The sequence below is a fragment of the Caballeronia sp. LZ019 genome (genome assembly GCF_031450825.1).
In the GTDB taxonomy this organism is placed as follows: Bacteria; Pseudomonadota; Gammaproteobacteria; order Burkholderiales; family Burkholderiaceae; genus Caballeronia.
Window position 1 is genome coordinate 569,962 of sequence record NZ_JARTVZ010000003.1, and the last position, 168,222, is coordinate 738,183.

Genomic DNA, 168,222 nt, shown 5'->3' on the forward strand with positions numbered 1-168,222 from the left:
GCGGCTTGTAACCGCCAAGGCCGTAGATCAGCAGGCGATGCTGGCGATGCACCGAATACGCCCGCAACAGGTTTGGGTTCCCGCCACTGATTTGCGCGCTATGCGCGTGATGTCAAGACCGGTCGCGCATCGCTGCCGTCAGTGTCTGGTCGTCGGCGAACGCTGTTGCCCGTTGCATGAATGGCAGGTGACTGGTCGAGAGGATCGAACCGCGCGCGTAGCGTTTCGCCACTACGTTGAATTAGAGCTTCGCCTCCGCGCGCCGGAATAGCACATAGCGGATTTCGTCGACGACCAGCAGCTAGATCCAGTAACCGCGCGATTGAAGATTTCGCGGAGCCGGTTCTGTTGCCGGGCGGCTGCCAGTCGCATCATCAGGTCGCCTCCCATCTGCAAATCGTGCGGCGATAAGGGTGGTTGCAGACTCATATCCGCACTCGATCGCGGGCGTGCCCGCCGGCCCCGATGGGTTTCGCCGCAAAGGTCCTGATCTAGAAGGCGGACTCGATGTCCGAGTAATGTTTCAGGCTTGCCTCGGTGCTGTCCAACCTGTTGCTGATCGCGCCGAGCTTTACCTTGCCTCCCGAGCGGTTCTGTCGTGACAGGAAGCTCAGATATGCAACGGATTCGCGCCCGGATCGAAATGTCTTGCCTGTCCAGGGTCCGACACCGCAGCGGGCGCCGTCAGCACACCGACGCCAGGAATCTCAGAGATGCGTCGCCATCGCCAGTCGAGAATGCGCTGCTCGATCCGCCCGCTCTGCTCGTCGAGCGCGCGCAGTCGTGAGAGCTGATCGCGCAGGCTGTTCAGCTGCATGGCCGTCAACTCGTCCGCATGTGAGCCAGTGCAACTTCAGCAGCGTCAGTTGATGCACGACGGCCTCGATGCAACACGACCCTGAACTCGTAGCGCATCCCGCGCAACTGGTTGACCTGCATGGACGCGAACCAGGCATGCTCGATACGCCGCCACTACGGCTGAGGGTGGATTCAGCCATGCCCGATTGGTGGCCTGTCGCGCCGGAGGATTCGACTCTCGTCATGCTGAGCCACACGTCGGGCACGACCGGTGTGCCAAAGGCTGTACGATTCGAGCACCGTCAGTTTTTCATGGGCAAGAGGGCGCGCATCGGGCGCTTTGCTGAAAGCCGCGACGAACGCTTGCTCAGCGCACTGCCTCAATCGCATTCAGCAGCAATCAGCCATCTTGAAACTGCGACCTTGCACGGCATTCCGACTTATGTGATGGATACGCAGGATGGTCCGATCGTTGGCGAGGCAATTCGCGCGTTCGCGCCAACGGTTGTCGTGGCCTTCCCGAAGACTTACGTGCAGCTAGTGGAAGGCGGCGTTGCCGACGGAGAGTTCGCTTCGGTGCGTCGCTGGTTCAGTATGGGCGATGCCGCGCATCAGAGTCATACGCGGCAGATTCTGAAGGGCGCGCCACACTCGCGCTTCATCGACGCTTTCGGCAGTTCCGAATTGGGCATGGCGCTCTTCCGCAGCGAATCAACTACCGGCGCGCTCGCGCCGCGGCGCTCGATTGGACGGCCTGTGGAGATGGCGATGGCAAAGATTCTCCACCCCACAACCGGCCAAGAAATGGCGCCGGGCCAGGTCGGGCTGCTCGGCGTGCGCGCACCCACGATTACCTCTGGTTACTGGCTCTCGCCCGAACGGACCTCGGGATCCTGGCGCGACGGCTATTTTCTGACTGGCGACATCGCCTACTGCAAGGACGGAAATTACTTCCAGATCGACCGCGAAGTGGACGTCATCTCGTCGCCGTCGGGCCCGCTGTACACGCTTCTTCTAGAGGAAGCCATGCAGCAGGTGGACGGCGTGTGCGATGTGACGGTGGTCGGGGTCGATGACCAGGATGGGAAGCTCCCCTTGCTGTGCGCGTTGGTTCTACCCGACCAAAAGACAGATGAGAGGCCGCATTTGATCGCGAATCGTGTGCGCGCAGCATTGCACCACGAACTCGAGGCGCAGGGCGTGGCCCTGACGGATGAAGCGATCGCAGTGGCGATCCTGCGTAGCCTAGCTGTCCTTCCGCTGGGCGCGACCGGCAAGGTGCTCAAACGGCTCGTGCGGAGCGCCATTCCGCCCATGCTCCGGCGGACCTCGCACGATGTCCACGCAGATACGGGCGTGCTGCACCTCGCGTGGCCGGGGAGCGAGGCTGCTTCCGCGCACACAGACTTGCATTGACGAGATCCTTACGGAGACCAGATGAAAAACCAAGCTTTTATGTCCGAGGCTGTCGCGTCGGTTCGGCAACGGTTAGATGCGGCGAATACCCAGCAGTTGTCGAACTACACGTATGAAGGGCGCCGTTTCCTCGTCTATCCGGACGTCTTTCCGCCCACGCATTTTCAGTCGACAGGAATCTTCACGCGCCTGCTTCCATATCCGCGGGGCGGAGCGCTCCTCGAGATCGGATGCGGCGCCGGAGTCACGGCCGTCGTTGCAGCGCTGAGCGGATGCCGGCGCGTGGTCGCATCGGATATGCTGACAAGCATCCACTTACCGCAGCCTACATGGCCTCGAGCATCGCCACCGGACTGAGATCGATCTCGCTGAACGCTGGCGGGCCGCTCGACGGTGTGGGGGTCACCGAAGTTAATGCAACGCCGGAGGGTGCACGGTCTGGCCCTGCGGAGGCGTTTCTCGTGCCCGCGCTTGTGCGCCCCAACCTGAAAGTGCTGACGGGCGCCCTCGTGACGAGACTGCTGCAGCAGGGCACGACGTGCCTTGGCATCGAACTGACAGCTGGTAGTAGCGTGGCCCGCATCATGGCGACACGACGCACGCTTGTCTGTATGGGGGCGTGTGCGACGCCTCAGTTGCTCATGCTGTCGGGCTTTGGTCCAGCGGAGCAACTGGCGCCGCTGGGCATCCAGGTTCGGCAGGATATGCCAATGGTCGGCAGCGGACTGCAGGACCATGTGCTGTTGAGCGTGTTGTTCAGATCGAGACGCAACATCGCACCGCTGGTGTCAAACGGTGTATCAACGATGGCGTACTACGGCGGCTCGCAGACAGCACCACCCGATATCCAAGTGGCTGGCATGCAATATCCCTTCGGTTCCTCGACGGTGCCCGCCGGCGGTGGCTACGCGGTGATTCCTTTTCTCGCGAAGCCGCGAAGCCGAGGCCAAGTGCGGCTCGTCACCGCCGACCCGAGGGTGCCGCTTCGCATCGATCCCAACTACCTTGGTGATCGGATAGACCAGGACAACATGGTGGCGGGTTTGGACCGTGCACTGGAAATCGGCGCCGGCACGAGCATGCGCGAGTTCTACAGTTCAATTGCGACCGACATGCCGCTGCGAACGCGCGCAGACAAGCAAGCGTTCGTCGCGGCAAACGCGGCGTGCGGTTTGCATCTGGTCGGGACGTGCTCCGCGGGCAGCGATCCGCGCTCGAGTGCAGTCAACGGTCACTTCCGTGTGCGCGGCGTCGAAGGACTAAGCATCGTAGACGCCTCCGTGATACCCGAAGTCCCGGCCGTCAATGTGCACGCTTCCGTGCTGACGATCGCGCAACTCGCTGCCCAGCAGCTTACCGGGTAGGCGCGCCTCCAATCCGGGCGAATTCGCCATCACCTGCACGAGCCGCAAATCGAAGCCGACTCATAGCCGGCTCACCACATAGACAGGGAGCAGAATCATGTCTGATTTCTCGAACAAGAACGCGCTTATCACCGGCGCCTCGCGAGGCATCGGCCGCGCAACAGCCATTGCGCTAGCGCTGCGTGGCGCGAACGTATTGATCCACTACGGACGGGATGCGGAAGCGGCCCATGAGGTCGTCGCCGAGATACGGAAAACGGGGGGGCGCGCCGAGTCTTTTGCGAGTGATTTCACGAATCCCGCCAGCCCACACGCTCTCGCCGAACGAGCTTGCCGCTATTTTGACGGATCGCTGGACATCTTTGTCGCAAACGCCGGTATCGCACATTCCGCGCTGCTTCGCGACACCCGTATCGAAGACTTTGACCGGTTGATGGCCATCAACGTCCGCGCGCCTTACTTCCTTATACAACAACTCGAACCGATCATGCGGGAAGGAGGGAGCATCGTGCTCCTATCGTCGCTTGCATCACGCTCGCCGGTCGGCGACATTTCGGCTTACGCGGCGACGAAAGGCGCTGTCGACACACTGGTGAAGCACTTCGCCCATGCCTTAGCGCAACGGTCGATACGGGTAAATGGCGTCGCACCGGGCGTCGTTGATACGGACATGTCGAGTTTCGTGCGCACGGCAGAAGGACGCAAGTTCGTACTAGGTTTGCAAGGGCTCAAGCGAATTGCACAGCCCGAAGATATCGCCGACGTCGTCGTCTTTCTGACATCAGAAGGAGCCCGCTGGGTCAACGGCGACATCGTACAGGTCGACGGTGGCACAAAGCTTTAATTTCACATGCGTGCCGATGAGCGCGCAGCGATTGCTCCGATCCAGCATTCTGTTATCCAGAGGTAGCCAATGAGCGGCACCCCGCGAAACCTTGAACTCGATCGTCTGCGCGCAATTGCCGCGCTTCTGACGTTCTATGTCCACTTCCACCAGGTTTTTTACCCGTGGAGCTTCACCATGCACTACGCACGCCCAGCCAGCCTCGCAGATCTGCTCGGCAACGCATGGGCGGGTGTCGATCTCTTCTTTGTCATCTCCGGCTACATCATTTCACGCACGCTCGTGGGCGGGCTGGACTCCTTGCGGCACAGGCCAAATGCGCTCGCCGCGTATGTGAAGATGTTCTATGTGCGGCGCATTTTTCGTATCATGCCGGTCGCTTGGTGCGTCGTAGCGATCGTGATCCTGTGTGGTGCGCTTCTCAACGAAGGGCAGTATTTTGCCGACTCGACATACAACGTTCAGGCAGCACTCAGCATCTTCACTTACACGTTCAATTTTTGGTTGCCTGACAACAAAATCGCGCAGGGCGTGCCGCTCGCCCCGTTCTGGAGTTTGTCGGTCGAGGAACAGTTCTATCTGATTTTTCCGCTGTTCATGATTTCAGTCTGGACTCTACGCTGGCGCGTCGTGATCCTGGTTGGGCTGCTCGCTTTTATATCGTTCTTCCTCAGGCCGTATTCGCTCTCGGACCCGATCAAGGTGTTTTTCTACACCCAAACCCGTTGTGACGGCTTGATCTACGGATGCCTGCTGTATTTCGCATCGACACGACCTTGGTTTGCTTCCTTGCGCGTGAGCTTGGGCCGGCGCCGCCATGCTGGGTGCGCTCTCGCGCTTCTTCTGTCGTTGGTGTTGGGTTCAATTACCGCTCTTGACTTCAGCAATACGCTGTTGATTCCGGTAGTTTCTATCCTGTCTGTGTTATTGGTATTCATGGCGATCTGCGAGGCAGATCTGGTCAGCTTTCCGCGGCTGCTACAAGCGATACTGGACTGTATTGGCAAGCGTTCATACACGCTTTACCTTGTGCACCTGCCCATGTTCTATCTCACGACGGAGCTGATGTTTCGTTACGCGCGCGCCCGGCAAATCCCGATCGCGCAGAATCTCTGGCTCGAGTACACGCTACTGATGCTGGCGTTGGTCATCGTGGTGACAGAGTGCCTGCATCGATTCGTCGAAGTGCCGATGATTGCGCGCGGAAAACGGCTTTCCGCTTCGATTATGCAGCGCGAAGTGTCGAATGCGATTCACTCTTCGTCAAACCCAGAAGCGGCCTACAATCGAGGCAAATAGCGATGAAAGGAGACCTAACATGCAAACGCTGACTGCTGCCAAGCACGAGATCATAGAACGCAACATCCGCCTGATGGACGCATCATTTCCTGAAGAAACGTGGACGCTAGAACAAAAGGTCGCTCTGACGTGCCGGGTGCTTTTTTCTCACGGTCACGATTCCGGTCTGGCCGGACAGATCACAGCGCGCACAGCTGAACCGGACCGCTATATCACCCAGCGGATGGGGCTTGGTTTCGATGAGATCACTTGCAACAATCTGCTCGTGGTCGATGGGGACTTGAACGTCATTTCCGGAACCGGAATGGTAAATCCGGCGAACCGATTCCATTCCTGGATTTACCGACTACGCCCGGATGTGCACTGCATTGTGCATACGCACCCGATTCATGTGTCGGCGCTTTGCCTGCTGGAGCGCCCGTTGAGAATCGCGCATATGGATAGCTGTATGCTCTACGACGAAGTCGCTTTCCTGAAGCAGTGGCCGGGGTTGCCGGTCGGAAACGAGGAGGGCGAACTAATCGCCGCGACATTAGGACGACGGCGCGCCGCTATGCTTGCACACCATGGGTTAGTCGTGGCCGCGAGCACGGTTGAGGAGGCGTGCGTAATGGCGGTTCAGATTGAGCGGACGGCACGAATGCAGTTATTAGCCGAAGCGGCAGGAGTGGTTCAAGATGTCGATCCGAAGCTAGCGAAGGAGGCGCGCGACTGGATCCTTCAGCCGTCGCGCAGCCGTGCCACCTTTGGCTATCTAGCGCGGCGAGTTTTGCGGGAGCTGGAGACCCATCCCGTCCGCACGAGTGGTGAATCGATATAGCGGTTTTGCATTCGTGTTCGGCAGGCACATGCCTGCCGAATAGCTAGCTGACTGATTCCAACGCGTTGGATGATCGCAAAGCTTACAGACCGGATTCGCCGCTTTGTATCGTGCTCGCGAGTTGCGCAACGCGTTCATTTGACAACACGCACGTCTCGTCGTTTTGCAGTCCGCTTGTATCGTCTATAGCACTCGCGCTGCTGGCGGTACCTTCGCCGTCGCCGCCGCATGCTGAAAGGACCAGAGCAGCAACCGCAGTAATTAGCATCCTGCCCGGTCCACGACGAATGATGGCCATATACGATTTATTCCACATACGGATCTCCTGAAAGTCTGCATTTTGGAGCGGATATGCATGAGGTAATAGAGCGAAAACTCCGAATCTCATTCGAAGTGACGGCCGCTCTTTGCGTGAGGCGCGCGAAATGTCGTTCGGCGAGCGACGAAGTGTGTGCAAGAGGTGCAGGCGAACCGACGCGATAAAGCGCGCGGATAGTGCTAAGGGTGGACGAATAGAACTACTATGCACTTCTGCAACTTCTTTGCAGCCAATTTCTTGCTCGGAGGGAATTGATAACGATGCGTACCGTAAGGCCAAAGGTCGCGTTCGCCGATTTTCTCTGAACGCTGGACCATGGCGCACGGAAAGTAATCCCCGTGCATTTAGGATTTACCGCATCGTAGTTTACATAATGCAATTTAGCGTCGGTTTGGTTTGTCACGCCTTTTTAGTAATGTCCGATTTGGGCTCATTAGAAATGTCCGATTTCCGCCCTTGGGCGCATGCTGGCTCGATGCGTCATCGAGGGCTCAATCATGGACAGGCGTGGACTGATCACGGCAAGCATGCGCGAACTGGAGCGAATCAAAGTCATCGAGGCGGTCGTCAACGGTCGACTGGCTTGTTACCAGGCGGCCGAGCGGCTGAACTTGTGTGTGCGGCAGATCAGCCGCTTGTGTCGGCGCTATGAGGCGTGTGGTCCGGCGGGTTTGATCTCGGGCAAGCGCGGCAAGACGAGCAATCGAGAACTGCCGATCGAACTGCATGCGCGGGCCGTGGCGCTGATCCGCGAGCGCTACGCCGATTTCGGTCCGACGCTGGCGTGCGAGAAACTCGCGCAATGCCACGGCATCGAACTGGGCAAGGAAACGGTGCGGCGCTGGATGCGCGAGGCCGGCCTATGGATTCCGCGCCGGCAACGCCCGCCCAAGACCTACCAGCCGCGTGCACGACGTGCGTGCCTGGGGGAATTGATCCAGATCGACGGCTGCGAGCACCGCTGGTTCGAGGAGCGCGCGCCGCAATGCACGCTGCTGGTGTATGTGGACGATGCGACGAGCCGCCTGATGCACCTGCACTTCACGGCGAGCGAGTCTACTTTCAGCTACTTCGAGGCCACGCGCGCGTACATCGAGCAGCACGGCAAGCCAGGCGCGTTCTACAGCGATCGCGCCAGCGTGTTTCGCATTACACGAGCGAACCGGACTGGCGACAGCACGACGCAGTTCGGCCGGGCGATGTACGAGCTCAACATCGACACCTTCTGCGCCAATTCGAGTTCGGCCAAGGGCCGCGTGGAGCGCGCGCACCTGACCTTGCAGGACCGGCTGGTGAAGGAGTTGCGCCTGCGCGGCATCAGCACGGTGGCGCAAGCCAACGCCTACGCGCCCTGCTTCATGGCCGACTACAACGCGCGCTTTGCCAAGCCGCCGAGAAGCGCCTTCGACGCGCATCGGCCGCTGCGCGCCGATGAGAGTCTGGAGCGAGCGCTGACGTGGCGCGAAGCGCGGCGCGTCACCAAGGCGCTCACGGTGCAGTATGACCGGGTGTTGTATCTGCTCGAGGACACCGACGAGAATCGCGCGCTGATTCACCGCACATCGAGGTCTGGGAACACCCGGACGGACGCATGGAACTGCGCGCCGGCGAGCGTGTGCTAGCGGCTCGGCAGTACGACCGGCTCACGGAAGTCGATCAGGGTGCCATCGTTGAATGCAAGCGTCTCGCGCATGTGCTCGAGTTGGCGCAGGCGGTGCAGACGCAGCGCGATAACCGCAGCATCGGCACGGCGCCCTCACGCGCCCATCGAGGCGCGCAGGTGCGCACGTCACAACGCGCGCCGGGCACGAAGAAACAGCGTGAACTCACGCGACAGGACCTGGAGGCGACCCTGCTCGCGCTGCAGAAGCAAAAACGCAGCGCGCCGTCGATCAAAAGCGAGTCAACGGTCGGTAACCGGTAGCGCGCCATGCTTGCGCGCCCTGCCCGTTCAGATGCCTTGCTTCAACGCTGCCTTGCGATTGCTCGCATATCTCAATCGGACATCTCTAATGAGCCAGACATCGGACATTTGTATTTGGCCGTGACATGGTTGTAGGTCCCAAGTTCAAATGTCGTGTTTCTGCTAAGTGGAGATGTCGCATTTGCCGTAGGTTCGTGGCCAGACAAGCGTTTCTGGAGCGCGGACCATGAACACCACTGGGACCATTACGCATGTCGATGCGCGATCATATGTGGCGCCTAACTCGCCCGCCGCCTACGGAAGATAAGCCAGCAGTCGATCCTTTAGCGTTGGTGGTAATTTGATGGTGCCCATGACGTCAGGATCTTGATCGTCGAACAACACGCGGTTAGCCTCCCACCACACAGGCACCGGTTCGCTTGAGCGTGGAAACGTTCGCTCGGCCAGCAGCGTCGATTCATCTGCCGACCACAGTCGTAAAACTTTTGCGTCGCCGGCAGAACAGACTCGCACAACATATCGTCCATCGGGTGCGGTCGATTTCTTGCATTGTTCTTCCGCTATCCCCGCGCGCCATCGTGCCATCTGAAAGTAGTGAACGCTTGCATAAGTTATTACCAGCCCGATAATCGTGAGCGCACTCCTTTTCAGCACGATGCGGAACCCGCGTTTGGCTGAATAGTATGCGACTGCCGCAACGATGGTGGCCGAGACTAGAATCAAGGATGCGAGTGCCGCCCCTTCCGCTGTTTCGCCTATCCCTGGCATCAGAAATTGACCTTGATTGGTGGGTTGAGTTTGACTGTCTGGTAGTCGCTGAAAATTACAAAGTCGCCGCCTCGTTTATGCGCTCGTTGCCATTCGCGATAAGAGGAATTGTAAACGGGATAATAGACGTTTCCACGCTTGCGGGGATCGCCCACTGTCACTGCTGGAAAGTCTGCCGGAAACTCATCCATTGCCTGGAACTCGCCGACCTGCGGTAGATGCCAGCTCACCATGCTCATGCCAACGTTGTATGGCACCACAGTCATGCCATTTGCACTCCAGTGTCCAAGATATTGAGGGTCCTTTTTCGGACGGTCGGTAAACGTATAGTTATCTTTGACGTAGACGATAATCTCATGCACCAATGCGTAGGAGGCATCCCGATAGAAGAAGACGCGTCCGGGCGCTGCATAAAAATTAAAAGAGCCTAGCGCGGCTGTCAGGTCATCTGGCAGTCCCCTCGCCGCATACTCACGATGCGCAAACTGCCTGAGCTTTTGACTCATCGATCCTTCTACCTGTGAATACTGAAATTGGAACGATTTGTGTAAAACCGGCAGGCTGTGATGGCTAAGATCAATCATGCCGACGTCGATGTCTACCCCCTTGCTGGGCCTAAAAGGCATCAGCTTGGCGCGGAGCGCGTCCATCGCCCTCACGCTGGTCAACGTATCTCGTGTGATTAAGTGCTGATACGCTTCCACTGCCCGTGAATACTTGAAAACCCATTCCAGTTTGATGATCGACAGTTCATACATCGATGGAGGATACGGTTTTCCCTCTTGGTTAATCAGATCCTCTTCGTCATCCTCGGTCGGCGAATAATTGAGTGCCCCCGCGAACCACCTATCCATGAGTTTCGCTGCTGTCGGCATCTCCAAGCGACGCATGACGCCTGGGATCTCTTGCAGATCGAACGGCGGAACCTTGATTTCCTCGACCTTCGGTTTCGGAGGGGCGGGCGGGCGCTCCTTCGGCGGTGCATGGAAGAAGTCGTAGACCTTCTGAAGACCGTCGATAAAGGCGATAGCCCGATCGGTCTTTTCGGCAGGTGGCGGTGGTGGAGGTGGTGGCTGTGGTGGCTCGACGTGGAACTTGCACTCGGGCGGTTCTCGCCGGTATGAAACCTTTAGATCCGAGACGACTTTGCAACCGTCGCGGCGCTGCCATCGTCGCAAAGTGTCAGAGCTGTAATAGGGAATGGCAACGTCGGAAATCTGCATGGCGTCTCAGAGGTATTCTTATTGCAGATACCATATCAAACACACCCTGCTAATCAACCTTGCCGGACTGTCATTTTCTTACGTCGGGTCACTGGGATCATCGTCGGCATCTAGCCATATCATCGAGATCATGGGTATGCGATCAGTCCGACTAGGGAATGGCGGCGGGCGCGGGCAACGGTGTTACCTTCAACATCGGCTTCAGTTTCGAACTGTGCAGCGCCAGCACCGAAAACGCTGTCGTGCCTACTCGGAAAGTCGTGTCGTCCGTTAGTTCGTAGCCAAACTTATCAAGCGGCCAATGCACGGAGAGTGCATCGGCCAGCATGGGCGCTAACACCGCATTCGGCAGCGTTCCTACTACGAGCTGCTAGACCTGCTCGTCGAAAGAAATCACGATCGATTTCTGCATCAATATCCTCTGCATCGGTGGGGTTCGACCTTGAGTTGGCGCAAGCGCTGCAGGCGGAACGCGACAACCGGTGCACGTCGGCTACACCCTCGCGCACGCACCGGGCCGTCGGGTGCGCTCGCCTAGGCGTTTGCTGGGCAGCAAGAAGCAGCGCGAGTTCATGCGCGACAATGTGAATCGAATGTGATGCGAATCGCGCAGGAACACGTCATAGCGCGACGCGCAAAGCAAACTCGGCCATCGGTCTGGTAAGGTTCGCGGACACCGCACCCGCGCCCTGCCCGTCCAAGGCCTTACCGTCCCCGTGAACAGACGCGCTCTTTCAAGGAACGCCCAACGCCCAAGGCTCGGCAGCAGATCCCTGCGAAGCCATGATCTTGCATCAACGCAATCGCGCCAAAGCGAGCCGACTTACTCCTCCGCAGCACTAAACCGTGAGCAACTTCGCCCTTACCCCTTCAATGCAGCGCAGCAGAGGCGTCACCAGCCGCAACGCCCCCACGCGATGGCTCGCACCGAGACAGTCTTAGTTGAAGATGCCGGTTTTATGTGACACGACCGATTCACTCATCGAATAGCGTTTCACAACGTTATCCGGAGAGAACAGCACAACCAGCTCCTTTTTCTTGCCGCTCGCGCTCGAGCCTAGCAAATTGACCACGGGGATATAGCTGACTGCGTCAGCGTGGACCTTGGTCAGTTCGTAACGCCAGATCTCCAGCCCGCCGTCGGTGAACTCCGTCTTCAGCGGCGAGCCGAACATGCCGCGAATCTCGTCCTTCGTCGTCTTGCCATCGACGATCTTCGTGGACACGGTAGCCTCGGTTTCCGAGCGCAGCGAATCGTTACCCGTACCGGCGCAGCCCGCGAGTGCAAGAATGCACGCTGCGATAGCGGCGGCCATAGCGAATTTCTTCATAAACCCCTCTTGACGTTTTTATTGCGCGACGAATAACCAATCGCTGGTGTCGCCGCTCCGGTTTATCGGCCAGACAACGCAAAAACTTGAGGCGTGGTGCGCTCGACACCGTGAGCTAGTCGCTCGTCTATGTCACGAGGCGGGCAGTTTTTGTTCGGCTGCTTCGAATCCAGTGTTCATGCCTCAACTATCGAAGTTTCAGCATACTCGCCGGGGCATCAACGCAACCGGGACGATGGTCGCCGACGCTATGTCTGCGTCGATGGCAGCCCGGGTTGCGTTTGTTGTCGAAACCCGATGCGTGGTTGAGCGGACCGCAACGACGATGCATTTGCATCGGAGTACGGACGATTGCTTGCTTAGCAAGCGGAAAAAAATCGTGCTGTCTCGCGTGTCATCGATCAAGCAGGACTCTCTCATCGACGACAAACATGTCTGACACGCAAAGGCCAATGCCTTCCTGTCCCGAGTCGGTTCAGTCCGACAGACGGGGACGCGCTCCTTCAGCCCCGCGGTGCCTTTTGCATGAGCTCGCGCGCCGCGCCAAGCATCCCGTCGGCGATGTTGCCCGAATCGATACGGTAGCTACCGTCACGCAGGGCGGCTTTGATCGCTGACACCTTGTCCATATCGATATCCGTCGCACTCGAGGGGCGCAAAGTGGAGATTGAAGCAAGCGTCACTGCGGAGTTAGGCGCGCGAACGGCGTCAGCTTGCTGTGCGGTGCCGGCGGCGTAGTTTGCACCGCTGCTTGTTGCACGTCGAACAGTAAGTTCACGCGATGTATCTGCGATGTTGGTCGTCTGGATCTTCATGATGTCGTTTCTCACTGGCAATGTTTCTTCTAACGGTGCCTGCGTTGAAATCTTTACCATGCGAGCGACCACGCGGCAGCTCGAACGCGCCAGCAGTCGCCCGAGCGCCTTTACTGACGCGGCCCTCGGGCGTTTGCAACAAATTGAAACAAAGTGTGACCAATGGCCGTTACATCGTCCGTTCGAAGAGAGCCCCGAATGGTGACACGCCTTGACCCGTTGGGGCGTCGCTCGCGGATAGCGGTGCGATCTGAGCCAGCTTGTCTGCGAGCGCGGCCTCGGAGAACGGCTTGACGATATAGCCGCTAGCACCGGCGTGAATTGCCGCGAGCACATTCTCACGCCTCTTCTCAGCGGTCACCATCAAGACCGGCAGTTCTGCGAAATCCTCGGACTTGCGGATTTCCTGCAGGAGAGACAGCCCGTCCATATTGGGCATGTTCCAATCAGTTATGACCATATCGACTTTCTGTGCGCGCAATTTCTCGAGCGCTGCGAGGCCATCTTCTGCTTCGTCGATGGTCGTATAACCGATCGCCCTCAGCATTTTCCGGATCAGACTGCGCATGGTGGCCATGTCATCGACCACCAACAAACGGGTATTGGCATTTACCATCGGTGAATTCTTCCTTCTTTCTTCTCTGCAAAAAGCGAACCTCAAGTAGCGCCATTGGCGCTCCGGCGTTGCGACGCACGACCACATGCACCGAGAGGCGTTGCCGTCGTTGTCGGCACACGCAAGTTCCGCCAGGGTTCACTGTCAGGCCCGGCCAACCGGCGACAGAAAGTATTGCGCGACCACCCACTGCAGCGGCCGCTCGTCGAGACGGCGCTCCTCAGCAAACCGCAAGATTGCGTCGAGCTGCTCCCCGCTGCAGCGAAACACCTCACGGCGCATCGATGGAGTCTTTTCGTTGTGCGTCTTCATCTGTTTTCTATCTTGCTGTCTTTTTCGCGTAGCTGCGATCCGGTGACCGAGCGGCTGTACCGACATCACAGCTACGAAGACAAGCGTGTCGTTACGCGCCGTTGCGTCCCATCCGCGTTTAGAACGTTGACCAGTCGCCGCTGTCCGCAGACACCAGTTCTGCCGCTACGATCGGCTTGACCGCCTTCGATGGCATTGGTGCCGACCGTCGAGCTGCCTGTGGACGGGTGGTTGCTGCCGGCATGACCGGCTGTCTTTCGATGATGTGGTTGTTATCCTTGACCTTGAAAACCGAGACGACATCGCGCAGCTCACTCGATTGCTGCGCCATCGACTGCGCAGCGGCACTGGCCTGTTCAACGAGCGCGGCGTTCTGCTGCGTGACCTCGTCCATCTGCGAGACCGCGACATTGACCTGTTCGATGCCGGCGTGCTGCTGGGTCGAAGCTGTCGAGATGGCGCCCATCAAGTCCGCGACACGCTTGACCGAACTCACTACCTCGGTCATTGTCAGTCCGGCCTCTTCCACTAATTGCGAACCAACGTTCACCTTGTCAACGGATGCGCCGATAAGGTCCTTGATCTCCTTTGCGGCCGTCGCGCTTCGCTGAGCGAGCGTGCGCACTTCACCGGCCACAACGGCAAAGCCCCTGCCGTCCTCCCCTGCCCGAGCCGCTTCGACGGCTGCGTTGAGGGCCAGGATATTCGTTTGGAAGGCAATGCCTTCGATCACCGCGATGATCTCTGCAACCTTCGCGGAGCTTGTGCTGATGTCCCTCATCGTTTCGACGACACGGCTGACAACCACACCACCACGTTCGGCCACCTCCGAAGCGTTTGCGGCCAGCTCGTTGCCTTGCATAGCGTTCTCACTGTTCTGCTTCACCGCCGAAGTGAGTTCTTCCATGCTTGCCGCCGTCTCTTGCAGCGAAGCCGCTTGCTCCTCGGTTCGTTGGCTCAGATCGGTGTTGCCTGCGGCGATCTGAGCAGAAGCGGTCGCGATGCTCTGACTGCCGGCGCGCACCTTGCCGACCAGGTCGGACAGACGCTGGTTCATGTGGTGCAGTGCTCGCAAGAGCTGGCCGGTCTCGTCTTTCGCGTCGTCGGTAATAGCGGATGTCAGATCGCCTTGCGCAACCGTCTCTGCGAACGCCACCGAGCGGCGAATCGGCGCGACGATGGAACGGGTGATCAGAACGGCAACGACGACGCTTGCAAGCAATGCAGCCGCGATCATGACCGCCGTTACGAGTACTGTCGTACGGTAGTTGTCGGACGCGGCCTCTGCCGCGTCGTTGGCTCCCTTTCGATTGATCGCCACGTCTTTGTCGATCAACTCCATTACCGGAGCCAGAAGAAGCGAAGAGTCGTTCCCGGCGAGCTTGCGCGCCTCGTCGAAGTGGCTATCGCCCTGCTGCATCAGCGCGGCAATCTTCTCGTCTTCCTTCAGGTAGACAGACAGGGCCGCCTTCATATCGGAGAAGATTTGCCTTTCCTCGGGCGAAGACAACATGGACTCATATCGCGACATTGCGCCGTTAAGCGCTTGCAATGAGTCAGTGTGCTTCTGAAGCTGCCTCGCTTTCTCTTGTGCATCCGTAGTCACCACGGTGACCAGCGTCGCTCGTCTCACCGCGTTCGCCGACGCGCGAATATCGCTAAGCGTTTGGACGCTGGGTAGCCAATTCTTCGCAATGTCTTCTGTGCCTCGGTATACCCGCGAAACCTGGAACATGGCGGTGCCGCCAATTAGGCACAAAGACAAGAGGGCGATTCCAAAGCCGATCGCGAGCTTGACTGCGATGCGAATGTTTCTGAACTGCATATGCTTTCCATGAGTAGGTCAATTGCCCGTCATATAACGGTCGTTTGCCAATGACCTTGAATAAGGGTGCTAACGAAAACTCGGCGAGCGTAGGCCGCAAATGACTCGACTCGCATCTACCTGTGGCTGGCACCGCTTAGCAGTTTGGGGGACTCAGTGATCGACGCGTGCATCGAAGTATCTGGCGATGAGCTCAGCCGGATGGACCTCGTCCATGGTCACAACAACGCTCGTATCGCACTGCTGCCCGCAGCTTTGAAGATATTTCCGAGGCGCCATTGTGCGTCGAAGGCACAAAAAAGTGCCCGCTCGATGGCGGGCTAACTGTCTTGACAGACGCCGACTTTCATCCGGCTGCCCTCGATATCGGCAGTAGCGCCAAGACCTTTAGGCGCTACTGACAACGACTCCGTCCTCGGTATTCCTGGCCGCAAAGATCTCGCTCATGATGTCGTGTGCCGGTCGTAACCTTTTCGCCCGAGGTCTCGATTGAGAAAGCGTGAGACTTCCGTGGGCGCACAACAGCGATGTCCCTGCCCTGCTCGTCAGCGCGTGCCGCTTCGACGCCCGCGTTGATACCCAGGATGTTCGTTTGGAAGGAGATGCCCTGGATGACGGCAATGATCTCCGCGACCCGCGTTGAGCTCTCTGAATACCGGAAATGGTCGAGACCACTTGATTAAAGAGCTCCACTTAGCGCGGTTTCTGGCTAAAAAATAGGCGACGCCTTGAACCTTCATTTCGTCCGTTTCAGCGCGTTGCCGCACGAGCGAGTTCGCACGCCGTTTCGCGGGCTTGCTGCCTTGTCCCGCAAGGCGATGCAGCACAGTTATCGACCATTAAGAATCGGCTCTTCAAGAAGCTAAAAGAACTAACTGATCGACCGGTCGTTTTTTTGCGGCGGACCTTGGCAAGGCGGAAAACACGGAACGTCGCTGTTCAGTTTTTTTCCAGCGTGCCGTTGTCCGGCAGGTAGAAGCGTTCGTCGTGATGGACGGCGCTCAAGCAGAATTTCGGACAGCACTTGCAGACATGAATAGCGATCAAAGACACGGCGCGCCCGAAGCGGGCGGCAAAGAATTCCTCATCTTCAACCTGGGCGAAGAACAGTACGGGATCGATATCCTGAAGGTTCAGGAAATTCGCGGCTATGACGCGGTGACGCGCGTGGCCAACGCGCCCGTGTTCATCAAGGGCGTCATCAACCTGCGCGGCGTAATCGTGCCGATTGCCGATATGCGCCTCAAGTTCGAGTTGGCGCGCGCCGCCTACGACGACCAGACGGTTGTCGTTGTGCTCAACGTGGCGGGGCGAGTGGTCGGCATCGTCGTGGACGGCGTATCGGACGTGCAGACGCTTACGCCTGATCAGATCCGGCCTGCGCCGGGCTTCAACTCCACGATGAGCACCGACTACATCACCGGCATCGGGACCGTCGACGACCATATGTTGATCCTGATGGACATCGAGAAGCTCATCACGAGCGAGGAAATGGCGCTGATGCAAAGCGCCACCGCCTGAACACGCCAACGAACCCGGACGCCAACGACATGACCTTTTCCAAAAAACTCTGGCTGCCTCTGCTGCTAAGCCTCGTATGCCTCGCAGGAATCTCGGTTGCCGACGCCTTTCGCATGCGCTCGATCCGCACGGAACAGACGCAGTTGGACATCAAGCACGCCACCGAAATCGCGGACAGCATCATTCGTGAGTTCGCCAAGCAGGCCAGCACTGGCGCCATCACGCAGGAGCAAGCCCGGAATGGTGCGCTCAACGCCATCCGCGATATACGGTTCGGCGACAACGGCTACTTCAGCGTTTTCGATTCGCAGGCGAAGGTGCTTGCGCATCCGATGAAGCCGGAATTCGTTGGCAAGACGATGATGGACTTCAGGGACCCGAACGGGGTCTATCTCTATCGCGAACTCATCGGTGTGGGCAAGCGCCAGGGCGCAGGCTACGCCTACTATTCGTTCGCGAAGCCCGGCAGCACTGAAATTCTGCCGAAAATGTCCTACGTGTCGATGTATCAGCCGTGGGACTGGCTCATCACAACCGGCGTCTACATCGACGACATCGATGCCGCGTTTCATGCGTCGCTCAAATGGAGCCTCGGCGTGCTCGCGGTGATCGCGATCGTCTTGAGCTTCGTCGTGTCGCGCCTCAATCGCGGGATTCTTCGGTCGATGGGCGGGGAACCGGCCTACGCAGCAGAAGTGGCCAATCAGATCGCGGACAACAATCTCGCCGTCGACGTGGCCACTGCCGCGAATGACCAGTCGAGCCTCATGTATTCGATGGCCCGCATGCGCGCGCAATTGCTCTCAGCCGTTGACAGCGTGAAGACGTCCGCTAATGCAATCGCGAACGCGAGCCGTGAAATCGCCGTGGGCAACACGGACCTGTCGTCGCGCACCGAGCAGCAGGCAGCATCGCTCGAAGAAACAGCGGCGAGCATGGAAGAGCTGACTGCGGCCGTCAGGCACAACTCCGAAAACGCACGTCAGGCGAGCGGCCTGGCCGGGAATGCGCGCGATGTTGCAAACGAAGGCGCGACGATCGTCAACGACGTCGTGGGCACGATGGCCGAGATCGAACAAAGCTCGCACAAGATCGCCGAGATCATCGGCATGATCGAAGGCATCGCGTTTCAGACCAATATCCTTGCGCTGAACGCAGCGGTGGAAGCGGCACGCGCGGGCGAACAGGGGCGCGGGTTCGCCGTGGTGGCGGGCGAGGTGCGCAGTCTGGCGCAACGTTCATCGACTGCCGCCAAGGAGATTCGCGATTTAATCGAAGCATCGAGTACGCGCGTCCACACTGGCACGCAACTCGTCGGGCAAGCCGGCGAGACGATGACCAAGATCGGCGCGGCAATCCAGAAAGTCACCGACATCATGGACGAGATCGCGTCTGCATCGAACGAACAGAGTCGCGGCATCGAACAGGTGAATCAGGCGATCAGCCAGATGGACGAGGTCACTCAGCAGAACGCAGCGCTCGTCGAGCAGGCGGCTGCCGCTGCCGGTTCGCTTCAGGATCAGGCTGAAACGCTGCGCGCGACGATGGCCGTCTTCAAGACTGCGGCCTAAGCCCCCGTCAGCGGGCGGGGCGCGGACTACGCGGCGGTATCGGCAAGCTCATAGGCGTTCCGTTTCAATAGCCCTGCACCAAAGAAATGGGACGGAGTCGCGGCGCAGTGATGGAGTCGGTCGACCAGGGCTTACCGGTCGAGCACATTGCAAGCAGCAGCTCAACCGGATGAACGTCGAGTCGGCGAAGGAAGGATCGGATCGATCGCCGCTGCGGATGGAGCGCGCCGCGCATTGACCGCGTGGGCCTGGACGTGTCTCGCCGCGACGCAAAGCAGCACGGCGCGCACTTCAGGCGGTTCGACCGCGATTGCGGCTGCGTTGGATTCTATCGCTCGAGGGCTACGTCCCCTCTTCGCTCTTGCCTCCTGCCGCGGGACGCTGCGCGCGACATCTGTTTGGCGAGCGTCCCGTCGATCCCTGCATCAAGAAATGCCGGCTGCTCCGCAATGGTAGCGGCCGCCCTTCGCCTATTGGCTGTTTTGAGACGAACCGGTCGTGCCGCTGCCCGTGCCTTTGTGTGAACCGGTGCCCTTGTGCGTTCCGCTTCCCTGGGATCGATTCGACGAGCCATTCGTCATGGCGCCGGTGCCCGTGCCCTGCGTCATGCCGCCCGCCGCGCCCGCATTTCCGCCCGCTGCCCCACCGGGGTTGCCTGCGCCCGCGCCGGTGCCCATGCCCGTCCCGCCGCCGGCTCCTGCGGCCGTCCCGCCCGCGCTGCCCGCACCGGCACCGCCACCGCCTGCGCCACCACCGCCTGCACCCCCACCACCACCGGCACCGCCGCCTTGCGCGTAGACACCTACCGACAGCGCCATCGCGAGCGCCGAAGCCAAAATCCTAGCGGTCATGCGTTTCATTGTTGCCTCCGAATGTCGATATCCTGCGAGCCCCCGCCCGCACGATGCGGAAGCTCCCGCATACGCCATGCCGTCCTCGCAGGCTTGTCGCGTTGCTGGTCTTCGATACACGCAGACTCGCCGGCGCTTTCCACGCGTCAATGGTCCTTTTGCGTTGATTCGTCCTGGTGTTGCAGCAGGCTCAAGATACTTACTGACGGTTTCCGTAGCCATTCGACTCGTCCGTCATCGCTCAAAGAAAAGCCGGGCCGAGTCCAGCGAAGCAGTGGACGCACCGCGAACTCATGCATTCCGTCAAACGGCTGCGGCCGCGCTCTCGATCGCTTCATTGAGCTGGACAACGTCTACGGGCTTCGTGAAATGGAAGTCGAATCCGGCTTCGGCGGTCCGCTCGCGGTCTTGAGGCTGCCCCCAGCCGGTGATCGCAATCATCGTCACATCCTTGATCGCGGGCGTCGCCCGGATTCGCCGGGCAACGTCGTATCCGCTCATGCCTGGCAGCCCAAGGTCGAGCAGAACGACTTCCGGGCTGTAGTGATCGAGGACGTCAACGGCTTCCTCGCCCGAATAAACCGTCCGCACCTCGTGCCCCTCGAGTTCCAGGAGCGCGGTCAGCGCATCGGCGGCATCGACATTGTCATCGACGACCAGGATGCAACGCTTCGCTCCCGCCGACGCGACGGCTGGCGCGTCCCGCGTCGGAGCAGGCGCAGGCACCACGCGGCATGCGGCCGGGAGGTGAATGGAAAAGCAGCTTCCTCGATTTTTTCCACCGCTCGACGCCGTCAGCCGGCCTCCGTGCAACTCGATCAGCGACTTGGAAAGCGCGAGACCGATCCCGAGGCCACCCTCGCGGTGATGATCGGGCTTCACCTGCGAAAACATCGAGAAGATGGCCGACAGCTTGTCGGGCTCGATCCCGATTCCATTGTCGGCGACTGACAGCACGATCTCCTCGTCATCTGCCGTCGCTGCCAGTTCGATTCGCCCACCCGGCGGCGTGTACTTCGCCGCGTTCGTCAGCAGGTTGCCCAGTACCTGCGCGAGCCGCAAGCGGTCTGCGTCGATATGCAATGGCCGGGCGGGCGGCTTTACGACAAGCTCGTGGGCCTTGCCTTCGACAATCGGCCTCGCGATCTCGACTGCTTCGTCGACGACCTCCCGGAGCGCCACGACTTCTTTGCGCAGTGTCAACGCGCCCCGCGTGATGCGCGACACGTCGAGCAGATCATCCAGCAGCAGCGCCATCGCGGCCGACTGTCGCCGCAGCACCGCGATGCACCACGCCCTGCGCTCGTCCGTCAGTCCCGGTTGCTCCAGGATCTCGGCGACCTGCCTGATCGGCGCGAGCGGGTTGCGCAGCTCGTGCGCGAGTGTCGCGAGAAACTCGTCCTTGCGGCGGTCGGCCTCGGAGAGCGCCTTCTCGGCGCGCACACGCGGCGTGATGTCGCCAAACCACGCGACGATTGAACCGCCCAGCGACGCAGCGACGACGTGAAACCATTGCTCGCCCGCGCCTGCTTGAACGCACACGTCGAACGCTTCCCGGCCAGCGCGTTCGGCCAGCGGCGCAAGCCGATTCAACAACAGGTCCGCGTCCCATCCCGTCGGACGGACATACGAGGTCGAGCTGCCCACGACCACCCCTGCGGCAGGGTTGAACAGGTGAGCAGCCGCCTCGTTCAGGTAATCCCAACGAAGCTCGGCGATGCGGCCGTCGCGCAGCATCGGCGTCACGATGAAAAACGGCACGCCTGCGCTATTCAACGCGACGTCGAAGCGGTGACGGGAGTCGCGCTCCACTTGCAACAGGCGATCCGCTGCGTCCTGTGTAGCCGCCTCGGCTCTTCCTGCCCGCCGGGCCACCTTGGCGAGTTGCTGTCCTGCAGCGACCAGCAATGCGCCGACGACGATAAAGGCCAGCAGCACCAGTCGGTCCGGAGGTTGATCGACAGCGAAGCTCCCGATCGGCTGCATCCACAGTGCGCCGTACGCCACGCCGATCGCCAGAAGCAATGCGCCGGACCACGCGCCGAACAGAACCGTGATGAGGGGAAGCGATGCACTGATGAGCAGGAAGGTCAGTCGACCGTGGGCGACCCATGTCAGCGCTTGCTGGGCCACGAGAACGGCTGCTGAAGACGCGACGCCGTACAACAGGCGTTTTTTCAAAGGGTATTGTGCGATGCGAACGATCATGGCGGCGATTTATGCTGGCGAAAGGACAGGTATGACGATTGCATCCGGTGACGGGTCTCCTCCTCGTCCTTTACCTCTCTCGGCGGACGGGGAACTACACCCGCCCTCGCTCTCCTCAGGGCGGGTTTTTTTTGAGCGCATTACGGGGGCTCGACCTTTTCGTATGCATTATGCATTCCTCCTATCTATGCAAATGCGAGTCGTTACAGCAAGGCGCAAGAAAAAGTCCCTGGGTCGTGAGCCCGGGACTTTGAAGAGGTGATCGCAGCTAGGCCGCTTACGCAATGACGCTCCCGCCACTTACCGCGTCTGCAAAAAGACGCGCATAGAGATCAGCCGGCTCTTGGTCTAGCGCGGGGCAAGTCACGAGCTGTCGTAGCCCCGCGCCGCTTGACTATGCGCTGTAGGTGCGAGGATGAATCGTCGACTCATATCCTTCGCGTGTCGCATCAGTCAACGGCGGTGAAGTCGGCTTTGCATTAGCAGTCGTGGCCGGAGCCAGGCATCAGACAACGAACACCGCCGTCGACGCGCGCAACTCGCCGGCCTGCGCTTCGAGCGCATTCGTGGCAGCCGCGGCTTCTTCGACGAGCGCCGCGTTCTGTTGCGTCACCTCATCCATCTGCGATACCGCCTGGTTGACCTGTCCGATGCCCTTGCTCTGCTCTTCGGAAGCGGCGGCGATCTCGCTCATCAGCCCGGTGACTCGCTTGATGGCTTCGGTAATCTGCGTCATCGTCGCACCGGCATTCTCGACATGGCTCGTTCCGGCGCGCACTCGATCCACCGACCTGTCGATCAGTTCGCGTACTTCTTTCGATGCCGCCGACGACCGTTGCGCAAGGGATCGCACTTCCGAGGCGACCACCGCAAAGCCCCGCCCGTGCTCGCCCGCGCGCGCGGCTTCGACGGCAGCGTTCAGCGCCAGGATGTTCGTCTGAAACGCTATGCCCTCGATGATTCCGGCGATCTCTGCGATCTGCCTCGAGTCGGTATTGATCGCTTCCATCGTCGACACGACGTCCGAAACGACGCTCGCTCCGCGGTCGGCGACATCCGCTGCGGCAGACGCAAGACGATTTGCTTCGTGCGCGTTACTCGTGTTGTTCGTAACCGTCGACGTCAATTCTTCCATGCTCGCCGCAGTCTGCTGGAGCGATGCCGCCTGCTCCTCCGTACGCTGCGACAGATCGAGATTGCCGGCTGCAATTTGTTGGGATGCAGTCGCGATCGAGTCCGCGGATGTCTTGATGGCCGTGACGGTCTGCTTAAGTTGCCGCTGCATGCGGCTGATTGAATACAGGAGGCTCGTGCGATCATCCGGTTTTGTCACGACAGATACCGATAAGTCGTTGCCCGCAATACCGTCTGCGATCTGAACCGCATATTCGGGCTCTCCGCCGAGCGTGCGTCGCAGAGAGCGGTTCAGCAGCACTGTAGTCAGCGCGAGCAGCGTGGCCATGCCAGCGAAGACCAGCAGCGCGCGATACACCGACCGCATGAAGTCCGCCTGAAGATCATCGAGGTAGACGCCCGTCAGAATCGTCCATTGCCACGGCTTGTAGGAGGCGACATGGCTCAGCTTGGGCACGCTTTCGGTTGCACCCGGCTTCGGCCAGCTATAACGCAGGAAGCCCTGGCCGTCGCGCTGTGCAAGCGCCACCGCATCGGACCACATGTGAATGCCGTCCTTGTCCTGAATGTCTTTGGCGCTCTTGCCTTCCATGTCTGGCTTGGTGGAGTGCATCACGAGCGTGACATCGGGATCGATGATCGCGAAATAGCCATCGCCGCCATAACGCATGACGCGCACGCGCTCGGCAGCCTGTGTGCGCGCCTCGGCGTCCGTGAGCTGTCCCGTCTGCGCTTTTGCCGCGTAGTCTTTGATCGTGTTGAGGGCAGCGTCCGTGACCGCGCCAAGCGTGGCGCGCCGTTCTTCTAATCGGATCTCGCGCATCTCGAAAGCATCGAAAATGGAGAGCGCGGTGAGACAAATGAGGCTGATTGCCAAAGGGATCCACATGCGGACCCGAAAGGGAATATTTTTCATGCCAGTACTTTAGGGTAAACACCCGTTTACGGCTTTATTACCGATCACTTTAGCGATTGCACTGGTCTTGCTGTAAAAGAACCGCGTCTCCCGTCAGGTCCGAGTGTGGGGTTGGCAATCGAACGGCTCGGCTTAGCGTTATCTTCAGATGCCTCGAGCTAAGAGCCAACTTGTGCCTACTGAATCTGCGCGATGCGCAAGAGATTGGTGGTACCCGGCGTGCCGAACGGCATCCCCGCAGAAATAACGACGGTCTCACCTGCTTCGCCGAAGCCTTCCGCAACAACTGTCTCGCATGCCAACTCACTGACCTCCGCCGCGTCGACCAACTCCTTGCACAAGACGGAATGGACACCCCACGCCAAGGCGAGACGGCGAGCCGTTCCCGTCTGCGGCGTCATGCCGACGATCGGCGCGCAGGGACGTTCGCGCGCCATGCACAGCGCTGAGTAACCGGAACTGGTGTACGCAACCGTGGCGACGGCCTTCAGCAAGCCCGTAACGTGCCGCATTGCATAGCCGATGGCGTCCGAAGGCGTCGCGCGAGGCTCGGCGTGAGACGCCGCAATCACCTCGCGATAGTAAGGGTCATGCTCGGTCTGCGAGATGATCGAGTCCATCATCCGCACGGCTTCGACGGGATATTTCCCACTGGCCGATTCCGCAGAAAGCATCACCGCATCGGCGCCGTCATACACGGCAGTGGCCACGTCGGAGGCCTCCGCTCGGGTCGGCACGGGCGCTGTCACCATCGACTCGAGCATTTGAGTCGCCACTATCACCGGTTTGCCGGCCTTTCGACAAGCGCGCACGATACGCTTCTGAATCGCTGGCACCTGTTCGGCGGGCATTTCAACGCCAAGATCGCCGCGCGCAACCATCACGGCATCTGCCTCGTCGACGATCGCATCGAGGCTACCGATTGCCGCCGGTTTCTCCAGCTTCGCCACAATGCCCACTCGATCGCCGACGATCTTTCTGACCTCCCGAATATCTTCGGCGCGCTGTACGAACGACAGCGCGAGCCAGTCAATGCCAAGGCCGAGGCCGAACTCGAGGTCGCGGCAATCTTTTTCCGTCATGGCGGAAAGCGGCAACACCACATCGGGAACGTTGACGCCCTTGCGTTCCGACAACGGCCCGCCGACCAATACCGTGGTTTCTGCAAAGTCCGGACCGCATCGTTCGACTCGCAACTGAATTCGCCCATCGTCCAGCAATAAGTTCGCTTCTGGTTTCAGAGCCGCAAAGATTTCCGGATGCGGGAGCGCAACGCGGCTCGCGTCGCCCGGCATATTCGTGTCGAGATCGAGCCGGAATGAGTCGCCCTTCGCAAGCGACACCGGACCGCTCACGAAGGTACCGATTCGGAGCTTGGGCCCTTGAAGATCGAGAAGGATACCGATCGGCCGGCGCAGGTCCTTCTCGATCGACCGGATGATTTCTAGTCGCCGTTGATGGTCCTCATGGGAACCATGACTGAAGTTGAGGCGGAAGACATCCGCACCTGCCTTGAAGAGCGCCTCGATCGTGTCCCGGCTCGTGCTCGGCGGACCCAAGGTCGCAACAATCTTCGCGTTTCGGGTTCGCCGCATCGTTATAGACTCCTTGAAAGGCCGCCGCACTGACCGGCGATGTAGATGGGAAACTGACGAACACGCAAGGCCGGCTGCGCTGTCGCCATCGCAGCGTCGAACATGTCCTTGAGTAGACGGTCCCCGTCCGCGCCATTGATCTCGACCGGCAGACTGCTCGATCGAGAGGGTTTCATCAATGCTTTCGCACGTTGGCGTCCGGCCTTGATCGAAGCGAAACGCGCTACGGGTCTTTTCACCCGCATCACGAATATCAATCGCTCAGCGAACGTCATGACGCGCCACATGGCGTCGCATTGGTGAGGTCGAAAGTGCAGTACGCGCCCGCCGTCATGCCGACGAGCGCGGAACTCACAGTGTCATCCCTCAAGCAGCCTGCCCCGCAGCTATCTGTTGAAGTTGCGAGCAGACCGCTTCGGTGACTTGCGCGGTCGTTGCGGTACCGCCAAGGTCTCGCGTATGGAGAGACTTGTCAGCGGTCACCGTTTCGACTGCCTGCATGACACGCCTGGCAGCATCGAATTCACCGAGGTGTTCGAGCAGCATCACCACCGACCAGAATGTGCCGACCGGATTCGCGAGGCCTTTGCCCATGATGTCGAATGCAGAGCCGTGAATCGGCTCGAACATCGACGGATAGCGGCGCTCGGGATCGATGTTGCCGGTCGGCGCGATGCCGAGACTACCCGCAAGTGCAGCAGCCAGGTCGCTCAAGATATCCGCGTGCAAGTTGGTGGCGACGATCGTATCGAGCGTCTCCGGGCGGTTCACCATGCGCGCGGTTGACGCATCGACGAGTTCCTTGTCCCATTTGACGTCGGGGAACTCCTTTGAAATTTCGAGCGCGATCTCATCCCACATGACCATTGCGTGGCGTTGCGCGTTGCTCTTGGTGATAACGGTGAGCAGCTTGCGCGGACGAGATTGCGCCAGCTTGAATGCGAAACGCATGATCCGTTCGACACCGGCGCGAGTGAGGATAGACACGTCCGTTGCCGCCTCGATCGGATGACCCTGGTGCACGCGCCCGCCGACACCCGAGTATTCGCCTTCCGAATTCTCGCGCACTATCACCCAGTTCAGATCTTCCGGCTTACAGCGCTTGAGCGGTGCGTCGATGCCCGGGAGAATGCGCGTCGGACGCACGTTCGCGTACTGATCCAGACCTTGGCAGATTTTCAGGCGAAGGCCCCAAAGCGTGATGTGGTCGGGAATATCCGGGTCGCCTGCCGAGCCGAACAGAATGGCGTCCTTGTCGCGAATCGCATCGAGACCGTTCTCGGGCATCATCACGCCGTGCTTGCGGTGATAGTCACCGCCCCAGTCGAAGTTCTCGAACTCGAATGCAAACGACTTCTCCGAGTTGGCGAGTGCTTCGAGGACTCGTTGGCCAGCGGGAACCACTTCTTTGCCGATGCCGTCACCGGGGATGGTTGCAATGCGATAGGTTTTCATGTGTGTCTCCGTCCTTCATGGATTGGGTGTATGCAGTGCCTCGTTCAAGGCTGCCTGAACAAAGGTCTGGGGCAGCCTGAGCAAGGGCTTACTTGATGAAACTGAGTTGGGCGCTGATCTTCTCGAGAATCGGCTTCTTCTTTTCGTTGAACGCGGTCTTGTTTTGCGCCATGAGGTTATTCCCCTTGGTGTCGATAGAGATAATAAGAGGACCGAACTCTTTCACGCGATTGATCCACAACGTTTCGGGCATGCCAAGATCCTGCCATTTCGCGCCCTCGATTTCCTCGACGAGCGTGGCAGCCAGCACCGCGCATCCGCCCGGGAAAATCGCGTGTACGGCTTTGTGCTCTTCGCAGCCGGCCGCCGTCTCGGGACCCATCCCGCCCTTTCCGACAATCAGCTTCACGCCAGTCTGCCCGATGAACTCACGTTCGAATTTTTCCATTCGCATGCTGGTCGTCGGACCGATCGAAACCATTTCGAAGCTGCCGTCTTCTTTCTTTCGAACGATTGGGCCAGCATGAAAGATCGCGCCGCCGGCGAGATCGACAGGAAGCTGCCTGCCTTGCTCGATGAGCCTTCGATGCGCCACATCACGACAGGTCACAAGACGGCCAGTCAGATAAACCACGTCGCCGACGTTGAGACCTTCGAGGTCTTCGCTCTTGATGGGGGTCGTGAGGACCTTCTTCATAGCGCCACTCCTTCATGCGACAGGATTTCGTACGACGCGTCGGCATGGATGCGAATCTTTCCGCGTCGATGTGCCCAGCATCCCGTGTTGATCGCAACGCCGATCGTAGATGGATGACGCGCCGAAGATTCGATATTCACGCCCATCACGCTGTTGTTACCGGTGAGCCCCTGCGGACCGATTCCTATCTCGTTGAGGCCTTCTTCAAGCAGTGCTTCCATCAGCGCGGCCCGCGGATTCCCGCTTCTGGAGTTGACTGGCCGCAAGATCGCCAGCTTGGAAAGACGCGCGGCAGTTTCGACGGACGTCGAAACACCGATGCCGACCAACAGCGGTGGACACGCGTTGACGCCGCGTTCGGTAATGACGTCCATCACGAACTCCGCCACGCCCTCGTAGCCCTGCCCCGGCATGAGTACCTTTGCCGCCCCTGGCAGCGTGCAGCCGCCACCGGCCATATACACATCGATCGTGCAACTATCGCTTTCGGGAACAATGCGCCAGTCGAGCCATGGAATCTGAGTGCCGGTATTCGTGCCCGTATTTTTCTCGTCGAACGTCTCGACTGCGTTGTGGCGCAGCGGTCCCATCTGCGTCGCGCCTTCAGTCGCTTCGCGGAGGATTTCTTCCAACTCTCCCAGCAGCGGAAAATTGGCGCCGGCTTCAACGAAGTACTGAATTACGCCGGTATCCTGACAACTCGGACGGTTCAATTGATCGGCCGCCTTCTGGTTGCCGTCCATCGAATCGTAGATCGATTTCGCAAGCGGATTCGTTTCCAGCGTGCGCAATTCGGCCAGCTTTTCCTTGACGTCCGTCGGCAGACGTTTTCCGATATAAGCAGTGAATTTGGCCATCGTGTCAGTCACAGACTGAACAGCTGCTTCCTTGTCCATCATGATTTCCTCTAGCAACATCGTGATCGGGGCATTCCCATTGGCTTTCAATGCGCCGCGGCATTGCCGGGCGTGACAGGCGCTTTCTGCGTACGGGCGAGCAGCAAGGTAAGCGCGGCGGAAAGTACGAGCAGCCCTGCAACGAAATAGAGTCCGCCTGCGTAACTGCCAGTCTGATCCTTCACCCAGCCGATCATCGCGGGTCCAGCGAAGCCGCCCAGGTTGCCAATCGAATTGATCGTCGCGATGCCGGTAGCGGCTGCAGCGCCTGACAGAAACATCGTCGGCATGGTCCACAGCGGCGGCTTGGCGCAGCTGATGCCGATATTGACGAGCGTGAGCGCAGCGATCAGTCCTACGACGCTATTGGCGACCGCCGCAATAGCCAGGCCGACGGCAGCTGCAACACACGCCAGCGCAACGTGCCATGTACGTTCACCGGTGCGATCGGAGTGCCGTGACCAGAAAATCATGGCGATGACCGAGACAACGGGCGGGATCGCATTGAGTACGCCGACAGTCATGGAAGAGACGCCGAGCTGCTTGATGATCTGCGGCGCCCAGATGCCGAGCGTATAGAGGCCTGCCGATGTCCCGAAGTAGATCAGCGACAAGGCCAGCACACGCGGATTAGCCAGGCCACTGATGATGCCGTGCTTGGCGCTGGTAGAACGCCTCGAAGCTTCGTCGTTCATGACGTTGACGAGCCAGGTGCGTTCGTCGTCCTTCAGCCATTTCGCCTTTTCGGGTTTGTCGGTCATGTAGAAGAACACGACGACACCGAGAATGAGCGCTGGAATGGCTTCCAGAATGAACATCCACTGCCAGCCGTGCAGCCCCATCACGCCGTTCATTTCGAGCAAGGCGGCGGAAAGCGGCGAACCCAGCGCAGTGGAGAGCGGTGCAGCCGCCATGAAGAAAGCCACTACACCGGCACGGTGACGCGCCGGGAACCAGTAACTCAGGTACAAGATGATTCCCGGGAAGAAGCCCGCCTCAGCGGCTCCGAGCAGGAATCGGATGATGTAGAAGCTCGTTGGCCCTTTGACGAAGGCCATCGCAGCGGAGATGATGCCCCAGGTGACCATGACCCGGGCGATCCACATCCGGGCTCCGACCTTGTGCAAGATGATGTTGGAAGGCACCTCGAACAGGAAATAGCCCCAGAAAAAGATGCCGGCGCCAAAACCGAGAATCGAGGCAGTGAAGCCCAGATCGGCTCTCATGGTGAGGGAAGCGAAGCCGATATTGACCCGGTCGATATAAGCCACGAAGTAAAGCAACATGATGAACGGCACGATGCGCCAGGTAATCTTACGCAGAGTGCGTTTTTCCAGATCCATTTCCATGGATGTCTCCTGTTCCGATAACGGTCTCGCCGTCTTGCGCGGCTCTCATTGCCTGTCTCCAGCAGCGGAGTGGCCGTTTGGCAATTGCCAGGAACAAAGAGTAGAACTAGTACAGGCACGTATGAATCCAGCTAAACTTAAAACATCATTGCGAAAAAACTCACGAATCATGGACTCCGAACTCGGGTTCTTTTGCTTGCTGGTCAAGCGAGGAAGTCTGGTGGCAACGGCACAGGAGTTGAATCTGACGCCGCCGGCAGTCTCCAGGCGGCTGTCTGCGCTGGAAGACCGGTTGGGAGTCCGTCTGCTGAACCGAACCACGAGACGCATTACCCTGACGAATGAGGGCGAGGTGTATTTCGCCCATGCGCAGCGCATTCTTAGCGACATCGACGACATGGAGCGTCTGGTTTCAAGCAGTCGCGCGGCTCCCAAGGGGCTATTGCGGGTGAATGCGCCGCTGGGCTTTGGCCGGTCTTACATTGGACCCGCCATTTCAGTCTTTAGCCGCGACTTCCCCGAGGTGGAGGTGCAGTTGCATCTCACCGACCGGCCCGTGAGCTTGCCCGACGAAAGCATCGACGTATCGATACGCTTCGGGGAAATGCCTGATTCGCGGCTCATCGCGAAGAGGATCGCGCTCAATCGCCGCCTTCTGGTCGCTTCGCCAACTTACTTGCGCACCACTGCGGAACCCGCCTACCCGCACGATCTGACTCAACATCAATGCATCGTTTTGCGGCAAAACGAAGCGGCCTACGGCAACTGGCGTCTAAGTCGCGGCGGTCGCACCGAGACCATTAAAGTGCACGGCAAACTAAGCACTAACGACGGGGAAGTTGCGCTTAATTGGGCGCTCGAGGGGCAAGGAATCCTCATGCGCGCCGAGTGGGATATAGCCAAATATCTTCGCAGCGGACGGCTGGTGCAGGTTCTGACAGACTACGAAACTCCCCCGGCCGATATCTACGCTGTCTATCCAGAGCGCCTCAACCTGTCGGCTAAAGTCGCTTGCTTCGTCGAGCACTTACGCAACTATCTGGGGCAGCACGCCGACGGTCCTTCCCCCGCTGGCTCGCCTTGGTAGTCGGGCGCGAATTCTGGTTGGGCACGATGAGGCGCCGCATTGTCAATCTGCGCGGTTGAAAGAGTTATTGCTCGCCGCCTGGCCACAGACTGGCGACTGGAAACTTTTAGTCGGGTTTCGGTGATTTCATCTTCCGCTGCGACTGGGATGTGGTATCCAGCACGACGAAGATCCGACAGGCCGGGTTCAACGATGTCGTGGATAGCACGGACATGTTTCTGCGTCTCTTTGACGAGTTCCGCGAGCGAAAGGCGATTCCATAAGCGTCATGCGCGGCGCGAAGCTCGAGCCGCTACACCATCGCGAAAGCCCTGGACAGCCGTGGATCGCCGCGCGGCGGTACCATGTCCGTTTCGCCGCACGGCTGTCACATGGAACTGAAGCAGATCCAGTATTTCATCGCGCTGTTCGAGGAAGGCACCGTCACGCGGGCGGCGAAGCGGCTCAATATTGCGCAACCCGCACTCAGCATGCAGATCGCGAAGCTTGAGGCCGAACTGCGGCAGACGCTCTTCGAACGCGGGCCGCACGGCATGGCGCCGACCGAAGCCGCGCGCCTCATGTATCGCCTGTACACGCCGATCATGCGCGACATCGAGCATGCGCGCGAACACCTGAGCCGGCGCGATGTCATCGTGACGGGCCGGGTGTCGCTCGGCATGGTGTCGTCGGAAGCGCAAAGCGTCCTCGCGGAATCGCTCGCGCGGTTCGACGCGCTCTTTCCGCAGGTCGAAGTGTCGGTGTCGGACGGATTCAGCGCGCAGCTCATCGAAGCCGTGGAGTCGGGCCGGCTCGATGCGGCGATCATCAACAAGCCGCGGGGGCGGCTCTCGCTCGACGTCGAGCCGCTGGTCGTGGAAGAAATGGTACTCGTAACGAGCGCGGCGCACGGGCCTGAACTGCCCGACATCATCGATCTCGTCGCGCAACCGGATATCGAACTGGTGCTGCCCACGCGGCGAAACGGACTGCGCGGTGCGCTCGACGCCGCGCTGATTGCAGCCGATGTCGTCATCAAGCCGAAGTTCGAGATCGACTTGCTGAGCACGATCGTGCGTTTCGTCGAGCAAAGCCGGATTGCGACGATACTGCCGCGAGTCGTCGTGCAGGAGAAGGTGGACAAAGGGCTGCTGCGCGCGCGCACGCTCGGCTCGCCGCCGATCGTGCGTCACATCATCCAGGTCACGCATCCGAAGCGGCCCATTGGACCGGCGGCGCAGGCGTTGATCGCGATCATCACGGAAGAAATCCGGCGGGTGACGACGGGCGTGCCGGCGCCCTCGCCCTGACGACGCCCGCGCGGATCAGCCGCGGCGTGGGGTCGTCCGCTCGCGGGCGGCGCGCGGCGCATCGCTGCGCGTGCCGAAGAGCGTATCGCAGATCGGAAACGTGAGATTGAAATTTTGCGTCGCCATCTGCTCCGGATCGTGATGCGTCACGTGCAGGCGGCGCACCGTATTGATGAACGGCACACGATCAAGAAAGGGACTGTCCGTGACATGCGAGAGCGTGTGCAGCCCTTCGTACATCAGGTAGTACGCGGCCATGGTCATGAGCGCGACATAACCCGCATTGCGCGAGAACACGAAGCCGATCAGCAACGCGAGCGGCATGGCAGCGAGCACGAACGCGACCGGCGCGAACGGCGGGAACAGCAGCGCCCGCCAGTGCTTGTGTCCGTTGTACTCGAGCGTCACATGCGTGAAAAAGCGGTGATGCACGGCGCAGTGACGCTTGTAGATCATGCTGAAGTATTTCGTGGGCCGATGCAGCACGTAGCGGTGCGCGGCCCATTCCGCCCAGTTGCCGAACAGAAAGAGCGGCACGACCGCGAACCACTCGACCAGGGTCGGCGCGTGAAGCTGCGCGGCGCAAAACGCGATCACTGCCGTCGTGAACACGAGTGTGAAGCCCAGATGCATCTCTCCGCGATACCACCACGGCGTCGCGCCCACGTATTCATCGCGGAACTTGTAGGATCGCGCGCGAACGTCGTCGTCATATTTCATGATGAGCGTCTCTGTTATCTATTCGAAAAGTAAGGGCGCGTCGGTCTCGCGCCCGTCGGTGACCGGTGTTTCAGGACCGATTGCGCGCCCCGCTGTTTTCCAGCTTGCCGAGCGTTTCAGGCACGACGAACGCGCCGATGAGAAAGATCACGCTGATGGCGCCGACGAAGATGGCGAGCGTCGACGGCAACTGACTGGCGTCCTTGGCGACCAGCGAAACGAACGTCGGCATCATCCCGCCGATGGCGAAGCCGATGTTCCATGAGAGGCCCGTGCCGGTCGCGCGAATCGCGGTCGGGAAGCGCTCGTTCAGGAAGATGAGGATCGGCGCATAGCCCGCGCTGCCGAGCGCGGAGAGCAGCACCGCGTAGACGCCGATCATCGTGATGCTGTTCGCGGTCGGCAGCAGCAGGAAAAGCCCCGGCAGCGCGACGAGGCGAATGAGACCGATCCACACGAACGCGCTCTTGCGCCCGATGAACGTGCTCAGATGCCCCGCCGCAATCGACGCGATCACCACCGCCACGCTGCAGATCATCAGGATCGCGGCGGCGGCGCCGTTGGGCGCGTGGCTCACGACCTTGAGGAACGTCGGCAGATAGCCGGACGTGAGGTAATAGCCGCTGCCGCCGCCGATGGTCAGCAGCAGGTTGACGAACAACACGCCGCGATAGTCGCGCGAAAAGAGCGTGCGAATGGGCGAGCTCACGACTTCGACCGGTGCGGTCTGAATCTGCCCAGCGGCTTTGGCGGCCCTCTCCGCTGCGAGCTTCTTCCAGAGCGGCGATTCTTCGAGGCTGTTGAACACGAAAAGACCGAGCACCGAACTCACGATTCCAGTGAAGAACATGCAGCGCCAGCCCCACACGTCGAAGAGCTCGCCGGGAAAGATCGACGACATCGCGAGATAGGTAAGCGACGCGAGCAGCGCGCCCAGGCCCGCGCCGCCGCCGCCGATCAGCCCCGACACCGCGCCGCGGTACTTCGGCGCGACGGACTCGGTGCCGATCGTATGCGTCGATGCCACCACGCCGCCGACGAACACGCCCTGCACGAGACGCAGCAGCAGAAAGAGGATCGGCGCGACGACGCCCGCCTGCGCGACGGTCGGCAGGACGCCGAAGGCCGCCGTCGAGAGACCCACGCCGACCACCGCGATGATCATCGCTCCCTTGCGGCCGTGACGGTCCGCGTAGGAGCCGAAGAGCGCGGAGCCGAGCGGACGCATGAGCAGCGTCACCGCGAACGACGCATACACCGCCGCGAGCGAGAGCATCGCGTGCTCGGACGGGAAGAACAGACGCCCGACCACCGGCGCGACGTACAACAACACGAACAGATCGAACAGATCGAGCGCCCAGCCTATGCAGGAGGCGAACACCGCTCCCATGATCTGCCGCTGATTCACCGGAAGCGCGGCGGCCCCGTCTTGTGCAGCTACGGACATTTGCATCTCCTTGTGTGTCACCGGGCCGTCTCTCGACGGTCCCCGTGTCGCGGCACGTTTCGTTGGTGCGTGCTCTTGTTGAGGTTGAAAAAAATCAGTGCGCGGCGGCGACGGGCGGCGTGCCAGACACGTTGACCGCGCTGATCGGGTCGGTTGCGTCGCTCGCGCGTCGTTGCGCGACCATCGCGTCGGCGATCTTCTCCGCGATCATGATGGTCGGTATGTTCGTATTGGCCGATGGCAGTCTCGGCATCAGCGATGCGTCGACCACGCGCAGGCCTCGCGCGCCATGTACGCGGCCTTCGGTATCCGTGACGGCGTCGCGGTCGTGCGCGCCGCCCATTCGGCATGTCCCGCTCGCGTGCCACACGCCGAACACATTCGCGCGGACGAACTCCGCGAGCGCGCGGTCGTCGGCGAGCAGCGCGGCCATGTTCAGCCCGCGCGTGAAAAAGCGTTCGATCAGGAAGCGGCGCAACGGCGCGGGCGTGTCGAGCAGCATGCCGAGCGCTTTGGTCAGCACTGCGTTGCCCTCGCCCACCTTGCTCATGGCCTTGACGCGCGGCGAAAACGCGGCGGGAAAGAAGTCACGCTCGTCGCGCCCGAGGCCCGACGCCTGAATCACGCGCGCGAGCATCCGCACGCCGGCGACGAGGCGCTGCACGTCGCGCTCGTCGTCGAGCAGGTTCAGATCGACGCGCGGCGAGGCGGCCGCATCGGGCGATGCCAGTTGCACGCGGCCCCGCGAATACGGCCGGTTGCACCACAGGAAGAAGAGACCCAGCCGGTTGCCGAGTTCGTGCCACGCTGCTCGCGTCGCGCTCGACAGATACAGGTCCGAGGTATCGCAGCCCGCGACGCCGGAGGTGAGGCGCGCGGCCATCATGCTGGCGCGGCGGCGCGCGAGCGGCATCCGGAAACGCGGTTCCAGAAAATGGCAGAACGTGAGCGACGGATGATCCTGCAGATTGCGTCCGACACCCGGCAAATCCACCGCGCACGCGATGCCGAGCGCCGCGAGTTCGCGTGCATCGCCGATTCCGGCTCGCAGCAACAATGCGGGCGACTGCAACGCGCCCGCGCTCAGCACGACCTCGCCGGCATCGAAGCGCACGCGCTCGCCGCTCGCCGCGACCGCGATCACGCCGCGCGCCGCCGCGCCTTCCATCACGATGCGCTCGACGCGCAAGTTCGCATACACCGCGAGATTCGGCCGCTCGCGCGTGGCTTCGTCCAGATAGGCGATGGCCGTGGACACGCGCTTGTCGTCGATGTTCGAGAACGCGCCGGGAAAGAAGCCGTCGCCGAATTCGCCGTTCTGGTCCTGCAACTCGGCGACGCCGTTCGCGCGCAAGCCCTTCGCGAACGCATGGCAGAACGCCGGCCAGTCTTTCGGCATGATCCGGCGGATCGGTACGGGGCCGTCACTGCCGTGCAATTCGCCGCCGGGGAAGTTCAGGTCGCGTTCGAGCTTGCGGAAGTACGGCAGCACGTCGCGCCACGCCCAGCCATCGGCGCCGGTCGCCGCCCAGTCGTCGTAGTCGCGCGGCAATCCGCGATTGGCCGACTGCACGTTGATGGCGGAGCCGCCGCCCATCACGCGGCCCTGCTCGTACACGCGCGGCGCGGCGTCCGCGGTGGCTTTCGCCTTCAGGTGCGGCCAGATGTACGTGTCGCCGCAGAACACCGGCATCGGATAACTGTCGAGAATGGCCTCCGGCACCGCGCCCGGCGGCGTGTCCGCGCCCGCCTCGATCAGCGCGACGCGCAAGGACGGCACCGCCGAGAGGCGCTGCGCCAGCACGCATCCCGCCGAACCGCCGCCCACGATCACGTAATCGAAGCGTTCCATGTCGTCTTCCCTTGTGTGCGTTGTCAGAAGCCGCGGAACACCGGCTTGCGCTTGCCGTGGAACGCTTCGACGCCCTCGCGGAAATCGTCGGACGAGCGCAGGCGGCTATAGCAATGGCCTTCCAGTTCGATGGCGATGGAAAGCGGCGCGTCCTCCGAATCGTTCAGGAGCTTCTTCGCGGTGCGCTGCGCGAGCGGCGAGAAGGCGCGCAGTTCGTTGACGAGCGCATCGGTTGCGGCTTCCAGTTCAGTGTCCGGCACGCAGTCCACGGCGATGCCCCACTCGTAGGCCTGCTTGCCGGGAATGCGGCGCGAGCGCATCACGATGTCCTTCGTGCGGCCGATGCCGACCATCGCCTGAAGACGCGCCGAGCCGCCCGAGCCGGGAATCTGGCCGAGCTTCTGTTCCGGCAGCGCGTAGAACGTCGTCTCGGTAACGATGCGAAAGTCGCACGCGAGCGACAATTCGAAGCCCACGCCGAAGCAGAAGCCGCGATTGGCCGCGATCACGGGCTTCGCGCAGCGCGCGGGCGCCGCGATGTTCCAGGCGAGCTTCGACACATGCTCCGGCGACGCTTCGAGAAAGCCCTTGATGTCGCCGCCGCTCGAAAAGTGCTCGCCCTTTGCACGCACGACGATCACGCGCACGCGCTCGTCTTCGTCCAGCGCTTCGAAGACGGCGCGAAGCTGGTCGCGCGCGTGCATCGAAATGACGTTGAACGGCGGGCGGTGCAGGATGATGTCGGCGCGCTCGCGCTTCGCGTCGATCTCGACCGAGAAGCCGTCGAGGTCCTGCAGCAGCGTCTGGCCGCGATGGTTCAAATCGCTCATGTGCGGTTACTCCTTCGTAGTCTGTATGGCCTTTGGAGCCTGTGTGGATCGAGCGTCGGCGTCGCTCGTGTATTCGCCCGCCTGCAGCTTGCGGCGCAGTATCTTGCCGACCGGCGACTTCGGAATGTCGTTGACGAACACGTAGTCGCGCGGCCGCTTGAAGTTGACGAGGTCGGACTTGCGGCACCAGCCGTCGAGGGCCTCGGCGTCCACGTACTCGCGGCGCTTGATGAAGGCGACCACGCGCTGGCCCCAGCGCTCGTCCTTCACGCCCGCAACCGCGACTTCATCGACGGCAGGATGCAGCGACAACACCGATTCGATGTCCACCGGCGAGATGTTCTCGCCGCCGCTGATGATCATGTCGTCCACGCGGCCGGTCACGTAGAGATCGCCGTCGGCATCGAAGTAGCCGGTGTCGCCGGTGAAGTACCAGCCGTCGCGCAGCGACTTCGCGTTCGCGTCCGGGCGATTCCAGTAGCCTTCGAACGCCTCATCGCCGAGCAGGTCCGCGACGATCTGGCCTTCCTCGCCGGCGGCGGCCGTCTGCTCGGGTGAGACGGCTTCGAGTTTCACGACACGCAGCCGCGTATTGATGCCGGCGCGCCCTGCGCTGCCCGGCTTCTTCGTCGCGTCCTGGTCGATGCTGAACGTGTAGACCTCCGACGAGCCGTAGTGATTGACGAAGAGGTCCGGCTCGAACGCGGCCGAGAGGCGCTTCAGCAAGCCGTCGTTCATCGGCGCGCCCGCGAAGCCGAGCTTTCCGACCGACGACGTATCCGTGCTTGCGAACGCGCTGTCGGCGAGCAGGTCGTGATAGAGCGTCGGCACGAGATAGAGGCACGTCAGCGCGTGATTCGCGATGGATTCGAGCGCGAGCTTCGCGTTCCAGCGTCGCACGCAGACGAAGACGCCATCGACGAGCGCCATCGCGAGCAGCGAGCGCACACCCATCGTGTGGTAGAGCGGCATCACGCCAAGCGTTCTTTCCCCGCGCCGGTAAAGGTTTTGCGCGACGTGGGCGAGCGCGCCCGCCCGTTCGTGCCGGTGACGGCGCGGCACGCCCTTCGCCTTGCCGGTCGTGCCGGACGTATAGAGGATGAGCGAGATGTCGTCGGCGGTGGCGTGCGCCGTCTCGCCCGCGTGCTCGCGCTCGGGTCGCGCCGTGAGGATGTCGAAGGTCGCTGTGCGGCCCGCGGCATCGTCGAGACCGATGCGCGGCACGTTTTGCGCCGATGCGCTTTGCGCCACGGCATCGGCGCAAACGGGTTCGTAGACGATTGCCTTCACGCCCGCGTCCGTCACGCAGTATTCGATTTCTTCGGGCTTCGCGCGCCAGTTGAGCGGCACGATCACGATGCCCGCGAACTGGCCGGCCCAGTGCAGCGTCGCCATCTCCCAGCGGTTCTGCAGCACGACGAGCAGCCGGTCGCCGCGTTGCAGGCCGAGTACGCGCAGGCCATCGGCGACATTCAGGATCACGCGATGCCACGCGGCATACGTCAGTTGCACCTCGCCATCGACGAGCGCGAGCGCGTCCGGGCTGCGCTCGACGCTTTGCAGGAAGGTGCGGCCGAGATCAAGCATGTTCGGCCTCCTTCGCGTCGTTCGCCTGACGGCGCGCAGCCACGTCCAGCACGGCCGCGACGATCGGCGTATAGCCCGTGCAGCGGCAGATATGGCCCGAGAGCATCTCGCGCACTTGTTCCTCGCTCGGCTCCGGCACGCGCTGCAGGTAATCCGCGCACGACATCAGGATGCCCGCCGTGCAGAAGCCGCACTGCAACGCGTGATGACGCTGAAACGCCTCTTGCAAGTCGCCGAGCGTCTGGTCCGGCGCGAGACCTTCGACGGTATCGATGCGCCGTCCGTCCGCCTGCACCGCGAGCATGAGGCACGAGCGTGCCGCGACGCCGTTGACGTGCACCGTGCATGCGCCGCACACGCCGTGCTCGCAGCCGACGTGCGTGCCCGTCGCGCCGAGTCCATGCCGGATGAAATCCGAAAGCAGTTCGCGCGGCTCGCAATGGCCGCTGCGTTCGCGGCCGTTGAGCGTCAGCGTGATGCGCTGCTGCTCGCCGTGCCGCATGATGTTGTCCGCCGTGCTGCTCACTTCGCCTCCTCGATTGCGCGCCATCCCAGTTGCCGGACCAGATTCCGGCGATACTTCGCGCTGATGTGCGCGTCGTCCTGTGCGTTCAGTTTCCAGCTCAAGTCGTTCAATGCGCCGCGCAAATCGTCGCCCGTCAAACGCGGCCATGTCTCGGCAACCGGCCGGTCCGCGACGCCGCCCACTGCGATGCGGATCGCGTCGTCGGTCACGACCGCCGCGCACGCGACGACCGCAAAATCGCCGTGTCGCGCCGAGAACTCGGCGAACGCGTGACGCTCGTGCGGCTTCTTCAGTGGAAAGCGCACGGCTTCGACTATTTCGTCCGGCTCGCGCGCCGTCATCAACATTCCCTGAAAGAAGTCCTTCGCCGCGAGCGTGCGGCGTTTCTTCTTCGAGCGCAGCAGCACGTCGCCGCCGAGCGCGCTCAGCACGAGCGGCAACTCGGCGCTCGGATCGGCATGCGCGATCGAACCGCATACCGTCCCGCGATTGCGAATCTGAAAATGCGAAATGTTCGGGAACGCCATCGCGAGCAGGGGCACTTCGTCGCGCAACGAGCGGCGCCATTCGACGCTCCCCTGCGTCGCCGCCGCGCTCACGACGAGATGCTCCGCTCCGTCGTCCACGCGCACGGCGTCCAGTTCGGCGGTGCGCGAGATGTTGACCAGCACGCGCGGCTGGGCGAGGCGCATGTTGAGCACCGCCATCAGCGATTGCCCGCCCGCGAGAACGCGGGCGTCCTCGCCGTATTGCGCGAGCGCGTCGAGCGCATCCTGCGTCGTCATTGCGCGCAGGTAATCGAACGGTGCGGGCTTCATGCGTGCCTCCTGAAACGTGCGAAGAACCGCGCGAGCCATGATCCCTTCGCCTGCGCCGGCTTGCCCGCCGCCTGCCGGCCGAGCGATTCGAACAATTGCCTGAGCACCACCTTCGCGGCGCCCTCGAGCATGCGTCCGCCTACCGCCGCGACCTTGCCGGAGACCTGCGCTTCGTAGTCGTACGTGAGGCGCGTGCCGCTGCCGTGCGGCGTCAGTTCGACGAGACCGTTGCCCCGTGCGCTGCCGAGCGGCGAAATGCCGGCGCCCGCGAGACGCAGCCGGCGCGGCGCGTCGATCTCCGACAGGCCGATACGCGCCTCGAAACGCGCCTTGATCATGCCGACGCCCACCGTCACGTCCGCGCGATACTGGTTCGGCGCCGTCGCCTCCAGCGCGTGACAGCCGGGAATGACGCTGGCGAGCGCCTTCGGATCGAGCAGCACGGCGAACACGGCTTCGGGCGTCGCGGGCAGATCGACCGCGCCTTGCGCCGTCAACGCCTTGCCGCCGCCCGGCGTCGCGGGCTTCGTGGCGGCTGCTTCGCGGTATTCGGGGCGCGACGGTTCGGGATCGGCGATGCCGATCATCTCCATCACCTTCTGCGGCGTGAGTGGCAGGCGGATGTCTTCGACGCCGAGCGCATCCGCCACCGCATTCGCGATGCACGGCGGCGTGCTCATGTTGTTGCCTTCGCCAAGCCCTTTCGCGCCGAGCGGCGTGAAGGGCGACGGCGTTTCGAGATGCACGATCACGGGGTCGGGCACTTCGCAGGTCGTCGGCATCAGGTAGTCGGCGAGCGTGCCCGACTGGAAGCTGCCGTCTGCGCCATAGCGGAACTCTTCCATCAGCGCCGCCCCGAGTCCTTGCGCGAACGCGCCGCGGATCTGGCCGTCCGCCAGCGCGGGGTTCAGAAGCGTGCCGGCGTCGTGCGCGGTCACGTAACGGTCGATGCGCACGCGCCCCGTTGCACGGTCCACTTCGACGGCGCACATGTCGAACGCGAAGCCATAGGCCGCCGATGTGTTGATGCGGTCCTGCTCATCGGGCGCATCCATGTGCGGCGGCGACCAGAAGACGGTCTCGCGCAGGCCAGGCTCCTCGCCTTCGGGCAGCAGCGCGGGCGCCCAGTGCGGCGCGTTGCTCGCCGCGCGCGCGAACGGCAGCGCGCGGTCCTGCGCGTCCTTCGGATAGATGCGCGCGCCTTCGAAACGCACGTCACCCGGCGCGCAGCCGAACTGCTGCGCGAGAATGCGCGCGAGCTTGTCGCGCACGCGGGTGGCGGCGAGATGCACCGTGCCCGCCACCGCGCCTGCGAAGCGGCTCGAATAGTTGCCCGCCGCGACGGACCACGCGTCCTTGTGCGTGTCGAATTCGACATTCACGACGATGTCCTTCGGGTCGAGCCCGAGGACATCCGCGACGACTTGCGCGCACACCGTCATGTGGCCCTGGCCCGCGGGCGTGGATGCAATCGTGACGATCACCCCGCCCAGCAGGTCCACGCTCACGGTCGCGCTCGCTATCGCGCCGTTCTTGGGACCGGCCTTCCTGCGCGCGTCGGGCGGCATCACGGTCGTGATATAGCCCATGTTCGACACGGACGGCTCGACGATCGCCGCGAAGCCGATGCCATAAAGACGCCCTTCCTTGCGGGCGGCATCGCGCCGCGCGGCGAGTTCGCCATAGCCGCCTTCGGTTATCGAGCGGCGCAGCGCTTCCTGATAGTTGCCGGAGTCGAGCAGCGCGCCGGCGGCCGCGCGATACGGAAATGCGTCGGCGGGAACGAAGTTGCGGCGGTACACGTCGAGCACATCGAGCTTCAGTTCGACGGCGATGCGCTGAATCAGCCGCTCCAGCGCGAAATAGACTTGCGGTCCGCCGAAGCCGCGCACGAGGCCGCTCGGGGTCTTGTTGGTGAGCACCACGCGATTGCGCACGACGAGATTGTCGATCGCATACGCGCCCGTCAGACAGCCGTGCATCCGGTAGAACGTCGCCGGCTCGGGGGCGCGCACGTAACCGCCCACGTCTTCGAGCTGGTCATAGGACAGCGCGACGATGCGCCCATCGTCTTGCACCGCCGCCTCGATGGTCGAAAGGCGCGCGGTCGCGGAAGTCGCCGCGCTCAGGTGTTCGAGCCGGTCTTCGACCCACTTCACCGGCGCGCCCGCCTTGCGCGACGCAAGGCACATCAGCACGACATACGGAAACACGGCCTGCTTCACGCCGAAGCTGCCGCCGGAATCGCGTGGCGCCTTATGACGCAGACGGTTGGCGGAAACGTTGAGCGCCATCGCCATGACGGCGTGCAGTGAGAACGGCCCCATGAAATTGGAGGTGACGTCATAGCCTTCGTCGCCTGACAGATACTCCGCGATAACGACGCCGCATTCGATCGGCGCGCAGGTGTTGCGCGGATAGTGCGTGGTCAGCTTCACGCGATGCGGTGCGCTTGCGAACGCCGCTTCCGGATCGCCGTAGCGGAAATGCCGGTCGCTGATGACGTTGCTGCCCACGCGGTCGTGCAGAACGGACGCGTCGTCCTTCACGGACTGCTCGATCGACGTAACCGGATCGCGCAGCGCGTATTCGACGCGAATGAGGTCGAGCGCGTCTTCCGCGATGGCGCGCGATTCCGCCATCACCACGGCAACCGGCTCGCCGACGTAACGCACGCGATCCATCGCGAGCGCCCATTGCTCCATCGGCGACTTCACGCCGACGACGAAGGGCCGCGACCACGGCCGCAGATCGTCGCGCGTGAGAATCGCGCGCACGCCGTGCAGCTTCGATGCCGCTTGCGTATCGATGGAGACGAGGTCCGCGTGCGCGTGCGGCGAGCGCAGGATCGCCGCCTGCAGCGTGCCGGGCTTGACCGCGAGATCGTCGCCGTAGCGACCACGCCCCGTGAGAATCGCGGGGTCTTCGAGACGCTGCATCGGCCGGCCGACGTGACGCGCGGGCACGAGCGCATCGCTCTCGGCGACGCGCGCGTTGATGTCGGCGAATCCGGTATCGCGCTGATTCATGGCCTCACTCCTTGCCTTCGCGGCTCGCGAATTCGTCGGCGAGACCGCTCCAGCGCCGCGCGATCTCGCCGTGCTCGATACCGAACAGATCGAGAATGCGCCCGACCGTGTGATCGACGACATCGTCGATCGTCTTAGGATGCGCGTAGAAGGCCGGCACGGGCGGCATGACGATGGCGCCCATTTCGGTCGCGACCGTCATGTTGCGCAAGTGCGCAAGATTGAGCGGCGTTTCGCGCGCGACGAGCACGAGGCGGCGGCGCTCCTTGAGCATGACGTCCGCGGCGCGGGTCAGCAGGTTGTCCGCGAAGCCGTTGGCGACGCCCGCGAGCGTTTTCATGGAACACGGCGCAATGGCCATGCCGTCGCTCAGAAACGATCCGCTCGCCACGGCCGCGCCGATATCGCGCACGTTGTGCACGACGTCCGCGAGCGCGTCGATGTCGCCGCGCGCGAGGCCGAGTTCCTGCGCCGCCGTGACCGCGCCCGATGACGAAACGATCAGATGCGTCTCGTGCGTGCCGAGCCGGCGCAGCGCGGCGAGGAGCCGCACGCCGATGACCGCGCCGCTCGCACCCGAAATGCCGACGACGATGCGCTTCTTTCGTTCAGCCATGATCGCGTGTCAGATAGGCGTTCAGTGAGCCGTTGTCGCTGGCAACGAGCGCGTCGAGATCCACCGCGTCCTGTCCTGGTATGCGCACGCGCGTGAAAACATGCGCCGGATACACGACGGGCCGCGTAGCGTCCAGTCCCATCTTCGCGCTGACGCCTTGCAGATGCGCGGGCGCGTCGTCGGGAAGGCCGACGGTCGTCGAAGGGTCGAGCGGCGAGCCTTGCGCGCCCGCCACGACCACGAGATCGCGGTCGGCCTGAAAGCGCGTGGCGATCGCCCATTCGATCTCGGCGGGATCGTGCACGTCCACGTCGGTATCGACGACGACGACCTGCTTGATGTCGTAGTGCGCGCCGAACGCGCAAAGGATCACGTTCTTCGCCTCTCCTTCGCGCTTCTTGTCGAATTGCACCCAGAGGTGATAGCGGCAGACGCCGCCCACGGAGAGATGGACGTCCTTCACCGCCGGATGGCTGCGCTGCAAGTGCGCGAGCAGTGTCGCCTCCCGGGGAATCGCGCCGAGCAACAGATGCTCCATTTCGGCAGGCACGATGGTATGGAAGATCGGGCCGCGCCGATGCGTCACCGCCGTCACTTCGATCACTTCGCGCGCTTCCTTTGCGCTGTAGTACTTCGGAAACTCGCCGAACGGACCTTCAGGCTCCCGCACGTTGGGCAGAATGCGGCCTTCGATCACGATCTCCGCGAACGCCGGGACATGCACGCCGCTCGTTACGCATGGCGCCACCGGCAGCGGGGCGCCGTGCAGCGCGCCGGCAATTTCGAGTTCGTCGTGATCGATCGGCGTGATGGCCTGCGACGCAAGCATCGTCAGCGGATCGACGCCAATGGCGACGGCGACGTCGAGCGCATCGCCCGCTTCTTCGGCGGCGCGCTGGAAAGCGTACAGATGGCGAGGCAGCAGCAGAATGGCCATGCGGTCGCGGCCGTGCACCTGAATGCGGTTGATGGAGACGTTCTGCACGCCCGTGCGCGGATTGCGCGCGATCACGAGGCCTGCGGTGATGTATGGGCCGTTGTCGTGCTCGCTGTGCGTCGGAATGGGCAAGAGCGCGTGGAGATCGATGCCGTTCGTGTGCACGACTTGTTGACACGGCGCGTCTTCACGGGCGACGACCTTCGAGGCGAGCGGCGCGGCGGCCGCAGCGGAAAAGCGCGCGAGCAGGCCTGCTTCGTTGACGCCCATTGCTTCGGCGATCCACGCGCGATTCGACATGAAGCCGCTCACCACGGGCACCGCGTGTCCGCCTGGACGCGTGAAGAACGCCGCCTGCGTGCCGTCGAGCCGCTTGGCGATGGCCGCCAGTTCATGCTCGAGCGCGACGGGTTTCTCGATCGTGGCGACGCGTCCGGTTTTCGCGAGATGCGCGAGCCAGTCGCGCAACGAGAGCGAACCCGCGTCAGCGCCCTCGCGGGCCCACGTCAACGAGGGAATGCCGTGCGTTGCGGCATCGCGTGTGTTCATTCGTGTCTCCATCTATTGCTGCCTCGTCGGCGAGAGATGCCGTGGCAAGCAGATGGGTTGAAGCGTAGCGAGATCGCGCCATAAGTTCTAATACCGTTTTCTGATGCGCCGAATCAGTCGCCCTTATATCCGTGTTAGCCCCGATGACAGCGTTCCTTCAGTTACGTATCAATAGATGCGTCCTCGCGCCGCCCAGACAGCGGCTCGGCCCGAAACGACGCTTCGAGCGGAATCGGCGCCTAGTGATAACGAGCGGCTGTGCTATTAGCGTCGCTGATGCCGAAAGGAATGAATGGACCTCAAGCAAATCCAGTACTTCATCGCGCTTTTCGAAGACGGCTCGGTCACGCGTGCAGCCAAGCGCCTGAACATCGTGCAGCCGGCGTTGAGCATGCAGATCGCGAAGCTGGAGGACGAACTGCATCAGCAACTCTTCGAGCGCGAGGCGCACGGCATGGCGCCGACCGCGGCGGGGCGGCTCATGTATCGCCTCTTCCTGCCGATCATGCGTGACCTCGCGCACGCGCGGCAGCAGCTCGTGCAGCGCGACGAAGTCGTGACGGGGCATGTGGGCATCGGGCTGATCGCCTCCGTCACGGAAAGCGTGCTCGCCGATTCGCTCGCGCGCTTTCATGCGCGTTATCCGGATGTCGAAGTGACCGTCGCCGACGGCTACAGCGCGACGTTCATCGACTGGGTGGCGGGCGGCCAACTGGATGCAGCGATCATCAACAAGCCGCGCGCACGTCTTTCGCTCGATTCGCGCGCCCTGCTCGACGAAGAGATGATGCTTGCGACGAGCGCCGTGCACGGGCCCGACTTGCCGCACGCGATCGAACTGGCGCAGTTGCCCGAACTCGAACTGGTGTTGCCGACGAAGCGCCACGGCTTGCGCGGCGTGCTCGACAGCGCCGCACAGCATGAAGACGTGCTGCTCGCGCCGCGCTTCGAAATCGACGTGCTCTCCACCATTCTCAAACTCGTCGAGCACACCCGCTTTGCGACGATTCTTCCGCGCATCGTCGTCGAGCGTGCCGCGCGGCACGGCGCCTTGCGCGCGTGCCCGATTCTCGCGCCGCGCATCGTGCGTCATATCGTGTGCGTGAGTCATCCGCGCCGGCCGTTGAGCGCGGCGGCGGAGGCGCTCATCGCGATCATCGGGGATGAACTGCATCAGGCATCGAATAGTGCCGCTCCCGGAACACCACTCTCTTTGAAGGAAGGCTCAGGATGAACGCATTGCACTGGATCGGCGGCGAATGGACGGGCGCGCCTACGCTTTACAGCATCGATCCCGCGACGGGCGAGGCCATCGGCCGGTATGCCGACGGCGGCGCGCAGGAAGCGGACGCCGCCATCGCCGCTGCGCGCCATGTGTTCGACCGCACGACGTGGGCGCAGGACGCGCGTCTGCGTCAGGACGTGCTGCTTGCATGGGCCGCCGCGCTCGAACAGCAGCATCAATCGCTCGCGACGCTGCTCACGCGCGAAAACGGCAAGACGATTGCGCAGTCGCGCGGGGAGATCGCGGGCGCCATCTCCGAAGTGCGCTATTACGCGGGGCTCGCGCGGCATATCGCCGGGCACGTGCTGGAACCCGAGCCGGGCACCATTTCGACGATGCTGCGCGAAGCCGCTGGCGTCGCGGCGATCATCGTGCCGTGGAACGCGCCGGCCGTGCTGCTCGTGCGCTCGCTCGGACCTGCTCTCGCGGCGGGTTGCACGGCGGTCGTGAAGCCTGCCGCGCAAACGTCGCTGATCACTGCCGCGATGCTGCGCTGCCTCGAGCACACCGCGCTGCCCAGGGGGGCGGTGAACCTCGTCAACGAGCAAGGTCACGCCGCGAGTGAGCGGCTGGCGGACTCGCACGACGTGGACGTGGTGAGCTTTACCGGATCGACCGTGACCGGCAAGAAGATCATGGCCGCGGCGGCGGACAGCATGAAGAAACTTTCGCTGGAACTCGGCGGCAAGTCATGCTGCCTCGTTTTCGACGATGCCGATGTCGCCGCCATCGCGCCACGCCTTGCGCGCGCCGCGACGATCATCTCCGGCCAGCAATGCACGGCCGCGCGGCGCGTGCTGGTGCATGCATCGCGCGCGGCGCAAATGCGCGAACATCTCGTGGCCGCGCTTGCGGCGCTCGGGGTGGGACCAGGTATCGAGCCGACGACGGATATCGGCGCGCTCATCGATGCCCCTACGCGCGATGCGGTGGACCGCACCATCGAACGGGCATGCGATATGGCGGATCGAGTGTTGTTGCGCGGCGGCCGCTCGGGCCACGCGTTTCTTTCACCGACGCTCGTCGAGCACGGAGATCCAAAAGCGTTCTTCTGTCAGGACGAAATCTTCGGGCCCTTCGTCACGCTCGAAGTGTTCGAGAGCGAACAGGAAGCGCTTGCGAAAGCCAACGACAGCATGTTCGGCCTGTCAGCGAGCGTCTGGACTCACGACGGTCCGCGCGCCTTTCGCGTGGCGCGGGCGCTGCGTAATGGCACGGTCTGGATCAACGATCACAACAAGCTGTTCGCTGAAGCGGAAACCGGCGGTTACCGGCAAAGCGGGCTCGGGCGGCTGCATGGATACGATGCCCTCGCCGACTTCACGGAGATCAAGCACATCTGCATGCCAGCCGGCGTCGCCGAGGGCATCGCTCCGCTTCGCTGATGCATCACGGCTCGCCGGCGCTCGCGCATGAGGGCTCTGCCGAAGGAGTGAAGCAGGCTCGCAGTTGATCGCCGTGCATGCCGTGCAAAATCAGCATCGATGTGCTTTCTGCCGCGCGTGATGGGGGAGTCGGATTCAACGAGGCGCGGTCCTTGCAGCGGCTTGAATGCTCGATCTCGAAGCGACGATAGACAGGACGGCGGAAACGGTCAGACTGCCGCCGACGCACATCATTGCGACGACCAGTGCTCCGGCCAGCGTCACCGCGTCCGGTGAAGTCCCTGCGACGCCGAAGAAGACGCCGCCGATGACCGCGACACCCAGTGCTGCGCTGATTTGCAACGCCGAATTCGTGATGCCCGCGATCATCCCGGAACCGGTCGCCGGTGCGCGATTGATTACCGAGCGCACCAGCGTCGGCAGCGCCCAGCCCTGACCGAATCCCAGAAGTGCTACCGCCCCGATCAGCGGAAACGGAGCCGGCATCTGTCCGGGTGCGCTGGACACGAGGGCGGCGAGGAGCGCGCAGCCGGCGACCTCGAGCATCATGCCGATGGCGGGAACGCGGTCGCCGAAGAGGCGGATGGCAAGCGGAGTCGTCAGCGGCCCGACGAAGGCGCCAACCCCGAACGGCAGGAAAACCAGCCCTGTCTCGAATGGACTCATGCCAAGGCCCGCCTGGAGATAGACGGAGAACGTCAGGAAGAAGGCGGAGACGACGTAGAAAAAGAGGACGCCTGTGAGCCCGCTCATCAGGCCAGGCCTCCGGATCAACTCGACGCTGATCAGCGGCACGCCGCCTCGGCGGGCGTAGGCCACCTCATATCGGCAGAAGCCTGCCCCCGCGACGGGACACGCGATCAGCATTGCGCAGGCCCACCACGGCCAATCCAGTTCCCGCCCTTCGACCAGGGGCACGATGAGCAAGCCTAGCGTGAGCGCGCAGAGCAGCACCCCGATCCGGTCTACAGGCGCCGGGCTGTCACCGCGGACGTCGGGCAGCAACGGCAGCCCGAAGATCAGGACGGCGACGACGACGGGCAAGTTGATGAGAAAGACGACGCGCCACTCCAAGTGCAAGATGTCCGCAGAGATCAACGCACCCCCGAGCGCCTGCGCGGCAACGGCGGCCAGTCCCACCGCGGCGCCGTAGAGGCCCAAAGCGCGCGCGCGCTCCTTCTCTGGAAACAGGGCGTGGATGGAGGCCAGTCCTTGCGGCGCCATCGCGGCGGCGCTCAGGCCCTGCGCCACACGCCCGAGGATCAATATGGCGGCTGACGATGCGAGGCCGCAGATCACCGATGTCATTCCGAAGCCCGTGACGCCGATCAGGAAGATCCTCCGCCGGCCGAAGAGATCGCCAAGCCGTCCCCCTGTGATAAGGAAGACCGCATACGCCGCGGCGTATCCAGAAATGACGAGTTGCAGTTCTGCAGCGCTCGTGTGGAGCGTGCTTTGGATGGACGGCAGGGCGACGTTCACGATGAAGAAGTCGAGCGGAGGCAGAAATGCGCCCACCAGCAACACCGCGAACGCTGACCATCGACGCGTGGAGGAGTTTGTCGTATGCATGAATGTGGGCTCCGAAGACCGCATCACGCCGGACGGCCGAAGCGTTCCGTTCCCATGAGGGGGCGCCAGTTCTGAAGAGGCGTGGCGTAGTGCATGGTGAAGGTGCGCTCCAGGAACGCCCAGCGGCCTTCGCGTCGCTGATAGACGTCGCGGTATTGGCCGCTCACCTGGAGCGTGCCCTGGTTGACGTCGTAAAAAAGACAGTCCGCCGCCACCAGGCCGTGGCCGTTGTCACCGTCCACCGTGATCAGGGCATTCGCCATCCAGTGATGCATGTGGGGCATGCGCTTCATGTTGATGCGTGCTTGCGCCAGAATGGCCTCCAGACCGTCGGAGTTACCGTTCGCGCCCAGCAGCAGTCGCGAGTCCGGATGCCACAGCGTAGCCAGCAGCTCGATGTTCATGGTGTCGAACGCCTCGGCGTAGTTGGCGATCAGCGCATCGATGGCGAAGCGGCTTTCGATAGCGTCAAGGCGTAATTCGAGTTCTTTGGACATGGGTTATTTTCGTACCACGTGGTATATAAATAGCGAAAAAAATGCGGGGCTCGTGGTGGCCCCGCGCTGCTCTGTCTTTAAGTACCGAGTGGTACAAATATAAGGGGACGTGGAAGGCCGTGTCAACCGCCCTTTTTGACGAGTCCTGCGACGTGCGCAATGCTGCAAGTCGTGACTTGCCGGAAAATTGTGTATCGACTAGTATGTATATTTCGACTGAGGGAGATGTTCATGGTTCAGCGGGGTCGGCCGCGCACGTTCGACCGCGATGCGGCGATCATTTCGGCGATGCACCTGTTCTGGGAACATGGCTATGAATCGACGTCTTTGTCGCAGCTAAAGGCGGCAATTGGCGGAGGCATCTCCGCGCCCAGCTTCTATGCGGCCTTCGAGTCCAAGGAGGCCCTTTATAAGGAGGCGCTGGAGCGATATATGGAGATCTATGGCAAGGTGACCCGTAGTCTTCATGACACATCGCTTCCGCCACGGGAGGGCGTGTTTCTGGCGCTGCTCCGGTCGGCGAAGATGCAGACCGAGAGCGGCCACCCGAAAGGCTGTATGGTCGCGCTCGGCGTTGTCGGGGCCAGTTCCACCGGCAGCGAAGCCGTCACCCAGTTGCTTCGTGAAGTGCGCAGTCGAACGCGCGCCGGCTTTCGCGCCTGCGTGGCACGGGGCATCAAAAGTGGCGAACTGCGCAGCGACACGGATGCGGCATCGCTGTCCATCGCGCTCGACTGCTTTTTTCAGGGACTGTCTGTGCTCGCCCGCGATCGTGTCCGTCATGCCGTCATCGAGAAGGCCGTGACCGACGCAATGGGGATCTGGGATGCCGCAGTGGACCAGCCGATGCCTAAAGAGGCCTGAAGACATCTCTATCGGATTTTGCGTTGGACAAGCCCGAGGTGGCCCGTCGACATGCTGCGTGGTTCAAGACATCGTGCAGGCAAAGGGCCTCTGACGAGTACCGGCACGGCCACCTGTGGGTTCGGGCAGAAATCGTCTCGAGGACGAAGACGGCACACCGAATGTCTCTTAGCTGAGCGTCACTGACATTTGAATGTCCGCGTCAGTCGCCGGTCGGAGGATCGTTCGGGGCCGGCTGCGGAATTCAGCCGGCCAGGCGTGCGTCCGGAAATAGCTTGCTAGGCTAAGCGCCGCTGCCCCGGAGACAGATCAATGGACATGGATGACTGCGTTGAACGCGAGCGCCATGACCAGGCCGACCGCCGCCACGATGGACTGGACCACTGAAATTGTTTTGGTGGCTTCGCTCATGGTCATGCCGAATGATTCCTTGACCATCCAGAAGCCGGCGTGGTTCGCATAGTTGAAGAACAAGGAACCGCAGCCGATGGACAAGGCCAGCAAGGGCAAGTTGAGGCTCGGATCAGCGCCCGCGAGCGGAGCAAGCAAGCCAGCCGCGCCCACGATACCCACGGTGGCAGACCCTGTGGAGACTGACAGCAACATGGCAATCAGCCAGCCGAGAATGAGCGGAGGAAAAGCGAAGTGCTGCGTCAAATGCACGATGGCGTCGCCCACCTTCGCGCTCGTCAGCATTTCCTGAAATGCGCCGCCCCCAGCGATGATCATGACGATCGAAGCGATGGGCTTGAGACTGTCGCCGAGCGAGTAGCGGAGTTTTTCCGTATCGCCACCCCTGGCAAGTACCAACGCCGCAATGGCGAATAGCACACCGAGCAGCATGGCTATAAGCGGGCTGCCTATGAAGGCGGCCACATGAAGCAGCGGCGCGCTCTTCGGCAACATCATTTCTGCGACGGCGTGGACCAGCATCAGGATGGCGGGTAGCAATGCCGCCAGTACTCCGAGCGCGACTCCAGGCCGTTGTCCGCTGCGAGACGGGTCCCCGGCGGTAAATTGGTCGAGCAAGCTCTGGTCGGGCTTCGTGCTCATGCGTGGCGAAATGAACGCGCCATAGAGTGGACCGCCCAGAATCATGGCCGGGATGGCTGCCAGGAAGCCATACAGCATCGTCGGGCCGACTGATGTCTTAAGCGTGGCGATCGCTGTCAAAGGGCCAGGATGGGGCGGTACCATGCCGTGCATCGCGGCAAGCGCGGCAATCACGGGCACCCCGACGTACACGTATGCCGAGCCCTTGAAGCGAGCGTGGCTCTCGAGCTTGCGCGCTACGCTGAAGACGAGGGGTAGCATGACCACCAGCCCGACTTCGAAGAACATCGGAATGCCCACCACGAAGGCCACCAGGGTCATGGCCCAAGGGATCATCCGATCGGAGGCGCGGCTCAGAATGGCCTCGGCGATTTGCTCGGTGATGCCCGCATCCGCAAGGATCTTGCCGAGCATCGCCCCTAGCGCGATGACCACCCCTACGGCGCCCAGCGTCTTGCCTGCGCCGTTGGTCAGGTGCTTGACGATACCAGCCGGCTCCATGCCAGTGCTGATGCCTACCCCGACGGAAACGACAAGCAATGCAAGCAGCGGATGCATCCTGATGCGCGAGACGATAAGCGCGACGAGCACGAGCACGCTGATCAGCGCAGTCAGCAACAAGTCGATATCTAAATTGGTCATGGAATAGTTCTTTCGTTTGAAATAGTCAGCCGCGCGCGATGGTCATTCGAGCCTCGATACACGAACGATGGCTATTGCAGCGAGCGCGGCTTTCGTCGGGAACAGGTGGACGGGGATCGACCAGTCATCGCCTAAGCATCGAACCTGTAGAGATTCGCTGGCGTGTCCGTGAGGACTACGTTGCGCTCTTGCGGGTCGGGAATAAGAGCGTCCAACAGGTCGAGCGACTTCGAGAGTGCGGCGGATGTCTCGAACTGCGTATGAGGCCAGTCGCTGCCCCACATCAGGCGCCGCACGCCAAACGCTTCTTTCAGAAGACGGAACGCTTCTCGCATGTCCGCATCACCCTCGCGGCTGTCCGGCCAAATCCGATATGCGCCCGAGACTTTCACCCACAGTCGCCCTGTCGGCGCCCAGTCGAGAAGACGGCGGAAGCCGGGATCGCTTGCACCGAGAGCAGGCTCTGGCCTGCCGAAATGATCGATGACGACATCGAGTCCCGCGTTGAGGAGCGGCGCGACGATACCTTCCAGCCTTGCTGCTTCCGCGTGTACTTCCACATGCCATCCAAGTCGCCGCAATTGAGCCAGCGTGGATTCGCTGATCCAGTGGTCAAGCGGCTTATCGGCATGACCGATCAGATTGAGTCGTATCCCGACCACGCCCGCTTCGCACATGGTACTCAGCAGATCGGGGCCACAGTCCCGCGCGATCACGGCGACGCCTCGTAACCTGGGGCGCGCGCATTGCAGCGCTGCAAGCAGATAAGCGCAATCGGTGCCGAGAAAGCTGGGCTGGACGAGCACACCGCGCGCAATCCGGCGGGCGTCCAGTTGCGCAAGGTATGCGACGAGCGGCGCGTCGTAGTCTGGCGCATAGCGGCGATGCCGCGCAAGCGGAAGGCCGCGCGTGAACACATGGGCATGTGTATCGACCGATGCAACGTCGGGCCAACGGCTTTCCGGTGTCCCCGATTCAAAAAGCATGGATATTTTCCGATCGTTAGTTCTACGCGACTTCGGGCGGGTGACCGGCGCGTCAATGCTCTTGGGCGTGGGCGAGCGGGCGCGCGTCGTCGGTATCGGCAGCAGCATCGCCAAGCCCGCGGCCCCGCGTCTCCGGCAGCATCAGCACCGACCCTACGACGATCGCATATGCCAGGCCAGCATCGATGCCGATTGCTGTTCCAAGCGACATGTTCGCGGACATATGGCCGACGAGCACTGGAAATCCCGCGGATACGACGCGGCCGAAGTTATAGCAAAAGCCGACTCCCGTACCGCGCATCCCGCGAGGATAGAGCTCATTGAACAGCGCGCCCATGCTTGCCGGAATGCCTGCTGCAAAAAAGCCGAGCGGAAAGCCGAGGAACAACATCGCCGTGTTACCGAGTGGGAGAAACAGATAAGCGATCACGGTAACAACGCAGCAGATCGCGAATGTAAGGATAGTTTTACGACGCCCGATGCGATCGAGTAACTGCGCACTCGCCAGGCATCCGCAAAAGAACGCGACGATGACCACTGCCAGATAGCCGCCCGTCGTGAGCACCGACAGATGGCGCTCGCTCTTTAGAAACGTCGGCAGCCAGGTCATCAGCGCGTAGTAACCACCGTGCGCGCCGACGCCCAGGAGCGCCCCGATAAGCGTCATGCGCAGCATCCGGGGCGAGAAGATGCCGACGATGACATCACGTGCCCGGTCGTCGCGATGCACGCTCGCCGCGCGCGTTGAATGCGCCGAAAGGGTCGGCTCCTGCACGCCTCGTCGAACATACAAGATCAAGAGCGCCGGAGCGATGCCGATTCCGAACATCACCCGCCATGCCGTTGGGGCGGGCAGCAGAGAGAACATCAACGCGTACAGCAGCACCGCTGCACCCCAACCGACTGCCCAGGCGCTTTGCACACTGCCCATTGCCTTGCCGCGATGCTCGTTGCGGATGGTCTCGGCCATCAACACCGCGCCTGCCGCCCATTCGCCGCCGAAGCCGAAACCCTGCAACGTCTTTAGCACTAGAAATTGCGGGTAGTTCTGCGCGAACGCGCACAAGAACGTGAACACGGAGAAAAACGCGACGGTCCATTGCAACGTCTTCACGCGTCCGAGCCGGTCCGAAAGCATGCCGGCGAGCCATCCGCCGAGCGCCGATGCGACCAGCGTGACGCCGCTCACCAGCCCCGCCTGCGTGCGGCTGATCGACCACTCGGCGATGATCGCCGGAATCACGAGGCTGAACATCTGCACGTCGAGCGAATCCAGCGCCCACCCGCCGAAGCACGCCCAGAACGTCCGGCGTTCATTCGCTGAAATTTCCCTGAACCAGTTGAACATGCCGCGTTTCCTCGTCTCTGCATTGATGCAAGTTCTGCGCTTCCGCCAGCGTGTCTGTGCTAGCGGATCTCCGCTTGATAGATGAACTCGCTGGCAGGACCGCGCGAGCGGCGCCATTCCAGGGGCTGCCGGTCGTAGCCGTATGCAAGACGCTCGATAACGACGGCCGGCGTACCTGGTTCGATATTCAGAAGCCGGGCGTGCGGTAAGCCGATAGCTTCCACGGTGAGGGTCTCGGTTGCCGATGCCACGATCTGATTGCACTGCGACTCGTACACGGGATATAGAAGATCGCCGACGTCGCTCAGGTCCATCCGTGCGAATGCCGCAAAGCGCTTGTAGGGCAACCAGATCTCTTCCGCAAGCATCGGCACGCCGTCGATCAGGCGCACGCGTGACATCTGAATCACGCGTGCGGTGCGTGATATCTGTAACGTTGCGGCGACCGCGGATGGTGCATCGACTACCTCGCGGCGAAGAATGCGACTCTCAGGGATGCGCCGTTCGCCTTCGCGCGTCTGGAAGCGGAAGAAGCGAAACAGGGACCCGTCGAAATTGGCGCGACGTACGAACGTTCCCCTTCCCTGGAATCGCTCGAGCAGTCCGTCCGCGACGAGCAAATCAACGGCCTTTCGGACCGTTCCGACGGCAAGGCCGTAGCTTTGCGCAAGCGCCTGCTCGGTCGGGATCGCTTCGCCCGGACGCCAGTGACGGGCCGCGATCAAAGCAACCATTTCGTCGCGCAGCCGCAGATAGCGAGGTAGGCGTTCATCCGCATGCATCATCGTGCTCGTATTATGAATTCATATATATGATTACATGTATTCGCCAAAAAGGGATTCGGGGATACCCTGCTAGCGGTTGGCCGCGTGGCTGACGAAGTGGAGCCGGCAAAGCCGGCCGAAGATGTGACGATCGAAGTCGTGCCGCCTTTGCAGCCGCAAGCGCTGATGGTCTCGGTTATCAGTCTTGCAATGCGGCGCGTGGACGCGTTCTCTAACCGCTGTGCGAGCTTCCGCGGCGGCCAGCGTTGTTGCTGAATATGGCGTTTGGCGGGACATGGACGATGAGGCACTGGGCGACGACCCCGCACCGGCCCGTTGCGTTATCGCTCGACAGCCGCACGCATCTTGAACACGAAATTCGCGGTGATCGAAGGCAATGTCCTGCCTTTTTTCTTCACGATGGCAATCGACCTGACGAACGCGGGATGATCGATCGCCTTCACCACGAGTCCCGGTTCTGCGCGCACCTCGCGCGCGGTCTCGGGCAGAATCGTCACGCCGAGGCCGGCGCGCACCATTGCCACCGCGGTCATCATGTAGGTCGGTTCACACGCAACATCGAGCGGCCCGCGCGATTCGCTGAGCGCGGCATCGACGACGGCTCGCACGCTGGTTCCCGGCGCGGTGAGCACGAGCGGGCCCTGTGTCAGGTCTTCCAGGCCGATTCGCCGCTTCCGCGCAAGAGGGTGCTCGCGCGGACACACGGCGACGAGCCGGTCCACCGCCGAGCACAGCACTTCGAGCATCGGGTCGAGCACGCCGCCGCCCGTGACGCCGATATCCGCTTCCTCGTTGCGCACGAGCGCATTGACGGTGCTGGCCACGGCATCCCGGATCTGAAACGACACGCGCGGCACCTCGCGCTTCATGTCGATGATGAGTTCGGGCAACACGCTGGCCGCAAACGTCGGCAGACACGCAATGCGAATCGTGCCGCTCTGCCCTTCGCCCAGCGCACGCGCATCGCGCAGCACGTTCTCCATGTCATGCATGGACTTGCGCAACAGCGGCAGCAGCTCTCGTCCGGTCGGCGTCAGCGCGACGTTACGGCTGTTGCGGTCGAACAGGCGCGCGCCGACCGCTTCCCCCAGCCGCCGTATCTGCACGGTCAGCGCCGGCTGCGACAGATGCAGCCGTTCCGCCGCCCGCGTGAAGCTGCCCGCCTCGGCGACGGCAACGAATGCGCGGATATCGCGAAGATTCAAATCCATTATGGTTCGTAATAGCTGCGATCAAATCATTTCAATTGCGTGATCGCCGTACCGAACTTACTCTGGGCCACATTAAAAGACAATATCCGGAGACACGTTCATGTTGCCGTTGCTCGGCCTCGCCACCATCGTCGTCCTGCTTGGGGCGATCCTTTCGAAGCGCATGTCGCCGCTGGTTGCGCTCATCATCGTGCCGATTGCCGCGTCGCTGATCGGCGGATTCGGCTTGCAGACGAGCAAGTTCGTCATCGACGGGCTGAAGAGTCTCGCCCCCGTCGTCGGCATGTTCGTGTTCGCGATTCTCTACTTCGGCACGATCACCGATGCCGGCACGCTCGATCCGATCATCGATCGCATCCTGCGCGCGGTCGGCACGAAGCCGACGCGCATCGTGATGGGCACGACGCTGCTCGCGCTGCTGATCCATCTCGACGGCTCGGGCGCGGTGTGCTTTCTCGTCACGATCCCCGCGATGCTGCCGCTCTACGAACGCCTGAACATGGACAAGCGCGTGCTGGCGGCGGCGGTGTCGATGGCGGCGGGCATCAACTTCTTGCCATGGACCGGGCCGATGATCCGCGCATCCGCGTCGCTGCATTTGCCGATTTCATCGCTCTTCAATCCGCTGATTCCGGTTCAGGCAATCGGCCTCGTGTTCGTATTCGGCATGGCGTGGATGCTCGGCCGACGCGAAGAGAAGCGTCTCGGCTATTCGACGGCTAACGGCTCCATTCCGATGCCCGAACGCAAGCTCACGCCGGAGGAAGAAGCACTGCGCCGCCCGAAGAACTTCTGGTTCAACATCGTCCTTACCATCCTCGTGCTCGGCACGATGGTCCTGATGGGCGAAAAGATTCCGCCCGCGATCATGTTCGTGGTCGGCCTGTGCATCGCGTTGATGGTGAATTACCCGAACGTTGACATGCAGCGAAAGCGCATCGATGCCCACGCGCGCGCCGCGCTGATGATGGCGGGCATCCTGCTCGCGGCGGGCGTCTTCACGGGCGTGATGCAGGGCAGCGGCATGCTGAAGGCGATGGCGCAGGCGGCCGTCGGCTTCGTGCCGCCCGCGATGGCCGGGCATATACCGGTGGCGCTCGGCGTGCTGTCGATGCCGCTCTCGATGCTCTTCGATCCCGACTCCTTCTACTTCGGCGTGCTGCCGGTGATCGCCGAAGTCGCGTCGCAGCTCGGCGTGCCGGCGGTCCATGTCGGACAGGCCGCGCTGCTCGGCCAGATGACCACCGGCTTTCCCGTGAGCCCGCTCACGCCCGCGACGTTTCTCGTCGTGGGCTTGTGCGGCATCGATCTCGCGGACCATCAGAAGTTCACGTTTCCGCTACTGTTCGGCGCGTCGATCGTGATGACGATCGCGTGCGTCGTGCTGGGCGTGTTTCCGTTGTAAGGGGCGAGCATCATGAAAGACATCATTAGAATAGGCGCGGGCGCGGGCTACTCGGGCGATCGCATCCAACCGGCTGTCGAACTGGCGGAGCACGGCGCGCTCGACTATCTCGTGTTCGAATGCCTCGCCGAGCGCACCATCGCGATTGCGCAGCAGGCTCGTCGGCGCGATCCATCGGCCGGTTACGACCCGTTGCTCGAAGCGCGCATGCGCGCGGTGCTGCCGGTCGCCGCGAGGAACGGCGTGCGCATCGTTTCGAACATGGGCGCGGCCAACCCGTTGTCCGCGGCGCGGAAAACGGCCCAGATCGCGCGTGAACTCGGCCTGCAGGACTTGAAAATCGCAGCCGTCACGGGCGACGATGTGCTCGATGTCGTCCTCGGCTCCTCCCTGCGGTTCGAGGAATCGGGCGACGACGTGAGCGCGTACGCAGACCGCATCGTGTCGGCGAATGCGTATGTTGGCGCGGCGCCCATCGTCGCGGCGCTCGCGGCAGGCGCGGATGTCGTGTTGACCGGACGCGTCGCGGACCCGTCGCTGTTCACGGCGCCGCTGATCCACGAATTCGGCTGGCGGATGGACGACTGGAACACGCTCGGACAAGCGACCGTGATCGGCCACTTGCTCGAATGCGCGGGACAGGTGACGGGCGGTTACTTTGCGGATCCCGGCTGCAAGAACGTTCCGGACCTTGCGCGGCTCGGGTTTCCGATCGGCGAAGTCGATGCGCGCGGCAATGTCGTCATTTGCAAGGTCGCGCACGCGGGCGGCTGCGTGACCGAGGCGACGTGCAAGGAGCAACTGCTCTACGAGATTCACGATCCGGCGCGCTACTACCAGCCGGATGTCGTCGCGGATTTCTCAAAGGTTCGCGTCGCGCAAGAGGCGAAAGATCGCGTGCGTGTGACCGGCGGACGCGGCGAGGCGCGCACGGGGACGCTCAAGGTGTCGGTCGGGTATCTGGACGGTTACATCGGCGAGGGACAGATTTCCTACGGCGGACCGAACGCGGTCGCGCGGGCGCGGCTTGCGCTCGATATCGTCCGCGAGCGGCTCGCGATAATCGGCGTCGATACGAGCGAATTGCGCTTCGATCTGATCGGCGTGAATGCGCTTTACGGCGATCGCCTTGCAGCATCGCACGAAGAGCCGTATGAAGTTCGCGTGCGCGTGGCGGGCCGCGTATCGAATGCGGAAGAAGCGGCGCGTATCGGCAACGAAGTGGAAACGCTATATACGAACGGCCCGTCGGGTGGCGGCGGCGTGACGAAAGCGACACGCGAAGTGCTCGCCGTTCAATCCGTGCTGCTGCCTGGCGAACATGTGAAACCCGTCTTTGAAATCGTGGAGGTCAGCGATGAAACTGCGTGAACTCGCTCACGGACGCACCGGCGACAAAGGCAACACGCTCAACGTTTCGGTGATCTGTTTCGACGCCAGGCACTACGCCCATTTGAGCAATGCACTGACGCCCGAGCGCGTGAAGGCCCATCTCTCCGACGTAGTCAAAGGCGATGTGCGGCGCTATGAACTACCGCATCTGCACGCGTTCAACTTCGTGCTCGACGATGCGCTCGGTGGCGGCGTCACACGCTCGCTGGCGCTCGACGCGCATGGCAAGTCGATGAGTTCGGCGCTACTGGATATCGAAGTCGAAGCGCCGAGCGAGAGTTGAACGTCCCGTAGGCGCATTCACGGAGAGTCTTCCTGCATCCGATGCGGTCGAACATCGGGCTGACGATGATCGTGGCCAGCGGCCGCGCGACATTGGCGATGCCGAACGTGGCGACGCCCCTCATCGCGGCGCGACATGGACGAAGAAGTCGCAGGACTAGCTACGTACCAATGTCGTGCTCGAACCCGGTATCACCGATCATCCCGATACTGCCGCGCGGTCTCCAGAAGTATTTCGACAAACTCCTGTATCGGTTGCGATGCGACTTCGTTCTTTCGCGTGATGACGCTGTAGTTCGTCAACGTGCGCCGGATCGGCACGCTTAGGTAGCCTAACAAGCCGCTTTTCACGTACTTGTCCATCGCCGCTTGCGGCTGCAAGGAAAGCATGTCGGTGGCCTGCAATAACTCCAGCGTCGAAAAGATGGAGGGCGTTTCCACGATGCCCACCGGCGCAACCATCCCGGCCGCCGCGAACGTCTCCTCGAAGAGTTGCCGCATTGCGGTGCCCGGCGGATAAAGAATCCATGGCCATCGCCCCAGGTCGGCGATCTCCAGTCGCCGTTGATCCAGCAAAGGATGATGCCGCCCGACGACCGCCCGCGCGGGTTCAGCGAGGAGGTCCACGACATCGAACAGCGCATCGTGCCGCGGCTCGGTCGGACGTCCCACCATCACGTCGAGACGCTTTTCTTCGAGCCACGTCGCGAGCTGGTCGCTGCTCTGTTCGACCAGCTTGATGATGAGCCGCGGCCGCCGTCGCTGAATCTCCTTGATGGCCGCGATGACCAGTTGCGCAGCCGAGGCCGGAATGAAGCCCACGGTAAGGTGCCCGTAGCCGCCGTTGCGCAACGTGGCGAACTCGCTCGAAAACTTGCCGAGGTTGGCGAGCGTCGTGCTCGCGTACTGCACCGACAACGCGCCCAGATAAGTCGGCCGCATCTCGCGCGGCAATCGATCGAAAAGGGGGGCGCCCAGCATCGCTTCGATATCGCTCAGGATTTTTGTCGCCGCCGGCTGCGTCAGGTGCATCTGTTCGGCCGCAATGCGCAAGTTGCGGCTGCGGCCGAGCAATTCGAGCAGCTGCAAGTGCCTGAACCGTAACTTCGTCAAGACTTGAGCAGTCGGCATGGCGGGTTCTTGGGGCATAAGGGTATACGCAGACGACCTCATAACCGGATGGAATCGATTGTACGCAATTAGCGATTGGACGCTTATCGAAGCCTCACCGGACAATCGAAAGATGGTCTCTGTCCGAACTCAATCCCTTGCCTGAAGCAAAATCATGAACGACAAAATCCGCTATTCCGCAACCGCGCTGCAACGCTTTGCACAGGACCTGCTGAGCAAGGCGGGCATGGACGAACCCAAGGCCCGAGCCGTTGCGAACACGCTCGTAGACGGTGATCTGATGGGACACGACACGCATGGTCTCGCGCTGCTCGCTCCGTATGTCGGTGAGATAGAGCGTGGCGCGATGACCTGCTCTGGCGAGCCGGACGTGATCTCGGACCGGGGCGCGAGCCTGCTGTGGGATGGCCGTCGTCTGCCGGGTCCGTGGCTGGTTCTCGAGGGCATCGAAACGCTAGCTCCGAGGGCGCGGGAATATGGCAGCGCGACGCTCGTGATTCGTCGCAGTCACCACATCGCGTGCCTTGCGAGCTACCTGGAGAAGGCAACCGCGAGCGGCTTCATGATCGTGCTCAGCAGTTCCGATCCGGCGGTGCAGAGCGTTGCGCCGCACGGCGGCACGCGCTCGGTTTTCACGCCCAATCCGATTGCAGCGGGCATCCCGACATCGGGGACGCCGTTTCTGATCGATATATCGTCGTCGACGGTGACTAACGGCATGACTGCGCGTTTGCATAAAGCCGGGCAACTCTTCGACGAAGCCTGCTTTCTCGATGCGAACGGCGAGCCGAGCCGCGATCCGGGCGTGTTATCGGCTGAGCCGCCGGGGTCGATCCTGCCGCTGGGCGGCATGACATGGGGCCACAAGGGCTTCGGGCTCGCGCTGCTGATCGAGGCGCTGACGGGCGGGCTGGCGGGCCACGGCCGGGCTGATCCCGCCGACGGATGGGGCGCCACGGTGTTCCTGTCGCTATACGATCCTGCTGCGTTCGGCGGGCTGGATGCGTTCGCCCGGCAGATGGACTGGATCGGTGACGCGTGCCGCGATAATCCGCCCCGCCCCGGCTGCTCGAATGTGCGAATGCCGGGCGATCGCGGCCTGAGCCTCAAGCGCGAGCAACTGCGTGACGGAGTGGCGCTGTATCCGACGATCGCGCCGGCGCTGGAGGCTTGCGGGGAGCGTTATGGGGTGCGGTTTCCGGAGGGCGTGGCTTAGGCCTGTTCGGGCGGTACAGGCAGCGCGAGAACCGTAGCTTTGAACGGCGCCCGCGTTTGCCTCGCGGCGTCTGAATCTCGCCTGGACTGGGAGAACCAGACCCATTGTTCCGTGCTCGCTAGAAATTACGGCAAACGAGCGAGCAACCGATCCTTCAGCGTCGGTGGCAATTTGATCACTTCAAGTTCATAGCGATTATCGCTTTCGTATTCCAGTTTGCCCTTCCCCCAATATGTCCTCATGGGCTCATGAGTAAGATCAGGAAACGTTCGCTCAGCTAGAAGGCTCGACTGATCCGCCGACCAGAGGCGTATCACGTTCATGTCGCCTGCATAGCAAAGTTCCAACACATATTGCCGGTCCGGCGCGCTGAATTTGTTGCAGTCAGAGGCCGCGATCGCCGAACGAATTTCGGCGAGGCGCCACTGATACAGACCCGTTCCGATGAGCGCAAAGATGAGCGCGGTCAGAACGCCTCGCATCAACATGGACCGAAGCCCCGATCTCCATGAACCGGCCGCGACCAGAATCGTCACGCCTGCGGCAAAAGCGAGAGACCAAGACAAGAGCCCTGCTTCGGCTGCATTTGCTATTCCCTCCATCAGAACCTCACTACGAGTGGCGGGTTGAGGTTTATCGTCCCGTAACCCAAAAGATTGCGGCAAATAAGCGAGCAACCGACCTTCAGCCCTGGTGGCAATCTGATTACGCTGAAGTGAACGCCGTTCTCGTCGCCGTCCTCGTATTGCACCTTGTCCCCTTCCTACTAAATCGTGATCGGATCGTCAGTGAAGCCGGCAAACGTTTTTTCGGCCAAGCGCTTCGAATTGTCTGCTGACCGGGGCCGTAATACGTTCAAATCGCCGGCATAGCAAATCTGGACAACATACTGGCGATCCGGCGCGAACGTTTCGAGCAGTGGGAAGCGGTTATCCGCGAGCGGGTATCGACGAGTCGCCAATGATAGAAACCCGTTCCAATGGTCAAGAAGATGATCGCCGTGAGCGGGCCTCGCTTCAACATCGACCGAAGTCCCGATTTCCAGGATCCGATAGCGATCAAAGCCGTCGCGGCAGCCGCGAAAGCCAACGTCCAAGGCAGAAGCCCTGCTTCGGCCACGCCTACGATTCCTCGCATCAGAATCTCACTTTGATTGGTGGAACGAGTTTTATCGTCCGGGAGTCGCTAAAGATCACGAAGTCGCCCCCGCGCTTATGCGTGATCTGCCACTTCCGATACGTCGAATTGTAGACGGGGTGATATACGTTGCCTCGCGTGCGAGGATCGGCGACGGCTACTGGAAAATCCGCGTACAGCCCCGCCTCCTCCGGGAGCGGCACGACGTCTCCCGGTGGCTCCCGATGCCAATTCAACGCGCTCAGTGCCGCACTGTAAGGCACTATGATTACGCCACTTCGGTTCCAGTGACCGAGATATTGCGACACTTGCCCCGGCTTATCACCGAACGTGTAATTGTCTTTGACATAGACGATAACGGTTCTGATCTCGGCGTCGCAACCGTCCCACGAAAAGACGACAGATTCCGGCGCCACATAGAAGTTGAATGAGCCGAGCGCGCCCGTAAGATCGTCGGGCAACCCCCTATACGCATACTCTCGATGCATGAATTGCGCGATCTTTTGCCTCATCGATCCTTCAACCGGTGAATACTGGAACTGGAAGTGCTTATGTAGCTCGGCCAAACTATTGCCAGTTAGATGCCGCGGAAATATCTGTCGATCGGGCCGGCGAAACGGCTCTATCATCGTGCGGAGGGTAGCAATTGCAAGAGGACTGCTGAGAACCTCGCGGCTCAACAGCCGCTCATACCCTTCCCGCGCCCGTTCGAACTTGAGCACCCAATCCAGCTTGACGAGCGACATCTCATACATCGACGGTGGATAAGGCTTGCCGTCCTGATTGATGAGCTTTCCCTCGTGCTCATTGGTCGGCGAATAGTTAAGCCCGCCCGCAAACCATCGCTCCATTAATTGCGCTGCTACGGGCATGTTCACCGCTCGCATTGCGCCAGGAATCTCTTGTAAGTCAAACGGCGGGATCTTGACTTGTTTGGCCGGCTTCGGCGGAGGGGGCGGTCGCTTCTTCGGCGGCTCATGCAAGAAGTCATGGACCTTCTGAAGGCCGTCAAGAAACGCGATGACCCGATCCGGCTTTTCGACAGGTGTTGGCGGTGGCGGCGGTGTGACGTGAAACTCGCACACAGGCGGTTCGCGCAAGAATGAGATGTCTAAGCCGGAGATAAGCTTGCAGCTATCGCGGCGCTTCCAGCGTCGCAGAATGTCGGAGCTGTAATAGGGAATCTTGACGTCTGAAATCTGCACAGGTCTCTCTCACGTCTTCTTATAGCGAGTACGTTATCAAGAGCACCCTCTCGTTCAGCCTTTCTTGACTGTCATTTTTTGCACAACCAGACTCGAACTAACGCGACGCGGGAAGTGCCGCGACGATGCCTTATCGGCGAGCGCAAAACAACGCCCCCTCAACGCCGCACCCGCGATATCGATCGCGGGTGCAACCCAACATCCAAAGGTTCTTGAACCATCACCGCGCTTGCACAGCCGCCGGTATCGGCGCACGCACGAGCACCCAGTATCCGATGACCGCGAGAGCCGCCACGCCCGCACCGACGAACAGCGCAGGCTGGAACGAGTGCGACTGCTGCACGATGAAGCCAGTGATCACCGGAGCAAGCGCCCCGCCGAAGTAGCCCCCGAAGTTCTGCATCGCGCCGATGGATGCGGTGCAGTTGGCCGGCGCCGCAACGGACGCCATGGCCCACGCCGCGCTGCTCGAAACGTACAGCAGCAGCATCGAGATCGAGATGAAGATCACGGCGAGCGTCGCGCTGTGCGTGAGGCCGGTCAGAACCGTGAAAAACGCCACGCCCAGCAACGATGCCGCCATCGGGTACTTGCGGCTGTTGATCGCGGAAACGCCTCGCTTCGCGAGCACGTCGCAGACCTTGCCGCCCGAAAGACTGCCCACCACCCCGAAAAGATAAGGCACCGCCGCGACCCATCCCGACTTCGCGATGGTCAGGTGGAACTCCATCTGCAGGTAAGTCGGCAGCCACGCGTTGTAAAGCCACAGAACGTAGATCGTCCCGAAAAAGCCCAGAAGCATGCCCCACGTCGTGCCGAATCCAAACAGGCGACGCCAGTCGTTCCAGGTCGGCCGCGACGTGTCTTCGCCTTCTTCGTCGGTCAGATACGCCCGTTCGCGCTGGGTCAGATCGACCTGATGCGGGTCGCGATGCACGAGGTAGAAGCCGAGTGCAAGAACCAGTCCGGCGATACCCATGATGCCGAACATCCATCGCCAGCCGACCGTCAGCATGACGACCGTCAGCAACGGCGCCGATATCGCGGTCCCGAGCGTCGATGAGCTGTTCCAGATGCCGGTCGCCGCACCGCGCTCTTTCTTGCCGAACCAGTCGCGCACCACCTTCGCGCTCGTAGGGAATTGCGGCGCCTCGCCAATGCCCAGCACCATGCGGGCCGCGAAGAACTGGCCGAAGGTGCTCACGACGCCACCGAACGCCTGCGCGACCGACCATGTCGCGAGACTGACTGACAGCATGACGCGCGCGCCGAAGCGATCGACGAATGCGCCGGCCGGCAATTGCGCGAACGCATACGCCCAGAGAAACGCGGAAAGCAGCAGACCCATCTCGGCAACCGAGAGCCCGAGGTCTTGCCGGATGAGCGGATTGGCGATAGAGAGCGTCGCGCGATCGATGTAATTGACGATCCCGCTTAGCAGAAGCAACGCAAGCGCCGTGCGCTGGATCCTCCGCACTCTTGCCGATGCCTTGTCGCTCGTGGCGATGTCATGAGCGCCGCCTGCATCCGGTTGCGGCACGCCTGAAACGGGGGACGACTGCTCCATGTATCGAGTCTCCTGGCAATGTCATTCTCGTGGCTGATTCTGTTTTTGACGCCGCACCCGCGCATTACCGCAGTGGACTGACGCACGATATGACTGCACCTGCCGGAAATCCAATCAAATTTGCCCGCGAACCGATTCCAATTGCTTATGGCGCGGTAGGGGCAAACCCGCGCTGCCGAGGCGTCGACGACGGCGCGCGCGTAGTCATCGCTGCGCGGCGTTCTGTTCGATAACGCTCATGTCAGTAATTCGACAGCTTGCGTGAGAGAAGCAATCGACGCTTGCCGATCCTCCAGAACCGCATCGCTTGAACTGCCGCAGGTCAGCAGCTCGAATGCCGGGACCCTATCGCAAACGTTCGGGGCCGGCTGGAATATCGGTGTCGTCGCCCTCGAGCCCGAGCGCCCAACGCAAATCGCACGCGAAGTCGTTACAGACGCTCTCCCACTCGCTCGTTCCAACGATGCAGTCGCGCGGATTCTTCTTGCCGCGTGCTCTGCGGATCAGTTCGATGCTGGTTGCGAGCGCTCGCGCTTCGGCTCGCAGCGGATCGTCGCCGGTGATGTTGGGGCTTGCTTCGTTTCTCATTGCTCGGTTTTCGGCGCGCCGCCGGGAACCTTTAATGGCAAGCCTCCGAACACCGGGTCGCGCGCTTCATTCGAAGGCCCTGCGGTTCGAGGGCGAAACCGCTTGCGCTTGCTTCGAGTGTCGACAACGGGAAGCAGCGCCGACGCCAGACGGCAGCCGATTCTGGCTCGCGCCATATGTCGGCGTCCTGCGCATTCGCGCCTGTCTGCCGCATCAGGCGGATCTCACAGCACCGCGCTCACGCCCCCGTCCACCGCGAGAATCTGCCCGGTGATGTGCTTGCCCGCATCGCTCGCGAAAAGCAATGTAGCGCCCTTCAGATCTTCGTCGTCGCCAAGGCGATGCAGGGGCACGCGCGCGCACATGCGATCGGCGCCCCAGTTGTCGAGCGAGCCCTGCGTCATCTTCGTCGGAAAAAGCCGGGTGCGAGCGCGTTGACCGTGATGCCGTGCTCGCCCCATTCCGCCGCCAGCGCGCGCGTGAAGTTCAGGAGCGCGCCTTTCGACGTGTTATGGGCGATCGTCTCCATCGTGCCCGGCGCATTGCCCGCGAGTCCGTAGATGGACGCTACGTTGATGACGCGGCCGCTGCCGCGCGGAATCATCGACAGCTTGGCCGATGCGCTGCGTCAGCAGAAAGATCCCACGGATATTCAGGTTCATCACCTTGTCCCAGGCTCCGACCGGGAAGTCTTCCGCCGCCGCGCCCCAGGTCGCCCGCGCGTTGTTCACGAGAATGTCGATACGTGCGAATCGCGCGAGCGCTTCGTCCGCGAGCCGCGCGATGTCCTCGTCGCGTGCGGCGTCGGCGGAAATCCAGTCCGCCTCGATGCCGCGCGAGCGCAGGAGCGCGACGGCTTCCTCCAGTTCGCCGGTCTTGCGCGCGGAAAGCATCAAGCGTGCGCCCTGCTCGCCGAGCGCCTGCGCGATCTGCAAGCCGAGCTTGCGCGAGCCCCCGGTGATGAGTGCAGTCTTGCCGTTCAAGTCGAATAGTTGTGACACGGTACGTGCTGTCATGCTCGTCTCGTCAGGAATGAGCGATTGGATTCAGAACCACGCGTCCTGCATATCGAGCAGGGTGCGGTCGAGCGACGCGAGGAAATCGAGCTGGGCGGACACGCGCGGCAATTCCCAGCGGAAGAAATAGCCCGCCGCCGCGAGCTTGCCGCGGTAGAACGCTTCGTCGTCCATGCGCTCGGCGGCGACTGCGCCCGGCAGTGCCTGACGAGCGGCGATCGCCTGTTCGAGCCACACCCACGCCATCACCACATGCCCGAACGCTTCCAGATATAGCGATGCGTTCGCAAGCGTCACGCTGGCGTCTGCCGCCGCCCACATGCGCTTCGTGACGCTCGTGAGCCGTGAAGCCGACTGCGTCAGTTCGTGCGCGTGGCGTTGCAGATTCGGCGTGGCGCCGTCCTGCGCGCGCAATGCCGTTGCGCGCATGGCGTCTTCCAGCAGCCGCAGGGCCGCGCCATCGTGCATCACCACTTTGCGTCCCAGCAGATCGAGCGCCTGAATGCCGTGCGTGCCTTCGTGTATCGGGTTCAGGCGATTGTCGCGATAGAACTGTTCGACGTTGTATTCGCGCGTGTAGCCATAGCCGCCGTGGACCTGAATGGGGAGGCTATTGCCTTCGAGACATCACTGCGACGGCCAGCTCTTCGCAATCGGCGTGAGGATTTCGAGCAGTAGCGAGGCACGCTCGCGCGACGCGTCTTCGCTGGCGGCGCGCGCCTCGTCGACGAGCTTCGCGCAGTACAGGTTCAGCGCCAGCGCGCCCTCGGCGTAGCTCTTTTGCGCGAGCAACATGCGGCGAATGTCCGCGTGCTCCACGAGCCTGACCTGCGGGCTCGCCGGATTCTTGCCGCCCGGCCCGGTGCTGCGCCCTTGCGGCCGGTTGCGCGCATAGTCGAGGGCATGCAGGTAGCCGGTGTAACCGAGCATCGACGCCGCAAGGCCGACGCCGATGCGCGCCTCAGATCACGCCGGGAAAGGATCAGCGACATGCCGCGCTCCTTGTCAAAGCACTTCGAAAAGGCCGGCGGCGCCCTGACCGCCGCCGATGCACATCGTCACGACGACGTGCTTCACGCCGCGCCGCTTGCCTTCGATCAACGCATGCCCGACCAGACGCGCGCCCGATACGCCGTACGGATGCCCGACCGCGATCGCGCCGCCGTTCACGTTCAGCCGATCCATCGGGATGCCGAGCGTGTCCGCGCAATACAGCACCTGCACGGCGAACGCTTCGTTCAGTTCCCACAGGCCGATGTCGTCGACAGCAAGACCCGCTTTCTTCAACAGCTTTGGCACCGCGAACACGGGACCGATGCCCATTTCATCCGGCTCGCATCCGGTGACGGCGAAGCCGCGGAACACGCCGAGCGGCTGCAAGCCCTTCGCGGCGGCGGTGCGCGCGTTCATCACGACAGCCGCCGATGCGCCATCCGAGAACTGCGACGCATTGCCCGCCGAAACGACACCGCCCGCGAACGCGGTCCGAATCTTCGACACGCCTTCGAGCGTGGTATCGGCGCGGATGCCTTCGTCGGCGGCGATCGTGACCTCGCGGCTGACGATCTGACCCGTGGCCTTGTCGGTGATGCCGGCGAGCACGGTCATCGCCACGATTTCGTCGTTGAAGAGGCCGGCCGCCTGCGCCGCCGCCGCACGCTGCTGGCTGCGCACGCCGTACTCGTCCTGGCGCTCCTTCGATACGCCGTAGCGCTTCGCGACCTGCTCGGCGGTCTGCAGCATGCTCCAGTAGATTTCCGGCTTCTGGCGGGCGAGCCACGGATCCGCGGCGAAGGTCTGATTCATCTGCCGCTGCGTCCATGAGATGCTTTCGACGCCGCCCGCGACGAACACGTCGCCTTCCCCGGCGATCACGCGCTGAGCCGCCATCGCGATAGCCTGCAGGCCGGACGAGCAGAAACGATTCACGGTTGCGCCCGGCACGCTGACGGGACATCCGGCGCGCAACGCGATCTGCCGCGCGATATTGCCGCCCGTCGCGCCTTCCGGATTCGCGCAGCCGATCAGCACGTCCTCCACTTCGCCGGCCTCGATGCCCGCGCGCGCAATGGCGTGCTGCACGGCGTGTCCGCCGAGGGACGCGCCGTGCGTCATGTTGAACGCGCCTTTCCAGCTTTTCGCGAGCGCGGTGCGCGCGGTCGATACGATTACTGCGTCAGTCATGTCGTGTCCCTCTGCCGTTCTTTTGGAAAGCGCCGCGCGCTCAGTCGTTGAAGCCCTTGCCGTCGTTTGCCCGTTCTTCGAGCGAACGGGCGATGCGCCACGCATGTCCCTGATAGCCCTTCGCATAGCGCCGCATCGCCTGTGCGACGTTGAAGAGTCCGACCTGATCCGCGTACAGCATCGGGCCGCCCCGGAACTTCGGAAAGCCGTAGCCGTTGAGATAAACCATGTCGATATCCGACGCCTTGGAAGCGATGCCCTCCTCGAGAATCAGCGCGCCCTCGTTCACGAGCGCGTAGATCAGCCGTTCGACGATCTCGGCGTCGCTGATCTTGCGGCGCGTCACGCCGATTTCACTGGAATGGCGCACGATCATGTCGTTGACGACCGGGCTCGGGTACGCCTTGCGATCGCCCGGCTTGTAGTCGTACCAGCCGGCTGCGGTCTTCTGCCCGAAGCGGCCCATTTCGCACAGCAGGTCGCCGGTCTTCGAGTAGTTGAACTCCGGCTGCTCGACCGCGCGCCGCTTGCGAATGGCCCAGGCGATATCGTTGCCGGCCATGTCGATCATGCGGAACGGGCCCATTGCAAAGCCGAATTGCTCGATCGCGCGATCCACCTGCTCGGGCAATGCGCCCTCGTCCAGCAGAAAGCCCGCCTGGCGGCTGTACTGCTCCAGCATTCGATTGCCGATGAAGCCGTCGCACACGCCCGACACCACCGCGACCTTGCCGATTTTCTTTGCGAGTTGCATCACCGTGGCGAGCACGTCGTGGGACGTCTTGTCGCCGCGCACGACTTCGAGCAGCTTCATTACGTTGGCCGGACTGAAGAAATGCAGCCCGACCACGTCTTGTGGCCGCCGCGTGAACGACGCGATGCGGTTCACATCGAGCGTCGAGCTATTGGACGCGAGGATCGCGCCCGGCTTCATGACTTCGTCGAGCGTGCGGAACACCGTTTCCTTCACGCCCAGTTCTTCGAACACCGCTTCGATCACGAGATCGGCGTTCGCGATGTCCTTGTACGACAGCGTGGTCGACAACAGGCTCATGCGCGTTTCGAGCGCGTCCTGACTGAGCTTGCCTTTCTTCGCGGTGTTCTCGTAATTGCGGCGGATGGTCGCGACACCGCGTTCCAGTGCATCGGCTTTCGTTTCGAGCACGGTCACGGGAATGCCCGCGTTCAGGAACGTCATGGCGATACCGCCGCCCATCGTGCCCGCACCGATGACCGCGACCCTGGCGATGGTGCGCGCGGGTGTATCGGCGGGTACGTCGGGGATGCGGCTCGCGGCGCGTTCGCCAAGAAAAGCGTGCCGCAATGCGCGCGCTTCCGGCGTGCCGAGCAGTTCCATGAAACGGCGGCGCTCCTCGCGCAGGCCTTCATCGAACGGTCTGAGCGATGCGGCGATGGCCTCCACGCATTGCAGCGGCGCGGGGAACGGCCCGGCGCCAGCCGCGACCGTCGTGCGCGCGAAGCCCAGATACGCTTCGGGGCTCGCATGACGGACCGCAAGATTGCGCACCCTGGGATGCGGCTCCGACGCCCGCGCGATCCGACGCGCGAAGCCGACTGCCGCTTCGAGCACGTCGCCATCGACGAGTTCGTCGAAGAGGCGCGTATCGGCGAGCTTTTCCGCAAGCACGGTCTTGCCCGACACGATCATGTTCAACGCCGCTTCGAGGCCGATCACGCGAGGCAGGCGCTGCGTGCCGCCGGCGCCCGGCAGCAGGCCGAGATTCACTTCCGGCAACGCGATCTGCGTGCCTTTCGCCGCAATCCGATAGTGGCAGCCGAGCGCGAGTTCCAGACCGCCGCCCATCGCGAACCGAACGAATGGCCGCGACGACCGGCTTGCCCGACGCCTCGATCATCTCGATGACGGTATGCAGGCTCGGCTCCCGAAAGGCTTTCGGCGTACCGAATTCGCGGATGTCCGCACCGCCCGAGAATGCCTTTCCCGAGCCAGTCAGCACGATGGCCTGGACCGATGAATCGTCGAGCGCGCGCGTCATGCCCTCCACGATGCCGACGTGCGTGCGATGGCCGAGGCCATTGACAGGAGGATTGTCCAACGTGATGACGGCTACTGCGTCACGGACCTGATAGTGCGCTGTCATGCGGGTTCCTTGTATGTCTCGATGTTGTCGTCGGCGCGGCGGACGGGCGCGAACGGGCCCGGGCGAGCGCGACACGCGCCTCGCCTGCGCGACACTGCCCGCCTGAACGTTTAAGAGGTTAATCAGCTTTGGCCGTTCGTTTCCCCCCTCGTTAAGAGCTCACCTTTACCCACAAAGTGGAATCACTCGTTTTGCCGGAAGATCCGATACATCTCGGTGATCTCGTGCAAGGTGAGAAAGCCGCGCCACATGACGGTCGGTCCGGGTGGCGTGTCATGCTTGCGATTCAGATATCCGCCGAGCTTGGCGATCCACAACACGACTTGTGCAAGTGTTGGGGGGGCGTCAGGCAGTTTGGTCGTGCCATGTACGCGGCAGTACAACGCGCGCCATTCGACCGGCTGTAGCAACACCTCGCATGGCAAGTCGCCGTCCATCCGGGCGAGCAGCGTCGCGTACAGAATACGCCAGCTGATCACTGCAAATAGCGCAGTGGCCCGCACGAAGCGATCGAGGTTGCCGAATTGCCGCGCCTCGACACGGCACCCGCTCTTGAGCACGCGATGCCATGATTCGATGGTCCACCGGCGGGCGTACCATGCGAGACGTTCAAGGGCTTCGGCGTGCGTTCGCGTGGGCACCGAACTTAGCAGCAGCCATTCGAGCGGCTCGATGCCTTCGCTGGTGTCAGTCTCCAGGGCGTGGATGGCAAACACTTCAACTTCCGGTAACTTCTCGCTGCGACGCGCGCGCGGTGGGCGAAGCCGCACTGGGATACAGCGCACTGTCAGGCGTGCGGTGCGCGCCAGCCTCTTCGCGGTGGCAGGCACCTGGAGTTCGGTTTCGCCCAACACTGGCGCGGCTAGCACGGTTTGCCAGAGATACGCTTCGGGGTGGGCGACGCGCCGATTCCAGGACGCGCGGACTAGCCAATCGACGCCAGCAGGCCGGTTGGCCAAAAACACGTCATAGACGTCGCCCTCGCGATCGCTCACGCCGACGATGCGCGTGTTCGGGCAGTACGCCTTGAGTGCGGCAAGATGCTCGCTACCTTCGAGCCACTTGACGCTCTCCTTCTCACGGATAGTCCGGTGCCTGCGTTGGTGTTTCTTGCCGAATTCTTCCTGCGGGCGCACCCAGGTCTTCATGCCCAGCACACCAAGTGGCAAGCCCTCGGGTGTAACCGCCAGCAGGCTGTGCATCAGGAACCCGCGTTCGTTACCGCCCGTGCCATAGCCCAGACCCTGTGTCGCCGGCAGATGGGTGAGATTGAATTCGGTCGTGTCCTGGGCCGCCAGCACGATTGGCAACTGCCGCATGCGATTCAGCGTCTGGCCAATATGCGAGCCCAGCACGCCGTCGGTATTGACCTGCGGATTGTCGAAAAAACGGTACGCCGCCTTGAGCTGCGGGCCATCAAGCGACTGCGGAAACGAGCACTGTGGACTGAGCGACAGCCGGCGCGCGAGCGCAACCAGACGCTGAGTCAGGCGTGCGTCGCCCAGCTCAGCCGCGCCGAACTCCTCATTCGCCCAGTCGTCAAGCTCGTCGGTGTCAGGCACTGCCGTACATCGCCGTCAACGAAGTGCATCGACGTTAACATCGCCTACCGTCGTTTACAAGCACGTTCGGCCTTGCAACATTGCTGCCGTCCCGACTTGTGGGGAATCCTCAGCGTTAAGAGAGGGACGGGCCCGGCGCGGACCATCCTGTTCTGCCGATGCAGCCGGCGCGACGGCACCATCCGCAGGCGCTGGCGCAGCAACGCTCGACCGGCTGACCGCGCGCGAGAGCCGTGAAAGTCGCGGTGCTTACGAGGCGACATACGATCCATCGACGCCGGGAAAGGCGTGCGGCCCTTTCACTCGCGGTGGCTCGGGCATCCGCGATAGCCGCGCCGCTATGGACGGGCGCGTCGTTCTTCGCCGACATCGCACGATCTGCGCGGCGCGGGTTGTAGTCGCGGCTGGAACGGGCTGGCAGCGATCCGTCGCATGTTGCTGATACTTGTCACGCGCCGCCTTGTTGTAACGATGCGTGCGGGTTGAGGCTCGCCACCACGAGGAGGCCCACGAACATCAGCACGCCGTGCGCGGCAGACTCGCGCCGATCGCAGCCCGATACACCGCCGCGATCCGCACCACCGCCATGAAGCGTGACTCTCGATGAATACGCCGAACAGCGGACCCGCGACACGGCTCATTTCCAACGCGGCAGAGAAGCGATCACATTACGTCCGCGCTCGCGCAGCGGCACGATGCTGCCGAAAAGCGTTTGAGACATCGTCATAGGCCGACTGCGCCGCGCCGAACGGCGCGTAAGCCGCCAGAAAGATGCCGATGCTCGCCGCGACGCCGTACATGTCCAAGAGCTAGCCATAGGGCGGCCCGCTCACGGTCGAGCCGAGGTCGGCAAGGATGCTGCGACGAACCACGTCGGGTGATTCAGGCCGCCGAGTTCGCCGGCGATGAGGAGAGCGCCGTCGACACGATGCTCTGATCGAGCGCGGCAAGCATGATCGCGAGAAAGCAGCCGGCGAATACGCGGCGGCGCTGTTGCGATGGAATGGCGGGCGACGATGGGAATGCAAGCGCGAATCGCCGTGTGAAGGCGACGGTCACATCCCCGACAGTGAGCCGCAAGGCCGGCCGGCTCTTACCGTCCGTCAACGGTTTGCCGGCGCATGATGCGTACCGGCTTGTGGGTCCTCCGGGTCCGCAGAACGGCGATCCGGTGATTGAACGTGTTCATGGCCATCGACGGCGAAGCATGCAGCGCCGAACGATGGCCGCGCAATAAGATCAGGAGCCCTTGTAGACGTTACAGGCCAGTCCCGCCGGGCAATTCGCCGGGTTTTGTCCCCGCACCCATTCGCCGTAATTGCGCGCGCCGGCATTCGTTGCGCCATACGTCGAGCCGCCGTAGTCCGCGCCTCGATAGGTGGACGGGCCGTAGGTGGCCGTGCTTGCATCGCTCGTGTGTGATGCGCCGGCCGTCGGCGCGCCCTGCTCTTGTGCGATGGCAGCCCCGCTCGAGATGAAAGCACCAGCGGCGGCAATCGTGAAAAGATGACGTAGTTTCATGTTGATTCCTCTCGCAAGTTGGTTCGCTGCGGCGGATGCTGACAGCTTCCATCCGCGTCCTCAGCGGTATTCATCTGAGCAACTCGCGTACCCGGCACGCGCCTGGCCGAGACCGCATCGCCCGCTTCCACTACGCGAACTCGACGCGCCGGCCATGCTCCCTCGCCGCGATCGCTTCCTGCCTGACAAGGGCGCGGAACTGATCGAACGACATGGGTCGTCCGGTCAGAAAGCCTTGCACCACGTCGCAGCCAGCATCGACGAGCCAGGCAAGCTGCTTCGGCTCTTCGACGCCCTCGGCCACCGCGTGCAATCCGAAGCTATGCGCCATCGAAAGGATCGCGGTCACGATAGCCTGCCCGTCCTCCGGAATGCGTTCGATGAACGAGCGGTCGATTTTGAGCGCATTCACGGGAAACGCATGCAGATACGAAAGCGACGAATAGCCGGTTCCGAAGTCGTCGATGGACAAGAGCACGCCTGCATCGCGCAGACGATTCATCACCTCGATACCGGTCTCGCGGTTGGCGATCAGATGGCTTTCGGTCAGCTCCAGTTCGAGCAGCGCGGGCGGAAGCGCGCTGGCGTTCAGCGCCGCCATCACATCCTCGACAAAGTTCGGATGCCTTAACTGTCGCGCCGATACGTTCACCGCGACGCGCACGGCCGCGCCCGGCGACGATGCATTCCATGTCGCCGCCGCGACGCATGCGCGTTGCAGGATGGAGCGCCCGAGCAAGACGATCAGATCGCTGTTCTCGGCGATCGGAATGAACTCTCCGGGCGACACGATCCCTTCTTCCCCATGTGTCCAGCGCGCCAGCACTTCGGCGGCGACGAGCGTGCCGCTGCGGCATTCGAACTGCGGCTGGAAGACGAGATCGAGCGCATCGCTTTCCACGGCCTTGCGCAATTCCGCTTCGAGATAGGCGCGGCGATGCGCGGCGTCCATCATCTCGGCGGAGAATCCGACGACCGTGTTCTTGCCGCGGCTTTTCGCTTCGTATAGGGCGATGTCCGCGCTCGTCATGAGACTGCCGCTATCGTCGCCTGCTTCGGGAAAGCTCGCGTAACCGATGCTCGCGGTCACGTTGATCTCGCGCCCGCACAGCGTGGCCGGACGGCACAGCGCCGCGCCGATCTCGACCGCAAGGTCCGCAACCGCCGCCCGCTTCCACGAACTCGTCAGCGTGACCGCGAACTCGTCGCCGCCCATGCGGCTGACCATTGCGCGTCCGCCGACGCTGCTTTCGAGCACATGGGCGACGTGCTGCAACAGTTGATCGCCCGCGCCGTGGCCGAGCGTATCGTTCACGGTCTTGAAGTCGTCCAGGTCGATCAGCACGAGGCCCAGATAACGGTTCGGCTCCTTCGCGCCCGCGAGCCGTTCATCAAGCGACTCATAGAACGTGCGGCGGTTGGGCAGATTCGTGAGCGGATCGGTGCGCGCGAGATATTCGAGTTCGCGTTCGGCTTCGCCTACGCGCCGCCGCATGCGATTCATCACGAGCGTGGAGATCCATAACGCGCCGAGACATGCAACACCGAGAAAACATGCGTATTGCACGAGCTGCCGACGCACGAGATCGCTCGTCGCGACCAGCACCACATAGCCAAGCCGGTGCCCGTTATGCTCGATCGGCGCACGCACGAATACATCGCCCAGCGAAAGCGTCGTGCGCTGTTCGGCCGATTGCAGCGTGCCCTCTTCCGCTTCCGCCGGCGCGATGCCTTCGCGCGCATAGCGTGTGAAAAGCCGCCCGTCCCTGCGATAAACGCTGAGGCTCTCGACATACGCCACGCGGCCGAGCGAGCGCAGCACGTCTTTCATCGAGCGTTCGTCTTCGAACATCAGCGACGCACTGATGTTTTCCGATATCACCGAGGCCTGCAGCGTCGCGTCGTCGTAGAGCGCGCTGCGAAAGGCCACCGCCTGATACAGCAACAGCACGATGCTCGCGGCCACGAGCGCGATACCGACGCTCACCAGATTCGCGCGCACCGTGAGGCGTCCCGCGCTGCCCTTACGCGTGCCGGTGGATTTCACTTGAGCCTCCTTGCGAGCCGCAGCAATTTGGAACTGAGCACGAGCTTGCGGCGCACCGCTTCGCCGTTGTTGATCTCGAAGCGCAGATGATCGTCTTCCGCGACGAGTGCGATGACCGCATCGCCGGGCGTGATCGCGCCGACGCCCGCGACGATGAGCAGGGCATCGTCGGATGCGAAGGCATCGCGCATTGCGCCGCTCGTTTCATCGTTGCTCGCGATTGCGAGCACATCGCAATCGGCGAGCGTCTTGTCGGCGAGACTCGTGAAGCGCCACACGCGCGCGCCGACCGCACGGCCATTCAATGCCGCGAGCGCTTCTCGCAGCGGACTGCGCGCACTGGCGCAGACGCGCAGTTCAGCGTGATGCGTGCGATCGGCGGGCCATTGCGTGAATTGCGTGAAGTTGAAGATGTACGCGCTTTCGAGCTTGCGAAGATCCGTTTGCGCATGAACGCACCAGGCCCCGGCCGAACCTGCCGTGAAGACACATAGCGCGAGGTAGCGACGCAACGACATCATCAGAACCCGTAGACCAGTTTGGCGAGCAGGGTGCGGCTCTGCTGCACGATCACATTCTGCTGAAAGCCGGGGCCGGCGGGATCGGCATAGCGACGGTCGAACACGTTATAGAGCGACACCGACGCGTCTGCGCGCGGCACGAGCTTCGGACTATGCACGGTCAGATTCGCGATGCAATAGCCGCTTGCCGAACTCGTCTGCGCAAGGCGCGACGACATGCACTGAAACTCCGCGCCAGCGCGTGCGCGGGCAGCGAAGAACGGTGCGCTCACGTTGAGCTTGCCCATGTGACGCGGCGAGTTCTGCAATGCGCCGCCCAGGATCGAATCGCGCGAGAGCTGATACGAATAACTCGCGCGCACGCGCAGACTCGACGCGAACTGCTGCTGCCATGCGAGTTCCGCGCCGCGCGCCTGCGCACGTTCGACGTTGCGAAAGACGTAGAGACCGGTATCGGGATCGATGGACTCCGTGATGACATCGCGCAGCCGGTAGCGATACAGCGTGATGGTCGCGCGCCCCATGCCACCCAGCGCGCGTTCATAGACGAGTTGCTGCGTGCCGATATGCTCCGATTTCAGCATCGCATTCGCGAGCTGCCCGCCTTCGCCGGGAAACGCGTAGTACATCTCGTATGCGTTCGGCGCACGGTAAGCCGCGCCATAGATGAGCTTGAAGGTATCGCTCGAGGTTGGCTGCCAGATCAGCGCGATGCGGGGACTGAAGTTGCCGCCGACCTTGCTCTCGGTATCGTAGCGGCCGCCGATATCGAGCGTGAGCGGTTCGGCCAGCCTGATTTCATCGTCGATATAGACGCCGATGCGATGACTCACGCGATGATCGTCGAGCAATCGCTCGTACGGCGCGACGTTGTAATTCCACTGATCGCGCGCCGCGTTCAACGTGTAGTCAACACCGAACACAATGCGATTGCGCGGCACGGTACGCACGGTCGCGTGCACATCGCCGCCGTACCACAACGCGTGATCGCCATCGACGTTTGCAATGCCGGGCGCCGGCGGATTGATCTGCCGGCTCGTGTAGTCGTAGTGACCGCCATACGCTTCGTAGTCGATCGCGATGCCCTCGCGCAGCGTCTGCCGGTACGTGGCATCGAAGAAGGCATGCGTATCCGTCACGCTGAACGGTGCGTTGAAGATGGCGTCGTAAGGCGCGCCCGGCACGTTCTTCGTGCGATTGCCGTATCCCGCGCTGATGCGGAAGTCGCCGATGCCGAACTTCGCGAAGAGCTTCTGATTGCGCTCGCCATCGAGATTGCGGGCGACGCCGTTGTTCTGATCGGGCGTATCGAATTCGGGGTAGTACAAGTCCTGTCCGTGACGTTCATACGCCGTTGCGGACAACAGGAGATCGGCATTGCCTGCCCCGTGCCAGCCATAAGTCACGCGCGCCTCCTTCTCGCCGAAGCTGCCGGCCGCGCCTGCAATCTGCGCACCGCCTATGTCCGTGCCCTTCTTCGTGATCACGTTGACAATGCCGAACAGCGCGTTCGATCCATACACGGCCGAGCCCGGACCCGGTATGTACTCGATGCGATCGACGAGATCCATGTCCACCGGAAAGTCCGATCCGACAGCCGCCTGATCGTAGACCGCATCGTTCAGGCGCATGCCGTCGACCAGCAGAAGAAAGCGGCTGTTGTAGTCGCCCGGACGCTGAAAGCCGCGCGCGCCGAGATACGCATACATGCGATCGGATGTGACATACAGGCCGGGCAGCGTTGCGAGCGCATCGGCAAGCGTGCGCCAGCCATGATCGCGAATATCGTCGGAGGTGAGGATCGTGACGGCGGCCGGCGCGCTCGATGCAGGCTGCGAGATGCGCGTCGCTCCGCTGACAGTCATGTTCATCAGCGATTCGAGCGGCAAGGACGCGAGATCATCGCCCGCGAGCGATGACGCGACCGCGGCTTCGACGGGCGCCGCCGCAATGCCGAACGTCGCCGCCATGACGAGCCCTGCAAGCCAGGGCAGCCACGAAACGGCGAAGCACGAACGGATGAGAGAGGCACCTCGGAGCGACATCTGTACGTCTGGATATATGAGCGTCTGTGCCTCGTTATCGGCATAAATGTCCGAAGGCTTGAGCCGGTTGCGTGTGCTCCCCGTTGCTGCGCGAGTTCCATCGGCAAATTTTTCTGAAGACGTGACGCTGACGATCTGCCTTCAGCCGCGTCAGGACTTGCCGTAAACCATGCATCGTCTGCCACGGACGAACCCCTTTTCAGACCATCCATGCAAGTTGCCCCGCTGCCATTCAACGAGAACGATCGACTGCGCGTGCTGCGCAGCCTCGCGATTCTCGATACGCCCGCCGAAGAGGTGTTCGACCGTCTCACGCGAGTGCTGGCGCACATGCTTCATGTGCCGATGGCGCTGATCACGTTCATCGACTCGGAGCGTCAGTGGTTCAAATCGCGCGTCGGTGTGACGGCGTGCGAGACATCGCGGGAAGTCGCCTTCTGCGCACATGCGCTGACGGCCGAAGACATGCTGGTCGTCGAAGACGCGCGCCGCGATCCGCGTTTTCGCGACAATCCGGCGGTGACAGGGCCGATGTCCGTGCGTTTCTATGCAGGCGTGCCGCTGCGTTCCGCGGACGGCTACGTGCTGGGCACGCTGTGCGCAATCGATACCGTCGAACGCAGCCTGTCGCACGATGAACGCGCCGCGATGCGCGATCTCGCACGCACCGTCGAGCGTGAACTGCTCTCGCGCGAAACGGCCGTCTCGGCGCGCGCGTTGCATGAAGCCGATGCCGAAGCCATCCATCGATCCGAAGCGCGCTTTCGCACGATCTTCCAGCAGACGCCGACAGGAGCCGCTATCGTCGATCTCGATGGCGGCTTCATCGACGTGAATCCGCGCCTGTGCGAAATGGTCGGCTATAGCGCCGACGAACTGCTCGCACGAACCTTCCAGCAGATCACCGCAGAAGAAGACCTCGAACACGAGTTGCTCAACGTTGCCGACCTGCTTGCGGGCCGCATTGCAACCTACACGCTGGAAAAGCGCTACTTGCGCAAGGACGGCATCCGGCTGTGGATTCAGCTACATGTGTCGCTGGTGCGCGACGGATGCGGCGACCCGTTGCACTTCATCGCAGTCGTCGAGGATATCGGCGTGCGCAAGGAGAACGAGCGGTTGCAGATCGAACATCGCTTCGCGCTCGAAGAACAAGTCGCACGACGCACCGCTGAATTGCGCGCGCAGAACACGCATCTGCAAGCCGTCATCGACAATGCGCAGGATGCCTATGTTTGTATCGACGACGACGGCAACATCACTGAATGGAACGACGCAGCGGTACGCATGTTCGGCTGGACGCGGCATGAAGCGCTCGGCCGGCCGATGACCGAAACCATCATTCCACCGGAATGGCGCGATGCGCACGTCGCCGGGATGCGCCGCTTCTTGCGCACGAAAGTCGGATCGATTCTCTCCAAGGCAACCGAAGTCTCCGCGCTGCGGCGTTCCGGTGAAACCTTTCCCGCCGAACTGCGCATATCGACCGCGGCAACGGGCGGCGGGCATACGCTCTTCGCTTTCATCACCGACGTGAGCGAGCGCAAGCGCGTCGAAGCGGAAGTGGTCGAAAGCCGCGAAGCGGTGCAGAAGATCACGGATAGCCTGCCCGTCTTGATCGCTTATGTCAACAGGGACCTGCGTTATCAGTTCAACAACGACGGATATCGAAGGCTCATCGGCATGAGCACGGCATCGATGCGCGGGCAAGCGGTGGCCGCGGTCATGCCTGCGGCGCTGTATCGCGCGCTGTTGCCGTCGTTTCGGCGTGCGCTCGCGGGCGAGCGCGTACAGTGCGACGACATCGCGGAGAACGAGGTCAATCATCGCACGTGGAGCTTTTCGCTGGTGCCGGACCTGCGAGGCCGCGAAGTGATCGGCTTCTACATGATGGCGCAGGACGTGACCGATCGAAAAAAAGCAGAGCAACGGCTCGTCGTGCAGGCGATGCGCGATGCGCTGACCGGCCTGCCGAATCGTCGCGCGCTGTCGGCGCAACTTAATCGAGCAATCGCCGCCGATGCGTCTGCGCGGCGGCCCCTCGCCGTGTTCTTTCTCGATCTGGACGGCTTCAAGGCCGTGAACGACGCGCACGGACACGAAGCGGGCGACGCGTTGCTGCAGCAGGTCGGCAAGCGCCTTCAGCAAACCATACGGAGTACGGATTTTGTCGCCCGTCTTGCCGGCGACGAGTTCGTCATCCTGAGTCACGGCGTCGCGGAGGACACGAGCGCCGCGCGCATCGCCGAATCGATCTGCGAGGCATTGCGCACGCCGTTCCATGTGGCGGACCATGTCGTGACGATCGCCACGAGCGTTGGCGCAGTGGTATGGGACGGACGCGCCGCGACGACGCCCGATGCCCTCCTCGCCGCCGCCGACAAGGCGATGTACGAAGTCAAGCGCAAGGGGCGAAACGGTTACAGGATCGCGGCGCGCAGCCGCTGCTCCTTCTGAGTCACGACGTTTCGAACACGCGGCGAAGCGCGTTCGAGAGCGACGCCGTATCGTACGGCTTGCGTAACAGCACGACACCTTCCAGCAGAGGCGCATCGTTCTGTCCGGTCGCGAAGATGATGGAAAGACCCGGCTGCCGCTGGCGCGCGAGAAGCGCGAGTTCGTCGCCGGGAATGTCGGGCAGGCCGATGTCCGTCAGCAGAACGTCCACGTCGCGCTTGTCGAGCAAGGCGAGCGCCGATGCGGAATCGGTCGCCTCGCACACGGCATGACCGAAAGTTTCGAGCAATTCCACCGTGACGGCGCGGATGAGGTCATCGTCTTCAACATAGAGGATGCGCAGCTTCGACGACGCGTCCCCGGCCCCGCGATCCGCGTTCGAATGCAACAAATGACCCCGCTTGACGAATCCATTACCGAGCACGCGACGTATCTTGCGTGCAAGCGCCTCGCGCGAGTACGGCTTGCTCAGTAATTCGACGCCCGCATCGAGCCGGCCGCCGTGGACGATCGAATTCTCCGTATAGCCCGAAGTGAACAGCACCGCAATGCCGGGAATGCGTTCCCTTGCCTTGCGTGCGAGCTCCGTGCTTTTCATCGGGCCGGGCATCACGACGTCCGTGAACAGCAAGTCGATATGCACGCCGCTTTCCACGATGGCCAGTGCGCTGAGCGCATCGTTGGCGCGCAGCACGCGATAGCCCAGATCGTTCAGCATCTCGATGACCGTGGCGCGGACCTGTTCATCGTCCTCTGCGACGAGCACGACTTCCGTGCCGCCTTCCGCTGCGCTCAGGTCCGCGACCACGGGCTGAACTTCCGCTTCGACGGTGCGCGGCAGATAGAGCCTTACCGTCGTGCCGTGACCCTGTTCGCTATAGAGCTTGATGTGCCCGCCAGACTGTTTGACGAAGCCATAGACCATCGACAAGCCGAGTCCCGATCCTTTCCCTTCCGGCTTCGTCGAAAAGAACGGCTCGTAGGCCTTGTTCATGACCTCGGGCGTCATCCCGCTGCCGGTGTCCGTCACCGCGAGCATCACGTACTGGCCGGGTTCGACTTCGGGATGGCTGTATGAGTACGTATCGTCGAGAACGGCGTTGACGACTTCAATGGTCAGCTTGCCGTGGCCTTCCATCGCATCGCGCGCATTGATGGCGAGATTGAGGATAGCGTTCTCGAGTTGTCCCGGATCGACGAAGGTGTTCCAGAGGCCGCCGCTCATGACGGTCTCGACTTCGATTGCATCGCCGAGGCTTCGCCGCAACATGTCGTCCATTTCGGCGACGAGCCTTGCAAGGCGAACCGCCTTCGGTTCTAGCGCCTGCCGGCGTCCGAACGCGAGCAACTGACTCGCGAGCCGGCCGCCACGGTTCACGCCTGCAAGCGCCTGCTGCAAGCGACGTTCAGCCTTCTCGTTGCCGCGCACGTCTTTCGATAGCAACTGCAGGTTGCCCGAAATCACCTGAAGCAGATTATTGAAATCGTGCGCTACGCCGCCGGTGAGCTTGCCGATGGTCTCCATTCGCTGCGATTGCTGCAGCGCCAGCTCGGTCTGCCGCAGCGCTTCGGTGGCGGCCACGTCCGCGCTGATATCGCGGCCCACGGCATGAATGATGTCGTTATCGGGAACGGCGGTCCATGAAAGCGTGCAGTACCCGCCCTCGCGCCGGCGAAAGCGGTTCACGAACTTCAGGGTGCGCGTGCCTTGAGCGAGGCGCTGCACTTCATTGAGCGTGGGCGTGACGTCATCCCTGTGAACGAGATTCATGAAAGACTGCCCGATCAATTCGACGGGATGCCAGCCGAGCAGATCGGTCCACGCGGGATTCACGGACACGATGGACCCATCGAGCCCTGCAACGAGCATCAGGTCCGTTGAAAGACGCCACATGCGCTCACGATCGGCCGCGCTCTCCGCGACCTTCTGCTCGAGGTCTTCATTGACGCGCTCGAGAAAATGCGCCGCTGTCTTCTGATCGTGGATGTCCATGTTCACGCCGATCCAGCGCGTGATCGCGCCGTCCGCGTTGCGAACCGGCAGCGCCCGGCTCAGATGCCACCGGTACACGCCGTTGACGCCCCGCAGCCTCACTTCGCGTTCGAACGCCTCTTCGGCGCGAACCGCTTCGTTCCAAAGATCGTGCGCGCCGCTTAAATCGTCCGGATGCGTCACGGTCAACCAGCCTTCGTCGCGCAGGCTGCCCTCGGGGACTCCGGTGTACTGATAACTTCGCTCGTTGATCCAGTCGATGCGTCCGGACGCATCGGCCGACCAGACCTGGCACGGCAAGGCCTGCGCGAAGGTGCGAAACCGTTCTTCGCTCTCGCGCACTGCGCGCTGCGCTTCGATGTGTGCGGTGACGTCGTTGCCCTGAACGAAAACGCCCAGGATTTCACCCGCTGCGTCTCTGACGGGCTGATAGCTGAAGTCGAGATAGCGCGTCTCTCCCGCCATGCCCGCATGCCGGTTGAGCCTCACGGGTTCCGCGAGACGCGCGGTCGGCACGCCCTGATAGAAGGCGGCATCGAGCAGTTCGAAGAAGCCCTGACCCGCCACTTCGGGCAGCGCGTCCTTGACGGTCCTGCCGATGATGCCGCGTTCACCGACGAGTTCCATGTAGGCCGGATTCGCGAGTTCGAACACGTGTTGCGGCCCCGTCATCATGGCGATGAATCCCGGCGCTTGTTCGAACATGCGGCGCAGACGTTCGCGATCGTTCTGCAATGCGCGTTTCGCGCGGACCTTAGCCGTCGTTTCAACGACGATGGCCATCACGGCGACCGGCTCGCCGGCCTCGTCGTAGATGGGCGAGTAGTCGAGGTTCATCCACACCTGTTCAGGCACGCCGTTGCGATGCAGCGTCAGTTCCTGGTCCTCGTATCGCAACGTGCCGCCGCGCAGGCCGACCTTCATCACGTTGTCGTTGAAGTCGGCGACTTCGGGCCATCCTTCGCGCACATTCGAGCCGAGCAGCACGGGATGCCGGCCCGCGGCGAAGCCCGAGTAGGCGTCGTTGTAGAGCATGACGCCCGGTTCACCCCAAAGCGTCACGATGGGAACCGGCGACGACATGATGATCGACAGCGTGTTCTTCAGAATGGCGGGCCATGCCGCAATGGGGCCGAGGGGTGTTGCGGACCAGTCACGGGTCGCGATGATATCGGAACAGTTTCCACCTCCCGTCAAGAATGGCGGCATGACTTCGGTATTTTTGGGAGATGTCATCGAGGGAGAAGAGGCGCGGCCTTCGCAGGCGGGATAGTCGAACGATTGTACCTTTGCGTGCGTCTTTGTCCTCACCACCGGCGCCATCGACAGCAATTCTTTAGCGCGAAAAAAAACCCCGCCGTTGACTGAACGACGGGGTCCGGCTTAAAGCAATGCCGCTTACTTGCAGTGACGTTCCCAGTGATGATGAATGCGCACCTTGTGGCAGACCACACGATGATGCGAAGCTGCGAAAGCAGGTGCGATAGCGAAGAACGTGGTGCCTGCAACCAGAGCGGCGAGAACGGCCTTTTTCATGACTTGGCGATGTAGGAAATGAAGGAGGCGTCATGCTAGCAGCGCGAGTTTACGGACTCTTTGCAACGAGCGGCAATATGCATGGATCGTCGCCGTCTTGTCGCGCTGAGGCCACATGGTGTTTCCGACGCGCTCAAGAAATTACCGCTTGTAATGAGTTGCATCGGCGAACCGGTTCGCGCCCGGCAAGGCGGATCATGCAATTACTGCCCCTGACTCACTCGCCCCGCAATATTTACGCAATATTCCGTAACCCGCGCGACATCGCCTGGCCGATTCCCTGGCAATTCTCCGTGCTTTAATCCGCGCTCCGATGCGTCAACAGATCGATCGGAGAGCCGGTCCGCGTCGTCGCGCAGTCATGCGAGCGGCACGCCGACCGACGCACAAGCCATCATGGAGAATCACAGTGAAGAAATCTTTTATCGCTTCTAATGCGTTCAGAACGCTTGCGACGCTGACCGCGCTCGCGACGATTGCAAGCACGGCTCATGCGCAAAGCAGCGTGACGTTGTACGGCCTCATCGACGCGGGCCTCACCTATACGAACAATCAGGGCGGCTCGCACAACGTTCAGGCGACGAGCGGTTCGGTCAACGGCAGCCGCTGGGGCCTGCGCGGCTCCGAAGATCTGGGCGGCGGCCTGAAGGCCATCTTTACCCTGGAGAACGGCTTCAACATCATGACCGGCAAGCTCGGTCAGAATAGCCGTGAGTTCGGCCGTCAGGCCTTCGTCGGATTGTCGAGCAATCGCGCGGGCGCAGTGACGCTCGGCCGTCAATACGATTCCGTCGTCGATTATCTCGGCCCGCTCGCTCTGACCGGCACGCAATACGGCGGCACGCAGGCGGCGCATCCGTTCGATAACGACAACCTCGACAACTCGTTTCGCATCAGCAACTCGGTCAAGTACCAAAGCCTGAACTATGCGGGCTTCAAGTTCGGCGGTCTCTATGGCTTCTCGAACGATGCGGGCGGCTTTGCGACGAACCGCGCGTATAGCGTGGGCGCGTCGTACAACTATGGCCCGCTGAACGTGGCGGCAAGCTACATGCAGTTGAACAACGCCGGCGCGACACTGAACGCGAGCGGTGCGGTCAGCGATGACGCGACCTTCAGCGCGGCGCGTCAGCGCACCTTCGGCGCCGGCGTCAGCTACGCGTTCGGTCCTGCGCAGGCGGGCTTCGTGTTCACGCAGACGCGCCTCGACGGCGCAACGGGCATCGGCGCGTCGGCATCGGGCACGACCAACGGCATCACGCTCGACGGCGGCAGCGCGCGCTTCACGAACTACGAAGTGAACGGCCGCTACAACCTCACGCCCGCCTGGTCGCTGTCGGGTGCGTACACATTCACCGACGGCCATCTCGAAGGCGTCGATCCGAAGTGGAATCAGTTCAGCCTGCAGACCGCCTATGCGCTGTCGAAGCGCACCGACGTCTATTTGCAGGGCGTGTATCAGCACGTGAGCGATGTAGGCGATTCGGGCATCACCGCGGCGATCAACGGGCTGTCGGCATCGTCGTCGAACAGTCAGGTCTCCGCGACCGTGGGCCTGCGTCATCGCTTCTGATGCGATGACACCGTAACCCGTGAGCAATGGCGGGCGCATCGCGCGAGAGGCGATGCGCCCGCGCTCTCATCATCGAACTCATGTCACCGATGACGAACCTACCGGAAAGCCTCGCGCAAATCCGCGAACTCAATCTCGCCTATCTGCTGCTTGCGCGGCGTCTGCTGCATGAGGACAGAATCATGGCGATGTATCGGCTCGGCCTCGACGATACCGCCGCACGCATCATATCGACGCTCACCGCTGCGCAAACACGACGCCTTTCCGAATCGACCGAACTCGTGTGGCAGTTCCGGATCGACGATGTCAAGCTGCTCTCTACATTGATCGACGGCCATCATGTGAAGCCGCTCTCGCATCTGCATGTTTCCATCGTCCTCGGGGAGGAAGCGTGCAAGCGCAGATCGTGACCGCCAACGCCACGCGTGCGTCCATCGCCGGCAGGAGCATCGTCGCGGAAGTGCGGGAGATCATGCTCGCTGAAGAGCTGATCCGGCTCGGCGCGCGGCTGCAACTGCTAGAAGCCGAGACGAAGCTCTCGCGTGACCGCTTGCTGAAGCTCTACAAGGAAGTAAGAGGCGTATCGCCGCCTAAGGGCATGCTGCCCTTCTCGGCCGACTGGTTTCTGACGTGGCGTCCGAACATTCATTCATCGCTGTTTCATTCGATTTTCAGGAACGTCCATCCGCTCGTCGCCGATGCCGACGAGCGCGCCACGCTGCGTGCGCTCATCGAGAGTTATCGGCTCTACTTGCAGACCGTGCAGGCGCATGGCGAGGAAGCAGTGCTGAGCTTCACGCGCGCTTGGACGCTGCCGCGCTTCTTCGATGCAGGCGTGCTTCACCTGAACGCATGCATGCGATGCGGCGGCCGCTTCATCGGTTATTCATGCGACGACTTCACATGCGGTCTGTGTCAGCCGCCATCGCGAGCGGGCAGGCTCTTATAGTTGGATGGAAAAGTGTAAGGCTTGGAAAGGATCGACAGGCTCAAGCGCCCGAAGCATGCGCCGTTATGCCGGACTGACAAAACGCTTTCCAAGAGGCACGCGATGCAGATCGGCAGTTCGACTTCAATTCCTTACGCGGGCAATGTCGAAGCGCCCGTGCGGCGCGACGCCGACGCCGACGCCGCGAGTCAAGACACATCATCCGAGACTGCAACGACAACGCCTGAACCGGCGGTCTCATCGATCAGGCAGTTCGCGTCCGGTGCGCTGGGCCTCGACAGCCCCGGCACGCCGAGCGACGACGCCAACGAGTTTTATACCGCAGGGAAATGGGTTGCGGCCGCAGTCACCGTCGGCAAAATCATTTCGTTGTTCGTATGATGCGCGCAAATAATCGATAACATCCGGTAAGAACTTCGTTACCTGCAACGCTTCTTGCCTGATTGACCACCGATTCACTGAGCGAACATATCGTTGCGCGCCGCGTGCAGCGTCAACATCGCATGCAGCCGTTTCTCAACGATAACCATCCAGCTCATGCACGCTCCTACTCATCGAAACTTCGTTCAATCTCCAATGCGCGCCGCGCTCGCGGGCATCGCACTCATGCTGCCGGTGTTGCACGCATCGGCTGAAGACCTGCCGGATGTCTGCGCCGCACTCAAGAACATCGTCGCCGCCGAATCCTTCACGACGCTCGGCAAGCACGCCGCGCTGATGCCCGCGGGATCGCCTGAACAGGGAACCTGCCGTGGCAGCCGTCACGTCTACGATTGCCGCTGGAAGGCGCACTGGGCCGCAGACGGCGTGGTCGCGGACCCGCTTCAGGAACTCGGCGCCGATATTGCTGCATGCTTTCCCGACGTGCGCCACGACGTCAACACGGCGACGCGTCAGCACTTCGTCGTGCGCGACGATGCGGCACGGCTTACGGCCAGTCTGACAGCGAGCATCGACGGTCCTTCTTCGCTGCGCCTGCGCGTGGTGCGCTAAGTGCATGCGCGCGCGCCCGCACTTCATGCGATGCCTTGCCATCGCCGCATGCGCGAGCGCGATTCAGGGCTGCACATGGACGCTTCTCACCGCCGCCGATACTGCCGGCTCGCTGGTGCAGGCGGGCATGTCGGTGGCGTCGAAGTACTCGTCCCCCGATTACGTCACGGGTGCGCCGGCCTCGCTGCGATCGGTCTGCATCGAACTGAATCAGACGATGCCCGCTGGCGATATCGTGCCGGTGCTGCAATTAGCCTTGCAGCGTCGCGGCGTGGATTCGATGGTTTATAACCCCGGCACGTCCCCGCCCGGCTGCGAGGCGATGCTCGTCTATGCAACGACGACGAGCTGGGCAAACCCGAGCTTCAGCGACGACCCCGAAGCGTATCTGTCCGCGATCGATCTCACTTTGCTACGTCAGGGACGCGTGCTGGTCACGGCCCGCTATCAGTCGCACGCCTATACGCTCGACCGTTTTTCTGGCGCGCAACAGAAGGTGGATGCGCTCGTCGGCAAGATGGTGGCCGCTCGCGGACCCTAGTTCCTTTCCATGCCTTTCACGAAGCGAGGCTTGTCCGCACGCGATGCTATTCTGCACCGGCCTCAGGATGCGTCCTCGTTTCCGGCTCGTCTTGCGGGCGCAGGCGAGCCGGTCTTTTTCGAGCGGTCGAGCTTAGCGCACGAGCTTTGCGCGCAGCATCGCAATATCGTCGTCGCCGAGCGACAACCCGCGCACGAGGTACTCGTTCAATGTGCCGAACCGCTTCTGAAGTTCATCGAAGGCCGCTTCGATGGTCGTGCTTTGCGCCTGATGCAATGGCGCGACGACCGCCAGCGGAACGCCCAGTCGCGCCGCATGCGCCGACATGCGCACGGCAATCTGCGCCTCCGCCACGACGTTCGTCATCAGATAGTCCTGAATGATGACATCGAGCGGCACGTCGGCGATGGCGAGAATCAGCGCGGCTGCCCAGCCGGTTCTATCTTTGCCCGTCGCGCCATGCACGACTTGCGGCCCCGCCTTGTGTGCGAGCCGCTTTAGCAATGCGCCGAACTGCACGCGAGCGAGCGGATCGGCGATCATCTCGCGCTGACGGTCGATCATCCATGCGCGTGCGGCGGCGGCATCGTCAGGATTTGCAGCGGACACATCGATGGGTGCAATCTCATGCGTCTCGCGCGATGCACCCGCAGGCACGCGATCGGGCGCGAGCGTTGCCTCGCTCAGCGTGCGCAGATCGTGAATCGTGTACAGCGACAGACGCTGCATCGCGAACATGTCCGCATCGTTCGCATTGAGCGCTCCGGAGCGATAGAACACGCCCTGACGAAGACGGCGGCCATCGGCAGTCGGATAACCGTCACCCGTGCCGGCCATATCGCGGAAATTCTCGATGGACGTCATGTGCGGCGCTTCGGGCGCGGCGCCGCTGTCGCTTGCGCCGCCGCACGCGGAAAGAACGCTTGCACCGGCGCCGCCTAAGAGCAGGACGCCCGCACTGCCGCGCAGGAAGCCGCGACGCGCTCGCGATATGGATGATGATGTAATGGACATATCGTTTCGTTATTCTTACTACTTGGTCGATCGTGCAGGCGCGTCCCGATCCGCCACGACGATACGCACCGTCAGCCCGCCACCCGCCGCATTGCCGATCTCGCATCGCCCGTCGAGTTCACGTGCGAGCCGTGCGACGATCGCAAGGCCGAGGCCGCAATGTCCATCGCCGCTGCGCGCCGGATCCAGGCGGACGAACGGCCGCATCGCGTCTTCGATACGCTCGTCAGGAATGCCAGGACCGTGATCGCTTACTTCGATCAGCCACGCATCGTCGAGACGCGCGGTACGAATCTCGACTGGCGGCTCGCCATGTTCGAGCGCATTGTCCACGAGATTCGTCATCAAGCGGTCGATGACCGTGCGCGGCAGCCGGAAGGCATCGCCTGCTTCGAGCGATAGTGCGAAGAGCGCATCGCCGCCGTCATCGGGAGCGGGAAACTGCTCGGCGATGAACGCGTCAACATGGCTCACCGAAGTATCAGCCGGCGCGCGTGCGGCAAATTCGAGGAACTGCTGGACGATGCGCGTCAACGAATCGATATCGCGCAGCGTATCCTTGCGCCCGCCCGAGGCATCGTCCTGTTGCACGCTCGCGCGCAAGCGCAGACGCGTGAGCGGCGCCTTGAGATCGTGCGCGACGCCCGCGAGCATCACCGTCTTGTCGTCCTCGGCATCCGACACGCGACGCATCATCCGGTTGAATGCGCCGATCAGTTCGCGCAACTCGCGCGGGCCTTTCTCGTCAACGGGCGCGGGACGCTCGCCGTCGCCGAAGCGCCGTGCAGCCTGCGCGACGCGCGCGAGTGGCCGCTGCAATTGCCACGTCGCGATCAGCGACAGCAGCACGGCCCCCAGCAGCATGACGACCGACTCCGCAACGAACGGCGCGGGATGCGGCACGTCGATGGGCGTGACGATCCAGAAGCTGCTCGATGGATACCGCACCCACAGGCGAGACATGTCCTTCGCATCCGTGTCGACCGCGATGCGCGTGCCAGTCGGCAGGCCCTCCGCCAGCTGGCGCGCAAGATGCGCGTGACGCGTGCCGACCGGCGCATGCAATACGACGGGCTTCGGCATGTTCCACACCGGCACGGTATGCACATGCATTGCACGCGCGAGGCGGCCATCGAGCGCTGCATCGCTATGTGCCGCTTCGAGCACGAGCAGCAGTCCGCGCGCATAGCCATCGGCTTCGTTGCGCCTTCCCTGATTCATCAGTATGGCGAACCATCCACTCTGGACGATCAACAGCACGACAATCGAAATCAGCGCGGTACGCCCGAAGAGCGTGTTACAGACGCCCGCCGCGCGACGGCGCAGCCATTCAAACACCGCCTGGACGCGCATCGAACGCGGCGCCGTCGATATCGGGCACGAACACATAGCCCTGGCCGCGCACCGTCTGCACGTGACGCGGGTTAGAAGGGTCATCCTCGATGATGCGGCGCAGGCGCCAGATCGGCACATCGAGCCCGCGATCGCGATAGGAGAGATCGTCGCCGCGCAGCAGATCGTGAATGAGCACGCGCGAAAGCACCTTGTACGGATGCTTCATGAATATCTTGAGCAACGCGAATTCGCTGTCGCGCAGCGCGATGCGCTCGTCGCCACCGACCAGCGAACGCGTGACGAAATCCAGTTCGAAGCGGCCGACGCGTTCTCGCGCGCACGGCTCGGGACGGCTCGGCACAATCGCGCGACGGCGCAGCACCGTCTCGATGCGCGCAAGCAGCTCGCGCGGATCGAAGGGCTTGGCGAGGTAATCGTCCGCGCCCGACTGCAGGCCCGCGATCTTGTCGTTCACGCTCGCGCGCCCCGTGAGCAGGATCACCGGGATGTCGTCGCCGCCTGCCCGCAGCATGCGTAATGCACGCAGGCCATCGGTGTCCGGCATCATGATGTCGAGCACGACGATGGACGGCCGCTCCAGTTCGAGTCGATGCGCGAGCCCGCTTCCATCGTGCAGCACGGAGACCTGCACGCCGCGTTCGTGCAGAAAGCGGCGCAACAGATCGCGCACCACGGAATCGTCGTCAACAATGAGAACCGAAATAGCCATCCCGAAATTGTAATGGCGAGCCCATGAAACAGGCGTCTTTCGCAATAAGCGATGCCATTACCGATTCTTACGAACGCTCACGGCACGTCACCGCGAAAGAATCGGAAAGTATTTCGTATCGCGATTTCCGCGACGCCGCGCATAGAATGCGGCGCATGACTCAACATGTATTGATGGTCGATGACGACCCCGTGGTGCGCGACCACGTGCGCGAATATCTGCAAGGCCACGGCTTCGCCGTGTCGGTGCTGCACGACGGCGCAGCCTTGAAACGCAGCATCGAAGCCGAGCGGCCATCGCTCGTCGTGCTCGACGTAATGATGCCCGGCAAGGATGGGATCAATGCACTGCGCGAGCTTCGCAGCGCGGGCGAGGACGTGCCGGTTATCTTGCTGACCGCTCGTTCGGATGTGATCGACCGCGTGATCGGCCTCGAACTCGGCGCCGACGATTACCTATCGAAGCCCTTCGATCCGCGCGAATTGCTTGCACGCATACGCTCGGTGTTGCGACGCCGCCATGTCGATGCACCCGGCGCGCCGGAGATACGGCCCGCGTATCGCTTCGGTCCGTTCGAGATCGACTTCACCGCACGCGAATTGCGCCGTGACGGTGCGCGTCTGCCGCTGCGTTCGGCGGAATTCGCGCTGCTCAAGATTCTCATCCGGCATGAAATGGTCGTGCTCACGCGCGCGCAACTCAACGAACGCATGCGCGGCAACAGCGCGCATCGCGATCGCAGTCTCGATGTCGCCATCTGGCGGCTGCGGCGTCTCATCGAAACGGACCCGTCCGAGCCGCGCTATGTGCAAACGGTGTGGGGACGTGGCTATATTTTCGTGCCGCACGGCGATCCGGGCGCGGCCGAGCACGCCCCGCCACTTTGACGCGCTCGCGGTTCAGAACGTGAGCACGCTCATGAAGAGGCGCTGTAGCCAGCCCATCGTGGTCGAGTCCGCGAGCATGCCGACGCCGGCCTGTTCGATACGGGCGTTCGCCACCTTGTTCGAAGCCACATAGTTACCTGCTTCGACATCCTTAGGATTGACGATCCCCGAGAAGCGCAGACGGTCCTGATTGCCGCCCATCGCAATGATCTTGTCGCCCGCCACGACGAGATTGCCGCCGGGCAATGTGCCGATGACCGACACCGCGAGCGTGCCGTCCATCGCGCTGATGTTCGATGTGCTGCCCGATCCGTTGAAGCTCGTCGATGCGGAGCCGACGTTGAAAAGCCGCGCGAGGCGCGCGGCTGCACCCGTGGTCTTGTCGGCGGCTTCGGCGCTGATCGAGCTTTCGCGGCTGGCTTTTGCATCGGCGGTATTGCTGCCGCGATAGGACTCGGAGAGGCGAATCGTGAGCACGTCCCCCACTTTTTGCGCACGCGGCGTCTCATACAACGAGTAAGCGCTGCCTGACTGAAAGATCGCGCCTTGCGTGTTGACGTTGACGGGCTGCGAGACACTCGGCGCGAACGTCGGCATCTCGACGATCGATCGCGACGAGGACGAAGTGGATGAGCAAGCGCTAAGCGCAAGCGCCGCGGACGCGACAAGCGCAATTCTCATGATGTGATGTTCCTGTTCAGGGCGCATCCGCGGCAGCCGCGCGCCATTGTTCGGTGAGCCGCGCGAGCCACGCTTCGTGATCTTTCAGGCGATAGATGACGCGCGCCGTCGCCGCGCCCGCGTTTGCTTCGAGCGTGATGGTGCTTGCGGCGTTTTCCCAGACGTACCGCGTGTAACCGTGCTCGCGCCTGACGCGGCTCGCGCCGTACTTCAGCGCGAGCGCATCGGCGAAGTCGCTCGCAAGGCGGGCATCGAACACGAAGGACATGCGATAGAGACGCGGTTCGCTTTCGCCCGGCATCGCGGCGAAGCGCATGACGTGATCGAACGAAGGCGCGCAATCGACGACCGCCTGCGATGGCCGCCACCCCTGCTCTGTCCGATGCGCCCACTTGCACGCGATGGAAACGCTATGCGGATCGCTCAGCTCCATCCCTAGAGAGGCGGCTTCGGGGTCGGTCGTGCAGACCGCGAGACTGCCGGCCGGAAGCGCGCGTGCATGTTCGTGACGTCGGAAGTCATCGAGCGATACGCCCAACTGCAGGCCTCGAAATGCGTAAGGTCTCTCCGCGTGCGCGAGCAGCGGCAGCATGATGGCTGCAATGAGGACACGCGCCGCGATACGTCGCAAGTGAATGTGCATGTCAGTCGATCGCAGCGGCACAGGCATCGAAAGGCGTGGCCGCCGCATGACCGACGACGGGCACGATCTTCAGCGTCGCGGATGTCAGGCGGCATGGCAGCGCGGCAACCGCGCAGCCGTCGAACATGAAGGGGCACGCTGCAACGATCGCGCACAGCAGCGCGGATTGGATGCGCATTTGCATGAATCGCTCAGGCCGTGGTGTCGATGGTATTGCCGAGATGCGGTGGATTGGCGGGCGTCGTTGGCGCTGTCGTGGACTTCGCGGTGCCTGCGCTGGTGGCGGCATTCTGGCTGCGCTTGATGGGCAGCGTCGATGCGCTTGCCTGCGTCCTGTGCGTGGCGAGTGGGTTCGTAACGTTCATGCGGTGCGCTCCTTGGCGAGAAAGACCCATCGGAATGGGACCATCGCATTGTCACGGTGCGCACAGTCTTGCGATCGCGCGATGAACTCGCGCTTTTCGCCGCTGCTTACCAGCGGTTACAGGCCCGCTCGTTTCGACTTACCGGAGCATTTACGCACTTACCTTGCAAAACGCTATCGAATGTTCCTATATTGGTCGAGATGCGTCCCGTTTCCGAATCGACGGAAGAACGGCCTCGCAAACACGGACAAAGGTGATGACATGCGCATTCGACACTGCCTGATGGGCGCGGCTGCCGTACTCGCCGTCGCGACCGCATCGGCGCACCACGGCTGGAGTTCCTACGATGTTTCGAAGACACTGAAAATTCAGGCCCCGCTGCTCGATGTTCAGTATCGCAACCCGCATGTGGAAGCCGCTGTCGACTACCAGGGCGCGCGCTGGCATGTCGTACTTGCGCCGGTGAGCCGCATGGAGTCGCGGGGTCTGCCGATGGACGCTCTATCGGCGGGCAAGGTCGTCAGCATCGAAGGCTATCCGCGTTCGGACGGCACGCATGAGTTGCGCGCTGAACGCATTACGGTCGATGACAAGACGGTCGAATTGCGTTAGCGATGGAGTGGGCCACATCTGCGGCCACGCTGGCGGCGTCGATTGAAGGGTCGGCGTTTGCGCTATGGATTCGCAGCTCGCCGTGGGCCTATCCCTCGGTGAATCTGGTTCATTTGCTCGGGCTGACGCTGCTGATCGGCCCGATCGGGCTGCTCGACTTGCGCTTGCTGGGCCTTGGCCGCCGGTTCTCCATAGCCGATGTATCCGACGCACTCACGCCCTATGCGGCTGCCGGGCTAGTCCTTTTGATTGCAAGCGGTGCGATGCTCTTCTGTGCGGATGCCGTGCCGTTGCACCGCAATACTCTGCTGCAAACGAAGCTGTGCTGCATCCTGCTGGGGCTGATCAATGCGTTGGCGTTTCGTCGCATCTGGTCGCAGCGGCTTCTCGATTGGGACCGGCAACCTCCGTTGGCCGGGCGCGTGCAGGCCGCGCTGTCATTGTTGTTGTGGCCGGCGGCGGGAGTGCTGGGGCGGTTGCTCGCTTATCAATGATCCTTTCGATCACTTATCCGGCGAGGTGATCCGTGAGCCGCTTCAACATTGCATCGCATGCATCGAGCTGTTCGACGGTGATGAACTCATCGGGCTTATGGCCTTGATCCATGCTGCCTGGCCCGCATACGACGGCCGGGATGCCCGCCTGATCGAAAAGCCCTCCTTCCGTGCCGAACGCCACCGTGCCGAACTCACTGGACCCGCAGAGTTGCGTCAGAAGCCGCGCCGCTTCGCTTTCCGGTGATGTCGCCAATGCCGGATACGCAGAAAGCGCCTGCAAGCGAATGCCGGTATCGGGCTTGACAGCGCGCATGCGCGGAACCAGTTCGCTTTCGGCGTAAGTCAGTAGATCATGCGCAACTTCGTTCGCATCGAATCCCGGCAGCGCACGTACTTCGAAATCGAACTCGCATTCTTCCGGCACGATGTTCAGCGCGCGGCCGCCCTTGATGAGACCGGTCTGCACGGTCGAGTATGGCGGATCGAATCGTTCGTCGTGATGCTGCGGATGGGCGAGCTGCTCGCCGATCACCTCCAGACGATGGATGAGCCGCGCGGCATATTGAATTGCGTTGACGCCATACGGCGCATAAGCGGAATGACACGCGGCGCCCTTCACGTGACAGCGCATCGCCAGCTTGCCCTTATGGCCGAGCACCGGCTTGAGTTCGGTCGGCTCGCCGATCAGGCAAAGCACCGGCTTGTGCGGGCGTTGTTCCAGTTCGGCGAGCATCGGGCGCACGCCCAGGCAGCCCACTTCTTCGTCGTAGGAGAACGCGAGATGCACCGGCAAGCGCAACTCACGAGCGACGAAACGCGGCACCGCGGCAAGCACCGACGCGATGAAGCCTTTCATATCGGCGGCGCCGCGTCCATATAAGCGGCCTTCGTGCTCGCTCATGCGAAACGGCTCGACGGTCCATGCCTGTCCATCGACGGGGACGACATCCGTATGCCCCGAGAGCACGATGCCGCCACGGTCACTCGGACCGATGGTCGCAAAGAGATTGGCCTTGGTGCCCGCATCGTTATAGAACAGCTCGCTTTCGACGCCATGCTGCGCCAGATAATCGCGAATAAATTCGATCATCTGCAGGTTGGAATCGCGGCTAACCGTGGCAAAGCCGATCAGCTTTTCGAGCAAGGCCCGGCTCGACATCTCACTCATCGCCCGGCACTCCGTAGCTCGGCGCGGCGGTCGGATTCAACGCGCGCGTGATGTAGTCCTGCATCTGCGGCGAATACGCTTGCCAAAGACTGGCCAGCTTGCCGATGGGATCGTCTTCAGCCCAGTCGATGCGCAAATCGACGATCGGCCACACCTGATCGCCCACGATCTTCAGCGCGGCCGAATGCACCGGTCCTGCTTCTCCGCCCTTCTCCATTGCGGCATGCATGGCGGCAAGGAGACGGTCCGCAAGCGCGCCTGAGGTGCGCTCGAATGCGGGCGTCATCGCTTCGATGACGTCGATGCTAGTCAGCATGTTGCCCGCTGCGACGCATTGATTTCCCGCGACCGCATGATTGATTCCAAGCGCTTCCTTGCCGCTAAAGAATGCCGTGCGGCCTCGGGCATCGATGACGGTGACCTGGCGATAATCGCTGAAGGCATCCGTGGCTAAAGCACGATCGAGCGCGACGGAAGGCTCCATCTCCGAGTCGCTCAGATGATCCAGAATCAAGAGCCCAAGCGCCGGCAGCGTCACGTTCTGCGTCGCCACTGCGCCGACCCTGGCGCGCAACCACGGACAACGCGCGCCGACCGCGATGCTCGATGAACTGATCGCTATGCCGAGCTGCCCCGTTTTATCGCAACGTCCGACGATTGAAAATGTCATCTGTGTTCCTTTAAGCGGCAGACGGCGTCCATCCATCGGGAATGACCGCGATCACATCGATTTCCATGAGCCATTCCGGCTGACCCAATGCGACGACCACGAGTCCGGTAGAAATCGGAAACACACCCTTCAGCCATTTCCCGACTTCACGATACACCGGCTCCCGATAGCGCACATCGGTAAGAAACGTCGTCGTCTTGACGATGTGAGAGAGATCGCTGCCGGCTTCTTCGAGCAATTGCTTCACATTCTTCATTGCCTGTTCGGCTTGCGCACGCGGATCGCCCAGGCCGACGAGATTGCCTTCGAAGTCCGTGCCGATCTGACCGCGAACATACACCGTATTGCCCGCGCGCACCGCCTGGCAAAGATCGTTATCGAGCGTCTGATTGGGATACGTATCCTTTGTATTGAACATGCGGATACGGGTGTGCGTGGGTTGGCTCATGAATGCCTCGTTTCTTGAAGAAAGACTAAATCGCTTCGCTGACTTTTAGCGATCGCGCATCGCCTGGCTCGGTCTTTGGCGCATCGTAATAAGCGAGGTACTTGCGCTGCGTGACGATGTGATCCGCAATGTGCTTTGCGTCGTGCCAGACGCCCCAGATGAACGCGGAGCCCCGGCGTGAAAGCCAGGGCAAGCCCAGGAAATAGACACCGGGCTCCTTCGATACACCGCGCTGATGCTTCGGCTTGCCGTTGTCGTCGAATGCGTCGACCTGGAGCCAGCCGAAATCGACTGCATAGCCCGTTGCCCAGATGATCGACGTGACATTGGCCTTCGCCAGATCCAGTTCGAGAATGGGCTGTGTCAGGCACGGCGGATCGGACGGAATATCGCGCGCTTGCGGCTCTTGCGGGAGATCGAGGCCGTTACGCTGGGCGTAAGCATCGGCCGCATCGAGCAAGGACAGATAGTTATCGTCGCCGCGCCGGATGTTATCCGCGAGGTCGGTCTGAAACGTCGCGATGCCGCCGTCGAATGACTTCGTGAGTCCGACGAGCGTGACACCCTGATGTGCGAGACGCCGGAAGTCCACCGTATGTCCGCCGCGCGCACCGCTTACTGCAATGGTCACGTGCTCCTTGCCCGGCCGCATCACCTCGGCATCCCATTCGCCGAGCACGCCGAGCCACCAGCAGAAATCGCGGCCGCGATACGCGCGGGGCGGACGATCGTGCGGTCCCACGGACAAGTAGACTTGCCTTCCTGCTCGCTGCAATTCATCCGCAATCTGAACGCCCGATGAGCCCGCGCCGACGACAAGCACCGCGCCTTCGGGCAATTGCTGCGGATTGCGATAGTCGGCCGAGTGAATTTGCTCGAGTCCGGCATCCTTCGGCGCGATGGCTGGAATGACGGGGCGCTGAAAGGGACCGGTCGCGACAACGACGCGATTTGCTTCGATCGTGCCGTCGGACGTCTCGACCGTGAAGCCTGGACGGCCCGCATTGCGCACGACGTTCTTCACTTCGACGCCCGTGCGGATCGGCGCATTGAATTTCCTTGCGTACGCAGCGAAGTATTCCGCAACCTGGTCCTTCGACGCAAAGCCGTTCGGGTCGAATTCGGCGAACTCCAGATTAGGGAAACGATCGTGCCACGCCGGCCCATTGGCGACGAGCGAATCCCAGCGTCCCGTGCGCCAGCGTTCGGCAATACGCGCACGTTCGAGCACGAGATGCGGAACACCGGCTTTGCTCAGATGCTCGCTCATCGCGATGCCGGCCTGACCGCCGCCCACCACGAGCGTATCGATCGACGTAGTTTCCACTGTCATGGCTGAGTCCCTTAGGAAAAGCAGATACGTATGCGTGGCAATCTACGCGTCGCGAGAGAATCCGAAAAATATATAAAAAAAATGCCTAGCATCGGATTTGGCTATGCAAGGATTTTTGAGCACCGCAGAATCCGGCTCATCACATATGGAGTCACTTGGCGATGGAAGGCCACCCCTTGCGCTATTCGCTGCGTCAGTTGCGCTATTTCGTCGTCACCGCCGAGACGCTGTCATTCACGGCTGCGGCCAAGCGGCTGCATATCTCTCAACCATCCATTTCCACGGCATTGGCGGATCTCGAAGTGTCCTTTGGCGTGCAGCTCTTCATCCGGCACCACGCAAGCGGCCTGTCGCTTACGCAAGCGGGGCGCGATCTCCTGGGGCAAGCGCGCAATCTTCTGAAAATTGCCGAAGAACTCCAGATGGCGGCTAAAGAAATGGACGGCGGAATGACGGGCGCAATCACGCTCGGCTGTCTGGTTTCGCTTGCGCCGCCGCTCATGCCGGGACTGATCAGCCGCTTCACCGACGAGCACGCGGGCATTTCCTTTCGTACAGTAGAGGCGCATCAGGATGCGCTGCTAAGCGGCCTGCAAGACGGCTCACTCGATATTGCGCTGACATACAGCCTCGACATGACGGAAGACATTGCCTTCACGCCGCTCCTCTCGCTTCCGCCTTACGTCATTCTGCCGAGGACGCATCGCCTCGCCCGCGCGCGCAAGGTGTCGCTTGCGGATCTGCTGCCGGAGCCTTACGTGATGCTCGACCTGCCGCACAGCCGCGAATATTTCGCGGCCCTTTTCGACGCCGTAGGCAGCCGCCCCGTGCCGGCGTTTCGTTCTTCGCAGCCGGAAGTCGTGCGCGGCATGGTGGCCAACGGACTCGGCTATAGCCTGTTGAATTTCCCCCTCAAGTCCAATCGCACGGTCGATGGAGAAGAGTTCGTGATTAAACGTTTCAAGGACACCGTCAACGCGACAACGCTCGGGATTGCGCAGTCGCGCACGATGAAACCGCGTCAGGTAGTGCACCGCTTCGCGTCCTTCTGCGAAAACTATATTCGGCGCTTACGTCTCGATGCCTGAGGCGTCGGAACGCCCAGGCGGCTTCACGCCTGCATAGTCAAAAACTTTGCTTTGTATCCGAAAACAATATTTTGGCTGGCAATTTGGCTTGATAGATTGATGACCATGTTGGAGCGCGATGCAGCAGCCTTGCGTCGGCGCGCTCTCTGGGAAATGGAAGAAGGAGGGCTTCATGGCCGACCCGGCACGCACGACCCCACTGCAAGCGCTCGTCGACGAACTGCGCAGCGGTTGCGAACAATCGTTCAGCGATGCTCATGCCATGCCGCCGGGCGTCTACACATCGCCGGAGTTTCTGGCTCTCGAAGAACGCGATATCTTCGCGCACGAATGGCAATGTCTGGGCCGGGCGAGCACGCTCAAGGCGCCCGGAGACTATCTGACGGCGCGTATCGGCGAGCAACCGGTCGTCGTATTGCGCGACGAGCAGATGCAGCTCAAGGCGATGTCGAACGTATGCCTGCATCGCATGTCGGTGCTGCTGGAAGGACGGGGCAATGTGCGCCGTATCGTCTGCCCGTATCACGCATGGAACTATTCGCTCGACGGCGCGTTGAAGGGCGCGCCGCTGATGGACCGGCAAGCGGGCTTCTGCAAGGAAAGCTACCGGTTGCCGCAGATTCGCTGTGAAGAATGGCAAGGCTGGATGTATGTGACGCTGGACCAAAGCGCCCCGCCTGTTCATACGCAGCTCGCCAAGCTCGATGAACTGATCGACGCCTACGGCATGTCCGATTACATCGAGACGTTTCATGAAGAACACGTGTGGAACACGAACTGGAAGATCCTCGCGGAAAACTTCATGGAGAGCTATCACTTGCCGATGCTTCATCGCGCAACCGTGGGCCCGCATTCGAAGCTCGAGGAAATGGAATGTCCGCCCGGCTATCCGGCATTCAATTATCACTGGATCACCAAAGAGGCCAGCCTGCCCATCGGAAATGCGCATCCGGACAACACGCGCCTGACCGGGCACTGGCGCAAGACAACCGCTTTGCTCGCCATCTATCCGACGCATCTCATTACGCTCACGCCCGGCTATTTCTGGTATCTCGTGTTGCAGCCCCGAGGCGTGGGGCAAGTGCATATTCGTTTTGGCGGCGGGCTCGCCCCTGAATTCATTGCCGATCCCGAAGCCAATGCACACATGGCGACGCTTAAACAATTGCTCGATGAAGTCAATGCCGAAGACAGACGCGGCGTCGAAGCCGTATTTCGCGGCGTCCACGCACCGCTCGCGAGACCGGGGCAACTGAGTCATCTGGAACGGCCCAATTACGACTTCGCGCGCTATCTCGCAAGCAGAATCGGCGCGCATTGAATACTGCATCAAAGACAGGACGCAATCACGATGTCAAATCCTTCCTTCATCTCGTTCACGGGCGTGAGCAAATCGTATGACGGCGCGAACTACGTCGTTGAACGATCTGAACCTCGACGTGCGCAAGGGAGAGTTCGTGTCCTTGCTCGGGCCATCGGGATCGGGCAAGACGACCACGCTCATGATGCTGGCAGGATTCGAATCGCCCACGCATGGCGAGATTCGGCTGGATGGCAAGCGCCTCGACGACAAGCCGCCGCATCAGCGCGACATCGGCATGGTGTTTCAGAATTACGCGCTGTTTCCGCATCTGACGATTGCCGAGAACGTCGCGTTTCCGCTTTCCGTGCGACGCGTCAGCCGCGCGGAGCAGAAGACGCGCGTCAAGCGCGCGCTCGACATGATCGAATTGCCGCACCTCGCGAATCGTCGGCCCGCGCAACTGTCGGGCGGACAACAGCAGCGCGTCGCGCTTGCGCGTGCGCTCGTCTTCGAGCCGAGCGTCGTGCTGATGGACGAACCGCTCGGCGCGCTCGACAAGCGCCTGCGTGAAACGATGCAATACGAAATCATGCGGCTGCATCGTGAGCTTTCGCTGACCATCGTCTATGTGACGCACGATCAGGCCGAAGCGCTCACGATGTCCGACCGCGTCGCCGTATTCTCCGATGGCCGCATTCAACAGGCCGCGACGCCCAGCGAGCTGTATGAGAACGCGCAAAACGCATTCGTCGCGAACTTCGTCGGCGAGAACAATGGATTGACCGGACGCGTCGTGAACGTCGATGAACCGTGGGCCACGCTCGCGCTGTCGGATGGCAGCACGATCCGCGGCCGCTGCGAGCACGGCTTGCGCGCCGGCGACGATGCGATGCTCGCGCTGCGCCCCGAACGCGCCCACATTCCGAACGCCGAAGGCACGCATGTCGATGAGCATTGCAATGTCGTGCGCGGACGCGTCGACGAACTCGTGTATTGCGGCGATCATCATCGCGTGCATCTGACGCTGGGCTCGCGCGATTCCATCGTCGTCAAGGTGCCGAACACGCAACGGCATGCGTTGCCCGCTGCAGGCGATTTCACCGAAGTCGCCTGGCGACATGACGACTGCAAGATTCTCGCGGCAGCCGCACCACGCAGCACCCCCGCCATTACCTCTCCCAACGCGCCATCACCTTCCATCATCACGACCGCACCCGCAGGAGCCAACTGACATGCGCACTCATATCAAAGCACAATGCGCCGCACTTGCCGTACTCGCCTTTGCCACCGCCACGACGCAAGCAGCGGAAACGCTCTCGGTCGTGACCTTCGGCGGCGCTTTCGAAGCCGCCGCGAAGAAAGCGTGGTTCGATCCGTTCACGCAATCGACGGGCGTCACGTTCTCGACCGAATCGTATGACGGCGGCCTCGCCAAGCTATCGGCGATGGAGCAGGCGAAGAACACGACATGGGATTTGATGGACCTCGAAAGCAACGATGCCATCACTGCTTGCGATGAAGGTTTGCTTAAGAAAATCGACAAGAATTCCTTAGGCAAGACCAGTGATTTCATTCCCGGCTCGATCACGGATTGCGCGGTTGCGAGCATGGTGTGGTCCACCGTTTATGCCTACGACACGAGCAAGCTGAAGACGGCGCCGACCACCGTCAACGACTTCTTCGACTTGCAGAAATTCCCCGGCAAGCGCGGGCTGCGCAAGTCGCCGAAGGTGTCGATGGAATGGGCCCTCATTGCCGATGGCGTCGATCCCAAAGACGTGTACAAGGTGCTCGGCACGCCCGCCGGAGTCGATCGCGCGTTCAAGAAGCTGGATACGATCAAGAAGAATATCGTGTGGTGGGAGTCGGGCGCGCAAGCGCCGCAGCTTCTCGCGGACGGTGCAGTCGTGATGGTGCAGGCCTATAACGGCCGTATCGACGATGCCGTCAAGCGCGACAAGAAGCCTTTCAAGGCCGTCTGGGACGGGCAACTCTACGACTTCGAATGGTGGGGCATTCCGGCAGGCGCGAAGCACGCGGATACAGCCGCGAAATTCATCGTCGCGCAGGCACAGCCGAAGGCGTCGGCCGATCTCTCGAAGTACATCGCCTATGCGCCGCCGCGCAAGGACGCGATTCCGCTCGTCGACAAGCAGCGTCTGGCCGATCTGCCGACTGCGCCCGATAACTTCAAGCGCGCAGTGCAGGTCAACGCGAGCTTCTGGGCCGACAACGCGGATGCGATCAACAAGCGCTTCCAGGCGTGGCTGACGCAGTAACGCCCCTGTCGAACGAGAACCATCTTGACCGTGACCACCCACCTGCACGCATCGGCCCAAGGCACTCCGACGAGAGCCGAAGGCCGTGCGTCCTATCAGAAGGCGCAACGGCGCGCGTCCATGCAGGCGTTGCTGCTTGCGCTGCCGTTGATCGTGTTTCTGCTTTCGACCTTCATCGCGCCGATCGCGCTGCTGCTCGCACGCAGCGTGCAGAACCACGAAGTGCCCGACAGCATGCCCGCGCTCGCGCGCGCCCTCGATGCGTGGGACGGTCAGGGGATACCCGACGAGCGCACCTTCGCATTGCTCGCCTCGGGCCTCGTGCAGGCACGCGAAAGCGGACAACTGGGCAATGTCGCGCGACGGCTCAACTTCGCGCAGCCGGAGTTTCGCAGCCTCTTGATGCGCACGGCGCGCGGCATTCGCAACGATGCCCCGCCCGCGTGGAAGCCGGCGTTGACCGGCCTCGACGAACGGTGGAACTCGCCCGAGATATGGCGCTTGCTCAAGCGTGCGGCCGCATCGCCGACGCCGGATTATCTGCTCGCTGCCGTCGATGCCGAGGTCACGGCGAAGGGCGCCATTGCATCGGTGCCGTCCAATGCGGCGGTGTATCGCGATGCGTTCGCGCGCACCATCTCCATCAGTGCGACGGTGACGCTGCTATGCCTCGTGCTCGGCTATCCGGTTGCGTGGCTGCTCGCCAATCTTCCCGCGAAGAGCAGCAACCGTCTGATGTTGTTCGTGATCGTGCCGTTCTGGACGTCGCTGCTCGTGCGCACGACCGCATGGTATGTGCTGTTGCAGCCGGGTGGCGTCGTCAACAGTCTGCTGATGGGACTCGGCCTCGCGACGCATCCGGCGCCGCTCATCTTCAATCGCACGGGCGTGCTGATCGGCATGACGCATGTGCTCCTGCCGTACATGATCCTCGCGATCTATTCGGTGATGAAGAGCGTCTCACCCGTCTATGTGCGCGCGGCGAAATCGCTCGGCGCGCATCCGTTCACTGCCTTCATGCGCGTGTACGTGCCGCAGACACTGCCAGGCGTCGGCGCGGGCTGCTTCCTCGTCTTCGTGCTCGCGCTCGGCTACTACATCACGCCCGCGCTGCTCGGCGGCGCAGGCGACGAGATGATCAGCCAGCTCATCGCGATACAAACCAACACGCAACTCAACTGGGGCCTAGCGGGCGCGCTGTCGGCGTATCTCGTGATCTTCACGGCGATCTTCTATTTCCTGTTCAACCGCATCGTCGGCATCGACCGTCTGCGCTTCGGCTGAGCCACTCGCATTCGAAGGAACGTTCATGCAAGACAAACGCAACACGGTGCTGACGGAACGCATCGCCGCGCGCTGGGTGCGCTTGCATACCGCGCTCGTGCTGTTCTTCCTCATCGCGCCGATTCTCGCGATCATCCCGCTCTCGTTCAACTCGGGCTCGTATTTCTCGTACCCGATGCAAGGCTTTTCGCTGCGCTGGTATCAACAGGCGCTGACGAGCGCGGACTGGCAGCGTGCGCTCCTGAACAGCATCGGCATCGGCGCGGCATCGACGCTCATTGCAACGTGTCTCGGCACGCTTGCCGCGCTCGGTCTTTCGCGCGCGCAGTTTCCGCTACGCTCGGTCATCATGCCGATCATCATCTCGCCGATGATCGTGCCGATCGTCGTCGTCGCGGCGGGCTTCTATCTGATCTTCGCGCCGCTCGGTCTCGTCAATTCATATCCGGGCGTGGTGCTCGCTCATGCGGCGCTCGGCACGCCGTTCGTGGTCATCACGGTGACGGCGTCGCTGCTATCGTTCGATCAGAGCCTGTTGCGCGCTGCATCAGGGCTCGGCGCATCGCCGTGGACCGCGTTCAGGCGCGTGACCTTGCCGCTCATCACGCCGGCAGTGGCCACGGGCAGCGTATTCGCGTTCGCGACATCGTTCGATGAAGTCATCGTCATTCTGTTCATCGGCGGACCCGAACAGAAGACCGTGCCCCGGCAAATGTGGAGCGGCATTCGCGATTCCATCGATCCGTCGATTCTCGCCGTCGCGACCATGCTGATCGTATTCGCGGTGCTGCTGTTCGCGAGCATCAACTGGCTGCGGGCGCGCGCGGCGACGGCAAGTCAGGCGCTGGCGTGAGCATCTTCTCCGCATAATCGACGAAGCGGCGCGCAGGCGTGGTCAGCGGATTGCGCTTCAGCCACGCCGCGACGAGCCCGGAGCGCGCTACGTCCTCCACGATTCCCACCGCGATTACTTCGTTGCCGTCATAGGTCAGCGACGAAGGCGGCCGCGTGACGAGCAGCGAATAGCCGAAGCCCTGCCCCACCATGCCGCGCACGAGCTCCAGCGACGGCGAACTGAACGTGACACGCGGCGTGAGCCCGAACGGCTCGAACAGATCGACGAAATAGTCGCGGCTCGGCGCGACGTCGAGCAGAATCAGCGGCTCCTCGTATAGCTCGAAGAGACTGACCTTCGCCTGCCCCGCCAGACGATGCGACGCCGGCAGCAACACGTAAGGGCTTTGCGGACGCGTCAGCAGATGCGTATCGATAGCGGCATCGAGACCGAGGTCATAGACCATCACGAGATCGAAGCGGCCGCTAAAGAGCCCTTGCAACAGCTCGTCCTGATCGCCGTCACGGACGCGAATCTCGATGCCGGGATAAACCGCGTTGAAGCCGCGAATCAGCGATGGAAGATAGAGCGGCGCAAACGTCTCGAAGCAACCGATATCCACGCTTCCCGACGCCACGTCCGCTTCCGCCAGCGCGTTCTGTTCGAATTCCTTCGCGCTGCGCAAGAGTTCCTTCGCATGTTCATAGAACCGCGCGCCCGCTGGCGTCAGCGATACCCCTTGCGCGTGGCTGCGGATAAAGAGCTGCGTGCCGAACCCTTCTTCAAGCCCTTTGATCGCAGCGGATACGGACGGCTGCGCAATATAAAGCTGCCGCGATGCCTCCGCGACGCTGCCATGATCGACCGTTGCAACGAAATACCTGAGCTGACGCAGCGTGAAGGAAGTGGCCATGCGTGCGCGAATCGATAGGACCGGGAGAAGTGATGGTATCAGGCCGCCCCGGTCTTTCCATCACGCAACGAATGGAAACTCTTGCTCCGGCAGCGGATCGCCGTGCGCGAGCTTGCCCGCGAGATGCTTGTAGGGCGGTGAAGTCTCGCCGCCGCGATCGACATAAACGGCTTCGTCGCCGAGCCATCGGAACGACACCACGCGGCGCGAATTACCGGCCTGCCGGTTGCCCGGCGCGCCATGCACCGTCAGGAAGTCGAACGCGATTGCATCGCCGGGCTGCAAATCCCAGCCGAGAATGTCGTATTCCTCGCGGCGCCCTTCGATATCCGGCATGTCTTCGAGGCCATCGGCGCTGCGGTCGTAAGTCACGCCGGTGAACTTGCGCGGCCGAAAGAGCTTGCCCCAGCGATGCGAACCCGCCACGAATTCGACGCACGTATCGCGCGGAACCGTATCGAGCGGCACCCACATGCTCACGCTCTGCCGTGCGCTCACGCAGTAATACGGCTCGTCGTGATGCCACGGCGTCGGCTTGTCGGCACCGGGTTCCTTGACGAGCACATGCTCGTGAAAGATGCGCGCACGGTCGGATTGCATCAGTTCCCGTGCGATGCGCGCGGCCGGACTCTCTTCGACGAAGCGTCGAAACGGCTCGATGCGTTGCCAGTTGCAATAGTCGCCGAAGAAGCGGCCTGTGCTTTTCCCCGCCGTATAGTCGCGAAAATCCGGACCCGGCTGTGCAACGTTCATTGCGACGCCTTCACGCAGCGTCGGAATCCATTCCGCGAACACGCCGCGCAGCACGGCCACGCCATCGCGTGCGAACGCTTCTTTCTCTTCTTCGAACATGTGATTCTCCCTTTGAGGAAATCGCCGATGTTCGACAAGCGTGTCACGACATATTGCCTGGGGAAATAATGAAAAACCTATAACCGCTAAAGGAAAATGCTTAAGCGCGGCCAGCAATCTCTTGCCGGCCGCGCTGCTTGCCAACTAACTCATGCCTTAGTGACTCGCGCCTTCCGCCGCGCCGATGCCCGTTTCCGAACGCACGGTCTGTGCATCGAAGCCGGCCTGATCGATACGAGCGCGCGCGGACCGGTCCGTGACCGAGAAGAGCCAGATGCCCGCAAAGCCGATCGCCATCGAAAACAGCGCGGGCGATGCATACGGGAATGGTGCATCGGCGAAATGGAACACATCCACCCACACGGCTTTCGACAGCACCGTCAGCACCACCGCCGAAAGCAGGCCCAGAAAGCCGCCGAGCGCCGCGCCGCGTGTCGTGCAACCGCGCCACAACACGGACATGAACAGCACCGGGAAGTTTGCCGAGGCTGCGACCGCGAACGCGAGCGACACCATGAACGCAATGTTCTGCTTCTCGAACACGATGCCGAGCACGACCGCCACGAAGCCGAGCACGATGGTCGTCACGCGCGACACATGCAGTTCGCTCTTGCTCGACGCCTTGCCATGCTTGAACACGGTCGCATAGAGATCATGCGATACCGCCGATGCCCCCGCGAGCGTCAGGCCCGCGACCACCGCGAGAATCGTGGCAAACGCCACCGCTGAAATGAAGCCGAGGAACACGTTGCCGCCGACCGCGCTCGCAAGATGCACCGCCGCCATGTTGGTCCCGCCGAGCAGCTTGCCGCCCGCATCCTTGAACGCCGGATTGGTGGACACGAGCACGATCGCGCCGAAGCCGATGATGAAGGTGAGGATGTAGAAGTAACCGATCCATGTCGTCGCCCAGAACACCGACTTGCGCGCTTCCTTCGCATTCGGCACCGTGAAAAAGCGCATCAGGATGTGAGGCAGGCCAGCCGTGCCGAACATCAGCGCAATGCCGAACGAGATGGCCGAAATCGGGTCCTTGATGAAGTTGCCCGGACCCATGATCGACGCCTTCTTTTCGTGAACGTCGACCGCTTTGGCAAACAGCGCCTCCGGGCTGAAGTTGAATTGCCACAGCACCATGAACGCCATGAACGACGCCCCCGCGAGCAGCAGGCACGCCTTGATGATCTGCACCCACGTGGTCGCGGTCATGCCGCCGAAGAGCACGTACACCATCATCAGCGCGCCGACGATCACCACCGCGATCCAGTATTCGAGTCCGAACAGGAGCTTGATGAGCTGTCCCGCGCCGACCATCTGCGCGATCAGGTAGAACGCCACCACGACCAGCGTCCCCGATGCGGCGAACGCGCGAATAGGCGTCTGCCTGAAGCGGTACGCCGCCACATCGGCGAACGTGAAGCGGCCGAGATTGCGCAGCCGCTCGGCCATCAGGAACGTGATGATCGGCCAGCCGACGAGAAAGCCGATCGAATAGATGAGACCGTCGTAGCCGTTCGTGTAGACCGCAGCCGAGATGCCGAGGAACGACGCCGCCGACATGAAATCGCCTGCGATCGCCAGGCCGTTCTGGAATCCGGTGATGCCGCCGCCCGCCGTATAGAAGTCGGAAGCGGAGCGCGTTCTCTTAGCGGCCCATTTGGTGATGAAAAGCGTCGCCACGACGAACGCGATGAACATGCTGATCGCGGTCCAGTTGGTGGCCTGCTTGACTGCCTGGCCGAGATCGCCGCCCGCGGCGAACGAACTGGCGGAGGCGCCGGCGAGCGCGCTTGCGGCAAGGAGCTGTCGAGCTTTCATTGGACCTCCCGCTTGATCTTGTCGGTCAGGTCGTCGTACGTGCTGTTGGCGTGACGCACGTAGAGGCCCGTGATGGCCACGGTGAAGACGATCACGAACAGGCCGATCGGCATGCCCCACGTCATCACGCCCGCGCCGATCCTCGATGCAAGCAGGTCCTTGTCGAACGCGATCAGCAGCACATAGCCGTAATACACGATGAGCACGAGGGCCGTCAGCGTCCAGCCGAGCGTCGAACGTTTGCGGACGAGTTCGCGATAAGTCGCGCTCGCCTTGATGGTCTCGGCGACCTGAACATCCATGATGTGTCTCCTGCCAAGATGATGTTTGCGCGCGCGATGCGTGACCGCTGAATCTTTTCTTTGCGCTGACGCCTAAGGTACGTGCGCCGGCTTACCCGTTTCTTACGCAAAGGGTCCGCGGATGGCGGGGTTTACGCGGGGGGCAGCATCGGTCAACGCTATCCGGCGTGATGACTGCGCGCGAATCACGTATCGTTGCAGGCAGCACTGCAAAGCATCGTCATGAAGACGCGCGGCGTGCGGCGCGCGGGGACCCGATCGACCGTTCGGTCTCGCGTAGCCATCGTGCGCCGAATCCGTCTCGCTCACTCGAAACCAGGGAGAAGACCATGTGCAATCACGCCCGGCATGAACGAGTTCATCCGATCCACTGCATTCTGCCGCCGCATATGCTCAAGGAGATCGCGAAAAAGGGCACGCCGCAGCAGCGCTCGCTCGCCGTCGAAACGCTGAGCGCCGACCACACCTTCCGGCAGATCCGCTCCGTGCAGGCGGCGCTGATCGCGCCGAGGCGCGGCGTGCACGCGGCTCCGGCCGCCGCGGCATCGGCGCAGCGCAGCATCTACACCGCGAACAACACGGAGACCCTGCCGGGCACGCTGGTGCGATCGGAAGGCTCGCCCCCATCCGACGATGTCAGCGTGGACGAAGCCTACGACGGCCTCGGCGCGACCTTCGAGTTCTATCTGAAGGTGTTCGAGCGCAACTCCATCGACGGTGCGGGGATGCCGCTCATCGGCACCGTGCATTACGGCGTCGAGTACGACAACGCGTTCTGGAATTCGCAGCAGATGGTGTTCGGCGACGGCGACGGCACTTTGTTCAATCGCTTCACCATCGCACTCGATGTGATCGGCCATGAACTCACGCATGGCGTCACCGAACACGCAGCCGCGCTCGCGTATTCAGGTCAATCGGGCGCGTTGAACGAATCGGTGTCGGACGTGTTCGGCGCGCTCATCAAGCAATATGCGCTGAAGCAGACGGCGAGCGAAGCCGACTGGCTGATCGGTGCGGGGCTGCTCACGAGCGGCGTGAACGGCGTCGCGTTGCGTTCGATGAAAGAGCCCGGCACCGCGTACGACGATCCCGTTCTCGGCAAGGACCCGCAACCCGCCGACATGGCGCACTATGTTCAGACCGCGCAGGACAACCACGGCGTGCACATCAATTCGGGCATCCCGAACCGCGCGTTCTGCCTGGCCGCGCTCGACATCGGCGGCTATGCGTGGGAGAAAGCCGGCCGCATCTGGTACGAAACGCTCAACGATGAGCATCTCAAGCCGAACGTCAACTTCAAGGCCTTCGCGAAGCTCACGGTATCGAACGCGGGTCGTCTGTACGGCGCGGGCAGCGCCGAGGCGAAGGCCGTCACCAAAGCCTGGGACACGGTCGGTGTATTGTGAGCCGGTGCGCTTTACTTCGGATCGCATGCAGAAGGAGTTTCCTGTGCACGCTGAACTGATCATCGACGGGGGCGTCGGCTTCTTTCCCGGCCTCGCACGGCCCATCGTCATCGACGAAAACGATCTGTCGCCCGCCGAGCGCGAAGAACTTTCGCGTCTCGTCTCCGCCGCGCGGGAGCAGCCGGCTGCCGCGCCGCGGGCCGCAACCCGGCCGGTGCCGGACGGGCGGACGTATCGCATCATCATCGTTTCGGGCGATGGGGACATCGAACTGGGATGCGCCGATCCGTCCGTGCCACCGGCCTTCTCTGCGCTGATGGTGTTCATCAGGCAGCACGGGCGTCGGTGAATACTACCGGTCGCGTTGTAAGAGCGCGATGGTTCGTCCTCACCGGATACCGCACGCCTCGACGCACCGCTTATGACGCGTGCAGGCATCCAATTTGCTCAGACCAATCGCGAGTCGCGAGGACATCGCACGTCCAGTGCACATCACCGAGAGCGCCGCGAAGGCCCACGATATGAGACGACACCGCATTTCATTCGATCAAGCCGCATCTCACGCAGCCGACGCGCGCCGCGCCGGCGATCACGCCGCCTGATGCTCGCGCTGTCACGCGGTATCGGACGCACGCTCGCGACGATGCTCGCGGCCGCGCTCGCGATGACGCTGCTCCCCGCAAGCGCCGACGAAGGCGCGCGCGACCCGTCCATTGCGCTCTTTTACGGCTCGCCCGTGCCGGTCGGGCAGTTGTCGTCGTTCGATGCGGTGGTCGTCGAGCCGGACAGCGGCTTCTCGCCTTCCACGCATGCAGCCTCATCCGCTCAGTCCAGATGGCTCGCTTACGTGAGCGTCGGCGAAGTCACGCCCGCGCGTGCGTACTACAAGGACATGCCGCCCGCGTGGCTGAAGGGCAGCAACGCGGCGTGGGCCTCGCGCATCGTCGATCAGACCGCGCCCGGATGGCCGCAATTCTTCGTCGATCGCGTGATCGCGCCGTTATGGGCGCGCGGTTATCGCGGCTTCTTTCTCGATACGCTCGATTCGTATCAGGCCATTGCCCGCAACGATGAAGAACGCGCGCAACAAGAAGCCGGCGTGGTGGCGGTCATCCGCGCCATCAAGGCGCGCTATCCGGACGCGCGGCTCATCTTCAATCGCGGATTCGAACTGATGCCGCGCGTGCACGACCTGGCGTATGCGGTCGCGTTCGAATCGCTGTATCGCGGATGGGACCAGGCGAACAGGCGCTATGTCGCGGTGCCCGAAGCCGACCGTCAATGGCTGCTCGCTCAGGCGCGCACGCTGCGCGAGCGTTATGCGCTGCCAGTGCTGTCCATCGATTACTGCCCGCCTTCAGATCGCGAGTGCGCGCGTGACGCCATCGACAAGATCAGGCAGCAAGGGCTCATCCCCTACGTAACGGATGGCGCGTTGCAAACCGTTGGCAGCGGAATTCCGAGCCGGCCTGACGCGAGTGCATCGCGCACGATTCTCGTCGTTCAGGACGTGCAGCCCGGCGCGAATCTCAACGTGACGCCGGGCGTGCGTTTCGTGTCCATGCCGCTCAACTGGCTCGGCTACCGCGTCGAATTCGCCGATGTCGCGAAGCCTTTGCCCGAAGGCGACTTGTCGAAGCGATACGCGGGCGTCGTCGTCTGGCTCGATTATCCGGCGCCGGACCCGTCCGCGTTTCGCGACTGGCTGGAAGCGCAAGTCGATCACCGCACGCCTGTCGCGATGCTGACGACCTTCGGCATCGACATGAGCGGCGAGCTTGCGCGCAAGCTCGATCTCGAACCCGTCGCGGGGCGTCCGGGCAAACGATTGCGCGTTGAATCGATGGATGCGTCGATGATGGGCTTCGAAATGCAGCCGCAACCCGATCCGCACGATACGGCGAACGTTCGCGCCGGTGCGCGCAGTCGTTCGCTGTTGCGGCTTGCGTCGGCGGATGCGGGCAACGACTTCGCAATCGATGCCGCCGCGATCACGCCGTGGGGCGGCTATGCGATGCGCCCCTTCGCCGTCTTCGACATGCCGATGGCCAATCAGGCGCGCTGGGTACTGCAGCCGATACGCTTCTTTCGCGCGGCGCTGCGCCTTCCCGACGACATGCCCGCCCCCGACCCGACCACCGAGAACGGGCGGCGCCTGCTGATGACGCATATCGACGGCGACGGTCTCGCCTCGCGCGCGGAGTTCGACGTGAACGGCGGACCGATGAAGGTATCGACCAACGCCCCGCCGCAATACTCCGGCGACGCGCTCTACAACGTCATCCGAAAGTTCGGGCTGCCAACTACCGTTTCCGTCATCGAAGGCGAGATATCGGACGACGGACCCTACAGGAAGGATGCACCGCGCCTGCGCGCGATCGCGCGTGAGCTGTTCGCGCTGCCGAACGTCGAAATGGCGAGCCATACTTATACGCATCCGTTGCAGTGGATGCGCGTGACGGGCCTCGGCAAGTCGAGCGGCGACGACACCGCCGAGGGCGGGGGCCGTGCGAACTACAACGGGCTGTCGATCGACATTCCCGGTTATCGCTATGACACCGACCGTGAAATCGGCGGCTCCATCCGCTATATCGACACGCTCGCGCCCCCGGCCAAGCGCGTGAAAGTGCTGCTATGGAGCGGCGACTGCCAGGTGCCCGCGAGCGTCATCGAGGCTGCGGACAAGGCGGGCGTCTACAACATGAACGGCGGCGACACGCTCATCACGAAGCGTTACCCGAGCTGGACGGCGATTGCGCCGCTCGGTGTGAACAAGGACGGCTATTTTCAGGTGTTCGCGCCGAATCAGAACGAAGAGCCGTACACCGATCTGTGGCATGGACCGTACTACGGCTATCGGCGCGTGCTCGAAACGTTCGACATGACGGAGACGCCGATCCGCTTCAAGCCGGTCGATGTCTATTACCACATGTTCTCGGGCACCAAGTACGCATCGGTGAAGACGTTGTCGGAGGTGTATCGCACGTTGTCGGCGCAGCCGCTCATGCCCGTCTATGCATCCGAGTATGCCCAGAAAGTGCTGGATTTCCAGCGCATGGAAGTCACGCGCGATGGCGACTTCTGGCGCATTCGGGGCAACGGCTCCCTGCGCACCGTGCGGCTGCCCGACGACCGCGTGCCCGATCTCGCGAGCGCAGAAGGCGTGATCGGATTCAAGGCGGGACCGGGCGGCGTCTACGTCAGCCTGAGCGGCGGGGAGGCGCGCTTTCGCATTGTCAACGCGGCGCAAGCGGCGAAGATGCCGTATCTCGCGGAAGCCAATGGCGTCGTCGATCGCTTCACGCGAACTGCGCAAGGCTTCGTTTTCGAACTGACGTCGCATGTCGCGCCGCATTTCGCCATCGGCGGCGAGGCGCGCGCGGGTGCATGCGTCGTCCGGGCGAATGGGCGTGCGCTTCTTCCCGCCATCGCTCAGGGACGGCGCGTGTATTCGCCGCCCGCATCGAAGCGCAACGAATCGGATGCCGTCCATGTCGATGTCGTCTGCGCAAGCTGATCGCCAGCGGCTTTTCTCGCCGTTCGTCGTGGCGGCTTTCGGGCTGCTGGTCACGCTGATGCTCGTGCTCGCGTTCCCGCGCGAGCGCTTGCAGGAGCGTCTGCTGCGGGGCCGCGAGGTGGATACGCTGACCGTCGCCTATCTGGAAGCGTGGCTGCGTATCGAACCGGATAACACCGATGTGCTCAACGAATTGACGCGCGAGTATCTGAAGGCGCAGCGCATCGCGGACGCCCAGCGGATGCTCGCACGGCTCTCCGTCTCGAGCGATCCACATGCGCAGCTGCGGGCGCTGAAGGTGCGGATCGAACTCGCCGAGACAGAGGCGTATGCGCTCGCGCCCGGCGATCCCGCTCGTCGCGCGCGGCTGGCAGAACTGCGTGCATTGCTCGACGAAACGATCGGCAAGCCGTGGGACGCAGCCGAGCTCGAAGCGTTCGCAGCGAAAGCGCGTGCGCTCAACGACGGCGCGCTCGCGGGGCGATACTACGAGCGGCTCGCGCAAATGAAGCCGGACGAGGCATCGCGCTGGCTCACGCAGGGCGCACAACTGAAGCTCGCCGCGGGCGATCACGTGGGCGCGGCGAATGCGTTTTTTGCGGCGCAGACGCATGCCAGGACACGCGACGACGAACGCCGCTTGTTTCTCTCGGGCGTGCAGGCATTGCAAGCGGGCAACCGCCTCGCCGATGCGCTCGTCGCTGCGGATACGCACATCGGATCGCTCGGACGCGATCGGGAAACGCTGCGCTATCTGACGAAGCTCGCGCTCGCGGCGGGGCGGCCCGACATCGCGGATCGATACGCAAAACGCCTGCTGGACATGTCGGCGCGTAAGAACGCCATGCGACTGGCGGCGCTCGAATCGGCCCGCCCCGCGCATGACGCACGGTCGCCACGATTTACGATCTGCGCCCATGCCTGCATGAACGGCGGCGCCGAGCAGACGCGCATCGCCCGTATCGCCGACGAGAAAGCGCCTCCCGATCCCGCCGACTTCGAACTCGGCTTCAGGGTCTTTCTCGCCAACGGCGATCTCGCAGCCGCGCAACGCGTCGCGCAAACGGCGGTCGATCGCGATCCGGCATCCACCCAATGGCGCGAAAGGCTGGCTCAGGTTGCCGAGTGGAATCGCGCGCCGAATGTCGCGCTCGCCAACTATCTCGTGCTTGCCCGCATGCACGGCGACGACAAGTACTGGAAGCAGGTCGAACGCCTCGCCCCCGGCCTCGGCGACAACGACGCGATGCTTGCCGCCGCCATTCACGAGTCCGACCGCGCGCCGGGCGACATGAAGCAGCTCGATCGCGTCGTGAGCGCCTACGAAGCAGAGGCCGACCCGGACGCCGCACTCGACTTTCTGCAAGCGCGTGCAAAGGGTGCGTATCGCCGGCAAGTGCTCGAACGCTACGCGCGTCTCGCCGAACGCAAGGGCGACGACGATCTCGCCATGACCACTTACGGACAGCTAATCAATGAGTTCGGTCCCGATCCGTCGTACGCGCTGAAACTCAGTCTCATGTACTACACGCGCGCTCGTTTCGATCGCTCGCTTGCGGTGCTCGATGCTGCGAAGAACAACGCCAGCCCGCAGAACGGCGACTTCTGGCGCTTCTACGCCATGATGGCCACGCTGCGCCAGCAGGACCGGAAAGCGCGCGAAGGGTACGACAGACTCGTCGAAGGCGGCCAGGCTTCTCCCGACGATCTCACCGCGATGGTTTCGCTGTACGACGACGAGCCGCTCGAAGCGGGACGCATCGCCGAGTTTGCGTATCGCCGCACGGGCCGCGAGCGTTTGCTGGAACTCGCGATCTACGATTATCTGAGAGCCCGCGCGACCGCGCGCATCGGCGCATTGCTGGCATCGCTCGATCCAGCCGCGCGCGAGGAAGCCGAGCGCTCGCCGCGCTTCCTGCTCGCGCGTGCACAGTACCTTCGGCGCGCAGGCGACCCTGACGGCGCACTCGCCGATACCCGCGCGGCGCTGGCTATCGCCCCGGGGGATCAGGAAGCACGCGCCGCGCTGCTCTGGGCATTGAACGAGCGCGGCAGCGATGCCGAACTGCGAGCCGCCCTCGCCCGCTACGCGCGCGCCGCCGAACGCGACAGCGCGCTATGGGCGCCCTACGCGGCCGCCTGTCTGCGCCTCGGCGATGCGCGCGGCGCGCTGCACATGATGCACAAGCAGGCCGCAACGCGCCGCGACGATCCCTTGTGGGCGCTCGGCTACGCGGATGCACTGGAACTGAACGGCCGTATCGACGATGCATGGCGCGTACGCAATGCCGTATGGCGCACGCAGATGGCGTTGCGCGCATCGGGCAAGCAGCCGGCCATGCTCGACGACGAGCAGCGCGAAGACCTGCGCGGTCGCATGGTGGGCCTCACCGACCAGTTCGCAGGCGGCGATGCATCGCGGCGAGTGTTGATCGAATTGCTTCGGGAAGACGACGCATCCATCGGGATAACGAATCAACGCGCCACGGCGGACGATGCCATGCAAATCGCGGCACATCGGGAAGAGAAGAAGCAGCGGCTCTATTCCGCAGTGGCCCGCGAAGCCGCGCTCGGCTGGCTGCAATCGCACGACGCCTATGACGCCGAAAGCCTGTGGCTCTTGCGCCAGTACATCGACAGTGCGACGCGCCCCGTCTATGCGGAAGTGACGATCGCGCTCGCGGAACGCGACCGCACGACATTGAACCGCTTGCTCGATACCGAGGCCGACTGGATACCGCGTCAGAACCGCCTCGATGCGGAAGCCGCGACCGGCCGCTTCGGCGACGTCCAGACCCACGCGTACGAACAGCAGTTCGCGCTGCCCGACGACGAGATCGTCAATCAGATACTGCGCGAGCAACTGCTGCGCAACGCGCAGGCCATCGCGCCGCACTTCAGGGTTGTCGATCAGGGCGGGTTGTCGTACACCGAAACCGGTATCGGCGCGGGCCTTCGACTGTCGCCGACGCAATCGCTTGCGCTCGATTACGCCGAGCGCAATCAGCACGGCGATGACACGCTCGTCAACGTGCCGCGCCACGATCGCCAGTTGTTGCTGACGTGGCGGCATCTCGGCCTCGACGATAGCGAGCGCGTGAGCATGGGCCGCCGCAATGCACTCGATGACTTCACGACGTTTCGCGTCGACGGGACGCTGTTCGAGCAGCAAACGCTTGGCTTCAACTATGCCCTCGGCGTCAATCAGGCGGCGACCGAGACGAGCCAGTTGATCGTCGGCGGGATGAAGGACCTCGTGAGCGTGGGCTTCAACTATCGCCCGGACCCGCATGTTTTCGTGGGCGGCCGCGTGGAATACGACCGCTTTCATGGACAGGACCGGTCGTTTCTCGGCACCGGGACGGTAGTGGACTTCAACGCAGGCTACAAGCTGCGCGCCGATTACCCCGACTACACGATCCGTGCGGTCTTTACGCACGGGCAGTACAGCGCGTCGGGCAATCCCGGCGGACAACTGGCGCGCCTGTTGCCCGCCGGCACGCCGCTGACCGCGAGCCAGTTCATGCCGCAGTCGTTCACGCAGGAAGGCGTGCTGTTCTCTTTCGGCGACGATCTCCCCGAGGGCTACACGCGCGCCTGGCGGCCATTCTTCGCTGCCGGACCGATCCACGATTCCAACCAGGGCTGGACCGCGCAAGTGCGCGTGGGATTCGCGGGCAGCGTGTTCGGCAATGACCAGGCGCTCGTCTACTACGAGCATGCCGGCGCGACGGCCGGACGCACGCAGGCGTTCACCGAGTACGGCGTGCGATATCGCTGGCTCTATTAACGACGCTCGTTTGAACATACATCGGATACCGAATCAATCGGAGAGCACATATGAGAGTGTCACGACGTTTTGAAGCCGCATTGGTGAGCGCATGCGCGTTGCTCGCGCTCAACGCATGCGCGGTGATGGATCACAGCGACACTGCCGCCGCCGCGCTCGACAAGAACGCAAGCTGGACCGTATTGCCGATCGCCAATCGCACGGAAACGCCGCAAGCGGGCTTGCGCGCATCGGCGATTGCGCAGAGCCTGCTGGCATCGCACGGAATGCAGCTCACGCGATACCCCGATACCGGCGACGAAGAAACCCTCTTCGATACCGCGAAGCCCGACGCGAACGCCAGGGCGCTCGCCTGGGCGCGGTCGCAGAACGTGCGCTACGCGTTGACCGGCGCCGTGACGGAGTGGCGCTACAAGGTCGGCGTCGATGGCGAGCCGGCCGTGGGTCTGACCTTCGATGTCGTCGATGTGGCGAGCGGCAAGGTCGTCTGGAGCGCGGCGGGCAGCCGCACCGGATGGAGCCGCGATGCGCTGTCGGGCGTCGCGCAGAAGCTCGAGAAGTCGCTTCTCGGCGCGTTGACGAAGTAGCCGCCATGGGCGTCATGAACGATAGCGGCTCGCGACGCCAGCGCGCCGCGCAAAGCGGACAGTCCGTCGCGGGCGACATGCCGTGGGCGCGTGTCTTCGCGCCATCGGGCATCTCGCGCAGACGGGCCGCGTTCATCGCAATGGAAGTCGTCGTCGCGACCATCGCGCTGCTCGCGCTTTGCTGGTTCGTCGATCCGGCAGACCCGCTCCTCTCCCGCACCGGCTTTGGCTGGGTGTGGCTCGTGCCGGTCGTCTTCGCATTGCGCTACGGCACGCTCGCAGGCACGGCGAGTGCGCTGTTGCTGCTGCTCGCGTGGCATGCGCCTCAGTGGTACACCGGCACGCACGGTCATGCCGCGTTTCCGGGCGGCTTCTTCTTCGGCGGCTTCGTGCTCACGTTGCTGTGCGGACAATTCGGCGATATCTGGATCGGACGTCAGCGGCAAGCGCGCATTGCGAACGACTATCTCGCCGAACGGCTGTCGATTCTCACGAAGAACCAGTTCCTCTTGCGCCTGTCGCATGAACGGCTCGAACAGGACGTGCTCGCGCGGCCCGCGACCTTACGCGACTCTCTTGCGCGCCTTCGTTCGCTCGCGCTCAACGACGAAGACGATGGTCCACTGCAAGGCGCCGCGCGCTTTCTCAGGACCGCGGCACAAGCGTGCCAGTTGGAAGCGGCAAGCCTCTTCGCATGGACTGGAGACACCGTTGCGACGACACCCGTTGCAAGCGTCGGCGAGCCCTTCGAACTCGATGCGAACGATCCGCTCGTCAGCGAGGCGCTCGACAAGCTCGTGCTCACGCATCCCGAATCGAATGCGACCGGCGCCGGCACGCGTTATCGCGCGGTTGCGCCTTTGCTCGATGCAGCCGGGCGGCACGTCGCACTGCTCGTCGTGGAACGCATGCCCTTTCTCGCGATGACCCGCGACAACCTGCAGTTCCTGCTGGTGCTGTGCGGCTATTACGCCGACAGCGTGCGCCATGCCGAGGTGAGCAGGTCCATCCTTCAGGCGTTTCCCCGTTGTCCTTATGATTTCGCGCTTGACTATGCGCGGCTCGTCCATCTGCTGCGTGACACGGGCGTGGAATCATCACTGGTTGCGCTCGTCTTCGATACCACCGAGTTCGGCGCATCGCTGCATGAACATGTGCTGCGCCTGCGACGCTCGCTCGATGCGCAGTGGCCGATCATCACGCCAGCGCGACGCGTCGTCCTCACGCTGATGCCGCTGTCCGGCGAAAGCGCGGTGGCGGGTTATCTTTTGCGAATCGAAGAGAATCTGCGCGCGCAGTTCGGTGCGGACTTCGAATCGGCGCATGTTGCGACGCATGCGATGCGTCTCACCGCCGATTCGCCCGTGGACGCGCTGCATCATTTTCTGAGGCTCTGTCATGTGGAAGACTGAGCGCGTCATCGTTGCACTTGCATGGATGGCGGCGGTGTGTGGCGTCGTCGTTCAGGCATGCGTGTTCGTGCTCGCCGCGCACGGCGGCCCGCCGACGCGCGTGCTGCTCACGTGCCTTTCGATGCAGGCGATCGCGGCCGCACTGATCGCGTTCGCATGCTGGCGTGCGTTGCCGCAGCGGTATCGCTCGAAAGGCGCGTGGTGTTATCTGTGGCTGCTCAACTTCGCGGTGCCGGCGGGCGGCGCGCTGGCCTCCGTCGGCGCAATGGCCGTTGCGCTTGCATTGCCGCGTCGAGCGCAGGCGCGCGACATTGCCTACGTCGAAGAGCCCGAGTTCGCGACGCATCTGATCCCCCACGTGTCTTACGGGCGCGGTGCGCGGCTGAAGGCCGAACTGCAGAACGCCGAAGCGGTCACGTCGCTGCGCATGACCGCCCTGCTCGCAATGCAGTCGATGCCCGCGCATACCATCAGTCCGCTCCTGCGCGGCATGCTGGCCGATCCGCTCGACGATATTCGCCTGCTCGCCTACGGCATGCTCGACAGTCAGGAAAAGCAGCTCACCCAGCGCATCCTCGCGCAACGTCCCAAGCTCGCAATGCAACTTTCGCCCCGGGAGCGTTATGAGGCCAACAAGACACTCGCCGAACTTTATGGCGAACTCATCTACGCGCATCTCGTTCAGGGCGATGTCTATCGCAATGCAGCCGATCAGGCCGACGCCTACGCCGCCGCTGCACTCGATATCGATCCCTCGGACGCCGCGCTGTGGCGCATGCGCGGACGGCTCGCGCTCGACCGCGGCGACCTCGATGCGGCGGACAATCTGCTCGAGCGTGCCATCGAGCAGGGCTTCGCGCGCGATCGCATGTTGCCCTATCTCGCGGAGGCGGCGTATCGGCGCGGCGATTTCGCACGCGTGAAGACGTTGCTTGCGCAGATGAGCCCGTCCGCAATCCTGCCCGTGATGAAGCCCGTGCTCGACTATTGGCGCGGTTCGCTCGCCACGCTCCGCAAAGGCCCGACATGAACACCGTTGCCCCTCCCGATGCAGCATCCATCAAAACATGGCCTGCGCTCAGTACGGACTTGCCCAAAGCCTCGCGCGCCGATGTGGTGCTGTTGCTCGAAGGAACATTTCCGTACGTGAGCGGCGGCGTATCGAGCTGGGTCAACCAGATGATCCGCGCCTTTCCCGATCTCACGTTCGCGCTGTGCTTCCTCGGCAGCCGCCCGCAGAATTATCCGAAGGCGTCGTATGCGCTGCCGGACAACGTCGTGCACCAGGAGAATCATTTTCTCTACGACTTCGAAGCCGCCCCTGAGGCCGAGAAACGCCGTGGCGATCGCGAAGCCTTCGCGCGATCGGCGGAACTGCACGAAGCGATGCGCAATCCGGCCATGCGCGCCGCCGCCGGCTCGATGCTGCGTGACATGCTCAAGGAGCTCGCGCCCGACGGCCGTCTGTCGGAACGCGAATTCCTCTATTCGCACGAGGCGTGGAAGACGATCACCGAGCAGTATCGCGAGCGATGCACCGACCCTTCCTTCGTCAACTATTTCTGGACCGTACGCGTGATGCACAAGCCCTTGTGGCTGCTCGCACGCATCGCCAATGACCTGCCGGATGCAGGCGTTTATCACACGGTATCGACGGGATATGCGGGCTTTCTCGGCGCACTCGCCCACTTTCGCACCGGACGGCCGCTGCTTGTTTCGGAGCACGGCATCTATACGAAGGAACGCAAGATCGACCTGTTTCAAAGCCAGTGGATACGCGACAACCGCAGCATCTTCGAGCGCGACGTATCGCAGGTCGGCTATTTTCGCGACCTGTGGGTGCGCTTCTTCGAGACGCTCGGACGCGTGTGCTACGACGCGGCGGACGACATCATCGCGCTTTACGAAGGCAACCGTCAGCGGCAGGTCGCCGATGGTGCGCCGGCTCAAAGGACCGCGAGCATACCGAACGGCGTCGACTTGCCGAGGCTCTCCGCGCTGCGCGCGAAGCGTGCACCCGGCGTGCCGAAGACACTGTGCCTGATCGGCCGCGTCGTCCCGATCAAGGACATCAAGACCTTCATTCGCGCGATGCTGACGGTCGTGCGCAAGGAGCCGGACGCCGAGGCATGGATCGCGGGACCCGAAGACGAAGATGCCGAATACGCACGCGAATGCCGCAGCCTTGTCGAAAGTCTCGGACTCGAAGGCAAGGTCAAGTTTCTGGGCTTCCAGAAGATCGACGAGCTGTTGCCGAAATGCGGGGTTCTCGTGCTCAGTTCGATATCCGAAGCATTGCCGCTCGTCGTGCTGGAAGGATTCGCGGCGGGCGTGCCTTCCGTGACGACCGATGTCGGCTCGTGCCGCCAGTTGATCTACGGCTTGCCGGGCGACGATGCCGCGCTCGGAGCGGCAGGCCGCGTCGTGCAGATCGCCGATCCGCGCGCACTCGCCGATGCCGCACTCGATCTGCTCGACGAAGAGAACTGGCGCGCCGCGCAGGCAGCGGGCATCGCGCGCGTCGAACGTTTCTATACGCAGGAGCGAATGGTCGGCGCATATCGCACGCTATACGAGCGGCTGATCGGCCGCGCAAACGACTGACACGGGGATCGTCATGGCGGGAATCGGCTTCGAACTGCGCAAGATGCTCCGGCGCGATACGCTCGTCGGACTCATGCAGGCCTATGCGTATGCGGGCCTCATCAGCGCCGGACCGTGGATACTGTCGATCATCGGCATGCTGCTGATCGGCATTCTGAGCCTGCCGTTCGTGCTGCCTACCGGACTCATCACACAGTTTCAGGTGTCGGTCACGTATTTGATTTCCTTGTCGCTCGTCCTGACGGGGCCGCTGCAACTCGGCTTCACGCGCTTCACGTCCGACCGCCTCTTCGAGAAACGCGGCGACATGGTGCTGCCGAACTACCACGGCGCGGCGCTCGTTGCGACAATCGCCGCGATTCTGTTCGGCGGACTTGCCGTCGTTCTTCTGTTTCCGCAGCAGCCGGCGGCGTACCGAATGCTGATGCTCGCCGGCTTCGTCGTGATGAGCAACATCTGGCTGGCCACGATCTTCCTGTCCGGCATGAAACAGTACACGTCCATCTTGTGGGTATTCTTCATCGGATATTCCTTGACGGCGGGCGCGGCCATCACGCTCAACCTATTCGGATTGACGGGATTGCTCGGCGGATTCGTGTTCGGCCAAACGGTGCTTCTCGCGGGACTGTTGACGCTGATCTATCGCGACTACACGAGCGATCGCTTCATCTCCTTCGAGTTCTTTTCAAAGCGATACCGCTACCCGACGCTGATGGCGACGGGTTTTCTCTACAACCTCGCCATCTGGGCCGACAAGTTCATGTTCTGGTATGCACCGGGCACGGGACAGGATGTGATCGGACCGTTGCGGGCATCGATCATCTACGACATTCCCGTTTTTCTCGCTTATCTCGCGATCATTCCCGGCATGGCGGTGTTCCTGATGCGTATCGAAACCGACTTCGTCGAGTATTACGACGCGTTCTATGGCGCGGTGCGGGAAGGCGCATCGCTGCAGCATATCGAACGCATGCGCAACGCGATGGTCGAGGCATTGCGCAACGGACTCTATGAAATCGTGAAAGTGCAGGCGACCGCCGCGCTTCTCCTCTTCGCGATCAGTACCGCGCTGCTCGGATGGCTGCGCATTTCGGCGCTTTACTCGCCGCTGCTTTATATCGATGTGATCGCCGCCAGCCTGCAGGTGTTGTTCATGGGCGTGATCAACGTGTTCTTCTATCTCGACAAGCGGCGTGTGGTGCTGGCGCTCGTCGGCCTGTTCGTCGTATCGAACGTGGCGCTGACGGGCGTGACGCTCGCGGCCAACCCCGGATGGTATGGCTACGGGTTCGCGGGGTCGCTGCTGCTGGTGCTGCTCGTCAGTCTCGTGTGGCTCGATCGCAAGCTGGACATGCTGGAGTATGAGACGTTCATGATTCAGTAGCCGACGGCGCTGAAGCGCTTCTTCTGAAGATTGCTGCACCGTCTTGCATGACGCGAAAGCCGTAATCACATTGCTCTGTCTGTTCGTTAGCCCACATTCCATTCGTTCGCTATTCTAAAGACCGGATTGCTTGTTCGCGAACGTCGTCCATACTTCTTCTGCCCACTGTGGAGGGCGAGTCCGTTGCGTGGGCCTTGCGGCAGTGCGGCGGAAGCCAGTCGCTAACTCTACCTGGCCTTTCCACGTTCATGAGGTTTCGTATGGACTCCACTTCGATCAAGCGGCGCGCGTTCGTAAAGGGAACGGCGTCGGCGCTCGCGCTCGCATCGCTTCCCAAACTGGCCGGGGCCGTGACGACGCCGGTCGTCAGGCTCGAATGGCAGGCGTTCAAATCGACGACGCACTACGCATCGTTTCTCAACGCCGTTCGAACGATGAAAGGCATGACCGATGCGAGCAAGCCGGCATCGTGGCAATACTGGGTCAACGTCCACCGCAATTATTGCCCGCATAGCGAGCCGTACTTTCTCGCGTGGCATCGCGGCTATATGTATTACATCGAACAGCAGCTCAAGACCACGTCGGGCGATACGGGCCTGACGCTGCCCTACTGGGATTACTACACGTACCCGGTCATTCCATCCGAATTCACCGATACGGCGAGCGGCAATCCGCTGTATGTGTCGCGCGTGAACTCGAACGTTTATCAGGCGCTCGATCTCAGTCCGTTCGCCTCGACCGTGGTCAACATGCAGCGTGGCACCAGGAACGCTTTCGAAACGAAGTTCGAGAATGCACCGCACAATCCGGTGCACGACATCATCGGCGGCTATATGGGGAACATCCTGACCGCGCCGATCGATCCGATCTTCTATCTGCATCATTGCAATATCGACCGCCTGTGGAGCGCGTGGGAACTGCGCTCCACGAGCAAGGTGCCCGCTGCTACGAATAGCTACTGGAGCGGCAGCTTCACGTATGCAAATAGTCTTACCATGGCGAAGTCGAAGACGCGCATGGTGTCGAACCTCGGCTACACGTATGCCAACAACAGCATGCCGGTTGTATTGCCGCCGCAAGCGCAACGTGGAGGGATCGTGCGAGTACAGGCGCAGGTATCGTCGATTCATGGACGGCCGCAAGCCGGCACGTTCACCGCAACGCCGGGCCGCAGCATTTCCGCGACCCGACGCTCCCTGGGCGGCGTCAGGGGCGTGGGGCTCGGCAATGCGTCCTTGAGCGCCGTCATTCCGCTCGCGGCCACGAACGCGACCGCGCTGAAGGACGTGCTCGCATCGTCGCCGGCCACGACGCTCGACGAGTCATCCGAAGCGCCGCAAGCGGCGGGTCCCGGAAAGGCGTCACTGCGCCACGTGAAGCTCGTGCTGGACGGCCTTGCCATAACCGCTGCCGGGCAGAACGGCGGCTTCTTTTACAACGTCTATCTCAACCTTCCCGCAACCGGCGATGTCGATGCCGTGAAAGGCGATCACTTCGTCGGGACGCTGGGCGCATTCGAGATTTCGACGGCCACGCATCACGGCACAAACATGATCGCGTTCGATGTGACCGAGCAACTCGCGCGGCTCGGCGTGGGCAACCCGAACCAGCTCGTGGTGTCGTTCGTGCGCGTGAGCGGTCTCAACGCGCCGAAGGGCAACGTCGTGTCGGTCGATGAATTGCGCGTCGAGCTGAGCGCGGACGGGTCGTGATGACGCGGCGCTCCGAGAGGCCGCGTCGCCGTCAGTGGCGGGCATTCTTCATGCAAACCGACAGCGCGGCTCGCGCGATCGAGCGACCTCCCGCTCAAACATAGTCATCAGGTCCGCCAGTTGCACGAAACGCAGCGTTTGCATCATGCATGCAAAATGCAACTTCATCTATTTTTAGCCAACGTTTCGGCAAAGGAGAACCTGATGAAGGCATTCGCTATCCGCGCGCCCGGCGGGCTGGACAAGCTCGAAATCCGCGACATCCCCGATCCCGGCCAGCCCGGGCCGGGTCAGATCCGCGTCGCTTTGCATGCGACATCGCTCAATTTTCACGATCTGCTCGTCGCGAACGGGACGATTCCGACCGCCGATGGCCGCGTGCCGATGTCCGACGGTGCGGGAGTGGTCGAAGCGGTCGGCGATGGCGTGACCGAGTTCGACGTTGGCGACCGCGTCGTGTCGTGCTTCTTCCCACAATGGACGGACGGCCTGCCGCAAACCGAAGTCGGCAATTTCGCGGGCACGCCAGGCGACGGCATCGACGGCATGGCGGCGATGCACGTCGTTCGCGCAGCCACCGCGTTCACGCACGCGCCACGCGGCTGGACTCACACCGAAGCGGCGACCATCACCACGGCGGGCCTCACCGCGTGGCGCGCGCTCGTGGTCGATGGCGCGCTCAAGGCCGGTGATACGGTGCTCGTGCTCGGCACTGGCGGCGTATCGATAGCGGCGTTGCAGATCGCGAAGACGATGGGCGCGCAAGTCATCGTCACATCATCGTCGGATGAAAAGCTCGCGCGTGCGAAAACGCTCGGGGCCGATCACGCCGTCAACTACCGCACGCATGAGCAATGGGGCGGGCTCGTTCGTGAATTGACCGGCGGACGCGGCGTCGATCATGTGATCGAAGTCGGCGGGCCAGGCACGCTCGCACAGTCGATCGAAGCGGTGCGCGTGGGCGGCCATATCGCCCTGATCGGCGTTCTGACGGGGCGCGAAGGCACCGTGCCGACGTCGTTGTTGATGGCGCGCCAGGCGAAGCTGCAGGGGCTGATCGTCGGAAGCCGGCGCGATCAGCAAAACTACGTGCGCGCGCTCGAATCGAACGACATCCGTCCCGTCATCGATCGAACCTTTTCTTTCGACGCTCTCCCCGACGCGTTCCGGCATCAGGAAAGCGGCGCGCACTTCGGGAAAGTCTGCGTCGAGTGGTAAGGGCTGCCGCTCGGGCCGGGCGGCACGCGCATTGCAGGCATCGTGCATCGACATGAAAAGGAGTCAGGCATGATGAGCAAGCGCACTCGTACCCTGGTAATGATGCTGTCGGTCGCCGGCGCCACGGCCACCATTGCAACGACGTCGTCCTACGCCGCCGAAGCCACCGCACCCGGTCACCAGCAACGCAACGAAGGCGCGGGTGTGCGCGGCGGGCAAAGCGCTCAGAGCGGTCAGGGTGCGAGTCCCCAAGGCGGTCAGGGCGCGGCGACGCAGATGGGCACGCCTCCGGCTCAGTTGAAGCGTGAGGAAGAAGCGCGGCAGCGCGGACATGCCTCGGGCGCAGCGGCGAAATAAAGGAGCATTTGCGTAGAGCCGGCCTTGCGCGAGCTTTCATGAGTCGCAAGGCCGCTTTTCATGCGCATTACATTTCGCTCGCGGCTCTCCTATGATGAGGAAGCGCGCGTCGCAACGGCAATGAACGAACGGCTTCACAGCCGGACCGCGCGCTGTTCAATCCATCGCCGGAGAGCAGAGTTCCATGAGCACGCGTTCGACCGACAGCGACGACGCCAGCGCACGCGATCATCCGCGCTATGCGCAGATGTTTCCGGTGCTATCCGCAGCCGATGTCGAACGCCTGCGCCGCTTCGGCGCCGCCGTGCATTACACGAAAGACTCGTTTCTTTATCGCGCGGGCGGCACTTGCCCCGGCGTGTTCGTGCTGCTGTCGGGCAGGGTCAGAATCGTTGCCCGCGAAGGGTTGCTGCGCGAACGCGTGATTCACACCTACACGATGCCCGGCGAGTTCACCTCCGATGTCGCGCAGCTATCGGGCAAGCCCGCCGTCGTCGACGCTCACGTCCTTGAGGATGTCAAAGCAATTCTTCTGCGTCCGGACGTGCTCAGAGCGGTCATGGTCTCGGAAGCGGATCTCGGCGAGCGCATCATGCGCGCACTGATCCTGCGGCGCGTGCTCGTGTTCGAGCGCGGACACGGCGTCGTGCTCGTCGGCGCATCGGGCAATGCGAGGCTGCGCGCCTTGCAGAACTTCCTGAGCCGCAACGTCTTTCCGAGCGTCACACTGGACGCCGGACACAACGCCGAAGCACTCGCGCTGCTCGAACGTCTGACGCCGCAGCCCGACGACTTCCCGCTCGTCGTGTGCCCGAGCGGCACCGTGCTGCGCAATCCGGATGAAGGACAACTGGCGTCATGTCTCGGCCTCGTGCCCGACTTCGATCCCGCGCACGTCTATGACGCGCTGATCGTCGGCGCGGGACCGGCGGGACTCGCTGCAGCCGTATATGCGGCGTCCGAGGGATTGTCGGTCGCGGGCATCGATTGCCGCGCGCCCGGCGGACAGGCAGGCAGCAGCTCGCGCATCGAAAACTATCTCGGCTTTCCGACCGGCATCACGGGACTCGCACTCGCGGGGCGCGCCTTCGTGCAGGCGCAAAAGTTCGGCGCGCATATCGGCATACCATGCGAAGCCGAAGCGCTGCACTGCGATGCTGGCGCGCTCGCCGTCGAACTCAGCGATGGCCGGCGTATCGCCGCGCGGACCGTGGTGGTCGCGAGCGGTGCGGATTATCGCCGGCCGGAAGTCGATGACCTCGCGCGCTTCGAAGGCAGCGGCGTCTATTACTGGGCGACGCCGATCGAAGCGAGGTTGTGTCGCAAGGAGCCGGTCGCCTTGGTCGGCGGCGGCAATTCGGCAGGACAGGCCGTGGTCTATCTCGCGTCGCATGCCGAGCACGTTCATCTGTTTTTTCGCGGTGCGAGTCTCAAGCACAGCATGTCGCATTATCTGGTCGAGCGGATCGCGGCTTTGCCCAACGTGACGCTGCACGCGCGCACGGCGCTGACTTCGCTGCAAGGCAATGCGCGTCTCGAATGCGTGCGTTATCGCAATCCCGACGGCATCGAATGCGCGCTCGATACGCATCATCTCTTCGTGTTTATCGGCGCTCAGCCGCGAGCGTCCTGGCTCAAGGCATGCGGCGTCGCACTGGACGCCAAGGGCTTCGTGCTGACAGGCGCAGACGTTCCTGGCAACGACGCTCGCGTCATGTCCCTGCAAACGAGCATCCCCGGCGTGTATGCCATCGGCGATGTGCGCGCGGGGTCGATCAAGCGCGTTGCATCGGCGGTCGGCGAAGGCGCGGCGGTCGTCGCGCAAATTCACGCTTATCTCTCGATTCGTTCGGCGGTTAATTCATAGGCATGGCCCGTGCTGTGTCCGGGTCATGAAAATCGTATGCGTTGCCTGGGGTTCCATGCTGTGGAATCTCAAAGGCTTTCCAATTCGTGGCGAATGGCGAGAAGGCGGTCCTTTGATCCCACTGGAATTTGCTCGCCATTCCGACGGCGAAATCGCGAGTCTGGTCGTGCTCCCGTCGGGTCCGGTCTCGCCAACCTACTGGGCGCCGCTCGCTCTCGAATCGCTCGATGCCGCGCGCGAAGCCTTGCGTAAGCGCGAAGACGTGCGCATCAACGAGGCCCAGTGGATCGGCAGCATTCCGCAGCCGGCGGGCATCGACTATCCGCAATCGCACGCGTTTGCTGCATGGCTTGCGCGTAATGGCGCGGATGCCGTGGTCTGGACCGCGCTGCCTCCGAAATCCCACGATTGCAACGGCCGCATGCCAAGCGTCGATGAGGCGATCACGTACTTCAATTCATTGAATGAGGATGACCGCAGCCGCGCGGAAACGTATATTCGTCAGACGCCGCCGGTTGTTCGTACGCCCTTTCGCGAGCGCTTCGAGAGTGTGTTCGGATGGACGCCGAGTAATCCGCGCGATTCGCTTTAGCGTGAATTTCCGCTCGCCTCCGGTGCGGCGCACGTATCGACTCCTTCCAGCCCGCGCGCGCGTTTGACCGCTTCCAGACGCGCCTGCGCCGCCTGCAGGTTGCGCGGATAGTAGAAGTCCTCTTGCCACGGCTGATAACCCACGCTCTCCAGTTCGCGCAGTTCGCATAACTGGTGCGCGCGCGTCGCCGACGCTTGCGACGACGATCCAGCGGTCGACTGGCAAGCGCCTAAATGCAGCGCCACCAAGAGTACGAGCGCGACCTTGCCGCGCGGCATGTTGCGATGAACCCGATCAGGCATTGCGAATGCTCCTTCTTTGTCGGCTTGATGTCCGGCAAACCGTCCTTAACGTACACCGCTTCGGTTAGCAACTCAGGCTATAAATTAAAGTTGTAGGTGAGGTAACGATCATGGTCATTAACTGCGCCCATTGCGGCAAACTTTATTTCGTGGATAGCGAGGACAGGGAGCTTAAGGCGTGCCCGGTATGCGGCGCGGAAGACGCCGAGCAATTGGCGACGACCATCGTCTTTGCGCAGGCAAAGAGCGATACGCCGCCACTTGTCGCTCAAAGACAGGACGTTCATCGAACGCATTCGAGGTCCTAGAGCGCCGCTGTCGCTGAAGCGATGCATCCTACGAAATTCCAGCCCGTTTCGAACATTGAATCTGTCACTACGCATGTTCTGGCGAACAATGCGCGCGCTCGTGCCATGCGACGGTCTTTAGGAAGGAGCCACGCTCTCGTGCTGGCGCGTCGGCTTGTCGCTCACGGCGGGCTGATTGCGAGAAAGACGCTGGGCGGCTGACGTGACATGGCGCTCGTCGAGCAGCGCATCCAGCGTGCGTAAGGAATTGAGGCCGATGTTCTGGCTTTATTTCAGCAATGCGTTGCCGTTGGCAATGCTTTCTCGCGAGAACGTCATGCCGACGTTCCCGCGAGCTAATGCGTCAGGACTGCACGAACGCAAGTAAATCCGCATTAAGGACATCGGCATTAATCGTCAACATGCCGTGCGAGAACCCCGGATAGGTTTTAAGCGTTCCATTCTTAAGCAGCTTGATGGACTTCAGCGCCGCATCGGCGATCGGCACGATCTGATCGTCTTCGCCGTGCAGGACGAGCGTCGGCACGCTTATCGATTGAAGATCTTCGGTCTGGTCCGTTTCCGAGAAGGCCTTGATGCCGTCGTAATGCGCCTTCGCGCTGCCCATCATGCCCTGTCGCCACCAGTTCTGGATAACGCCCTGATGCACGGTTGCGCCGGAACGATTGAAGCCATAGAACGGCCCGGCCGGAACATCGACGAAGAATTGAGCGCGATTGTCGGCAAGCGCCTTGCGGAAACCGTCGAACACTTCGATGGGCAGCCCTTCCGGGTTCGCCTCGGTCTTGAGCATTAGCGGAGGCACGGCGCTGACGAGCACTGCCTTGGCGACGCGGCCGGCCGGCTCGCCGTGTCTTGCCACATAGCGCGCTACCTCGCCGCCGCCCGTCGAATGGCCGATGTGCACCGCGTTGCGCAGATCGAGCGCTTCAGCGACAGCAAAGGCATCGGCTGCGTAGTGATCCATGTCGTGACCGTCGGAGACTTGCGACGAACGTCCGTGGCCGCGCCGGTCATGCGCGATCACGCGATACCCTTTTTGCACGAAGAAGAGCATCTGTGCGTCCCAATCGTCGGCGGATAGCGGCCAGCCATGATGGAACACGATCGGTTGCGCGTCCTTGGGACCCCAGTCCTTATAGAAGATTTCGACGTTGTCTTGCGTTGTAACGTACGGCATGGTCATTTCTCCTTTTTCGACGTTATGAAGCAATAGCGGACATCATCATCCGGCGTGATTGTTACAAACGCCACCGTGGCGGCGAACGACATCAACGGGAAACTGCGGGAAGCGACGAGAAGGATACGGGCGTCATAAATCCGGCGGAAGAGCGCCAGATGGAACGTATTGTTGCGCACGGAATGCTAACTGAGTTTCCGGCTGTTGTGCGAGAGCGTGGCCGCTATTCGTTTGTGATCGCCTGATGCGCCCTCTAAGCCTAAGCGCACGGGTGTGGGTTGGATGCGTGGCTCTAGCCGGGCGCGCTACTCGTTCAATCTTTGGGATTTATTTTCAGGCTTGAGTCGAACGGCGCGAGCCAGTGCGTCCATGCCGTTCGACAAAACTCGCTTATGAGAACGCCGGCTTATCGATTCACGGAGCTTTGCAGATGAAACCTGTCGGGTTTAGTCACCGCTGCCGCTCTCGTTGACGAGATGCGCAATCTCATCGACTTCGATGCTCCGTCCGAACCGACTCTTCATGCCATGTCCCCATGCATGCACGTGCGCGCCTGGCTCGAGATAGTCGGACAATGCATCCGCTGCATGCGGCGGCATCCGCAACGACGTGCCGTCGTCGAGCAAGGCGCCACGCAGTTCACCTTTGGGGCCGTACAACCGAAGCAGCACTTCGCCGGTAGCTTCCATCGGCCGCAATTCGACTGCGGCCTTGCGATGCCTGGCGTCGTGGTCCGGGCCTTCGTCGATGATTGCGCGCCCATCCTTCGTGGTGACCGCGACGGCCGCGATCATATCGACGCCGCGGGGCTTCAACCCGCGCACTCGGACGGTATCGCCCGTCGCGACATACCGCGCAATCTGCTTCGACAGATGAGGGGGAAAGTGGACTTGCCTCGACTGACCAAGGACGAACCCATCGAGTTCGCCATGAGGGTTCAGCAGAAATCGCGTAACCGTTCCACGCGTTTCCGGAAGGCTGTCGGGATCGATCCAGTGCATTCGAGATTTCTCCATCGCTAAAGTAAAAGGCGGGCCGGGCGCACCCGGCGTTTTGAATGCGGCACGCGATCCCGATAGCAAACACCTCGCCTTACGGATGGACAACCGTTGCGCTAACTTCCGTCCGAAACATTCGGCGATGCCTCCTGGGCACGCCGCAGCCGCTCCCGGCTGTTCGACAAATGCATCCGCATTGCCGCGCGCGCCGCTTCGGCGTCCCGGCGTTCGATGGCATCGTAAATGTCCTCGTGCTCGCGATTGACGCGATCGAGGTAACTGCCCGGATCGTGATGCGCGAGCGCGGCCGAATTGACTCGCGTGCGCGGAATGATCGTGTTTCCCAGTTGACTCAGGATGCTATGGAAGTAGCGATTGCCCGTCGCTTTCGCCAGTTCCAGATGGAATGCGACGTCCGCCGCCACCGCGTTGCCCGTGCCTTCCGCGATGTGCCGCTCGAACTCGTCGAGCGCGCGGCGCATATGCACGAGGTTGTCGTCGGTGCGGCGCATCGCGGCCAGACCCGCCGCCTCGGCTTCGAGACTGATGCGCAATTCGAGGATCGCCATGACGTCGCGCACGGTCAGGTCGCCGGCCGCTTCGATCTGGAACCGGTCATGATCCCCCGCTTCGAGCACGAAAGTGCCGATGCCATGACGCGTCTGCACGAGCCGCGCCGCCTGCAACCGCGAGATGGACTCGCGTACCACCGTGCGGCTCACGCCGAGCTGCGCCATGATTTCGGACTCGGTGGGCAGCTTGTCGCCGGGCTGCAGCGCGCCACTACGGATGCGCTCCGACAGTTCGGCGACGACTTCCTCCGTGAGGTTGCGGGAACGGCGCAGCGCGCCGGTTGCGGGTGGCTGTGACATGGAAGAACCGAATTTTGAATGCTGATGGCCCATTATAGGGCGCGAGAGAGCTTGTACGACGACTATCGGCGGTGCGCGCGCCGGAATCGACCTCTCATTTTTTCGGTCGCCTTCGGGTTAGACCGGATAAGTGCATTCAAGGAACAATTCGTTGAAACGCAGCGCGGTGCAGCGTACAGTTCATGTACCGCGTGAAGTGACGGCGTTGCCTGCCTCGGATAGCAGGTCGGCGTTCGCCTGCTCCTGGCGCGCAACCGCACGTACGCATCTGTTCGATCGACAACCATCGCGCACGGGCGAGTTTAGAAAGCTCGGCAGCCAACTCGTCCTGTTCGATGCAATGCCGGCCACGCGCCGCGTCAGACGGAACGAGTCGAAGCACGGCAATACGGAACACAGCAACGATTTGCAAGCAAGCGGCCACTTCGACTCAGTTAGCGCGAACGCGCTGACAGTGCGATCGTTTCAACGCCGGCCGCCAGGAGACGAGCAATGATGCGAGAAGTATCCGGGGCGTTCTGCGGCTCCCGCAAACTGGATGAAGCACTCGAGGATCTGCAGGCAGAAGGCATTGCGAGCGACCGGATCCGCGTGGCGCGCATGAGCGGATTCGCCGACGTCCAGATGTCGATCGCGCTGAGCGCGAGTTCGCCGACGCAGTGGATCATCGCCGAGCACATCGGGCAAGCTGACCCCTACGACGCGCCGTACGACATCGCACCGTCGGACGACGACATTCTTCCCGCCTTCGGACATAACGACACACGCGATCTCGATGCCGAAGGCTTCGGTAGCATCACGCGAGTCGTCGTCACGATCCGCGATGAAGCCGAGATGCGTGCAGTATGCGATATCTTTTCGCGCCTCGGCACCGACGACCTCGACGCGGAAAGCGCGGCGGCCTAGCTCGTCGCATTCGACCGAAGAACGGCACTCACTGCGGACTCGGTTCGACCGGCTTGGCCTTCTTCTTATGCTTGAAGTGAGAGCCGCCTTTGCGGGTGCTTCCGGCCGTGGATGCGTTGTCGCCCCCGACGGTGGGTCCGGCAGTCGCGGCGCCGTGGGCGTTGCCGCCGCCGGAGCCACCGTTTCCGTTGCCACCGCCTTGAGCTAGTGCGACGCCCGACGCGAGCGTTGCGCCCGCCGCCAGAACAGCCATCAACGTCAGTCTGGTTTGTCTCATGTCCTTCCTCGGTGGTGACGATAGTCGGTGCCGCAGAAAAATGGCATTTTGCACGCCACATGCGGCATGCAGCGCGCGATCCGCTCCCTTTCACTCAGCAGATTTCATGCGCGTCGCTTGCGCACGTCGCAGCGCATCGGGTCTACCGCGCGCTTCGCCCGGTCGAAGTAGTTTCGCTTTCTTCGCGCGTCTCATCCAGCGGGCCGCACCGCAACGATGTCGCGCGAATTGCAAACCTTGTCGGCCAGCTTGACGAGCTTTGCCTAGTCGGTGATGTGCGCCGCATCACCCGCTTCGTTCGCGAGCACGTTTATTCGATCGTGCGTTGTACGCCGTACAGAACTCCAGGAGCAGGCGAGGCAACGGTCGATGCGCGGAGCGGCTGGTTTAGCGGAATCCATCAGCGACGTCTGGCCCGCTAGCCAATCGCTCGTCACCGCAGTAAAGAACGGCCAATAACGGCGCCAGCACCAGCCTGTTGTCATTAATTCTTATCGGTTAGATATTTCATTAAGCTTGCAAGCGAGAATAAAACTTACTGCTCTGAATAAATTCACCAGGTAAAACCAACGCCTGAAAATGGAGCTGAACGGCTAACGTAATCTCGCACTCATCGCCGCGACATCCATCAAGCCCGAAGCCGCGCGCATGGAGGCCGACCGTGCGCCATCGCACGGACGCACACCCTCTTGAATTCGTTAAATACGATAAAACTACCTCGACGGTGCGTGCGAGGGCTCTTAGAACCGAACAACGCTTCGAGCAATCACCACCATCTGTACGTCCCGGCCTAAATAACCTTAATGGGCCTTTGAAACGTAGACCCGTTTCAGACCCGATTGGCCAAATGCGCTTTGGCCAAGTACAAGGGAAACCAGACACAAATGAAAACTGAATTGCGCCGCATCCTTTCCGAGTCCGCACGCCTCGACGTGCCCATCGATACGCTTTCCGATAGCGACGATCTCTACGCCGCCGGTCTCTCATCGCTTGCCACGGTCCACGTGATGCTCGCAATCGAAGATGAATTCGGCGTCGAGATTCCCGATCACATGCTGACGCGCAGGCTCTTCTCCAGCGTCGATTCGCTCGCTGCGGCCGTCGAAGAACTGCGTCGTTCACAGGCGGACGCATGAACGCCGCCACGCAGCAACTGGAAGCGTCGCAACTTGCAAGTGTCGATATAAGCGCTGCGCCGCGCAGCGAAGCCGAACTGCTCGAAGCCGGGCATCGCGTCGCGGCCATTGCAGCGAAGCACGCCGATGCGGTCGACAAGGAAGCGCGCTTTCCAGCGGAGGCAATCGCGGCCATGCGCGCCGAGCGGCTCTTCTCCGCGATGGTGCCCGTGGTTTATGGCGGCGATGGTCTTTCGCTTGCAGGCGTCGCCCGCTTATGCGAGACGCTTGCCAAAGGCTGCGCTTCCGCCGCGATGATCTACGCGATGCATCAAAGCCAGGTCGTGTGCATTGTCGATCATGGCGTCGATGTACCGTGGCAACGCGACTTCCTGGCTCGCATGGTCAGCGAGCAGTTGCTGCTCGCATCCGCGACCTCGGAGGAGACTATTGGCGGCAACATGCGGACGAGCGCATGCGCGGTCGATCTCGTCGATGACGCCTTCACCATCGAAAAGCTCGCGACGACCATCTCTTACGGCAACTTCGCGGACGGCATTCTCGTCACCGCGCGCCGTCATCCGGAAGCACCGGCGTCGGACCAAGTGTTGATCGTCGCTCCGCGCGAGACGTTGCTGCTCGAGCAACGCGGCACGTGGGATACGCTCGGCATGCGTGGCACGTGCAGCGAAGGACATCGGCTCGTCGCCAAGGGCGCTGCAGAACAGATCCTGCCGGTGCCGTTCTCGAAGATCGCCGATGAAAGCATGCTGCCCATCTCGCATACGCTGTGGTCATCGGTATGGATCGGCATTGCATCCGATGCGTTGCATCGCGCGCATCAGTTCTTTCGCAATCAGTCACGCGGCAAGCCGGGCGCATTGCCGCCATCCGCATCGCGGCTTTCTCAAGCGGTCACGACTGTGCGCATGATGCAGGCGCGCTTGCGTGAATCGCTTCTCGCGGTCGAAGCGTCGCAAAGCGAACGCGCGACGCGTCACGCCAATCACACGGAGGACTTCGATGCGCCGCTGACGGCATCGATCGGCCTTGCGGCCGATCTGAACATGCTGAAGCTCGCGATCTCGCAATCCGCTGTGAGCGTGGTTCAGGAAGCACTGATGATTTGCGGCATGGCGGGCTATAAAAACGATACGCCGTTTAGCGTGGGACGGCATCTGCGCGACCTGCATTCCGCGCCGCTCATGATCAGCAACGATCGCATCGAATTGAATACGGCGAACCTGCTGCTTGCGCAGCGCGCCGCAACCGGGGACCTATAACGATATGAACATGCCGAACGAACAAGCCGCAATCATGGCTGACGCAGAATCACAAGCGACGCAGGCAACTTACGACCAATCGGATCTTACTTTGCGCGATCGCCTCATCGAAGCGGGCATTCTCATCGATACGGGCGAAGACGGACTCTATGGCCGCAGTGCGATTTTCGAAGACATCGTCGAGCGCCTCAATCAGGCCATTACCCTGCTTGGCGCGGACCAGCACGCCGAAGTGCTGCGCTTTCCGCCGGCCATGCGCCGGCGCGACTTCGAAGACAGTGAGTACCTCAAGAGCTTCCCCAACCTGGCCGGCACGATTCATTCGTTTGCGGGCAATGACCGCGGACATCATCGGCTGCTGGAGGCACTCGACAAGATCGTGCATATCGGCGAGGAAGAAGAACGTTCGGATGAATGGATGGACCAGCAAAAGCCGACGCGCCTCGTACTGACGCCCGCCGCGTGCTATCCGATCTATCCGCTCGTCGCCAAGCGCGGAAATCTGGCTAAGGACGGCGCCACTTTCGACGCGTTCTCTTATTGTTTCCGTCACGAGCCTTCCATCGATCCGGGTCGCATGCAGATGTTCCGCATGCGCGAATATATTCGCGTCGGCAGCCCTGAACAAGTCATGGCATTCAGACAGAAGTGGATCGAGCGCGGATCGCTGCTCGTGCGCCTGCTGCAATTGCCATTCGAAATTGACCTCGCGAACGACCCGTTTTTTGGCCGGGGCGGCAAGATCGTGGCGGATAGCCAGCGCGCGCAACAACTCAAGTTCGAGTTGCTCGTGCCGGTCGCTACACCCGACCGTCCGACGGCTTGCCTCTCGTTCAACTATCACATGGAGCACTTTGGCGAGCTGTGGAATATCCGCCAGGCCGACGATAACGTCGCGCATACCGCATGCGTCGGCTTCGGCATGGAGCGTACGACGCTCGCGCTGTTCCGTCATCATGGCCTCGACGTGAAGGCATGGCCTGCACCTGTGCGTGAATTGCTGTGGGGCAATGGCGAACCGATCATCGCCGATAGCCTCGCCAACCTGGGCAAAGACGCATGAACGCGCGCTCGCCCGCGGAAGCGCTGAATGGCACAGACGACGAAGCAAGCCGCCATGCACTGCATCGCGGCGAGCGTGTCTGGCTCGAAACGAATTGCTATGTTGACTTGTGGATCGAGCTTCTGCATCACCTTGATTGCGATCCCCATGCGGCGCTAGGCTTTACCGTAACGCAGGCTTTCGAGGGCGATCAGTTCACGTTTCCGAAGTTCTCACTGGACGACATCGGCAGGCTCTATGGGCTGCAGGCCCAGGAGCTTGCCATTTATGACACGCTTCAGGCACACGTCTGCGAGCAGACAAGGCGCGGTCATGTAGTCGTCGCAGAGGTCGATGCCTTCTATTTGCCCGATACGCGCGCAACCGCATACCGTCAGACGCACTCCAAGACGACGATTGCGATCGACACGATCGACGCTTCAGCGAAGCGCATCACCTACTTCCATAATGCCGGCTACTTCGCGCTTTGCGGTGAAGACTACGACGGCGTGTTTCGCCTGAGGCCGGATCTCGTCGGCGACGCGCATGCGCTGTTTCCATACGTGGAGTTCGTCAAGCGAGCACGCGCGCCACTCGAAGGCGATGCGCTCGTGCAACGCTCTGTCGAGTTGCTGAAGCTGCGTCTGGCGGATCGCCCCTCGGCGAATCCGATCTCGCAATGGCGCGCAGAGTTTCCAGAACATTTGCGCGCATTGCTGGAACGCGACGTCGCTTATTACCACCTGTACACGTTCAACGTAATGCGTCAGCTCGGGTCGAACTTCGAACTGTTGTCGAAGTATCTGATCTGGTTGAACGCAAACGGCGTCGATGTGCCAACGGACATCCAGACGAGCGCGCAAGCCATTGCCAGCGAAGCGATGGTCATGCAATTCCGCCTCGCGCGGGCACGCATGCGCTCGCGCTCCGATGCTTGCACCGATTGCTTCGACTCGCTCGAATCGTCTTATGACAAGGTAATCGAGCCGCTTGCTCTGCGCTTTCTCTAAAGCCTTAGCCGCGCTAGCGTGGCTAACGCACGCTAAAGAAATCAAATATAAGGAAAGCTCATGTATGCCTCGCCGCTTGTGCCGCGCCGCCTGGACGCCGGCTGGCAATGCGCAAGCACGCCTGCCGGCGCCTGCCCGACGCCCGACGCGCTCGATGCTCATACACAGTGGCTCGACGCACCTGTGCCTGGCACCGTGGCCTGTGCGCATCGCGCTGCAGGAGTCAATGGCGACGCACTCGCGCAGCCTTATGCACTGTCGGACCATTGGTATCGCATCACGCTCAACGTGACGGGCAAGCGACGCTTGCGCTTCAACGGGCTGGTGACGATAGCGGAAATATGGATCGACGGCCGCAAGCTGCTCGAATCAGACTCGATGTTCTTGGCACATGACCTTGACGTCGACTTCGCGGGCGAGACGACGCTTTATCTCTGCTTCCGATCCATCGCGCCCGCGCTTGCAGCCAAACGCGGACGCGCACGCTGGCGTCCGAAGCTCGCGCAGCCGGCGACCTTGCGCAATGTACGCACGACGCTCCTCGGGCATATGCCCGGATGGTGCCCCGCGATTCAGCCTGCGGGACCGTGGCGCGCGGTCGAGGTTATCGGCGAGTCGGATGCATCGATCGATCGCGTGCAGATGACTTCGAGCGTCGATGGCCGCGATGGTCTGCTCGATGTGACGGTGCGCTTCTATCACGCACAAGCGCCTCAAGATATGCAACTGGAGTGCGGCGATGCCTCAGCGCAGCTTCACTGGCTCGACGCACACACCGTGACTGGAAGAGTCCGCGTAGTGCAGGCACGCTTGTGGTGGCCGCATACGCATGGCGAGCCGGCGCGCTATTCAGTAAAGATCGCAGGAGGGCTGCAAAGAGTCATTTCGCTTGGCGATATCGCCTTCCGTACGATCGATGTCGATCGCGGACCGGATGGCGCGGGCTTCCAGCTCGTCTTGAACGGCACGCCCGTTTTCGCTCGCGGAGCATGCTGGACTTCCGCCGATATCGTCGCGCTGGACGCGCCGCGCGAAAAACTGAAAGCGCTTTTCAAAGCGTGCCGTCAAGCGGGTTTGAACATTATCCGTGTGAGTGGCACAACGCTCTATGAATCCGATACGTTCTACGAGCTCGCCGACGAATACGGCATCCTGGTGTGGCAAGACTTTGCGTTCGCGAACTTCGACTATCCGACCGACGAAGCATTCGAACAAAGCGTGCAACGGGAAGCGGAGCAATTTCTTGCGCGCACGCGGCGCTTCGCATCGCTTGCGGTATTGTGTGGCGGAAGCGAAGTGCATCAGCAGGCCGCCATGCTCGGCCTGCCCTTCGACGCATATCAACAGCGGCTATTCACCGAGCTCTTGCCCTCGATCATCGCAAGCATGCGGCCCGATGTGCCTTATGTCGTCAATTCACCGAGCGCAGCGCCCGGCGACAAGCTATCCATGCCCTTCGGAACACGCGGCGGCGTCACTCACTACTACGGCGTAGGCGCCTATCAACGCCCTTTGGACGATGCACGCCGCGCACGAGTCCGCTTCGCATCCGAATGCCTCGCATTCGCCAATGTTCCCGACGACGTCGCTTTGCGCGCAACACCCAATGCATCGCGGCCCCATGAGCCGCGCTGGAAAATCGGCGTGCCGCGCGACCCCGGCGCGGCTTGGGATTTCGATGACGTGCGCGAACACTACCTGCGCTCGCTCTACGGCGTTGACGTCGCGCGATTGCGATACGAAGATCCGGAGCGTTATCTGACGCTTTCGCGGGCCGTCGTGGCCGATGTCATGGGCGCTGTGTTTTCAGAATGGCGGCGCAAGGAGTTGACATGCGCGGGTGGCATCGTGTGGAATCTGCTCGATCTTCGGCCCGGTGCCGGCTGGGGTGTGATCGACGTATCCGGCGTTCCGAAGAGTGCGTTGCATGGCCTGGCTCGCGTGCTCCAGCCCGTGCAAGTGCTGATTACCGATGAAGGTCTCGACGGTATCGACGTACATCTCGTGAATGAAACCGCGCATGACATTCGCGCGCGGGTCGACTTGACCTGCTTGCGCGATGGCTCGATCAAGGTCGCAGGCGGCTCCTGCGACATCGTTATGAAGGCGCGTAGCGTCGAAAAAATCAATTCGGGCTCGCTGATCGGCGCGTTCTTCGACACGGCTTACGCCTACCGTTTCGGTCCCCGGGGCCACGATACGACTTATGTGCGTCTGATCGATGCAGACACGGGCGCGGTACTGTCAGAGGCTTTTCATCTTCCCGATATGTCCGTGAGCGAACGCCGCGACGTCGGCCTGAGCGTCACCCTCGACAAAGGCGATGACGGATGGGCGCTTCACGTCACCGCAACGAGCTTCGCGCGATGGGTGCATGTGGTTGACCCTGACTATCGTGCAGAGGTTGACTGGTTTCATCTGGCGCCTGACAGCACGCGAAGAATCCCGCTCATTCCTCGCAACGGCACTGTCACCAGGGCGCCGGAAGGCGATGTGTTCGCGATCAACGGCACGCGCGGCGCGTCTTATCGCGCGCGCGACGCTTAGCGAACTCAGCGAAGCCCGTCAAGCTTCCGAATCCACATACGATGCGAGCCCGCGTCCGAATGACCAGTCCTCGCGCCGATTAGGCGCAAGCACGATCAGCACGTCTTCGGGCCGCAAGCCGGGCGATACGGACAGGCGCGTGGCAAGCGTCTTGTAGAAAGCTTTCTTGGTGGGAAGGTTGCGCCAATCGCTTGCGGTAATGTGGATGAAGACGAGGTCATCGCTTCGCTCGACGCCCAAATAATTCGCGTCGTAAATGAAGTCGTCACGGTCGCGCTGTTCTATGAGTTGGAAGCGGTCGTCCACCGGAACCTGGAACGCTTCGACCAGCGCCTCATGAACCTGATTCGAGATCGCGCGGATGTGCTCCCGCGACTTTCCTTTGATCAGCGAGATTCTAACGAGCGGCATGAATATTCCCCAAGCGGTCTGAGAGCGCGATGAAAGCTACTCTACTGCTCGCCATCAAGTTCGAATATTCAATAATTCAGTACCGATACTTGCGCCGAATCGAACGATCAACGTGCCCGCAGCGCATCGACGATACTCATGCGCGAGGCCCTCAGCGCAGGCAGGAATCCGCCGACGAAACCCATCAGGAGCGAGAACACGACCGTGCGAATCACAACCGACGGCGTGAGAATGAAGCGGAAGGACAAGTCAGCGAAGGTCTGGAAATTCGTCGTGGAAAACGAGGCGAACTGCATCAATGCGGCACAGCACAGGCCCGCCATGCCGCCTACGAGTCCGAGCAAAAGTGCTTCCAGCAGGAAAGCAAGCAGCACGTCGATTCGTTTGAAGCCCAACGCGCGCAAGGTGCCGATTTCCCCGACGCGGTTAGCAACCGACGCGTACATCGTGATCATCGCGCCGATCATGGCAGCTATCGAGAAGATGATGGATAACGTGAAGCCAAGAATATTGATGAAGGTCGAGAGCGCCCTGGACTGATCGCCGTAAAAGACTTGCTCGCGTTTCGCTTCGTCTGCGAGGCGCGGGTCCACGTCGATATCGCTCCTGAAGCGTTCGAAGGCATCGCTGCGCGCGAGGCGCACGATCATCGACGAGTACGTGGTTCGGCGAAACGACTGCATCAATTGATCGGCATCGCCCCAGATTTCCGAGTCGAAACCGCTGCCGGCCGCATCGAAATGGCCGACGACAGTCCAGTCACGCTGCGCGAAGCGCAAATGCTCGCCGATGCGCGTGCCGCCAAAGCCCCTGGCAATGCTGCTGCCCACGATGATTTCCGACGAACCGTGCGTGAACATGCGCCCCGCCGTGAGCTTCACTTGCGGGCGCAACTCGACGCCCATCGCAGACACGCCGCGAATGACGACATTGGCCGGCGTATTCGTGCCGAGCTTGGTCAGCGAGATAAGAACTACGGTCTCTTTCGATGCGAGCGGCTCTCCATTTCGATTCAAAGCGACCGACGGATGCATTTCCATCACATTGGCTTGCGCGCGATCGATCGCGCTTTGAATCTCCGTCTCCGCGCCCTTGCGAATGACGACGACGTTGTCGCGCTCGCCCGTCGAAACGAGTGTCTTTTTGAGGCCCGCGTCGAGCATCAGCACCGTTGCAAAGACGAATACCACGAGCGCAAGGCCGCTTGCGGTCAGCAGTGTCGTGAGGCGGCGCGCCCATAGATTGCGGGCGACATAGGAAACCGGAATGGCCATGGCCGTCTGCTCCTAACCGATGGCGCGCAAGCCTTCGACGATGCGCACACGGCTTGCCTGAAAAGCCGGTACGACCGCCGCCGCCAGCGCAACGGCCAGCGCGCAGACCGCCTGCAAGAACATCGTCTCGTGCGATACCCTGAATACCGGAAACACGCCGCCCGTTGCATGCTGAAAAACGACGGCAGCGGGCGGAGTCAGCAACATGCCTATACCGCCGCCAATGGCGCAAATCGCAAGCGACTCACCGAAGACGAGCACCGAAAGAAACGTCGGTCCCAAGCCGAGCGCCTTGAGCGTTGCATATTCGACGGTGCGCTCGCGCGCGCTCATTGCCATGGCATTGGCCATCACGGCCATGATGATCAGGATCACCACGTATGACACGACACGTATCGCCGCAATGATCTGATTCGACATCGCGACGAAGCCGAGTTGAAACGCCTGCTCCGTTTCGGTCAAGGTCTCAGCGAGTGAGTTCTTGAACACGCTGTCGATGTTGCGTGAGACGGCCGCAGCATGGTCCGAATTATCGATGCCGACAACGTACACGCCGACCTGATCCACGTTGCGCTTCGTCGTCTTGCGAATGGTTTCGTTCAGGTACTCCCAGTGGAACACGAGCTGCCGCGTGATGGTGGATTCCTCGCGCCCTTCCATGATGCCGCGCACGACGAAGTCCCACGTGCCCGGATAGATGGTGCCCTTTAGCGGGATCACGTCACCGACCTTGAAGCCGTATTGCGTGGCGAGTTGGCGCCCGATAAGACAGCCTTTTCTGTCGCGCTGATAATCGGCACGCGCTTGCGGCGAAATAATGAACTCGGGGTAAAGATCCAGATAATTGTCCGACACTGCAAACTGCGCGAAGAAATTCTTGGGGTCGCGATAGACGCCGCCGAACCAGTTGGAGCGCGCAACCATCGTGACGCCATCGACGCCGCGTATGCGGTTCTCATACGCAAGCGGCAAAGGAAAAACGAGCGAAATGGCATTGCGCGTGACGAGCCGCGCATTCGATGCCGCCGCCGCGCCTGCATACCACGCATCGACGACCGTGTGCAGCAGGCCATAAGCCAGCACGGCGATGGTGAGTCCCAGCACGGTCAATGCGGTGCGCAGCTTGTGGCGTGTCGCGTTGCGCAGAATCAGCTTGAGGACGTACATGGCTTAGCGCGCCTTGTCATCGATCAATTCGCCTTTCTCCAGATGCACGAGCGCTTTGGCGGCGTTGGCAGCATGCGCATCGTGCGTGACCATGATGATGGTCTTGCCAAGGCGCTCGTTCAAACGCTGCATCATCGCGAGCACTTCGCTGGCGGAAGTGCGATCGAGGTCGCCGGTCGGCTCGTCCGCGACGATCAGCTTCGGATCGGTGATCAACGCGCGTGCAATCGCGACGCGCTGCTGTTGCCCGCCCGATAGCTCCGATGGATAGTGACTCGTGCGCTCGCTCATATTGACCATGTCGAGCACCATCGCGACACGCTCGCGACGTTCGGCTCGCGAGAGCCTTGTCAGCATCAGCGGAAGCTCGACGTTCTCAAACGCGGTCAACACCGGCATGAGGTTATAGAACTGAAAAATAAAGCCCACGTGCGATGCGCGCCAGTCCGCAAGCGCGGCTTCCGGCAAGCGTGTAATGTCGAGCCCGCCGACCCGCAACTCGCCGCTATCGGGTCTGTCGATGCCTGCAGTGAGATTGAGCAGCGTACTCTTGCCGGAACCCGACGGCCCCATCAAGGCAACGAAATCGCCTTCGGCAATGGACAGTGTGATGTCGGTCAATACCGGCACCGTCTGCACGCCACGCCGATACGACTTCGCGACGTGGCTGATCTGAACGAGGGGCGCCGTGCTCACGCTATTTCTTCGCCACGGTGATGCTGGCGCCGTCCTTGAGCTTGTCACCGGGCGCAAGCACGAGCGTGTCACCTGGCTTGACACCGGATACGGCAAGCAGGTCGCCAATGCGCTCACCCGTTGTCACAGGCACTTCGCGCGCCTTGTCGTTATCGACGCGATACACCACGTTCTTGCCGCCGCGCATGACGACAGCCGCAGGCTGCACCGCGACCACTGCCTTCTTTTCTTCGGGCGGCACGGGTTTCGACAGAAACGCGATCTTCGCGCTCATATCAGGCAGCACGCGTTCATCCCGATCGACGAAACGCACTTTCACGAGCACCGTGGCCTTGGAGCGATCGACTGTCGGCACGATGCGCGACACGCGGCCTGCAAAGCGGGTATCGGGCAATGCATCGAGTTGCACCTCGCATGGCTGATCGACCTTGATGCGTGCAATATTCGATTCGGCCACGTCCGCCTCGACTTCGAGCGTCTTCATGTCGGCGATGGTGACGACTGCGCCCTTGCTATCCGATGCCGACGAAAACGGCGTGATGTTATCGCCGACATTGGCGTGCTTCTCGAGCACGACGCCATCGAACGGAGCGCGAATCACGGTCTGATCGACGGCGACTTGTGCGGCGCGCGCGTTGGCTTGCGCGGAAAGAATCGCAGCCTGGTCGCTATTGATGGATGCTTTGGCCTTGTCATAGCGGGCGCGGTCGGCATCGTATTGCGACGCCGATATCGCGCCGTGCGGTGCAAGCACCAGCGAGCGCTTGAGATTGGCTGCCGCATTCTCGAGTTCAGCGCGCTGCAACTGCAGGTTGGCTTGCGCGACCTTGACCTGCGCCTGTGCCTGTGCGAGCGACGCCGCCACATCGGCGCTTTCCAGCCGCGCGATGATCTGCCCTTCCTTCACCACCGTCCCTTCGAGCACGCCGAGCCATTCGACACGGCCCTGCGCCTTCGACGCCACCGCCGCCTTGCGCTGCGGCACGACATAGCCGGTCGCATTCAAGAGCGTATAAGTCTGCGATGGATACACCGACGTGACGGTGGCGGTCTCCACCGCTTGCGGCCCGGCAAGCCGGACGCCGACGCCGATCAGCACAGCAATGATGGCCGCGATGGCCGCATAGCGAATCCAGTTGCGCCTGCGACGCGGCATGACAGATGCGGCCGCGGGTCCGCGGTCGATCCTGAGTTTCTCTAAGTCGTGTTCAGCCAATTTTTGGGATATACCGAGCCGTTTTCGTTGCTTTGCGCAGCGGTTCGGCAGTGTTGCGTTCAGGGACGCTCAGTATAGCGCCGCGCCTTGTGTTGCTTTCGGCTTCCTTGCTGCGACCGTCGAACGCTGCGCGCCTGTTTCAGGTCGATTGCCCCGAACGCGGCGAACGCCCGGATGCGCGCTGTCATCCGATGGCGTCTTGAATACAACATGCTTGGATGTCCGCATTGGGCGCCTCGTGCGCGGGACGCACAGCGATGCTGGGTGATTTTCGTGCGCTGCTGACGATGTTTGCCGATGAGGTTTCGCAGGCGTGAACAAAAAGCGGACGAACGTCACTTGGGGAGCTGGCGTACCGCTGCCTTCGGTTCCATCGAAAATGAATGCACATACCGGCTTGTGAACAAAAATCTTACGGCGAGCCGAACCGCCCCGCGCTCACGCATCGCACCAGCATTTCGCGGCGGAACAATCAGCTTTATTTTAAGATAGCCGCTTTCAGGACTCGGCGATGCGTGCCAGGGGTAGTTTCGTGTTATTTCGGAAACCAGGTCGAAACGCTGCGATAAGAGCCGTTGGCGCCGTGCTGTGCTTGTCGGCGACGGTCTACGCGCAGCAGGCGCACTGCACGGCATCCGCGCCCGCGGCGACTGCGGCGACGGCTGCGAGCGCGTCAACGAACAGCATTCTTGCCGTGACGTCGCTGCCGCCGCACTTTAGCGGCGACGATCCCGAGCACGTGCGAGACGCATTGGCTGCCGCGACGTCATCGAGCAAGAAGCCGGGAGCAAACCCGACGATCACGGGCCGCGTGCGCAGCTTTCTGGCGCGCCCGTTTCATCGCACGTCGAGCGCTTCCGTCCCAAGCAAGGATGAGCGATCGCAAGCCGAGCGGACTTTTGCATTCGTGATACCAGCGTCGTACGGCGTGCGTTTTGAATCCAGAAAAAAGCTTCTGTCGGTCAACGTATCGCTTGCGGCGCCCGAGCAACCCGATCTAATTCTGCTCAAGCGCAAAGTCGAAGGCCAGAGCGGACGGAAGCTCGTCATTGCACCGGAAGCGAAGGCGAAGGGCTTCATTCAGACCATCGACACGATTCAGCTGGACACCGACGACCGCGCCAAAACGAGCGTGCGTGGAAGCGCGCTGCTTCCTGGCTTCGATCCGTCGCATGGCAGCGGCGATTTCGCGATCGTGCTCGTCTGTTCGCTGGAACCGCCTTACCTGTCCGACCGCTCCGAGCACAGCGATCCCACCGATGAGGAGCCCACCGACATCACGCGGAGGACATCGACGTTGCACGGACGTATCGACGCCGTGTGGCTCATCGACAGAAACACCGGCACGATCGTCACGAGGCGGTTACGTCTCGTCAAGTAGACGCGAGCGACGCGCTGGTGCGACGCGAAAACCCCTTGATTCAGGCTGTTTTCAATCATTCACGAGGTGGCGCCATAGGTCGAGGAACGACAAGCTCGCGTCATGGAGAGACGAATGCCCCGTAGTTTCAGAGCCGTGCGCAAGACCGGTCGCATCGTCGGTTTGCGCTTGTTTCGGCGCAACAACAGTGCGTGGCTGCGCGTCGCTGACGTGTTCTCGCGCTTCCCGCTGCTGGCGGGCATCATCGGCACGGCAATGGCCCTGTCGATGGGCGTGCTTTCATTCGCCGCGCTATGGCAAGGGCGCGCGCAGGCCCTGCAGAACGCGCACGAGGCATCGGCGAATGTCGTCGCCACGCTCAGCGCGGACATTGCACGCAACGTGGAATCGAGCGACCTGTCGTTACGCACGATCGTAAGCAGCATCGAGAATCCGGAGGTCGCGAAGATGGCGCCCGCGCTGCGCCCGCTCGTGCTGTTCGACGGCGCGACGGCCGCGAGTTATATCGGCGGCGCATTCGTCATGAACGCCCAGGGGCGAATCACGGATGCGCGGGACGCATCCGACCGCGCTAACCTTTGGTTCAGCGATCGCGGCTATTTCAAGGCGCACGAGCAAAACGCTAATGTGGGACTGTATATTTCGGGGCCCTACGAATCGCGCTTGCGCGACGGCAAGCCATCGCTCGCGTTGAGCCGGCGCATCAACGCGCCCGACGGCTCCTTCGCGGGTGTCGCTGTCATCGCGCTGAACACGAGCTACTTCGATCTCTTGCTATCGCGCGTGAACGTCGGCCGTGCAGGATCGGTATTCATCGTGCAACGCGACGGTGTGATGCTCGCACGCAAACCTCCCTTGCAAGGCGATGGCGCGGGCAATGCGCGAAACGTCTCCGTTTCCCCGACATTCGTCGCCATGAAGGATCAGCCCTCGGGCTCGTACATCGCCACGTCCGCGCTCGATGGCGTTCGCCGCCTCTACACCTTCGTGCGCGTGCCGGGCACGAACCTGATCGCCGCAGTCGCGCCCGCGGAGGACGACGTGCTCGAAGGCTGGCGGCATCGGAGCACCATCATCGGCGGACTCACGTTGATGTTCGGCGGCGGGTTCATCGCCATCTCCTGGCTGCTGGCGATTTCGCTGCGATCGCGCGCCACAGCGCTCGAGAAGCTCCAGCGGCTGGCGGGCACCGACGCACTGACTGGCCTGAGCAACCGGCGGGCACTCGATCGCCGTCTCGGCGAAGAGTGGCGCCGTGCGCGTCGTGCCGACCAACCGCTGTCCGCCCTCTTCGTCGACGTAGATTACTTCAAGCTCTATAACGATACCTACGGCCACGCAATGGGCGACGATGCCCTCGTTGCGGTGGCGGATTGCATTCAGCATGCAGTGAAACGCCCCGGCGATATCGTCGCCCGCTATGGCGGTGAGGAATTCGTGATCGTGCTGCCCGGCGCAACGGCGGCCAGTGCGGTGATGTTCGCCGATCGCCTGCGCAAGAAGGTCGAGTCGCTCGCCATCTCCAACAGCGGTTCGCCGAAGGGCTTCCTCACGGTCAGCATCGGCGCCGCGACGGCGATGCCGCGTCAGGGCAGTGACGCGCTCAAGTTGCTCAACAGTGCCGACGCCGCGCTTTATCGGGCGAAACGGGCGGGCCGGAACCAGGCGATCCACGAAGACAGTCTTGCGGACGGCGGCGTGTAGCGTAGCGCGATGGCATGCCGTATGGCATGTGCTTTCGCATTCTGCATTCGACGGAGGTATGAGACGGCAGTGTCTGCCGTGCCTGATGCAATGGTCGTGAGTCACGCTCGATGCATCGACGATACATTGACGAGACTCGTGCGCTTGATCGGCGTGCCGCGGTCTGGACGGACGAGGCACGCGCCGCGCTGATGATCGAAAGCACGTAGAGGCTATGATGTCAGCGCATTTCGCCGCTCCACGCGGGGAACCGTCGTCGCCATCCACAAAAACGCAGCGCTGTTGGTGCCGAACTCGACGGTACCCGCGCGGCCAGTGAAGTGCATAGCGCCATACGCGAACATGTGGAGTTGATCGCGGCGCTCGAGACGCGCGGTGGCCCGCGCATGGCTGCGCTTCTGCGTCGGCATCTGCCGGGGCACGCGTGGTGCAAAGCAGGCCTGGCGTGCGGTTGTGGTCACGTAGTCGCATGAGCAACCGATGCCATGCTTTCGTGCTGGGTATGGCTCGTGACCGGGGCAATGACCGCAAGCGCAGCCGTAATGACCATTGCGACGATGCTGATAGTGATGGCGTTCATGTTGACCTCCGTTTCGATGAAGCCATTCTCGTCGCACAAAGTTAGCGGCGAATGAGCGCATCCGTCGGAAAGCAGCGTGCGCCGCTGCAGAAGCAATATCGGCATTCATCATTCGGCATACAAGATGCAATCGACGCACGTGAGCAGCACCGCAATCATCGAACTACCGTTCAAGCGCCCGTTCGACTGGGCGCGCCTTCTCGCGTTCATCGGCGGCAGGGCGTCGGCCGGTGTCGAATCGGTGGAAGACGGCGTTTATCGTCGGGCGATCGAATGGCGCGGCGCCGACGGCGTCATCGAAGTGACACCGCACGGACGCAAGCATCGCCTGATCGCGTCCGTGCACGGCGATGCGCGCCGCCACGCCGATGAACTCGCTGCCCCGCTCTCCCGCATGTTCGACGTGGACGTCGATCCTCACGAGATCGCGCATTGCCTCTCGCGCGATCCGTTGCTTGCACCGCTCGTCGAAGCGGCGCCGGGACTGCGTGTGCCGGGGGCGTGGTCCGGCTTCGAGCTCGTGGTGCGGACGATCGTCGGGCAGCAGGTGAGCGTGAAGGGCGCATCGACGATCATGGGCCGCATCGTCCAGCGCGCGGGCCGGCGCATCGACGGTCATCCGCACGAAGGCACAGCGTGGCGCTTTCCGACGCCGCGCGAGCTCGCCGATGCGGACCTCGACAAGATCGGCATGCCTGGCAAGCGCGTCGAAACCGTGCAACGCTTCGCGCGCGCGGTCGCGACAGGCGCACTGCCGATCGATACGCCCGGCGCCAACCGGGAAGACCTGAAGCGCGAGTTGCTCGCGATGCCCGGCATCGGTCCGTGGACGGTCGGCTATGTCGCGATGCGCGCCCTGCGCGATCCCGACGCGTGGCCCGATGCCGATCTCGTACTGATGCAGGCGATTGCGCGGCGCGAGCCCGCGCTTGCCAGGCCGGCGCAGCAACGTGCGTACACCGAACGCTGGCGTCCGTGGCGCGCTTATGCGGCGATGCACCTGTGGAACGGTGCCGCCCTGAATACGGGACGCTTGCGAGGCGGTTGAATCCTGCATGCGGTCTGTTGCATTCAGGATGCCGGGCAATCGAAAATAGCCTAATCTCGATATGACCGAGCGACGCGGATGCCACGGCGCAGCCGAGCATCACGCCTGGCAGCAAGAAACATGGCAGTACGAGGAGCAGGGAGTCGCACATGGACGCTGCATCCCGAGGTACGGAGGGCGGACGCGGTGAACGCGCCGCGTCAGCAGTGGATGCCGCGATTGCATGCAATGTGCCAATTGCGCCGCGCGTGCAGAAGATCGTCGTCGCGATTCATGGCATCGGCAATCAGTTGCATAGCGATACCGTACGCTCGGTCGCCAGCCAGTTCGGTTCGCGTTACGACCCGCCGCTGCCCGTCATGCCGCTCGGCTATTTCGACATCGCGGGCGTCGGCGAAGTCGATGTGCGTCAGCTCGACCTGCCCGAGGGTGGCCCCTATACCGCCGAGCAACGCGCCTTCTATTCGACGCTCGGTTTCGCCGAAGTCTATTGGGCGGATATCCCGCGCGAAGTGGTCAAGCAGGACGACACGCTCGAGGAAAGCAAGGCGTGGGGACTGTCCATCGTGAGCCGCGCGCAGGCCGCCTATATGCTGAATGTGAGCGAGCGCAAGCTGGAACCGGCCGACTTCTCGCTTGCGGCTGGCGTCGTCGAGGAAATCGTCGAAACGGTCGCCGTGATGCAAAGCCTGCTCGCCGTGACGGAGAAGGCCGGCATCTTCAAGTTCGATCTGGCGCCGGTCCTGCGCGATTATGTCGGCGACGTCCAGCTCGTCGCGGATTTCAAGCAGCATCGCGACACGATCGTCTTTCGCTTCCATCGGGTGATGAAACGGCTAGTCGATCTGGTCACGACGCGTTGCAACTGTGCGCCGGAGGTTTATCTGATCGCACATAGCGAAGGCACAGTCATCAGTTTCCTCGGCATTCTGCATGCACTTTCACAGTCTTGCGTGCAGGACCCGAGGGACAAGAAGCAGGTCATCAGCACTGATTGGGTGAAATGCCTGCGAGGCTTCATGACCATCGGTTCGCCCATCGACAAGCATGTTCTGTTGTGGCCGGACCTATGGCGGAACATGGCGCTCACAACGCGGGAAACAGATGGTGCGATCGAGTTACCGGATCGAACTGGCGGCGTCTTGCGGCTCGGTTCGCGTATCAAGTGGCGCAACTATTACGACTTCGGAGACCCCGTCGGCTTCGCGCTCGACACGACGCGCGCTTACCTGGATGCTGCAGGCTGCAAGGCGTTCGAATTCGAAGACAGGCACGACTACGGATTCGCCCGTTACTGGCTGCCCGGCAAGGCGCATACCGAGTACTGGACCGATGCGGGCGTCTTCAACCACTTCATCGAAGACGTCATGCTCGGCGAGTCCGACGCGGTCCCTCCACGCAACCGCCGCGCGCGCGGCTTCGTCAGCACGGCGATTCCCTATCTGCTGAGCTTCGCGCTGCATCTCGCGGCCGTGTTCTTCGTATACAAAGCCGTGACCGCATCATCGGACGCCGACAGTTCGGGCAGCGAAGCCGCATTCATCCATCTCACGCGCTCGGTCTTTGCGCTCGCATGTCTGTTGATGGGAACGACCGTCGCGGCGCGCATTCCTCGACTCGTGAAGGCACGCGGCGCGACCCGCACCGATGCGTGGCTGCGCTGGCGCGTCGCTGCGCTCGTGGCCTTCGGAGTCGGCGCACTCCTCTTCTGGCTCGTGTTGCGGCCGGACGTCGCCGAGTTTCTCGCGGGACCCTTCGGGGATATCGTGCACGATCGCATGCAGGATTCAATCGTCGGTAAGCTCGTGTTCGTCGCGGCCGGGATTTGCGTCGCACTGTCTGGCTGGTTCGCGCCGCGAAGGCCACGCTGGGGACGACGTGTGATCGTCGGCATGGGTGCGCTGATGACGGTGCTGATCGTCGGCGTTCGGCTCTGGGGCGATCTCGAAGACACGGCGTTATGGCCTGTCGTGCTGGGCGGCCTCCTTTTTCTCTATGCGTGGTGGCTGGCAATTCTGATCTTCGATCTCGCATTTGTCTGGCATCGCTACGTGCGCAATTCCGTTGCGCTCGATACCCTGCGCGCCTGGCGGCTGCAAGGGCGCGACGCGCAGCCCCGCCCGATCGTACGAATGAATCGGCAACGGAAAGCGCGCTGAATCGAACGCTGCATGTTGAATGATGAATGCTGAATGCTGAAGCGATCCGCTAGTTCTATCGCCGGCTGATGGACCGCATGCATGGGTCTCCACTGCACCCTTCAAGAAAGGAAGACGTCTATGAACGACGGCCCAAACGACCAATGGCAGTATCAGGTGCGAATCCGGCTCAGTCCGCGATACGCGGAACTGGCACGCAAAGACAGGAACAACGCGGCGCTGTCGTCGCTCAACACGTTGCTCCAGCGACACGGCGCTTCGTTGAAGTGCCAGTTCGATGCTTTCGCCGATTACGTCGCCGAAGCCGAGCGCGAAGGCACTGAGAATTACCCGCTGTATCGATGGACACGCGAAACCATCGAGAATCCCGCCAAGCAAGCAAAGTATCTGCATGCCTTCACGCTGTACGTAAACGGCGACGAAGTCTACGACAAGGCCATCGCGGATGCGCTCGAACTGGACCTCGAAGAACTCGCGATACGCACGAGCGACCTCATCACCGAGGTCCGCAAGCTAGACACGAATCCAGCCCATAATCCGCAGCCACCCTCCTACGGCAAGTCCTGACGGGCGCATGGTTGACGTTGCGAGCATCGCACGATAAGGTCTTGGTCAACCAACCAAGCCCATCGCGCGAGGCAGCCAGCGTGCAGGATCGCAGACAAACCATACTCGAGGCCGCCCTCGCCACGTTGCGCGAAGAAGGCTACGCCGGCTTCACGCAGCCGCGTGTCGCCAGGCGCGCCGGCGTGCGCCAGAGCCATCTCACCTACTACTTTCCCACGCGGCTCGCGCTGGTCGAAGCTGTCGCACGCACGGCCGTCGATGGCCAGCTCAGTGCACTTGATGCTTTCGCGAGCGAAGCATCGCCGAAGATCACGGCGGCATCGATCGCTAGCGTCGCCATGCGGCACGAGAACACGCGCGTGCTGATGGCGCTCGCGCAGGCCGCCGACGAAGAACCTTCCATACGCAGCCTGTTTCGCGAGTTCGCGGATTCCATTGCGGCGCGCGTCACGCGCATGCTCGAAGCGATGGGGCTCGCTGCCAGCAAGGAACATGTGGCGATGGTCCACGCGCTCGTTGTGGGCCTCGCTGTCGTCGAGCTGGCGGTCGGGCGCAGCGATGGCAAGCGCCGGGCAAGCGCCGCGATCGAAGCCCTCTTTTCCATGCTGCCCCTCAGCGATGAAAGCGCCTCGCACCCTTCGCGGGAATGAAGCCATGCCGCAGCGCGACGTTCCCGCAGTGATCCGGTACCGCAACGTCGATTGCATACCGCATTCCATCGCGCCGCTCCGATGACATCGCATGAAACAAGTCTGCACAAGACGGCGGGAAATCCGCGTCCTATAGTGAGCCTCATTGCCACACCGAAACGCCGGGTGGCCCACGCACCGAACAGGACATCCCGTGAACGACAGATCAAATGCTGCATGCAAGCGCGTTTCGTCCGCATCCAAAATGCCAATTCACCGGATGATGATCGTCGCTGCGGCGGCCGCCCTCGCATTATCGAGCGGCTCCGCTTTCGCGGGCTGGGCGCGCGGCGGCACGGCGTACACCGCGCGCGGTGAATATAACGGTGCGCATTTCGGCTCCTGCGGCGGCGAAAGCTGCTCGCACGCGGGCGGCGTGGTGAATCCGTGGGGCGGCGTTGCGACGAATTCGGGCACAGTCACGCGGACCGCGCCGGGGCAGTTCTCCAATTCAGGTACGGCCTATGGCCCCTATGGACGCTCGGTGCAGCATGCAGGCGACACGAGCTGCGCCGGCGGCGCGTGCTCGCATACCGGCAGCATGACAGGCCCCGGCGGCAATACCGCGACCACAGCGAACACCGTGACACGCAGCGCACCAGGGCAGTATTCATCGTCTGGCTCCGTGACCGGTCCCAACGGCAACACGTCCACCCATACGGCTTTCACGAATTGCGCCGGCTATACCTGCAATCGCTACGGCGCCGTCGATACAGCGGGCGGCGGCACCGTCGCCCATTCCGGCAGTGCGACGAGCGTCGCGCCGGGCGTCGTCGTGACGTCGGGATCGGCGACGGCGACGAACGTCTCGCATAGCACGACCGTGGTAACGGGCGCGACCGTGTCGACTGCCGCGGTGATCGTAGCGCCGCCGCCTCCGCCGCCCGCTACCGTCTATGTCGCGCCTGCACAGCAACCCGCGGTTTGGGTTCCCGGTCACTGGGTCGGCACGGTCTGGGTCCCGGCGCATTGGGCCTGAATGCAGAATACCAATGCGTCGGCCTCGCCGATGCGGTGACCACTGCCGTTCTTGCGGCGGCTGGCGGTACACTGCGAGTCAACGCTGCGTCAGAAAGCAGGCTCGACATGCTCAGTGTCATTTCAGATGCGCAGGAATCGAGGGCGATCCGCTCATGCCACGGCACCGCATGAAGCGCCCTCACCTGCCACCAGACCATGCGAAAGGGATCTTGCACGACCTCACGTGGACGGTCGGGCCTCTCCTGCTTGCCTTTGCGCTCGCGACTGCGCTCGTCGTCTGGCTAGTCAACCCTGCGCCGCCCCGGACGATCACCATCAGCGCGGGCCAGCCCGACAGCTCGCTTTATCAGACCGCGCAGCAATACGCGAAGGTACTTGCGCGCAACGGCATCACGCTCGAGGTGCTGCCTTCCGATGGCTCCGTGCAAAACCTCGAGCGTCTGCTCGATCCCAACGTTCAGGTGGACCTTGCGCTCGTGCAGGGCGGCATCGCGACCAAGGAGCAGGCGTTGTCGCTGATGTCGCTCGGCAGCGTGTCGTATGTCCCTATCGTCGTGTTTTATCGGGGAAAGGGACTTACGCTGCTATCGCAACTGGAGGGCAAGCGCGTTGCAGTCGGACGCGCAGGCAGCGGCACCCGCATGCTGTCGCTGAAACTGCTCGAAGCGAACGGCATCACGCCCGGCGGCAGCACACAGCTTCTTCCGACCGATGGCCTGCAGGCGGCCACTCAACTCGTCAGCGACGAAGCAGACGCCGTATTTCTTAGCGGTGATTCGGCCACGCGCGGACTCATGCTCCGCTTGCTTAAGGTGCCCGGCATATCGGTAATGGACTTCAACGAAGCGCGCGCTTATACAGGAATCTTTCCGTATCTCGACGAGATCGAATTGCCGCCCGGCGTGCTCGATCTTGGACGACGCATTCCGCCGCAGACCGTGCATCTGATCAGCCCGACAGTGGAGCTCGTGGCGCGCACGAGCCTGCACCCGGCCCTCTCGGACTTGCTGATCGAAGCTGCGCAGGAGGTGCATGGCATGGCCGGGCTATTGCAGCGCGCAGGTCAGTTCCCGAGTCCCGTTGCGCATGAGTTCCCCATTAGCGAGGATGCAAGCCGCTACTTCCGCTCGGGAAAGAGTTTTCTTTATCGGGCACTGCCATTCTGGCTTGCGAACATCGCCGATCGTGCGCTCGTTTTGCTCCTGCCCGTCGCGGTACTGATTTTTCCGGCGCTGCGTCTCGTGCCCGCGCTGTACCGATGGCGAGTGCGCTCGCGCATTTATCGCTATTACGGCGCGCTCCTCGCCGTGGAGCGAGGCGCCATGCATATGTCGAGCGATGACGAGCGGCATGCGTTGCTCGTGGAACTGGATTACATCGAAGAATCGCTGGATACGCTCAAGCTCCCGCTAGCGTATGCCGATGCACTTTACGTGCTCCGCGAGCATATCGGCTTCGTGCGCTCGCGACTGGCCACTGCGTCGCGAAAGGAAAAACACACGGCTTAGGAGGCGATGCAAATGCTCGAGCAAGCGTGGGTTCGATTGCTTTACGCCATTGCGATGTGCGCCTTGATGACCGCATGCGCAAGCCTGCCGCCTCAAAGCGGCCGGGTATCGAGTCATGCAATCGAGCCGACATCGGATACGCGCCTGGGCCAGACCGTCCTCGCAAGCGAAGCCGCGCATCCGGGCGACAATGCATTTCATCTCTTGCCCGACGGAATGGACGCGCTCGTCGCTCGCGTTCTGCTGTCGGAAACTGCTGACCGTTCGCTGGATCTCCAGTACTACATCTGGCACGACGATCTCACCGGTCGCGCAATGGCTGCATCCATGCTTCGCGCGGCGGATCGCGGCGTGCGCGTGCGACTGCTGCTCGACGATCTCGGCACGAATGCCGACGACGATCTCCTGCTTGCGCTTGCGTCGCATCCGAATGTTCAAGTCCGGCTATTCAATCCGGTGGCTAACCGCAGCTTCAAGCGCCTGGGCTCTGCAGTCGAATTCTTTAGAGTGAATCGGCGCATGCACAACAAGTCGTTTATCGCCGACAACCAGGTCGCCATTCTCGGCGGAAGAAACATAGGCGATGAATACTTCGGCGCGTCAAGCACCATTTCATTCGGCGATCTCGATGTATTCGTACATGGCCCTGTCGTGCGGCAAGTATCCGATGCGTTCGATCTTTATTGGAACTCCGATGCCGCCTATCCGATCCAGAGCCTCGTCGGCCGTCATGCGGACGCGCACGCGCTTGCAAGTTATCGCGAAGCACTCGATGCATATCTTCTCTCGGAGGCGCACTCACCCTATGTCGCACAGACAAGACAACGCATCGCGCAAGTGATCGAATCGCGCGATGCATCGTTCGTGTGGGGCAAGGCCATTCTGCTTTATGACGATCCCGCGAAAATCACGCGCGCCACCGACGACAGCGAAGGCCGGTTGATATCGAAGTTCAGGGCGCTAAAGCTGCAGCCCGAGCATGAACTGCTGATCGTCTCGCCCTATTTCGTTCCGCGCGAAGTCGGCGTGCAATGGCTACGCTCCATGACGGCGCGTGGCGTGCGCGTCACCGTGCTGACCAATTCCTTAGCGGCGACCGACGTTTCAGCGGTCCATGCGGGATATCAACGCTATCGCAAGGACATGCTCGAGGCGGGCGTGCGACTTTACGAGCTAAAGCCCGTCGCATCCGGCGATGGAAAGGATGAGAACAAAGAGAAGAAATCGATGTTCGGATCGTCGAAGGCCTCACTGCATGCAAAGACCTATGTGTTCGACCGTGAGCGAATCTTCATCGGCTCGATGAATCTCGACCCGCGTTCGGTCGAACTGAATACGGAGATCGGCGTGTATTGCGAAAGCGCGGCGGCAGCGCGAGAAGTGGCGGATGGCATCGGAATGAAGATCGACCGCATTGCATGGCGTGTCGAACTGCAGGCAAACGGCGATGGCAGTCAGCACATGGTGTGGATCGATACGGACGCAGACGGCACGACTAAAACCCTGGAGCACGAGCCCGACGTATCCTCATTCAAGCGTGCAACGATATGGATGCTTGGCATCCTGCCGATAGAGTCACAATTGTGACCGCTAATCGCAGCCCTATCGGCACACGGATTACTTGAAGCCCGCTACCGCATGTGGCACATAGGGCGCTTCGAGTTGCGCGATCTCATCAGCCGTCAGACGAAGCGACAACGCGGCAACCGCATCGCTCACGTGATTCGGCTTCGAGGCTCCGATGATCGGCGCGCTAACAGGCGATTTCTGGGCCACCCAGGCAAGCGCCACCTGAGCGCGCGGCACACCGCGCGCCTGCGCTACGGCCGCAACCGCTTCGACTACGGCCCGGTCTGCATCATGCGTTTGATAAAGCGTGCTGCCGAAGGCATCCGTTTGCTGACGCTCACTGGTCGCGTCCCATTCACGCGTGAGACGGCCGCGCGCAAGCGGACTCCAGGGCAATACGCCGATGCCCTGGTCCTCGCATAGGGGCAGCATCTCGCGCTCCTCTTCGCGATAAAGCAGGTTCAAGTGGTTTTGCATCGTCTTGAACTCAGTCCAGCCGTTCGCCCGCGACGTGTAGAGCGCCTTGCTGAATTGCCACGCATACATCGACGATGCGCCGATATAACGCGCCTTGCCCGCTTTGACGACATCGTGCAGCGCCTCGAGCGTCTCTTCGATCGGCGTCGTGTAGTCCCATCGGTGAATCTGATAGAGATCGACGTAGTCAGTGCCTAGCCGCTTCAGGCTGTTGTCGATTTCGTTGAAGATCGCCTTGCGCGAAAGGCCCACGCCGTTCGGGCCGGGCCGCATGCGATTGAAAACCTTCGTCGCAATGACGATGTCATCGCGCTTGGTCATCTCGCGCAACGCTCGGCCCACGATCTCTTCCGATGTGCCATCGGAGTAAGTATTGGCGGTATCGAAGAAATTGATGCCGGCGTCGAGTGCCTGCCGAATGATGGGACGGCTTTGCTCCTCATTGAGCGTCCACGGATGCGTGCCACGCTCGGGCACACCGAAAGTCATGCATCCAAGGCAGAGCCGCGACACTTCCAGCCCGGTCGTGCCGAGTTTCACGTAGTCCATCGGGGAAATCTCCTTGCCGTCGATTGCTTTTCGAAAGAGGTGTGCGAAGGCTCGAGCACCTTCGCACGCGAGAGGCGAAAAGCATAGACATTAGCGCAGCTTGACGGAGCTTGCTTGCCTTACCGCGCTAAAGCCGGCTTGCGATTTGCAAGGAAATCGGCGTGCGTTCCTTTATCGCTCGCTAAGACCGGACAGGTTCGCCGTCCTGGATGTCTTGTGCGCCGGATATTGTCTCCAGTGCCGAGTCATGATGCAGCAACAACACAGCCGCGACGCCGACCATACCGGCTCCTGCGAGGCAAAGCAGACCCGCGCCGAAGCCGCCGGTGCTGTCCTTGATCCAGCCCATTGCATACGGCCCGAAGAAGCCCGCGAGGTTGCCGAGAGAGTTGATTGCGGCAATGCCGCCCGCTGCCGCCGCGCCGGACAGGAACGATGCAGGCAACGTCCAGATCACCGGCAAGCAGCCAAAAATTCCAAAGCCCGCAATCGACAACGCGATCATCTTGAGGACCGGATTGTCGAGTCCGGCAGAAGCCGCAATGCCGCCCGCTGCGACCATCAACGCGATTGCGACGTGCCAGCGTCGTTCGAGTTTGCGATCCGAATGGCGTCCCCACAGGACCATGCTAATGACGCCGACCGCATATGGCAGGGACGTCACGAAGCCGGTCTGCAGATTGGACAACCCGAACGCCTTGACGATCTGCGGCAAGAAAAAGCTCAGGCCATAGTTGGTTGCGTTCGCACCGAAATAGATGAGTGCGATCGCCAGCACGCGCGGATTGAGGATTGCTTCCTTCACGCTGAAGGAATGCACTGCTTCGCGATGCGCGCGCTCTTGCGCCTGCCGGTCGACGAGCCAGTTGCGTTCATCGTCGGCAAGCCAGTGTGCGTTCTGGGGCTTGTCGGTGAGATAGAAGAACACGACGAATGCGAGCACGAGCGCGGGCAGCGCTTCGATCAGATAGAGCCATTGCCAGCCCTGCATGCCGCCGATGCCGTCCATCTGCAGCAACGCGCCGGAGATGGGGCCGCCGATCACGGTCGACAGCGGAATGGCCGCCATGAAGTAGCCCACCACGCGTCCGCGATACTTCGCCGGGAACCAAAGCGTCAGCAGATAGATGATGCCGGGAAAGAAGCCCGCTTCCGCGACGCCCAACAACACGCGCAAGCCATAGAACACGTAAGCATTCGACAGACCCGTTGCTTGCGCAATATGGGGAATGTAGGCCATCAACGCCGCGAGCACACCCCACGTGAACATGATCCGCGCGATCCACTTTCTCGCGCCGAAGCGTTCGAGCAGTAAGTTCGACGGGACTTCGAAGAAGAAATAGGCGATGAAGAAAATGCCGGCTCCAAAGCCGAAGGCGCTCGCGGAAAAGCCGAGCGCCTTATTCATTTGCAGTGCAGCAAAGCCGACGTTGACGCGATCGAGATAGGCGATGAAGTAGCACAGAATCAGGAACGGCACGAGACGAAGCATCACGCGCTTCATGGTGCGAGTTTCAAGGTCCATCAATATCTCCTGGAATAGGGAATCGGCAGATCGTTCGGTTTGAAGCGACCTGCGCAGCCTACTCTTTCAGAAGACACTGCAGAACTGGTGTTTAGCCTGTATCGCGTTAAAAACTCAGTCGCTCAGGCAGTGCCGCCGCCCCAGCGTGGCGTTTATGCGACCGGTAACATTCCGGCGTACCACGGTTCCGGTAATCCTTGCACGCCGGGGTTGAGCGCAAAGACGCAGCCGTCGGCGTCGGTTGCGTTGGCGGCTGGGCGAATCGATGTGACATAGAGCGTCGCCAGATCGTCCCCGCCGAATGCGCACATCGAGGGCTTCGTCGCGGGCAGCGCGATGGTGCGATCCAGCTTGCCTTCCGGCGTGAAGCGCAGGAGGCAACCGGCATCGTTGGCGCAGGTCCAGTAGCATCCGTCCGCGTCGACCGCCGCGCCGTCCGGACGCCCCACGTGATGGTGCAAGTCCGCGAACACGCGACGGTTATGCGGCGTGCCGGTGTCGGTGGCGAAGTCGAAGGCCCAGATCAGCCGCTTTTGCGGATGTGAATCGGACAGGTACATCGTCGCGCCATCCGGTGAGAAAGCGAGGCCGTTTTGCGTGATCAGTCCATCGACGACCGGAGGCGAAAGCGTACCGTCAGCATCGAAGCAAAACAGCGCGCCCGCCGTGCTGGCCAGCGACATGTCCTGCACCATCGTGCCGGCCCAGAAGCGACCTTGCCGGTCACAGCGGCCGTCGTTGAAGCGCATGCCCGACGCATCGAAGTGCGGGGCAGCGAGCTTGCCCACTCGAACTTCGCCGGCGTCTCGCAGCGTCACCGCGAAGAGACCGCTTTCCATTCCAGCGACGAGCGTACCTGCAGCGTCGAATGCAAAGCACGCGACCTGCTCCGGCAACTCCCAATCGCTGCGCTGCCCGGTGGCGACTGCCAGCCGCACGATACGCCGCGCGGGAATGTCCACCCAATACAACGCCTGGTCTCCTGCATGCCAGACAGGGCATTCGCCGACGGCGGCGCGACCCGCCGCCTCGACTCGCTCCACGCGAGGCGCGCTGTTCATCGGCTGCGCTCCATCGGCTCGCTGAGCACGAACGCGCCGCCCTGGAAACGCTGAGCGGGGTCATCGTGTTCAGCCGTGGGTGCGCGCACCGGAAAGCGATCGCTGAATTCGGCCGAACTATCTTGCGGGTTGAAACCGAGGAAGCCCGCCTTGCTGTTGTCCCACCACTTGACCGGATTATTCGACGCCCCGTACACCACCGCATGTCCGACGCGATTCGTGAACAGCGAGCAGCGCACGAGCTCGATGAAATCGCGGTAGCTCAGATAGGTCACGAGCATGCGCGGATTCTTCGGCTCCTCGAACGACGACCCGATGCGCAGGCACACCGTCTCGATGCCGAAGCGGTCGAAGTAATAGCGCGACAGCGACTCGCCGAAACACTTCGTCACGCCGTAGAGACTGTCGGGGCGCTGCGCCGCATCCGCGTCGAGCACTTCCGTCACGGGATGAAAGCCGATCGCGTGATTGGAGCTGGCGAACACGACGCGCCTCACACCGTGACGCCTGGCCGCTTCATAGATGTTGTAAGTGCCGCGAATGTTCGCCTCGATGAGATCGTCGAACGGCGCTTCGACGGAGATGCCGCCTAGATGCACGATCGCATCGACGCCCTCGACAAGACGCATGACCGCGTCGCGGTCTGCGAGGTCGACGGCGCTCACCTCTTCGTGTGCGGCGGCATCGTCGATCGGTGCGATGTCCGACGCCCGCACCACGTCGGCCCACTGAGCAAGGGCGCCGCGCAACTGACGGCCGAGATTGCCGGCGGCGCCGGTCAGAAGCAGGCGCTTGAACGGCTTGCCTGCAGCGCTTGACTGGGTCATTGAATCCTCTCTAGTGCGTCTAAAGCCGAATGAAGTAAAACGTTTTCCGCACTATAGCGATCTGCACGCGCCGTCGTCAATCGGCATTCGGCCGGCTGCATGCCGCTTGCAAAAAACAATTTTCCCGCGTCGTTTTCTGCGACAATCCGAAAATCTTGGAAAAGCCTGAGAAAACGTTACCTCAATGAAGAAAATGTCTCCGACCATTCGCGACGTCGCCGCAGCAGCGGGCGTTTCCGTCGCGACGGTGTCCAAGTACATCAACGGCGCGCAGCGGTTTTCGGCGCCGGTCGAAGCGCGACTGAAGGAGGCCATCGCAACGCTCGGTTACCGCTCGAATCCGCTGGCGCGTTCGATGATCACGGGCCGCACGCGCACCATCGGACTCACGATCCTCGACATCAGCAATCCGCATTTCACCAATGTCGTGAAGGGCGCCAACCGCATTGCGCTGCGGCACGACTACACGCTGCTGCTGGTCGATATCGACGAACAGCAGGCGCGCGAGCGGCCGTTGATCGAAGCGCTCTCGCAGCGCGTGGACGGCCTGATCGTCAGCTCCCGCCTGCCCGATGACGAAGCGCGCTGGATGCTCGATCTCGACAAGCCCGTCGTGCTGCTGCGCAATGCCGAGGCGCTGCCGATTCCGAGCGTCGGCATCGACAATCGCCTTGCGTCGCACATGCTCGCGCGTCATCTGCTCAACCTCGGGCATCGGCATATTGCCTACCTCGGCTTCGGCCAGGCGCGTATCAACGACGAACGCATTCGCGGGGTGCGCGAATGTCTCGAAGAAGCCGGCCTCGAACTGGACGTTCACGACGCGCACGCGCCGACCGCCCTTGCCGGCGAACACGCCTGCTCGCGCGTCATGCTCGGACCGAAACGTCCCCAGGCGGTGATCTGCTACAACGATCTGATCGCGCTCGGCTTCATGAAAGAAGCGGCGACGCTCGGCATCCGCGTGCCGCAGGACGTGTCGGTGACGGGCATCGACAACGTGCCTTACGGCGCGTACGCCGCCCCCGGCCTTACCACCATCGACATTCAGAGCGAGAAGATGGGCGAGCTCGCCATGCAGAAGCTCATCGACGCACTCGCCGGTCATCCGGACCCCGGCAATTCCATGTTCGAGCCGCGCCTGATCGTGCGCGAGTCGACCGCTTCTGCTGCGGGCCGGACGGCGAGTGCGTAGATCGCGGCGCATGATGTCGATGAGCGCAATCAGGCGTCGAGCTTCGCGGGCGCCATCTTCGGCGTGAGCAGGTGCATCACGCCGAACGCCACCAGATACGCGAGTGCGCCGATTGCGAAGAGCGCCCAGTACTGACCCGTGCGTTGCAGGACCTGCCCGATTACTTCGGAGAACAGAACGCCGCCGATCGAGCCGGCCATGCCGCCGATACCGACGACCGCACCGACCGCGCGCTTCGGGAAGAGGTCGGATGCCGTCGTGAAGAGATTCGCAGACCAGCCCTGATGCGCCGCCGCTGCGAGTCCGACGATGGCCACCGCCGCCCAGAGATCGTGAACTTGCGAAACGAATGCAATCGGCAAAACACAGCATGCACAGATGAGCATCGCCGTCTTGCGTGCACGGTTCACGCTCCAGCCCGAGCGCAACAGAGCTGATGAGATCCATCCCCCGCCGATGCTTCCGACCGTGGTGATCGCGTAGATCACGACGAGCGGCAGGCCGATGTGCTGCATGTCCATGCCGCGCGATTCGTTCAGCCACTTCGGCAGCCAGAACAGGTAGAACCACCACACCGGGTCCGTCAGGAACTTGCCGACGATGAAGGCCCACGTCTCGCGCTTGCGGATGAGCACGCCGAAGCCTGGCGCGCCCGCCCTGGCATTGGCGGCATCCGCGGCGGCGGCTTCGTCGCTTTCGAGCGCGAGGTCGTCGTCATGCGCGCTGCCGTCCGGCTCGCGATACATGAGGAACCATACCGCGAGCCAGACGATGCCGATTGCACCGATGATCACGAACGCCGCGCGCCAGCCGAAAGCGACCGCGAGCGCCGGGATGATTGCCGGTGCGAACACTGCGCCGATGTTCGCGCCTGAATTAAAGATGCCAGTTGCGAGCGCGCGTTCGCGGCGCGGGAACCACTCCGCCGTCGTCTTGATCGCCGCCGGGAAGTTGCCGCCCTCGCCGATGCCGAGCAGCGCGCGGACCATCGCGAAGCCCATCACCGAGCCTACTGCCGCGTGCAGCATCGCGGCGACGCTCCACACGAACATCGCCAGTGCGTAGGAGATGCGGGTGCCGAGCCAGTCGACGATGCGGCCGAAGCACAGCAGGCCGATCGCATAGAACGCCGAAAAAGCGATCACGATGCGGCCGTACTGAACCTGCGTCCACCCGATGTCGTGCTGAAGGACCGGCGCGAGCAGACCGAGGATCTGCCGGTCCATGTAGTTGATGACGGTCGCAAAGAAGAGCAACGCACACACGGTCCAGCGGTAACGGCTCGCGGCGCGTGCAACGCCGACGACGGCTGTTTGCATGAAAGTCTCCGGTACGCGGCGGCGCTCGTCGGACCGCGTGTCTTGTTTCACGGACGGCGACGAGCGCCGTGGGCGTGGCGTCGGGCAGAACAATGCGCGCGCCACCAGAGTTTTTGGAAAACGTTTTTCCAAAGGATATAGCCGTTACCTGCTGCGCGGCAGCCTAGGATTTTCCCTACATTCCGCTAACGCCTGTGCTGGATCGAGTTGCGGAGATCCCGCCCCGTGAGGCCAGCTGCGTTAATCGTTTTCTGCGCTCGGCAAGCGTCGCCGATATCGCGCTCAATGCAGCGGTGGAAGCGGCGCGTGCCGGCGAGCACGGCAAGGGCTTCGCAGTGGTCGCATCCGAAGTGCGCGCGCTTGCGCAACGAAGCGCGGGCGCGGTGAAGGAGATCGAAGCACTGATCGCGGAATCGGCCGCAAAGGTCTCGCACGGCTACAAGATCGCCGAACAGGCCAGCAGCACGATGAGCGGCATCGTCGAGGGCGTAACGCGTGTGAATGCGATCGTGTGCGAAATCGGCGTAGCGTCGCGCGAGCAGACGAGCGGTATCGACCAGGTCAACAGGTCAACACCGCGGTCGTGCAGATCGGTGAAGCGACGCAGCAGAATGCGGCGCTAGTGGGCGAAGCGGAGCAATCGACTGCCGAATTGCGCGGTCATGCCGAGCGGCTCGCACATGCGGTCAGCATGTTTCGCGTTTGATTCCGGACGTCGATAAAGAAGTGTTAAGAATCTGCGGCGCTGCTCGCAACTGTTTTCCGGCTACGCATCGACATACTGCGGCAATACAGCCTTGCGAAAGTGGCCGACGCTCGAGCGTGGCATTGGTCTTGCTGAAACACTGACGACAACGCATCGAATGTAATTCGTATGTTCAAGGATGCGGCGAGCGACACTCTTCTTGCCGATCCATACGTCACCGGCAAGCATCGAACGGACTAAGTCAGGCTTGAGGGAACCTGCCTCGAGCATGCTGATCTACTGCGTTCCTCTAATCAAATTCTGTGCATCACATCGGGGCATGAATGCCTCATAAGCGGCTCAACGTAGCCCTTCCGTCGTGCCTGACACGGCGAACGGGCCCGCCGAAAAAATCATAAGAACATCGACCAGCACTCGTACCGGGGCGCGCATGCCTTTGCGCGCCACTGCGTCAAACGAATGGCGCACCCTTCAAACCTACGTCAACGGAGCGTCCATATGTCT

The 168,222-nt window shown here is 62.2% G+C and carries 147 protein-coding genes and 7 pseudogenes (1 of these 154 only partly in view); 66 read left to right on the forward strand and 88 right to left on the reverse strand.

Annotation, left to right across the window (positions count from 1 at the left end; translation table 11 throughout):
• A pseudogene (locus P9255_RS11070) lies at positions 1–61 on the forward strand (IS110 family transposase) (its annotated part extends 279 nt beyond the left edge of the window); the annotation flags it as partial.
• Positions 62–112: 51 nt separating this feature from the next.
• On the opposite strand, the gene P9255_RS27285 reads toward P9255_RS11070, so the two are convergent.
• On the reverse strand, positions 113–232 hold the full coding sequence (locus P9255_RS27285) for a hypothetical protein (protein ID WP_404980322.1): 120 nt from the start codon (positions 230–232) through the stop codon (positions 113–115).
• A 378-nt stretch (positions 233–610) separates the two neighbouring features.
• On the reverse strand, positions 611–817 hold the full coding sequence (locus P9255_RS11080; RefSeq protein ID WP_309767746.1) for a hypothetical protein: 207 nt from the start codon (positions 815–817) through the stop codon (positions 611–613).
• A 68-nt stretch (positions 818–885) separates the two neighbouring features.
• On the opposite strand from P9255_RS11080, the gene P9255_RS11085 reads away from it, so the two are divergent.
• The 7 genes and pseudogenes from P9255_RS11085 (at position 886) to P9255_RS11115 (ending at position 8,784) form a co-directional block, all read left to right on the forward strand.
• Complete coding sequence (locus tag P9255_RS11085; RefSeq protein WP_309789487.1) at positions 886–2,214, forward strand: fatty acid--CoA ligase family protein; 1,329 nt, start codon at positions 886–888, stop codon at positions 2,212–2,214.
• 21 nt (positions 2,215–2,235) lie between these two features.
• Positions 2,236–2,571, forward strand: a complete 336-nt coding sequence (locus P9255_RS11090) for a hypothetical protein (RefSeq protein WP_309789528.1) — start codon at positions 2,236–2,238, stop codon at positions 2,569–2,571.
• The gene (locus tag P9255_RS11095; RefSeq protein WP_404980311.1) at positions 2,544–3,578 is read left to right on the forward strand and encodes a GMC family oxidoreductase; all 1,035 of its coding nucleotides are present in this window, start codon (positions 2,544–2,546) and stop codon (positions 3,576–3,578) included. The genes P9255_RS11090 and P9255_RS11095 overlap by 28 nt, the downstream gene beginning before the upstream one ends.
• A gap of 97 nt (positions 3,579–3,675) precedes the next feature.
• Positions 3,676–4,422: a glucose 1-dehydrogenase gene (locus P9255_RS11100; RefSeq protein WP_309767740.1), complete on the forward strand. Its 747-nt coding sequence runs from the start codon at positions 3,676–3,678 to the stop codon at positions 4,420–4,422.
• Between the two features lie 69 nt (positions 4,423–4,491).
• Positions 4,492–5,721 (forward strand): acyltransferase, encoded by a 1,230-nt coding sequence (locus tag P9255_RS11105; protein WP_309767738.1) that lies wholly within the window; start codon positions 4,492–4,494, stop codon positions 5,719–5,721.
• A 19-nt stretch (positions 5,722–5,740) separates the two neighbouring features.
• The gene (locus P9255_RS11110; RefSeq protein WP_309767736.1) at positions 5,741–6,541 is read left to right on the forward strand and encodes an aldolase; all 801 of its coding nucleotides are present in this window, start codon (positions 5,741–5,743) and stop codon (positions 6,539–6,541) included.
• Positions 6,542–7,357: 816 nt separating this feature from the next.
• Positions 7,358–8,784 (forward strand): annotated as a pseudogene (locus tag P9255_RS11115) (ISNCY family transposase).
• 294 nt (positions 8,785–9,078) lie between these two features.
• Here the strand turns inward: P9255_RS11115 and P9255_RS11120 are convergent.
• The 9 genes from P9255_RS11120 to P9255_RS11160 all read right to left on the reverse strand — a co-directional run bounded on the left by P9255_RS11120 (position 9,079) and on the right by P9255_RS11160 (position 16,299).
• Positions 9,079–9,552, reverse strand: a complete 474-nt coding sequence (locus tag P9255_RS11120) for a hypothetical protein (RefSeq protein WP_309767734.1) — start codon at positions 9,550–9,552, stop codon at positions 9,079–9,081.
• Positions 9,552–10,775 carry a DUF6402 family protein gene (locus P9255_RS11125; protein WP_309767732.1) on the reverse strand — a complete coding sequence of 408 codons (1,224 nt, stop codon included), beginning with the start codon at positions 10,773–10,775 and terminating at the stop codon, positions 9,552–9,554. Before P9255_RS11125 ends, P9255_RS11120 begins: the two co-directional genes overlap by 1 nt.
• Before the next feature lie 151 nt (positions 10,776–10,926).
• Positions 10,927–11,103, reverse strand: a complete 177-nt coding sequence (locus P9255_RS11130) for a hypothetical protein (RefSeq protein WP_309789489.1) — start codon at positions 11,101–11,103, stop codon at positions 10,927–10,929.
• Positions 11,104–11,713: 610 nt separating this feature from the next.
• The gene (locus tag P9255_RS11135) at positions 11,714–12,106 is read right to left on the reverse strand and encodes a hypothetical protein (RefSeq protein ID WP_309789490.1); all 393 of its coding nucleotides are present in this window, start codon (positions 12,104–12,106) and stop codon (positions 11,714–11,716) included.
• A gap of 503 nt (positions 12,107–12,609) precedes the next feature.
• Positions 12,610–12,981 carry a flagellar biosynthesis anti-sigma factor FlgM gene (gene flgM / locus P9255_RS11140; protein WP_309767727.1) on the reverse strand — a complete coding sequence of 124 codons (372 nt, stop codon included), beginning with the start codon at positions 12,979–12,981 and terminating at the stop codon, positions 12,610–12,612.
• 109 nt (positions 12,982–13,090) lie between these two features.
• Positions 13,091–13,537: a response regulator gene (locus P9255_RS11145; RefSeq protein WP_309767726.1), complete on the reverse strand. Its 447-nt coding sequence runs from the start codon at positions 13,535–13,537 to the stop codon at positions 13,091–13,093.
• Positions 13,538–13,681: 144 nt separating this feature from the next.
• Positions 13,682–13,849 (reverse strand): hypothetical protein, encoded by a 168-nt coding sequence (locus P9255_RS11150; protein ID WP_309767724.1) that lies wholly within the window; start codon positions 13,847–13,849, stop codon positions 13,682–13,684.
• A 118-nt stretch (positions 13,850–13,967) separates the two neighbouring features.
• Positions 13,968–15,674: a methyl-accepting chemotaxis protein gene (locus P9255_RS11155; RefSeq protein ID WP_309767722.1), complete on the reverse strand. Its 1,707-nt coding sequence runs from the start codon at positions 15,672–15,674 to the stop codon at positions 13,968–13,970.
• 394 nt (positions 15,675–16,068) lie between these two features.
• Complete coding sequence (locus P9255_RS11160) at positions 16,069–16,299, reverse strand: methyl-accepting chemotaxis protein (RefSeq protein WP_309789526.1); 231 nt, start codon at positions 16,297–16,299, stop codon at positions 16,069–16,071.
• Positions 16,300–16,706: 407 nt separating this feature from the next.
• Here P9255_RS11160 and P9255_RS11165 point away from each other — a divergent pair, with 407 nt between their 5' ends.
• Together P9255_RS11165 and P9255_RS11170 are read left to right on the forward strand one after the other, a co-directional pair.
• Positions 16,707–17,195, forward strand: a complete 489-nt coding sequence (locus tag P9255_RS11165) for a chemotaxis protein CheW (RefSeq protein ID WP_309767721.1) — start codon at positions 16,707–16,709, stop codon at positions 17,193–17,195.
• 29 nt (positions 17,196–17,224) lie between these two features.
• A complete protein-coding gene (locus tag P9255_RS11170; protein ID WP_309767720.1) occupies positions 17,225–18,766 on the forward strand; it encodes a methyl-accepting chemotaxis protein in 1,542 nt (513 codons plus the stop codon).
• A 470-nt stretch (positions 18,767–19,236) separates the two neighbouring features.
• Here P9255_RS11170 and P9255_RS11175 read toward each other — a convergent pair whose 3' ends face one another.
• The 9 genes from P9255_RS11175 to P9255_RS11215 form a co-directional block, all read right to left on the reverse strand.
• Entirely contained in the window at positions 19,237–19,626 is a 390-nt protein-coding gene (locus P9255_RS11175; protein ID WP_309789491.1) for a hypothetical protein, read from the reverse strand.
• A gap of 294 nt (positions 19,627–19,920) precedes the next feature.
• Positions 19,921–21,825, reverse strand: a complete 1,905-nt coding sequence (locus tag P9255_RS11180) for an ATP-binding protein (protein ID WP_309767716.1) — start codon at positions 21,823–21,825, stop codon at positions 19,921–19,923.
• A 505-nt stretch (positions 21,826–22,330) separates the two neighbouring features.
• Positions 22,331–23,848 (reverse strand): methyl-accepting chemotaxis protein, encoded by a 1,518-nt coding sequence (locus tag P9255_RS11185; RefSeq protein WP_309789492.1) that lies wholly within the window; start codon positions 23,846–23,848, stop codon positions 22,331–22,333.
• Between the two features lie 203 nt (positions 23,849–24,051).
• Entirely contained in the window at positions 24,052–25,470 is a 1,419-nt protein-coding gene (pyk, locus tag P9255_RS11190; RefSeq protein WP_309767713.1) for a pyruvate kinase, read from the reverse strand.
• Between the two features lie 2 nt (positions 25,471–25,472).
• The gene (locus P9255_RS11195) at positions 25,473–25,757 is read right to left on the reverse strand and encodes a hypothetical protein (protein ID WP_309767712.1); all 285 of its coding nucleotides are present in this window, start codon (positions 25,755–25,757) and stop codon (positions 25,473–25,475) included.
• A 79-nt stretch (positions 25,758–25,836) separates the two neighbouring features.
• Entirely contained in the window at positions 25,837–26,925 is a 1,089-nt protein-coding gene (locus P9255_RS11200) for a tartrate dehydrogenase (protein ID WP_309767711.1), read from the reverse strand.
• Between the two features lie 88 nt (positions 26,926–27,013).
• Positions 27,014–27,622, reverse strand: a complete 609-nt coding sequence (ttdB, locus tag P9255_RS11205) for a L(+)-tartrate dehydratase subunit beta (protein ID WP_309767709.1) — start codon at positions 27,620–27,622, stop codon at positions 27,014–27,016.
• Complete coding sequence (gene ttdA, locus P9255_RS11210; RefSeq protein ID WP_309768241.1) at positions 27,619–28,518, reverse strand: L(+)-tartrate dehydratase subunit alpha; 900 nt, start codon at positions 28,516–28,518, stop codon at positions 27,619–27,621. Before ttdA ends, ttdB begins: the two co-directional genes overlap by 4 nt.
• A 47-nt stretch (positions 28,519–28,565) precedes the next feature.
• Positions 28,566–29,867, reverse strand: coding sequence for an MFS transporter (locus P9255_RS11215; protein ID WP_309767706.1), 1,302 nt, complete (start codon positions 29,865–29,867; stop codon positions 28,566–28,568).
• 169 nt (positions 29,868–30,036) lie between these two features.
• Here P9255_RS11215 and P9255_RS11220 point away from each other — a divergent pair, with 169 nt between their 5' ends.
• Together P9255_RS11220 and P9255_RS11225 are read left to right on the forward strand one after the other, a co-directional pair.
• Complete coding sequence (locus tag P9255_RS11220) at positions 30,037–30,954, forward strand: LysR family transcriptional regulator (protein WP_309767704.1); 918 nt, start codon at positions 30,037–30,039, stop codon at positions 30,952–30,954.
• A gap of 371 nt (positions 30,955–31,325) precedes the next feature.
• The gene (locus tag P9255_RS11225) at positions 31,326–32,243 is read left to right on the forward strand and encodes a LysR family transcriptional regulator (RefSeq protein WP_309768239.1); all 918 of its coding nucleotides are present in this window, start codon (positions 31,326–31,328) and stop codon (positions 32,241–32,243) included.
• 15 nt (positions 32,244–32,258) lie between these two features.
• Here P9255_RS11225 and P9255_RS11230 read toward each other — a convergent pair whose 3' ends face one another.
• The 10 genes from P9255_RS11230 to P9255_RS11275 all read right to left on the reverse strand — a co-directional run bounded on the left by P9255_RS11230 (position 32,259) and on the right by P9255_RS11275 (position 45,154).
• Complete coding sequence (locus P9255_RS11230) at positions 32,259–32,963, reverse strand: sterol desaturase family protein (RefSeq protein ID WP_309767702.1); 705 nt, start codon at positions 32,961–32,963, stop codon at positions 32,259–32,261.
• Positions 32,964–33,033: 70 nt separating this feature from the next.
• Positions 33,034–34,410 (reverse strand): MFS transporter, encoded by a 1,377-nt coding sequence (locus P9255_RS11235; RefSeq protein ID WP_309767700.1) that lies wholly within the window; start codon positions 34,408–34,410, stop codon positions 33,034–33,036.
• Between the two features lie 94 nt (positions 34,411–34,504).
• Positions 34,505–36,262: a GMC family oxidoreductase N-terminal domain-containing protein gene (locus tag P9255_RS11240; protein WP_309767697.1), complete on the reverse strand. Its 1,758-nt coding sequence runs from the start codon at positions 36,260–36,262 to the stop codon at positions 34,505–34,507.
• Between the two features lie 23 nt (positions 36,263–36,285).
• The gene (locus tag P9255_RS11245) at positions 36,286–37,092 is read right to left on the reverse strand and encodes an enoyl-CoA hydratase-related protein (protein WP_309789493.1); all 807 of its coding nucleotides are present in this window, start codon (positions 37,090–37,092) and stop codon (positions 36,286–36,288) included.
• A gap of 6 nt (positions 37,093–37,098) precedes the next feature.
• A complete protein-coding gene (locus P9255_RS11250; RefSeq protein ID WP_309789494.1) occupies positions 37,099–38,679 on the reverse strand; it encodes an AMP-binding protein in 1,581 nt (526 codons plus the stop codon).
• The gene (locus tag P9255_RS11255) at positions 38,672–39,229 is read right to left on the reverse strand and encodes a (2Fe-2S)-binding protein (RefSeq protein ID WP_404980312.1); all 558 of its coding nucleotides are present in this window, start codon (positions 39,227–39,229) and stop codon (positions 38,672–38,674) included. Before P9255_RS11255 ends, P9255_RS11250 begins: the two co-directional genes overlap by 8 nt.
• Positions 39,202–40,023, reverse strand: a complete 822-nt coding sequence (locus tag P9255_RS11260; protein ID WP_309789495.1) for an FAD binding domain-containing protein — start codon at positions 40,021–40,023, stop codon at positions 39,202–39,204. The genes P9255_RS11255 and P9255_RS11260 overlap by 28 nt, the downstream gene beginning before the upstream one ends.
• Entirely contained in the window at positions 40,020–43,052 is a 3,033-nt protein-coding gene (locus P9255_RS11265) for a molybdopterin cofactor-binding domain-containing protein (protein WP_309767687.1), read from the reverse strand. Before P9255_RS11265 ends, P9255_RS11260 begins: the two co-directional genes overlap by 4 nt.
• Positions 43,053–43,056: 4 nt before the next feature.
• On the reverse strand, positions 43,057–43,668 hold the full coding sequence (locus P9255_RS11270; protein WP_309767684.1) for a UbiX family flavin prenyltransferase: 612 nt from the start codon (positions 43,666–43,668) through the stop codon (positions 43,057–43,059).
• Positions 43,661–45,154: a UbiD family decarboxylase gene (locus tag P9255_RS11275; RefSeq protein WP_309789496.1), complete on the reverse strand. Its 1,494-nt coding sequence runs from the start codon at positions 45,152–45,154 to the stop codon at positions 43,661–43,663. The genes P9255_RS11270 and P9255_RS11275 overlap by 8 nt, the downstream gene beginning before the upstream one ends.
• Before the next feature lie 292 nt (positions 45,155–45,446).
• Between P9255_RS11275 and P9255_RS11280 the strand changes: the two genes are divergently transcribed.
• Complete coding sequence (locus P9255_RS11280; RefSeq protein WP_309767681.1) at positions 45,447–46,388, forward strand: LysR family transcriptional regulator; 942 nt, start codon at positions 45,447–45,449, stop codon at positions 46,386–46,388.
• Positions 46,385–47,824 carry an aldehyde dehydrogenase family protein gene (locus P9255_RS11285; RefSeq protein ID WP_309767679.1) on the forward strand — a complete coding sequence of 480 codons (1,440 nt, stop codon included), beginning with the start codon at positions 46,385–46,387 and terminating at the stop codon, positions 47,822–47,824. Before P9255_RS11280 ends, P9255_RS11285 begins: the two co-directional genes overlap by 4 nt.
• 135 nt (positions 47,825–47,959) lie before the next feature.
• On the opposite strand, the gene P9255_RS11290 is transcribed toward P9255_RS11285, so the two are convergent.
• Both P9255_RS11290 and P9255_RS11295 read right to left on the reverse strand, forming a co-directional pair.
• Complete coding sequence (locus P9255_RS11290) at positions 47,960–49,396, reverse strand: MFS transporter (RefSeq protein ID WP_309767677.1); 1,437 nt, start codon at positions 49,394–49,396, stop codon at positions 47,960–47,962.
• 23 nt (positions 49,397–49,419) lie between these two features.
• Positions 49,420–49,893, reverse strand: coding sequence for a nuclear transport factor 2 family protein (locus P9255_RS11295; protein WP_309789497.1), 474 nt, complete (start codon positions 49,891–49,893; stop codon positions 49,420–49,422).
• A 231-nt stretch (positions 49,894–50,124) separates the two neighbouring features.
• Here P9255_RS11295 and P9255_RS11300 point away from each other — a divergent pair, with 231 nt between their 5' ends.
• The gene (locus P9255_RS11300) at positions 50,125–50,757 is read left to right on the forward strand and encodes a TetR/AcrR family transcriptional regulator (RefSeq protein WP_309767673.1); all 633 of its coding nucleotides are present in this window, start codon (positions 50,125–50,127) and stop codon (positions 50,755–50,757) included.
• A gap of 309 nt (positions 50,758–51,066) precedes the next feature.
• Here P9255_RS11300 and P9255_RS11305 read toward each other — a convergent pair whose 3' ends face one another.
• The 5 genes from P9255_RS11305 to P9255_RS11325 all read right to left on the reverse strand — a co-directional run bounded on the left by P9255_RS11305 (position 51,067) and on the right by P9255_RS11325 (position 56,782).
• Positions 51,067–52,452: a gluconate:H+ symporter gene (locus tag P9255_RS11305; protein WP_309767671.1), complete on the reverse strand. Its 1,386-nt coding sequence runs from the start codon at positions 52,450–52,452 to the stop codon at positions 51,067–51,069.
• A 131-nt stretch (positions 52,453–52,583) separates the two neighbouring features.
• On the reverse strand, positions 52,584–53,438 hold the full coding sequence (locus P9255_RS11310; RefSeq protein ID WP_309768238.1) for an amidohydrolase family protein: 855 nt from the start codon (positions 53,436–53,438) through the stop codon (positions 52,584–52,586).
• 52 nt (positions 53,439–53,490) lie between these two features.
• Complete coding sequence (locus tag P9255_RS11315; RefSeq protein ID WP_309768237.1) at positions 53,491–54,786, reverse strand: MFS transporter; 1,296 nt, start codon at positions 54,784–54,786, stop codon at positions 53,491–53,493.
• 59 nt (positions 54,787–54,845) lie between these two features.
• Positions 54,846–55,568 (reverse strand): GntR family transcriptional regulator, encoded by a 723-nt coding sequence (locus P9255_RS11320; protein WP_309768236.1) that lies wholly within the window; start codon positions 55,566–55,568, stop codon positions 54,846–54,848.
• 323 nt (positions 55,569–55,891) lie between these two features.
• A complete protein-coding gene (locus tag P9255_RS11325; protein WP_309767669.1) occupies positions 55,892–56,782 on the reverse strand; it encodes a LysR family transcriptional regulator in 891 nt (296 codons plus the stop codon).
• A 100-nt stretch (positions 56,783–56,882) separates the two neighbouring features.
• Here P9255_RS11325 and P9255_RS11330 point away from each other — a divergent pair, with 100 nt between their 5' ends.
• The 3 genes from P9255_RS11330 to P9255_RS11340 are packed head-to-tail and all read left to right on the forward strand — an operon-like array spanning position 56,883 to position 59,862.
• Entirely contained in the window at positions 56,883–58,187 is a 1,305-nt protein-coding gene (locus P9255_RS11330; protein WP_309789498.1) for a citrate:proton symporter, read from the forward strand.
• A gap of 12 nt (positions 58,188–58,199) precedes the next feature.
• Positions 58,200–59,558 (forward strand): acyclic terpene utilization AtuA family protein, encoded by a 1,359-nt coding sequence (locus P9255_RS11335; RefSeq protein ID WP_309767665.1) that lies wholly within the window; start codon positions 58,200–58,202, stop codon positions 59,556–59,558.
• Positions 59,545–59,862, forward strand: a complete 318-nt coding sequence (locus tag P9255_RS11340; RefSeq protein ID WP_309767663.1) for a hypothetical protein — start codon at positions 59,545–59,547, stop codon at positions 59,860–59,862. The genes P9255_RS11335 and P9255_RS11340 overlap by 14 nt, the downstream gene beginning before the upstream one ends.
• A 191-nt stretch (positions 59,863–60,053) precedes the next feature.
• Here the strand turns inward: P9255_RS11340 and P9255_RS11345 are convergent, their stop codons facing one another.
• Positions 60,054–60,992, reverse strand: coding sequence for a LysR family transcriptional regulator (locus tag P9255_RS11345; RefSeq protein WP_404980314.1), 939 nt, complete (start codon positions 60,990–60,992; stop codon positions 60,054–60,056).
• A gap of 154 nt (positions 60,993–61,146) precedes the next feature.
• Between P9255_RS11345 and P9255_RS11350 the strand changes: the two genes are divergently transcribed.
• Positions 61,147–62,208, forward strand: coding sequence for an Ldh family oxidoreductase (locus tag P9255_RS11350; RefSeq protein WP_309767659.1), 1,062 nt, complete (start codon positions 61,147–61,149; stop codon positions 62,206–62,208).
• Positions 62,209–62,333: 125 nt separating this feature from the next.
• Here the strand turns inward: P9255_RS11350 and P9255_RS11355 are convergent, their stop codons facing one another.
• The 15 genes and pseudogenes from P9255_RS11355 to P9255_RS11435 form a co-directional block, all read right to left on the reverse strand.
• Positions 62,334–62,810 (reverse strand): hypothetical protein, encoded by a 477-nt coding sequence (locus P9255_RS11355; protein WP_309767657.1) that lies wholly within the window; start codon positions 62,808–62,810, stop codon positions 62,334–62,336.
• 164 nt (positions 62,811–62,974) lie between these two features.
• Complete coding sequence (locus tag P9255_RS11360) at positions 62,975–63,304, reverse strand: hypothetical protein (protein WP_309767655.1); 330 nt, start codon at positions 63,302–63,304, stop codon at positions 62,975–62,977.
• Between the two features lie 40 nt (positions 63,305–63,344).
• Positions 63,345–64,550, reverse strand: a complete 1,206-nt coding sequence (locus tag P9255_RS11365; RefSeq protein ID WP_309767653.1) for a DUF6402 family protein — start codon at positions 64,548–64,550, stop codon at positions 63,345–63,347.
• A 220-nt stretch (positions 64,551–64,770) separates the two neighbouring features.
• Positions 64,771–66,117, reverse strand: coding sequence for an MFS transporter (locus P9255_RS11370; protein WP_309767651.1), 1,347 nt, complete (start codon positions 66,115–66,117; stop codon positions 64,771–64,773).
• Between the two features lie 345 nt (positions 66,118–66,462).
• Positions 66,463–66,705: a hypothetical protein gene (locus P9255_RS11375; RefSeq protein ID WP_309767649.1), complete on the reverse strand. Its 243-nt coding sequence runs from the start codon at positions 66,703–66,705 to the stop codon at positions 66,463–66,465.
• A gap of 224 nt (positions 66,706–66,929) precedes the next feature.
• Positions 66,930–67,721: pseudogene (locus P9255_RS11380) on the reverse strand (SDR family oxidoreductase).
• 30 nt (positions 67,722–67,751) lie between these two features.
• A pseudogene (locus tag P9255_RS27290) lies at positions 67,752–68,687 on the reverse strand (acyl-CoA dehydrogenase); the annotation flags it as partial.
• A gap of 39 nt (positions 68,688–68,726) precedes the next feature.
• The gene (locus P9255_RS11400) at positions 68,727–69,905 is read right to left on the reverse strand and encodes an acetyl-CoA C-acyltransferase (protein WP_309767645.1); all 1,179 of its coding nucleotides are present in this window, start codon (positions 69,903–69,905) and stop codon (positions 68,727–68,729) included.
• Between the two features lie 40 nt (positions 69,906–69,945).
• Positions 69,946–72,028 (reverse strand): annotated as a pseudogene (locus tag P9255_RS11405) (3-hydroxyacyl-CoA dehydrogenase NAD-binding domain-containing protein).
• A 182-nt stretch (positions 72,029–72,210) separates the two neighbouring features.
• Positions 72,211–73,590, reverse strand: a complete 1,380-nt coding sequence (locus tag P9255_RS11410; protein ID WP_309789499.1) for an IS4 family transposase — start codon at positions 73,588–73,590, stop codon at positions 72,211–72,213.
• Between the two features lie 882 nt (positions 73,591–74,472).
• Positions 74,473–74,697: a hypothetical protein gene (locus tag P9255_RS11415; RefSeq protein ID WP_309789500.1), complete on the reverse strand. Its 225-nt coding sequence runs from the start codon at positions 74,695–74,697 to the stop codon at positions 74,473–74,475.
• Between the two features lie 132 nt (positions 74,698–74,829).
• Positions 74,830–75,111 carry a hypothetical protein gene (locus P9255_RS11420; protein ID WP_309767642.1) on the reverse strand — a complete coding sequence of 94 codons (282 nt, stop codon included), beginning with the start codon at positions 75,109–75,111 and terminating at the stop codon, positions 74,830–74,832.
• A 130-nt stretch (positions 75,112–75,241) separates the two neighbouring features.
• Entirely contained in the window at positions 75,242–77,158 is a 1,917-nt protein-coding gene (locus P9255_RS11425; protein ID WP_309767640.1) for an EAL domain-containing protein, read from the reverse strand.
• Entirely contained in the window at positions 77,155–77,679 is a 525-nt protein-coding gene (locus tag P9255_RS11430) for a YfiR family protein (protein WP_309767638.1), read from the reverse strand. The genes P9255_RS11425 and P9255_RS11430 overlap by 4 nt, the downstream gene beginning before the upstream one ends.
• Positions 77,679–79,724, reverse strand: coding sequence for a TonB-dependent receptor domain-containing protein (locus P9255_RS11435; protein ID WP_309767637.1), 2,046 nt, complete (start codon positions 79,722–79,724; stop codon positions 77,679–77,681). Before P9255_RS11435 ends, P9255_RS11430 begins: the two co-directional genes overlap by 1 nt.
• A 210-nt stretch (positions 79,725–79,934) precedes the next feature.
• On the opposite strand from P9255_RS11435, the gene P9255_RS11440 reads away from it, so the two are divergent.
• On the forward strand, positions 79,935–82,181 hold the full coding sequence (locus tag P9255_RS11440; RefSeq protein WP_309789501.1) for a PAS domain S-box protein: 2,247 nt from the start codon (positions 79,935–79,937) through the stop codon (positions 82,179–82,181).
• Position 82,182: 1 nt separating this feature from the next.
• On the opposite strand, the gene P9255_RS11445 is transcribed toward P9255_RS11440, so the two are convergent.
• Complete coding sequence (locus P9255_RS11445) at positions 82,183–85,383, reverse strand: PAS domain-containing protein (RefSeq protein ID WP_309789502.1); 3,201 nt, start codon at positions 85,381–85,383, stop codon at positions 82,183–82,185.
• Positions 85,384–86,134: 751 nt separating this feature from the next.
• On the opposite strand from P9255_RS11445, the gene P9255_RS11450 reads away from it, so the two are divergent.
• The 6 genes from P9255_RS11450 to P9255_RS11475 all read left to right on the forward strand — a co-directional run bounded on the left by P9255_RS11450 (position 86,135) and on the right by P9255_RS11475 (position 89,766).
• A complete protein-coding gene (locus P9255_RS11450; protein ID WP_404980323.1) occupies positions 86,135–87,283 on the forward strand; it encodes a porin in 1,149 nt (382 codons plus the stop codon).
• A gap of 89 nt (positions 87,284–87,372) precedes the next feature.
• On the forward strand, positions 87,373–87,693 hold the full coding sequence (gene flhD / locus P9255_RS11455) for a flagellar transcriptional regulator FlhD (RefSeq protein WP_309767632.1): 321 nt from the start codon (positions 87,373–87,375) through the stop codon (positions 87,691–87,693).
• A gap of 23 nt (positions 87,694–87,716) precedes the next feature.
• Complete coding sequence (gene flhC, locus P9255_RS11460; protein ID WP_309768232.1) at positions 87,717–88,232, forward strand: flagellar transcriptional regulator FlhC; 516 nt, start codon at positions 87,717–87,719, stop codon at positions 88,230–88,232.
• Between the two features lie 102 nt (positions 88,233–88,334).
• Positions 88,335–88,613 carry a hypothetical protein gene (locus P9255_RS11465; protein WP_309767630.1) on the forward strand — a complete coding sequence of 93 codons (279 nt, stop codon included), beginning with the start codon at positions 88,335–88,337 and terminating at the stop codon, positions 88,611–88,613.
• 156 nt (positions 88,614–88,769) lie between these two features.
• Positions 88,770–89,225 carry a hypothetical protein gene (locus P9255_RS11470; RefSeq protein ID WP_309767629.1) on the forward strand — a complete coding sequence of 152 codons (456 nt, stop codon included), beginning with the start codon at positions 88,770–88,772 and terminating at the stop codon, positions 89,223–89,225.
• Between the two features lie 4 nt (positions 89,226–89,229).
• Positions 89,230–89,766, forward strand: a complete 537-nt coding sequence (locus tag P9255_RS11475; protein ID WP_309789503.1) for a hypothetical protein — start codon at positions 89,230–89,232, stop codon at positions 89,764–89,766.
• Positions 89,767–89,898: 132 nt separating this feature from the next.
• Here P9255_RS11475 and P9255_RS11480 read toward each other — a convergent pair whose 3' ends face one another.
• The 3 genes from P9255_RS11480 to P9255_RS11490 are packed head-to-tail and all read right to left on the reverse strand — an operon-like array spanning position 89,899 to position 92,845.
• Positions 89,899–90,780, reverse strand: coding sequence for a tyrosine-protein phosphatase (locus P9255_RS11480; protein WP_309767626.1), 882 nt, complete (start codon positions 90,778–90,780; stop codon positions 89,899–89,901).
• Positions 90,781–90,798: 18 nt separating this feature from the next.
• Complete coding sequence (locus tag P9255_RS11485) at positions 90,799–92,133, reverse strand: ATP-binding protein (protein ID WP_309767625.1); 1,335 nt, start codon at positions 92,131–92,133, stop codon at positions 90,799–90,801.
• Entirely contained in the window at positions 92,111–92,845 is a 735-nt protein-coding gene (locus tag P9255_RS11490; RefSeq protein ID WP_309767623.1) for a response regulator, read from the reverse strand. The genes P9255_RS11485 and P9255_RS11490 overlap by 23 nt, the downstream gene beginning before the upstream one ends.
• A 155-nt stretch (positions 92,846–93,000) precedes the next feature.
• Between P9255_RS11490 and P9255_RS11495 the strand changes: the two genes are divergently transcribed.
• Positions 93,001–93,732 (forward strand): response regulator, encoded by a 732-nt coding sequence (locus P9255_RS11495; protein ID WP_309767621.1) that lies wholly within the window; start codon positions 93,001–93,003, stop codon positions 93,730–93,732.
• Between the two features lie 12 nt (positions 93,733–93,744).
• Here P9255_RS11495 and P9255_RS11500 read toward each other — a convergent pair whose 3' ends face one another.
• Genes P9255_RS11500 through P9255_RS11515 form a run of 4 tightly spaced genes read right to left on the reverse strand, consistent with a single transcriptional unit; the run spans position 93,745 to position 95,421 of the window.
• Positions 93,745–94,413, reverse strand: coding sequence for a flagellar basal body L-ring protein FlgH (locus tag P9255_RS11500; RefSeq protein ID WP_309789504.1), 669 nt, complete (start codon positions 94,411–94,413; stop codon positions 93,745–93,747).
• Between the two features lie 16 nt (positions 94,414–94,429).
• Entirely contained in the window at positions 94,430–95,056 is a 627-nt protein-coding gene (locus tag P9255_RS11505) for a hypothetical protein (protein WP_309767619.1), read from the reverse strand.
• 1 nt (position 95,057) lies between these two features.
• Positions 95,058–95,240: a DUF6726 family protein gene (locus P9255_RS11510; protein WP_309767617.1), complete on the reverse strand. Its 183-nt coding sequence runs from the start codon at positions 95,238–95,240 to the stop codon at positions 95,058–95,060.
• A 7-nt stretch (positions 95,241–95,247) separates the two neighbouring features.
• Positions 95,248–95,421, reverse strand: a complete 174-nt coding sequence (locus P9255_RS11515) for a hypothetical protein (RefSeq protein ID WP_309767616.1) — start codon at positions 95,419–95,421, stop codon at positions 95,248–95,250.
• Positions 95,422–95,682: 261 nt separating this feature from the next.
• Here P9255_RS11515 and P9255_RS11520 point away from each other — a divergent pair, with 261 nt between their 5' ends.
• The gene (locus tag P9255_RS11520; RefSeq protein ID WP_309767614.1) at positions 95,683–96,033 is read left to right on the forward strand and encodes a DUF6152 family protein; all 351 of its coding nucleotides are present in this window, start codon (positions 95,683–95,685) and stop codon (positions 96,031–96,033) included.
• A 2-nt stretch (positions 96,034–96,035) separates the two neighbouring features.
• The gene (locus tag P9255_RS11525) at positions 96,036–96,527 is read left to right on the forward strand and encodes a DUF6644 family protein (RefSeq protein WP_309789505.1); all 492 of its coding nucleotides are present in this window, start codon (positions 96,036–96,038) and stop codon (positions 96,525–96,527) included.
• A gap of 13 nt (positions 96,528–96,540) precedes the next feature.
• On the opposite strand, the gene argE is transcribed toward P9255_RS11525, so the two are convergent.
• From argE to P9255_RS11545, 4 genes are read right to left on the reverse strand one after another with little or no spacing between them, the layout of a single operon-like run.
• Positions 96,541–97,698 (reverse strand): acetylornithine deacetylase, encoded by a 1,158-nt coding sequence (gene argE / locus P9255_RS11530; RefSeq protein WP_309767610.1) that lies wholly within the window; start codon positions 97,696–97,698, stop codon positions 96,541–96,543.
• Entirely contained in the window at positions 97,691–98,368 is a 678-nt protein-coding gene (locus tag P9255_RS11535) for a DUF1028 domain-containing protein (protein WP_309767609.1), read from the reverse strand. Before P9255_RS11535 ends, argE begins: the two co-directional genes overlap by 8 nt.
• A 10-nt stretch (positions 98,369–98,378) precedes the next feature.
• Positions 98,379–98,816 carry a RidA family protein gene (locus tag P9255_RS11540; protein WP_309767608.1) on the reverse strand — a complete coding sequence of 146 codons (438 nt, stop codon included), beginning with the start codon at positions 98,814–98,816 and terminating at the stop codon, positions 98,379–98,381.
• A gap of 25 nt (positions 98,817–98,841) precedes the next feature.
• On the reverse strand, positions 98,842–100,149 hold the full coding sequence (locus P9255_RS11545) for an NAD(P)/FAD-dependent oxidoreductase (RefSeq protein WP_309767606.1): 1,308 nt from the start codon (positions 100,147–100,149) through the stop codon (positions 98,842–98,844).
• 161 nt (positions 100,150–100,310) lie between these two features.
• Here P9255_RS11545 and P9255_RS11550 point away from each other — a divergent pair, with 161 nt between their 5' ends.
• The 6 genes and pseudogenes from P9255_RS11550 (at position 100,311) to P9255_RS11575 (ending at position 106,956) form a co-directional block, all read left to right on the forward strand.
• Positions 100,311–101,237 (forward strand): LysR family transcriptional regulator, encoded by a 927-nt coding sequence (locus P9255_RS11550; RefSeq protein WP_309767604.1) that lies wholly within the window; start codon positions 100,311–100,313, stop codon positions 101,235–101,237.
• A 172-nt stretch (positions 101,238–101,409) separates the two neighbouring features.
• Positions 101,410–102,558, forward strand: a complete 1,149-nt coding sequence (locus P9255_RS11555; RefSeq protein ID WP_309767603.1) for an SRPBCC family protein — start codon at positions 101,410–101,412, stop codon at positions 102,556–102,558.
• A gap of 30 nt (positions 102,559–102,588) precedes the next feature.
• A pseudogene (locus tag P9255_RS11560) lies at positions 102,589–103,771 on the forward strand (ABC transporter ATP-binding protein).
• A 1-nt stretch (position 103,772) separates the two neighbouring features.
• Complete coding sequence (locus P9255_RS11565) at positions 103,773–104,819, forward strand: ABC transporter substrate-binding protein (protein WP_309767600.1); 1,047 nt, start codon at positions 103,773–103,775, stop codon at positions 104,817–104,819.
• A gap of 42 nt (positions 104,820–104,861) precedes the next feature.
• Complete coding sequence (locus P9255_RS11570; protein ID WP_309768231.1) at positions 104,862–106,103, forward strand: ABC transporter permease; 1,242 nt, start codon at positions 104,862–104,864, stop codon at positions 106,101–106,103.
• 25 nt (positions 106,104–106,128) lie between these two features.
• Positions 106,129–106,956 (forward strand): ABC transporter permease, encoded by an 828-nt coding sequence (locus P9255_RS11575; protein ID WP_309767598.1) that lies wholly within the window; start codon positions 106,129–106,131, stop codon positions 106,954–106,956.
• Here the strand turns inward: P9255_RS11575 and P9255_RS11580 are convergent.
• The 4 genes from P9255_RS11580 to P9255_RS11595 all read right to left on the reverse strand — a co-directional run bounded on the left by P9255_RS11580 (position 106,907) and on the right by P9255_RS11595 (position 110,823).
• Positions 106,907–107,851, reverse strand: coding sequence for a LysR substrate-binding domain-containing protein (locus P9255_RS11580; RefSeq protein ID WP_309767595.1), 945 nt, complete (start codon positions 107,849–107,851; stop codon positions 106,907–106,909). The two genes, P9255_RS11575 and P9255_RS11580, sit on opposite strands and share 50 nt — an antisense overlap.
• Positions 107,852–107,911: 60 nt before the next feature.
• The gene (locus P9255_RS11585) at positions 107,912–108,703 is read right to left on the reverse strand and encodes a phytanoyl-CoA dioxygenase family protein (RefSeq protein ID WP_309767593.1); all 792 of its coding nucleotides are present in this window, start codon (positions 108,701–108,703) and stop codon (positions 107,912–107,914) included.
• A 156-nt stretch (positions 108,704–108,859) separates the two neighbouring features.
• Positions 108,860–110,521 carry a cation acetate symporter gene (locus tag P9255_RS11590; protein ID WP_309789506.1) on the reverse strand — a complete coding sequence of 554 codons (1,662 nt, stop codon included), beginning with the start codon at positions 110,519–110,521 and terminating at the stop codon, positions 108,860–108,862.
• Positions 110,518–110,823 carry a DUF485 domain-containing protein gene (locus P9255_RS11595; protein ID WP_309767590.1) on the reverse strand — a complete coding sequence of 102 codons (306 nt, stop codon included), beginning with the start codon at positions 110,821–110,823 and terminating at the stop codon, positions 110,518–110,520. Before P9255_RS11595 ends, P9255_RS11590 begins: the two co-directional genes overlap by 4 nt.
• Before the next feature lie 329 nt (positions 110,824–111,152).
• Between P9255_RS11595 and P9255_RS11600 the strand changes: the two genes are divergently transcribed.
• The 14 genes from P9255_RS11600 (at position 111,153) to P9255_RS11665 (ending at position 131,269) form a co-directional block, all read left to right on the forward strand.
• Positions 111,153–112,229, forward strand: coding sequence for a M4 family metallopeptidase (locus P9255_RS11600; RefSeq protein ID WP_309767589.1), 1,077 nt, complete (start codon positions 111,153–111,155; stop codon positions 112,227–112,229).
• A 43-nt stretch (positions 112,230–112,272) separates the two neighbouring features.
• Positions 112,273–112,578 carry a protealysin inhibitor emfourin gene (locus P9255_RS11605; protein ID WP_309767588.1) on the forward strand — a complete coding sequence of 102 codons (306 nt, stop codon included), beginning with the start codon at positions 112,273–112,275 and terminating at the stop codon, positions 112,576–112,578.
• 252 nt (positions 112,579–112,830) lie between these two features.
• The gene (locus P9255_RS11610) at positions 112,831–115,746 is read left to right on the forward strand and encodes a bifunctional glycoside hydrolase 114/ polysaccharide deacetylase family protein (protein WP_309789507.1); all 2,916 of its coding nucleotides are present in this window, start codon (positions 112,831–112,833) and stop codon (positions 115,744–115,746) included.
• A complete protein-coding gene (locus P9255_RS11615) occupies positions 115,721–119,536 on the forward strand; it encodes a tetratricopeptide repeat protein (RefSeq protein ID WP_309789508.1) in 3,816 nt (1,271 codons plus the stop codon). The genes P9255_RS11610 and P9255_RS11615 overlap by 26 nt, the downstream gene beginning before the upstream one ends.
• 50 nt (positions 119,537–119,586) lie before the next feature.
• Complete coding sequence (locus tag P9255_RS11620) at positions 119,587–120,123, forward strand: penicillin-binding protein activator LpoB (RefSeq protein ID WP_309767584.1); 537 nt, start codon at positions 119,587–119,589, stop codon at positions 120,121–120,123.
• A 5-nt stretch (positions 120,124–120,128) separates the two neighbouring features.
• Entirely contained in the window at positions 120,129–121,535 is a 1,407-nt protein-coding gene (locus tag P9255_RS11625) for a PelD GGDEF domain-containing protein (RefSeq protein ID WP_309767583.1), read from the forward strand.
• Positions 121,522–122,565, forward strand: coding sequence for a sugar ABC transporter permease (locus P9255_RS11630; protein WP_309767581.1), 1,044 nt, complete (start codon positions 121,522–121,524; stop codon positions 122,563–122,565). The genes P9255_RS11625 and P9255_RS11630 overlap by 14 nt, the downstream gene beginning before the upstream one ends.
• Entirely contained in the window at positions 122,562–124,139 is a 1,578-nt protein-coding gene (gene pelF, locus P9255_RS11635) for a GT4 family glycosyltransferase PelF (RefSeq protein WP_309789509.1), read from the forward strand. The genes P9255_RS11630 and pelF overlap by 4 nt, the downstream gene beginning before the upstream one ends.
• 13 nt (positions 124,140–124,152) lie before the next feature.
• Complete coding sequence (pelG, locus tag P9255_RS11640; protein ID WP_309767577.1) at positions 124,153–125,523, forward strand: exopolysaccharide Pel transporter PelG; 1,371 nt, start codon at positions 124,153–124,155, stop codon at positions 125,521–125,523.
• A 260-nt stretch (positions 125,524–125,783) separates the two neighbouring features.
• Entirely contained in the window at positions 125,784–127,235 is a 1,452-nt protein-coding gene (locus P9255_RS11645; protein WP_309767575.1) for a tyrosinase family protein, read from the forward strand.
• Between the two features lie 204 nt (positions 127,236–127,439).
• Entirely contained in the window at positions 127,440–128,453 is a 1,014-nt protein-coding gene (locus P9255_RS11650) for an NAD(P)-dependent alcohol dehydrogenase (protein ID WP_309767573.1), read from the forward strand.
• Between the two features lie 69 nt (positions 128,454–128,522).
• Positions 128,523–128,810, forward strand: a complete 288-nt coding sequence (locus P9255_RS11655; RefSeq protein WP_309767571.1) for a hypothetical protein — start codon at positions 128,523–128,525, stop codon at positions 128,808–128,810.
• Between the two features lie 184 nt (positions 128,811–128,994).
• On the forward strand, positions 128,995–130,677 hold the full coding sequence (locus P9255_RS11660; protein WP_309767570.1) for an FAD-dependent oxidoreductase: 1,683 nt from the start codon (positions 128,995–128,997) through the stop codon (positions 130,675–130,677).
• Between the two features lie 112 nt (positions 130,678–130,789).
• Positions 130,790–131,269, forward strand: a complete 480-nt coding sequence (locus tag P9255_RS11665) for a hypothetical protein (RefSeq protein ID WP_309767569.1) — start codon at positions 130,790–130,792, stop codon at positions 131,267–131,269.
• Here the strand turns inward: P9255_RS11665 and P9255_RS11670 are convergent.
• From P9255_RS11670 to P9255_RS11700, 7 genes are all read right to left on the reverse strand, one after another.
• Positions 131,266–131,571, reverse strand: coding sequence for a DUF4148 domain-containing protein (locus P9255_RS11670; protein WP_309767568.1), 306 nt, complete (start codon positions 131,569–131,571; stop codon positions 131,266–131,268). The genes P9255_RS11665 and P9255_RS11670 overlap by 4 nt on opposite strands.
• Positions 131,572–131,648: 77 nt before the next feature.
• Complete coding sequence (locus tag P9255_RS11675; protein WP_309767566.1) at positions 131,649–131,867, reverse strand: hypothetical protein; 219 nt, start codon at positions 131,865–131,867, stop codon at positions 131,649–131,651.
• A 129-nt stretch (positions 131,868–131,996) separates the two neighbouring features.
• On the reverse strand, positions 131,997–132,137 hold the full coding sequence (locus P9255_RS11680; protein WP_309768229.1) for a LysR family transcriptional regulator: 141 nt from the start codon (positions 132,135–132,137) through the stop codon (positions 131,997–131,999).
• An 85-nt stretch (positions 132,138–132,222) separates the two neighbouring features.
• Positions 132,223–133,059, reverse strand: coding sequence for an alpha/beta hydrolase (locus P9255_RS11685; RefSeq protein WP_309767565.1), 837 nt, complete (start codon positions 133,057–133,059; stop codon positions 132,223–132,225).
• Positions 133,060–133,061: 2 nt separating this feature from the next.
• Positions 133,062–133,238, reverse strand: coding sequence for a hypothetical protein (locus tag P9255_RS11690; protein WP_309767563.1), 177 nt, complete (start codon positions 133,236–133,238; stop codon positions 133,062–133,064).
• A gap of 267 nt (positions 133,239–133,505) precedes the next feature.
• Positions 133,506–134,060 carry a hypothetical protein gene (locus P9255_RS11695; RefSeq protein ID WP_309789510.1) on the reverse strand — a complete coding sequence of 185 codons (555 nt, stop codon included), beginning with the start codon at positions 134,058–134,060 and terminating at the stop codon, positions 133,506–133,508.
• A 113-nt stretch (positions 134,061–134,173) separates the two neighbouring features.
• On the reverse strand, positions 134,174–134,929 hold the full coding sequence (locus P9255_RS11700; protein WP_309767559.1) for a FadR/GntR family transcriptional regulator: 756 nt from the start codon (positions 134,927–134,929) through the stop codon (positions 134,174–134,176).
• A 492-nt stretch (positions 134,930–135,421) separates the two neighbouring features.
• Between P9255_RS11700 and P9255_RS11705 the strand changes: the two genes are divergently transcribed.
• A complete protein-coding gene (locus P9255_RS11705) occupies positions 135,422–135,835 on the forward strand; it encodes a hypothetical protein (RefSeq protein WP_309767558.1) in 414 nt (137 codons plus the stop codon).
• Positions 135,836–135,863: 28 nt separating this feature from the next.
• On the opposite strand, the gene P9255_RS11710 is transcribed toward P9255_RS11705, so the two are convergent.
• Positions 135,864–136,112, reverse strand: a complete 249-nt coding sequence (locus P9255_RS11710) for a hypothetical protein (RefSeq protein ID WP_309767556.1) — start codon at positions 136,110–136,112, stop codon at positions 135,864–135,866.
• A gap of 884 nt (positions 136,113–136,996) precedes the next feature.
• Between P9255_RS11710 and P9255_RS11715 the strand changes: the two genes are divergently transcribed.
• From P9255_RS11715 to P9255_RS11735, 5 genes are read left to right on the forward strand one after another with little or no spacing between them, the layout of a single operon-like run.
• Positions 136,997–137,248 carry an acyl carrier protein gene (locus P9255_RS11715; protein WP_244796055.1) on the forward strand — a complete coding sequence of 84 codons (252 nt, stop codon included), beginning with the start codon at positions 136,997–136,999 and terminating at the stop codon, positions 137,246–137,248.
• Positions 137,245–138,510, forward strand: a complete 1,266-nt coding sequence (locus P9255_RS11720; protein ID WP_309767554.1) for an acyl-CoA dehydrogenase family protein — start codon at positions 137,245–137,247, stop codon at positions 138,508–138,510. Before P9255_RS11715 ends, P9255_RS11720 begins: the two co-directional genes overlap by 4 nt.
• Positions 138,511–138,514: 4 nt before the next feature.
• Positions 138,515–139,573, forward strand: a complete 1,059-nt coding sequence (locus P9255_RS11725) for an amino acid--[acyl-carrier-protein] ligase (protein ID WP_309767552.1) — start codon at positions 138,515–138,517, stop codon at positions 139,571–139,573.
• Complete coding sequence (locus P9255_RS11730; RefSeq protein WP_309767551.1) at positions 139,570–140,562, forward strand: DUF1839 family protein; 993 nt, start codon at positions 139,570–139,572, stop codon at positions 140,560–140,562. Before P9255_RS11725 ends, P9255_RS11730 begins: the two co-directional genes overlap by 4 nt.
• Before the next feature lie 60 nt (positions 140,563–140,622).
• Positions 140,623–143,109, forward strand: a complete 2,487-nt coding sequence (locus P9255_RS11735) for a glycosyl hydrolase 2 galactose-binding domain-containing protein (protein ID WP_309789511.1) — start codon at positions 140,623–140,625, stop codon at positions 143,107–143,109.
• An 18-nt stretch (positions 143,110–143,127) separates the two neighbouring features.
• On the opposite strand, the gene P9255_RS11740 is transcribed toward P9255_RS11735, so the two are convergent.
• From P9255_RS11740 to P9255_RS11760, 5 genes are all read right to left on the reverse strand, one after another.
• A complete protein-coding gene (locus tag P9255_RS11740; RefSeq protein ID WP_309767549.1) occupies positions 143,128–143,520 on the reverse strand; it encodes a tautomerase family protein in 393 nt (130 codons plus the stop codon).
• Positions 143,521–143,627: 107 nt separating this feature from the next.
• A complete protein-coding gene (locus P9255_RS11745; RefSeq protein ID WP_309767547.1) occupies positions 143,628–144,794 on the reverse strand; it encodes an ABC transporter permease in 1,167 nt (388 codons plus the stop codon).
• Between the two features lie 12 nt (positions 144,795–144,806).
• The gene (locus tag P9255_RS11750; protein ID WP_309789512.1) at positions 144,807–145,961 is read right to left on the reverse strand and encodes an ABC transporter permease; all 1,155 of its coding nucleotides are present in this window, start codon (positions 145,959–145,961) and stop codon (positions 144,807–144,809) included.
• 3 nt (positions 145,962–145,964) lie between these two features.
• Positions 145,965–146,657 (reverse strand): ABC transporter ATP-binding protein, encoded by a 693-nt coding sequence (locus tag P9255_RS11755; protein WP_309789513.1) that lies wholly within the window; start codon positions 146,655–146,657, stop codon positions 145,965–145,967.
• A gap of 1 nt (position 146,658) precedes the next feature.
• Positions 146,659–147,813 (reverse strand): efflux RND transporter periplasmic adaptor subunit, encoded by a 1,155-nt coding sequence (locus tag P9255_RS11760; RefSeq protein WP_309767540.1) that lies wholly within the window; start codon positions 147,811–147,813, stop codon positions 146,659–146,661.
• A gap of 643 nt (positions 147,814–148,456) precedes the next feature.
• On the opposite strand from P9255_RS11760, the gene P9255_RS11765 reads away from it, so the two are divergent.
• Both P9255_RS11765 and P9255_RS11770 read left to right on the forward strand, forming a co-directional pair.
• The gene (locus P9255_RS11765) at positions 148,457–149,254 is read left to right on the forward strand and encodes a hypothetical protein (RefSeq protein WP_309767538.1); all 798 of its coding nucleotides are present in this window, start codon (positions 148,457–148,459) and stop codon (positions 149,252–149,254) included.
• A 114-nt stretch (positions 149,255–149,368) separates the two neighbouring features.
• Positions 149,369–150,958, forward strand: coding sequence for a sensor domain-containing diguanylate cyclase (locus tag P9255_RS11770; protein WP_309767536.1), 1,590 nt, complete (start codon positions 149,369–149,371; stop codon positions 150,956–150,958).
• A 457-nt stretch (positions 150,959–151,415) separates the two neighbouring features.
• Here the strand turns inward: P9255_RS11770 and P9255_RS11775 are convergent, their stop codons facing one another.
• Positions 151,416–151,538, reverse strand: coding sequence for a hypothetical protein (locus P9255_RS11775; RefSeq protein WP_309767534.1), 123 nt, complete (start codon positions 151,536–151,538; stop codon positions 151,416–151,418).
• 124 nt (positions 151,539–151,662) lie between these two features.
• On the opposite strand from P9255_RS11775, the gene P9255_RS11780 reads away from it, so the two are divergent.
• From P9255_RS11780 to P9255_RS11810, 7 genes are all read left to right on the forward strand, one after another.
• Positions 151,663–152,586: an AlkA N-terminal domain-containing protein gene (locus tag P9255_RS11780; RefSeq protein WP_309767532.1), complete on the forward strand. Its 924-nt coding sequence runs from the start codon at positions 151,663–151,665 to the stop codon at positions 152,584–152,586.
• A gap of 149 nt (positions 152,587–152,735) precedes the next feature.
• On the forward strand, positions 152,736–154,745 hold the full coding sequence (locus tag P9255_RS11785) for an MFS transporter (RefSeq protein ID WP_309767530.1): 2,010 nt from the start codon (positions 152,736–152,738) through the stop codon (positions 154,743–154,745).
• Positions 154,746–154,865: 120 nt separating this feature from the next.
• Entirely contained in the window at positions 154,866–155,312 is a 447-nt protein-coding gene (locus P9255_RS11790; protein WP_309767528.1) for a hypothetical protein, read from the forward strand.
• Between the two features lie 41 nt (positions 155,313–155,353).
• A complete protein-coding gene (locus P9255_RS11795) occupies positions 155,354–155,962 on the forward strand; it encodes a TetR family transcriptional regulator (protein ID WP_309767526.1) in 609 nt (202 codons plus the stop codon).
• Positions 155,963–156,206: 244 nt separating this feature from the next.
• Positions 156,207–156,980, forward strand: coding sequence for a hypothetical protein (locus P9255_RS11800; protein WP_309767523.1), 774 nt, complete (start codon positions 156,207–156,209; stop codon positions 156,978–156,980).
• Positions 156,981–157,134: 154 nt separating this feature from the next.
• Positions 157,135–158,490, forward strand: a complete 1,356-nt coding sequence (locus tag P9255_RS11805; protein WP_309789514.1) for a TAXI family TRAP transporter solute-binding subunit — start codon at positions 157,135–157,137, stop codon at positions 158,488–158,490.
• A gap of 12 nt (positions 158,491–158,502) precedes the next feature.
• A complete protein-coding gene (locus P9255_RS11810) occupies positions 158,503–160,077 on the forward strand; it encodes a phospholipase D family protein (protein ID WP_309767519.1) in 1,575 nt (524 codons plus the stop codon).
• A gap of 30 nt (positions 160,078–160,107) precedes the next feature.
• On the opposite strand, the gene P9255_RS11815 is transcribed toward P9255_RS11810, so the two are convergent.
• The 4 genes from P9255_RS11815 to P9255_RS11830 all read right to left on the reverse strand — a co-directional run bounded on the left by P9255_RS11815 (position 160,108) and on the right by P9255_RS11830 (position 164,498).
• Positions 160,108–161,085, reverse strand: a complete 978-nt coding sequence (locus P9255_RS11815) for an aldo/keto reductase (protein ID WP_309767517.1) — start codon at positions 161,083–161,085, stop codon at positions 160,108–160,110.
• Positions 161,086–161,266: 181 nt separating this feature from the next.
• Positions 161,267–162,610 (reverse strand): MFS transporter, encoded by a 1,344-nt coding sequence (locus P9255_RS11820; protein ID WP_309767515.1) that lies wholly within the window; start codon positions 162,608–162,610, stop codon positions 161,267–161,269.
• A gap of 152 nt (positions 162,611–162,762) precedes the next feature.
• Positions 162,763–163,671, reverse strand: a complete 909-nt coding sequence (locus P9255_RS11825; RefSeq protein WP_309767513.1) for an SMP-30/gluconolactonase/LRE family protein — start codon at positions 163,669–163,671, stop codon at positions 162,763–162,765.
• Complete coding sequence (locus P9255_RS11830; protein ID WP_309767511.1) at positions 163,668–164,498, reverse strand: NAD(P)-dependent oxidoreductase; 831 nt, start codon at positions 164,496–164,498, stop codon at positions 163,668–163,670. The genes P9255_RS11825 and P9255_RS11830 overlap by 4 nt, the downstream gene beginning before the upstream one ends.
• A 184-nt stretch (positions 164,499–164,682) precedes the next feature.
• On the opposite strand from P9255_RS11830, the gene P9255_RS11835 reads away from it, so the two are divergent.
• Positions 164,683–165,693 (forward strand): LacI family DNA-binding transcriptional regulator, encoded by a 1,011-nt coding sequence (locus P9255_RS11835; protein ID WP_309767510.1) that lies wholly within the window; start codon positions 164,683–164,685, stop codon positions 165,691–165,693.
• 29 nt (positions 165,694–165,722) lie between these two features.
• On the opposite strand, the gene P9255_RS11840 is transcribed toward P9255_RS11835, so the two are convergent.
• Positions 165,723–167,012: an MFS transporter gene (locus P9255_RS11840; RefSeq protein ID WP_309767509.1), complete on the reverse strand. Its 1,290-nt coding sequence runs from the start codon at positions 167,010–167,012 to the stop codon at positions 165,723–165,725.
• Positions 167,013–167,287: 275 nt separating this feature from the next.
• Here P9255_RS11840 and P9255_RS11845 point away from each other — a divergent pair.
• Positions 167,288–167,718, forward strand: a pseudogene (locus P9255_RS11845) (methyl-accepting chemotaxis protein); the annotation flags it as partial.
• Between the last annotated feature and the right edge of the window lie 504 nt (positions 167,719–168,222).

Coding starts and splice junctions, on each gene's coding strand:
- P9255_RS11840 (WP_309767509.1), bottom strand. CDS start 167,012: ATGCAAACAGCCGTCGTCGGCGTTGCACGCGCCGCGAGCCGTTACCGC.
- P9255_RS11220 (WP_309767704.1), top strand. CDS start 30,037: ATGGACTCCGAACTCGGGTTCTTTTGCTTGCTGGTCAAGCGAGGAAGT.
- P9255_RS11235 (WP_309767700.1), bottom strand. CDS start 34,410: ATGTCCGTAGCTGCACAAGACGGGGCCGCCGCGCTTCCGGTGAATCAG.
- P9255_RS11165 (WP_309767721.1), top strand. CDS start 16,707: ATGAATAGCGATCAAAGACACGGCGCGCCCGAAGCGGGCGGCAAAGAA.
- P9255_RS11230 (WP_309767702.1), bottom strand. CDS start 32,963: ATGAAATATGACGACGACGTTCGCGCGCGATCCTACAAGTTCCGCGAT.
- P9255_RS11305 (WP_309767671.1), bottom strand. CDS start 52,452: ATGACCAATTTAGATATCGACTTGTTGCTGACTGCGCTGATCAGCGTG.
- P9255_RS11135 (WP_309789490.1), bottom strand. CDS start 12,106: ATGAAGAAATTCGCTATGGCCGCCGCTATCGCAGCGTGCATTCTTGCA.
- P9255_RS11670 (WP_309767568.1), bottom strand. CDS start 131,571: ATGCCTGATCGGGTTCATCGCAACATGCCGCGCGGCAAGGTCGCGCTC.
- argE (WP_309767610.1), bottom strand. CDS start 97,698: ATGAGTGAGATGTCGAGCCGGGCCTTGCTCGAAAAGCTGATCGGCTTT.
- P9255_RS11600 (WP_309767589.1), top strand. CDS start 111,153: ATGTGCAATCACGCCCGGCATGAACGAGTTCATCCGATCCACTGCATT.
- P9255_RS11745 (WP_309767547.1), bottom strand. CDS start 144,794: ATGGCCATTCCGGTTTCCTATGTCGCCCGCAATCTATGGGCGCGCCGC.
- P9255_RS11655 (WP_309767571.1), top strand. CDS start 128,523: ATGATGAGCAAGCGCACTCGTACCCTGGTAATGATGCTGTCGGTCGCC.
- P9255_RS11085 (WP_309789487.1), top strand. CDS start 886: ATGCAACACGACCCTGAACTCGTAGCGCATCCCGCGCAACTGGTTGAC.
- P9255_RS11100 (WP_309767740.1), top strand. CDS start 3,676: ATGTCTGATTTCTCGAACAAGAACGCGCTTATCACCGGCGCCTCGCGA.
- P9255_RS11335 (WP_309767665.1), top strand. CDS start 58,200: ATGAAAGACATCATTAGAATAGGCGCGGGCGCGGGCTACTCGGGCGAT.
- pyk (WP_309767713.1), bottom strand. CDS start 25,470: ATGCGGCGAACCCGAAACGCGAAGATTGTTGCGACCTTGGGTCCGCCG.
- P9255_RS11630 (WP_309767581.1), top strand. CDS start 121,522: ATGTGGAAGACTGAGCGCGTCATCGTTGCACTTGCATGGATGGCGGCG.
- P9255_RS11615 (WP_309789508.1), top strand. CDS start 115,721: ATGTCGATGTCGTCTGCGCAAGCTGATCGCCAGCGGCTTTTCTCGCCG.
- P9255_RS11095 (WP_404980311.1), top strand. CDS start 2,544: ATGGCCTCGAGCATCGCCACCGGACTGAGATCGATCTCGCTGAACGCT.
- P9255_RS11740 (WP_309767549.1), bottom strand. CDS start 143,520: ATGCCGCTCGTTAGAATCTCGCTGATCAAAGGAAAGTCGCGGGAGCAC.
- P9255_RS11815 (WP_309767517.1), bottom strand. CDS start 161,085: ATGGACTACGTGAAACTCGGCACGACCGGGCTGGAAGTGTCGCGGCTC.
- P9255_RS11675 (WP_309767566.1), bottom strand. CDS start 131,867: ATGCGTTCGATGAACGTCCTGTCTTTGAGCGACAAGTGGCGGCGTATC.
- P9255_RS11445 (WP_309789502.1), bottom strand. CDS start 85,383: ATGCCGCCATTCTTGACGGGAGGTGGAAACTGTTCCGATATCATCGCG.
- P9255_RS11180 (WP_309767716.1), bottom strand. CDS start 21,825: ATGATCGTTCGCATCGCACAATACCCTTTGAAAAAACGCCTGTTGTAC.
- P9255_RS11240 (WP_309767697.1), bottom strand. CDS start 36,262: ATGGAACGCTTCGATTACGTGATCGTGGGCGGCGGTTCGGCGGGATGC.
- P9255_RS11470 (WP_309767629.1), top strand. CDS start 88,770: ATGCACGCTCCTACTCATCGAAACTTCGTTCAATCTCCAATGCGCGCC.
- P9255_RS11290 (WP_309767677.1), bottom strand. CDS start 49,396: ATGCATACGACAAACTCCTCCACGCGTCGATGGTCAGCGTTCGCGGTG.
- P9255_RS11730 (WP_309767551.1), top strand. CDS start 139,570: ATGAACGCGCGCTCGCCCGCGGAAGCGCTGAATGGCACAGACGACGAA.
- P9255_RS11215 (WP_309767706.1), bottom strand. CDS start 29,867: ATGGAAATGGATCTGGAAAAACGCACTCTGCGTAAGATTACCTGGCGC.
- P9255_RS11465 (WP_309767630.1), top strand. CDS start 88,335: ATGCAGATCGGCAGTTCGACTTCAATTCCTTACGCGGGCAATGTCGAA.
- P9255_RS11520 (WP_309767614.1), top strand. CDS start 95,683: ATGCGCATTCGACACTGCCTGATGGGCGCGGCTGCCGTACTCGCCGTC.
- P9255_RS11775 (WP_309767534.1), bottom strand. CDS start 151,538: ATGAACGCCATCACTATCAGCATCGTCGCAATGGTCATTACGGCTGCG.
- P9255_RS11720 (WP_309767554.1), top strand. CDS start 137,245: ATGAACGCCGCCACGCAGCAACTGGAAGCGTCGCAACTTGCAAGTGTC.
- P9255_RS11620 (WP_309767584.1), top strand. CDS start 119,587: ATGAGAGTGTCACGACGTTTTGAAGCCGCATTGGTGAGCGCATGCGCG.
- P9255_RS11550 (WP_309767604.1), top strand. CDS start 100,311: ATGGAAGGCCACCCCTTGCGCTATTCGCTGCGTCAGTTGCGCTATTTC.
- P9255_RS11125 (WP_309767732.1), bottom strand. CDS start 10,775: ATGCAGATTTCCGACGTTGCCATTCCCTATTACAGCTCTGACACTTTG.
- P9255_RS11510 (WP_309767617.1), bottom strand. CDS start 95,240: ATGCAAATGCGCATCCAATCCGCGCTGCTGTGCGCGATCGTTGCAGCG.
- P9255_RS11515 (WP_309767616.1), bottom strand. CDS start 95,421: ATGAACGTTACGAACCCACTCGCCACGCACAGGACGCAGGCAAGCGCA.
- P9255_RS11475 (WP_309789503.1), top strand. CDS start 89,230: ATGCGCGCGCGCCCGCACTTCATGCGATGCCTTGCCATCGCCGCATGC.
- P9255_RS11545 (WP_309767606.1), bottom strand. CDS start 100,149: ATGACAGTGGAAACTACGTCGATCGATACGCTCGTGGTGGGCGGCGGT.
- P9255_RS11170 (WP_309767720.1), top strand. CDS start 17,225: ATGACCTTTTCCAAAAAACTCTGGCTGCCTCTGCTGCTAAGCCTCGTA.
- P9255_RS11320 (WP_309768236.1), bottom strand. CDS start 55,568: ATGCATGCGGATGAACGCCTACCTCGCTATCTGCGGCTGCGCGACGAA.
- P9255_RS11175 (WP_309789491.1), bottom strand. CDS start 19,626: ATGAAACGCATGACCGCTAGGATTTTGGCTTCGGCGCTCGCGATGGCG.
- P9255_RS11760 (WP_309767540.1), bottom strand. CDS start 147,813: ATGCCGCGTCGCAGGCGCAACTGGATTCGCTATGCGGCCATCGCGGCC.
- P9255_RS11270 (WP_309767684.1), bottom strand. CDS start 43,668: ATGGCTGAACGAAAGAAGCGCATCGTCGTCGGCATTTCGGGTGCGAGC.
- P9255_RS11155 (WP_309767722.1), bottom strand. CDS start 15,674: ATGCAGTTCAGAAACATTCGCATCGCAGTCAAGCTCGCGATCGGCTTT.
- P9255_RS11200 (WP_309767711.1), bottom strand. CDS start 26,925: ATGAAAACCTATCGCATTGCAACCATCCCCGGTGACGGCATCGGCAAA.
- P9255_RS11790 (WP_309767528.1), top strand. CDS start 154,866: ATGAACGACGGCCCAAACGACCAATGGCAGTATCAGGTGCGAATCCGG.
- P9255_RS11835 (WP_309767510.1), top strand. CDS start 164,683: ATGAAGAAAATGTCTCCGACCATTCGCGACGTCGCCGCAGCAGCGGGC.
- P9255_RS11435 (WP_309767637.1), bottom strand. CDS start 79,724: ATGTCGCTCCGAGGTGCCTCTCTCATCCGTTCGTGCTTCGCCGTTTCG.
- P9255_RS11340 (WP_309767663.1), top strand. CDS start 59,545: ATGAAACTGCGTGAACTCGCTCACGGACGCACCGGCGACAAAGGCAAC.
- P9255_RS11400 (WP_309767645.1), bottom strand. CDS start 69,905: ATGACTGACGCAGTAATCGTATCGACCGCGCGCACCGCGCTCGCGAAA.
- P9255_RS11540 (WP_309767608.1), bottom strand. CDS start 98,816: ATGAGCCAACCCACGCACACCCGTATCCGCATGTTCAATACAAAGGAT.
- P9255_RS11315 (WP_309768237.1), bottom strand. CDS start 54,786: ATGTTCAACTGGTTCAGGGAAATTTCAGCGAATGAACGCCGGACGTTC.
- P9255_RS11710 (WP_309767556.1), bottom strand. CDS start 136,112: ATGAGACAAACCAGACTGACGTTGATGGCTGTTCTGGCGGCGGGCGCA.
- P9255_RS11120 (WP_309767734.1), bottom strand. CDS start 9,552: ATGCCAGGGATAGGCGAAACAGCGGAAGGGGCGGCACTCGCATCCTTG.
- flhD (WP_309767632.1), top strand. CDS start 87,373: ATGACGAACCTACCGGAAAGCCTCGCGCAAATCCGCGAACTCAATCTC.
- P9255_RS11565 (WP_309767600.1), top strand. CDS start 103,773: ATGCGCACTCATATCAAAGCACAATGCGCCGCACTTGCCGTACTCGCC.
- P9255_RS11580 (WP_309767595.1), bottom strand. CDS start 107,851: ATGGCCACTTCCTTCACGCTGCGTCAGCTCAGGTATTTCGTTGCAACG.
- pelF (WP_309789509.1), top strand. CDS start 122,562: ATGAACACCGTTGCCCCTCCCGATGCAGCATCCATCAAAACATGGCCT.
- P9255_RS11685 (WP_309767565.1), bottom strand. CDS start 133,059: ATGCCGTACGTTACAACGCAAGACAACGTCGAAATCTTCTATAAGGAC.
- P9255_RS11145 (WP_309767726.1), bottom strand. CDS start 13,537: ATGGTAAATGCCAATACCCGTTTGTTGGTGGTCGATGACATGGCCACC.
- P9255_RS11255 (WP_404980312.1), bottom strand. CDS start 39,229: ATGGCGCGCAATCGAGGAGGCGAAGTGAGCAGCACGGCGGACAACATC.
- P9255_RS11105 (WP_309767738.1), top strand. CDS start 4,492: ATGAGCGGCACCCCGCGAAACCTTGAACTCGATCGTCTGCGCGCAATT.
- P9255_RS11310 (WP_309768238.1), bottom strand. CDS start 53,438: ATGCTTTTTGAATCGGGGACACCGGAAAGCCGTTGGCCCGACGTTGCA.
- P9255_RS11150 (WP_309767724.1), bottom strand. CDS start 13,849: ATGAAGACGCACAACGAAAAGACTCCATCGATGCGCCGTGAGGTGTTT.
- P9255_RS11705 (WP_309767558.1), top strand. CDS start 135,422: ATGATGCGAGAAGTATCCGGGGCGTTCTGCGGCTCCCGCAAACTGGAT.
- P9255_RS11350 (WP_309767659.1), top strand. CDS start 61,147: ATGAACGACAAAATCCGCTATTCCGCAACCGCGCTGCAACGCTTTGCA.
- P9255_RS11185 (WP_309789492.1), bottom strand. CDS start 23,848: ATGTGGATCCCTTTGGCAATCAGCCTCATTTGTCTCACCGCGCTCTCC.
- P9255_RS11285 (WP_309767679.1), top strand. CDS start 46,385: ATGAACGCATTGCACTGGATCGGCGGCGAATGGACGGGCGCGCCTACG.
- P9255_RS11080 (WP_309767746.1), bottom strand. CDS start 817: ATGCAGCTGAACAGCCTGCGCGATCAGCTCTCACGACTGCGCGCGCTC.
- P9255_RS11715 (WP_244796055.1), top strand. CDS start 136,997: ATGAAAACTGAATTGCGCCGCATCCTTTCCGAGTCCGCACGCCTCGAC.
- P9255_RS11375 (WP_309767649.1), bottom strand. CDS start 66,705: ATGAGAAACGAAGCAAGCCCCAACATCACCGGCGACGATCCGCTGCGA.
- P9255_RS11500 (WP_309789504.1), bottom strand. CDS start 94,413: ATGAGAATTGCGCTTGTCGCGTCCGCGGCGCTTGCGCTTAGCGCTTGC.
- P9255_RS11555 (WP_309767603.1), top strand. CDS start 101,410: ATGGCCGACCCGGCACGCACGACCCCACTGCAAGCGCTCGTCGACGAA.
- P9255_RS11625 (WP_309767583.1), top strand. CDS start 120,129: ATGGGCGTCATGAACGATAGCGGCTCGCGACGCCAGCGCGCCGCGCAA.
- P9255_RS11810 (WP_309767519.1), top strand. CDS start 158,503: ATGCTCGAGCAAGCGTGGGTTCGATTGCTTTACGCCATTGCGATGTGC.
- P9255_RS11575 (WP_309767598.1), top strand. CDS start 106,129: ATGCAAGACAAACGCAACACGGTGCTGACGGAACGCATCGCCGCGCGC.
- P9255_RS11280 (WP_309767681.1), top strand. CDS start 45,447: ATGGACCTCAAGCAAATCCAGTACTTCATCGCGCTTTTCGAAGACGGC.
- P9255_RS11250 (WP_309789494.1), bottom strand. CDS start 38,679: ATGCTTGATCTCGGCCGCACCTTCCTGCAAAGCGTCGAGCGCAGCCCG.
- P9255_RS11700 (WP_309767559.1), bottom strand. CDS start 134,929: ATGTCACAGCCACCCGCAACCGGCGCGCTGCGCCGTTCCCGCAACCTC.
- P9255_RS11525 (WP_309789505.1), top strand. CDS start 96,036: ATGGAGTGGGCCACATCTGCGGCCACGCTGGCGGCGTCGATTGAAGGG.
- P9255_RS11440 (WP_309789501.1), top strand. CDS start 79,935: ATGCAAGTTGCCCCGCTGCCATTCAACGAGAACGATCGACTGCGCGTG.
- P9255_RS11645 (WP_309767575.1), top strand. CDS start 125,784: ATGGACTCCACTTCGATCAAGCGGCGCGCGTTCGTAAAGGGAACGGCG.
- P9255_RS11505 (WP_309767619.1), bottom strand. CDS start 95,056: ATGCACATTCACTTGCGACGTATCGCGGCGCGTGTCCTCATTGCAGCC.
- P9255_RS11805 (WP_309789514.1), top strand. CDS start 157,135: ATGCCACGGCACCGCATGAAGCGCCCTCACCTGCCACCAGACCATGCG.
- P9255_RS11610 (WP_309789507.1), top strand. CDS start 112,831: ATGCTCGCGCTGTCACGCGGTATCGGACGCACGCTCGCGACGATGCTC.
- P9255_RS11275 (WP_309789496.1), bottom strand. CDS start 45,154: ATGAACACACGCGATGCCGCAACGCACGGCATTCCCTCGTTGACGTGG.
- ttdB (WP_309767709.1), bottom strand. CDS start 27,622: ATGAAGAAGGTCCTCACGACCCCCATCAAGAGCGAAGACCTCGAAGGT.
- P9255_RS11300 (WP_309767673.1), top strand. CDS start 50,125: ATGGTTCAGCGGGGTCGGCCGCGCACGTTCGACCGCGATGCGGCGATC.
- P9255_RS11420 (WP_309767642.1), bottom strand. CDS start 75,111: ATGAAACTACGTCATCTTTTCACGATTGCCGCCGCTGGTGCTTTCATC.
- P9255_RS11750 (WP_309789512.1), bottom strand. CDS start 145,961: ATGTACGTCCTCAAGCTGATTCTGCGCAACGCGACACGCCACAAGCTG.
- P9255_RS11490 (WP_309767623.1), bottom strand. CDS start 92,845: ATGGCTATTTCGGTTCTCATTGTTGACGACGATTCCGTGGTGCGCGAT.
- P9255_RS11735 (WP_309789511.1), top strand. CDS start 140,623: ATGTATGCCTCGCCGCTTGTGCCGCGCCGCCTGGACGCCGGCTGGCAA.
- P9255_RS11535 (WP_309767609.1), bottom strand. CDS start 98,368: ATGACATTTTCAATCGTCGGACGTTGCGATAAAACGGGGCAGCTCGGC.
- P9255_RS11485 (WP_309767625.1), bottom strand. CDS start 92,133: ATGCGCGTCCAGGCGGTGTTTGAATGGCTGCGCCGTCGCGCGGCGGGC.
- P9255_RS11245 (WP_309789493.1), bottom strand. CDS start 37,092: ATGAGCGATTTGAACCATCGCGGCCAGACGCTGCTGCAGGACCTCGAC.
- P9255_RS11480 (WP_309767626.1), bottom strand. CDS start 90,780: ATGTCCATTACATCATCATCCATATCGCGAGCGCGTCGCGGCTTCCTG.
- P9255_RS11345 (WP_404980314.1), bottom strand. CDS start 60,992: ATGCCGACTGCTCAAGTCTTGACGAAGTTACGGTTCAGGCACTTGCAG.
- P9255_RS11295 (WP_309789497.1), bottom strand. CDS start 49,893: ATGTCCAAAGAACTCGAATTACGCCTTGACGCTATCGAAAGCCGCTTC.
- P9255_RS11820 (WP_309767515.1), bottom strand. CDS start 162,610: ATGGACCTTGAAACTCGCACCATGAAGCGCGTGATGCTTCGTCTCGTG.
- P9255_RS11780 (WP_309767532.1), top strand. CDS start 151,663: ATGCAATCGACGCACGTGAGCAGCACCGCAATCATCGAACTACCGTTC.
- P9255_RS11650 (WP_309767573.1), top strand. CDS start 127,440: ATGAAGGCATTCGCTATCCGCGCGCCCGGCGGGCTGGACAAGCTCGAA.
- P9255_RS11110 (WP_309767736.1), top strand. CDS start 5,741: ATGCAAACGCTGACTGCTGCCAAGCACGAGATCATAGAACGCAACATC.
- pelG (WP_309767577.1), top strand. CDS start 124,153: ATGGCGGGAATCGGCTTCGAACTGCGCAAGATGCTCCGGCGCGATACG.
- P9255_RS11785 (WP_309767530.1), top strand. CDS start 152,736: ATGGACGCTGCATCCCGAGGTACGGAGGGCGGACGCGGTGAACGCGCC.
- P9255_RS11585 (WP_309767593.1), bottom strand. CDS start 108,703: ATGTTCGAAGAAGAGAAAGAAGCGTTCGCACGCGATGGCGTGGCCGTG.
- P9255_RS11195 (WP_309767712.1), bottom strand. CDS start 25,757: ATGTGGCGCGTCATGACGTTCGCTGAGCGATTGATATTCGTGATGCGG.
- P9255_RS11695 (WP_309789510.1), bottom strand. CDS start 134,060: ATGCACTGGATCGATCCCGACAGCCTTCCGGAAACGCGTGGAACGGTT.
- P9255_RS11260 (WP_309789495.1), bottom strand. CDS start 40,023: ATGAAGCCCGCACCGTTCGATTACCTGCGCGCAATGACGACGCAGGAT.
- ttdA (WP_309768241.1), bottom strand. CDS start 28,518: ATGGACAAGGAAGCAGCTGTTCAGTCTGTGACTGACACGATGGCCAAA.
- P9255_RS11265 (WP_309767687.1), bottom strand. CDS start 43,052: ATGAATCAGCGCGATACCGGATTCGCCGACATCAACGCGCGCGTCGCC.
- P9255_RS11800 (WP_309767523.1), top strand. CDS start 156,207: ATGCCAATTCACCGGATGATGATCGTCGCTGCGGCGGCCGCCCTCGCA.
- P9255_RS11595 (WP_309767590.1), bottom strand. CDS start 110,823: ATGGATGTTCAGGTCGCCGAGACCATCAAGGCGAGCGCGACTTATCGC.
- P9255_RS11370 (WP_309767651.1), bottom strand. CDS start 66,117: ATGGAGCAGTCGTCCCCCGTTTCAGGCGTGCCGCAACCGGATGCAGGC.
- P9255_RS11330 (WP_309789498.1), top strand. CDS start 56,883: ATGTTGCCGTTGCTCGGCCTCGCCACCATCGTCGTCCTGCTTGGGGCG.
- P9255_RS11225 (WP_309768239.1), top strand. CDS start 31,326: ATGGAACTGAAGCAGATCCAGTATTTCATCGCGCTGTTCGAGGAAGGC.
- P9255_RS11660 (WP_309767570.1), top strand. CDS start 128,995: ATGAGCACGCGTTCGACCGACAGCGACGACGCCAGCGCACGCGATCAT.
- P9255_RS11325 (WP_309767669.1), bottom strand. CDS start 56,782: ATGGATTTGAATCTTCGCGATATCCGCGCATTCGTTGCCGTCGCCGAG.
- P9255_RS11590 (WP_309789506.1), bottom strand. CDS start 110,521: ATGAAAGCTCGACAGCTCCTTGCCGCAAGCGCGCTCGCCGGCGCCTCC.
- P9255_RS11830 (WP_309767511.1), bottom strand. CDS start 164,498: ATGACCCAGTCAAGCGCTGCAGGCAAGCCGTTCAAGCGCCTGCTTCTG.
- P9255_RS11495 (WP_309767621.1), top strand. CDS start 93,001: ATGACTCAACATGTATTGATGGTCGATGACGACCCCGTGGTGCGCGAC.
- P9255_RS11355 (WP_309767657.1), bottom strand. CDS start 62,810: ATGGAGGGAATAGCAAATGCAGCCGAAGCAGGGCTCTTGTCTTGGTCT.
- P9255_RS11770 (WP_309767536.1), top strand. CDS start 149,369: ATGCCCCGTAGTTTCAGAGCCGTGCGCAAGACCGGTCGCATCGTCGGT.
- P9255_RS11130 (WP_309789489.1), bottom strand. CDS start 11,103: ATGCTGGCCGATGCACTCTCCGTGCATTGGCCGCTTGATAAGTTTGGC.
- P9255_RS11825 (WP_309767513.1), bottom strand. CDS start 163,671: ATGAACAGCGCGCCTCGCGTGGAGCGAGTCGAGGCGGCGGGTCGCGCC.
- flgM (WP_309767727.1), bottom strand. CDS start 12,981: ATGGTAAAGATTTCAACGCAGGCACCGTTAGAAGAAACATTGCCAGTG.
- P9255_RS11430 (WP_309767638.1), bottom strand. CDS start 77,679: ATGATGTCGTTGCGTCGCTACCTCGCGCTATGTGTCTTCACGGCAGGT.
- P9255_RS11090 (WP_309789528.1), top strand. CDS start 2,236: ATGAAAAACCAAGCTTTTATGTCCGAGGCTGTCGCGTCGGTTCGGCAA.
- P9255_RS11725 (WP_309767552.1), top strand. CDS start 138,515: ATGAACATGCCGAACGAACAAGCCGCAATCATGGCTGACGCAGAATCA.